At 68.9% G+C, this 199,614-nt stretch carries 180 protein-coding genes, 2 tRNA genes and 1 riboswitch (1 of these 183 only partly in view); of the genes, 80 read left to right on the top strand and 102 right to left on the bottom strand.

Going from position 1 to position 199,614, the window contains the following annotated elements:
* Positions 1-233: 233 nt before the first annotated feature.
* Positions 234-307, top strand: a tRNA-Gln gene (locus ABB55_RS27320).
* Positions 308-354: 47 nt separating this feature from the next.
* Here ABB55_RS27320 and ABB55_RS27315 read toward each other — a convergent pair.
* The 7 genes from ABB55_RS27315 to ABB55_RS27285 form a co-directional block, all read right to left on the bottom strand.
* Entirely contained in the window at positions 355-1,401 is a 1,047-nt protein-coding gene (locus ABB55_RS27315) for a tyrosine-type recombinase/integrase (protein ID WP_054361655.1), read from the bottom strand.
* Positions 1,388-1,576: a hypothetical protein gene (locus tag ABB55_RS27310; protein WP_054361654.1), complete on the bottom strand. Its 189-nt coding sequence runs from the start codon at positions 1,574-1,576 to the stop codon at positions 1,388-1,390. The genes ABB55_RS27315 and ABB55_RS27310 overlap by 14 nt, the downstream gene beginning before the upstream one ends.
* A gap of 2 nt (positions 1,577-1,578) precedes the next feature.
* Positions 1,579-1,758 (bottom strand): hypothetical protein, encoded by a 180-nt coding sequence (locus tag ABB55_RS27305; RefSeq protein ID WP_054361653.1) that lies wholly within the window; start codon positions 1,756-1,758, stop codon positions 1,579-1,581.
* Between the two features lie 2 nt (positions 1,759-1,760).
* On the bottom strand, positions 1,761-2,237 hold the full coding sequence (locus ABB55_RS27300) for a hypothetical protein (protein ID WP_054361652.1): 477 nt from the start codon (positions 2,235-2,237) through the stop codon (positions 1,761-1,763).
* A gap of 125 nt (positions 2,238-2,362) precedes the next feature.
* Positions 2,363-2,602, bottom strand: a complete 240-nt coding sequence (locus ABB55_RS27295) for a hypothetical protein (protein ID WP_054361651.1) — start codon at positions 2,600-2,602, stop codon at positions 2,363-2,365.
* A complete protein-coding gene (locus tag ABB55_RS27290) occupies positions 2,599-3,312 on the bottom strand; it encodes a hypothetical protein (RefSeq protein ID WP_054361650.1) in 714 nt (237 codons plus the stop codon). The genes ABB55_RS27295 and ABB55_RS27290 overlap by 4 nt, the downstream gene beginning before the upstream one ends.
* A complete protein-coding gene (locus ABB55_RS27285; RefSeq protein ID WP_054361649.1) occupies positions 3,309-3,845 on the bottom strand; it encodes a hypothetical protein in 537 nt (178 codons plus the stop codon). The genes ABB55_RS27290 and ABB55_RS27285 overlap by 4 nt, the downstream gene beginning before the upstream one ends.
* A gap of 69 nt (positions 3,846-3,914) precedes the next feature.
* On the opposite strand from ABB55_RS27285, the gene ABB55_RS29315 reads away from it, so the two are divergent.
* Both ABB55_RS29315 and ABB55_RS30060 read left to right on the top strand, forming a co-directional pair.
* On the top strand, positions 3,915-4,151 hold the full coding sequence (locus tag ABB55_RS29315; RefSeq protein ID WP_083463997.1) for a helix-turn-helix domain-containing protein: 237 nt from the start codon (positions 3,915-3,917) through the stop codon (positions 4,149-4,151).
* A gap of 65 nt (positions 4,152-4,216) precedes the next feature.
* The gene (locus tag ABB55_RS30060; protein ID WP_152982212.1) at positions 4,217-5,482 is read left to right on the top strand and encodes a hypothetical protein; all 1,266 of its coding nucleotides are present in this window, start codon (positions 4,217-4,219) and stop codon (positions 5,480-5,482) included.
* Between the two features lie 323 nt (positions 5,483-5,805).
* Here ABB55_RS30060 and ABB55_RS27280 read toward each other — a convergent pair whose 3' ends face one another.
* From ABB55_RS27280 to ABB55_RS27215, 17 genes are all read right to left on the bottom strand, one after another.
* Positions 5,806-6,030 (bottom strand): hypothetical protein, encoded by a 225-nt coding sequence (locus tag ABB55_RS27280; RefSeq protein ID WP_054361648.1) that lies wholly within the window; start codon positions 6,028-6,030, stop codon positions 5,806-5,808.
* Positions 6,027-8,228, bottom strand: a complete 2,202-nt coding sequence (locus ABB55_RS27275; protein ID WP_054361647.1) for a tape measure protein — start codon at positions 8,226-8,228, stop codon at positions 6,027-6,029. The genes ABB55_RS27280 and ABB55_RS27275 overlap by 4 nt, the downstream gene beginning before the upstream one ends.
* A 12-nt stretch (positions 8,229-8,240) precedes the next feature.
* Positions 8,241-9,836, bottom strand: a complete 1,596-nt coding sequence (locus ABB55_RS27270; RefSeq protein ID WP_200912075.1) for a terminase large subunit — start codon at positions 9,834-9,836, stop codon at positions 8,241-8,243.
* The gene (locus tag ABB55_RS27265; protein WP_054361645.1) at positions 9,811-10,203 is read right to left on the bottom strand and encodes a phage terminase small subunit P27 family; all 393 of its coding nucleotides are present in this window, start codon (positions 10,201-10,203) and stop codon (positions 9,811-9,813) included. The genes ABB55_RS27270 and ABB55_RS27265 overlap by 26 nt, the downstream gene beginning before the upstream one ends.
* Before the next feature lie 3 nt (positions 10,204-10,206).
* Positions 10,207-10,767: a head-tail connector protein gene (locus tag ABB55_RS27260; RefSeq protein ID WP_054361644.1), complete on the bottom strand. Its 561-nt coding sequence runs from the start codon at positions 10,765-10,767 to the stop codon at positions 10,207-10,209.
* A 7-nt stretch (positions 10,768-10,774) separates the two neighbouring features.
* On the bottom strand, positions 10,775-11,224 hold the full coding sequence (locus ABB55_RS31345; RefSeq protein WP_420848240.1) for an HNH endonuclease signature motif containing protein: 450 nt from the start codon (positions 11,222-11,224) through the stop codon (positions 10,775-10,777).
* Positions 11,224-11,529 carry a spike base protein, RCAP_Rcc01079 family gene (locus ABB55_RS30055; protein WP_152982211.1) on the bottom strand — a complete coding sequence of 102 codons (306 nt, stop codon included), beginning with the start codon at positions 11,527-11,529 and terminating at the stop codon, positions 11,224-11,226. The genes ABB55_RS31345 and ABB55_RS30055 overlap by 1 nt, the downstream gene beginning before the upstream one ends.
* A 152-nt stretch (positions 11,530-11,681) precedes the next feature.
* Positions 11,682-12,089, bottom strand: coding sequence for a hypothetical protein (locus tag ABB55_RS27255; RefSeq protein ID WP_054361643.1), 408 nt, complete (start codon positions 12,087-12,089; stop codon positions 11,682-11,684).
* A gap of 14 nt (positions 12,090-12,103) precedes the next feature.
* Entirely contained in the window at positions 12,104-13,285 is a 1,182-nt protein-coding gene (locus ABB55_RS27250; protein WP_083463995.1) for a phage major capsid protein, read from the bottom strand.
* 1 nt (position 13,286) lies between these two features.
* Complete coding sequence (locus tag ABB55_RS27245; RefSeq protein WP_054361642.1) at positions 13,287-13,793, bottom strand: HK97 family phage prohead protease; 507 nt, start codon at positions 13,791-13,793, stop codon at positions 13,287-13,289.
* The gene (locus tag ABB55_RS27240; protein ID WP_054361641.1) at positions 13,790-15,010 is read right to left on the bottom strand and encodes a phage portal protein; all 1,221 of its coding nucleotides are present in this window, start codon (positions 15,008-15,010) and stop codon (positions 13,790-13,792) included. Before ABB55_RS27240 ends, ABB55_RS27245 begins: the two co-directional genes overlap by 4 nt.
* A gap of 217 nt (positions 15,011-15,227) precedes the next feature.
* Positions 15,228-16,325, bottom strand: a complete 1,098-nt coding sequence (locus tag ABB55_RS27235) for an AAA family ATPase (protein WP_054361640.1) — start codon at positions 16,323-16,325, stop codon at positions 15,228-15,230.
* Positions 16,315-17,223: a DUF7146 domain-containing protein gene (locus ABB55_RS29305; RefSeq protein WP_083463994.1), complete on the bottom strand. Its 909-nt coding sequence runs from the start codon at positions 17,221-17,223 to the stop codon at positions 16,315-16,317. Before ABB55_RS29305 ends, ABB55_RS27235 begins: the two co-directional genes overlap by 11 nt.
* The gene (locus tag ABB55_RS27225; protein ID WP_152982210.1) at positions 17,220-17,549 is read right to left on the bottom strand and encodes a hypothetical protein; all 330 of its coding nucleotides are present in this window, start codon (positions 17,547-17,549) and stop codon (positions 17,220-17,222) included. The genes ABB55_RS29305 and ABB55_RS27225 overlap by 4 nt, the downstream gene beginning before the upstream one ends.
* Positions 17,550-17,751: 202 nt before the next feature.
* Complete coding sequence (locus ABB55_RS29300; RefSeq protein ID WP_083463993.1) at positions 17,752-17,925, bottom strand: DUF2256 domain-containing protein; 174 nt, start codon at positions 17,923-17,925, stop codon at positions 17,752-17,754.
* Positions 17,926-18,031: 106 nt separating this feature from the next.
* On the bottom strand, positions 18,032-19,570 hold the full coding sequence (locus ABB55_RS27220; protein WP_054361637.1) for a cryptochrome/photolyase family protein: 1,539 nt from the start codon (positions 19,568-19,570) through the stop codon (positions 18,032-18,034).
* 253 nt (positions 19,571-19,823) lie between these two features.
* Positions 19,824-20,684, bottom strand: coding sequence for an alpha/beta fold hydrolase (locus ABB55_RS27215; protein ID WP_054361636.1), 861 nt, complete (start codon positions 20,682-20,684; stop codon positions 19,824-19,826).
* Positions 20,685-21,007: 323 nt separating this feature from the next.
* On the opposite strand from ABB55_RS27215, the gene ABB55_RS27210 reads away from it, so the two are divergent.
* Positions 21,008-21,952 (top strand): LysR family transcriptional regulator, encoded by a 945-nt coding sequence (locus ABB55_RS27210; protein WP_054361635.1) that lies wholly within the window; start codon positions 21,008-21,010, stop codon positions 21,950-21,952.
* A gap of 203 nt (positions 21,953-22,155) precedes the next feature.
* Here the strand turns inward: ABB55_RS27210 and ABB55_RS27205 are convergent, their stop codons facing one another.
* Positions 22,156-22,767, bottom strand: a complete 612-nt coding sequence (locus ABB55_RS27205; protein WP_054361634.1) for a LysE/ArgO family amino acid transporter — start codon at positions 22,765-22,767, stop codon at positions 22,156-22,158.
* Positions 22,768-22,863: 96 nt separating this feature from the next.
* On the opposite strand from ABB55_RS27205, the gene ABB55_RS27200 reads away from it, so the two are divergent.
* Positions 22,864-23,769, top strand: a complete 906-nt coding sequence (locus tag ABB55_RS27200; RefSeq protein WP_054361633.1) for a LysR family transcriptional regulator ArgP — start codon at positions 22,864-22,866, stop codon at positions 23,767-23,769.
* Between the two features lie 81 nt (positions 23,770-23,850).
* On the opposite strand, the gene ABB55_RS27195 is transcribed toward ABB55_RS27200, so the two are convergent.
* From ABB55_RS27195 to ABB55_RS27175, 5 genes are all read right to left on the bottom strand, one after another.
* Positions 23,851-25,290 carry an NAD-dependent succinate-semialdehyde dehydrogenase gene (locus ABB55_RS27195; RefSeq protein WP_054361632.1) on the bottom strand — a complete coding sequence of 480 codons (1,440 nt, stop codon included), beginning with the start codon at positions 25,288-25,290 and terminating at the stop codon, positions 23,851-23,853.
* A 40-nt stretch (positions 25,291-25,330) separates the two neighbouring features.
* Positions 25,331-26,152, bottom strand: coding sequence for an IclR family transcriptional regulator (locus ABB55_RS27190; protein WP_244472135.1), 822 nt, complete (start codon positions 26,150-26,152; stop codon positions 25,331-25,333).
* 156 nt (positions 26,153-26,308) lie between these two features.
* Positions 26,309-27,400 (bottom strand): extracellular solute-binding protein, encoded by a 1,092-nt coding sequence (locus ABB55_RS27185; protein WP_083463992.1) that lies wholly within the window; start codon positions 27,398-27,400, stop codon positions 26,309-26,311.
* Positions 27,401-27,432: 32 nt separating this feature from the next.
* A complete protein-coding gene (locus ABB55_RS27180) occupies positions 27,433-29,226 on the bottom strand; it encodes an ABC transporter permease subunit (protein WP_054361631.1) in 1,794 nt (597 codons plus the stop codon).
* Positions 29,223-30,374, bottom strand: a complete 1,152-nt coding sequence (locus ABB55_RS27175; RefSeq protein WP_244472134.1) for an ABC transporter ATP-binding protein — start codon at positions 30,372-30,374, stop codon at positions 29,223-29,225. Before ABB55_RS27175 ends, ABB55_RS27180 begins: the two co-directional genes overlap by 4 nt.
* A gap of 309 nt (positions 30,375-30,683) precedes the next feature.
* Between ABB55_RS27175 and ABB55_RS27170 the strand changes: the two genes are divergently transcribed.
* The 13 genes from ABB55_RS27170 to ABB55_RS27110 all read left to right on the top strand — a co-directional run bounded on the left by ABB55_RS27170 (position 30,684) and on the right by ABB55_RS27110 (position 44,847).
* Complete coding sequence (locus tag ABB55_RS27170; RefSeq protein WP_083464240.1) at positions 30,684-31,487, top strand: CoA transferase subunit A; 804 nt, start codon at positions 30,684-30,686, stop codon at positions 31,485-31,487.
* Complete coding sequence (locus ABB55_RS27165; protein WP_054361630.1) at positions 31,484-32,251, top strand: CoA transferase; 768 nt, start codon at positions 31,484-31,486, stop codon at positions 32,249-32,251. Before ABB55_RS27170 ends, ABB55_RS27165 begins: the two co-directional genes overlap by 4 nt.
* Positions 32,252-32,265: 14 nt before the next feature.
* Positions 32,266-33,471 (top strand): CaiB/BaiF CoA transferase family protein, encoded by a 1,206-nt coding sequence (locus ABB55_RS27160; RefSeq protein WP_054361629.1) that lies wholly within the window; start codon positions 32,266-32,268, stop codon positions 33,469-33,471.
* An 11-nt stretch (positions 33,472-33,482) separates the two neighbouring features.
* Positions 33,483-34,529: a 2-hydroxyacid dehydrogenase gene (locus ABB55_RS27155; RefSeq protein WP_054361628.1), complete on the top strand. Its 1,047-nt coding sequence runs from the start codon at positions 33,483-33,485 to the stop codon at positions 34,527-34,529.
* 8 nt (positions 34,530-34,537) lie between these two features.
* Positions 34,538-35,215, top strand: a complete 678-nt coding sequence (locus ABB55_RS27150) for an L-fuculose-phosphate aldolase (protein ID WP_054362325.1) — start codon at positions 34,538-34,540, stop codon at positions 35,213-35,215.
* 25 nt (positions 35,216-35,240) lie between these two features.
* Complete coding sequence (locus ABB55_RS27145; RefSeq protein ID WP_054361627.1) at positions 35,241-36,758, top strand: FGGY family carbohydrate kinase; 1,518 nt, start codon at positions 35,241-35,243, stop codon at positions 36,756-36,758.
* Positions 36,755-38,314 (top strand): acetolactate synthase large subunit, encoded by a 1,560-nt coding sequence (locus tag ABB55_RS27140; protein WP_054361626.1) that lies wholly within the window; start codon positions 36,755-36,757, stop codon positions 38,312-38,314. Before ABB55_RS27145 ends, ABB55_RS27140 begins: the two co-directional genes overlap by 4 nt.
* An 11-nt stretch (positions 38,315-38,325) precedes the next feature.
* Positions 38,326-40,632 carry a molybdopterin-dependent oxidoreductase gene (locus ABB55_RS27135; protein ID WP_054361625.1) on the top strand — a complete coding sequence of 769 codons (2,307 nt, stop codon included), beginning with the start codon at positions 38,326-38,328 and terminating at the stop codon, positions 40,630-40,632.
* A 21-nt stretch (positions 40,633-40,653) separates the two neighbouring features.
* Positions 40,654-41,217 (top strand): peroxidase-related enzyme, encoded by a 564-nt coding sequence (locus tag ABB55_RS27130; protein ID WP_054361624.1) that lies wholly within the window; start codon positions 40,654-40,656, stop codon positions 41,215-41,217.
* Positions 41,218-41,219: 2 nt separating this feature from the next.
* Positions 41,220-41,621: a rhodanese-like domain-containing protein gene (locus ABB55_RS27125; protein ID WP_054361623.1), complete on the top strand. Its 402-nt coding sequence runs from the start codon at positions 41,220-41,222 to the stop codon at positions 41,619-41,621.
* A gap of 215 nt (positions 41,622-41,836) precedes the next feature.
* Positions 41,837-43,258 (top strand): FAD-binding oxidoreductase, encoded by a 1,422-nt coding sequence (locus ABB55_RS27120; protein WP_054361622.1) that lies wholly within the window; start codon positions 41,837-41,839, stop codon positions 43,256-43,258.
* Between the two features lie 390 nt (positions 43,259-43,648).
* A complete protein-coding gene (locus ABB55_RS27115) occupies positions 43,649-43,864 on the top strand; it encodes a hypothetical protein (protein WP_054361621.1) in 216 nt (71 codons plus the stop codon).
* Positions 43,861-44,847 (top strand): magnesium transporter CorA family protein, encoded by a 987-nt coding sequence (locus tag ABB55_RS27110; protein WP_054361620.1) that lies wholly within the window; start codon positions 43,861-43,863, stop codon positions 44,845-44,847. The genes ABB55_RS27115 and ABB55_RS27110 overlap by 4 nt, the downstream gene beginning before the upstream one ends.
* Before the next feature lie 80 nt (positions 44,848-44,927).
* Here ABB55_RS27110 and ABB55_RS27105 read toward each other — a convergent pair whose 3' ends face one another.
* The 5 genes from ABB55_RS27105 to ABB55_RS27085 all read right to left on the bottom strand — a co-directional run bounded on the left by ABB55_RS27105 (position 44,928) and on the right by ABB55_RS27085 (position 51,914).
* The gene (locus ABB55_RS27105; protein ID WP_054361619.1) at positions 44,928-45,665 is read right to left on the bottom strand and encodes a response regulator; all 738 of its coding nucleotides are present in this window, start codon (positions 45,663-45,665) and stop codon (positions 44,928-44,930) included.
* A complete protein-coding gene (locus tag ABB55_RS27100) occupies positions 45,662-47,419 on the bottom strand; it encodes an ATP-binding response regulator (RefSeq protein ID WP_054361618.1) in 1,758 nt (585 codons plus the stop codon). The genes ABB55_RS27105 and ABB55_RS27100 overlap by 4 nt, the downstream gene beginning before the upstream one ends.
* The gene (locus ABB55_RS31050) at positions 47,409-49,880 is read right to left on the bottom strand and encodes a sensor histidine kinase (RefSeq protein ID WP_054361617.1); all 2,472 of its coding nucleotides are present in this window, start codon (positions 49,878-49,880) and stop codon (positions 47,409-47,411) included. Before ABB55_RS31050 ends, ABB55_RS27100 begins: the two co-directional genes overlap by 11 nt.
* A gap of 8 nt (positions 49,881-49,888) precedes the next feature.
* Entirely contained in the window at positions 49,889-50,884 is a 996-nt protein-coding gene (locus ABB55_RS27090) for a TRAP transporter substrate-binding protein (RefSeq protein WP_054361616.1), read from the bottom strand.
* A 271-nt stretch (positions 50,885-51,155) separates the two neighbouring features.
* Positions 51,156-51,914 (bottom strand): invasion associated locus B family protein, encoded by a 759-nt coding sequence (locus ABB55_RS27085; protein WP_054361615.1) that lies wholly within the window; start codon positions 51,912-51,914, stop codon positions 51,156-51,158.
* Positions 51,915-52,233: 319 nt separating this feature from the next.
* Here ABB55_RS27085 and ABB55_RS27080 point away from each other — a divergent pair, with 319 nt between their 5' ends.
* Together ABB55_RS27080 and ABB55_RS27075 are read left to right on the top strand one after the other, a co-directional pair.
* The gene (locus ABB55_RS27080) at positions 52,234-54,126 is read left to right on the top strand and encodes an extracellular solute-binding protein (RefSeq protein WP_083463990.1); all 1,893 of its coding nucleotides are present in this window, start codon (positions 52,234-52,236) and stop codon (positions 54,124-54,126) included.
* Between the two features lie 23 nt (positions 54,127-54,149).
* The gene (locus ABB55_RS27075; RefSeq protein WP_054361614.1) at positions 54,150-55,808 is read left to right on the top strand and encodes an AMP-binding protein; all 1,659 of its coding nucleotides are present in this window, start codon (positions 54,150-54,152) and stop codon (positions 55,806-55,808) included.
* A gap of 89 nt (positions 55,809-55,897) precedes the next feature.
* Here the strand turns inward: ABB55_RS27075 and ABB55_RS27070 are convergent, their stop codons facing one another.
* Positions 55,898-56,206 carry a hypothetical protein gene (locus ABB55_RS27070; RefSeq protein ID WP_152982208.1) on the bottom strand — a complete coding sequence of 103 codons (309 nt, stop codon included), beginning with the start codon at positions 56,204-56,206 and terminating at the stop codon, positions 55,898-55,900.
* Between the two features lie 331 nt (positions 56,207-56,537).
* Between ABB55_RS27070 and ABB55_RS27065 the strand changes: the two genes are divergently transcribed.
* Complete coding sequence (locus tag ABB55_RS27065) at positions 56,538-57,860, top strand: diguanylate cyclase (protein WP_054361612.1); 1,323 nt, start codon at positions 56,538-56,540, stop codon at positions 57,858-57,860.
* Between the two features lie 104 nt (positions 57,861-57,964).
* Positions 57,965-58,630 carry a DsbA family oxidoreductase gene (locus tag ABB55_RS27060; protein WP_054361611.1) on the top strand — a complete coding sequence of 222 codons (666 nt, stop codon included), beginning with the start codon at positions 57,965-57,967 and terminating at the stop codon, positions 58,628-58,630.
* A 3,460-nt stretch (positions 58,631-62,090) separates the two neighbouring features.
* Here ABB55_RS27060 and ABB55_RS27055 read toward each other — a convergent pair.
* The 6 genes from ABB55_RS27055 to ABB55_RS27030 all read right to left on the bottom strand — a co-directional run bounded on the left by ABB55_RS27055 (position 62,091) and on the right by ABB55_RS27030 (position 67,725).
* Entirely contained in the window at positions 62,091-63,623 is a 1,533-nt protein-coding gene (locus tag ABB55_RS27055) for an acyl-CoA carboxylase subunit beta (RefSeq protein ID WP_054361610.1), read from the bottom strand.
* Positions 63,624-63,754: 131 nt separating this feature from the next.
* Complete coding sequence (locus ABB55_RS27050; RefSeq protein ID WP_054361609.1) at positions 63,755-64,453, bottom strand: sulfotransferase family 2 domain-containing protein; 699 nt, start codon at positions 64,451-64,453, stop codon at positions 63,755-63,757.
* Positions 64,454-64,478: 25 nt separating this feature from the next.
* Positions 64,479-65,183 (bottom strand): hypothetical protein, encoded by a 705-nt coding sequence (locus ABB55_RS30540; protein ID WP_054361608.1) that lies wholly within the window; start codon positions 65,181-65,183, stop codon positions 64,479-64,481.
* Positions 65,180-65,992, bottom strand: coding sequence for an ATP12 family chaperone protein (locus ABB55_RS27040; protein ID WP_083463988.1), 813 nt, complete (start codon positions 65,990-65,992; stop codon positions 65,180-65,182). The genes ABB55_RS30540 and ABB55_RS27040 overlap by 4 nt, the downstream gene beginning before the upstream one ends.
* Positions 65,985-66,662, bottom strand: a complete 678-nt coding sequence (locus tag ABB55_RS27035; protein WP_054361607.1) for an HAD-IA family hydrolase — start codon at positions 66,660-66,662, stop codon at positions 65,985-65,987. Before ABB55_RS27035 ends, ABB55_RS27040 begins: the two co-directional genes overlap by 8 nt.
* A 91-nt stretch (positions 66,663-66,753) precedes the next feature.
* The gene (locus ABB55_RS27030; RefSeq protein ID WP_160321328.1) at positions 66,754-67,725 is read right to left on the bottom strand and encodes an RluA family pseudouridine synthase; all 972 of its coding nucleotides are present in this window, start codon (positions 67,723-67,725) and stop codon (positions 66,754-66,756) included.
* A gap of 252 nt (positions 67,726-67,977) precedes the next feature.
* Between ABB55_RS27030 and ABB55_RS27025 the strand changes: the two genes are divergently transcribed.
* Positions 67,978-68,649, top strand: a complete 672-nt coding sequence (locus tag ABB55_RS27025) for a hypothetical protein (protein ID WP_054361605.1) — start codon at positions 67,978-67,980, stop codon at positions 68,647-68,649.
* Between the two features lie 171 nt (positions 68,650-68,820).
* Positions 68,821-69,120, top strand: coding sequence for a type II toxin-antitoxin system TacA family antitoxin (locus ABB55_RS27020; protein WP_054362322.1), 300 nt, complete (start codon positions 68,821-68,823; stop codon positions 69,118-69,120).
* Positions 69,121-69,176: 56 nt separating this feature from the next.
* Here ABB55_RS27020 and ABB55_RS27015 read toward each other — a convergent pair whose 3' ends face one another.
* Both ABB55_RS27015 and crcB read right to left on the bottom strand, forming a co-directional pair.
* Entirely contained in the window at positions 69,177-70,175 is a 999-nt protein-coding gene (locus ABB55_RS27015) for an RluA family pseudouridine synthase (protein WP_054361604.1), read from the bottom strand.
* 142 nt (positions 70,176-70,317) lie between these two features.
* Positions 70,318-70,719, bottom strand: coding sequence for a fluoride efflux transporter CrcB (gene crcB / locus ABB55_RS27010; protein WP_054361603.1), 402 nt, complete (start codon positions 70,717-70,719; stop codon positions 70,318-70,320).
* Positions 70,720-70,909: 190 nt separating this feature from the next.
* Here crcB and ABB55_RS27005 point away from each other — a divergent pair, with 190 nt between their 5' ends.
* Positions 70,910-71,989 carry an HD-GYP domain-containing protein gene (locus ABB55_RS27005; protein WP_054361602.1) on the top strand — a complete coding sequence of 360 codons (1,080 nt, stop codon included), beginning with the start codon at positions 70,910-70,912 and terminating at the stop codon, positions 71,987-71,989.
* A gap of 130 nt (positions 71,990-72,119) precedes the next feature.
* Here the strand turns inward: ABB55_RS27005 and ABB55_RS27000 are convergent, their stop codons facing one another.
* The 11 genes from ABB55_RS27000 to ABB55_RS26950 form a co-directional block, all read right to left on the bottom strand.
* A complete protein-coding gene (locus tag ABB55_RS27000) occupies positions 72,120-73,430 on the bottom strand; it encodes a replication-associated recombination protein A (RefSeq protein WP_054361601.1) in 1,311 nt (436 codons plus the stop codon).
* Positions 73,431-73,457: 27 nt separating this feature from the next.
* Positions 73,458-74,882 (bottom strand): Do family serine endopeptidase, encoded by a 1,425-nt coding sequence (locus ABB55_RS26995; protein WP_054361600.1) that lies wholly within the window; start codon positions 74,880-74,882, stop codon positions 73,458-73,460.
* 87 nt (positions 74,883-74,969) lie between these two features.
* Complete coding sequence (locus tag ABB55_RS26990) at positions 74,970-76,517, bottom strand: trimethylamine methyltransferase family protein (RefSeq protein ID WP_054361599.1); 1,548 nt, start codon at positions 76,515-76,517, stop codon at positions 74,970-74,972.
* A gap of 299 nt (positions 76,518-76,816) precedes the next feature.
* Positions 76,817-77,464: a DUF1109 domain-containing protein gene (locus ABB55_RS26985; RefSeq protein ID WP_083463986.1), complete on the bottom strand. Its 648-nt coding sequence runs from the start codon at positions 77,462-77,464 to the stop codon at positions 76,817-76,819.
* A gap of 165 nt (positions 77,465-77,629) precedes the next feature.
* Positions 77,630-78,190, bottom strand: a complete 561-nt coding sequence (locus tag ABB55_RS26980) for a sigma-70 family RNA polymerase sigma factor (RefSeq protein ID WP_054361597.1) — start codon at positions 78,188-78,190, stop codon at positions 77,630-77,632.
* A 153-nt stretch (positions 78,191-78,343) separates the two neighbouring features.
* A complete protein-coding gene (locus tag ABB55_RS26975; protein ID WP_054361596.1) occupies positions 78,344-79,363 on the bottom strand; it encodes a C1 family peptidase in 1,020 nt (339 codons plus the stop codon).
* Between the two features lie 96 nt (positions 79,364-79,459).
* Positions 79,460-82,108, bottom strand: coding sequence for a serine/threonine-protein kinase (locus ABB55_RS26970; RefSeq protein ID WP_054361595.1), 2,649 nt, complete (start codon positions 82,106-82,108; stop codon positions 79,460-79,462).
* Positions 82,109-82,112: 4 nt separating this feature from the next.
* The gene (locus ABB55_RS26965; RefSeq protein WP_054361594.1) at positions 82,113-83,828 is read right to left on the bottom strand and encodes a hypothetical protein; all 1,716 of its coding nucleotides are present in this window, start codon (positions 83,826-83,828) and stop codon (positions 82,113-82,115) included.
* 48 nt (positions 83,829-83,876) lie between these two features.
* On the bottom strand, positions 83,877-84,383 hold the full coding sequence (locus ABB55_RS26960; protein WP_152982205.1) for a hypothetical protein: 507 nt from the start codon (positions 84,381-84,383) through the stop codon (positions 83,877-83,879).
* Between the two features lie 1,229 nt (positions 84,384-85,612).
* Complete coding sequence (locus tag ABB55_RS26955) at positions 85,613-86,191, bottom strand: cold-shock protein (RefSeq protein ID WP_054361592.1); 579 nt, start codon at positions 86,189-86,191, stop codon at positions 85,613-85,615.
* 254 nt (positions 86,192-86,445) lie between these two features.
* The gene (locus ABB55_RS26950) at positions 86,446-87,228 is read right to left on the bottom strand and encodes an SIR2 family NAD-dependent protein deacylase (RefSeq protein ID WP_054361591.1); all 783 of its coding nucleotides are present in this window, start codon (positions 87,226-87,228) and stop codon (positions 86,446-86,448) included.
* A gap of 41 nt (positions 87,229-87,269) precedes the next feature.
* Between ABB55_RS26950 and ABB55_RS26945 the strand changes: the two genes are divergently transcribed.
* The 7 genes from ABB55_RS26945 to ABB55_RS26915 all read left to right on the top strand — a co-directional run bounded on the left by ABB55_RS26945 (position 87,270) and on the right by ABB55_RS26915 (position 94,230).
* Positions 87,270-87,710 carry a VOC family protein gene (locus ABB55_RS26945; protein ID WP_054361590.1) on the top strand — a complete coding sequence of 147 codons (441 nt, stop codon included), beginning with the start codon at positions 87,270-87,272 and terminating at the stop codon, positions 87,708-87,710.
* Between the two features lie 1,063 nt (positions 87,711-88,773).
* Complete coding sequence (locus ABB55_RS26940; protein ID WP_054361589.1) at positions 88,774-89,643, top strand: transporter substrate-binding domain-containing protein; 870 nt, start codon at positions 88,774-88,776, stop codon at positions 89,641-89,643.
* A gap of 69 nt (positions 89,644-89,712) precedes the next feature.
* The gene (locus ABB55_RS26935) at positions 89,713-90,384 is read left to right on the top strand and encodes an amino acid ABC transporter permease (RefSeq protein WP_054361588.1); all 672 of its coding nucleotides are present in this window, start codon (positions 89,713-89,715) and stop codon (positions 90,382-90,384) included.
* A gap of 3 nt (positions 90,385-90,387) precedes the next feature.
* Positions 90,388-91,044: an amino acid ABC transporter permease gene (locus ABB55_RS26930; RefSeq protein ID WP_054361587.1), complete on the top strand. Its 657-nt coding sequence runs from the start codon at positions 90,388-90,390 to the stop codon at positions 91,042-91,044.
* Between the two features lie 4 nt (positions 91,045-91,048).
* The gene (locus tag ABB55_RS26925) at positions 91,049-91,831 is read left to right on the top strand and encodes an amino acid ABC transporter ATP-binding protein (RefSeq protein WP_054361586.1); all 783 of its coding nucleotides are present in this window, start codon (positions 91,049-91,051) and stop codon (positions 91,829-91,831) included.
* Between the two features lie 14 nt (positions 91,832-91,845).
* Positions 91,846-93,234, top strand: a complete 1,389-nt coding sequence (locus ABB55_RS26920) for an MmgE/PrpD family protein (RefSeq protein ID WP_054361585.1) — start codon at positions 91,846-91,848, stop codon at positions 93,232-93,234.
* A 54-nt stretch (positions 93,235-93,288) separates the two neighbouring features.
* Complete coding sequence (locus tag ABB55_RS26915; protein WP_054361584.1) at positions 93,289-94,230, top strand: aminotransferase class IV; 942 nt, start codon at positions 93,289-93,291, stop codon at positions 94,228-94,230.
* 135 nt (positions 94,231-94,365) lie between these two features.
* Here the strand turns inward: ABB55_RS26915 and ABB55_RS26910 are convergent, their stop codons facing one another.
* Both ABB55_RS26910 and glmS read right to left on the bottom strand, forming a co-directional pair.
* A complete protein-coding gene (locus ABB55_RS26910) occupies positions 94,366-95,559 on the bottom strand; it encodes a hypothetical protein (RefSeq protein ID WP_152982204.1) in 1,194 nt (397 codons plus the stop codon).
* 400 nt (positions 95,560-95,959) lie between these two features.
* Entirely contained in the window at positions 95,960-97,789 is a 1,830-nt protein-coding gene (gene glmS / locus ABB55_RS26905) for a glutamine--fructose-6-phosphate transaminase (isomerizing) (protein ID WP_054361582.1), read from the bottom strand.
* Positions 97,790-98,183: 394 nt separating this feature from the next.
* Here glmS and ABB55_RS26900 point away from each other — a divergent pair, with 394 nt between their 5' ends.
* Positions 98,184-99,104, top strand: a complete 921-nt coding sequence (locus ABB55_RS26900) for a DMT family transporter (protein WP_054362321.1) — start codon at positions 98,184-98,186, stop codon at positions 99,102-99,104.
* A 6-nt stretch (positions 99,105-99,110) separates the two neighbouring features.
* Here ABB55_RS26900 and glmU read toward each other — a convergent pair whose 3' ends face one another.
* Positions 99,111-100,463, bottom strand: coding sequence for a bifunctional UDP-N-acetylglucosamine diphosphorylase/glucosamine-1-phosphate N-acetyltransferase GlmU (glmU, locus tag ABB55_RS26895; RefSeq protein WP_054361581.1), 1,353 nt, complete (start codon positions 100,461-100,463; stop codon positions 99,111-99,113).
* A 168-nt stretch (positions 100,464-100,631) separates the two neighbouring features.
* Entirely contained in the window at positions 100,632-101,597 is a 966-nt protein-coding gene (locus tag ABB55_RS26890) for an ornithine cyclodeaminase family protein (RefSeq protein WP_083464236.1), read from the bottom strand.
* A 300-nt stretch (positions 101,598-101,897) separates the two neighbouring features.
* Between ABB55_RS26890 and ABB55_RS26885 the strand changes: the two genes are divergently transcribed.
* Positions 101,898-103,571 carry an ABC transporter substrate-binding protein gene (locus ABB55_RS26885; protein WP_054361579.1) on the top strand — a complete coding sequence of 558 codons (1,674 nt, stop codon included), beginning with the start codon at positions 101,898-101,900 and terminating at the stop codon, positions 103,569-103,571.
* A 237-nt stretch (positions 103,572-103,808) separates the two neighbouring features.
* Here the strand turns inward: ABB55_RS26885 and ABB55_RS26880 are convergent, their stop codons facing one another.
* Together ABB55_RS26880 and ABB55_RS26875 are read right to left on the bottom strand one after the other, a co-directional pair.
* Positions 103,809-104,924: an alpha/beta hydrolase gene (locus ABB55_RS26880; protein ID WP_200912073.1), complete on the bottom strand. Its 1,116-nt coding sequence runs from the start codon at positions 104,922-104,924 to the stop codon at positions 103,809-103,811.
* Positions 104,925-105,179: 255 nt separating this feature from the next.
* A complete protein-coding gene (locus tag ABB55_RS26875; RefSeq protein ID WP_054361578.1) occupies positions 105,180-106,937 on the bottom strand; it encodes a caspase family protein in 1,758 nt (585 codons plus the stop codon).
* Between the two features lie 220 nt (positions 106,938-107,157).
* Between ABB55_RS26875 and ABB55_RS26870 the strand changes: the two genes are divergently transcribed.
* A complete protein-coding gene (locus ABB55_RS26870; RefSeq protein ID WP_054361577.1) occupies positions 107,158-108,024 on the top strand; it encodes an N-acetylmuramoyl-L-alanine amidase in 867 nt (288 codons plus the stop codon).
* A 6-nt stretch (positions 108,025-108,030) separates the two neighbouring features.
* Here the strand turns inward: ABB55_RS26870 and ABB55_RS26865 are convergent, their stop codons facing one another.
* Positions 108,031-108,765 carry a hypothetical protein gene (locus ABB55_RS26865; RefSeq protein WP_054361576.1) on the bottom strand — a complete coding sequence of 245 codons (735 nt, stop codon included), beginning with the start codon at positions 108,763-108,765 and terminating at the stop codon, positions 108,031-108,033.
* A gap of 250 nt (positions 108,766-109,015) precedes the next feature.
* Between ABB55_RS26865 and ABB55_RS26860 the strand changes: the two genes are divergently transcribed.
* Genes ABB55_RS26860 through ABB55_RS26850 form a run of 3 tightly spaced genes read left to right on the top strand, consistent with a single transcriptional unit; the run spans position 109,016 to position 113,071 of the window.
* Entirely contained in the window at positions 109,016-110,029 is a 1,014-nt protein-coding gene (locus ABB55_RS26860) for an ABC transporter permease (RefSeq protein ID WP_054361575.1), read from the top strand.
* Complete coding sequence (locus ABB55_RS26855) at positions 110,026-110,985, top strand: ABC transporter permease (RefSeq protein WP_244472133.1); 960 nt, start codon at positions 110,026-110,028, stop codon at positions 110,983-110,985. Before ABB55_RS26860 ends, ABB55_RS26855 begins: the two co-directional genes overlap by 4 nt.
* A 4-nt stretch (positions 110,986-110,989) precedes the next feature.
* Positions 110,990-113,071, top strand: coding sequence for a dipeptide ABC transporter ATP-binding protein (locus tag ABB55_RS26850; RefSeq protein ID WP_054361574.1), 2,082 nt, complete (start codon positions 110,990-110,992; stop codon positions 113,069-113,071).
* A 207-nt stretch (positions 113,072-113,278) separates the two neighbouring features.
* On the opposite strand, the gene ABB55_RS26845 is transcribed toward ABB55_RS26850, so the two are convergent.
* Positions 113,279-113,701, bottom strand: coding sequence for a YciI family protein (locus ABB55_RS26845; RefSeq protein WP_054361573.1), 423 nt, complete (start codon positions 113,699-113,701; stop codon positions 113,279-113,281).
* A 200-nt stretch (positions 113,702-113,901) separates the two neighbouring features.
* Here ABB55_RS26845 and ABB55_RS26840 point away from each other — a divergent pair, with 200 nt between their 5' ends.
* Complete coding sequence (locus tag ABB55_RS26840; RefSeq protein WP_054361572.1) at positions 113,902-114,345, top strand: hypothetical protein; 444 nt, start codon at positions 113,902-113,904, stop codon at positions 114,343-114,345.
* Between the two features lie 64 nt (positions 114,346-114,409).
* Here ABB55_RS26840 and ABB55_RS26835 read toward each other — a convergent pair whose 3' ends face one another.
* Entirely contained in the window at positions 114,410-115,018 is a 609-nt protein-coding gene (locus tag ABB55_RS26835) for an alpha/beta fold hydrolase (RefSeq protein WP_244472132.1), read from the bottom strand.
* A gap of 346 nt (positions 115,019-115,364) precedes the next feature.
* Between ABB55_RS26835 and ABB55_RS26830 the strand changes: the two genes are divergently transcribed.
* Together ABB55_RS26830 and ABB55_RS26825 are read left to right on the top strand one after the other, a co-directional pair.
* Entirely contained in the window at positions 115,365-117,002 is a 1,638-nt protein-coding gene (locus ABB55_RS26830) for a DEAD/DEAH box helicase (protein ID WP_083463984.1), read from the top strand.
* A 197-nt stretch (positions 117,003-117,199) separates the two neighbouring features.
* Positions 117,200-118,258 (top strand): GGDEF domain-containing protein, encoded by a 1,059-nt coding sequence (locus ABB55_RS26825; RefSeq protein WP_054361570.1) that lies wholly within the window; start codon positions 117,200-117,202, stop codon positions 118,256-118,258.
* 18 nt (positions 118,259-118,276) lie between these two features.
* Here ABB55_RS26825 and ABB55_RS26820 read toward each other — a convergent pair whose 3' ends face one another.
* The 8 genes from ABB55_RS26820 to ABB55_RS26785 all read right to left on the bottom strand — a co-directional run bounded on the left by ABB55_RS26820 (position 118,277) and on the right by ABB55_RS26785 (position 128,222).
* Positions 118,277-119,833: a caspase family protein gene (locus ABB55_RS26820; protein WP_054361569.1), complete on the bottom strand. Its 1,557-nt coding sequence runs from the start codon at positions 119,831-119,833 to the stop codon at positions 118,277-118,279.
* Between the two features lie 94 nt (positions 119,834-119,927).
* The gene (locus tag ABB55_RS26815) at positions 119,928-120,305 is read right to left on the bottom strand and encodes a TfoX/Sxy family protein (RefSeq protein WP_054361568.1); all 378 of its coding nucleotides are present in this window, start codon (positions 120,303-120,305) and stop codon (positions 119,928-119,930) included.
* Between the two features lie 48 nt (positions 120,306-120,353).
* A complete protein-coding gene (locus ABB55_RS26810; protein WP_054361567.1) occupies positions 120,354-121,028 on the bottom strand; it encodes a DUF2459 domain-containing protein in 675 nt (224 codons plus the stop codon).
* 81 nt (positions 121,029-121,109) lie between these two features.
* Positions 121,110-123,839: a valine--tRNA ligase gene (locus ABB55_RS26805; RefSeq protein ID WP_054361566.1), complete on the bottom strand. Its 2,730-nt coding sequence runs from the start codon at positions 123,837-123,839 to the stop codon at positions 121,110-121,112.
* Positions 123,840-124,576: 737 nt separating this feature from the next.
* Positions 124,577-125,233 carry a PopZ family protein gene (locus tag ABB55_RS31180; protein ID WP_276326416.1) on the bottom strand — a complete coding sequence of 219 codons (657 nt, stop codon included), beginning with the start codon at positions 125,231-125,233 and terminating at the stop codon, positions 124,577-124,579.
* A gap of 254 nt (positions 125,234-125,487) precedes the next feature.
* Positions 125,488-126,927 (bottom strand): TolC family outer membrane protein, encoded by a 1,440-nt coding sequence (locus tag ABB55_RS26795; RefSeq protein WP_394367207.1) that lies wholly within the window; start codon positions 126,925-126,927, stop codon positions 125,488-125,490.
* A gap of 286 nt (positions 126,928-127,213) precedes the next feature.
* Complete coding sequence (locus ABB55_RS26790; protein ID WP_054361563.1) at positions 127,214-127,885, bottom strand: protein-L-isoaspartate O-methyltransferase family protein; 672 nt, start codon at positions 127,883-127,885, stop codon at positions 127,214-127,216.
* 263 nt (positions 127,886-128,148) lie between these two features.
* Positions 128,149-128,222, bottom strand: a tRNA-Cys gene (locus ABB55_RS26785).
* Positions 128,223-128,379: 157 nt separating this feature from the next.
* Here ABB55_RS26785 and ABB55_RS26780 point away from each other — a divergent pair.
* Positions 128,380-130,059 carry a methyl-accepting chemotaxis protein gene (locus ABB55_RS26780; protein ID WP_054361562.1) on the top strand — a complete coding sequence of 560 codons (1,680 nt, stop codon included), beginning with the start codon at positions 128,380-128,382 and terminating at the stop codon, positions 130,057-130,059.
* 83 nt (positions 130,060-130,142) lie between these two features.
* On the opposite strand, the gene ABB55_RS30535 is transcribed toward ABB55_RS26780, so the two are convergent.
* Together ABB55_RS30535 and solA are read right to left on the bottom strand one after the other, a co-directional pair.
* Positions 130,143-130,382 carry a hypothetical protein gene (locus ABB55_RS30535; protein WP_054361561.1) on the bottom strand — a complete coding sequence of 80 codons (240 nt, stop codon included), beginning with the start codon at positions 130,380-130,382 and terminating at the stop codon, positions 130,143-130,145.
* Positions 130,383-130,993: 611 nt separating this feature from the next.
* A complete protein-coding gene (gene solA, locus ABB55_RS26765) occupies positions 130,994-132,148 on the bottom strand; it encodes an N-methyl-L-tryptophan oxidase (RefSeq protein WP_054361559.1) in 1,155 nt (384 codons plus the stop codon).
* Between the two features lie 295 nt (positions 132,149-132,443).
* On the opposite strand from solA, the gene ABB55_RS26760 reads away from it, so the two are divergent.
* Together ABB55_RS26760 and ABB55_RS26755 are read left to right on the top strand one after the other, a co-directional pair.
* Positions 132,444-133,475, top strand: coding sequence for a histone deacetylase family protein (locus ABB55_RS26760; RefSeq protein ID WP_054361558.1), 1,032 nt, complete (start codon positions 132,444-132,446; stop codon positions 133,473-133,475).
* Complete coding sequence (locus ABB55_RS26755) at positions 133,472-133,954, top strand: GNAT family N-acetyltransferase (RefSeq protein ID WP_054361557.1); 483 nt, start codon at positions 133,472-133,474, stop codon at positions 133,952-133,954. The genes ABB55_RS26760 and ABB55_RS26755 overlap by 4 nt, the downstream gene beginning before the upstream one ends.
* A gap of 59 nt (positions 133,955-134,013) precedes the next feature.
* Here the strand turns inward: ABB55_RS26755 and ABB55_RS26750 are convergent, their stop codons facing one another.
* From ABB55_RS26750 to ABB55_RS26730, 5 genes are all read right to left on the bottom strand, one after another.
* Positions 134,014-134,880 (bottom strand): CE1 family esterase, encoded by an 867-nt coding sequence (locus tag ABB55_RS26750; RefSeq protein ID WP_054361556.1) that lies wholly within the window; start codon positions 134,878-134,880, stop codon positions 134,014-134,016.
* 9 nt (positions 134,881-134,889) lie between these two features.
* Positions 134,890-136,272: a tetratricopeptide repeat protein gene (locus ABB55_RS26745; protein ID WP_083463982.1), complete on the bottom strand. Its 1,383-nt coding sequence runs from the start codon at positions 136,270-136,272 to the stop codon at positions 134,890-134,892.
* Between the two features lie 67 nt (positions 136,273-136,339).
* The gene (locus ABB55_RS26740) at positions 136,340-137,560 is read right to left on the bottom strand and encodes an OpgC family protein (RefSeq protein ID WP_054361555.1); all 1,221 of its coding nucleotides are present in this window, start codon (positions 137,558-137,560) and stop codon (positions 136,340-136,342) included.
* 1 nt (position 137,561) lies between these two features.
* Positions 137,562-139,190: a thiamine pyrophosphate-binding protein gene (locus ABB55_RS26735; protein WP_054361554.1), complete on the bottom strand. Its 1,629-nt coding sequence runs from the start codon at positions 139,188-139,190 to the stop codon at positions 137,562-137,564.
* 88 nt (positions 139,191-139,278) lie between these two features.
* Entirely contained in the window at positions 139,279-139,605 is a 327-nt protein-coding gene (locus ABB55_RS26730) for a YnfA family protein (protein ID WP_054362318.1), read from the bottom strand.
* A 117-nt stretch (positions 139,606-139,722) separates the two neighbouring features.
* On the opposite strand from ABB55_RS26730, the gene ABB55_RS26725 reads away from it, so the two are divergent.
* The 4 genes from ABB55_RS26725 to ABB55_RS26710 all read left to right on the top strand — a co-directional run bounded on the left by ABB55_RS26725 (position 139,723) and on the right by ABB55_RS26710 (position 142,182).
* Positions 139,723-140,214 carry a hypothetical protein gene (locus ABB55_RS26725; protein WP_083463980.1) on the top strand — a complete coding sequence of 164 codons (492 nt, stop codon included), beginning with the start codon at positions 139,723-139,725 and terminating at the stop codon, positions 140,212-140,214.
* Between the two features lie 5 nt (positions 140,215-140,219).
* Positions 140,220-140,783 carry a hypothetical protein gene (locus ABB55_RS26720; RefSeq protein ID WP_054361553.1) on the top strand — a complete coding sequence of 188 codons (564 nt, stop codon included), beginning with the start codon at positions 140,220-140,222 and terminating at the stop codon, positions 140,781-140,783.
* Positions 140,780-141,454 (top strand): SCO family protein, encoded by a 675-nt coding sequence (locus tag ABB55_RS26715; RefSeq protein WP_152982203.1) that lies wholly within the window; start codon positions 140,780-140,782, stop codon positions 141,452-141,454. The genes ABB55_RS26720 and ABB55_RS26715 overlap by 4 nt, the downstream gene beginning before the upstream one ends.
* 143 nt (positions 141,455-141,597) lie before the next feature.
* On the top strand, positions 141,598-142,182 hold the full coding sequence (locus ABB55_RS26710) for a hypothetical protein (protein WP_152982202.1): 585 nt from the start codon (positions 141,598-141,600) through the stop codon (positions 142,180-142,182).
* 40 nt (positions 142,183-142,222) lie between these two features.
* Here ABB55_RS26710 and ABB55_RS26705 read toward each other — a convergent pair whose 3' ends face one another.
* Both ABB55_RS26705 and ABB55_RS31175 read right to left on the bottom strand, forming a co-directional pair.
* Positions 142,223-142,633, bottom strand: coding sequence for a hypothetical protein (locus ABB55_RS26705; RefSeq protein ID WP_054361550.1), 411 nt, complete (start codon positions 142,631-142,633; stop codon positions 142,223-142,225).
* A 110-nt stretch (positions 142,634-142,743) separates the two neighbouring features.
* Positions 142,744-142,875 carry a hypothetical protein gene (locus tag ABB55_RS31175; protein ID WP_262711577.1) on the bottom strand — a complete coding sequence of 44 codons (132 nt, stop codon included), beginning with the start codon at positions 142,873-142,875 and terminating at the stop codon, positions 142,744-142,746.
* A 198-nt stretch (positions 142,876-143,073) separates the two neighbouring features.
* Between ABB55_RS31175 and ABB55_RS26700 the strand changes: the two genes are divergently transcribed.
* A complete protein-coding gene (locus ABB55_RS26700) occupies positions 143,074-144,666 on the top strand; it encodes a multicopper oxidase family protein (RefSeq protein ID WP_054361549.1) in 1,593 nt (530 codons plus the stop codon).
* Between the two features lie 83 nt (positions 144,667-144,749).
* Here the strand turns inward: ABB55_RS26700 and ABB55_RS26695 are convergent, their stop codons facing one another.
* The 6 genes from ABB55_RS26695 to ABB55_RS26670 all read right to left on the bottom strand — a co-directional run bounded on the left by ABB55_RS26695 (position 144,750) and on the right by ABB55_RS26670 (position 148,502).
* Positions 144,750-145,085 carry a c-type cytochrome gene (locus ABB55_RS26695; protein ID WP_054361548.1) on the bottom strand — a complete coding sequence of 112 codons (336 nt, stop codon included), beginning with the start codon at positions 145,083-145,085 and terminating at the stop codon, positions 144,750-144,752.
* A 102-nt stretch (positions 145,086-145,187) separates the two neighbouring features.
* On the bottom strand, positions 145,188-146,513 hold the full coding sequence (locus ABB55_RS26690; protein WP_420848239.1) for a vWA domain-containing protein: 1,326 nt from the start codon (positions 146,511-146,513) through the stop codon (positions 145,188-145,190).
* Positions 146,491-146,820: a type II toxin-antitoxin system RelE/ParE family toxin gene (locus ABB55_RS26685; RefSeq protein WP_054361547.1), complete on the bottom strand. Its 330-nt coding sequence runs from the start codon at positions 146,818-146,820 to the stop codon at positions 146,491-146,493. The genes ABB55_RS26690 and ABB55_RS26685 overlap by 23 nt, the downstream gene beginning before the upstream one ends.
* Positions 146,821-147,060 (bottom strand): hypothetical protein, encoded by a 240-nt coding sequence (locus ABB55_RS26680; RefSeq protein WP_054361546.1) that lies wholly within the window; start codon positions 147,058-147,060, stop codon positions 146,821-146,823. It lies immediately after the preceding gene.
* A gap of 206 nt (positions 147,061-147,266) precedes the next feature.
* The gene (locus tag ABB55_RS26675) at positions 147,267-147,518 is read right to left on the bottom strand and encodes a hypothetical protein (RefSeq protein ID WP_054361545.1); all 252 of its coding nucleotides are present in this window, start codon (positions 147,516-147,518) and stop codon (positions 147,267-147,269) included.
* Between the two features lie 57 nt (positions 147,519-147,575).
* Positions 147,576-148,502, bottom strand: coding sequence for an AAA family ATPase (locus ABB55_RS26670; protein WP_054361544.1), 927 nt, complete (start codon positions 148,500-148,502; stop codon positions 147,576-147,578).
* Positions 148,503-148,686: 184 nt separating this feature from the next.
* On the opposite strand from ABB55_RS26670, the gene pcaB reads away from it, so the two are divergent.
* Positions 148,687-150,141, top strand: a complete 1,455-nt coding sequence (gene pcaB, locus ABB55_RS26665; RefSeq protein ID WP_083463979.1) for a 3-carboxy-cis,cis-muconate cycloisomerase — start codon at positions 148,687-148,689, stop codon at positions 150,139-150,141.
* Positions 150,142-150,149: 8 nt separating this feature from the next.
* Here pcaB and ABB55_RS26660 read toward each other — a convergent pair whose 3' ends face one another.
* On the bottom strand, positions 150,150-150,671 hold the full coding sequence (locus ABB55_RS26660; protein ID WP_244472130.1) for a flavin reductase: 522 nt from the start codon (positions 150,669-150,671) through the stop codon (positions 150,150-150,152).
* A gap of 653 nt (positions 150,672-151,324) precedes the next feature.
* On the opposite strand from ABB55_RS26660, the gene ABB55_RS26655 reads away from it, so the two are divergent.
* The 15 genes from ABB55_RS26655 to ABB55_RS26585 all read left to right on the top strand — a co-directional run bounded on the left by ABB55_RS26655 (position 151,325) and on the right by ABB55_RS26585 (position 169,364).
* The gene (locus tag ABB55_RS26655) at positions 151,325-152,242 is read left to right on the top strand and encodes a branched-chain amino acid ABC transporter permease (RefSeq protein ID WP_054361542.1); all 918 of its coding nucleotides are present in this window, start codon (positions 151,325-151,327) and stop codon (positions 152,240-152,242) included.
* 4 nt (positions 152,243-152,246) lie between these two features.
* Entirely contained in the window at positions 152,247-153,827 is a 1,581-nt protein-coding gene (gene livM, locus ABB55_RS26650; RefSeq protein ID WP_054361541.1) for a high-affinity branched-chain amino acid ABC transporter permease LivM, read from the top strand.
* The gene (locus ABB55_RS26645; protein WP_054361540.1) at positions 153,824-154,735 is read left to right on the top strand and encodes an ABC transporter ATP-binding protein; all 912 of its coding nucleotides are present in this window, start codon (positions 153,824-153,826) and stop codon (positions 154,733-154,735) included. Before livM ends, ABB55_RS26645 begins: the two co-directional genes overlap by 4 nt.
* The gene (locus ABB55_RS26640) at positions 154,732-155,457 is read left to right on the top strand and encodes an ABC transporter ATP-binding protein (protein ID WP_054361539.1); all 726 of its coding nucleotides are present in this window, start codon (positions 154,732-154,734) and stop codon (positions 155,455-155,457) included. Before ABB55_RS26645 ends, ABB55_RS26640 begins: the two co-directional genes overlap by 4 nt.
* A gap of 60 nt (positions 155,458-155,517) precedes the next feature.
* On the top strand, positions 155,518-155,874 hold the full coding sequence (locus ABB55_RS26635) for a DUF6867 family protein (RefSeq protein WP_054361538.1): 357 nt from the start codon (positions 155,518-155,520) through the stop codon (positions 155,872-155,874).
* Positions 155,875-156,243: 369 nt separating this feature from the next.
* Complete coding sequence (locus ABB55_RS26630; protein ID WP_054361537.1) at positions 156,244-157,362, top strand: branched-chain amino acid ABC transporter substrate-binding protein; 1,119 nt, start codon at positions 156,244-156,246, stop codon at positions 157,360-157,362.
* Positions 157,363-157,538: 176 nt separating this feature from the next.
* Positions 157,539-157,760: riboswitch (cobalamin riboswitch) on the top strand.
* Between the two features lie 215 nt (positions 157,761-157,975).
* Positions 157,976-159,904 carry a TonB-dependent receptor plug domain-containing protein gene (locus ABB55_RS26625; protein WP_083463978.1) on the top strand — a complete coding sequence of 643 codons (1,929 nt, stop codon included), beginning with the start codon at positions 157,976-157,978 and terminating at the stop codon, positions 159,902-159,904.
* Positions 159,905-159,914: 10 nt separating this feature from the next.
* Positions 159,915-160,841: an ABC transporter substrate-binding protein gene (locus ABB55_RS26620; RefSeq protein WP_083463977.1), complete on the top strand. Its 927-nt coding sequence runs from the start codon at positions 159,915-159,917 to the stop codon at positions 160,839-160,841.
* Between the two features lie 2 nt (positions 160,842-160,843).
* Entirely contained in the window at positions 160,844-161,836 is a 993-nt protein-coding gene (locus tag ABB55_RS26615) for a FecCD family ABC transporter permease (protein WP_200912144.1), read from the top strand.
* A complete protein-coding gene (locus ABB55_RS26610; RefSeq protein WP_054361534.1) occupies positions 161,833-162,645 on the top strand; it encodes an ABC transporter ATP-binding protein in 813 nt (270 codons plus the stop codon). The genes ABB55_RS26615 and ABB55_RS26610 overlap by 4 nt, the downstream gene beginning before the upstream one ends.
* The gene (locus ABB55_RS26605) at positions 162,642-163,319 is read left to right on the top strand and encodes an adenosylcobinamide amidohydrolase (RefSeq protein ID WP_054361533.1); all 678 of its coding nucleotides are present in this window, start codon (positions 162,642-162,644) and stop codon (positions 163,317-163,319) included. The genes ABB55_RS26610 and ABB55_RS26605 overlap by 4 nt, the downstream gene beginning before the upstream one ends.
* The gene (locus ABB55_RS26600) at positions 163,316-164,614 is read left to right on the top strand and encodes a TonB family protein (protein ID WP_054361532.1); all 1,299 of its coding nucleotides are present in this window, start codon (positions 163,316-163,318) and stop codon (positions 164,612-164,614) included. Before ABB55_RS26605 ends, ABB55_RS26600 begins: the two co-directional genes overlap by 4 nt.
* 154 nt (positions 164,615-164,768) lie before the next feature.
* A complete protein-coding gene (locus ABB55_RS26595) occupies positions 164,769-166,001 on the top strand; it encodes an MFS transporter (protein WP_054361531.1) in 1,233 nt (410 codons plus the stop codon).
* 280 nt (positions 166,002-166,281) lie between these two features.
* On the top strand, positions 166,282-167,328 hold the full coding sequence (locus ABB55_RS26590; protein ID WP_054361530.1) for a P1 family peptidase: 1,047 nt from the start codon (positions 166,282-166,284) through the stop codon (positions 167,326-167,328).
* A 326-nt stretch (positions 167,329-167,654) separates the two neighbouring features.
* On the top strand, positions 167,655-169,364 hold the full coding sequence (locus ABB55_RS26585; RefSeq protein WP_054361529.1) for a methyl-accepting chemotaxis protein: 1,710 nt from the start codon (positions 167,655-167,657) through the stop codon (positions 169,362-169,364).
* 85 nt (positions 169,365-169,449) lie between these two features.
* On the opposite strand, the gene ABB55_RS26580 is transcribed toward ABB55_RS26585, so the two are convergent.
* Positions 169,450-172,935, bottom strand: coding sequence for an indolepyruvate ferredoxin oxidoreductase family protein (locus ABB55_RS26580; RefSeq protein ID WP_054361528.1), 3,486 nt, complete (start codon positions 172,933-172,935; stop codon positions 169,450-169,452).
* A gap of 290 nt (positions 172,936-173,225) precedes the next feature.
* Here ABB55_RS26580 and ABB55_RS26575 point away from each other — a divergent pair, with 290 nt between their 5' ends.
* A complete protein-coding gene (locus tag ABB55_RS26575) occupies positions 173,226-173,705 on the top strand; it encodes an Lrp/AsnC family transcriptional regulator (RefSeq protein WP_054361527.1) in 480 nt (159 codons plus the stop codon).
* 108 nt (positions 173,706-173,813) lie between these two features.
* Here ABB55_RS26575 and ABB55_RS26570 read toward each other — a convergent pair whose 3' ends face one another.
* Together ABB55_RS26570 and ABB55_RS26565 are read right to left on the bottom strand one after the other, a co-directional pair.
* Positions 173,814-174,662, bottom strand: a complete 849-nt coding sequence (locus ABB55_RS26570; protein ID WP_054361526.1) for a hypothetical protein — start codon at positions 174,660-174,662, stop codon at positions 173,814-173,816.
* 7 nt (positions 174,663-174,669) lie between these two features.
* Positions 174,670-175,914, bottom strand: a complete 1,245-nt coding sequence (locus ABB55_RS26565; protein WP_054361525.1) for an NAD(P)/FAD-dependent oxidoreductase — start codon at positions 175,912-175,914, stop codon at positions 174,670-174,672.
* A 224-nt stretch (positions 175,915-176,138) separates the two neighbouring features.
* Between ABB55_RS26565 and ABB55_RS26560 the strand changes: the two genes are divergently transcribed.
* From ABB55_RS26560 to ABB55_RS26545, 4 genes are all read left to right on the top strand, one after another.
* Complete coding sequence (locus tag ABB55_RS26560; RefSeq protein WP_054361524.1) at positions 176,139-177,107, top strand: DUF2259 domain-containing protein; 969 nt, start codon at positions 176,139-176,141, stop codon at positions 177,105-177,107.
* A 141-nt stretch (positions 177,108-177,248) separates the two neighbouring features.
* Positions 177,249-178,577, top strand: a complete 1,329-nt coding sequence (gene purB, locus ABB55_RS26555) for an adenylosuccinate lyase (protein ID WP_054361523.1) — start codon at positions 177,249-177,251, stop codon at positions 178,575-178,577.
* Positions 178,578-178,861: 284 nt separating this feature from the next.
* Entirely contained in the window at positions 178,862-179,209 is a 348-nt protein-coding gene (locus tag ABB55_RS26550) for a low affinity iron permease family protein (protein ID WP_054361522.1), read from the top strand.
* Positions 179,210-179,277: 68 nt separating this feature from the next.
* Positions 179,278-180,021, top strand: coding sequence for a metallophosphoesterase family protein (locus tag ABB55_RS26545; RefSeq protein WP_054361521.1), 744 nt, complete (start codon positions 179,278-179,280; stop codon positions 180,019-180,021).
* 92 nt (positions 180,022-180,113) lie between these two features.
* Here ABB55_RS26545 and ABB55_RS26540 read toward each other — a convergent pair whose 3' ends face one another.
* The gene (locus ABB55_RS26540; protein ID WP_054361520.1) at positions 180,114-180,887 is read right to left on the bottom strand and encodes an HpcH/HpaI aldolase family protein; all 774 of its coding nucleotides are present in this window, start codon (positions 180,885-180,887) and stop codon (positions 180,114-180,116) included.
* Positions 180,888-181,213: 326 nt separating this feature from the next.
* Positions 181,214-181,534 (bottom strand): DUF1476 domain-containing protein, encoded by a 321-nt coding sequence (locus ABB55_RS26535; RefSeq protein WP_054361519.1) that lies wholly within the window; start codon positions 181,532-181,534, stop codon positions 181,214-181,216.
* Positions 181,535-181,897: 363 nt separating this feature from the next.
* On the opposite strand from ABB55_RS26535, the gene purC reads away from it, so the two are divergent.
* The 3 genes from purC (at position 181,898) to purQ (ending at position 183,891) form a co-directional block, all read left to right on the top strand.
* Positions 181,898-182,695, top strand: coding sequence for a phosphoribosylaminoimidazolesuccinocarboxamide synthase (gene purC, locus ABB55_RS26530; RefSeq protein ID WP_054361518.1), 798 nt, complete (start codon positions 181,898-181,900; stop codon positions 182,693-182,695).
* 250 nt (positions 182,696-182,945) lie between these two features.
* Positions 182,946-183,185, top strand: a complete 240-nt coding sequence (purS, locus tag ABB55_RS26525; RefSeq protein ID WP_054361517.1) for a phosphoribosylformylglycinamidine synthase subunit PurS — start codon at positions 182,946-182,948, stop codon at positions 183,183-183,185.
* A gap of 13 nt (positions 183,186-183,198) precedes the next feature.
* Complete coding sequence (gene purQ / locus ABB55_RS26520) at positions 183,199-183,891, top strand: phosphoribosylformylglycinamidine synthase subunit PurQ (RefSeq protein ID WP_054361516.1); 693 nt, start codon at positions 183,199-183,201, stop codon at positions 183,889-183,891.
* A 51-nt stretch (positions 183,892-183,942) separates the two neighbouring features.
* On the opposite strand, the gene ABB55_RS26515 is transcribed toward purQ, so the two are convergent.
* The gene (locus ABB55_RS26515) at positions 183,943-184,536 is read right to left on the bottom strand and encodes a Uma2 family endonuclease (protein WP_054361515.1); all 594 of its coding nucleotides are present in this window, start codon (positions 184,534-184,536) and stop codon (positions 183,943-183,945) included.
* 146 nt (positions 184,537-184,682) lie between these two features.
* Between ABB55_RS26515 and purL the strand changes: the two genes are divergently transcribed.
* The 3 genes from purL (at position 184,683) to grxD (ending at position 187,578) form a co-directional block, all read left to right on the top strand.
* The gene (gene purL / locus ABB55_RS26510; protein WP_054362314.1) at positions 184,683-186,893 is read left to right on the top strand and encodes a phosphoribosylformylglycinamidine synthase subunit PurL; all 2,211 of its coding nucleotides are present in this window, start codon (positions 184,683-184,685) and stop codon (positions 186,891-186,893) included.
* A gap of 36 nt (positions 186,894-186,929) precedes the next feature.
* A complete protein-coding gene (locus ABB55_RS26505) occupies positions 186,930-187,166 on the top strand; it encodes a BolA family protein (RefSeq protein ID WP_054361514.1) in 237 nt (78 codons plus the stop codon).
* Between the two features lie 76 nt (positions 187,167-187,242).
* Positions 187,243-187,578: a Grx4 family monothiol glutaredoxin gene (gene grxD, locus ABB55_RS26500; protein WP_054361513.1), complete on the top strand. Its 336-nt coding sequence runs from the start codon at positions 187,243-187,245 to the stop codon at positions 187,576-187,578.
* 372 nt (positions 187,579-187,950) lie between these two features.
* On the opposite strand, the gene ABB55_RS26495 is transcribed toward grxD, so the two are convergent.
* Both ABB55_RS26495 and ABB55_RS26490 read right to left on the bottom strand, forming a co-directional pair.
* The gene (locus ABB55_RS26495) at positions 187,951-188,394 is read right to left on the bottom strand and encodes a Fur family transcriptional regulator (RefSeq protein ID WP_083463974.1); all 444 of its coding nucleotides are present in this window, start codon (positions 188,392-188,394) and stop codon (positions 187,951-187,953) included.
* Positions 188,395-188,623: 229 nt separating this feature from the next.
* Positions 188,624-189,388: a hypothetical protein gene (locus ABB55_RS26490; protein WP_152982201.1), complete on the bottom strand. Its 765-nt coding sequence runs from the start codon at positions 189,386-189,388 to the stop codon at positions 188,624-188,626.
* Here ABB55_RS26490 and ABB55_RS26485 point away from each other — a divergent pair.
* Positions 189,387-189,632 carry a hypothetical protein gene (locus tag ABB55_RS26485; RefSeq protein ID WP_054361510.1) on the top strand — a complete coding sequence of 82 codons (246 nt, stop codon included), beginning with the start codon at positions 189,387-189,389 and terminating at the stop codon, positions 189,630-189,632. The two genes, ABB55_RS26490 and ABB55_RS26485, sit on opposite strands and share 2 nt — an antisense overlap.
* 160 nt (positions 189,633-189,792) lie before the next feature.
* Here ABB55_RS26485 and ABB55_RS26480 read toward each other — a convergent pair whose 3' ends face one another.
* The 4 genes from ABB55_RS26480 to murI all read right to left on the bottom strand — a co-directional run bounded on the left by ABB55_RS26480 (position 189,793) and on the right by murI (position 193,966).
* The gene (locus ABB55_RS26480) at positions 189,793-191,469 is read right to left on the bottom strand and encodes a sulfatase-like hydrolase/transferase (RefSeq protein ID WP_152982200.1); all 1,677 of its coding nucleotides are present in this window, start codon (positions 191,467-191,469) and stop codon (positions 189,793-189,795) included.
* A 235-nt stretch (positions 191,470-191,704) separates the two neighbouring features.
* Positions 191,705-192,322: a 30S ribosomal protein S4 gene (gene rpsD, locus ABB55_RS26475; protein WP_054361508.1), complete on the bottom strand. Its 618-nt coding sequence runs from the start codon at positions 192,320-192,322 to the stop codon at positions 191,705-191,707.
* A gap of 245 nt (positions 192,323-192,567) precedes the next feature.
* The gene (locus ABB55_RS26470; RefSeq protein WP_054361507.1) at positions 192,568-193,020 is read right to left on the bottom strand and encodes a hypothetical protein; all 453 of its coding nucleotides are present in this window, start codon (positions 193,018-193,020) and stop codon (positions 192,568-192,570) included.
* Positions 193,021-193,108: 88 nt separating this feature from the next.
* Entirely contained in the window at positions 193,109-193,966 is an 858-nt protein-coding gene (gene murI / locus ABB55_RS26465) for a glutamate racemase (protein WP_083463973.1), read from the bottom strand.
* A 281-nt stretch (positions 193,967-194,247) separates the two neighbouring features.
* Between murI and ABB55_RS26460 the strand changes: the two genes are divergently transcribed.
* On the top strand, positions 194,248-196,059 hold the full coding sequence (locus tag ABB55_RS26460; RefSeq protein WP_054361505.1) for a cation:proton antiporter domain-containing protein: 1,812 nt from the start codon (positions 194,248-194,250) through the stop codon (positions 196,057-196,059).
* A 213-nt stretch (positions 196,060-196,272) separates the two neighbouring features.
* Here ABB55_RS26460 and ABB55_RS26455 read toward each other — a convergent pair whose 3' ends face one another.
* Positions 196,273-197,106, bottom strand: coding sequence for an RNA methyltransferase (locus tag ABB55_RS26455; protein WP_054361504.1), 834 nt, complete (start codon positions 197,104-197,106; stop codon positions 196,273-196,275).
* 56 nt (positions 197,107-197,162) lie between these two features.
* On the opposite strand from ABB55_RS26455, the gene ABB55_RS26450 reads away from it, so the two are divergent.
* Both ABB55_RS26450 and ABB55_RS26445 read left to right on the top strand, forming a co-directional pair.
* Positions 197,163-197,645, top strand: coding sequence for a hypothetical protein (locus tag ABB55_RS26450; RefSeq protein WP_054361503.1), 483 nt, complete (start codon positions 197,163-197,165; stop codon positions 197,643-197,645).
* Between the two features lie 149 nt (positions 197,646-197,794).
* On the top strand, positions 197,795-199,012 hold the full coding sequence (locus tag ABB55_RS26445) for an NADP-dependent isocitrate dehydrogenase (protein WP_054361502.1): 1,218 nt from the start codon (positions 197,795-197,797) through the stop codon (positions 199,010-199,012).
* Between the two features lie 89 nt (positions 199,013-199,101).
* Here ABB55_RS26445 and ABB55_RS26440 read toward each other — a convergent pair whose 3' ends face one another.
* On the bottom strand, positions 199,102-199,614 hold the 3' portion of the coding sequence (locus ABB55_RS26440) for a LysE family translocator (protein ID WP_054361501.1). It continues 99 nt past the right edge of the window; only the last 513 of its 612 coding nucleotides appear in the window; the start codon falls outside the window, past its right edge; its stop codon occupies positions 199,102-199,104.

Here is a 199,614-nt window from a genome sequence, read left to right as displayed (position 1 = left end):
ATCGCCACCGGTTTTGGCCCTCCGGCCCAGACATCAGGGGCAGCCATCTTCGGCCATCGGGGCCAGCCATCTGGGGACGACGCCGAGAAACGCGCATCCCCCGCATCGGGACGCTTGAAATGCCCGTGCCCCGGTGTTACCACACCCCCGCTTCGCCGTACCCGGCCCCGCGCCGGCCCGCAAGCGCCCGGTTCTCCAAGGAGAATCGTCCGCAAGGGAAAGGCAAAGCCCGTTGGGGGATAGTTCAACGGTAGAACAGCGGACTCTGACTCCGTTAATCTTGGTTCGAATCCAGGTCCCCCAGCCATTTGATCTAACAGCGAAATTTCCGGTTTCGGATTGTACTCGGCATGGTTAGTCGGGCGCCCGGTCGGGAGTTTTTGTTCTTCGTTCGAGCTTCCTAATCCCCGCCGTCGCCAAGGCCGGGTCTCGATGCAGGTAGTGGGCATCTAGGATCGAGCGCACGTCCCGAAGCGAGTGCCCGGTGATGGTCGCGATCTGCGCTTCGGTTGCCTCAGCCAGCGCCAGCCGAGTGACGGCCGTGCCTCGAAGGTCGTTGAATGTCAGGTCGGTGATGCCGGCCGCAGCCTGAGCCTTCCGAAAGGACGCGCGGAAACCGCCCTCGGTCCAAGGCCGACCATCGGAGTTGACGAGGACCTGGGTCGATAGGCGAGGCGTGGCATCGAGCATGACCTTGAGCGGCGCGCCGACAGGGATGTTCACCCGGGCGCCGGTTTTGCTCTGCTTTAGCTTGATCCGTTCGCCGTCATAGGCCGTCCAGGTCAACCGCAAGAGGTCGCCCTGTCGCTGGCCGGTCCAGAGCGCCAGCATAAGCGGAAGATGCAGATGCGACGGTGCCGACTTCAGAAACGCCGTCTCGTCGTCATCGGTCCAAATATTCTCGGCGCGGTTCCCCCGATAGAGGCGCCCTCCCCGTGCACAAGGGTTGGCGTCGATAAGCCTGCGATCGAGCGCCCATGACAGGACGCGAGCAAGCACTGTCCAAGCGTAATCCGCTTGGCGTAGCGAAGTTGCCGCCTGCTTGTCCCGCCATTGCATGAAAATTCCGCGCGTCCGCTTGTCGACCAGCGCCGACAGGGGGAAGTCGCCGAACTTCTTTTCTATGGCTTTGATTTGGCCGATGTAGTCCGAGCGGGTCCGAGGCGCGAGTTTGGCAAAATCTGCGCTGTCCTGGTATTGGCGCAAGAGCGAATGCATTACTCCGGCCTGCGGCTTCTTTCGCGAGGCATGAGCTTCGGCGTAGGAGGCAACGAACTCAGGACTGCCCGGCTGTCCCCGTAGCCGCGGGCCACCCTTCCATGCGTACCAATATTCAACGGTCTCGCCGGTCGCGAGCTTCTTCCGACGGCAGTTAATGCCTTGAAGATTAACTCTGACCATGTGCTTTCATCCATTCGTCGAGAGCGCTCTCGGGCTTTGCCGCATGTCCTGCCGCAAGCACCACGATCCGATCCGCCCGGATCTCGACGCCGCCGATGTCGACACCGGCAGCCTTCGCGGCTTTGATGGCTCGGGTCACGTCTGCCTGCCTGAAAGCGGCCGGTGTCTTCGCCATCCTCAGCGCCCTTTCCGGATGCGTTCCGCCTCATGCCGCTCAATCATGATCGGCGAGGTTCGTCCGCCCGTGCCGCCCTTGCGCACTGCGATTTGCCCCTTGCGGATCATCCGCCCGAGGGTCGCCGGCGAAACGCCGATAGCGTGGGAAACCGCCTTCGCGCCGCGGATGACTTCGGTCATTTTCAGCCTTCGCCCCCGATGATCGGGCGCTCTTTTTCGATCCGCTTCGCGATCAAATCGCGTAACAGGCTGACATTGAAGGTCATCATACGCGTAATGGTCTCTTTACGCTCTCCAGCCGAGTTCCACTCGGCGGGCGCGGGCAGTTCGTCGGTAGGATGGGCCGTTCCGTCGAGGGTCCAGCCGGTCGCCGTCTGCCAGGTGCGCACATACGAGATTGCTAGCGCTTGCGGGTTCGCCTTGGCGGCCTCAGCGACCGCGCATGCGATTTCACCCGCCGCCGCTGCCGTCATGCCATCGGCCATCAGGTCCCTGAAGATGCTGATGCCGAGAATGTCGTCAGGGGCAAACGTGCGCGCCCGACCGGCAGTGGTGGAAGGGGCGCACCTGTAGGCGCCTGCGGCGACAAACTCATTGAAGCGGTCGCGATGGATGCCGGCAACGCGGCAGGCGGCGACGGTCGTTAGGCTCGGTGTCATGAATACCTCCTGTATTTCACAAGAGGTAGCCTATCCTCTGGTGATTGGCAAGAGGATAGGCACCCAGTGCACAGAAAGCCGTTGATTGTTCCGCCGAACTGGCGCCGAGTGCGAGGCCGATGCGGCTAGAACTCGTCAACCAGTTCCCGGCCGTCGTGTTCCTCCTCGCGATCGTCGGTCGTGCCGCCAGCGCCGGGACCCTCGATCGTCCAGCCGAGGGATGGTTCCGCGTCGGCGCATGATTCCTGGTCGGGATCACCGTCGAGTTCGTCGAGCACGAGCAAAAGCGCCTCGATGGCATCCTCGATCAGCGTCCGCATGGTCGGCGTGACGACGAAGACGGCTTGGCCTGGCAGCGCGTTCATCGGCCAGCCTCCGAGCCGGCGAGGTCGCGCGCCACGGACCACGCAAGCGCCACGTCGGACGATGTCCCGTCACCAGGATTGGACGACATCGCGGAGTTCATGGCGGCACGGGCCTTCACGATGAGACCCGCCAGTGTCCGGGCCGGCTCCGAGATGATGGCGTCCTCGATCTCGCCGCGCTCGGCTAAAGCGACCTCTAGTGCTTCCTCGACAGCGAGCGTGCCACTGTCCACGAAAGCGCGGCTCCGCTTGGTTTCCCAAGCCTCAACGGCTGCAACGATTTCGTCCCGCCGCGCCTGCCAGCCCTCGGCCGCAACTTGGGCAGGAACCACGATAGAAGCCCCGTCCGCTGTCGCCCGGCTCCAGCCCGGGGTTTGCCCATCGAAGGCCCTCAGAGGTTCAAGGCTGCCCCAGCCGTAGCGCGTGACGCCATCCCATTCGCAGACCGGATAGCTCGGGAAGTGAAACGCCTCATCCTCCGGTCGCCGCACCAGGGCTTCCGGTGGCTCACCGACCAACTCGTGAAACTTCTGGTCAGCGACCTTCGCCGCCGCGTTCAGATCGCGGATGATGGCGGAAAGCCGGTCATGCTCCAGACCAAGGCCCGCAAGCTCGGCATCCTGTGACGTGGCCGAGAAGGCAGCCGAAGGCGAGGCCGCGACCGAAGCGGCGAGGCCGGCGAGAACATTCCGGCGAGTGTGCGTGTTCATGACCGAGCCTCCGAAGCCACCATGCAATCCAGCAAAGCGATGAATTCCTGCATGGCGTGAGCCCCGCCATCGGTCCCCTTGTTCTCGGCGATTTGGGGCAGCACCCCCAGCCACCAAGCCAGAGCGACAGCCTTTGCCCGCACCCCGGCGAAGCCGACTGCAGACGCGGCGGAGATTTCGGCGGCCAGCTTCGTGCAGCGGTCACCCGCGGCAGTCATGGAGCGCCATTCATCGGGCCTGCCGTAAACATCGAACACCCGCCAGTGCTTCACGACGCCGGACGCGTCGAGCGCCTCATAGTCCGCAATCGGGATCGATCGCAGATGCTCAACCTTGGCAGACCACAAGGCATAGTCCCGCGCGCCCTCGACAAGATCAGCCGCAAGCGCCGTCAGGTGGCAATCGGGAGAGACAGAAGCCGCAGCCCCGCTTGCGCTGATCGCCACGGCGGAGGCAGCCAGGCCGGCGAGAAGGTTGCGGCGGGTGGATTTGGGCAAGCCAGTATCGGCCGCCGAACGGGTGTTCGTCGTCATGGCATTTGCTCCTCTGAGAAGGCATGATACGATTTGGATCATAAATGATGATCCCAAATAGGTCAAGCTATGCTAGTATCGGTTGAACAGGTCCGAGCTGCCCGTGGACTCCTAGGATGGTCCCAGGCTAGACTTGCTTCCGCTTCAGGACTCTCGCAGCCCACAGTGAAGCGCTTTGAAACCAACTCAACGCCAGTTTCCGTTGAGGCACTACAAGCTATCAAAATTGCGTTGGAGAATGCAGGGGTGATTTTCATAGATAAAAATGGCGAAGGAGTGGGGGTTCGCCTTAGGAAAGAAATATAAAAATGCTTCTAGATTTGTGGAATCAGAAAGTTAGTAAAAATACGCGCTATCGGGAGGCAAAATAAATGACTTCAGAAATATGTGTTATGAATCGGAGAGCGCTTGTCTTAGCTGCAGATAGTGCAGCTACTGTCACTTACTGGTCTGGCAAACAACGCGAAGTCAGATACTTTAAGGGCGCCAATAAAATATTTCAGCTAGTGGCTGACCGCCCGATCGGTATAATGGTATTTGATTCAGGAGATTTGCACGATATCCCGTGGGAAATCGTCATCAAAGATTTTCGGAATAATTTTTCTGCAAATAGGCCATCTGACGTGTCGACATATGCGTCTGCGTTCTTCAAGTATATTAATGATCACGCATTATTATTTTCTAGTAGTCGCCGTCGAGAGATTACGCAGAGAATTTTTAAGAACTCGATCTCTTTAAATTTAGGAATAATAATTGAAGACGAAAATGTAATCGCAGGGCAGGACAAAGCACTGGAGATAAGCAAGGCCTTTCAGAAGATATGTTCTCAAATCAAAGGTCTTCCAATCGAGGAGCCTTTCAAAGAAGAAGACATTGAAGCTGCATTATCGTTTATAACACCGGATATCTCAGCATTTGCTGAAGATCTTTTAGTTAGCACATCAACAAAAAATATAATCGACAAAGACGAATTAATAGGTATGTCTATTCTTTCCATTTTTAAACACCCAAAGGGTCAACTAATCAATACTGGCATAGTTGTTGCTGGTTATGGAGACGATGATTATTTTCCATGCTATCATGAATATTCTTGTAGCGGATTCTTGGGCGACAAATTATACTGGAAGCCTGAAGGCGACGTATCAATGGATCGCATAGATACAGGTATTGTACGTGCGTTTGCAACAACTGCCATGGTTGACACATTTCAGCATGGCGTTGGTCCGGATGTATTCAATGCCGTAACCTCAAGTCTGGAGGATACTCTATGGCATTTTGCGGAAGAAATACTTAAATCATCCGGAGCGCAACCGCCTTCAAATTTACAGAATCTCGTCGAAAATGCAGCAAGTCGACATACACGTGAATGGATTGACAAGGTTTTTCAGCAGCATGTGCAGCCTTTGAATCGGGTTGTTGGCTTCTTGCCTGTTTCGGAAATGGCATCGTTAGCCGAAAGCCTAGTTGAACTTGAATCCCTTAAGGAAAAAGTTACGCAGCCAAGCGAATCTGTTGGGGGGCCCATTGACGTGGCCGCCATCACAAAATCTGAGGGCTTTGTATGGATTAAGCGCAAACACTATTTTTCGATAGAATTAAACCCGCGATATGCGGCGCGCTATAACAATCATCAGTAAAATGGAGAAAAAAATGAAGCGTGAGCCATCGTACAAGCAACGCGTTACAGATGCCATCGCGAAGAAACCTGGGATCAAGCAAGATTCGCAGGGGTTTTATTCGTTACCGGATGCCTGGAAGGAAAAACTAAAGAATGAGATGCTTATGCAATTAAGGTCTGTATCGAAAAAGGATTAGGATTCTGTGTAATTTTTAGCCATGAACCTTTGGCATTTTGTGCCAGCTTGAGACGAAACCTAGCAGGGCGACGCGGTAGCGCCGGGAGGTTTTGCTAAGTCATTGATTTCAAACGGCTAAATTTTAGCCGAATGATTTCAATGAGTTATGCCTCGCCCTGGACAGGAATGCCGATCCGGTCCGCCAGTCCGTGAAGGTGCCGCACCACTTCATCCCGGCGGAGCGGACCAACAGCACCGGCATATGCGCTAGTGCCGTGCGCGATCATGGCTTTTCCGATGACTTCCGGATCAAAGCCTAACTCTAGCATTTGATCCCGTGCCGCCTCGGCGAGCTTATAGACAACGTCCTCCACCTCATCCTCGGTCATGACATGCCCCGCTTCTGTGCCATCGGCGCGCGCATGATCGCACGGATTCGCGCTTCATGATCCCCCAAAACGCGATGGATTTGAGCGACAGTCGCCACGTCCCCACCTGGCGCGTTGATTGTCGTGTTGAAGACCGCGCCGCCGCCGCTCGCGCTTGATGGAATGATCCGGCCGGCCGATTGCGGCACGAACATTTCCGGCCCGTTCTCGCCGACCCGGTAGGGCTGCCCGGCATTGACCGCGCCACCGCCGGCTCGGCCAAACAGACCGCCAATCAGTCCGCCGCCAAGGCCCGTCCCGGGCGCGCCAAGAAGCGCAGCAATCAACTGGTTCCCGAGTGCGTTCAGGATGGCTGTCCGAAGGCTCGTGAAGGCGTTGCGCAGAGCGTCGACTGTTTTCACACCATTGGCCAGATCATTGAAAAACGCCCCAGTCACCGAGCCGAGTTCCGAGCGCATCGAATCAAGCATCTGCTGCGCTTTATTCACGGCCTCAAGCCGCGTCGCCGCAACGCCTGCCTGATCTGCCAACGCAGTGATCTGCGCTCGCCGCGCGTCGGTCAGTGGGATGCCGGCTTTGATCGCTTCGTTGGTAAGTTGCTGCGCGACCTTGACGCGCTCCTGTTCCCCCGCCGTCAGCCCGACAAGGGTGATTTCCTGTTGTAGGTCTCGAATGCGGTCCTTGGTGCCCTCAATCGAATTTGCGAACGCGATCTGCGCCTTAAGTCGCCCATAGGAAGAAGCAAGCTGGTCGATTTGCTGCCGATACTCGCCAGTGAGAGGAATGTTTTTCTCTTTGGCATCGGCCTCCAGTTCGGCAACAAGTCGCGCCCGTTCGCGCTCTGCCGTCGTTTTGCCAACTGTGTCTGCCTCGGCCTGAAGAAGCGTGATTGATTTCTGCTGCGCGTCGATGACCTTTTGCCAGCCGGCCACATCCGGCGGCAAAGGAAATTGCTTGAGCGATACCGGCTGAGTTCCACCGCTCCCAAGCCCAAACCTATCATTCATATAGGTCTGAGCATTTTTGTCCGTCATTGTGCTGCCGGCAAGGTCGTAAGCCGACTGGAGCCGAGCGGGCCCGTTGGTCGCCGGCCTCCCTTGCAGTGTCGTGATGCGGTCGAGCAGCGTTGATGCGCGGTCAGTCGCGGTCTGGAGGTCCTTCTCCAGTTGGGCGATCACAGGAACGGCGCCGGCATTGGACGAACTGCGAAGATTTTCAATCTGCGCTTTCAGTTTCTGAATAACTGTATAAGCGCCGTACAATTGCTCTGTCAGGCTGTTGATATCGGTTTGCTTACTAACGTCGCGAAGTCGATCGGCAAAGCCTGATATATTTTTCCCGGCATTTTCGAACAGCTTTGATAGATATTCGATGATACCAAGATTTTCATTGATGGTTCCGAACAAAAGCATTAGTGCGTTGTTGAGGTCCGATACGCTGGCCGCAAAGGTCTTGGACGACGCCCCAATCTTCTGTTGAAGCGATCCGGCTCCGGCAAGGATAGCGCGGAAGAAGGCCTCGGAGGAAACCTTGCCGTCCTTGACCAGTGCCGTCAGTTTGCCAATCTCGCCGCCGGCTTCTTTCAGACCGTCCGCCGCCGCCTGAAGCAATGGCCGAGCGCCATCAAGCAACGAATTGTATTCCTCGGCCTGGATTTTCCCGCCGCCAAGCGCCTGCGAAAGCTGGAGCAGTGCGCCGGTTGCCTCTTGCGCGCTGGTCCCGTTGACCTTCAGCGCCATGGCCGTCGCCGTGGCGAAGCGGATCAAGTCTTCCGATGATGCGTTGAGGGACTTCTGTGCCGCAGCAGTCCGGCTGTAGAGCGTCGCGAGGCTTTCAACCGGGGTGCTGGTCGCTTGAGCGATGGCGAATAGTTTGCCGAACGTGACGTTCGCTTCCTCGGCCGAGAGGCCGGCGACCTTCAAGCTGTTGTTGATGCGAATAAAGGTATCCGCACCGTCAACAAATGCTCTCAGGCTCAAAACGCCAGCGAGGGCGGAGAATGCTCCGGTCGCCATGCTGACAATGCCGGTATTCAAGCCGGAGAAGTTCTGTTCGATCTTCTTCACCGAAGAGGCGGCCTGCGCTTCCATCGCCTTCGCAGATTTCTGGAGCATTCCCGCCGCGCGCTGCATATCGCGCTCGAATTTCGTCGCATTTGCCTCCAGACGAAGCGTCATGACTTCAAGATCGGTTGCCATGGTTCAATCCTTTCAGGCGACGCAGAGTTCGGGCGAGAAGTCGGCGGACTCGTAGATCGACAGGCCATCGCGCCCAGCCGAGGCCCGCCCTACGGCCATCGCAGCGGCAACGGCGCCGTCGATCCGATCCTTGCTCTTGCCCTTGTGGAACATTCGGTTGCCGGCGCTATCGGTGTGGACCGCGACATTGTCGAAGCACCACCGCAGGACCGGATTGCCACCGTGGCGGAATTGACGGCCGATAATGGCCCGCTCCAGTTCCTTGATGGCCGGCGCCATCGTCACCCAGCCCTGCCGCATCTCGGCGACCGGGAAGCCGTCCTCTGCCAGCCTGATCATGGTCTGTTGCGCAAGGTGCGGGTCGAAGGCGATCTCCCGCACGTCCAGCCGCCCGCACAGGACGCGGAGATGCTGTTCGACGCGCGTATAGTCGACCACGTTGCCAGGCGTGGGGATGATCCAGCCTTCCTCGGCCCACCGCGGATAGGGAACGCCGTCCCGGTCGGCACGAGCGCGCAGATTGTCTTCGGGGCAGAAGAACCACGCCGCGACTGAGAAGCCGCCGTCCTCGTCCTGCCAGGCTGCCACGATGGCCGTAAGGTCAAGGTTCGATGACAGGTCGACCGCCAGCCAACACGGCAGCCGGCGCCGCTCCTCCAAGTCGACCGGCTCGGCGCCTTGGTCATAGACGCCCATGTCGACGAACGGGGTTGCCGAGTGATCGAGCCAGACATTCAGGTGCAGTTGCCGGAAGGCGTCGCGATCCGCTGGCCGGCTTCCGGCCTCGCGCGCCAACTGCCGCAGTCCCTCGATGTCGGGGAAGCCGTAAGGCAGGCCGGGATTGACCTGGAACCACAGGTCTTCGTCGCGCCAGTCGGCATCCCGATCGGCTTCGAACAGGACCGGCAGCGTCGCAGGGTCGTCGATCTCGCCGCGGGCGACCTTGCGCGCATAGTCAACGATGTCGTGAGCAATGTTCTCATGCCCACGGCCAGCCGTCGTGATGACCACGAGGAGGCTTCCCGCCGTCTTGACGAGGCCGGTTCGCAGCACGTCCCACAGGTCGCGTTTCAGCCAGGCGTGAAGCTCGTCCACGAGTGCGAAAGTCGGCGTTCCGCCGTGCTGCCGGGCCGCGTCGCAACTGATCGCCTTCAGCTTCGCGCCGGTCTTGGGGTGCTCGATCTCGTGGCGATAGTCGCGGAAGGCGAGCGCGGAGGCGATCCGGTCGTCAGCCCTACAGATGCCGATTGCCTCCTCAAAGGCGATGCGTGCCTGTTCTCGATCCGAGGCAGCGCAGACCACCTGACCGCCGTTGATCCGCTCCGGTCCGAACAGATGCAGGAGCGACAAGCCAGCGCCAAGGGAGGTCTTGCGGTTGCCGCGCGGGAGCAGGACGACGACGGTCCGCACGATGCGCCGGCCGTCCTCGTTCGCTGGCCCGTAGATGCGACGGACAAGCCGTTCCTGCCACGGCATGAGTTGGAAGGCGCGCCCCTTGGCTCGGCTCTTGGGGTGCCGCAGACGCTTCAGGAAATTGACCGCACGCTCGCCATACCCGAACGGGTCGGCGATCGGGGAGTCATCACAAATCCAGGTCGGCAAGGTCATCGTTGCCACCCCCCTTCATGGCGGCGGCCTTGTTGCGCGAGGCAGGCGTGAGGCCGAGTTCTGCAGCCAGCCGGCGACTTTCCGTCAGCGCCTGGAACAGGGTTTGGAAGGCCGGATGCCGGCGCCCGTCGACCATGTCACCCTCGGCCGAGATGATCGCCTGCGACCGCTTCACGAGCCCGGAGGCGACGCAGAACTGTTCGACCGTCCCCATGTCCGCATCGGTCAAGACACGCCGCTCGATGAGGCCCGGCATGATCCGACCCCATTCCTGCGCGGCCTCTTTCGACAGCCAGGACGGCGCCCGCGGTACGCTGGCAAGCCCTCCATCGATCGGCCGGAGTTCGGCTTTGCGGCCTCGCGTCATAGTTCAAAACTCCCGAACAATGTAGCTCGCCAGGCCGGCCAGAAAGCCATCCGCGGCCGACGTGGATTCGCGTTCTCGGAAGCGGTTCGCCACTTCACTGAGGATCGCTTCGCGGATCGGTTCGGGCACGTCAGCGGCGTCGCCGTAACCTGCCGTGAACTCGACAACAACAGCGCCAGGCAGTTCAGTCGTCACAGGCCAGGACGCATCGGCCGCCGGCAGGATGGTCACCCTGTCCTCGCCGCCGATCCCGTAGGCGCGGAAGCCCGTCAACGGCTGTTCGTCGCCGCTCGCGTCGAGATAGGTGATGGCGTCGACCGATTGGCACGGCGGCAACGGGACCACGATACCGCCAGCCGGGAAGGCATCCAGCACGAGGCGCCAGGACTGCGATACGAGCGCCCTGCCAAGTAGACCCCCGCGCCCGTCCAGCTTTGCCGTCGCTGCCTTGATCAGGCGTTCAAGCGCTGCATTCTCGCTGTCCCAGTCGATGCGCAGATGATCCTTTGCCTCGGCCAGCGTCACCGGATATTCTGAAGGCGGAACCCGAATGATCAGCGACATTGATAGATCAGCCTTCATTCATTCGAGTTGCTGATTTTTGCTCTCTATCGAGCGAAGGGCCGACGACGGTGCAATGTCGATCGGCCAAAGTCGGCGACCTGCCCCCCGGTCTGGCGAAGCCCTGATCCCGAGCCGTTCGGCGCGAGTGATGCGGCTTGCAATACGGGCGAAGGTTCGACCATGACAATCTCAGGTCGGGCCGCGCCCTTACGCTTTCGATGTGGTCAACCTCTGTTGCCTTAGCCTCGCATTCAGGCCAGGCGCAGCATGGGTTGCGGGCGAGGAAGGCGGCACGGACCTTGCGCCACTCGGCGTCATAGCCACGGGCCGCAGGGTCGGGCCGGGTCTCGTCATGAGCCCGACGGACAGCAGCGCGTCGCTTCCGCTCGCATGGGCAGGGGTTGCCCGAGGCGATGGACAGCCCACAACCGCAAATGCGAGGCGCGCGCTTGGGCATTACCAGACCGCCACGATGTAGGTGGCCGTCGTACCTGTCGACCAGACACGGTGCACCCGTTGGACCAAATACGAGCCCGCCGAAAGATTGTAGAAGGTTTCAGTCGAGCCACCGGACGTGGTCACCTTCACGTTGCCACTGCCCCCGATGTACAGCGATCGGGCATCGGTCGTGAGGTCGGTACTATCGGACGGAGTCACAGCGGCGGCGAAAGCCGGCGGACTTTCGAGGCCCGGCTGTCGATCTGCAAAAGCATCGGCCATGTTGGCACCTCTCAGATGATGATGGCCGAGCGGTTGGTTCATCCGCTCGGCCGATGAGCCCTTTGCCCCCGGATTGGGCTGGTGCTCGCGATTTCCCTGACCTTGAACGGTTCAAACCATGGGGGGCCGCAGGTCAGGTTTCCGCTATCGGGCCAACCGCTAAGAGCCCATCAAAAGACCACCCCCCGATTTCGTCAGGCAGCGGGAGCCGAGGTCGGGCGCCCGAGGATCGCCACAGCCGCAATCGGAGCCGAGCCCGAGTTGTTGGCCGGGGTGATCGTCAGCTTCGTGTATTGCTTGTTGCCGACGTAGCCGAGCTTCCTGGTCACGCCGTCATCGGCATAGGTGAAGCTCACTGCGGCCTCGGTTCCGACCAAGTCCGCATCGGCGACGGCCGTGAAGCCCGAGCCGCTGGAATCGCTCTCCTCCAGGAGAGCAGTGAAGGTCGCGTCAGCGTCCGCCAGCGTGCCCGTCGCGATGACGTAGGTCAGCGAACGATAGCCCGCCCGGTTGATGACAGTGCCGACCTGCGCCGTGTTGTCGGAGACGACGACAGGAGCGATGACCGGGGAGACGGTGAAGTTGTGGTACGAGTCGCGCATAGTCCTGCCCTCCCTTACGAAACGGCCATCTTGAGCTTGCGGATGGCCTCGGAGAGCACCACCGAACCACCGACGCGGCGGCGGAAGTGGAAGCGCACGAGGCCGGAGGTTGCGACCGAATAGGGATCGCGCATGACCGAGAGCGAGACCCGGTCATAGATGCGATACCCGGTCGAGAAGTCGCCGAAGACGATCGGATAAGCGTTGCTGGCGATGTCCGGCATGTCGACAGCTTCGATGACCGGGCGACCGAGCAGGGTTTCCGGCTGACCGGCCTGGTAGCTCGGCTGCCAAAGATAGTTGCCCTGACCGTCCTTCAGCTTGCGCACGGTCGCGAGCGTCGAGCCGTTCATCATCCAGGCGCCGCGGTTCCGGTAAAAGGCCGGCATCGCATACATGAGGGTGATCAGCGGATCGGCCGAGAGCGTCGTAGCGTGGCCGTTGGCCGTGTAGCTGACGCCCGTATCGGACATGAAGCCGAGGGGCCGCTTGACGCCGTCCCCGCTGACGAAGGCTGCCCCTTCGAGCCGGCCGGCTTCCTCGGCCGCGTCCATCGAGATTTCGGACTCGATGTTGACCGCGGCATCCTCCAGGAGGCGGGTCGATACATCGATGTAGAACGCCATCTCGTTGACCGGGATTTCGGCCTGACCATAGGTCGGTTCCGTGCCCGTGCGGGTCTCGGTCTCGCCAACCCATACGGCAGTCGGGCGCCCGGTTCGCTTCGGAATGACGACGGAGCCGGACGTGGTCGAGCCGACGCGCGCGGCCTGACGAACCGGCGAGAACTGCACAATGCCCTTGATCACCTCGTTGACGAACTGCGCGGGGGCGAGGTAGCCGCCGGCCGTGTCGTCGGCGACGCGAAGGGTCTTGATCTCGTCCGCCGACAGAGCCTCGCGCCCCTGACGCAGGAAGCCGCGGAAAGCCTTCTGTTCGACCTGCGCAGCCTCATCACCCTCGGCCTGCGTCTTGCCGCCGATGGCCGGTCGGGCAAGCTTGGTTTCGACCGCGTCGAGCCGGGTCGTGATCTTGCCCAGGTCCGAAGCCTTGGACTCGATCGCCAAAAGCCGGCCCTCGATCGAGCCCTTCAACTCGGCAAGCGCCTTCGTGACAATCGCCGCCGGATCGCCGCCCTCCGGATCGTCCTTCAGTTCGATCGCGCCCACGGCAGGCGCCTTCATATGCTTGGTCATCTCAGACCCTCCGAAAGGCCGTGGCGGCCCGGTTGATGGCCTCGGCGATGCGCAGTGCAGCCGTGGCGGACTTGGCAGACGTGACCTTCGCGCCGGGATGAGCCGGGACGGTCACGAGAGAGATTTCCACGAGATCGACGGCACGGATGACGCGCCCGCCACCCTTGCGAGCCTCGGCCCGTTTGGTTGTAAAGCCGATCGAGAGGCCCGAGACCGCGCCGGCCTTCACAAGGGCTCGCATCTCGCGCGCACGCTCCAGGTCGTCGACCAGAAGCCGGCCAATGACCTGAAGGCCTTTTGCGGTCTCGACGATCGAGGACCACGCGCCCACCGGCGCTTCCGGATCGTGGAAAGCGAGCATCGGCAAGGGCGGGGTGGCACCCTTGAAGGCGCCCGGCATGATTTCGTCACCCATGCGGTCGGGCGAGCCGAACGGCCAGGCGAGACCGGTGATGGTTCCGGCATCGTCGACCGAAAGCGAGGCCTTGAGTTCAAGCCTGACCGTCATGCCGGCACCCCCGTGCTATCGGCAGGCAGCCCGCCGCCACTGGTCGTGTTCGGGTTTTCGAACTGGTCACCGCCCTGGTATGGGGCGAGGCCCATCCAGGCCCGAACCTCGTTGGGATTGGCGACGCGAGCCGTGATCAGCTTGCCGTAGGCCTCGGCCTGGTCGCCGAGCGACGGCAAGGTAAGGTCGTCGGTGTCGAACTCGACGCAGTAGGTCTGCCGCTCTTCGGCCGTCAGGAGCGCGCGGGCGAGCGACGCTTCCCACGCCTTCAGCCAAGGCGACAAGGTGAAGTCGACGAACTCCCGACCCATGTCGGTAATGTTCGACCATGTCGCGCGGCCGAGTTCGTAGATGCGATGAGGCGGCACGCCGAAGGCGCGGGCGATCTCCTCCACCGCGAAGGTGCGAAGCTCCAGAAACTGCGCGTCGACCGAGTTCAGGGCGAGCGGGGTGAAGCTCGCGCCGCGGTCGAGGATGGCGGTGTTGCCGCTGTTCGATCCGCCGTGCGCCAGCGTCCAGGTATCGCGGATGCGCTTGACCGCTTCAGGAGCAAGAGCGTCCGTGAAGGACAGCATTCCCGATGGGCGACCGCCGCGGCCGAACAGGCGGGCCGCATGCTGTTCCATGGTCAACGCCAGGCCGACGGCCTCGCGGCAAAGCGTGAGCGGAGCCTTGCAGGTCGGCGGCAGCGTGAAGGGCGAGACAAGATGAATCACGTCCGCGGGGTCAAGCCGCCGGCTGATCGTGTCTTGCGTTAGGGTATAGGTCGGTTCGCCGAGGGTCGACCATTCCACCGCGACCGAGCCGGGCGGAAGTCGGATGATTTCCCGCGCGTGACCGTCCACCCGGGTCACGAGGCCGATGCCTCCGGTATCGCTCATCAGCGCGTCGAGCGTGATCTGTCGACGCCCTTCATGCGAGGTCAGCCAAGGGCACCAATCGCCAGCCATCATGCGGGCGGCGGGATGGTCTGGAACGGGCTTGCGCGACCCGTCCGCGCCCTTCTCGATCAGGCGCAGAGGCAGGACAGCAATCGGGTCCGAGATGGCGCGTACAGCCGCCGCAACCGCCGTGCAGCGCAGCGCCGTCCCAGGCGTGACCGAAATGCCTGCCGCAGTCGTCTGCGACACCCCCAGGATTTCCAGGAGGTCGGACGACGGCACAGCGAGCGACTTGCGCTCGAAGGCAGAGAAGAGGGACGAGAGTAGCTTGCGCATCAACCATTTTATACAGTCAACTGACGGGATAACGGTAGCCGCCTACTTCAATCAACTTCAATCACCGAGGAATCTCCAACCGGAGGCCTCTGCCTCCAGGCAGAAGGCAATATCTCTCCCTCCCTCTCTCCCTATGGGAGTTGGAGAGGGTTCGGCATGCTCTGCACTGAGATAACCCGGTAACCGCGATAACCCGGTAACCGGTAGGGGGCGGCGGTTAGAAGACACCCGCCCCGTCATTGTCCGACCATCCCGGCCCGGCCGATCGCTCGGTTATCGGGTTATCGCGGTTATCAGTGGTCGGATACAGGTCTTTGCGTCCCGGGTGGATGTACGATCCGCGTCGGCTCCCTTTCAGCACCTCGCCGCCTTTCGACATCTTGAAGAGAAGCTGCTTGACGTTGTTCCGGACGAGGCCGGCATTGTCGGCAACCTCGTTCGGGGTCATCGCGTCCTCTGCGTCTTTCAGCATGGACAGGATGACGGCCCGCTCATCCGACCGATGAACTTCGGCCGCGTCGCCCATCAGGTACCAGCGCCCGGCATCGAAGCGCATGGCGACGTCGATCTCGGGCACGTCTCGGCCGCGGACGTAGAGCGTCGCCCCGCTCGCCTTCCGATCAAGGACCAAGGTCGCGTCCGCACAGGCCGAAAGGCCGTTGGAGCCGGTCACGGCCTCTAGCGGATCGTCGGCGCCGCCTTTCCTCGTATGTGTGATCAGGACGACTGCAACGCCGTGCTTCGTCGCCCACTGCTGCAAGGGCGCGATGATCGTATAGTCGTTTTCGTAAGAGTTCCGAGCCGCATTGCCGGCCGGCTTGATCCGCTGCAGGACGTCAACCACGACCAGCTTCGGTTTCAGGACGCTGGTCCGCCAGTCCTCCAGGCAGTCCAGGAAGCCGTCATTGAGGGCCGGGCTTTCGGTAACCCATTCGAGACGATCAAGGTTTGGCCGAGTCCGTTCGTCAGGGAAAAGGGTCGCGATGCGCCGCTGAATGCGCCGCTCGCCGTTCTCAAGGTCGACATACAGAACGTCGCCCTGTTCGCTGGAAACCTCACCCATAGCGACGCCGCCGGTCGCAACCGCGATGGCGAAGTCAATGCACAGCCAAGACTTTCCGAGCTTCTGACGGCCTGCGAGGATCGACAAGCCCTCCGGCAAATAGCCGGGAATGGCCCATTTGATCTCGGGGAAGTCCGTCGCCATGATCAAGCCCGTCCGCCTCCGGGCGAATTTCTTGCGCGGCTTCATCTTCCCCGTCGAGCCCTCGTTGGGGCGGATCGGGATCACGTCGTATGTGCCTTCACGCAGCATGCGCCGCCTCCATGTCGTTGAGGTCGGCGCCGGCCGTGGTCGGCGCGATAAGATAAGATTCCCGCCCTGCTGCGGACCATCGTGCAGCCGTCCGCTGCGACGCGCGGATGCCCGCCTCGTCGTGGTCGACAGCGAACCACAAGGCCTCGATGCCAGGGATGACCGGGAAGGCTTCGACCTGGCCGGCATTGAGAAGCGCCCAGACGGGCGATCGGCCGAACTCGGGCACATACCGGAGGCTGAGCGTCGACTCGATGCCCTCGCCCACGCCGAGGCAAAGCGTCACCTCGGCATCCGGCGTCAGCTTGACGGCGCCACCACTGCACGGTCCGAGCGCAAGGCGACCGTTCGCCCCAAGGTGCGACAGCTTCTTTCCGTTCTTGTCGATGGCCGTCCGATGGATTGCCATCGGTCGATCGGTCAACACATCGCGGACCAGCGCCACCATGCATCCGACCCGATCCTGACCGAAGGGACACGACGGGTGCCAGCGCAGAGCCTCGCCGGCCGCCTCCTCCGGGATGTAGTGACCGCGCAAGCGCAGATGGAGTTCGGCCGGCGTCCGACGTGGTTCTCGGGCTTCATCCCATATGGATAAGGGAAGGTCAGATGCGCGCGGGTCGACCGTTCTAGCCGGAACTGGCATCGATGCAGGACGCGGTCGCGCTGACGAGTCGAGACGTCGCTCGATACCGGCTCGATCGCAGAGCCAGTCCTTGACGTTGCGCCATTCGTCACGCGGCGAGAAGGTGCTCACGTGCACGCCGCCTTGCGGGTTGATCCAGGCCGAAGCCTCCTCCGGACCCTTGTTGCTGTGCCCGGGCGGATGGAACAGGACGTATCGCCCCTTCACCCTCCCGCCGACCGCGCGAGCGATACTGTCGAGCGAGGGCGTCATGCGCGGCCCCCGATCAGCCGTGCGGCTACCTGGTCGAGCCGGGCCACGGCCGCGTCGACCGCAGTCGACGCGGCCTGCCAGGCGTCGCGCTCGCTGAAACCCGCCGCCATGAACTCGTCGACCACGCCGAGGCCGAGCGCAAAGAGCGCCTCGTCAGCACGATCGAGGTTGATATTTTCGCTGGCAGTGCTAGTTTTGTTCTCGGAGTTCCTAGAAGTGCTCCAGCCCTTTTGACCGCCGTTCCGGACTGCCATCCGGGCGGCGGTTTTCTTTTGCGGGACCGACGAAACGGTCGGGTATTCGATTGTAAGCCTTTGATATTTCAAGGGTGAATTTCCCCATGGTCGGGGAAATTCCGCTGCTATTTCAATTGACTAGCCTGGACTCTGACTCCGTTAATCTTGGTTCGAATCCAGGTCCCCCAGCCACTTCTTCGACAGATCGTTCGGCCGGCGTCGCGTCGGCGCTGCGCGTCATGCGAACCACCGCTCTTTCGTCTTGGATCGGTTCCAAGCGGCCCTGCTCAAATCACGCCTTCCCGTTCCCGCTCTGCACGCTCCGCCGCCCCCTCCTGCACGCGTCCGAGCAATAAAGCACCTCGTCCCAGACCTTGCTCCACTTCTTGCGCCAGGTGAACGGGCGCTGGCAGACGGCGCAGGGCTTGGTTGGGAGATTGGCTTTTTCGATGCGCTTCTTCTTCATGATTCGGCCTGGTCAGGAGACGGTCGAGATTGCGAGGCGGCGCCGCCTGAGGGGCGCGGTGCCGGACCACGGGTAGCGCCGGTCGCTCCCTGCCCCGCCCGCCCCGTCACAGCCGCCCCTCGCGCATGGCGGTGCGGTGGGCTTCGGCCTGGTGGCGCAGGGCGGCCTGCTTGTCGGGGCCCATGCGGTCCCAGGTGGCGTAGACATGGGGCATGCGGGCGTTGCGGCTGAAGCGGTCGCGGTGGCGGGCGAGGAAATCCCAGTAGAGGGCGTTGAACGGGCAGGCGCCCTCGCCGACCGACCGGGCCGGATCGTAGGCGCAGCCGCTGCAGAAATTGCTCATGCGGTTGATGTAGTTGCCGCTCGCCGCATAGGGCTTGGAGGCGAGCAGGCCGCCGTCGGCGTAGAGCGCCATGCCGAGCGTGTTCGGGGCCTCGACCCACTCATAGGCATCGGCATAGACGGCCAGATACCATTCGTGCACGGCCTTCGGGTCGATCCCGGCCAGGAGCGCGAAATTGCCGGTGACCATCAGGCGCTGGATATGGTGCGAATAGGCGTGGTCGCGGGTCTGCGCGAAGGCCTCCCGCATGCAGGCCATGCGGGTCTCGCCGCTCCAGTAGAACCAGGGCAGCGGTTCGCTCGCGCCGAGCGCGTTGCGCTCGACATAGCCGGGCATGAAGCGCCAGTAGAGGCCGCGGACATATTCGCGCCAGCCCAGGATCTGCCGGATGAAGCCCTCGGCGGCGTTGAGCGGCGCCAGCCCGTCGCGATTGGCGGTTTCGGCCTTGCGGCAGACCTCCAGCGGATCGAGGAGGCCGGCATTGAGGTAGGCGGCGAGCAGCGAGTGGCTGAGATAGGGCTCGCCCCGGACCATGGCGTCCTGGTGGTCGCCGAAGCCGGGCAGGATCGCGGCGATGAAATGGTCGAGTTCGCGCAAGGCCTGGCGGCGCGTCACCGCGAAATGGAACGGTTCGAGCCGGCCGTAGCCGTCGGGAAAGTGCCGGCGCACCAGATCGAGCACGGCGAGCGTGATGGCGTCCTTTCGGAAGCTCACCCGCGGCGGCGAGGCGAGCCCCGGCTTCGGCGGCTTGCGGTTGTCGGCGTCGAAATTCCAGCGCCCGCCCGCCGGCGTGCCGTCCGGCTCGATCAGGATACCGTGCCGGCGCCGCATCTCGCGGTAGAAATACTCCATCCGCAATTCGCGCCGCCCCTCGGCCCAGGCGTCGAATTCGGCATGCGTGCAGAGGAAGCGCGTGTCCGGCAGGATGTCGAGCGGGACGCCGCATTCGGCTTCGAGGGATTTGAGGCTCTCGCGCAGGCGCCATTCGCCCGGCTCCGTGACGACGATCCGGGACGGCTGCAGCGCCGCCACCGCGCGCCGGATTTCGCCCTCCAGGCTTTGCGTGTTCGCCGCGTCGTCGAGCGCGACATAGCGCACGACGTGACCCGCCGCCCGCAGGGCCTCGGCGAAATGGCGCATGGCGGAGAACAGGAAGGCGATCTTCTTGACGTGGTGGCGGACATAGGTCGCCTCCGCCATCACCTCGGCGATCAGGATCACGTCCCGGCCCTTGTCGGCCCCGGCGACGACCTCCAGCCGCCCGGTCAGCTGGTCGCCGAGGATGACGCGCAGCACCGTCATGCCCGGGCCGCTCCGAACGCCTGACCGGCCGGGAGCATTTCCGGCCGCCCGCGGCCTCGCTCTGTCGTCATCACACCGCGCCTTCCCGTCCCCGGCGGCGCCGGGTGGCCCCGCCGCCCCCTTTCACGCATCGCGCGGCCGATCGGATGCCTGCGGCGCGCCGGACCGCGGACGCAAGCCGTGACAGCAGCCCTGCGGCCGCGACGAGAGCCTGCGGGGAAGTCCCCGGCGCGACGGCCGGCCGGATGCCGTGCTAGCCGAGATGCTCCGCCAGGAACGCGCGCATGGCCGCGCCGATCTCCGCCGCATGGGTTTCCAGCGCGAAATGCCCGCTGTCGACGAAGCGCACCTCGGCCGTCGGCACGTCGCGCCTGAAGGCTTCGGCCCCGGCCGGCAGGAAGAACGGATCGTTCCGCCCCCATATGGCGAGCAGCGGCGGCCGGTGCGTGCGCAGATAGTCGTGGATCATGTCGTAGAACGCGACATTGTTCTTGTAGTCCAGCAGCAGATCGAGCTGAATCTCGTCGTTGCCGGGACGCGACAGGTAGAAGTCGTCCAGGGTGCGGCCGTCGGGCGAGACCTGCGTCGGGTCGTCGACGCCGTGGGTATACTGGAACAGCGTGGTTTGCGGCGCGAGGAAGCCGCGCAGGGCGTCGCGATTGGCCTGGGTCGGCGCGTTCCAATAGGCCTTAACCGGCGCGAAGGCCTCAGACACGCCCTCCCGATAGGCATTGCCGTTCTGCGTGACGATCGCGGCAATCCGCTCCGGGTGCTCGACGGCGATGCGGAAGCCGACCGGCGCACCATAGTCGAAGACGTAGAGGGCGAAGCGCGTGAGGCCGATCACCTCGGTGAAGCGATCGACCACCGTGGCGAGGGTGCGGAAGCTGTAGTCGAAGAGGCCGCGCGGCGGCTGTTCGGTCAGGCCGAAACCCGGCAGGTCGGGGGCGACGACATGGAAGCGATCGGCAAGTTCCGGGATCAGATCGCGGAACATGTGGCTCGCGCTCGGAAAGCCGTGCAACAGCAGGATGGCCGGCCGATTGCTGTCGCCGGCCTCCCGGTAGAAGACTTCAAGGCCATCGACATCGACCGTCTTATAGCGAACCGTCATGATTGTTCTCCTGGTTGGAAGGTTGGACCGGGCGATCGCGAACGCGCCCGCGCGTCGCCGACGTGGGGTTTGGGGGAGATCGCGAGCCGGACCTGGACCGGCGGATGACCCCGGCCGCGCCGCGATGCCGGCCGGCAAGGCTGCGAGAGGCCCGGTCCGGGATCGGGACGCCGGTCCGGTCGGTCGTCCGGCCTGGCGATGGCTCCGGGCAAGACCCTCTGCGCCGCGGCCGGCCCGACCGGTGCCGAGAGAGATGCCGCCTATCGCATTCCGGCGGTAGCCTGTAGAAATGAAACCCGTACTTCCATATTGCGAGAGGAACAATGGACCGGTTCGAGGCCATGCGGACCTTGGTGGCCGCCGTCGACGCCGGCAGCCTCTCGGCCGCGTCCCGTCAATTGAACATTCCGCTGCCGACCGTCAGCCGGCGCGTGTCCGATCTGGAAACGCTGCTCGGTTGCCCCCTGGTGGTGCGGACGCAGCGCAGGCTTCTGCTCACCGAGGCCGGCGCCGCCTATGTGGCCTCCGCCCGCCGCGTCCTCGACGAACTGGCGGAAGCGGAACGCGCCGTCTCCGGCGAGTACCGCGTGCCCCGCGGCGAATTGCTGATCACCGCGCCGATCCAGTTCGGCAAGACGCATGTCGCGCCGATCGTTCACGAATTTCTCGATGCCTATCCGGAGGTGACCGTCCGGCTGGCGCTGACCGACGGCATCGTCGATCTGGTCGAAGCGCATGTCGACGTCGCGCTGCGCCTCGGCCATCTGCCGGATAGCCGCCTGGTGGCCCGGCGCGTCGGCACGCTGCGCTGGCTGGCCTGTGCCAGCCCGGACTATCTCGCGCGCCGCGCTCCGCCCGCCACGCCCGTAGATCTGACCGGGCACGCCTGCATCGCCTATGAGGGGCTCGAGCTCTGGCGGGACTGGACCTTCGCCGGCCCGCGCGGCGAGCAGACCATCGTCGTCCGTCCGCGCTATTCCGTGAACACGGCCGATGCCGTCGTCGCGGGGGCCGCCGCGGGGCTGGGCATCGCCTATGTCATGTCCTACCAGGCGGCCGAGAGCCTTCGCGACGGCACGCTCGTCGAGATCCTGCGCGCGTGGGCGCCGGCCCCCTTCCCCGTCCAGATCGTGCATGCCCCGCGCGCGCAGCTGCCGGTCAAGCTGAGGGCGTTCCTGGATTTCGTCACGCCGCGGCTGCAGCGGCGGTTGCGCGGCGTCGCGGCGATCGTCGATGGCGTGCGCGCCCCGGACGACCGTCCGACGTAAACCCGAGACGGCCCCCAGGCTCGGTGCCGGGTGCCGCCCGACGGAACGGCGCGGGGCTACCCCGCCCCCGGCCTTGGCCTCGAACGGCGTTCGAGCCTTGTCTCTCGCCGATGCCGCGCCCGAACTTGGGATACGGCCCGGGCGCGCCTCCGCGCCCCCGAACTTGGGATACGGGCTCCGGCACGCCTCCGCGCCCCCGCCCCTCAGCCGCCGGCGACCAGCCGAACCGCGATCGTCAGCATCGTGAGCGCGATGATCCCCTCCAGGATGCGCCACGCCGCCGGGCGGGCGAAGAGCGGGCGCAGACGGGTGGCGCCATAGGCGAGCGCGAAGAAGAACAGGAACGACCCGGTCATCGCGCCGGCGGCGAAGAGGGCTTCCCGGCCGGGGAGCTGGGTCGAGAGGCCGCCGAGCAGGACCACCGTGTCGAGATAGACATGCGGGTTCAGCCAGGTGAAGGCCAGGCAGGCGAGCAGCACCGGTCCGAGCCCGGCCTTCGCGTCGGTGCCCTCGCCGGTCAGCGCACCGGTCGAGCGCAGCGCCGACCACGCGCTCCGAGCCGCATAGGCGACGAGGAATGCCGCCCCGCCCCAGCGCATCACCGGATCGATCCAGGGCAGCCGCGCGACCAGGCTGCCGAAGCCGGCGCCGCCGATGAGGATCAGGACGGCGTCGGACAGCGCGCAGGTCAGCGCGACCGCGAAGACATGCTCGTTGCGCAGCCCCTGGCGCAGCACGAAGGCATTCTGGGCGCCGATCGCCACGATCAGGCTCAGGCCCATCGCCAGGCCGGTGAGAAAGGCCGAGACATCCATATGCACCCCCGTCCGGATCGAACGCGACGGGTGCTAGCAGCACTCGGCGGATAAGGATAATTAAAGTCCGTAACGCCAGATAAGCGGAACTGAACCATGATCGACTATCCGGCCGCCCGCGCCGTCGCGATGGTGGCGCGCACCGGCAGCTTCGAGCGGGCCGCCAAGGCGCTGAACGTCACGCCCTCGGCGATCTCGCAGCGCGTCCGGCAGTTGGAGGAACGGCTCGGCGCGGTGCTGATCGAGCGCGGTACGCCGTGCGTCGCGACGGAGCGCGGGGCGTGGCTGTGCCGGCATGTCGAGCAGGTCGGCATGCTGGAGCAGGACCTGCTCGCGCATCTGCCCGGACTGGCCGACCCGGCCGCGCCGGCCCCGCGCGTGACGCTCAGCCTCGCCACCAATGCCGACAGCCTCGGCACCTGGTTCCTGCCGGCCGTGGCGGCCTTCACGCATGCGACCGATTTCCTGATCGATCTGGCGGTCGACGACGAGGACCACACCGCCGAATGGCTGCGGCGCGGGCGTGTCGTGGCGGCGGTGACGGCGATCGGCAAGCCGGTGCCGGGCTGCCGGGTCGTGCCGCTCGGCGCGCTGCGCTACCACGCCACCGCCAGCCCGGATTTCGTCCGCCGGTACTTCCCCGACGGCGTCACGGCCGACGCCCTGGCGGCGGCGCCGGCGATCACCTTCAACCACAAGGACGGGCTGCAGCAGGCTTGGATCCGCCAGACGCTCGGCGCGAGCGTGCCGCATCCGACGCATTGGCTGCCGTCGACCCAGAGCTTCGTCGACGCGAGCCTGATCGGCATGGGCTGGGGGCTCAACCCGGCGCGGCTGGTCGCCGACCATCTCGCCGCCGGCCGGCTGGTCGAGCTGATTCCCGGCGCGGTGCTCGACGTGCCGCTCCATTGGCAGATCGGCCGTCTCGCCGCCGACCGCCTGTCCCGGCTGACACGCAGCGTCGTCGAGACGGCGCGGCGCGATCTGATCCCTCATGCGTGAGGGGGCGGGCGCCGCACCGCTCCCGAGGCCGGCCCTTGCGGGGCCGGTCCCGGGCGACGGGCTGTGGCGCGCCTGCGGCCGTCAGTTGGCCAGATGGGTGACGAACTTGGTCACCAGATAGGGCTCGATGGCGTCCGAGCCGCCCTCGGTGCCGTAGCCGGAATCGCGCACGCCGCCGAAGGGCACCTCGGGCAGCGCGAGGCCGTTGTGGTTGATGGTGGTCATGCCGGCCTCGACGCGCAAGCCGATCGCATGGGCGGCGTCGGCGGAGCGGGTGAAGGCGTAGGAGGCGAGGCCGAAGGGCAGCCGGTTGGCCTCGGCGATCGCCTCGTCGAGCGAGCCGATCCGGTTGACGATTGCGACCGGGCCGAACGGCTCCTCGTTCATGATACGCGAGTCGGTCGGCGCGCCGGCGATCACGGTCGGCTCGAAGAAGTTGCCGGTATTGCCGATCCGGCGGCCGCCGGTGGCGATCTCGGCACCGCGGCCGGCGGCGTCCGAAATCAGCGCCTCCAGGGCGGGGATGCGCCGATTGTTGGCGAGCGGCCCCATCTGGGTCTGCGGGTCGAGCCCGTTGCCGACGCGCAGCGCCTTGGCGGCGGCGGTGAAGCCGGCCAGGAAGGCGTCATGCACGCCGTCCTGGACCAGGAACCGCGTCGGCGAGACGCAGACCTGGCCGGCATTGCGGAACTTCGACATGGCCATGACCTTGACGGCCTGGCCGACATCGGCGTCGTCGAGCACGATCACGGGCGCATGGCCGCCGAGTTCCATGGTGGCGCGCTTCATATGCGTGCCCGCCAGCGCGGCGAGCTGCTTGCCGACCGGGGTCGAGCCCGTGAAGGAGATCTTGCGGATCACCGGATGGGCGATCAGGTAGGACGAGATCTCGGCCGGGTCGCCATAGACCAGGTTGACCACGCCGGCCGGAATGCCGGCATCGACGAAGCAGCGGATCAGCTCGGCCGGTGCGGCCGGGGTCTCTTCCGGCGCCTTGACGATGATCGAGCAGCCGGCGGCGAGCGCGGCGGAGAGCTTGCGCACGACCTGATTGATCGGGAAGTTCCACGGCGTGAAGGCGGCGACCGGGCCGACCGGCAGCTTGACCGCCATCTGGGTCACGCCGGCGACGCGCGCCGGGATGATCTGGCCATAGGTCCGGCGCGCCTCCTCGGCGAACCAGTCGATGATGTCGGCGCCGGCCAGCGTCTCGCCCTTGGCCTCGGCGACGGGCTTGCCCTGTTCGCGGGTCAGCATGGCGGCGATCGTCTCGGCGCGCGCGCGCAGGAGGTCGGCGGCCTTGCGCATCAGGCGGTAGCGCTCGAAAGCCGAGGTCGCGCTCCAGGCCCGGAAGCCCTTGTCGGCGGCGGCGAGCGCGGCGTCGAGATCGACCCGGCCGGCATGCGCGACGGTGCCGATGACCTCGTCGGTCGCCGGATCGAGCACGTCGATCGTGCGGCCGTCGGCGGCGTCGCACCAGGCGCCGTCGATGAACAGGCGGGTATTGGGATAGTCAGCCATGTGATCCTCAGTGATCCGTTCCGGGGCGGCGTCGACGAGGTCAGCGACCGCCCGTATAGCCCAGCGCCAGCCCGATGGTCCGGGCGGCCTCCATCACGTCGACGGAGAATTGCTTCAACTGCTTGCGCTTGATCCGCGAATCCGGCCCCGACATGCCGATCGCGCCGACCATCTCGCCGGACCGGCCGAGGATCGCGCAGGCGACCGCGGCAATCCCCTCGCGCCACTCCCCGTGCGGCACCGCGGCGAAGCCCTGCTGGCGGGCCTGCTCGATGTCGGCGCGAAGCTCCTCGATGGTGGTCCGGGTCGTTTCCGTATAGCGCTTCAGATGCGGGCGGAAGCGCTCCAGATAGGTGTCTGGCATGTGCGCCAGCATCGCCTTGCCGGTCGCCACCGTATAGGCCGGCGCGCGCGCGCCGACGCTGGTATGGGCGCGGATATGGTGCGCGCCCTCGATCTTGTCGACATAGACCACGTCGATGTCGTCGAGCACGGAGAGATGGATCGTCTCCCCGGTCGCATCCGCGAGCTTGATCATGGCCGGGCGGGCGACCTTGATCAGATCCATCCGGCGGATGACGTTGCTGCCGAGTTCCCAGATGCGGGTGGTCAGCTCGTAGGTCGAGTGCGGCGGCACCTGGCGGACATAGCCCTGGCTCTGCAGCGTGGCGAGCAGGCGGTGCACGTTGCTCTTGGTGAACTGCAGTTCGGTGGCGAGGTCGGTGACGCCGCGCGGGGTCTCGCTGAGCGCCAGCGTTTCCAGCAGTTTCAAACCCTTGATGAAGGCCTTGTCCATCCGTCCGCCCGGCACGCCCGAAACCCGGCTGCCGGCGCGGCGGACCGCGACCGGGCGGTCGCGCACCCAGATTGCGCATCGGGTCCAGGAGGGAATTTCATTCCGTCCGGGCGCTCCCGCCCGGACAATCCTGCTCTAGCACGACCCTGCGGGGCGGACCAAGGGCAGAGCGAAATGCCGTCGCGTCCCCGGCCTGATGAGCCGGGGACGCAACGTCGCGGATCACTTGGCGAGGAGCGCGTTCAGCTTTTCCTGGCCGTATTCCTCGTTGGTCGACTTGCCGTCCGGCGAAATGGCGCCCCAGTAATCCGGGCTCCATTCGATCGCCTGGGCGACGTTCTCGGGGTTGTTGGCCCAGAGCCGGCTGACATCCTTCGGCGCGGCGGCGAACACCAGGGGCGACGGCACCGCGACCGGATAGCCGATGGTCAGGTCGGCCGCCCGCTTGGCGTCGAGGCGCCAGGACAGGAGCTTCAGTGCGTTTTCGTAGTGCGGCGCTCCCTTCGGGATCGAGAAGAAGTCGTAATAGACGAAGCCCTGGTTCCAGGTCATGTCGACCGGCGCATTGTCGACCACGACCAGGTTGTTGATGCGGCCGGCATAGGCCATGCACATGTCGGCCTCGCCGTCGAGCAGCAGCTGCGGGGCCTGCGCGGCGGTGTTCCACCACTTGGAGACATGCGGCTTGATCTCGGCGATCTTCTTGAGCGCCCGATCCATGTCGATCGGATAGAGCTTGTCCTTGGCGACGCCGTCGGCCATCAGCGCGGCCTCGAAGACGAAGCGCGGCCAGCCCGGCAGGCAGCGCTTGCCCGGGAACTTCTTCACGTCCCAGAAGTCGGCCCAGTTCTTCGGCTGCGCCTTGGCATATTTCTCGGTGTGATAGGCGAGCGTGACGCCGATCACCTGCAGGGCGACGCCCTTCTTGCGCTTCAGATTGTCCGGCATGGTCGCCAGGGTCTTCTGCGCGCTTTCCGAGAGCTTCGAATAGTCGATGTCGGCGAGGCAGCAATCGCCGAGCAGCTTGGTCTCCTGATCGAAGATGAAGGTCAGGTCCCATTCGGTCTTGCCGGCGCCGACCTGGGCCTTGATGCGCGGACCGCTGCGGGCCTCCTGCACGGTGACGACCTTGATGCCGGTCGCCTTCTCGAAGGGGTCATACATGATCTTGCGCAGCGCCTCGCCATAGGCGCCGCCTGGATCCTGCATGATGACCACATTGTCCTGCGCGGTGGCGACGGTCGCCGCGCCGGCGAGGAGCGCGGCGGCGGCGGCGCCGGTCAGAAGGCGCCGGAAGGCTGTCCGAAAGTCCATGAGCGATGTCCTCCGATTGATCTTGATTGTCGTCATGCTGCGCCGCCGGACCGCGACAATACGGGCCGGGCGAGCGCGATCCCCCCGATCACCAGCAGCACCTCGAGCGAGGAGACCACCGCGAGAACCGGATTGAGCTGGTAGTTCACGTCCGCCCACAGGCGGAGCGGCAGCGTCTTGAGCTGGGCGCTCGACAGGAACAGCGAGAGCACCAGTTCGTCGAACGAATGCAGGAAGGCGAAGAAGGCCGCGGCCGCGAGGCCGGGGGCGATCGCCGGCAGCGTCACGGTGCGGAACACGGTCGCCGGCGAGGCGCCGTGCACGGCGGCGGCCTGTTCCAGCCGGCGGTCGACGCCCTGCAATGCGGCCGCCACGATCACGACCACGATCGGGATGCCGCCGACCGCATGCGCGGCGGCGAGCCCCCAGGGCGTGCCGACCAGATCGGCGCGCAGGAACAGGCTGTAGAGCGACAGGCCGAGCACCACCGGCGGCACCACCACCGGACTGACCAGGATCAGCATCAGCAGCGTCTTGCCGCGGATCGTGCTGCGCACGATGCCCATGGCGGCGGCGGCACCGAGCGAGACGGCGATCGCGGCCGACAGCGCGGCGATCAGGGCCGAGTTGAAGAAGGCGGCCATCCATTCGGAATCGGAGAAGAACTTCTCGTACCAGCGCAGCGAGAAGGCCGGCGGCGGGAAGGTCAGGAAGCTCGACTTGCTGAACGAGATGATCATCACCACCACGATCGGCACGATAAGGGTGGCGATGACCGCGCCGCCCATGATCCGGACCGTCCAGGCGCCCGCCCCGGCCGGCAGGCGGCCGATCAGGCGCAGGATCGGCCAGCCGGCGAGATCGGCGAGGAGCGCACCGGCGCCCGGGGAGGCCCGGCGCGCGCCGCCGCCGCCGCGTGCGGGCGGCGTCTGCGCCTCGACCAGCTTGCTGCCGCCCCAGATGAACTCGAAGCCGAGGAAATGGCCGGCGACGCCGACCACGATCAACGTGATCACCAGAAGCACGACCGCCAGCGCCTGCAGGAAGCCCTCGCTGGTGGCGAAATCGGCCTGCTGGGTGATGTGCATGGCGAACATCTGGTCGCCCGGCCCGCCGAGCAGCGTCGGCGTGATGAAGAAGCCGAGCGCGGAGACGAAGACCAGCAGGAAGCCGGCGCCCATGCCCGGCAGGGTCAGCGGGATGGTCACCCGCCAGAACACCGCGATCGGCCCGGCGCCGCTGGCCAGCGCCGCCCGGACCAGGCTGCCGTCGAGGCGCGACAGGCTCGAATAGATGCTGAGCACCATCAGCGGCAGCAGCACCGCGGTCATGCCGAGCAGCACGCTGCCGCGGTTGAACAGGAGCTGCAGCGGTTCGTCGGTGATCCCGATGCCCTGCAGGAGCTTGTTGATCGGCCCGTTGCGGCCGAGCAGCACCATCCAGGCATAGGTCCGGATCAGGATGGCGATGAAGTAGGGCAGGATGATCGCGGTCGCGATCACGACCTTCGCGAGCCCGCGGCTGCGGTGGATCAGGAGCGCGGTCGGATAGCCGAAGACCAGGCACAGCGCCGCCACGGTGGCGGAGATCTGCATGGTGCGGACGAGCGAGTCCCAATAGAGCGGGACCGAGAAGACCCGCTCGAAATGCGTCCACCACGGAATGCCGGCAAGGCTGATCCGGACGAGATCGATCAGCGGCAAGAGATAGATGAAGCCGAGGAAGGCGATCGCCGGCACCAGCAGCAGGGCGGGACTGCGCAGGCGCTCGGCCAGCGGCACGCCGGGCCCGGCGGCCGCCGCCGCTCCGGGGGCGACGGCGCTCACGACAGCACCCAGCAGTCTTCGCTGCCCAACGAGACCCAGATGGTGTCGCCCGGATCGGGCAAGCGCCGGCCGGCCGTATCGGCGCAGCGGATCAGCATGGGCTCGCCGCTTTCGAGCTCGACCTCGATGCGCTGGATTTCCCCCAGGAAGAGCGCCGAGCGCACCGTCGCGCGCATCGCCCCGGAGACCTGCTCGGCACCGACCGCAATGCGCTCGGGCCGGACCAGCACGGCGACCCGGCCGAGATCGATCTGTTCGCGGCTCTCGGCCTCGAAGACCTGCCCGCTGCGGCTCTTCAGCGTCACCGTGGTGCCGCGCCGCTGCAGGATCTCGGCCTCGATCAGGTTCGACTCGCCGACGAAGGCGGCGACGAAGCGGTTGACCGGATGGCGGTAGATCTCGGTCGGCGTGCCGATCTGCACGATGCGCCCGGCATCCATGACGGCGATCCGGTCGCTCATCGCCAGCGCCTCGCCCTGGTCGTGGGTCACGAACAGGAAGGTGCTGCCGAGGGTGCGGTGCAGGTCGCGGATTTCGATCTGGATCGATTCGCGCAGGCGCCGGTCGAGCGCGCTGAGCGGCTCGTCCATCAGGATCACGCGCGGCCGCATGACGATGGCGCGGGCGATGGCGACGCGCTGCTGCTGGCCGCCGCTCATTTCCGCCGGCGTCTTCGCGGCATGTTCGGACAGCCGCATCATTTCCAAGGTCTCGGCCACCCGCCGCTCGCTGGTCGCGCGGTCGATGCCGGCCATGCGCAGCGGGAAGGCGACGTTCTGCGTGACGGTCATGTTGGGAAAGAGCGCGTAGCTCTGGAACACCATGCCGAAGCCGCGCCGGTGCGTCGGCACGCCGTCGATCGGCTTGCCGTCGACATGGATCGCGCCGCCGTCGGGCTTCTGGAAGCCGGCGATCAGGTTGAGCAGCGTGGTCTTGCCGCTGCCGCTCGGCCCGAGCAGCGTCACGAACTCGCCCGGCTGGATGTCGATGCCGACACCGTCGGCGGCGAGGAAGCTGCCGTAGCGCTTGACGACGCCCGACACCGTGATCCGGCTGCCGATCGCCTGGGCCCCGGCCGCGGGCGACCGGGTCGCCAGGGGCGCCGATGCCGACGGACCTCCCGCGAGCATCGCGGACGAAGTGGTCATATTTTCCTCCCGAGAACTGTTCCACAATGTAGAACAGCATTTTGTAATTATGTTCCGACCGGTCCCGTCGGTTGTCAAGGCGGCGCCCCCGACTTTTCGCATCGATCGAAATCATGTCGCATTATCATAATGATAGAGACCATTACCCAATCCCGCCCGGCAATCCGACCGGAAGCCGAATGTTGACACGAAACCGAAAACGGCTCTATCTTCAGTCTCGGAATAGCGTTCCATAATTCAGAACAACAGCATGCAAACATGCTCCGGATGACCGGTTGGGAGGAAAAGTTGGATCCGAACCTTCGCCGCATGGCCGAACGGGTCGTGCCCGGCATGCGTATCGCCCTGCCGGTCGACTATGCCGGCGTCTCCATGGCGATGACCCGCCCGCTGATCGAACGCGGTGCCGGCGACCTCGATCTCGTCTGCGTTCCGACCGGCGGCCTGCAGGTCGACATGCTGATCGGGGCCGGATTGGTGCGCTCGGTCGAGACCAGCGGGCTCTCGCTCGGCGAGGCCGGCGGCGCGCCGCGCTTCAACCAGGCGGTCAAGGACGGCGCCATCGTCATCCGCGATGCCACCTGCCCGGCGATCCATGCCGGCCTGATGGCGGCGCAGAAGGGCAACCCGTTCACGCCGATCCGCGGCCTGATCGGCTCCGACGTGCTCGCCAACCGGCCCGACTGGAAGGTGATCGACAATCCGTTCGCGGCCGGGTCCCCCGCCGACGGCCCCGACCCGATCGTGCTGATCCCGGCGATCCATGTCGACGTGGCGATCTTCCATGCGCCGATGGCCGACCGGGCCGGCAATGTCTGGATCGGGCGCCGGCGCGAACTGGCCGCGATGGCCTATGCGGCCCGCACCACGCTGGTCACGGTCGAGCGGATCGTCGAGGAGAGCCTGCTCGCCGACGAGATCACCGCCGCGGGCGTCCTGCCGGCGCTTTACGTCTCCGAGGTCGCAGTCGCCGAGCGCGGCGCCTGGCCCTACGGGCTGTGGGGCGAATACGGCGCCGACACCGCCGAATTGCAGCGCTACGCCAAGGCCGCCCGCTCGGCCGAAGGCTTCGCCGACTACATGCGCGCCGGCGCCCTGGAGGCCGCCCAATGATCGCTTCCGTCACCCCGCGCGAAATCCTGATCGCCACCATCGCGCGCCTGCTCGATGGCGTCCACCATGTCGCGGTCGGCGCCTCCTCGCCGATCCCGGCCGCCGGCGCGATGCTGCTGCGCGCCCTGAAGGCGCGAGCCGGCGCCGAGCCGGTGCGCATCTCGATCCTCGGCTCGGTCGAGCACAACTTCTTCACCAACGGCTCGACCGAGCTGTTCGACTGCGCCGGCCAGGGCCGCATCGACGCCTTCTTCCTCGGCGGCGGCCAGATCGACGGGCAGGCCAACATCAATCTGGTCGGCGCCGGCGACTATCCGCGCTCCAGCGTGCGCTGGCCGGGATCGTTCGGCTCGGCCTATCTCTATTTCGTCGTCCCGCGCGTGATCCTGTTCCGCGAGGAGCACACCCCGCGCGTCTTCGTCGAGAAGGTCGATTTCATCAGCGCGCCCGGCGTCAGCCGACCCGGCATCCACCGCACCGGCGGCCCCTATGCGCTCCTGACCGGCAAGGGCCTGTTCGCCTTCGATCGGGCCCGCCCCGGCTTCCGGCTGGAAAGCGTCCATCCCGGCCACAGCCTCGGCGAGATCGTCGAGGCGACCGGCTTCGCCTTCGCGCATGACGCCGCACCGCCGACGACCGCCCTGCCCGATCCTGCCATCCTCGCCCTCCTGCGCGGCCCCGTGCTCGACGATCTCCAGGAGACCTATCCCGATTTCGCCGCCCAGATGCGCCGCGAGATCGCTGCCGCCGCAGACGCGGCCTGACCGTCGGAGTGTCGATGCTGCCGAATTCCGGTTCCCTCGCCAAGATCAAGGTCATCGACGCCAGCCGCGTGCTCGGCGGCCCCTATGCCGGCCAGGTCCTGGCCGACCATGGCGCGGACGTGATCAAGATCGAGCCGCCCGCGGGCGACGAGACGCGCGGCTGGGGCCCGCCCTTCCTGGACGGCGCCGCCAGCTACTTCCTCGGCCTCAACCGCAACAAGCGCGGCATCGCGCTCGACATGGCGCAGCCGGCCGGGCTCGAACTGCTGACGCAGTTGCTCGCGGATGCCGACGTGTTCATCGAGAACTTCAAGACCGGCACCCTGGAGCGCTGGGGGCTCGGCCGCGACGAGATCGAGCGGCGCTTCCCGCGCCTCGTGCATTGCCGCGTCTCCGGCTTCGGCGCCGACGGTCCGCTCGGCGGCCTGCCCGGTTACGACGCCGCGATCCAGGCCTCCTGCGGCATCATGAGCGTCAACGGCGAGAAGGACGGCACGCCGCTGCGCGTCGGCCTGCCGGTGGTCGACATGGTCACCGGCCTCAACGCCGTGATCGGCATCCTGCTCGCCCTCAACGAGCGCGCCACCAGCGGCAAGGGCCAGTTCGTCGAGACGACGCTCTACGACTGCGGCGTCTCGCTCTTGCATCCGCATCTGCCGAACTACTATCTCTCCGGCAAGGTCGCCGGCCCGACCGGCAATGCCCATCCGAACATCTGCCCCTACGACACCTTCGCGACCGGCACCGACCCGATCTTCCTGGCCGTCGGCAACGACCGCCAGTTCGCCACGCTGTGCCGCCTGATCGGGCGCGACGACCTGCCCGCCGATCCGCGCTTCGTCACCAACCGGATGCGCAACACCAACCGCGACGCGCTCAAGATCCAGCTGGAGGCGGCCTTGGCCGCCCATGACTGCGCGACGCTCGCCGATCGGCTGATCAAGGCCGGCGTGCCCTGCGGCGCCGTGCGCTCGATCGACCAGGTGGTCGCCGACCCGCATACGCAGCACCGCGAGATGATCGTCGACATCGGCAGCTACCGCGGCACCGGCAGCCCGATCAAGCTGTCGCGCACCCCGGCCAGCTACCGGACGGCACCGCCCGGTTTCGCCCAGCATACCGCCGAGGTCCTCGCCGACCACGGCATCGATCCGGACCGCTACCGGGACGTCCTGCCCGGCCTCGACGCCGGCCTGACCGACACCGCGAAGACGGCGTGAGGAGGCCGGACATGAGCGAGACCATCCGCATCGGCATCATCGGCGACGGCTTCATGCAGCCGCGCTTCTTCGAGGAAGCTCTCGGCAAGCGCCTCGCCGGACGCAGCATCGCCTTCAAGGCGATGACCCTCGACTGGCCGCTCAAGGTGCAGTCGACCAAACAGGACCCGACCCTGCCGGTGGCCGAATTCGTCGGCCGGCCCGAGCACTATTTCGAGTTCCTGGCCGATCTCGACATCCTGGTCACCCATCTCGCCCCGATCACGGCGGCGAGCCTGGAACACGCGCCGCGGCTGAAGATCATCGGCGTGTCGCGCGGCGGGCCGGTCAATATCGAGATGCCGGCGGCGCGCGCCCGCGGCGTAACGGTCGTCAACACGCCCGGCCGCAATGCCTCCGCGGTCGCCGAGTTCACCGTCGCCTCGATCCTGGCGGAGACCCGCAACCTGATCCGCGGCCATCTCTCGGTGGCGAGCGGGGAATTCCGGCGCGACTTCTACCATTTCGACCATGCCGGTCCGGAGCTGTGCGAACTGACCGTCGGCATCGTCGGCTATGGCGATATCGGCACCCGCGTCGCCCGCCTGCTGCGCCCGTTCGGCTGCGCCATCCGGGTCTACGACCCCTTCAAGGTGCTGACCGAGGAGGATCATGCCGCCGGCATCGTCAAGCTCGAGCTCGACGAGCTGATCCGCACCGCCGACGTGCTGACGCTGCATCCGCGCGTCACGCCGGAAACCAAGAAGATGATCGGCCGCGCCCAGATCGCGTCGATGAAACCCGGCTCCTACATCGTCAACACGACGCGCGGCCAGGTGCTCGACTATGCGGCGCTCCACGACGCGCTGGTCTCCGGCCACCTGAAGGGCGCCGCGCTCGACACCTTCGATCCGGAGCCGCCGCCGCCGGATCTGCCGCTCCTGAAACTCCCCAACGTGACGCTGTCGCCGCATATCGCCGGCGCCTCGCGCTACTCCACCGTCAAGGCCGCCGACATGCTCGCCGAGGATATCGGCCGCATCCTGGACGGTCAGTCCCCCCTCTATCCGACCAAGTGAGCAAGACCATGAGCGACGAACGTCAGCTCCGCACCGAGATCGTCGAATCCTGCCTGAACATGAGCCGCCTCGGCATCAACAAGGGCACCGCCGGCAATGTCAGCGTGCGCTTCGGCAACGGCTTCCTGATCTCGCCGACCGGCATCCCCTACGACAAGATGACCCCCGATCACGTCGTCGCCATGAACTGGGACGCGACCTTCGAGGGCGACATCCTGCCGTCGAGCGAATGGCGCTTCCACCGCGACATCCTGAAGGCCCGGCCGGATCTGAATGCGGTCGTCCACACCCATTCGACCCACGCCACCGCGGTCTCGATCCTGGAGCGCGACATTCCGGCGATTCACTATGTGATCGCGGCGGCCGGCGGGGCGACCATCCGCTGCGCGCCCTATGAGATCTTCGGATCGCAGGCGCTGGCCGACCGCGTCATCACCGCGCTCGAAGGCCGCCGCGCCTGCCTGATGGCCCATCACGGCGTGATCACGGCCCATGCCTCGATCCCGCGCGCGCTGGCGCTCGCGGTCACCGTCGAGGAACTGGCCGAGCTCTATCTCCTCTGCCTGAAGACCGGCGCCGAGCCGCCGATCCTCAACGACGAGCAGATCGCCGAGGTGCTGGAGCGGTTCAAGACCTACGGCCAGCAGAGCCCGAAGGCGCTCGAAGGCCTGCGTCAGGCCTCCTGACGCCGTTGGGAAGGCGCCGTCCGCCATGGACCCGGTCCTGATCGCCCTCGATTCCGGCACCACCGCCGTCAAGGCCGCCGCCTTCGACCGCGACGGCCGCCTCGTCGCGTCCGCCGAGCGGCCGAATGCGGCCCTGCGCCGGGACGGCACCCATGTCGAACAGGACATGGCGGCGACCCGCGACGACGCCTTCGCGGCGCTCGCCGATTGCACCGCGGCGGCGCCGGGCCGGGCGGCGGCACTGATCGTCACCGGCCAGGGCGACGGGCTCTGGCCGATCGACGCCGGTTTCCAGCCGGTCGGCCGGGCGATGACCTGGCTCGACGGCCGCGCCCGGCCGCTGGTCGCGGAGTTGCGCGCCGCCGGCCGGCTCGACGCGATCGAACGCACCACCTACGCGCAGCCGACCGCCGCCGCGCAGAGCCTGCAACTGCTCTGGCTGCAGCGGAACGACCCCGAACGGCTGACCCGCATCGCCCACACGCTGCGCCTCAAGGAGTGGCTGTTCCTGTCGCTGACCGGCCGGCTCGCCGCCGAGCCGAGCGCCCTGCTGCCGACCTGGGGCGACTGGCGCACCGGCCAGCCGAGCCCGATCGTCGAAGACCCCCTCGGCCTCGACCGCGGCATCGCCCTGCTGCCGCCGCTCGAGCCGGTCGGCACCTGCCGGGCCGGGCTCGACGCGGCAGCCGCCAGCCGGATCGGCCTGCCGTCCGGCCTGCCGGTGCTGATCGGGCCCGGCGACGTGCAGTCGACCCTGATCGGGCTCGGCCTCGGCGTCCGGCCGGGCGTCGCGCGCGCCTCGATCTTCGGCACCAGCGCCATCCACGGCAGCCTCCGGCTCGATCCCGCCGGCATGGCGGCGAAGCCGCCGGGCGCCATGGTGCAGCCCTACGTGCTCGGCCCGGGCTATGTCTGCACCCATCCGAGCTTCAACGGCGCCACGGCGCTCGGCCATGCGGCGACGCTGTTCGCGGGGCTGCCGCAGGGTCCGGTCGCGCCGGTCTATTCCGGCGTGGTGCTGCACCCCTTCTTCGAGCCGGGCGGCGAGCGCGCCCCGGTCACCTCGCCCTTCGCCAGCGCGGCCGCCTTCGGGCTTTCCGGCGCGACCGACCCCGCCGCCATCGCCTGGGCGGCGCGCGAGGCGCTCGCCTTCGTCACCCGGCACGCCTACGCGATGATGGGCGGCGACGGCGAGGACCTGGTCGTCGGCGGCGGCCTCGCCGGCGATGCCGCCTTCATGCAGTTCCTGGCGACCGCGCTCCAGGCGCCCGTGCGGCCCGTCGCCGGCGGCCAGGCGGGCCTGCGCGGCCTTGCGACCATCGCGGCCGGCACGCTCGGCTGGGCCTCGGGCGCCGATCTCGCCGAGCGCTTCGCCTGCGCGGCGGAGGCGCGGATCGAACCCGAGCAGGGCCCGGTCGCCACCTATGCGGCTGGCAAATACGAGGTCTTCGCCCGCACCTTGGGGGCGATCTCGGACGCCTGGCCTGCTATCGCTCGTCTGAACGACCTCGCAGCTGCGACCGGGAAGGGCCATCGCACGTGACTACGCAAGCACCCAACGGCGCCGATCTCCTGTGCGAGACGCTGCTCGCCAACGACATCGACGTCTGCTTCGCCAATCCCGGCACCTCGGAGATGCATTTCGTCGCCGCGCTCGACCGGCAGCCGCGCATGCGCTGCGTGCTCGGCCTGTTCGAGGGCGTCGTCACCGGGGCGGCCGACGGCTATGCGCGCATGGCCGACAAGCCCGCCGCCACCCTGCTGCATCTCGGCCCCGGCCTCGCCAACGGCCTCGCCAATCTGCACAATGCCCGCCGCGCGCGGACCCCGATGGTCAATGTGGTCGGCGACCATGCCACCTACCATCTCGCCTTCGACGCGCCGCTGACCTCGGATATCGAATCGCTCGCCCGCCCGATGTCGCATTGGGTCGGCCGCGCCGAGACCGCCGACGGCGTCGGTGCCGCCACCGAAGCCGCGATCCGCGCCGCCCGCACGGCGCCCGGCGGCATCGCCACCCTGATCCTGCCGGCCGACGCCGCCTGGAACGCGACCGCCACCGCCGCCCGTCCGGCCGCGATCGCCCTGCCCCGGCCCGCCGCACCCGATCCGGCGCTGATCCGCGCGGCCGCCGAGGCGATCCGTGCCGCGCGGCGGCCGACCATCCTGGCGACCGGCCCGGCGCTGCGCGACGCGCCGCTGCGGCTTCTCGACGGGATCGGCGCCAAGACCGGCGCCTGCATCATGGCGCAGCAGTCGAACGGGCGCATGCAGCGCGGCGCCGGCCGCGTCGCGGTCGACCGCGTCGCCTATGTGGTCGACCAGGCCGTCGCCGGCTTCGCCGAGACCGATCTGGTCGTGCTCGTCGGCGCCAAGGCCCCGGTCGGCTTCTTCGCCTATCCGGGCAAGCCGAGCAGCATGCTGCCCGAGGGCTGCCGCGTGATCGAACTGGCCGCGCCGGACGGCGATCTCGGCGCCGCGGTCGAGGCGCTCGCAGCCGAACTCGGCACCGCCGCCCCGCGCCTCGCGGCGCGCCAGCGTCCCGATGCGGTCCACGGCGCCTTGACGCCCGACGCCATCGCGCTGGCGCTCGCCCGCCACATGCCGGCCGAGGCGATCGTCTGCGACGAATCGGTCTCCTCCGGCCGCGACTTCTTCCGCTCCACCGCCGGCGCGGAACCGCACGACTTCCTGCAATTGACCGGCGGGGCGATCGGCATCGGCATCCCGCTCGCCACCGGCGCGGCGATCGCCTGCCCGGGCCGCAAGGTCGTCACCCTGCAGGCCGACGGCAGCGGCATGTATACGGTGCAGGGTCTGTGGACCCAGGCGCGCGAGCGGCTCGACGTGATCACCATCGTCTTCGCCAACCGACGCTACGCCATCCTGCACGGCGAGCTGACCAAGGTCGGCGCCGGCAAGCCCGGCCGCAACGCCTCGCGCATGCTCGATCTCGACGACCCCGCGCTCGACTGGGTCAAGCTCGCCGCCGGCATGGGCGTCGAGGCCGCGCGCGCCGACAGCGCCGAGGCCTTCGACGACATCCTGGCCGCGGCCTGCCGTCGCCCAGGTCCCTTCCTCATCGAAGCCGTCATCTGAAGGACAGTCCCATGGCCACCATCCGGCGCGTGCCGCACTGCTCCCATTGGGGCGCCTATTCGATCCTGGTCGAGGACGGCGCGATCGTCGGCGTCGAGCCTTTCGAGCAGGATCCGGCGCCGTCTTCGATCATTCAGTCGGTCAAGGAATGGTCCGCGCCGGAACGGCGCATCCTGCAACCGATGGTGCGCGAAGGCTGGCTGCGCAGCCGAGAGGGCAGCGACCGGACCGGCCGCGGCAGCGATCGCTTCGTGGCGGTCTCCTGGGACGAGGCGGCGGCGCTGGTGGCCGGCGAAATCCGCCGCGTCGGCGAGAGCTTCGGGCCGGCCTCGATCTTCGGCGGCTCCTACGGCTGGACCAGTTGCGGCCGGTTCCATCACGCGCCGTCGCTCCTGAAGCGGATGCTCAACCTCGCCGGCGGCTATACCGGCCATGTCGACACCTACAGCATCGCCGCCGGCCCGGTGATCCTGCGCCACACGCTCGGCAGCGACGATGCCTGCGGCGGCAAGGCCAACACGCTCGACACCATCGCCGAACATACCGAGACGCTGGTGGTGTTCGGGGCGCTGTCGCCGCGCACGGCCCAGAACGAGGCCGGCGGGCTCGGCACCCACACCCTCGAAGGCCATCTCCGGCGCCTCGCCGAGCGCGGGGTGCGCGTCGTGCTGGTCTCGCCGCTGCGCGACGACATTCCCGACTGGGTCGGCGCCGAATGGTGGCCGATCCGCCCGAACACCGACGCGGCCCTGATGATCGGCCTCGCCGGCGAGATCGTGAAGGCCGGCCGGCACGACCGCGACTTCCTGGAACGCTGCTGTTCGGGCAGCGACCGGTTCCTCGCCTATCTGACCGGCACGCAAGACGGCACCGTCAAGGATGCCGCCTGGGCGGCCGAGATCACCGGGCTCGACCGGCAGTCCATCGCCGACCTCGCCGGCCAGATGCTGGCGACCCGCAGCATGATCACCGTCAGCTGGGCGCTGCAGCGCGCCCATCACGGCGAACAGCCCTTCTGGGCCGCGCTCGGGCTCGCGGCCATCATCGGCCAGATCGGCCTGCCCGGCGGCGGCGTCGGCTACGGCTCGCTCGGCGGCGTCGGGGCACCCTTCGCCATGGCGAAGTCGCCGGCCGTGCCGCAGCTGAAGCGGCCGATCGACAGCTTCATTCCGGTCGCCCGCATCACCGACATGCTGCTCCAGCCGGGCGCCGCCTTCACCTACCAGGGCGAGACGCGGCACTATCCGGATACGCGCATGGTCTACTGGGCCGGCGGCAATCCCTACCACCATCACCAGGACCTCAACCGCCTCGCCGAGGCCTGGACCCGGCCCGAGACGATCGTCGTCCAGGACCCGAACTGGACCGCGACCGCCCGGCGCGCCGACATCGTGCTGCCGGCGACCAGCTCGATCGAGCGCAACGACATCGCCGGCAACCGCCGCTCCGATTTCGTCTTCGCGATGAAGCAGGCGATCGCCCCGCTCGGCCGGTCGCGGTCGGATTTCGACATCTTCTCGATGATCGCGGGCGAACTCGGCGTCGGCGACGGCTTCACGGAGGGCCGCGGCGAGATGGACTGGCTGCGCGTCCTCTACGAGGACAGCCGGCAGGACGCGGCCGCACGCCTCGGCTTCGAGATGCCGGATTTCGACGCCTTCTGGGAGGCCGGCCATGCCCGCTTCCCGGTCAAGGACAACCATACCTATCTGGCCGCCTTCCGCGAGGATCCCGCCGCCCACGCCCTGCCGACCGAAAGCGGCCGGATCGTGCTCGGCAGCGACCTGCTCGACCGGCTCGGCTATGCGGATTGCCCGGCCCACCCGGCCTGGCTGGAGCCCTACGAGTGGCTCGGCAAGGCCGAGGCGCCGAACCAGTTCCATCTGGTCTCGCACCAGCCCGCCGGGCGTCTGCACAGCCAGTTGGAGACCGGCCCGGCAAGCCGTGCGCTGAAGCGCGGCGGACGCGAGCAGGCCCGGCTCAATCCGGCCGATGCCGACCGGCTCGCCATCGCCGACGGCTCGACCATCCGGCTCTGGAACGAGCGCGGCGCGTGCCTCGCCACCGCCACGCATGCCGAGACGGTCCGCCCCGGCGTCGTGGTGCTGCCGACCGGGGCCTGGCTGACGCCGCACGGCAATAGCGGGCTCGACATCGCCGGCAATCCCAACATCCTGACGCCCGACATCCCGACCTCCAGCTTCGGCCAGGGCTGCTCGGCGCATACCTGCCTGGTCTATGTCGAGCCCTATGCGGCGACCGCGCCCGATGCCTTCGAGGCCTATGCCGAGGGCCTCGCCGCCCAGGCTGCCGAATAAGATCAACGAAGAGGAAACCCCATGCCCGCCGTCAGCCGCTTCCCGGTCCCCGAGATCGCCGACCTGCCCGAGGACATCCGCAGCCGCATCCTGGCCGTGCAGGAGAAGTCCGGCTTCGTGCCGAACGTCTTCCTGACGCTCGCCCACCGGCCCGACGAGTTCCGCGCCTTCTTCGCCTATCACGACGCCCTGATGGACAAGCCCGGCCCGATCACCAAGGCCGAGCGCGAGATGATCGTGGTCGCCACCTCGAACGCCAACCAGTGCCAGTATTGCGTCGTCGCCCATGGCGCGATCCTGCGCATCCGCGCCAAGAATCCCCAGATCGCCGACCAGGTCGCGATCAACTACCGCAAGGCCGACATCACCCCGCGCCAGACCGCGATGCTCGACTTCGCCATGAAGGTCTCGCGCAAGGCCGAAGAGGTCGGCGATGCCGACTTCGCCGCCGTCAAGGCGCATGGCTTCACCGACGAAGACGTGTGGGACATCGCCGCCATCGCCTCCTTCTTCGCCATGTCGAACCGCCTTGCCAACGTGACGGCGATGCGCCCGAACGACGAATTCTACGCGATGGGACGCTGACCATGGCCAAGGGCTACAAGGACCTGCTCGCCGAGGCCGACGCCGTCGTGCGTTCGGTCGAGATCGCCGATGTCGCCGGCTACGGGCCGGACGACGCGGTCACGCTGGTCGACATCCGCGACGTGCGCGAACTGGAGCGCGACGGCACCATCGCGGGCGCCATGCACGCCCCGCGCGGCATGCTGGAATTCTGGATCGACCCGGAAAGCCCCTACCACAAGCCGGCCTTCGCCGCCGACCATACCTTCGTGTTCTTCTGCGCATCGGGCTGGCGCTCGCTGCTCGCCGCCAAGGTGGCGCAGGAGATGGGCCTGAAGGCGGCCAGCATGCGCGGCGGCTTCTCGGCCTGGAAGGGCGCCGGCCAGCCGGTCGCCACCCGCGAGCATCGTCCGCCGAAGGCCTGACCCGCCCGGGCCGGCGCGGCGGACGGCCCCTGCAGCCCCGCCCGCCCCCCGGATCCGGTCGTCGCATCCGTGCACGCCCCGATCGCCGACGCTCCCAGGGTGCCCGTACACGCGGCCTGGGGGCGCGGGTCCCCTCGCCCGCGCCCCCGCCGCTGGCGTGCCGGACATCGATCGCGGACCCTCCCCGTTCCCTGTCTGCCGGAGTCTCGGACGCCATGCCGGCCCCAGTCGCCGAATCCGTTCTCGATGCCTTCGCGGCGATCGTCGGGCCGAGCCACGCGCTGCGCGACGCCGACGCCACCGCGGTCTACGCGACCGACCCGCGCGGCCTCTATTCCGGCCGCACTCCCGTGGTGCTCCGGCCCGGCAGCACCGCCGAGGTCGCCCGCATCCTGAAGCTCGCAACCGAAACCGGCACGCCGATCGTGCCGCAGGGCGGCAATACCGGCCTCGTCGGCGGCCAGTTGCCCGACGGCTCCGGGGGTGAGATCGTGCTGTCGCTCGGCCGGCTCGACCGCATCCGCGAGATCGACCTGAAATCCGGCACCGTCACCGCCGAGGCCGGCGTCGTCCTGCAGCGCCTGCGCGAGGCGGCGGACCGGGAGGGCCGCATCTTTCCGCTCGCGCTCGGCTCGCAGGGCTCCTGCCAGATCGGCGGCAACCTCGCCGCCAATGCCGGCGGCGCCAATGTGCTCGCCTACGGCAATGCGCGCGATCTGTGCCTCGGACTGGAGGTCGTCCTGCCGACCGGCGAGGTGCTCGACGACCTGCGCAAGCTGCGCAAGGACAATACCGGCTACGATCTGAAGAACCTGTTCGTCGGCGCCGAAGGCACGCTCGGCGTGATCACCGCCGCGGTGCTGCGCCTGTTCCCGGCGCCCAAGGGTCGCGAGACGGCCTGGTTCGGGCTCGCCACGCCGGACGACGCCCTGGCGCTGTTCGAGATCGCAACCGCAGCCGCCGGCGGCGCGCTGACCGCGTTCGAACTGATCCAGCATCGCGCGGTCGATTTCGCCCTGCGCCACATCCCCGGCAACCGCCTGCCGCTCGAAGGCCCGCAGCCCTGGTACGTGCTGATGGAGATTTCGTCCGGCCGGTCTGCGGACGATGCGCGCGGGCTCGCCGAGGAGATCGCCACGGCCGGCTTCGAACGCGGACTGGTCGCCGACGGCACGCTTGCCGGCAGCCTCGCCCAGACGGACGCCTTCTGGCGCCTGCGCGAGAGCCTGGTGGCGGCGCAGAAGCCCGAGGGCGCCTCGATCAAGCACGACATCGCCGTGCCGGTCGCCGACCTGCCGCGCTTCCTCAGCGAGGCCGATCGGGCGGTCGAGGCGGTCTGCCCGGGCGCGCGCGTGGTCTGCTTCGGCCATATGGGCGACGGCAACCTGCACTATAACGCCGCGCAGCCGCCCGGCTGGGACGAGGACGCCTTCCTGGCCCTCTACCCGACCATGAACAGGGCCGTCCACGACGTGGTCCGCGCGCTATCCGGCTCGATTTCGGCCGAGCACGGCATCGGGCGCATGAAGCGGGCCGAGCTTCTGGAGACCGAGCCGCCGGTCGCCATCGCGATGATGCGCCGACTCAAGGCGACCTTCGATCCAGCCGGCATCATGAATCCCGGCAAGCTCATCTGACGCCCGGCGGGCGCGCCGCGGGTCGCGTCCCCGGCCGTCGCGTCCGGTAACCTCCGGCCGCCGTCGTGGTCCGCCGGCCCGCCCGAAAAACGGTGCAATCCCGGGCCCTTGCGGCCGGTCCGCGCCGGCGCCCGCGGACGGCTTCGGCAGCGCTGCCGAAACCCTTCGCCGGCACCCTCGAAAGGGCTTGACGTGCCGCACGTTATGGACCATGTAGCCTTCACCGTCACGTCGCGCCTTGCGCGTCCGGCGGCCCCACAGGAACTGACGAAACCTATGCCTTCCGACCCCGACAGTCTTAAGGACGCGTCGCGCAGGTACGGTACCAGGCGCCGGATCGTTTGATCGGGCTCCCGGACCGGCCGCCCGGCCGTCCGAAGGAGTTCCGAGATGACCAACACCGACCTCGCCGGCCTCGTGGGCCGTGACGTATCCCGCGCCGACATGAAAGATGTCGGGCGCGTTCTCTGCCTCTGCATTGCCGTCGTCTTCGGGCCGATCATCGCCCTCGACGTCGCCGCCTTCGCGGCCGGCTGGCGCGCTGCGCCGTCGGCCCATCACGCGGCCACCGTCGTGACGGATGCAGGGCAGAGAGACGGCGAATGATCCAAACCTACCGGCTGGCCTCCGGCCGGCTCCAGCGCATCGACGACGTCGGTCCCGCCGGGACCGGCGACATCGTCTGGCTCGACCTGTGCAATCCGACCCGCGAGGAGGAGCATGCCGTCGAGGCCATCCTGGGCCTCGTCCTGCCGACCCGTCAGGAAATGGCCGAGATCGAAGAATCGGCCCGCCTCTACGCGGAACGCGGCGCGCTGGTGATGACCGCGGTGGTCATCGACGGCGTCGCCGAGGGCCATCCCGGGCGCTCCGAAGTCACCTTCCTCCTGTCGCAGAACCACTTCGTGACGCTGCGCTATTCCAACCCGATGCCGTTCCGCACCATCGAGGCGCGCATCGGCAAGCAGGCCGACGAGGCCCTGACCGCGCCGGCGCTGTTCGTCACCCTGCTGGAGAGCTTCATCGAGCGCATCGCCGACGTGCTGGAAGCGGTCGCGACCGATCTCAACGCCATCTCGGACACGATCTTCTACGACGACGATGAGGTGCGCGAGAGCGGCAAGGCCAGACCGGCGCCGGACATGCAGCGCCTGATCCGCCTGCTCGGTCGCAAGAACCGGATGCTGTCGATCCTGCGCGAGAGCCTCCTGTCCTTCGGGCGGCTGGTGCCCTTCGTACGCGAAGGCGGTGCCGAGTGGATGAAGAACGGCGTCTCGGTGCGGCTGAAGGCGGTCGACCGGGACATCAAGTCGCTCGCCACTTATGAGGGCCAGCTCGAACAGCAGGTCGCCTATCTGCACGAATCGACCCTCGGCCTGATCAATGTCGAGCAGAACACGATCATCAAGGTGTTCTCGGTCGCCGCCGTCCTGTTCCTGCCGCCGACCCTGGTCGGCACCGTCTACGGCATGAATTTTGAGGTCATGCCGGAGCTGAAATGGGCCTTCGGCTACCCCTTCGCGCTGGTCACCATGGTCCTGTCGGCCTTCGTCCCCTACTGGTGGTTCAAGCGCCGCGGCTGGCTCTGAGGCCAGCCGCCACCCGCTCCCCGCGGCGGCGCCGTTCCGGCCGGGTCGCCGTGACGCCCGGCCGTGCCCCTTCCGTCCACTCAGCCCGAACTGTCCTTGTCGCCCTCCGGCACGAACATGTAGCCGGCGCCGCGGATGGTGCGGATGACCTTCGGGTTGGACGGGTCCGGCTCGATCTTCTTGCGGATGCGGGTGACGCGCACGTCGATCGCGCGGTCGAAGGCGTCCGGATCGCGGGCATTGGCGAGATCCAGCAGGCGCTCGCGCGACAGGACCCGGTTCGGGTTGTCGGCGAAGGCCTTGAGCAGGTTGAACTCGGAGGCGGTGATCAGTACCTCGCCCTCCTCGCCGCCGCGCAGGTGCCGGGTCTCCATGTTGAGCCAGCGCGTGCCGAAGCGCACCTCCTGCGCCTTGGCGGGCGGCGCCTCGGCGGCGGCCGCCTGGGCGGCGGCCCGGCGCAGCACGCTGCGGATGCGGGCGACCAGCTCGCGCAGTTCGGCCGGCTTGGCGATGTAGTCGTCGGCGCCGAGCTCCAGCCCCACGATCCGGTCGATCGGACTGGCCGTGGCGGTCAGCATGATGATCGGGACGCTGACCGCCTTCTCCTTCAGCGAGCGGATGATCGAGAGACCGTCCTCCTCCGGCATGTTCAGGTCGAGCACGATCAGATCCGGCCGGCGCTTGGCGAGACTTTCCCGTAAGGCTGTGCCGCCCGACAGGGCCGACACCTCGAAACCGTGCAACTTCAAATAGTCTGCCACGGTCTCCCGGGTCGCCTTGTCGTCGTCGACGACCGCGATGAGGGATGCCTGGGTCATTCCGAATCACTCCCGTCTTCGGCGCGGACAGGCAGCTTTATCGTGAAGGTGGTGCCCTGTCCCGGTCCTGCGCTGGCGGCTTCGAGCCGCCCGCCATGCAGGGCCACGATATGCTTGGCGATGGAAAGGCCGAGCCCGGTCGAGCTCTCGCCCGCGCTCGGCTTGGCCGACAGCCGCTGGAAGCGCCCGAACAGGCGCCCGATATCCTCCGGCGACAGGCCCGGTCCGCGGTCGACCACCGACAGCGCCGCCATCCGGTCGACCCGGCCGATCCGCGCCAGGATGGGGCCGCCGATCGGGCTGTATTTGATCGCGTTGGAGATGATGTTCTCGATCGCCTCGCGCAGGCGATCCGGATCGGCCTCGACCACCATCGGCTCGACGATCTCGATCGCCAGGCTCTGCTGCTTGCGCGACGCGCCCGGGCGGTGGTCCTCGATCACGTCGGCGACCAGCCCGCCGAGATCGACCGCCTCGGGGCGCAGCCGCACGTCGAGATGGTCGTTCATCGCATCCTTGAGCAATTGCTCGATCATGCGCGTCATCGCCTGCGCGGGTTCGACGATGCGGCCGATCTGCGCCCGGATCATCTCGACCGGCACCGGATCGCGGTCGATCAGCTCGCCGATGATCTCCGAGCGGCCCAGGATGACGCTGATCGGGTTCTTCAGATCGTGCGCGACCATGCCCAGGATGTCGGACTTGAAGGCGTTGGAGCGCTTCAGGATCTCGCGTTGGAGCGCGAGCCGCTCGTTGGCGGCGGTCAGTTCGCGGGTGCGCTCCTCGACGCGCTGTTCCAGCCGCGCATTCGCCTCGGCCAGCTGCTCGTAGAGGATGACATTGTCGAAGGCGATCGAGAGCTTGCCGCAGAAGACCTCGACCAGCGCCCGGTCGGTGTCGGACAGCGTCTTCTGCGCCTCCAGGAGCACCACCACCTCGCGCCCGCTCGCGGTGCGCAGATAGAGCACCGACTGCTGGTCCAGGAACTGGTGCCGGCGCAGCGCGAAGGCTTCGTGCACGAGTTGACTGACACCGTCGGCGAGCGGCGGCGCCACCGCCCCGGCCAGGCCCGCATAGACGCCGGAGCCGGCCAGCACCGTGAAGGTCTCCGGTGCGCCGCCGGCCTCGCGCAGCACCAGGATGCCCGCGCATTCGACCTTCAGGAGCGAGCCGATCTGGGTCAGCACGCCCTCGGCCAGCCGCTGCATGGACTTCAGGTCGAACAGCTTCGCGGCCGCGTCGATGATGATTTCCAGGCCGCGGCGGGTCTCCTCCATGCGCTGCAGCTGCTGATAGGAGCGCAGCGCCGCCGTCAGGGCGGTGAACAGCTTGTCGGCGGTGAGTTCCGTCTTCGCCTTGTAGTCGTTGATGTCGTAGTCGACGATCACGCGCCGCTCCGGCGCCTGGCCGGGCTGGCCGGTGCGCAGGATGATGCGCACCATGTCGTTGCGGGCGACGTTGCGGATATATTCGACCAGGTCGAGCCCGGCGCTGTCGGTCTCCATGACCACGTCGAGCAGGATCACGGCCAGATCGGGGTGCCGGTCGATCAGCCGCCGCCCCTCCTCGGCGGAATTGGCGGTCAGGATCTCGATCCCCTGCCCGTTCAGCGAATAGTCGTAGAGCGCGAAGCGGGTGCCGTCATGGACGGCCGGTTCGTCGTCGATGACGGCGATCTTCCAGATCTTCGACGGCGCGGCCGCCTGCGCCTCTTCGGCATCGTCGAGGAAGACGAGCAGATCGTCACCGGACATGGGCGTCGAGCCTCGGTCGCGGGGCCGCCACTAGGCCGGTATCGATCATCTGCAACTCCTCTTCGTCGCCGACCGGCGTGACGATCGGCAGCGTGATGCGGAACGTCGTGCCCCGACCGGGCGCCGAGTCGAGCACGATCCGACCGCCGAGCCGGTGGTGTACGATATTGTAAACGATGTGCAGTCCCAAGCCCGTCCCGCCCTTGCCGCGCTTGGTCGTGAAGAAGGGCTCGAAGGCGCGCCGCTGCGCCTCCTCGTCCATGCCGACGCCGTCGTCGGAGAAGATCAGCTCGACCTGATCGCCGCGCCGGCGGCCGTCGATCCGGATCTGGCCTTCCTGGCCGTCCGCGAAGGCATGCATCAGCGCGTTCATGAACAGGTTGGTGACGACCTGCCCGTAGGGACCCGGATAGCTGTCCATCACGATGCCCGGCTCGATCTCGCAGGTCATGCCGTGGCGGGTCTTCTTCAGGGTCGGCTTCAGGCTGGCCAGGATCTGCTCGGTCGAATCCTTCAGGTCGAAGCTGCGCCGGTCGGCATGGGTGCGGTCGACGGCGACCTGCTTGAACGACTGCACCAGTTCGCCGGCCCGGCTGAGATTGGCGACCAGCTGGCTCGCCGCCTCCTTGGCCCCGACCAGGAACTCGGTCAGCCGCGAGCGGCGGAGTTGCCCGCTCTCGAGCTCGGCCTCGAAGGCCTCACAGCGCCGCTCCAAGGTCGAGGCGACCGTCAGGCTGATTCCGACCGGGTTGTTGACCTCATGGGCGACGCCGGCGACCAGCCCGCCGATGGCGGCGAGCTTCTCGGCCTCGACCAGACTTTCCTGGGCATCGCGCAATTCCGCCAACGCGGCCTCGGCGGCTTCCTTGGCGGCGCGCAGATCGTCCTCGGCGCGCCGACGGTCGGTCACGTCGTAGTGCCAGAAGATATGCGCCGGCCGGCCGTCGAACTCGATCGGCCTGACCTCCATCAGGCACCACCAGGTCTGCCCGCCGGCCCGGCGCATGCGCACCTCCCAGCCGGAGACCAGCCCGTAGCGCTGGACCGCATCGGACAGGCGCACCGCGTCCGAGGCGGCGGCGAAATTCTCGTGGAAATAGCGGCGGATGCCGGAACGCTCCTCGCCGAGACCGAACAGGGTTTCGAACTTGTGGTTGGCGTAGAGGCGGTGGCCGCCATCCGCCGAGACGATCGAGATGCCGATCGGGCTGGTCTCCAGGATGCCGCGCCAGCGCCGCTCCTGCGCCTCGCGTTCCAGTTCGGCGCGCCGCCGGGCGATGACGTTGTCGCGAAACACCTCGACCGAGCGCGCCATGTCGCCGATCTCGTCGCGGGCCCCGACGCCGCGCACGATGCGCTCGTAGTCGCCTTCGACGATCGCCCGCATCGAGCCGCCGAGTTCCTTCAGCGGCTGGCGGATGGTGCGGGCGATGGCCCAGCTCATCAGCACGCTGATGCCGAGGAACAGGATGCCGACGATCAGGAAGCGCTGGTTGACCGACAAAAGCGCCGCATCGAACTGGCCCTGCGCGGCGGCCTCGCGGCCGCGGATGCGGGTCGACAGCCGATCGATCGCCGCCGCCATGGCACCCTGGTTGCCGTCGATCGCCGCGCCCAGGAAGCGGGTCTGCTGGTCGAAGCTGGCGGCGAGCTTCTCGAGCGCCAGCCGGAGGCTCGTCGCCCGCGGCACCAGCCGGGCGAGCGCCTGACGCTGCAACGTCGCCTCGGACAGATCGACCATCACCGGAATGGTCCGTTCGATGGTGGCCAGATGCTCGCGGGCGGCCTTCAGCGATTCCGGCGCGTGGCTCAGATAGTAGGCGTTCACCTCGACCAGGGTCTGCGAGAAGCTCTCGCGCGATTTTCCGAGCGCCGGCCAGATCAGCGACTTGTTGTTGTCGGTGGCGCTGTCGATGATCGCGTAGAGGCCGGCCATGTCGGTGGCGGCCTTCAGGAACTCGTCCTCATAGGCCGTGCGGATGCGGCCGTTGACCTCGCGCAGCGCATCGAAGCCGGCCAGGAAGCGCTTGGTGATCTCGGCGACCGAGGCCAGTTCCTGGGCGATATCGGGCTCGGCGACGCGCGTCGTGGTCAGGCGCGACAGGAGCTCGTCCTGCCGGCGGACGATCTCGGCCAGCACCTCCGGCGTCGGCCGGTTGAAATAGCGGTGGATCAGCGATTGCAGCCGCCCGGATTCGGTGTCGACCTCGACGAGGAGCCGGTCATAGGCGCGGATGCGCGACAGGTCCGTCCAGGACGAGGTGATGTCCGCCGAGCCGCGCCAGATCAAGAGCCCGAAGACCAGGATGCCGCAGGCGTTCAGGAGCACGATCAGAAAGATGCGCCAGCCGATCGGCATCGCGCGCATCGTCCGCGTCCAGGCGGATTCGCTCGGCGGCGGGCGCCGCGTGCGGATCGGAACCGTGATGGCGTCGTCGCCGAACGCCCCGGGGGGAGCCATGGCTGCGCCTACTCCACCATGCGGATGCGCTCGACCAGGTCGCGCAGTCGGCCGGGCGGAACGAACTGCTCGTAGAGCGGCGCGACCGCGTCGGCGAAGGCCTTCTTGTCGACCCCCTCCGTCAGAACGGCGCCGGCGCCGCGGGCCGCGGCCCGCGAGCGGCCCTCCCATTCGAACCATTGCTGGCGCATGTAGAGCGCCGATTCGCGCGCGGCTTGGCGGAAGATCTGCCGGTCGGCCGCATCGAGCGCCGCCCAGGCGCGCGCCGACATGACCAGCACTTCCGGGGTCATCGTGTGCTCGGTGGCGCTGTGGAAGCGCGCCAGCTTGACGTGGTCGGTGGAGACGTAGGACGGCCAGTTGTTTTCCGCGCCGTCGACGATCCCGGTCGACAGCCCGGTCGTGACCTGGCCGTAGGGCAGCGCGATCGCCTCGGCGCCGAGCAGGCGGATCATGACGATCATCTGGTCGGACTGCTGCACCCGGATGCGCAGGCCGGCCATGTCGGCCGGCACCCGGATCGGGCGGACGGTGTTGTAGAACGAGCGGGCGCCGGAATCGTAGAAGGCCAGCCCGACGAAGCCGTAGGCCTCGAAGGAGGCCAGAATCTCGTCGCCGATCGGTCCGTCGAGCACCTTGTGCAGATGTTCGACCGAGCGGAACAGATAGGGCAGCGCCAGCACGCCCGCCTCCGGCACGAAGGAGGCGAAGGGCGCGGTCGACGAGCGGTTGATGTCGATCGCGCCGACGCGGGTCTGTTCGATGGTCTCCTTCTCCTCGCCGAGCTGGCGGGAATGGAACACCTTGATCGAATGCCGCCCGCCGGTCCGCTCGCGCACCAACCGGTCCATGGTGAGCAGCGCCTGGACGGTCGGATAGTCGGCGGTCTGGGTATCGGCCGCCCGGAACTCGCGCGCCCGGGCAGCGCCGCCGAGGACTTGCGAAACGAGGACGACCGCCGACAAGAGGACGGCCAGGACGGCGCCCCTCGCACAGGCTCGCATCACGATGTCGTCCCTCCGTCGGATCGGACCCGGTTCCCCCGCCCCAACGATAGCACGAGCTGCAATTGAAATGCGACCGGGGCTTTGCGCTCGATCCGACCGCCGTAGCGCCGCGCGGAGAACAGTCCGGCGCGGCACGGATGCCCGGCGGGGCGACCCGCCCGCGCCCCCTCTCCAGACGCAAAAAAGGCGCGACCTTGCGGCCGCGCCTCCGGGATATGCATCTTGCCCACCGGGCATGCGCCCAACCGTCACGGCCTCCGCCGAAACGTCAGGGCTTCGGCTGGTTGGTCAGCTTGGCGCGGGCCTCGTCGGCGCGCTTCTCGAGTTCCTGCTGCAGCTGCTGCTGGTTGGCGCTGGCGCCGGTGCCGGGCGGCGGGGCGTTCGGGTCGAGGCCCGGACCCTCATAGGCGTCCTTGAAGCCGGCGAGCCCGAACGGATAGGGCTGCTGCTTCTCCTGCATGTTCAGCGTGCGCACGACGAGCACCTGACTCTTCTTCATCGTGGCGATGAAGGCGTCGGTCACGGCCATCTCGGCATAGCAGGCGTTCGGGAAGCAGATCGTGTACTTGCCCTCTTCCAGCTTGCCCTTGTCGATGCCGACGCGCAGGCCGGGCTGGATCAGGTTCAGCGGCGGCACCGCGATCAGGAGGATCTTCTTCGGATCGCCGGCGATCTCGCGCACGGCGACCGAACCGACCACCTGGCCCTCGTCGGTGCGCAGTTCCTGCGCGATCAGGCACACGTCGCGGTTCTGACCGTCCTTGGAGCACAGCTTGACCCAGGGATTGGGCTGTCCGGGCTGCAGCTGGGCCGGACCGGCGGCTTCGCCCTCGGCGGGCGCGGCCGGCTTGGCCTCGCCGGGCTTGGGCGCGGCCGGCTTAGCGGCGGCGGGAGCCGCCGGCTTCGGCGCCGGGGCGGCCGACTGGGCCAGGGCGACGGTCGGCAGCGCGGCCATCGCCGCGAAGAGAAGCGCAGCGCCGAACCCGGCCTGGAGGGGTGCCGCCCGCAGCGTGGACCTGTCAACCATGGAGTTCTCGTCCTCGAATTCGTGTCGCGGCTGCGGCCCGGAGCGTTCGGCCGGACCGACAGCCTGATGGTCGGCAAATGCGGCGGCAGCGTGATGCCTCCGCCCTGCCCGCCCGACATGCCAAGACCGCTCCGGCTTTCGCGGGCGAGCGACGACGCTCACCGCGCGCCGCCGGTCACGGCATGAACGGGCCAGTCTCCTTACCGAGGATCGGCGCGGATTTCCAGACGCTTCGGGTGGCGCCCGACCCCGCCGGGGCCGCCGGCAGCGTGCTACATTGCCGGAGATTCGTGGGAACGAGAGCGACGGACGCCAGCTGATGCAGAAATACAACGTGGTCCGGCAACCCGACGGCCGAGGCGCGACGGCCTGCCGGGTCCCGACACTGGGCGCGCTCGCGGTCGCCGGGGTCGTCGCCCTGCTGCCCGCCGGCGTCCTGTCCGGCCCCGCCCGGGCCGCCGGTCCGACCCACGCCATCGCGATGCACGGCGAGCCGCGCCTGCCGGCCGACTTCACGGCCTTCCCGTATGTCGACCCGGACGCACCGAAGGGCGGTCGAATCACCTGGGGCGCCTTCGGTTCCTTCGACAGCCTCAACCCGTTCATCCGCCAGGGCCAGCCGGCGCGCGGCCTGCGCGACGGCGGGCAGGAGAACTATGTCTACGAGAGCCTGATGACGCGCGGCCTCGACGAGGCCTTCACGCTCTATTGCCTGATCTGCGCGACCGTCGAGGTGCCCGACGACCGGCGCTGGGTCGAGTTCAAGCTGCGCCCGGAGGCCCGGTTCTCCGACGGCACGCCGGTCACCTCGGCCGACATCGCCCACTCCTTCGCGCTGCATCGCGACGAGGGCCGCGAGAATGTCGCCCGCGTCTATCGCGAGAAGGTCGCCCGGGTCGAGACGCCCGACCCCGCCACGGTGCGCTTCGTCTTCGCCGAGGACGACAAGGAAATGCCCCTGATCATGGGGCTGATGCCGATCCTGCCGATGCACGCCATGAGCCGCGAGGCCTTCGCCAAGACCTCGCTCGAGCCGCCGATCGGCTCCGGCCCCTACCGGGTCGCCGAGGTCGTGCCCGGCAGCCGGCTGGTGCTGAAGCGCAATCCGGACTACTGGGCGCGCGCCCTGCCGGTGAAGCGCGGCTTCGACAATTTCGACGAGATCCGGTTCGACTATTACCGCGAGCAGAATGCCCTGTTCGAAGCCTTCAAGGCCGGTCTGGTCGATGTCTATCCGGAGGGCGATCCGAGCCGCTGGCAGACCGGCTACGACTTCCCGGCGCTGACCGAGGGTCGCGTCGTCAAGGAGACCTTCGAGACGGGCCTGCCGCGCGGTCTCTACGGGATGGTCTTCAACACCCGCCGGCCGGTCTTCGAGGATGTCCGCGTCCGGCGGGCGCTCGCCATGCTGTTCGACTTCGAGTGGATCAACAAGAACCTGTTCTTCGGCCTCTACCGGCGCTCCGCCAGCTATTTCCAGGGCTCGGAACTGTCCGCCCTCGGCCGCCCGGCCGATGCCGCCGAGCGCGCCCTGCTCGCGCCTTTCGCGGCTGCGATCCCGGCCGAGATCATGGACGGCACCTGGGCGCCGCCGGAAACCGACGGCTCGGGCCGCGACCGGACCGCGATCCGGCAGGCGGTCGACCTCCTCGCCAAGGCCGGCTGGGTGATCGACAAAGGCGTCATGCGCCACGGCGTCGGCGGGCCGCCGATGAGCTTCGAGATCGTCCTCGTCGACAAGCAGCAGGAGCGCATCGCGCTCGCCTATCAGCGCTCCCTGAAGCTGATCGGCGTCGACCTGGTCGTCCGCCTAGTCGACAGCGCGCAGTTCCAGCGCCGGCGCACCAGCTTCGACCTGGACATGACCTTCTGGAACTGGTCGGCCTCGCTGTCGCCCGGCAACGAGCAGTTGAACCGCTGGAGCGTCGCCGCCGCCGACGCGCAAGGGTCGTTCAACCTGCCGGGCGCCAAGGTCGCCGGCCACGATGCCCTGATCGCCGCGCTTCTGGCCGCGCGCAGCCGGACCGAATTCATCACCGCGGTGCGCGCCTTCGATCGGCTGTTGATATCCGGCTTCTGGGTCGTTCCGCTCTATCACCAGCCGCAGGTCTGGCTGGCGCGCTGGACCCGAATCGAGCGACCCTCGGTCACGTCCGCCTCCGGTCCGGTCACCGGCGCCTGGTGGGCGAAGCCCGGGGGAACCACGCCGTGATCGTTGTGCCCGAACAGAGGAGCATGGCGCATCTCGCAACCGGCGTCTGGGGGCGCGTCACGCTCGACCAGGTGCTGCGCAAGAATGCCGCCAATGCGCCGGACCGGCTGGCGCTCGCGGATTTCGCGGACCGGTCGGACTGGACCCGCGGCGAGCCCGAGCGGCTGACCTATGCGGCGCTCGACCGGCGCGTCGAAGCGCTGGCCGCCTTCTTCTCGGGCCTCGGCCTGAAGCCCGACACGGTCGTCGCCTGCCAGCTGCCGGCGCTGGCCGATTCGGTCGCGGTGCTGTTCGGCCTGCTGCGCGCCGGCCTGATCGCCGCCCCCCTGCCGCTGGCGCTGCGCGAGGCGGAGATCACCGAGCGGCTCGACGCGCTCGGCGCCAAGGGCATCGTCACCGTGGCCGAGACGGTCGGCGAGCCGCATGGCGAGCGCATGCTCGCGGTCGCGGCCGACCTGTTCCAGATCCGCTTCGTGTTCGGGGCCGGCGGCCCGGTGCCGGACGGCCTGATCCCGCTCTATCGCCTCTACGAGGAGATGGACCGGCTGCCGCCGATGCGCGACATCGCCCGCAAGGGCAACGCCGCCGACCATTGTGCCACCGTCGCCTGGAGCCTGGACCTGCCGGCCGAGGCGGGCGCGACGCCGGCCGTGGTGCCGCGCTCGCACAATCATTGGATCGCGACCGGCCTGATGACGCTTCTGGAGGCGCAGATCGGGACCGGCGCGGTGATCGTTTCGTCGCTGGCGCCGAGCGGGCTGGCCGGTCTCGGCGCGGCGGTGCTGCCCTGGCTCCTGTCGGCCGGCACGCTGGTGCTCGGCCTGCCGGCCTCGGTCGACCGCCTGGCCGAGGAGGTCGCGGAGCATGCCGCGGACCATGTCGTGGTGCCCGCCCTCTTTGCCCGCCGCCTGTCGGAACGCCTCGACGCCCACAAGGCGAGCGCCAACCTGCTGGTCGTCTCCGGCGACCGGCTGGCCGAGGTCGAACTGCCGCGCGGCACGGCCGCCGTCGACGTGATCACCCTCGGCGAACGCGCCCTCATCGCCCGCCGGCGGCGCGATCCGGCCGCCGCCGCCCTGATCCCGCTCGGGGCCATCGGGGCCCCGTCGGAGACCGCCATCGCGCCGACCCTGGTCGAGACCCAGCTCCGCGTCACGCCCGCCCGGCCCGGCGCACCGTCGCCCGCGCGCGACGGCACCGGCGAACTGATGGTCCGCGGCGCCATGGTGCCGGAGGCGACCTGGCCCGAGGCCGACCGCACGGGGCTGCGCGACCGGCCGCGCGAGGGCGACGGCTGGGTGCGCACCGGCATCATCGCCCGCCCCGATCCGGAGCGGTCGCGCAACCTGATCCTGACCGGTCGCGGCAGTGAGATCGGCGGCACCGGCGGGCTGGAATTCGACCTGACCGTGCTCGATGCCCTGTTCCGCGATGTCGGCGACTTCGCCGATGCCGCCGCCGTGCCGCTGCGCGACGAGGACGGCTTCGAGCGTCTGGCGGCCGCGGTCGTGCCGAAGCCGGGCGCCGCCTTCGATCCGGAGGGCTTCATCGCCGCGCTGGCCGAGCACCGGATCGGCCCGCACCGGCTGCCACATGTGGTCTTGCCCGTTCCCGCCATCGCCCGCGCCCCGTCCGGGCGCGTCATGCGGGCCGGCATGGCGTCGCATCTGATGCGGCGTTAGCCGGATCGGCGCTCTCACAATCAGCGCCGGACCGCCTTCCCCCGCACGGCCGGGCTCGGCCCCGTGGAATTCTGCGAATCCTTGGCCCGTTACGGATCGTAGTCGACGGCGACGATCGCGCCGTCGGCGATGATGACCTCGATCCGTTGGCGGCTCGGCGGGTCCTGTTCAAGCCAGACGGCGATGCGGTCCCGGACGACGGTGATGCCGGCGATGCTCAAGCACCGGACGGCCTCTTCCGGGTCGCCGATCCGCCAATGCCCCCGCGTCGCGACATCTTCGATGACGGTTTTCGGGGCCTCGCAGAGCGCACGATAGTCGCGCCGCACGTTTGTGGCGATGTCCTCCGGCGCCGCGTCGTCGAGCGCGATCAGGAGGCCGCAGTCGAGCGCCGGCACCCGGCCGCTCCAGCGGCGCCGGACGACGACGCGTCCGTCTCGGGCGGGCGCGACGCGTTCGGTGGCGACGAGCGTCAGCGGCCCGAAATCAGGATCGGGTTCCGCAGCGTCCCGGTCTGTGGTCATCGGCACGCGTCCCCCATTCCCGGCCGCCCGATCGGCTACGTCGCCCCCGGCGCCCCCGGCGCCCCGCATCGCCGCGGCCCGCGCGACGCCGTGTCCGGCCGCCCCTTTGGTAAACCCGCGTTAACCCTGTCGCGTCAATTGTAACGGTCGGCAAACGAATGGGCAGGGCGCCGGACGGTGCAGTGCCGTCCGGAAGGAGGCGATCTTGCGGCGCGGGCGCGTACTGGTCATCGAAGAGCAATCCTGTGCGGAAACCTCCGGTCTCTGGAGCGAAATCCAGGACGAGGGTTTCGAGGTCAATCTGACGGCGATGGACCGGTCGGCCGCCATGGTCGCCGCGGCCGGCCCGCCCGACGTGGTCGTCCTGAACATGATCGCGGCGGAAATGTCCGGCGACCGGATGCGCTATCTCGACGCCGCCGCCCGGCTGATGATGGCCCGCGGCAGCCGGCGCCTGCCGGTGATCGCGCTCGGCGGCACGGGCTCGCCGTCGCCCAGTCTCGGCATCTCGGAGATCATCGCCCGTCCGATCTCCGCCGTCCGCCTGACCAACCGGATCGCGGCGATCCGCCGTCTGGCCACCATGCAGGCCGAAGCGCGCCGCCGCGCCGACACGGCGATCGCCTTCGGCGTCACGATGCCGGATTTCGTCGGCCCCTCGGCCGGCGCCGACCCGACCGTGCTGGTCGTCGGCGCCAGCGTCCGCTACCTGGCCGTCGAACGCTGCCTGTCGCCGAAGGCCTTCATCGTCGGCGCCTTCTCGACCGCCACCGCGCGCGACTATCTCGCCCGCCGCAGCTTCGACGCCGTCGTCCTGAACACGACCGTCGACACCGCCGTCGAGATGCTGCGCGAGTTCCGCGCCGATCCCGCTCTCTATACCCTGCCGGTGATCGTCCTCGCCGCCGCCCCGGATCGGGAGGCGACCGACCAGATCTTCGCCGCGGGCGCCACCGAACTGGTCGAGGACGCGACGCTGGAGAGCGATCTCGCCCGCGTCATCGCCGGGTCCGTCGCCGAACACCGGTTCCGCGAGGCTCTGCGCGCCGTCTATGTGCGCGGCCGCAACCTGGTCACCTCCGACGCGCTGACCGGGCTCTTCTCGCGCGGCTTCTTCATGGAACATGCCGGCCGGCTGGCCGAGATCGCCGCCGAGGAGGGCGAGCCGCATGCGGTCGCCACCCTCCGGATCGACGAACTGGCCGGGATCAACGCCGAGGACGGCTATGCCGCCGGCGACCACCTGCTGCGCCAGGTCGGCAGCCTGATCGGCCGTCTGACGCGGGGCGAGGATCTGGCCGCCCGCATCGGCGGCGGCCGGTTCGCCGTGCTGATGCCGGGCACCGACCAGGCCGATGCCGTGACGGCCCTCAACCGCGTCAGCGCGATCCTCCGGACCACCCGCTTCATCGTGCCGGGGACGGGGCGGACGCTGCAGATCGATCCGGTCGGCCGCGTCACGGCGCTCGGACAGAGCGAATCGCTCGAACCGGTGCTGAACGGACTATTCGATGGCGGCACCGTCTGAGCGACTCGCCCAGAGCCCTCACAACGCGATATGAGGGATTTCCCGAGCGGTCGCCCGAATCCCCGGCGTGCCGCCGCCCATCCCGTCCGGACCCGCGTTCCATCATGCCCGAAACCACGCCCCTGCAGATCGACGTCGTCGCCGATGTCGTGTGCCCCTGGTGCTTCGTCGGCCGCCGTCATCTCGCCGCCGCCATGGCGAGGCTGCCCGACATCGACTTCCGCCTGGTCCACCGCCCGTTCCAGCTCGATCCGCGCATCCCGCGCGAAGGGGTCGAGCGCCATGCGTATATCAACGCCAAGCTCGGCGGCGCCGACCGCGTCCGCGAGGCGCACCGGCACCTGGAGACGATCGGACAGGATCTCGGCATTCCGTTCGACTTCGCGGCGATCCGCGTCGCCCCGAACACGCTCGACGCCCACCGCCTGATTCGCTGGGCCGGCGAGGCCGAGGTTCAGGACGCCATGGTCGAGCGGCTGTTCCAGCTCTATTTCGTCGAGGGCGCCGATATCGGCGATCCGGACGTGCTGGCCGATGCCGCCGCCGCCGTCGGCATGGTCCGCGACGAGGTCCGCGGCTTCCTCGACACCGAAGCCGACCTGGACGCCGTCCGCACCGAGATCGCCCACGCCCAGCGCGTCGGCATCACCGGCGTGCCGTGCCTGGTCATCGAAGCCAAATATGCCGTCATGGGCGCCCAGCCCGCCGACATGCTGGTCAACGCCTTCCGCGACATCGCCGAAGAAAAACGCTTCGGCACCAAGAGCTGACGCAAGGCGCGGACGGGCGGGGTTTCGAGCACAAAGATCGGTGGCCGTCGGCACGGCGGATCGGGGATCGTGTGACGGCAGTCGAGCCCCCCGCGTCCCCCTACCCCAGAAACCGCAATCCCGGCCGTAGCCGAAGGCGGAGAGCCGGGACCTACTCTGCAAGCAACCTGCTGAAAAGTCCGAGTATAGTCCGAGACCTGCGGCCGCCGGGCCGAGAGTAGGCCCCGGATCGGCGGGCCTTACGGCCCTTGTCCGGGGATGCGCTGGGAGATGGCGGCAGGGGGGCGGCGTCGGACGGTGCACGGGTCCACTGTCCACCGCCCAGTGCCTACTACACCCGGCCCACTCCCGAATCCGCACTACCCACGCCCCCGCGTCCCCCCGACCCCAGAAACCGCAATCCCGGCCGTAGCCGAAGGCGGAGAGCCGGGACCTACTCTGCAAGCAACCTGCTGACACGTCCGAGTATAGTCCGAGACCAGCGGCCGCCGGGTCGAGAGTGGGCCCCGGATCGGCGGGCCTTGCGGCCCTTGTCCGGGGATGCGCTGGGAGATGGCGGCAGGGGGCGGCGTCGGACGGTGTACCACTGCCTACCGCCCAGTGCCTACTACCCCCGACCCGCTCCCGAATCCCCACTACCCCGCCCCGAATCCCCACTACCCGCCCCGCGTCCGCCTACCCCAGAAACCGCAATCCCGGCCGTAGCCGAAGGCGGAGAGCCGGGACCCACTCTGCAAGCAACCTGCTGACACGTCCGAGTATAGTCCGAGATCTGCGGCCGCCGGGTCGAGAGTAGGCCCCGGATCGGCGGCCCTTCGGGCCTTGTCCGGGGATGCGCTGAGAGATGGCGGCAGGGGGGGCGGCGTCGGACGGTGCACGGGTCCATTGTCCACCGCCCGGTGCCTACTACCCCCGGCCCACTCCCGAATCCGGACTACCCCGCGTCCCCCGACCCCAGAAACCGCAATCCCGGCCGTAGCCGAAGGCGGAGAGCCGGGACCCACTCTGCAAGTAACCCGCTGACACGTCCGAGTATAGTCCGAGATCTGCGACCGCCGGGTCGAGAGTAGGCCCCGGATCGGCGGCCCTTCGGGCCTTGTCCGGGGATGCGCTGGGAGATGGCGGCAGGGGGGCGGCGTCGGACGGTGCACGGGTCCATTGTCCACCGCCCGGTGCCTACTACCCCCGGCCCACTCCCGAATTCGCACTACCTCGCGCCCGCGTCCCCCCTACCCCAGAAACCGCAATCCCGGCCGTAGCCGAAGGCGGAGAGCCGGGACCTACTCTGCAAGCAACCTGCTGACAAGACCGAGTATAGTCCGAGACCTGCGGCCGCCGGGTCGAGAGTAGGCCCCGGATCGGCGGGCCTTCGGGCCTTGTCCGGGGATGCGCTGGGAGATGGCGGCAGGGGGGCGGCGTCGGACGGTGCACGGGTCCATTGTCTACCGCCCAGCGCCTACTACCCCCGGCCCACTCCCGAATCCGGACTACCTCGCGTCCCCCTGACCCCGCAAACCGCAATCCCGGCCGTAGCCGAAGGCGGAGAGCCGGGACCCACTCTGCAAGCAACTTGCTGACAGGTCAGAGTATAGTCCGAGACCTGCGGCCGCCGGGTCGAGAGTGGGCCCCGGATCGGCGGCCCTTCGGGCCTTGTCCGGGGATGCGCTGGGAGATGGCGGCAGGGGGGGGCGGCGTCGGACGGTGCACGGGTCCATTGTCTACCGCCCAGTGCCTACTACCCCCGGCCCACTCCCGAATCCGCACTACCCAGCCCCCGCGTCCCGCATCCCCTGCCCCAGAAACCGCAATCCCGGCCGTAGCCGAAGGCGGAGAGCCGGGACCCACTCTGCAAGCAACCTGCTGACACGTCCGAGTATAGTCCGAGATCTGCGGCCGCCGGGTCGAGAGTAGGCCCCGGATCGGCGGCCCTTCGGGCCTTGTCCGGGGATGCGCTGAGAGATGGCGGCAGGGGGGGCGGCGTCGGACGGTGCACGGGTCCATTGTCCACCGCCCGGTGCCTACTACCCCCGGCCCACTCCCGAATCCGGACTACCCCGCGTCCCCCGACCCCAGAAACCGCAATCCCGGCCGTAGCCGAAGGCGGAGAGCCGGGACCCACTCTGCAAGTAACCCGCTGACACGTCCGAGTATAGTCCGAGATCTGCGACCGCCGGGTCGAGAGTAGGCCCCGGATCGGCGGCCCTTCGGGCCTTGTCCGGGGATGCGCTGGGAGATGGCGGCAGGGGGGCGGCGTCGGACGGTGCACGGGTCCATTGTCCACCGCCCGGTGCCTACTACCCCCGGCCCACTCCCGAATTCGCACTACCTCGCGCCCGCGTCCCCCCTACCCCAGAAACCGCAATCCCGGCCGTAGCCGAAGGCGGAGAGCCGGGACCTACTCTGCAAGCAACCTGCTGACAAGACCGAGTATAGTCCGAGACCTGCGGCCGCCGGGTCGAGAGTAGGCCCCGGATCGGCGGGCCTTCGGGCCTTGTCCGGGGATGCGCTGGGAGATGGCGGCAGGGGGGCGGCGTCGGACGGTGCACGGGTCCATTGTCTACCGCCCAGCGCCTACTACCCCCGGCCCACTCCCGAATCCGGACTACCTCGCGTCCCCCTGACCCCGCAAACCGCAATCCCGGCCGTAGCCGAAGGCGGAGAGCCGGGACCCACTCTGCAAGCAACTTGCTGACAGGTCAGAGTATAGTCCGAGACCTGCGGCCGCCGGGTCGAGAGTGGGCCCCGGATCGGCGGCCCTTCGGGCCTTGTCCGGGGATGCGCTGGGAGATGGCGGCAGGGGGGGGCGGCGTCGGACGGTGCACGGGTCCATTGTCTACCGCCCAGTGCCTACTACCCCCGGCCCACTCCCGAATCCGCACTACCCAGCCCCCGCGTCCCGCATCCCCTGCCCCAGAAACCGCAATCCCGGCCGTAGCCGAAGGCGGAGAGCCGGGACCCACTCTGCAAGCAACCTGCTGACACGTCCGAGTATAGTCCGAGATCTGCGGCCGCCGGGTCGAGAGTGGGCCCCGGATCGGCGGGCCTTGCGGGCCTTGTCCGGGGATGCGCTGGGAGATGGCGGCAGGGGGCGGCGTCGGACGGTGCACGGTCCACCGCCGGAGTGCCTACTACCCCCGGCCCACTCCCGAATCCCTACTACCCCGCCCCCGAATCCCCACTACCCCGCGCCCCGCGTCCGCCTACCCAAGAAACCGCAATCCCGGCCGTAGCCGAAGGCGGAGAGCCGGGACCTACTCTGCAAGCAACCTGCTGACAAGACCGAGTATAGTCCGAGACCTGCGGCCGCCGGGTCGAGAGTAGGCCCCGGATCGGCGGGCCTTGCGGCCCTTGTCCGGGGATGCGTCGCGAGACGGGCATGGATTGGCGTCGGGCTCGCTTGCCGACGGATGGCAGCGGGACGGCGCATGAACATGGCAAGCGCCGATCCCCTCCTCACCGGTCAGAGCGGGATGTTGTCGTGCTTCTTCCAGGGATTCTCGAGCTGCTTGTTGCGCAGCAGGCGCAGGGCGCGGGCGATGCGCGAGCGGGTCGAGTGCGGCATGATCACGTCGTCGATATAGCCGCGTTCGGCCGCCACGAAGGGGTTGGCGAAGCGGTCCTGGTACTCTTTGGTGCGCTTGGCGATCTTCTCCGGGTCGCCGAGTTCGGAGCGGTAGAGGATCTCGACGGCGCCCTTGGCGCCCATCACGGCGATCTCGGCGGTCGGCCAGGCATAGTTCACGTCGCCGCGGATGTGCTTGGAGCTCATCACGTCATAGGCGCCGCCATAGGCCTTGCGGGTGATCACGGTGATCTTCGGCACGGTCGCCTCGGCATAGGCGAACAGCAGCTTGGCGCCGTGCTTGATCAGGCCGCCATATTCCTGCGCGGTGCCCGGCAGGAAGCCCGGCACGTCGACGAAGGTGACGATCGGGATGTTGAAGCAGTCGCAGAAGCGGACGAAGCGCGCCGCCTTCTTGGAGGCGTCGATGTCGAGCACGCCGGCCAGCACCATCGGCTGGTTGGCGACGATGCCGACCGTGCGGCCTTCCATGCGGGCGAAGCCGCACAGGATGTTCTTGGCGTGGTTGCCCTGGATCTCGAAGAAGTCGCCCTCGTCGACGACCTTCAGGATCAGTTCCTTCATGTCGTAGGGCTTGTTCGGATTGTCCGGCACCAGGGTGTCGAGCGAGCGCTCGACCCGGTCGGGCAAGTCGTGCGAGACGATCTCGGGCAGCGGCGCCTGGTTGTTGGCCGGCAGGAAGTCGACCAGCCGGCGCACCTGCAGGAGCGCCTCGACGTCGTTCTCGAAGGAGCCGTCGGCGACCGAGGATTTGGTCGTGTGGACGGAGGCCCCGCCCAGTTCCTCGGAGGTGACGATCTCGTTGGTGACCGTCTTCACCACGTCCGGGCCGGTGACGAACATGTAGCTCGTGTCGCGGACCATGAAGATGAAGTCGGTCATGGCCGGCGAATAGACGTCGCCGCCGGCGCAGGGACCCATGATCACCGAGATCTGCGGGATCACGCCCGACGACAGCACGTTGCGCAGGAACACCTCGCCGTAGCCGCCGAGCGCCGCGACGCCCTCCTGGATGCGCGCGCCGCCGGCATCGAACAGGCCGATGATCGGCGCCCGATTCTTGAGCGCCATCTCCTGCAGCTTGACCATCTTGGCCGCGTGGGTCTCGCTGAGCGAGCCGCCGAACACGGTGAAGTCCTTGGCGAACAGATAGACGATGCGGCCGTTGATGGTGCCGGAGCCGATGACCACGCCGTCGCCGGGGATCTTGCTCTCGCCCATGCCGAAATCGGTGCAGCGATGCTCGACATAGATGTCGATCTCCTCGAAGGAGCGTTCGTCGAGCAGGCACTCGATGCGTTCGCGCGCGGTGAGCTTGCCGCGGGCATGCTGCGCCTCGACGCGCTTCGCGCCTCCGCCGGCCCGGGCGGTGGAACGACGGCGCTCGAGTTCGGCCAGGATTTCCTTCATGGCGCATGTCCTTCGGATGGAATGTGCCGGCTGCTTACCATGGGGGGATCACCCGGCAAAGTGGGCCGAAGGGCGAAGACGCCGCTGGCGGCGAAGACGCCGCAGGGGCGGTGCGGACGCCGGCAGGCGGCTCAGAAGGCGTAGTCGAAGGCGGCGATCTCGCGCGCGTAGAGGCGGCCGACCAGATCGCGCGTGTCGGCATCGTACCAGTGCCGCCAGGCGCCCTTCTCGGGCCGGTGGCGGGCGCGGGCGCGGCCGAGCGACGGCGGATCGGCGATGCCGAGCCGGTCCATCACGGCCCGGAAGTCCGCCTCCAGGGTCTCGTGGCGCAGCACCCGGTCGGCGACGATCCGGCCGCCGATCGTGTAGATGTCGAAATTGTCGATCGGCCAGCGCACCGTATGGGTCCGCACGAATTCGGCGAAGGGTGGCCGGTCGTCGGCGCGCGGGTGCTGGAAGAAGTAGTTGGAGACCTCGCGATCCCAGGGATTGCGCTCGACCGCGAACTTGAAATAGCCGTCGAACACGGCCGGATCGACCATCCGCCGCAGCCGGTCGGCGCGGATGTGGTTGTAGAATTCCACGCCGGCGCGCCGGGTCGTCATGCCGCAGGCGACCTTCAGCCGGGCCGCGAGCGGCCAGCGTTCGCGCGGCAGGACGTGATTCTGCCAGTTGATGCGCCGGTCCGGATCGGCCCGGGTGCGGGCGCCGTCGAGGGGCGTGACCACGTCGTCCGGCCCGCACAGATCGGCCAGCGCGACCTCCAGGCTGGTCGAGCCGACCTTGCGGCATTTCAGATAGATGAAGCGGTGCCGGTGGCTGATGATCATGGGCGCTGGTCGGCCGTCCGTCGGGTCAGAACTCGTAGCCGAAGGCCGCAATCTCGCGCGCATAGCGCGTCGCGATCGCCCGGCGGGTGGCGTCGGTATGGTCCTCGCGATAGGGGCGGTTCGTGTCCGGACGATGGCCGGCCTTGGCATGGGGCAGTACGGGCGGCGGATCGATGCCGAGATCGGCCATCCAGGCGGCGAAGTCCTCGGCGAGGCGCTCGTAGCGCAGCACGCGCCCGGCGACGATGCGGCCGTCGATCGAATAGGCCTCGAAATTGCGGAAGGCGACGTTCAGCCTTTCGTCGAGCACGTAGGTCTCGAAGTCCGGCCGCGGACCCTTCCGGTTGCGGTGGACCCAATGATAGTTGGAAACCTCGCGGTCCCAGGGATTGCGCTCGACCGTGACGATCTCGAAGCGATCGAACAGCGCCGGGCCGATCGCGGCCCGGATGCGCCCCGCGGCCATGTGCGGCCAGAAGCGGGTCAGCCCCGGCACCTCGCGGTTGGTCCGGCCGACCAGGAGATGCAGTGGCCAGTCCCAGCGCCGCTCGGCCCGCGGCAGCAGATGGTTCTGCGGCCCCCGCCCGGCCCGCAGCCGCTCGTCGGGCCGCGAGACCGGCGTGATCACGTCGTCCGGCCCGCAGATCGCCGACAGCGCCAGCTCGACGCTGGTCCCGGCGGTCTTGCGCGTCTTGACGAAGACGAAGCGGTGCCGATTCGACAGGATCATGGCTGGCCGGCCGGGGCCTCCCGCAGGAAGGCCGAGGCGACATCGAACTCGCGCCGGCGTGCGACCAGGCGGGCGACGGCCTCCTCGTCCTCGCCCCAGAGCTCCAGGTTCCAGGCCTCGTCGACGGTCGCCGCCGCCCAGGCCGCGTCGTCGTCGAGCCGGCCGCCGGCCAGGGCCAGCGCGATGAACAGCGAACCGGTCAGCGTGGTCAGCGAATGCAGTCCGGCGAGCCGCCAGGGATCGAGCGGTTCGAGCGCCCGCCCGACCGCCGCGATCGCCTCCGGGTCCTGCGCGACATGCACGATCCCCTCGGCGACCAGGAACCGCGCGCCGTAGGTCTCCTCGATCCAGTCGAGCACCGGATCCCACAGCCGCGTCTGCCGATCGACCAGGCGCGCCGTGTCGGTCGCGCGGTAGCAGAGCAGATCGGAGCCGGCATATTTCAGGGCATCCGCCGCCACCGCCGCCGGCTGCACGGCGACGCCGTCGATGACCGCGTTGGCGAGCCGGGTATGCGGCATCGCGCGCGGATCGATGATGGTCTCCTGCGCCGCCCATTCGGCCGCCATCGCCTCGGCGAGATCGCGGCGCGGAACCTCCAGATGCCGGCGCGCTGGCGTGCGCACCGGCCGGCCGTCGAGCAGCACCCGCCAGGCGCCGCCCTCCGCCGGACCGACCGAGACCTCCCGGTAGAAGCGCTTCGGCAGATCTGCGCGGGCATGGTCGCGCGCGCGGGCGACCGGATCGACCACCGGCTCGGTGAATTCCGGCTTGGTTTCGGTCGGATCGTAGCTCAGGAAATCACGCATGGTCGGACCATCCGAACAGGTTGGAGAGGACCGGATAGGCCTCGTCGAAGCGCTCCAGCACCCGGTGGGCGCCGCGGGCCGCAAGGCTTGCCGGGTCCTGGTAGCCCCAGGAGACGCCGACCGCATGGATGCCGGCCGCCGCCGCCATGTCCATGTCGTAGGCGCTGTCGCCGAGGATGACGGCGCGTTCCGGCGCGACGCCGGTCTCCGCCAGCGCCGTCAGGATCATCGAGGGATGCGGCTTGGACGGGTGGTCGTCGGCCGTCTGGATGGTGGCGAAGCGGCCTTCGAGGCCGTGCAGGTCGATGATCGAGCGCACCCCGCGCCGCGACTTTCCCGTCGCGATGCCGAGCACCACGTCGGGCCGGGCACCGATCTGCCGAATCGCGTCGAGCGCGCCGGGATAGAGCGGTTCCTGCCGCACCGCCGCCTGGCGCAGGCCCTGGAAGGCGGCCTTGTAGGCCTCGGCGAGCGACCGCGCCGCCGCCGGCTCGATGCCGGGTACGAGCGCCTCCATAGCCTCGACCAGCGACAGCCCGACCACGCCGAGCACCGCGTCGCGCTCCGGCACCGGGCGGCGCTCGGCCTCGAAGGCCGCCGTCATGGCGGCGACGATCATGTGCTGGCTGTCGACCAGGGTGCCGTCGACATCGAAAAGGACGAGAAACACGGCGCGGGCCCGGACCTGAGAGGAGTTTCGAGCCCCCATATGGCGCGTCGCCGCGCCGGACGCCAGTCCCCTGCGGCCCGAAGGCCCGCCGTCATGCGGGGCGGCGGCTCGGGTCGAAGGCGGCCGGCGCCCGCTCCATCGCCCGGAAGAAGGCGTCGGGCACCGGGGCTTCGAGCGACAGGGCCGTCTGGGTACGCGGATGTCGGAAGGCGAGCCGGTGGGCGTGCAGCAGCAGCCGCTCGGCGGCCTGCGGGTCGCCATAGATCGGGTCGCCGAGGATCGGATGGCCGGTCAGCGCGCAATGGACGCGCAGCTGGTGGGTGCGGCCGGTCTCGGGAAAGAGCGCGAGCAGCGCGGCGGTGCCGTCGGCGGAGACCGCCAGCCGCCGGAAGCCGGTGCGCGCGGTCTGGGCGTCCGGATCGTCCGGGGTGGCGGCGGCCATGCGGCCGCCATGGGACGTTTCGACCTTGCGGATGGCGATGTCGATCAGCCCCTCCGCCGGCGGCAGGCCGGCGACCACGGCCCGATATTCCTTGTCGACCCGGCGGGTGGCGAAGGCCTTGCCCATGACGCCGGCGAGCGGGCGGCGCTTCACGGCGACGAGCAGGCCGGAGGTATCCTTGTCGAGCCGATGCACCAGCACCGGCCGGTCGCCGTCCGCGGAGACCATCCGCACCAGGAGCCTGTCGAGATCGACCCGGGTGCCCGAGCCGGAATGAACCGCGAGCCCGGCCGGCTTGTCGAAGACGATCAGGTCGTCGTCCTCGAACACCGTCATGGCGGCCAGGAAGGCGCGTTCCGCCGCGCTGAGCGGCACCGGTGCCGGCCCGCCGCCCGCCGCCGGTCCCGTCCTTGCGCCGGCCCGGGCCGGCGATGGCGGCTCCGGCGGCGTGTTCAGGACGACGAGATCGCCCGCCGCCAGCCGGTCGGTCGGCTTGGCGCGCCGCCCGGCCACGGTCAGGCCGCCATGCTTCAGGAGCGCGGCAAGGCGGCCGGGCGCGATGGCCGGATAGTGGATGCGCATGAAGCGGTCGAGCCGCATCCCCTTCTCGGAGATGTGCACCCGTCGCTCCGTCGCGCCCGCCTGCCCCGATTCGCTCACCCCGATCCCCCTCGCCTTCGGTCCCGATGCCTCGGCCGGCCCCGAATCCGCCGCCTCCGGGCCGGTGCCACCCGCCCGGGATGTCGGAGCGGTGCGACATTGCCACAACGTTCCGTCAAACGACCGCGCCCGCCCATCTCGTGCGGCGGCGATGGATGACATGTCACCTTTCCGCTGTATAGCTTAGGGCAGTCAGTGAGTGCGGATCGGATCATGCCCATCGAAAAGTGCCTGAAAGTCGCGGCGCTCGCCTCTGCCGCCCTGGTTGCGGCTGCGGCACCGTCCCGGTCCGACGACCTGATCAAGCCGCGGCTCGACGTGAACTCCGCCTTCTGCGCGGGCACGGGCGATTGCGCGGTCTCGGTCTTCGCCGGTCCGCGCCTCGACACCCACATGGTCAGCGTGTTCGGCATCTCCAATTTCGTGGCGCCGACGCGGTATCAGTACGGCAACAGCTGGATCACCGGCGGGACCTTCTCGCGGCGGCTGCTGTCGGTCGGTCCGGTCGATTTCGAAGGCGAAGTCGGCGCCGGCAAGCGCTGGGGCAGCCTCGGCGAGGGCGAAGGCTGGATCGCGCTCTATGGCCGCTGGACCTGGTTCCCCTGGAACGAGTATGTCCGCACCACCGTCGCCGTCTCGACCGGCCTGACGCTTGCGACCGGCAATCCGCAATACGAGATCCGGCGCGAGGGCGTCAAAGGCGCCTATCTGCTGCATTATCTGTCGCCGGAAATCACCTTCGCGCCGCCCAAGAGCCAGTGGGAAGGTTTCCTGCGCCTGCATCACCGCTCCGGCGGCGGCGACTTCATCGGCGACACCTCGATCTTCAAGGGCGCTTCCGGCGGCGCCCAGTATCTGGTCTCCGGCATCCGCTATCGGTTCTGAGGCGAAGGCGCCGTCGACCGCGGGCATCTTGTAGGGCGACGCGAAGGATTGGCCGTCGCGGCGCCAGGGAACTTCTCGCGCCGGACCGGATCTTAAGACGCGATCGGTTCTTCGCCGTCCCGCCGGAGTTGCGATTGCGTGCTGGGCGGCACGGGCGATGGAGTCGATTCGATGCCGGTACGCGGGTCCGACAAGCGGCTTTCCGAAACGAAAATTCGGCTGACGGTCCGGATCAAGCCGTCGGTGCGCGATCGCATCGACCGCGCCGCCAAAGCGCTCGGCATGTCGCGCTCCGAATTCATGGCCGATGCCGCCCTGCGCCGCGCCGCCGACGTCCTGGGCGATCGCGTTTCGATCATCGCGAGCCCTGAGGCCTATGCGCAATTCCTGGCGCGCCTGGATGCCCCGCCCGCGCCGAACGAACGCCTGCAACGCACCATGCGGACCAAGGCCCCCTGGGACGTCGCGTGACGCTGACGTTGTGTGACGCTGACGTTGTGTGACGTGTCTGCCGCCGCCCTGCCCGCCTACTCCTCCTCGTCCTCCGCCGGATCGTAGGAGGCGGTGTCGAAGCCGAGCAGGTTCCAGGATTGCTGCATGTGCGGCGGCAGCGGCGCGGTCACGTCGATGCGGCCGCCGCGCGGATGCGGCAGGGCGATCCGGCGGGCGAGCAGGTGCAGCTTGTTCTGCATGCCGCCGGGCAGTTCCCAATCCTGCCGGTCGAAATATTTCGGGTCGCCGACGATCGGGTGGCCGATATGGGCGCAATGGGCGCGCAACTGGTGCGTCCGGCCGGTGACCGGCTTCAGCGACAGCCAGGCGAGCTTCGGGCCGGCGGTATCGACGACCGCATAATGGGTCAGCGCATGGGCGGCACCGTCGTCGCCGTGGCGGGCGACCCGCATGCGCTCGGTATCGTCGCTGTCGCGCGCCAGCCAGGTCGAGATGCGCCCCTGCGCCGGCTTCGGCACGCCGGCGACCAGCGCCCAATAGACCTTGCGCGCCGAGCGCGACCGGAAGGTCTTGGCCAGCTCGGCCGCGATCGAACGCGTCTTGGCGACGACCAGGCAGCCGGCGGTGTCGCGGTCCAGGCGATGGACGAGGCGCGGCACCTGCCCCTTGGCGTCCTTCAGGCTCTCCAGCATGGCGTCGACATGGCGGGTCAGGCCCGAGCCGCCCTGCACGGCGAGGCCGGCCGGCTTGTTCAGGACCATGATGTCCTTGTCCTCGAACAGCGTGATCGAGCGCAGGAAGGCCGCGTCGTCGCCGTCGGCGCGCGGCATCGCCCGGACCGGCTCGGCCCTGGCCGCCTCCGCGATCATCGCGCCCGGCGGCACGCGCACCATCTGACCCGGCACCAGCCGGGTCGAGGTCTCCACGCGCTTGCCGTCGACGCGCACCTGACCGGTCCGGACGAGCTTCTGCAGCGCGCCGAACCCGAGGCCCGGGTAGCGGGCCTTGAACCAGCGGTCGAGGCGAAGGCCGGCTTCGTCCTCGCCTACGGTGACAGTCTCGACGGTGGCCATGAAAGTTCCTGTTTTCGGGCTCCTCCTGTCGCGCAATGCGGGCGGGGATGCAAGCGCGGAGCCGTGCCCGCAGCCGCAGAAGCCGTTCGGTGAGCCGAATTCCCGCCCGTTCGGCCTTTCCGCCCGGCTCCCGCGCCGCGCCTCAGGTCGAAAGCAGTGCCCGCGTGCCGATCAACCCCGCCGCCAGCGCCGCGAAGGACACGAGGATCGAGGAGGCGACATAGGCCAGTGCGGCCCCCTGCGCGCCGCGCTCCCAGAGGATCCAGGCATCGAGCGAAAAGGCCGAGAAGGTGGTGAAGCCGCCCAGAATGCCGGTCATCAGGAAGAGCCGCATCTCCGTGCCGCCGGCCTCCGGCGTCCAGCGCGCCAGGATCCAGGCGGCGAAGATGCCCATCACGGCCGAGCCGATCACGTTCACCGCGAAGGTGCCCCAGGGATAATGCGGCCCGAAGCGCGCCACCAGGGCGAGATTCACGCCGTAGCGGAGGCAGGAGCCGAGGCCGCCGCCGACGAAGACGAGAGCAATATGCAGGAATGGCGGCATGGCTGGCAGGCGGCCCTTGTTGGACGGGCCGATCGTCCCGAATCGGACCTGTCGCTTGAGTTCGCCTTTACCATGACACAGCCGGCGCCGGCCCCATCGCGGCCGATTACCCGATGCTTAGGACTCCTCCCCTATTTGTGACCGTCACAAGCCTGTCATAACGCATGGACCGTCGGCGTCGCGGATCAATATGCAAAATTACGATTATGTCCTTGTCTATGCCGATCCGAGCCACCACCGCTCCTATCGCGACGCCCTTCCCGACCTCGACCTCCGTCTGACGGCAGCAGCCGAGGAGTTCGAACGCCGTTCCGACGATCCCCGGTCGCTCGCCGTCATCGATGTCGATCTCTGCGACGCCGCGGTGGCCGCGGGCCTGAAGCGACTGCTGCGCGCGACCAACCGGGTCTCGCCGCTGATCGTCGTCGCCGATCGCCGCAATCGCGCCGCCCAGGTCCGGGCCAAGGCGATCGGAGCCAGCCATGTGGTCGCGACCAGCCTTGAGGCGGAAGCCCTGGTGCGCACGCTGTGCAGCGGCACGCCGCCGACGCCGCGCTACGCGCCCGAACGCAAGGCCTTTACCGTCCAGACCACCGCGCGCCAGGCGGCCGGCACCCTGGACACGCTGTTCTCGAACCTGCTGACCGGTCGGCGGATCGATCCCGACGCGGTGCGCGAGAGCGGCACCCGGATCGTCGAGGCGATCGGGTCGTCGGGCGTCGGCGCCTGGCTCGCCTCGGTGCGCCAGCATCACACCGGCACCTTCCAGCACTGCCTTCTGGTCACCGGCCTCGCCATCGCCTTCGGCCGCGCCCGCCGCCTGCGCGCCGCCGACATCCAGACGCTCGCCACCGGCGGCCTGCTGCACGATATCGGCAAGGCCAAGATCCCGCTCGCCATCCTGGACAAGCCCTGCGGTCTCGACCCGGACGAGTTCGCGGTGATGAAGTTCCACACCGTCTACGGCGACAGCTTCCTGCGCGACCATACGACCGTCTCGCCGGCCATCCGCAGCCTCGTCCGGCACCACCACGAATATCTCGACGGCAGCGGCTATCCGGACGGCCTCAAGGGCGATGCCATCCCGGAACTGACCCGCATGCTGACCATCGCCGACGTGATGGGCGCCCTGGTCGAAGACCGCGCCTATCGCAAGGGGCTGCCGGCCGCCGAAGCCTATGCCCGGATCGTCGCGATGGCCGAGGCCGGCAAGCTGGACGGAGCGCTGGTCCGCGCCTTCGCGGACGTGGTCAAGGCGATGAACGCCTGAAACCGACGGTCATCGAATGATCGTCGGCATTCGATGCGCGAATTTCTCATGCCTCTGACGCCTATGAGAAATTCGCGTCGATTCGACGGCCCGATGCGTCGGCGTCCCGGGCCGTTGGCATGAGAGGGGGTCAACCGCCGCGCCGTTCGCGCCGAAGTTTTTCCCACCAATCCAACCGCTTGCGGATGTCGCGCTCGAAGCCACGCTCGACCGGCTCATAGAAGCTGCGCCGGCCGAGCTTTTCGGGGAAATAGTCCTGGCCCGAGAAGGCGTCGGGCTGGTCGTGGTCGTACTGGTAGCCGGCGCCGTAGCCTTCCCGGCCCATCAGCTTGGTCGGCGCGTTCAGGATATGCTTCGGCGGCACCAGCGAGCCGCCCTCCTCGGCCGCGCGCCGGGCCGCCTTCCAGGCGGTATAGACCGCATTCGACTTCGGCGCGGTGGCGACATAGACGACCGCCTGGGCGATGGCCAGTTCGCCCTCCGGCGAGCCGAGAAAGTCGTAGGCGTCCTTGGCCGCATTGGCGACGACCAGCGCCTGCGGGTCGGCCAGCCCGATATCCTCGACGGCCATCCGGACCACGCGCCGCGCGATGAACAGCGGATCCTCGCCGGCATCGACCATGCGGGCGAGATAGTAGAGCGCGGCGTCGGGATCGGAGCCGCGCACCGACTTGTGCAGCGCGGAGATCAGGTTGTAGTGGCCGTCCTGGCCCTTGTCGTAGATCGGCGCGCGCCGCTGCACGACCGCCTGCAGGGTCGCGGCATCGAACACCTCGCCGGGTCCGGCGGCCCGCGCCACATCCTCGGCCAGCGTGATGGCGGCCCGGCCGTCGCCGTCGGCCATGCGGATCAGGACGCCGCGCGCTTCCGTGTCGAGCGGCAGCGGCCGGCCGAGCTCGGTCTCGGCGCGCTCCAGGAGCCGGCCGATCGCGGCTTCGTCATGGGCCTTGAAGACCAGCACATGGGCGCGGGAGAGCAGCGCCGCATTGAGCTCGAAGGACGGATTCTCGGTCGTCGCGCCGACCAGCACGATGGTGCCGTCCTCCATCACCGGCAGGAAGCCGTCCTGCTGGGCGCGGTTGAAGCGATGGATCTCGTCGACGAAGAGCAGCGTGCCCTGCCCGGCGAGCCGGCGCCCGCGCGCCGCCTCGAACACCTTCTTGAGGTCCGCGACGCCGGAAAAGATCGCCGAGATCTGCTCGAAATGCAGCTTGGTCTCGCCGGCCAGCAGCCGGGCGACGGTCGTCTTGCCGGTCCCCGGCGGCCCCCAGAAGATCAGGCTGCCGAGCGAGCCCGAGCGCAGCATGCGCGTGATCGTGCCGTCGGGGCCGACCAGATGGTCCTGCCCGACCACGTCGGCGAGCCGCACCGGCCGGAGCCGGTCGGCCAGCGGGCGCACCGCCGCCCTGTCGAGACCGGCCGAACTGAACAGATCCGCCATCACCGCCTCCGGCCGAGGGGCCGCCCCTCAGCTGCGCACCGCGAAGCGGACGACCTCGCCGCCGCGCTGGACGGCGACCCGCCAGGAGCCCGGGTCCGACTGGGTGACCTTCTCGAGCGTCTTCGTGGTGTCGATCTTGGTGCCGTTGACCTCAAGGATCACGTCGCCCTTCTGCACGAAGCGGCCGGCCAGCGCGCCGGTCTCGACCGACTTGACGACGACGCCTTCGAGCGCGTTGGGGACGCGCAATTCCTCCGCCACGGCCGGCGACAGGTTGGCCACCACCGCGCCCTGGAACGGCGAGATGGCGCGGATCATGCGCTCGTCGCGCGGCACCGTCTCCGGCGCGGCGACGAGGCCGACCTCGACGGTCATCGGCTTGCCCTGGCGGATGATCGACAGCTTCGCCGATCCGCCGATCGGCCGCGTCGAATAGCGGTAGCCGAAGCCGTCGAGATCGTCGATCTCGAAGCCGTCGATCGCCACCAGGAGATCGCCGACCTTCAGGCCCGCCCGCGCGGCCGGCCCGTTCGCCGACATCCCGGCGACCAGCGTGCCGACCGGACGCTTGATGCCGAGCGCCTCGGCCATATCGGGCGTGACGTTCTGCAAGGTCGCGCCGAACCACGGCCGGCGCAGGCCGCCGCCGGATTTCGCCTGTTCGGCGACGAACTTGACCATCGCGCCCGGGATCGCGAAGCCGATGCCGATCGAGCCGCCGGAGCGCGAGTAGATCGCGGTCGGCACGCCGACCAGGCGGCCTTCCATGTCGACCAGCGCGCCGCCCGAATTGCCCGGATTGATCGCCGCGTCGGTCTGGATGAAGAAGCGGTAGTCGGAGACGCCGACCTGGGTGCGGGCGAGCGCGGAGACGATGCCCTGCGTCACCGTCTGGCCGACGCCGAACGGATTGCCGATCGCCAGCACGAGGTCGCCGACCTCGATCTGGTCGCTGTCGCCGAACTCGGCGAAGGGATAGTCGCCCTTCTCCTTGATGCGCAGCACGGCGAGGTCGGTGCGGTCGTCCTTCAGCACCACGTCGGCCTCGAACTCGCGCTTGTCGGAAAGCGCGATCTTGACCTCGGTGGCGTCCTTGATGACGTGATGGTTGGTCACCACCAGGCCGGAGCGGTCGATGATCACGCCCGAGCCGAGCGAGGATTCGACCCGGTCCTTGGGCATGCCGAGCGGCCCGTCGCCGAAGAAGCGCCGGAACAGCGGGTCGTCGAACATCGGCGATCCGCCCTGCTGGCGCAGGGTGCGCTGGGCATAGACGTTGACGACGGCCGGCGCGACGCGTTTGACGATCGGCGCGAAGGACAGCTGCACCTGCGCCTTGCTGTCCGGGGCGACCCGGTTGCTGTCCGGGGCGACCCGGGTCTGCGCCTGGGCGGGTCCCGCCACGGCAACGGCAAGCATCAGGGCAGCAACGAACGAACCGGCACGAACCATGGAACACTCCTCCGATCGCCTGGATCTAGGCGATCGGACACCGCATGGGAAGGCTTGCCGTTCCGGTCGCGGACCGTCCCGGCCGGCTCAATGCGTCGCGTCGGGCATGGAGGCCTTGCGGCGGGCCATGAAGTCGTTCAGCGCCTCGTCGATGCCGGGGTCGATGTCGGGAGCGACATAGTCGGCGAGCATCTTCTTCCAGAGGCCGTTGGCGCGCTGGGCCGCGTCCTTCGAGCCTTCGGCCATCCACTGCTCGACCGAATTGTTGTCGGCGACCGAGGAGCGGTAGAAGGCGGTCTCGAAATTGGCCTGGGTGTGGCCGCAGCCGAGGAAATGGCCGCCGGGCGGCACTTCGCGGAAGGCCGCCATGCCCTGCCCGTTCTCCGACAGGTCGATGCCGCGCGCCAGCACATGCATCATGCCGAGCTGGTCGCAGTCCATGACGAACTTCTCGTAGGAGGAGGCGAGCCCGCCCTCCATCCAGCCGGCGGCATGGAGCACGAAATTGGCGCCGGCATGGACGGTCGGGATCAGCGTCTGGGCGCTCTCGTAGGCCGCCTGCGCGTCCGGCACCTTGGAGGCGCAGAGCGAGCCGCCGGTGCGGAACGGCATCCGGTAGCGGCGGGCGAGCTGGGCGGCGCCGTAGATGGCCAGCGCGGCCTCCGGAGTGCCGAAGGTCGGCGCCCCCGATTGCATCGACAGCGTCGAGACGAAGGTGCCGAAGATGGCCGGCGCGCCGGGCCGGACGAGCTGCAGGAAGCTGACACCGGCGAGCACCTCGGCCAGCACCTGGGTCAGCGTGCCGGCGACCGTCACCGGGCTCATGGCGCCCGAGAGGATGAAGGGCGTGATGATGCAGGCCTGGTTGTTGCGCGCATAGACCTCGGCCGCGCCCAGCATGGTCGCGTCCCAGACCATCGGCGAATTGGCGTTGATGAGCGAGGTCACCACCGTGTTCGACTGGATGAAGTCCTTGCCGAACAGGATTTCGGCCATCGAGACCGTGTCCTGCGCCCGGTCCGGATGCGTCACCGAACCCATGAAGGGTTTGTCGGAATAGCGCATATGGGCATAGACCATGTCCAGATGGCGCTTGTTGACCGGCAGGTCGACCGGCTCGCAGACCGTGCCGCCGGAATGGTGCATGTAGGGGCTCTGGTAGGCGAGCTTCACGAAGTTGCGGAAATCCTCGATCGTGCCGTAGCGGCGACCCTGGTCGAGATCGTGCACGAAGGGCGAGCCGTAAACCGGCGCGAAGACCGTGTCGCGGCCGCCGATATGGACGCTGCGCTGGGGATTGCGCGCATGCTGGACATAGTCGGACGGCACGGTGGCGACGAGCTGCCGGGCGAGCCCGCGCGGGAAATGCACCCGCTCGCCGCGCACGTCGCAGCCCGCGCCGCGCAGGCGCTCCAGCGCCGACGGGTAGTCGCGGAACTCGATGCCGATCTCCTCCATCAGGGTCTCGGCATTGTGCTCGATGATCGACAGCCCCTCCTCGGAGAGCACCTCGGTGATCGGCAGGTTGCGGGTGATGTAGGGGACCGACACGGCGGACCGCGCGGACCGGGCAGCGCGTCGCGCCTCGCGGCCACGACGCTGTTCGCGGCCACCGGCTTCCGGCATGTCATTCATCGTGAACCCTCCCAGGATCGGCCTCGACCCGCCCGCTTGTCCCTGAGCGCGCTCGGTCCGGATCGGACCCGGCACGCTTGCCTTGTTCAGTCGGGAGCCCCGTCGTGCGCCCGGTCGCCGATCGACCCGCCGCACGAAGGCTCCGCGGCGTCGTGCGCGACGGCGCGACCGCCCCGGCGCGTCCGGACAGTCCGGCCGCACCGTCGGGAGGTTAGGCCTCGGCCGGGGTCGGTGACTGTGCTGCGCCCGTCACCCGGTGGCGCATCCGCGACAGCCGTTGCGACGGCGGGTCGGCGCCGTCACCAGCGCACCAGACGGGGGGCGAGCAGCGCGCCGGCGAGGCCGACGATCAGGATCGCGCCGGCATACCAGGCCGCCACGAAGGCCATGGCATCCTCGGTGCAGTGGACCGCATAGGCGATCGACGCGAGGCTGCCGGCGAAGAGGCCCGCGGCGAAACCGGCCCCCGTGAGATCGGTCGGCGCCGAGGCGCGCAGGACCATGACCAGCGCCACGAAGGGCACGATCGCGTAGAGCGGCAGAAAGGCGAGGCAGAAGGTCCAGCTCGATCCGAAGACCAGCGCCGGCATGTCCTGCGGGCCGGCCATGCCGAGTTCGACCGAGGCGAGCGCCGCGATGCCGGCAAAGGGCAGCGCCAGGAGGCCGATCAGCGGCTTCAGCGTCCGTCCCGGCCGGGCGAGGCGCAGGAAGGCCAGCGCCGAAGCCGCCGTCGCCGCCAGGACGAACAGGATCTTCGCCAGGACCCGCGGATCGCCCCAGGCCGTCGCCCAGTCCCGGCGCATGCCGATGGTCTCGACCACCAGCATGATCGCGGCGGCGAGCCCAAGGATGGAGGCGATCAGCGTCGTGCGCAGGATGCGGTGGGTGTCGACCGGCCGGGCATCGGCCGCCAGTCGCGCGATCAGGTCCTCGGTCTGCAAAGCCAACGCCTCGTTCGGTCCTTATGGGGCAGATCCCATCCGCGGCCCCACCGGTCGGTACCGCTCGGACGGGCCCCCCCGGGCAGACCGGTCTGACCCGATCCCCCGGAGCGGCCGCCGCGCCGCCCGACAGGGAATACGGGCGTCACGACCGTCTGGTTACGTCGGCGTTCAGGCCCGCCCTCGATCGGTGCCGAAAATCAGGCTCAGCCGCTTCATGCCGCGATGGATCGCGACCTTCAGCGCCGTCTCCGACATGCCCGCGGTCCGCGCGGCTTCGGCAATCGACCGGCCTTCCAGCTTGACCGCCGCGAAGGGCCTGCGCAAGGCCGGCGGCAGCCGCTCCAGAACCCGCGCCACGTCCCAGACCGCGTCGGCGGCCTCTTCCGGCGCCGGCAGAAGGTCTTCCAAGTCGTCGATCGGCAGGCTCGTGCCGGCCCGCGTCCGGGCACGCAGATGGTCGATCACCTTGTGGCGGGAAATGGCGTGGATCCAGGCACCAACCGGATAGCCGGGATCGTAGGTGTGCCGGCGGGTATGAACCGCGATCAGCACGTCCTGGACGATGTCCTCGACATCGGCCGTGTTGGCGGCGCGCGCCCGCGACAGAAGCCGGCCGACATGGCCCCGCACCAGTCGCGCGACATCTTCGAGGAGCAGGCGGTACGCGGCTTCGTCGCCGGCCATGCTCCGCGTCATCAGATCTTTCAGGTGAATTTCCGAGACCGACATCCGGGTGGCTCTCCCAGGCCGACGTTACGGCATCAGAATGCCACGATGCCGGGAGGCTGGCCGCTGAACTCTTCTGACCGGAGATGAATTGCGCGTGAACGGCCGCGCGACCGATGGTCGGCACCGGGCGCGCCGGGGCCCCGGCCGCAACCGTCAGAGCTGGAAATTGTCCTTGATCCGGCGCACCGCGTCGCGCACGTCGCGGCTGATCTCGGCACGCAGGCGGTCGCGCATCTCGGCGATGCCGGGGCCGGTCGCGGCAGCCGCGCCATGGGCCGGCGGCGGCACCAGATGGAAGCTCGGATTGCGGTCGAGATGGCCGACGATCCAGCTGTCGGCGAGGAACCCCTGCTGCTCGGCGAGCCGGATCGGCATCTCGGCATAGCCGCCCTGCCCCCATTTCGCCCCCCAGCTGTTGCGGATCAGGAAGGTGCCGCGGTTGCGGTCGTAGCCGACGATCAGCATGCAATGGCCGCTCTCGGCGGTCGACGGATCGAGATTCTCGTCGCCGCGCGGGTCCGGGAAGCGGCCGGTGCGCGCGGCCTCCTCGTAGCAGCGCTGCGGCAGGTTGATGGCGAGCGACACCGGCAGGCCCTGGGCGAGCGCGCCGATCACGCCGTCGGCGCCGACCACCCGGGCGAAGTCGTGGCCCTGCGCGGTCCAGGCCGAATCATAGACCCGGCGCGGCGGCTCGCGGTTGAAATCCTCGATCCGGTACGGCCATTCCTGCTCGGGCGGCACGCCGAACGCGACCACGGAGGCGATCACCTCGGCGGTCGTGTTGCCGCTGTCCTCGCCGACGGCGTTGCGCAGCTTGCGGGCGTTGAAATAGACGAACAGCCGGCTGCGGTCGACCGGCGGCTTGCCCTGCTTGATCTGCAGGAATTCGAGCGCACCGACCACCGCGCAGGAGGCGCAGCTGCCGAGCGACTGCTGGTCCTCGACCGGCGAGCAATAGGGCCTGAGGTCGACGCTCGGCGGCGCGTTGCCGGCCACCGGCGTCGCCACCGGCGTGTCGCGCGGCGGCGCCTTGGCGGCGATCAGCCCGTCCGTGCGCCGGGCGCGCGACTGGCGGGCTCCGAGGCCGGCGACGCGCCACAAGGCGGCGGCGCAGCGCGGGCAGGCCTCCGACGTCGGATCGGGCAGGACCGTAAAGCATTCCGGACACAGCATCTGAACCTCCGCGCGCCGGTTCGGGCCGACGCCTTGAGAGGATCGGCGCCGGGACGCCGTCCCGGCACGATCGGACAACGGGATCGGGCGACGCCGTCAGCCGCCGGTGCGGCGGCCCTGGCCGACATCCCCGGCGATCTCCTTGGCGAGGCCGCGCAAGGTGTAGCGGTAGGCGAAGAAGCTGCCGATGCCGACGAAGATCGACAGGCCGCCGGCGATCTCCTCGGCGGCCGCCTGACCGACCATCATGGCGGCCAGGAGATAGGCGACGAAGCAGACGAGAAAGAAGTTGGCGACCAGGAAGGCGATGTTGGCGCCGGCCTTGAAACCGACGGACACGTCGATGCGTCCGCGGTCGCCGGTCATCGGGCTCAGCGTCGCCTCGCCGGTGAAGGTGACCGGGAGCATCGAGGTCCGCATCAGATCCGAGCGCCGGGCCGTGAAATGCACCCGGCGACCGGCATCGAGCTCGGAGACGATCGCGCCGCCCGCCCTCGCGACATGGTCGCGCAGCAGACGGCCCGGATCGGCGCCCGCGAAAGTCACCTGCCCGGACCAGCCGTTGCCGGCCGCCGTCTCGATCGCGACGACATGCGCCGTCCCGCCGCCGAGCGATCCGCCACCCTGCGGCCCACCCCCCTGCTGCCCACCCCCTTGCGGCCCACCGCCGTGCTGCCCACCGCCGTGCTGGAAGACGGGCTCGGGCTTCGGCTCGGGTTTCGACACTGGATCGAGCCGCGGCGGGACCGGGTCGATCGCCGGCTTGCGTTGCGGCTCCGGCGCCACAGACGGCGGGAAGGCGAGCGCGGCGGCGAATTCGGCCGCCGTCTGATAGCGGTTGTCCTCGCGCTGCTGCACCGCCTTGGCGACGACCTTGTCGAGATAGGGCGGCACGTCGCGGCGCTGCTCGCTCGGCTGGCCGAGCGCGCCATGGGCGGGCAGCCCGCGCAGCAGGAGTTCGTAGAGCAGGATGCCGACCGAATAGAGATCGGCCTCCGGCCCGATCACGTCGGCGCCGGCCTGCTGCTCGGGCGCCCAGTAGCGCGGCGTGCCGGTCGCCCCGCTCGCCCGCATGGTCGCCATCGACATCGGCCCGGCCGCCTTGGCGATGCCGAAATCCAGGATGCGCGTCTCGACCGCCCCGCTGCCGAAGACATCGCCCTGGACGAAGATATTCTCCGGCTTGATGTCGCGATGCACCAACCCCTGCCGGTGCGCCTCGCCGAGGCCTTCGAGCACGCCCGCCACGATGCGCATCACCGCCGGGACGGGAATGTCGCGCCGGGTCTGCTTGGCGACATTCAGGACCTCGCGCAGCGAACTGCCGTCGAGCAGCTCCATGGTCAGGTAGGGCTGATCGCCGGCGACGGCCACGTCGTAGATCGAGACCACGTTGCGGTGCCGGACGCGGCGGGCGCGGCGGCCCTCGTCGACCAGCCGCTTGAGCGCGTCTTCGGACTGCATCAGGTCGCGGCGGACCAGCTTCAGCGCCATCTCGTCCTGGGACTGCACGTCGCGGACGGCATAGACCTGCCCCATGCCGCCCTCGCCGAGCTTGCGCAGGATCTCGTAGCGCCCGGCGAATACCCCGCCCTCGGCGAGATCCGGCCGCTTGTCGCGCAGGTCGGTGGTGCGCACCAGCTCGATCCGGTCGACCCGGCCGCGGCCGGGCACGAAGCTGACCGCGATCTCGGCGGAGCGGACCTCGTCGGGCAGCAGCGCGATGCGGTTGGCCGGGCCGAGCGCGAAGCGTTCGTCGCGCGCCAGCCGCCTTCCGTCGACCGCGACGCCGCCCTGGATCAGGTTGATCAGCACCAGCCGGTCGTTCTCGATCTGCAGGCGGAAGCGCGGGCCGGCGAGCCGGGCCATCGCCGCCTGATCGGGCTGGCCGTCGGCGCCCTCGACGGGCAGCGGCAGGTCCGGCGCCGGCTGGCCCTCGATCGGATTGCCGGCCGTGATCCGCCCGAGCGCGGCGAGCCGTCCGGCCGCCAGCGGCGCCTTGACGCCGGTCAGCACCAGCTCGACATCGCGCGGCACCTCCAGATTGCCCTGGTCGGCGAGACCGCGCAGCCCGGCCTGGCGCTCGTGGCGCTCCGCGCGCTGCAGCTCGATGATCGCGGCTTCCGCGGCGCGGCCCTCCTCGGCCGGCCGTCCACCCAGGAACGGCGCGATGTTGATCAGCTGGCCCTGCCCGATCGAGGCGCCCGACAGGTCGACATGGAACTGGATCGCCTGCTCGTTCGACGGCGCGATCTCGACGAAGACCGTGCCCTCATAGGCGTAGGTCTCGGTGACCGGCCCGCACGGCACCTCGACCACCAGCCGGAGCCCGACCGCATATTTGCCGCTCGATTCGAACGGACCTGCCTGGACGACGATCTGGCGTCCCTTGCCCTCGCCGGTCTCGACCCGCTCGAACGGCACCGGCACCGGCTGGTAGGGGCCGTTGCCCTCGCGCTTCTCGAAGCTCACCAGCCGGAAGCTGCGCTGCGGCAGGGGCGAGCGGTTGGCGATCACGAAGGGCAGCGCCAGCGTGTCGCCGCGCCGCATCGAGCCGATCGGCTCGACGGCGACGAGCGGTGCCGGTGCGCAGACCGGACAGGCCCGGTCGGGTTCGATCAGTTGGTTGCAGCTGTCGACACCGGTGCAGCGCAGGAGCGGGTTGCCGCATTCCGCGCAGGCCATCGCGCTCGGCAGCGCCTGGAGCGTCTCGGAACAGCAGGTGCGATAGGGATGCCACGCCATGCGATCAGGCTCCCAGCGGCTGGCGGCAATGGACGCAGTTCGGACCGCGCGCGAGCGTCTGCTGGTGGCAGTGCGGGCACTCGATCAGGGTCGGCGGCGGCGCGAAGCCGGAAATCGCCTGGCCGACGCCCTGGGCGGTGCCGGCGGCGGTCATCGCGATGGTGTTCTGGGCCGCGCGGGCATCGTCGCGGGTGGCGGCGATCTGGTCGCGCAGCGCCTGGGTCAGCGCCTGGTCGCGCTGGGCGAGCGCGTTGGCCTCCGCGGTCAGCACCTGGGCGGCGCCCTGGTTGTCGAGCTTGCGCGCCTTCATCTGCTCGGCCGTCAGGCTGCTTTCCGCTTCGATCAAGCTGGCGGCATGGCGGGCCGCCGCCTCGGCCTCGCGGATGCGCCGCTCGGCCGACGAGTCGTCGCGGAAGCGCTCGTTGTCGATCTGCGACCGCGCATTGGCGGCATTCAGATCGTTGAGATCGCGCAGCCGCGCATGCTGCGCCTCGGCATCGCGGATCTCGGTCTGCCGCGCCGCCTCGCGCAGGTCGGCCTCCAGCCGGGCCTGCTCGCGCCGGCGCTGGTTCTGGATTGAGACCAGCGCGCTCTGATGCTCCTCGCCCTTCAGCGCCTCGAGCCGGTCCATCTCGGCCAGTTCGGCATTGACCCGGCGCTGCGCGATCATCGCGCGGCTGTTGGCGAGTTGGTTGGCCTGGTCGATCTCGGCCCGGATCTGCAGCCGCCGCGCCTCCTCGATGCCGACATCGATGCCGGCATAGCGGGCCTCGCCGTCGCGCAGGGTGCGCGCCTTCTGCTGGTCGATGGCGGCGAGTTCCTCCTCGAACCGCGCCTGGCGGCGGGCGACCACCTTGGCGATCTCGCCCATCAGGGCGTTCATCTCGGCCGAGCGGATGCCGGATTCGCGCGCCTCCTCGAACTGCAGCTCGTTGGAGAGCACCAGCCGGCGCAGCTCCGCCTCGTCGATCACACGGGCACGGTCGGCCGCGTTGGCGAGATTGATCTTCAGGACGGTCGTGTCGGCTTCGCGCTTCAGCTGGCTGGTCAGGAGCTCGTGCTCCTGCTTCAGCCGCTGATCCTCGGCCGCCTTGCGGCGCGCCTCGATCTCGGCCAGCTCGACCTCGTTCATGGTCCAGGTCGCCGAGACGGCCCTGACCGTCAACCCGATCTCGCCGGCGACGCGCTCGACCTCGGCCATGATCCGCGCCTGGATGCGGTCCTGCAGGCCGACATTGCCGCGGATGTCGACGGCACCGAGCCGGCCGATCTCGGCCTCGATCACCCGGTCCTTGAGATGCGCCATCAGCCGCGCGGTCACGTCGGTCTTCAGGACCGCCCGGTGCTCGGCCATGAAGCCGAGGATGTTGGCGGCCCGCTCCGGATCGACCTGGAACTCGAAGGTCAATTCGCCGCCGACCGGCACCCGGTCGGCCGTCAGGGCGGTGACCTGCTCGACCAGCCGGAACGGCTTCAGATCGGCGATCAGCAGGCGCAGCGAATGCTGCCCGCCGATGGCGTCCTTCAGCCCCTGCCAGAAGCCGCCGACAGAGACATGCGTGCCGGCCTCGACACCGACCACCCGGCCGTCGCGGATCAGAACCGCGGCGAGGTCGGGACCGACCGCCAGCCGGGTCTCGGCGAAGCCGCGGAATTCATTGAGGCCGACATATTCGGCAAGCAGCTGGTCACTGGAGAGGGTCAGCACGGAGGACGACATGGGGGCCTCGTTGGAAAGGCGGACCGGGACGGGTTCGGCAGGCGGGCGTCAGGCCCGTTCGCCGCGACGCGCGGCTGCGATCATGTTGGCGACGATCACGACGGCCGCGACCGCGACGCCGATCTTGTGCTGGGCAAGGGCGGCCAGGATACCGTCCAGCCCGCCAACCGCCTTGGCGGCCTCCTCGGCCTGCCGTCCGGCGCCGACCGCCTGGAAGACGATCGCGATCAGGGAGGTGCCGGCCGCGACCAGCGCCGACATCCGCGACCAGAAGCAGAGCCGCGCATAGGGCGACGGCGCCGGGGCCGGGACCGCATGCGGCGCCACCACCGTACCGGCGCGCGCCGCAGCCTCCGCGGCGGCCCGGCGATCCGCGCTGCCGCCACGGGTGAAGTCCGGCTGCTGGACGGTGCCGGCCGTTTCCGCCCGGGTCAGGTTGTAGGCGCGCCGATGCATGGCGGCGAGCACGGAGCCGACGAGCCAGAGCCCGCCGAAAACCAGCGTGGCGCCGAACAGAATGCCGGCGACCCGCTCCAAGTCGAAACCAGAAAGCACGCGATCCCTCCAGGCTCGGGGCGCGCCGGACGCAGGCCGGATCGATCCCCGCATGGCCGGATGCCCGGCCAGAACTGTGATGAGTGTCGCCATCCGGGTCGCCGCACCGTTTCGGCATTGTTGACGGCAAAGCCCAAAGGCACGCCGCGTTTGCGACCGTCTTGTTTCCGTTTGTGTACGCAGTTAAACGCGGCCCGGGGCGAAGCGTCAATCGCGCCGTCCCGCTCCGGCCCGCCAACGCAATTGCGGGGCCCCATCCGATCGTCGGATGCCCTCAAGCCTTCCCGCCAACCGGCGCCCTGGCGGGCACGGTGGCCCCGCCGGCAAGCGTGGGAAGCAGCGCCCCGACCGATCGGCCACGCCCGACGCCGCCACGACCCGGGCCAGCTCGGCATTGTCGGCGGCCCGACCGTCACCTTGGAGCGTTGACGCGCGATCCACCCCTCATCCGGCCTTCGGCCACCTTCTCCCCCCGATGGTGGGAGAAGGGACTACCCCGTTGAGGGATCGCAGCAATCAGCCCATCAGATGCCCCGGCCCCATCCCCTTCTCCCCCAGATGGTGGGAGAATCGTTTTACTCGCTGATGGATCGCAGCAATCAGCCCCCGGCCCCTTCCCCTTCGCCCCCTGCCAAGGGGGAGAAGGTGCCCGAAGGGCGGATGAGGGGGCCTGGATGCCGCGGCAGGGTGAAAGTCTCGCGGTCCGCCGTCGGCCTTGTCGGCGGCCGGACCGCCGCCTCGGGGCGTTGACGCGCGATCCACCCCCTCATCCGGCCTTCGGCCACCTTCTCCCCCCACTGGTGGGAGAAGGGATTAACCCGCTGAGGGATCGTCAAAATCAGCCCGTTGGATCCACCGGCCCGATCCCCTTCCCCCAGATGGTGGGAGAAGAGGTTAACCCGCTGAGAGATCGCAGCAATCAGCCCGTCGGATCCACCGGCCCCATCCCCTTCTCCCCTTGCGGGAGAAGGTGCCCGAAGGGCGGATGAGGGGTTCGATGTCCGTCACCGGCCCCCACCCGCGGTCATGGCACAGGCAGAGGCGGACCGGACATCCGCAGCCCAACCGCGCGATCGCCCCCCTCATCCGGCCTTCGGCCACCTTCTCCCCCCACTGGTGGGAGAAGGGGTTAACCCGCTGAGGGATCGTCAAAATCGGCCTGAAGATCCCCAGCCGAGCGCCCCCCCTTCAACGCGAGACGACGTGCGAAGGGCGGGACGCTGGGCGGCTCAGTGCGAGGCGGGGATGTGGCTCGGGCCGTCGGGGCGGATCTCGGCGGCCATGCGGCCCTTCGGGCCGTCGCCGAAGCGGACCAGCACGGTCTGGCCGGGGCGCAGTTCGGCGATGCCGAACCGGCGCAGGGTTTCCATATGGATGAAGATATCGGGCGTGCCGTCGCCGCAGGTCAGGAAGCCGAAGCCTTTGATGCGGTTGAACCACTTGACCACCGCGCGTTCCATGCCGCTGGTCGGCACGACCTGGACATGCGTGCGGCTGGGCGGCAGCTGAGACGGGTGTACGGCCGTGGATTCGTCCATATGCAGGATGCGCAGGGCCTGCAGGCCGCGCGGGCGGTCGAGCACTTCGACGACGACACGGGCGCCCTCATAGGCGGTCTGGAAACCGTCGCGGCGGAGGCAGGTCACATGCAGGAGAATGTCCGGCAGGCCGTTGTCGGGAAGAATGAACCCGTAGCCCTTGGCCACGTCGAACCACTTGATCGATCCGGCCACTTCGATCACATCGACGGCCTGGCTGTCGTCCAGCGCTTCAATAGGGCGGGCGTCCGGCGTAAACTTGGCCCCCATACCTAACCACCCCCGAGGCAAATACATGGCCGGAGCATACCGGCCCGCTTACGATTCGCGAAGCTGGAGCCCCGCACTGATTCTTAACGAAACAATATCACCCAGTCCGGGCCCGACTACCGGTTTCGGTGATGTTGTGCCCGATTTCGCCACAATTGATACCGCGGAGACACGCTTCCAAGGCTTCGCGCCATTGACGGGATTCCGGCAGCCGGCTCCGTAACGGCAGGGACGGCACTGCAGCATCGGACGTCTCAGGTCGCGCCGTCCCTGGCGGCTTGGTCGGCGGGCTCGAACAGCCGTCCGATCGGGCCGCGCAGCACGAAATCGGCGAGCCCGTCGAGCGCCGTCTCGTCGCGATTGACGATGATCAGACGCGCCCCCGCCCGCCGGGCCGCGACCGGAAGCCCGGCCGCCGGATGGACCTGCAGCGACGAGCCGGCCGCGACGAACAGATCGGCGGCGCGGCTGGCCGCCTCCGCCCGGGCCATCTCGGCTTCCGGCATGGACTGGCCGAAACTGACCACCGCGCATTTGACGAGACCGCCGCAGGCCGGGCAGCGCGGCGCGCGCCCGGTGGCGGCGATCGCCGCCACCGCCTCGGCGATCTCCATGCGTGTGTCGCAGTCGAGGCAGGCCGCATGGGTGCCGGTGCCGTGCAGGCGGATCAGGCGCTCCTCCGGAACCCCGGAGCGCTCGTGCAGGCCGTCGATATTCTGCGTGATCAGCGCGATCGCCTCGCCGCGCGCGACCAGTCCGGCCATGGCGCGGTGGCCGGCATTCGGCTGCGCGGCTTCGAATTCCGCCATCAGATGGAACCGCCGGCGCCAGTCTTCGAGCCGGGCCTCTTCGGAGGCGACGAAGTCCTGGAACAGGATCGGGCGCATCCGCGACCACAGCCCGCCCGGCGAGCGGAAGTCCGGGATGCCGGACTCCGTCGAGACGCCGGCCCCGGTGAACAGCACCAGCCGCTTCGCCGAGTCGATCGCCTCGGTGAGAATGCGCCTTCCCTCGGCGAGATCCGACACGATATTCATGGCTCCACGCCCTTGCGTCGCTTCACGGTCAGGAGACCCCCATGCGATATCTGCACACCATGGTCCGCGTCCGCAATCTCGAGGACTCGCTCGACTTCTGGGTCAACAAGATGGGCCTGATCGAGACCCGCCGGATCGACAACGAACCGGGCCGCTTCACGCTGGTCTTCCTCGCGGCCCCGGAAGACGAGGCCGCCGCCCGCGCCGACAAGGCGCCGCTGGTCGAACTGACCTACAACTGGGACCCGGAGGACTACGGCACGGCGCGCAATTTCGGCCATCTCGCCTACGAGGTCGACGACATCTACGCCACCTGCGCCCGGCTGATGGAGGCCGGCGTGACCATCAACCGCCCGCCCCGCGACGGCCGCATGGCCTTCGTCCGCTCGCCCGACCTGATCTCGATCGAACTTCTCCAGAAGGGCGCCGCCCAGGCGCCGGCCGAACCCTGGTCGAGCATGAAAAACACCGGCGTCTGGTAAGGCACCGGCCGGCGGACGGCGCTCACCCGATGGCCGTGGCCGTGTCGCTCGCCTGCGAAGGGAGACGGGAGCAAACCGTTGGGGGACCGGAGATAGTCTGTCTCCCGACGCCGGGTCCCCTGCCCCCCGACGCCGCGGCTCCTTCCCCTTCGCCCGTCCGGAGGGAGAAGGGAACAACCCGGTCGGGGACCGGAGATAGTCTGTCTCCCGACACCGGGCCCCCTGCCCCGACGCCGCGGCTCCTTCCCCTTCGCCCCCTTGGGGGAGAAGGGAACAACCCGTTGGGGGATCGCAGCTATTCTGCCTCCCGACGCTAGGTCCCCTGCCCCCCCAATCCCCCGGCGCCTTCCCCTTCGCCCCCTTGGGGGAGAAGGAGGCCGAAGGCCGGATGAGGAGGCTCGATACCGCGGCCTCGTGAAAGTCTCGCGGTCCGGGGCGGCGGGGCCGGCGGTCGGACCGGTACCTCGAGGCGTTGACGCGCGACCGTCCCCCTCATCCGCCCTTCGGGCACCTTCTCCCCCCCTTGGGGGGCGAAGGGGATAACACGTTGAAGAGTCGGGGAAATCCGCCCGCCCCGATCCCCCGGCGCCGTCCCCTTCGCCCCTCCGGTGGGAGAAGGGAACAACCGGTTGGGGGATTGGAGCTTTTTCCCTCCCGGCGCGGCACCCCTTCCCCCGGCTGCGGCCCTATGCCAGGGACGGCGCCGAAGCACCACACGGAGCACCACACCGGGACCGAAGGTCCCGTTCCCTCTGCGAAACTGCATGTGATCGATTCGCTGCCGCGATGCCCTGAAATGATGCGCGTTCGGCTGAAGCTTCGGCCTGGGAAAAGTTTTTTCTTTCGGATACCTCTTCGCCTGGATAGCGTGCACAAGTCGCCGGTCCGGCGTTCCGCTTGGGAACCGCATCGTGCCGCCGGATCGGTCCCGCCGGGATCGGTGGAGCGGGCGAAGCGCTTGCGGTATGTCGATCAGACGAACGTTCACGCCCCGGACCGCCTTCCGCCGAACGCGAAGCCGGCCCTGCCGAAAGCACGGCCCGAAGCCGTCAGGAGTATCCCCATGGAAGATGCCATCGACCGCCGCCATCTGTTCAGCGCCGTGGCGCTGGCCACCGCCGCGACCGCCCTGCCCCTGACCGCCACGCCCGCGGCCGCCCAGGCCCCGGCTTCGGGCGACCTCCTGCAGCAGATCAAGGCGCGCGGCGAGTTGCGCATCGGCACGCCGCCGGGCGAACCGTGGTTCTTCAAGGACCAGCGCTCGGGCGAATGGAAGGGCATCGGCTGGGGCGCGGGCCTCGCGCTCGCCCGCGAACTCGGCGTCAAGGCCGTCGCGGTCGAGACCACCTGGGGCACCGCCATTGCCGGCCTGCAGGCCAACCAGTTCGACGTGCTGTTCGCCATGGACGCGACGCCGCAGCGCGCCCTGGCGATCGATTTCCCGGTCCAGCCGATGTTCTACTACGCCCTCGGCGTGCTGGCGCGCGACGGCCAGGCCGCCAAGACCTGGGCCGATCTCGACAAGCCGGAGGTCAGGATCGGCGTCGTGCTCGGCACCTCGCCCGACCGCGAGCTGACCCGCCGCCTGCCCAATGCCAAGATCGAGCGCTTCCCGAACATCGACGAGACCGGGGCGGCCTTCGTCGCCGGCCGCGTCGACGCGGTCTCGCTGTTCCACCCCGCGCTGGTGCTGCTGCGCTCGCGCGTGAAGCGCGGCAGCGTGGTGCTGCCGGACCCCTTCCGCGTCGCCTCGACCAGCGCCGGCGTGCGCCGGGATGCCGACAAGTCGTGGCGCGACTGGGTCGGCGTCGCCCTCAACTCGCTCTACGAAACCGGTGAGATCCAGAGGATTTACGAGGAATTCCTCACCTTCCGCGGGATCGACCCGAAGGAAGCGCCGGCGATCGTCCGCGAGCTCTGGAACAAGGCCTGACCGACGGCCGGCGCGCGCCTCGCCCGGGGTCGCGCGCCGGCGGCCGCCCGAACCGACCGGACTCGATTCATGCCCTATGTCTGGGATTTCAGCGCCGTCACCCGCAACTGGACCGTGCTCCTGTCCGGGCTCGGCGGCACCATCGTCCTGTCGCTGGCCGGCATCGCGGTCGGCATCCTGATCGGCGCCGGCCTGGCCGCGATGCGCCTGTCCGGCCTGCGCGTGCTGAGATGGCCGGCGACGGCCTGGATCGAGTTCTTCCGCAACACTCCACCGCTCGTGCATTTCTTCTGGTTCTTCTACGGCTTGCCGATGGCTTTCGGGATCACCCTATCGTCCTTCGGGGCGGCGCTGGCCGCGCTCGGCATCCAGTCGAGCGCCTTCTTCGCCGAGGTCTTCCGGGGCGGCATCGTCTCGGTCGAGCGGGGCCAGTGGGAGGCCGGCCGGGCGCTCGGCATGAGCCGGGCGCGGCTCTTCCGGCGGATCATCCTGCCGCAGGCGGCCCGGCGGATGGCGGCGCCCTTCGTCGAGCGCTGCTTCGAACTCGTGAAGACGACCACGCTCGCCGCGGCGCTGGCCCATCACGAACTGCTCTATGCCGCCATGGTGGTGGTCACCGAGACCTACCGGCCGCTGGAGGTCTATACGGTGGTGGCGCTCCTGTTCCTGACCGTTCTGTTCGCCGCCAGCCAGGTGTCCGAATGGCTCGAGGCGCGCGGCCGCGCCATGCAGGGGCGATAGACGATGCCCGAATTGCAGTTCGGCGTCGTCTTCGCCGATTTCGATCTCCTCATCCGCGCCGCCGGGACCACCGCCCTCCTCTGGGCGGCCGCCTTCTCGGTCGGCTGGTCGGCGGGCTGGATCGTCGCCTTCGGGCGGCGGTCGCCCCGGCTCGTGCTGGCCATCCCGGCGCGGGGATTTGTCGAGTGCTTCCGCAACACGCCGGTGCTGGTCCAACTGATCTGGTTCTACTACGCCCTGCCGGTGCTGATCGGCATCCAGATGCCGGCCTTCGGCGCCGCCGTGCTGGCGCTCGGCCTCAACGGTACGGCCTATTGCGCCGAAATCCATCGCAATGGCTTGCAATCCGTTGCAATAGGCCAGTGGGAAGCGGGCCGGGCGCTCGGCATGGGACGCCTGCGCGTGTTCTTCCGCATCATCCTGCCCCAGGCCGTCTCGCGGATGATCCCGGCCTACACCAACCGGGCCGTCGAGATGGCCAAGAACACCTCCGTCGCCTCGGTCATCTCCGTGCACGAGCTGATGTACAATGCCCGCCTGTTCAGCAGCCAGAACTACGTGCCGCTCGAAACCTTCACCGTGGTCGCCGGCATCTATTTCGTCGTGATCTGGCCGATCTCCCTTGCCTCCTCCCTGATCGAGCGCCGCCGGAGCGCATGAGCCGATGACCAGCCCCGAACCCGTCGTGCTCTCCGCGACCGCCATCACCAAGCGTTTCGGCACCGTCGATGTCCTGAAGGGCGTCGATCTGACCGTGCGCAAGGGCGAGCGGATCGCCATCCTCGGCTCCAGCGGCTCGGGCAAGAGCACGCTGCTACGCTGCCTGAACCTCCTGGAGCGCCCGACCGGCGGCACCATCGCGCTCGATGGCCGCACCATCGGCCGACCCGACGGCAAGGGCTGCCAGCGCTACGACGAGCGCGAGCTCGACCGGGTGCGCACCCGGGTCGGCATGGTGTTCCAGCAGTTCAACCTGTTCCCGCATATGCGGGTGATCGAGAATGTCATGGAGGCGCCGCGCGGGGTGCTCGGCAAGTCCAAGGCCGAAGCGCAGGCCATCGCCGAGCGCCAGCTCGCCGCGGTCGGGCTCGCCGAGAAGGCGACCGCCTGGCCGGCACAGCTCTCCGGCGGCCAGCAACAGCGCGTCGCGATCGCCCGGGCGCTGGCCATGGACCCGGAGGTGCTGCTGCTCGACGAGCCGACCTCCTCGCTCGACCCGGAACTGGTCGGCGAGGTGCTGGCGGCGATCCGTGCGCTCTCCGACGAGGGCCGGACCATGCTGATCGTCACCCACGAACTCGGCTTCGCCTTCCATTTCGCCACCCGCGTCCTGTTCCTGCATGACGGCAAGGTGCTGGAGGAAGGTCCGCCCGAGCAGGTCCTGAAGGCGCCGCGCGAGGAGCGCACCCGCCGCTTCATCGAGCGCTTCACCGAACGCCGCTTCTGACGCCGGAGCCGAGCATGACGGCCGCCGCCGCGACATTGACCGACCGGATCGCCGCCTTCGCGGCCGAAACCCGCTTCGAGGACATTCCCGACGACCTGATCGAGCGGGTCCGGCTGCACCTGCTCGACGCGATCGGCTGCGCGCTCGCCGCCGCGCCGACCGATCTCGCCCGGCGCCTTCTGGCCGCGACCGCCGCCGAATCCCCCGCCGGCCCCTGCCCCATCCTGGGCACCGACCGGACGGCCGGCCCGGGTGCGGCCGCCTTTGCCAATGCCGGGCTGATCAACGTGCTCGATTTCGACGACGGCTTCGAAGTCGCCGGCAAGGGCCTCGGCCATCCGGGCGCCTCGATCGTCGCCGCGGCGCTCGCCGCCATGGCCGGGGGATCGGTCGACGGCCGGGATCTCCTGACCGCTCTCGCCGTCGCCTTCGAGGTCAACGGCCGCGTCATCCTGTCGATCCAGCCGAGCCCGGAGCGCCACCGGCAGGTCTATGGCGTCTGCCAGCACCAGGCGATCGGCGCCGCGGTCGCCTATGGCCGCCTCAACGGGCTCGGCACGGCCGATCTCGCCAACGCGATCGGTTTCGCCGCCAGCCTCGCGCCGCTGCCGTCGCTGCGCAAATACAATTGGGAGAAGCGGCCGCTGGTCTCGTTCAAGGACTATGTCGCCCCGGCCGCCGAGGCCGGGGTGCGCGCCGTCCAGCATGCCCGCGCCGGGCTGATCGGGCCGGTCGACGTGTTCGACGGCGAGACCGGCTTCTGGCGCATGATCGGCTCGGACCGCTTCGACGGCGCGGTGTTGGCGCAGGATCTCGGCAGCGTCTGGTGGGCGCGCAACCTCAGCCTGAAGACCTATCCGGCCTGCCGCTGGATCCATACCGCGTTGGAATCCTTCGAGATCGCCTTCCGCGAAAGCGGGCACGATGCGGCCGCGATCGAGCGGATCACCGTGCATACCTCAGGCGGGCTCGCGCGGGATTTCCTCGATGCGGCGCCCGCCACCATGGTCGACGCCCAGTTCAGCCTGCCCTTCTGTCTCGGTGCGATCGCCGCCGGGCACCCCAAGGCGCGCTGGTACGATCCGGCCGTGATGGCCGATCCGACCGTGGCGGCGGTCGCCGAAAAGGTGACGGCGGAGGTCGATCCGGAGATCGATCGCGTCATGTCCGGCCCGGAGCGCCGGCCGGCCGGCCGGGTCACGATCCGGGCCGGCGGCCGGACCCTGGAGGGGCCGTTCCTCGCCCTGCCGCGCGGCACGCCGGAACGGGCGGTCGACCGGGCGGAGGTGATATCCAAATTCACCGACAATGCGACGGCCGGCGGCTGGACCGCGGATTGCATCGAGCGGCTCGCCGGGTCCATCCTGTCGCTCGGCGCCCCGGGCGTCCGTTTCTCGGTCTGACCGAAACCCGCCGGCCGCATCGAATTCTCGCTTCGATTCAAGGGAGTGCGCGCAATGACCCTGCACACGTCGCCGACCCGGACGGCCACCGACCCCCGCTATGCCGGCGGCGCCGCCTATATGGACGGCACCTTCATGCCGCTCGGCGAGGCACGCATCCCGATCACCGATTGGGGCTATCGGCGCTCGGACGTTGTCTATGACGTGGTCAGCGTCTGGGACGGCGCCTTCTTCCGCCTCGACGACCATCTGACCCGCTTCCGCGCCTCGATGGAGGCGACCCGGCTGGTGCCGCGCGAGACCGACGACGAGATCCGGACGATGCTGCATCGGTTGATCGCGCTGTCCGGATTGACCGAATCCTACGTCGCCATGGACTGCCTGCGCGGGGCGCCGCTGCCCGGAACCGCCCGCCATCCGAAGAACACCCGCCCCTATCTGATCGCCTTCGCGATCCCCTATGTGCGGCTGGTATCTCCCGAGATCATCGAGCGCGGCACCCATGCCATCGTCGCCTCGGCGGTGCGCATCCCGGACGCGTCGCTGGATGCCCGGCACAAGAATTTCCACTGGGCCGACATGACCTCCGGCCTGTTCGAGGCCGACGAGCGCGGCGCCGACATGCCGATCCTGCTCGATGCCGCCGGCAACGTGACCGAGGGCCCGGGCTTCAACGTCTTCGTCATCCACGACGGCCGGGTGGCGACGCCGGACAGCAACGTGCTCGGCGGCATCACCCGCCTGACGGTAATCGAGCTGTGCGCCGAACTCGGCCTGCCCTGCGACGTCCGCCCGGTTTCGGCCGAGGAATTGCGCAATGCCGACGAGATCCTGTTCTCGTCGACCTCCGGCGGCCCCTTCGGCGTCACCCGCATCGACGGCCGCATCCTCTCCAACGACCGACCCGGCCCGCTCACCAACCGCCTGCGCGAGGCCTATTGGGCCAAGCGCAAGGCCGGCTGGCATGCCGAACCGGTCCGCTACGACTTGGTCTGAGCCAGAACCGACGGTGCCGGGTCCGGTCTGCCGGCGGGTGAGGGCCGAGCTCGCTCCAGGCCCTCGCCCGATCGCCGCGATGCGATCCGGCCCCGTCGGGGCACGGTTCCGGCAGGAGGCGCGCCCCGACGGGTCCTAGTCGAAAAGCGCGGAAACCGTGCTGTAGGCCGAATACCGGCCTTTCCGGCGCCCCGACTGTCGATAGTGCGTCACCGGGTCGACGCCGGCCGCCAGGACATCTCGATTGAGCAACAGATAATGTACGGGGTCGAAGGCCTCGCGGGTCGGCGTCAGGCTTTGCGTATAGCGTCTGATATCCTGGTCGGGCTTGGATAGTTTTGCAATTTCTTCCAGGGCCATGCGCAGGAGGTCCGCGTTGTCGGCGCCGGCGTCCTGGGGCCCGTCGAGGGCAAGGTGTTGTCCGGCCGCAGCATGGCCGACGGATGCGGTTCGGTCGTCCGGTACCAGACGCCGGATCAGCGCGCGGCACGTTTCGCTCGCAAGTCGATCGCTGTTGCTGGCGACCAGGCGGCGAAAGGCATCGAGAATTGGGGTGCGATCAAACTCTTGCTTGTCGCTGACCGCTTCGGGGCTCGCATAGATCCACCGATCGCTGATGCGTTTCGCCAATCCATTATCACGGAATACGGCATTGATCGTCCGCAGAAGGCGCAGTTCGGGCCCGGTCAGTGACCGGTTTACCGTCTGCTCCTCGAAATCAAATTCAAGACGCGAATTTTCCGCAAGAGCCTCCATAAGAACGCCCAGGAGACCATGACGCCTGTAATCCAGGATATGAACCGGGTTCGGCAGGTTGCCGATCATCGATATTTGCTTGATCGTTTTCTCGCCGTAGTCCTCGAAGAAGGTCTCGTCGAATTCATCCGACAGCGAACGCCGTTTGACCTTTTGGTGATAGCCGGACCAGCACAGAAGATCGAACGGTCGAACAAAGACCAGGATCTCGACAGTCCGTGCGTGCGACCGCAAGAGTTCGAGCAGATGGGCCATGCGCTGCGGTACAGCCTGACTGAAAAACTCGCTGGAGATCAACAGGTTGGGCTTGGATGCATCCGCAGCGTCCAAGAGTTGCCGCACATGACGCGAGACGGCCTCCGGCGAGAATTCCGGAGCGTTCTCCTCGAACAACTGACCGGCAATAAACACGCCGTTTCCGGACTGAATGCGTATGAATTCGTCACTCTCTTCGAGCACCGGATAGCTCGTGTGAATCAAAGCATTCTTTCGGGAAAGCCGATCCAGCGCGCTTTGCAGATAACTACTTCCGGCCTTCGGCAATCCCACATGAAGATAGATTTTATCGTACATCGCGCACGTCCTGATGTCGAAATTCGATAGGCACCCGGCCGACACGATGCTGGATGGTCCCGAAGAGGAGCGACAGCCCGACTGTGCGTGACAATGCCCTTAGCGTCCCGAGAGACGAAAGCTTCCCGAGAGACGAAAGTTCGCCCGACAGAACGACGCCGACGATCTGCCACATCCGGCACGCCGCATGTCCGGATGGAGCGTAGGGCCGCGCCCAACCTCATCCGAACACTACCGGTCACGCGACGGTGCGGGGTGGGCGACATCGCCCAAGCGATCCGGATCGCAAGGGATCCGGATCGCAGGGTATTCGGATCGGAGGTGTCGAAGCGCCGGGTCGCGAACGGGTTTCGTGGCTATTCACGATCCGCCGACAGGGCGGCCGCCTGGCCGGACGCGGCTATTCCACCGTGACGGACTTGGCCAGGTTGCGGGGCTGGTCGACGTCGGTGCCCATAATCACGGCGGTGTGGTAGGCGAGCAGCTGGACCGGAATGGCGTAGATCATCGGGGTCACGGTCGCCGGCATGGCGGGCAGGACGATGGTCTCGACCGCGTCGACGGTGGCGGCCTCGGCGCCGGCGGCGTCGGTGATCAGGATGATGCGGCCGCCGCGCGCGGCGACCTCCTGCATGTTGGAGACGGTCTTGTCGAAGACGCGGTCATGCGGCGCGATGACCACGACCGGCATCGTCTCGTCGATCAGCGCGATCGGCCCGTGCTTGAGCTCGCCGGCGGCATAGCCCTCGGCGTGGATGTAGCTGATTTCCTTGAGCTTCAGCGCGCCTTCCAGGGCCAGCGGATAGGACGTGCCGCGCCCCAGATAGAGCACGTCGCGAGCCTTGGCGATGGTCTTGGCGAGGCGTTCGATCTGCGGTTCCAGGCGCAGCGCCTGGGCGGCGAGGCGCGGGATCTCGGCCAGCGCGGAGACCAGCGCCTGTTCGTCGGCATCGGTCAGGACGCCGCGCGCCCGGCCGGCGGCCACCGCCAGGCAGGCGAGCGTCGACAATTGGCAGGTGAAGGCCTTGGTCGAGGCGACGCCGATCTCCGGGCCGGCCATCGTCGGCAGGACCACGTCGGCCTCGCGCGCGATGGTCGAGGTGGTGACGTTGACGACCGCCGCGATCGCCTGGCCCTGCGCCTTGCAGTAGCGCAGCGAGGCGAGCGTGTCGGCGGTCTCGCCGGACTGCGAGACGAAGATGGCCAGGCCGTTCTGCGGCAGCGGCGCCTCGCGGTAGCGGAATTCGGAGGCGACATCGATGTCGACGGAGATCCGGGCCAGCCGCTCGAACCAGTATTTGGCGACGAGGCCGGCATAATAGGCGGTGCCGCAGGCCGAGATCGAGATGCGGTCGAGCGTCTTCCAGTCGAACGGCAATTGCGCCGGCAGCGCGGTGCGGCCCGTGGTGAAATCCAGATACTGGCCGAGCGTGCGGCTCATCACCTCCGGCTGCTCGTGGATCTCCTTGGCCATGAAGTGGCGGTAGTTGCCGCGGTCGACCAGGAAGGCGGAGGCGGCCGAGATGACCATGCCGCGGCTGACCGGCATGTCGTGTTCGTCGAAGATGCGCGCGCCGGCGCGGTCGATCACGACCCAGTCGCCCTCTTCCAGATAGGTGACCTTGTCGGTGAAGGGGGCGAGCGCGATGGCATCGGAGCCGAGATACATCTCGCCGTCGCCATGGCCGACCGCCAGCGGCGAGCCGCGCCGGGCGCCGATCAAGAGGTCGGGATGGCCGGGAAACAGGAAGGCGAGCGAGAAGGCGCCGGTCAGCCGCTTCAGCGACTGCGCGACGGCCTGTTCCGGCGTGGCGCCCTCGTCGATCGCCTGGGAGACCAGATGGGCGACCACCTCGGTGTCGGTCTCGGAGGCGAAGACGCGGCCCTTGGCCTTCAGTTCGTCCTTCAGCTCGCGGAAATTCTCGATGATGCCGTTATGGACCACCGCGACCTTGTCGGTCGCGTGCGGATGGGCGTTCGATTCGGTCGGCGCGCCGTGGGTCGCCCAGCGGGTATGGCCGATGCCGATCAGGCCGGCGAGCGGGCTCTTCTGCAGCTTGTCGTCGAGGTTGCGCAGCTTGCCCTCGGCGCGGCGGCGGGCAAAGGCGCCGTCCGGCTCGATCGTGGCGACGCCGGCGGAATCATAGCCGCGATATTCGAGCCGCTTCAGCGCGTCGACCATGAGCGGCGCGACCGGTTTGCGGCCGACGATCCCGACGATTCCACACATGGCAGGGCTCCCGTTTCGTGGCGGTCAGGCCCCCTGATAGCGGACGGGCCGGCCGGCGCAACAATCACTTTCGATGTCGGATCGTGACAGCGCGGGCTCGGCCGCGCCCGATGCCGACAGCATCGATCCGGAACGATCGCCGCGGCCCGGCGGGATTCCGCCCGGGCCGGCCGATTCCGGTTTCGGTCGCGCACTATAGGGCAACCGGGACAAGAAGCGGTGACAAGACCGTCCGCGGACGCAGCCTTGCGGGCGGAAACCCGGGACCGTCCGGGCCGGAGGTCGGGCCCGCCGGCAGCCGTCATGCCGTTCCAGCATAGACGATATCCCGCAGATCGGTCTCGCGCCGGAGCGGCGCTCGCGTATGGTCGCGCACCCGAAGCCGAGGCGCGCCATGACCGACATCCCGATCGAGACCGCCCCGCCGCGCGTCCGCTACCTGGCCGGCGCCCTCTACGGCCTCGGCGCCATCGCGATCTGGTCGAGCTGGATGGCGATCACCCGGCTCGGCATCACCACGACGCTGACCACCCTCGACATCGTCATGCTGCGCTTCGTCACCGCCGGCATCATCCTGGCCCCGGTGCTGGTGAAACGCGGCCTCGCGGTCGACCGGCTCGGCTGGCCGCGGATCGCGATCTTCGTCGTTTGTGCCGGCGCGCCCTATGGCGTGCTGGCGGCGGGCGGGCTGCGCTTCGCCCCGGTCGCCCATGGCGGCATCCTCATTCCGGGCGTGATGCCGCTATTCGTCGCGCTGCTCTCCGCGCTCCTGTTCCGGGAACGCTTCTCGGCCGCGCGCAAGACCGGCTACGGCCTGATCCTGGTCGGCATCCTGGTGATCGCCGGTCTGACCGCGTTGACGCCCGGCGAGACCAAGACGATCGGCCATCTCCTGTTCCTGTCGGCCGCCTTCGTGTGGGCCTGCTACACGGTGGCGCTGCGCGGCATCTCCATCGACCCCCTGCATGCCGCCGCGATCATCTCGGTCGGCTCGGCGATCCTGTTCCTGCCCTTCTATCTCGCCATCCACGGCTTCGCGCCGCTCGGCGCCTCGACCGGCGAACTCGTCTTCCAGGCGATCTTTCAGGGCGTCGTGGCGACGATCCTGTCGCTGGTCCTGTTCGCCAAGGCGGTCTCGATCCTCGGCCCCTCGTCGGGCGCGGCCTTCGGCGCCCTGGTGCCGGCCGTCTCGACCCTGCTCGCCATCCCGATCCTCGGCGAGATCCCCGCCCCGCTCGACTGGTTCGGCATTCTGGCGGTGACGCTCGGCGTCTATCTGGCGAGCGGCGGCCCCCTGCCGCGGTTGCGGCGCTGATCCGGCTCAGCCCTTCGCCTTCTCGGCCTTCATGCGCTCGCGAAAGGCGCGCGCCCAGCCCTCGCGGATCTCCTGCCGGCCGCGGCCGACCGCCAGCGCGTCGGCCGGGACATCGTGGGTGACCACGCTGCCGGAGCCGACATAGGCGCCGTCGCCGATGCGCACCGGTGCGACCAGCGAGGAATTGGAGCCGACGAAGGCTCCGGCGCCGATCTCGGTCTTGTACTTGCCGTAGCCGTCGTAGTTGCAGGTGATGGTGCCGGCCCCGATATTGGTCTTCGCGCCGACGCGGGCGTCGCCGATATAGGACAGGTGATTGGCCTTGGCGCCGTCGCCGATGACCGCGTTCTTGACCTCGACGAAATTGCCGATATGCGCCTCGCGGCCGATCTCCGCGCCCGGCCGGAGCCGCGCATAGGGGCCGATGATCGCGCCCTCGGCGACGCGCGCGCCTTGGAGATGGGAGAAGGCGCGGATGCGCGCACCGGCTTCGACCACGACGCCCGGACCGAAGACCACGTTCGGCTCGACCACCACGTCGCGGCCGAGCGCGGTGTCGATGGCGAAGAACACCGTCTCGGGCGCGATCAGCGTCACCCCGGCGGCGAGCGCGGCGCGGCGGCGGCGCTCCTGGAACAGGCGCTCGCATTCGGCCAGCTGGGCGCGGTCGTTGACGCCGAGCACCTCGCGGCCGTCGCCCTCCACCGCCGCGACTGTCAGGCCGCGCCGGGCGGCGAGTTCCACCGCATCGGTCAGATAGAATTCGCCCTTGGCATTGGCGTTGCCGATCGCATCGAGCAGCGCCAGCATGGTCGCGCCGCGGAAGCCCATGATGCCGGAATTGCAGAAGGTCACGGCCCGCTCGGCCGGCGTGGCGTCCTTCTCCTCGCGGATGGCGACGAGGCGTTCGCCCTCGGTCAAGAGGCGGCCGTAGCCGGTCGGCCGCTCGGTGCGGAAGCCGAGCACGGCGACATCGGCGCCGGCCTCGAGCGTGCAGCGCACGCGGTCGAGCGTCTCGGGCGTGACCAGCGGCGTGTCGCCGAACAGAACCAGGACCTCGGCCGCCCCCTGTTCGATCGCGGTCCGCGCCATCAGCACCGCATGGGCGGTTCCGCGGCGCTCGACCTGCGTGAAGATCGAGGCCCCCGGCGCAAGCTTGCGGACGGCCTCGGCGACCGCCCCCATGCCGGGCCCGACCACCACGGCGAGTTGATCCGCCCCCGCCCCGCGCGCCGCCGCCACGACATGGCCGACCATGCTGCGGCCGCCGATCTCGTGCAAAACCTTTGGGATCTCGGAGCGCATGCGCGTTCCCTCTCCGGCGGCGAGCACGATCATCAGGCAGGAACGGGCGGACATGGGCGGGATCTCCGGGCGACGGAACGGGCGGCATGTCGAGCATGGGCCCGGAGCGCGGTCAAGAGCCGCGACGGACGGCTGGATCGCGACGGCCCGAACCCGCTCGCCGCGACACGCCAGCTTGCGGCGACACCGGCCCGGTCGCAGCGCGAGACAAGCCGATCGAGATCACGGCGCCGCTGAATTCGCGCGGGCCCGCTCGTAGAAGGCGATCGCGGTCATCAGGTCGAGATGGCCGCCGCCGGCATTCTTGTAGACGGTGATCTCGGCGGCGTCGCGCCGGCCCGGCACCGTGCCGCGGCAGAGCTCGAACAGGTCGCCGACGATGTCCTCAGGTCCGATCACCCCGGCGGCGATCGGGCCGGCCACGTCGCCGCAGTCGGCCAGCGTGAAGCGGCGCGTGTCGACCCAGAGCCGGCCGCGGCGCACGGTCTCGTCGTCGGCCTCGCGCATCGCGGCCGTGAAGCCGCCGACCAGGTCGACATGGGTCCCGGGCCGCAGGCGGGCGCCCTCGATGATCGGCACGGTCGACCCGGTCACCGCCGTGACGATGTCGGCCGCGGCGACGGCCGTGCCCGCCTCGGCGACGGTCTCGGCCGAGATACCGAGATCCGCGCTGAGATGCACCGCCAGCGCGTCACCGCGCTCTCGATTGCGGTTCCAGACCAGGACATGGTCGAGCGCCGGCCGCACCGCGCGCAGCGCCGCGACCTGCCAGGGCGCCTGCGCGCCGGCGCCGAGCACCGCCAGCACGCGCACATCCGGCCGCGCCAGATGGTCGGCGGCCAGCGCGGAATCGGCGGCGGTCTTCATGGTGGTCAGTGCCGCCCCGGTCAGCGTGGCGAGCGGCCGGCCATCGCGGCCGTCGAACAGGACGTAGACGGTGGTGTTGGTCGGCTTGCCGGCGTCGGGATTGGCCGGGAAGACGGAGACCATCTTGACGCCGGCATGGCCGCCGAAACGCCAGGCCGGCCAGACCAGCAGATGGTTCGGCGCCGCGCCGTCACGGCCCGGCTCGGTCAACAGGACCCGCTCGACCAGATCGACGCCGTCGACGTGACCGCGCCGCAGGGCCTCGATCAGACGCGGAAATCCCAGCGCCTTCGCCAGAATGTCGCAGTCAAGCGTCAGCATGTCGAACTCCGGCAAGCCTGTCCTCGGAAACGGCACCAGTCTGGCCCAGGCTCGCCGATCTCGGCAAGACGTTACTCGACACCGGACTGGTCGAGCAGCGTCGTATTTCCGTTTTTGTTTGTGTTTGCGCAGATGTTCACTGCGCAGATTTCGTTTTCATATCGGCTTTCACAGATACCGACGGAGCGGCCATAGAATTCCAGAAAGCAGACCCTCATTTCGATCTCGACAGACCCGTGAAATGTGCATAGGCTGCGCTGCCTCCGCAAAGGCTAATCAACGGGAGAGGGCGAATTCTCTATGAGCGACGACCGCAAAGTCCCCCATCTGGACTCCCTGACGAAGCAGCTTTCCGACAAGACGATGGATCGGCGCGAGTTCGTGCGCTACGCGACGCTGCTCGGCCTCGCCGCCCCTGTCGCCTATGCCATGGCTGGAACCATCACCGGCGAGCCCTTCGCGCCGACGGCCGAAGCCCAGGCGGCAGCCATGCCGAAGGGCGGCGTGCTGCGCATCGGCACCCGCATCAAGGAAATCAAGTCGCCGCACACCTATTCGTGGGGCGGCTATGACTCGAACATCTCCCGCCAGGTGGTCGAGTATCTGACCTTCACCGACCGGGACGGCGTCACCAAGCCGTATCTGTTCGAGAGCTGGACCGTCTCCGAGGATCTGAAGACCTGGACCTTCAAGCTCCGCAAGGGCGTGAAGTGGCACAACGGCCAGGAACTGGTCGCCGACCATGTCGTCTGGAACCTGAAGCGCGTGCTCGACCCGGCGGTCGGTTCATCCATGATCGGCCTGATGAAGGGCTACATGCTGAACGACAAGAAGGGCGCCGACGGCAAGGACACGACCGAGGTCTGGGCCGCCAACGCGATCGAGAAGGTCGACGACTACACCGTCCGCTTCAACTGCAAGGTGCCGCAGGTCGCGGTTCCGGAACATCTGTTCCACTACCCGATGGCGATCCTGCATCCCGACGACAAGGGCGTCTTCGGCGTCGGCGCGCAGGGCACCGGACCGTTCAAGCTGGTCGAATACGAAGTCGGCAAGAAGGCCGTCTTCAAGAAGCAGCCCGGCTATTGGGGCGGCGATGTCGCCCTCGACGGCATGGAACAGATCGACATGGGCGACGACGCCTCCGCGGCCATCGCGGCGCTCGCCTCCAAGCAGATCCACGGCCTGGTGTTCGCCGATCCGACCCAGTACGACGCCCTCAAGGCGATGCCGCACCTCGCCTTCTATGACGTGCCGACCGCCGAGACCGGCGTCATGCGCATGCGCAGCGACGCCAAGCCCTTCGACGACGCCCGCGTCCGCAAGGCGATGCGCCTGGCGATCGACAGCGAGACCGTGCTCAAGGTCGCGCTGCGCGGCCTCGGCACCGTCGGCGAGCACCATCACTGCTCGGTCTCGCATCCCGACTATGCCGCGATCGCGCCGATGAAGCGCGACGTGGCCGCCGCCAAGAAGCTGCTCGCCGAGGCCGGCCATCCGAACGGCATCAAGAGCGAGATCATCGTGCCGAACGACCATGCCTGGTTCCAGGCCATGGCCGAAGCCTGCCAGCAGATGTGGAAGGAAGCGGGCATCGACATCGCCATCAAGCCGATGCCGGGCGCGCAGTACTGGGACGTGTGGACCAAGGTGCCGATGGGCGTGACCATCTGGTATCACCGCCCGCTCGCCATCATGTGCCTCGGCCTCGCCTACCGGACCGGCGTTCCGTGGAACGAGTCGGGCTATTCGAACAAGAAGTTCGACGAGATCCTGACCCAGGCCGAAGGCGTCGTCGATCTGACCAAGCGCAAGGCGCTCGTCGCCGAGCTCGAGAAGATCATGCAGGAGGACGGCCCGCTGGTTCAGCCGGTCTTCCGCAACGCCTTCACGTTCATGGACAAGAAGGTCAAGGGCTTCTCGATGCACCCGACCAACTACCTGTTCGGCTGGCGCATCGGCCTGGAGGCCTGATCGCACTCGGGTCGGGGTGAAGACTCATACCAACGGCCCAGGATGCTGACGCATCGGGCCGTTGAAGTGACGCGAATTTCTCATAGGCGTCAGAGGCATGAGAAATCCGCGTATCGAATACCGACGATCATTCCATGTCCGTCGGTATCAGGCGCCCTGACCCCACAGCTCGTTGTCCCGGCCGGAACGCAGGTTCCGGCCGTTTTTTTTGTCGGTCGCCCAAAGCCGCCGCGATCGTTACGGCCGCTTGAAATCGGGCGCGCGCGCCGCGCCGGTGATGATCGGGTCGGCCGCCCCCTCCGTCGCCCCGACCAGATCGGCGCGCGGGTAGCCGGGCACGCGGGCGAGCACGGCGCGCAGCGGCTCGGTCGCCCAGGCGCGCGAGACGAAATCGCGATGCTCGGTGCCCGGCGCCTCGACGAAGCGGACCTCGCCCGGCGCGATCCGGCGCAGCGGCGGCCCGGACTGGATCGGCCCGGCCCCGGCGACCAGGGCGGCGAGGCGGCGCTGGGCGGACGCGGTCGACGGCGAGGCAGCGCTGACGAAGAAGGCGTTGCGGCGCCGGGCGATGAAGCGGGCGAAGCGCTCCTCCTCGCCGAACAGCGCGTCGAGCAGGATGACGCCGGCGAGGCGGTCGGCGACGCCGCCGACCTCGAGCCCGAAGGCGGCCGGCAGGTAGCCGCCGCTATAGGCGGCGATCACCACCGGCGAGGTCGCGAAGCGCTGGGCGCTGACCGGGTCGCCATGCAGGCGCGCGAGTTGGACGGCAGCCTCCTCCAGAAACAGCTTCAGGTGTCCCGGCTCCCAGAAGCGGCCGGCACTGGAATCGAGCGCATCGACGGCCAGTTGCGGCGCGACCAGCACGGCATTGAGGCCGGAGGCCGCGACCTGGCGGGCGACGCCCTGACGATCGCGCACGTCGCGATCGAGCCGCGCCTCGTTGCCGTGCAGATAGAGCACGATCAGCGCCGGCCGGGCCGGATCGAAGCCGCGCGGGATCGACAGCAGCACGCGCCGGTCCGCATAGGTCCGGTCCTCGAAATAGACCCCGCCGCGCGGCGCGGTGTGGCCGAGCCGGCCGTCGCGCTCGACATCCAGGAACGGCTTGCCGGTGCCCGGAATGGTGCCGCGATAGGGGAACGGCGCGGTCTCGAAGGGCACGATGCGGGTCAGGGTTTCGGCCACGGCGAGTTGTCCGGCTTCGCGTCCGTCGGCCCGCGCCAGGCGCAGTGCGATCGGATCGCGCGGCGCCTCCGCCGCATCGGCGGGTGTCGGCTGCCAGCCGGCGAGACCGGCGAACAGCAGGATGGCGGCAAGGCGATTGCAGGCAAGGCGATCGCAGGCAAGGCGCATGAATTCGGTCCCGGTGGAGACCGATCCCCGCCGATCCGATCACGCGACCGCCGCGGGCAGGCTCCCGACAGGAGTGTCGGACAGGAGGCTTGAGGATTCGTTAACCATGACCGCCGGGGTGTTTCCAGGACCGAGGCGGGCGCGGTCTTCCTTCGGCGACCCGCCGAGACGGGCCCGCGTCGCCGTCCGCACGGTTCATGCCGGATGTCCGGCGCGGGCCCCCAGCCTGTCGGGGCCGCGCGCACCGCGTCCGGTTCACTGATACTCGGTGCGGCAGCAGCGCACGAAGCGGGAACTGACCCAGCCGGTGCGCCCGCGCAGCACCTCGACCCGGTACCAGTCGCCACGGGATTCCAGGACCTTGAGCTTGGTATTCTCAACCAGTTTCTCAACCACATTGGCGAGCGTCGGATCGGCGTAGGGCGAACTGCGCAGGGCGAGCCAGCGGTCCTCGATCGTGGTGAAGCCGGAGACGTAGTGGTAATTGGCCGAACTGGTCGTCAGGCGTCCGGCCGATCCGCCCGTGCTGCCGGCCGACGCGGTCGAGGTGCCCTGATCGCAGCGCATGAAGCGTGCGGCGGCCCAGCCGATCTGGCCGGTGTCGCTCTCGATCCGGTTCCAGTCGCCGCTCGTCTCGATCAGCCGCACGCGGCTGTCCTCCTGCAGGCGCTCGACCAGATTGCCGAGCGTCGGATCCGCATAGGGCGTGCTGCGCAGGGCGAGCCAGCGGTCGACCACGGTGGTGAAGCCGCCGATGGTGCAGGTCCGCCGGTCCGGCGCAGGCGGCGGGGTGTAGGTCGTCGCCGGCGGGGTATAGACCGGCGGCGGGGTATAGACCGGCGGCACGGGGTCCGGCACCGGATCGGGCGGCGGCGCGACCGCGGCGACGGCGGTCGCCGGCAGGCTGCGCAGCCGATCGAGCGCGGCGCTGCGGGCGATGCAGGCCTCGCAGACCCGGGCGATGAAGATCAGCAGCCGCTCGCGGTCGAAGCCGGCCTCCTCCAGGCCGCGCCGCTCCGACAGGATGACGCCGAGCCGGCGCGACACCTCCGCCCGGATCTCGGGATTGCGGGCGGAGGCGACCAGCGCGTTCAGGGCATACTCGTCCCAGCCGGCCCGGCCGAGCGCCGCGGCGTCGGCATCGTAGGACGGCACCGGCGCGATCGACGGCGTGACCGCATTTGCCGCCGGACCGGTCGCGGCCCCCTCTCCAACCGCGCCGAGCATGATCGGCTCGCTGCCGATCGAACCGGTGCGGTAGGGCTCCTGCGGTTCGCGGTTCTGGCGGCGCGCCATGTCGCGCGTCGAGCGGATCACGTCGTCGCGGACCCGGCGCAGCGCGAATTCGACCTCGACGCCGGGCTCGGTCAGATGTTCGACCAGCGCCGCCGTAAACGGGCTGAGACCGCCCTCCCCGTCGAAGGCAACCCGGCCCGGGCCAGTCGCGTAGCCGATCAGCGTGTTGGAGACGACCGGTTCGGCGCGCGCCAGGCCGCGCGTGAAGGCCCCCTTGGTGGCGACCCGCTTCATGCCGGTCAGGAACGGATTGTCGCGGCAGGCGTCGAGCAGCACGAGGCGCAGCTTGGCGACGCTATCGAGCGAGGCGAGCACGTCGTCGAGCGGGATCGCCTGATACTTGACCTCGCGGTCGGTGGTCAGCCGGGCGTCGACCGGGACCAGATAGTTCATGCCCGAGACTTCGATGCCGTGGCCGGAATAGAACACGACCGCGATATCGGCGCCGCGCGCCTCGTCCTGGAAGGCGTCCAGGATGCGCGACATCGAGGCACGGTCGAGATCCTTGCCGGCAATGACGGCATCGAAGCCGGCCTTCTTGAAGAGCGCCTCCATGGCGTCGGCGTCGTTGACGGCGTTGACCAGCGGCGCGTTCGGATAGGCCGCATTGCCGATGACCAGCGCGACGCGCTTGCCGGCGGCACCGGCCGGTCCGCCATCCAGCCCGGCCATCGCCAAGATGGCCACCAGCATGATCCAGAGCGCACGCCCGACCATAGCCCCACCCGCGTTTCCGCTGCCCCCCGGCAGGTCCGATGAATATGATGACGCCATGGAATGGCGCCGTATGCAATCGTTGGGATGGGTGTCCGGGGGTCCTCAAGGCGTCAAAAATCTTGGAGCCGCCCGCCGCAGACCCTGGGCCTTGCGCACCGGGTCGCCGGAATGGTCAAGTCGCCGGGTTCCGCATTGCCGCTTCGTCGAGGATCGCGCGCCCGTGCCCCTCCGCCACCACCTTGCCGCCCGCCTCGGCGCGACCCTTCTGGCGGCTGCCGCAACCGCGCCGGCCGCGGCGCTCGAAGCCGCGGCGGGACCTTCCGGATGCCGGCCGGCCGATCTGGTCGTGGTGCTCGATGTCGGCCACACGCCCGAGCAATCCGGCTCGGCGAGCGCGACCGGCCGGCGCGAATACGACCTGAACCTGGCACTCGCCGAGGCGATCGCCCGCGAGGCGGTCGCAGCCGGCTTCACGGCGACGCAGGTCATGAAGACGACCGGGTCCGGGCGGCCGCAACTGGAGAGCCGCAGCCGGCGCGCGGCCGAGATCGGCGCCGGCCTGTTCCTGTCGATCCACCACGATGCCGTGCAGGACCGCTACCTGAAGACCTGGTTCGCCAACGGCGCCACGCGCCGCTATTCCGATCTCTTCGCCGGCCATTCCCTGTTCGTCTCCGAACTCGGCGCGCGGCCGGCCGAGAGTTTCGGCTTCGCCCTGCGGCTCGGCGACCGGCTGCAATCGATCGGCATGCGCCCGACGCGCCACCACAACGAGCCGATCCCGGGCGAGAACCGGCCGTTCCTGGACGAGGCGCGCGGTATCCACCGCTACGACGAACTGATCGTGCTGAAGACCGCCGCCATGCCGGCCGTGCTGTTCGAGGCCGGCGTCATCGTCAACCGCGCGGAGGAGCGGCGCATCGTGCGGCCGGAATTCCGCCGCTGCGTCGCCCGCGCGGTCGCCGCCGCCCTGGCCGACTGGTGCCCCGGCGACAAACCGCCGGAGCCCCTCGCCTGCCGGATGCCGACGCCGGACGGCGGCGCGCTGTCGGAAGAGCCCGAGACCGGCACCGGCGGGACGGAATAGCCGCGATCAGAAGCGGTGACGGTAGCCGACCGAAACCACGTTGGAGCCGCCCCAGACGCCGTTGAAGGTGCCGAAAACGCCCGAGCGGTGGTGGAAGCGGAATACGAACTCGTGTTCCTTGTGGTCGGGCAGCGCGAAGGTCAGTTCCGGCGCGAAATAATGCAGGATGTGCGAGCGGCGGCGGCTCGCCAGTTCCTCGCGCGGGAAACTGTCCAGATAGTTGAGGCCGGTCGAGGCGGCGAGCGTCGTATAGAGCCGGTCGTTCCAGAAGAAGCCGTCGTAGCGGACGAAGGTCGCCACCCAGGCCTCGTTGCCGGAATAGCGCGGCCCGAAGCGGTGGCCGACGCCGCCTTCCAGCTCGACCGAGAAATCGGTCCAGAAGCGGCCGATGCGGCGGTTCACGGCAGCGCCGGTCCAGACATAGTCCTCCGGGTGCAGCAGCCACGGCTTGATCAGCAGCTGGTGCATGTCGTGCTGGCCGCCCGACGAGCCGAAGAACACGGCGAGGCCCCAGAGCTTCTCCGTCGCGATCGGGGCGGGCGACAGGAGGCTCGCATCGGGGATCGTCGGCGCGACCGCAACGGGCGCGGGCGCGAGAAGGTCGGCGGCCGCAGCGTGCGACGCCGCGACCGAGGCGCCGGCAAGCCAGACGGCCGCGAGACCGGCGCGCGCCGCGCGTGATCGTGCGGTGGGACCGCCGGAGCCGGGCGTCTGGGACTGGTTTGAATCGGGTCGCCGCATAGCCTGCTCACGGTTACATATCGGTCACATTCGCAAAAGCCCAGGCGAGCGCCGCGGGGGCTTTCCTGATGCCGCGGTGCAAACCGGCAACGGTCGCCGGCGGGGCCGCCGTGCCGATCCGGCCGGCACCGTCGAAATCGTCCAATCGCGACGGAAATCGAAGCCAAGGTCGCCCGATGGGTCGCAATCGGGACAACACCGCGTCAGGAATGGCCCGTAATCTCATGCTCATGTCCCGTCGGATGCCGTCATGATCCAGGCTGTGGTGCGAAAGTTCGTTTCTCTGGTGCTGACGCTGCTCGCGGCGTCGTTCCTGGTTTTCGCCGTTACGGAATTCTCCCCCGGCAATGTCGCGCGCAAGACGCTCGGCCCGTACGCGCCGCAGGAGAGCGTCGACCTCCTTTATAGTAAGCTGGGTCTGAACGATCCCTTGCCGATCCGTTACGCGCGCTGGCTCGGCGTGCTGGTCGGCGCCAAGGCCGATCCGCTGCAGGATCCCGCGCTGGGGCTCGACTTCAAGGATCCGCGCGGCGACCGCTACTTCCTGAATTTCGGCTATTCGTCGCTCTACAAGGTCCCGGTCAACGACGTGATCTGGAAGCGGCTCGGCAACACGGCGCTGCTCGCCGGCCTCGCCTTCGGGCTGATCGTGCCGCTGGCGCTGGTGCTCGGCATCCTCGCCGGCATGCGCGAGGGCAGCGTGCTCGACCGGACGATCTCGGTCTTCGGCATCGTCACCACCTCGGTGCCGGAATTCGCCTCCGGCGTGTTCCTGGTCGCAATCTTCGTGGTCTGGCTCGGCTGGCTGCCGGGCACCAGCCCGCTCGATGCCGGGGCCGGCTGGCCGATCTGGTCGCAGCTGATCCTGCCGGTCGCCGTCCTGGTGCTCTACGACACCGGCTATGTGGTGCGCATGGTGCGCGGCTCGATGGCCGAGGTGATGAGCAAGGCCTATATCCGCACCGCCATCCTGAAGGGCCTGCCGTTCCGGGACGTGGTGGTCCGCCACGGCGTGCGCAACGCCATGATCGCGCCCTTCACGGTCATCCTGCTGCAGATCAACTTCCTGATCTCCGGCGTCGTGGTGACCGAGATGGTGTTCTCCTATCCGGGCTTCGGCCGCATGATCCTGGAGGCGTCGCTGTTCGGCGACATCCAGCTGGTCGAGGCGGCGACCCTCATCGCCCTGGTCGTGGCGGTGGCGACGCAGTTCGTCAGCGACATCGGCTACGCCCTCCTCAACCCGCAGATCCGGCTGTCATGACCGCGCCCCCCGTCCCGACGAACAACGTCCCGACGAACAACGTCCCGACGCCCGACGCCGCCAAGCCTGAGGCTGCGAAGTCAGGCGCACGGCCGAGCGCGGCCGAGATTCGGGCCGACGCGATCGAGCGGCCGCCCGGCCTGATCCGTCGCCTGCCGACCTCCGGCGTCGCCATGGTCGGCATCGGCATCATCCTGTTCTGGACGATCCTCGCCATCACGGCCCCCTGGCTGCCGATCGATCCGCCGAACAAGTCCGATCTCGCCTCCTTCGCCAATCCGGGGCCGTCGGCCGCCCATTGGCTCGGCGTCGACATCAAGGGCCGCGACATCCTCGCGCGCATCATCTGGGGCGCGCAGCGCGTGCTGACCGTCGCCCCCCTCGCCGCGCTCTGCGCCTATCTGGTCGGCTGCCCGCTCGGCCTCCTCGCCGGCTACTACGGCGGCAAGGTCGATGCGGTCGTGTCGCGCGCCGGCGACGTGATCCTGTCCTTCCCGATCATCATCCTCTACGTGATCCTGATCGCCACGATCGGCCCGTCGATCCTCAACATCATGCTCGCCGTGGTGCTCGCCTCCGGTCCCGGCGTGGCGCGCATCGTGCGCGGCCTGACGCTCGAGCAGCGCCATCTCGACTATGTCGCGGCGGCGGAGCTCCGGCGCGAGAGCGCGTTCTACATCATGTTCGTGGAGCTGCTGCCCAACTGCCGCGGCCCGCTGATCACCGATTTCTGCCTGCGCGTCGGCTACACGATCATCACCATCGGCATCCTCGGCTTCCTCGGCCTCGGCCTGCCGCCGCCGGATCCCGACTGGGGCACCATGGTCAAGGAAGGCACGACCATGATCTCGATCCGGCCGCACATGTCGCTGTTCCCGGCCATCGCCATCGTGACACTGGTGCTCGGCTTCAACCTCGTCGCCGACGGACTGCGCGAACTCTCGCTGAAGGACTGAGCCGATGGCCGCGCCCACCCCCTCCGCGTCCGCGCCGCTGCTGTCGATCGAACATCTGAAGGTCGAGTACCATTCCGCGGCCGGCACCGTGGTGGCGATCCCGGACCTGACGCTCTCCATCGCGCCGGGCGAGAGCTATGGCCTCGTCGGCGAATCCGGCTGCGGCAAGTCCACGCTGCTGATGGCGGTGATGCGCCATCTGGGCGCGACCGGACGCATCGCCGGCGGCCGCATCCTGTTCGGCGGGCGCGACATCGCCGCTGCGGCGGAAACCGATCTCGGCGACGTGCGCGGCCGCGGCATCTCGATGGTCTACCAGGATCCGAACGCGGCCCTGAACCCGACCATGAAGATCGGCCGGCAGCTGATGGAAGTGCCGATGCTGCATGCCGGGCTCGATGCCGGTGCGGCGCGCGAGGAGGCGCGGCGGGTGCTGCGCGAGGTGCACCTGCCCGATCCCGACAGCGTCATGCAGCGCTATCCGCACCAGCTGTCGGGCGGCCAGAAGCAGCGCGTGGTGATCGCCATGGCGCTGCTGGCCAAGCCGCAGCTGCTGCTGCTCGACGAGCCGACCACCGGCCTCGACGTGACGGTGGAGGCGGCCGTGCTCGACCTGGTCGGCGAGCTGCGCGACCGTTTCGGCACGGCGCTGCTCTACATCACCCACAATCTCGGCGTGGTCGCCAAGGTCTGCGAACGCGTCGGCGTGATGTATCTCGGCGACCTGGTCGAGGAGGCGCCCGTGCGCGAACTCTTCGCCCGGCCGCGCCATCCCTATACGCGCCGGCTGATGGCCTGCGTGCCGCATCTCGGCGGCGACAAATACACGACCTCGTTCCTGCCGATCCCCGGCCAGCCGCCGGGCCTGTCGCGCCGTCCGCCCGGCTGCGGCTTCGCCCCGCGCTGCGAGGGCTTCGTCGCCGGCCGCTGCGACAGGCCGGTACCGGAGGAACGGGCCGAGCCGAACCACCGCATCCGCTGCATCCGCCATCGCGAAGTCGACAGTTTCGAGGGCACCAGCCAGGGCGCGGTGCATCCCGGGCGGCCGGGCGACACCACCATCCTGGCGGCCGAGCATCTCGCCAAGGTCTACGATCTCGGCCGCCCGGCCTTCTCGGCGCGCGCGCGCAAGCTGATCGCCAACGACGATCTGAACTTCTCGGCCCGCAACGGCGAGATCATCGCCATCGTCGGCGAATCGGGCTCCGGCAAGTCGACCTTCGCTCGGGTGCTGGCCGGCCTGCAGCCGGCCTCGGCCGGCCGGCTGATGGTGCTCGGCGACGATCTCTCGGCCAAGAGCGCCCGCGCTCGCACCTCCGACCAGCTCGCGCAAATCCAGATGGTGTTCCAGAACCCGGACGCGACGCTCAATCCCTCGCACAGCGCCGGCTTCCCGATCGCGCGGGTTCTCAAGAAGTTCGGCATCGTCTCGGGCGCCAAGGCGATCGACGCGCGCATCGATGCGCTGTTCGACATGGTCCGCCTGCCGCGCGCCTTGAAGCGGCAGCGGCCGGGCCGGCTCTCCGGCGGCCAGAAGCAGCGCGTCGCGATCGCCCGCGCCTTCGCGGCCGAGCCTTCGATCCTGGTCGCCGACGAGCCGGTCTCGGCGCTCGACGTCTCGGTGCAGGCGGCGATCGTCAACCTGCTCCTGCAGATCCAGGCCGATCGCGGCACCACCATCGTGTTCATCAGCCACGACCTGGCGCTGGTCCGCCATCTCGCCGACAGCGTGATCGTGATGTATCTCGGCCGGGTGATGGAACAGGGGCCGGTCGGCCGGCTGTTCGACCCGCCCTATCACCCCTATACCGAGGCGCTGCTCTCCGCCGTGCCGGTCGCCGATCCGACGGTGACCCAGGCGCGCATCCGCCTGGAGGGCGAGATCCCGAGCCCGATCGACGTGCCGAAGGGGTGCCGTTTCTCCGGCCGCTGCCCGCGCAAGCTCGGCCCGGACTGCGACACGGTCCCGCCGCCGGCGCGCGAGGCCGGCGACGGTCATGTCATCTATTGCCATATCCCGGTCGAGGACCTCGCCCGTCTGGCGCCGATCGTGCGTCACGAAAAGGCCGGCGCCGCCGTCGCCTGACCCGACGCCGGTCCAGGGTCTGGGCCTCACGGGTCGGAGCCTCCTCCCTGGTGCGGCGACGCGCCGGGGGGCCCGGCGCTTGCCGAACGGCGCCTAGAGCCTGTCCCGGTCAGATCGAAACGATCTGACCGAAAAGGACCGGCTCAAGCCACTGAATCTGGAGCATTTCCTTGTCGATTGGATGAGTCCATCCAATCGGAAAATGCTCTAGGATCCGGCCAGCGTCGCGCGCAGCCGATCCTCCTGCGCGACCAGGTCCGGCGTCATCGCCTCGCCGAAATCGGCCATTTCGTAGAGCGGGCGGATTTCGATCTCGCTCGGCTCCGGCATCGGGTTGGGGCATCGCTTGACCCAGGCGACCGCCTCGTCCAGGTCCTTGACCTGCCAGATCCAGAAGCCGGCGATCAACTCCTTGGTCTCCGCGAAGGGGCCGTCGATGACGGTGCGCGACGCCCCGTCGAAGGCGATGCGCTTGCCGGCCGAGGACGGCTTCAGCCCGTCGCCGGCCTGCATGATGCCGGCCGCCACCAGTTCCTCATTGAAGCGGCCCATCGCCTCCAGAAGCTCCGTCGACGGCAGCGTGCCCGCCTCGCTGGACGCCGTCGCCTTCACGATCACCATCACGCGCATGTCTTCCGTCCTCCTCGTCGGCTCGGGTCCCCTCGACCCGTCGGAGAGATGACGCCGGAACCGCCGTCGGGCCGACAGCGGCGGGCGCCATTTTTCCAGTATGGCCGCAACCCGCTCCGCGGACGTGACCGGGCCGGCCCTGTCCGGCGGGGCGCTCTATGCTAGATGTCGATCAAACGAACCGATCGAAACGAGGTTCCATGCCGCTCCGCCGCCTTGCCCTCGCCGCCCTGGTCGCCATGCCGGCCGCCCATGCCCGGGCCGACGCCCTCGCCGACCGGATCGGGCAGATCCCGGCGGAGGTCGAGGAAACACGACTGGTCGGCGAATGGACCGAAGGCACGGAAACCGGCACCTACCGGATCGTCGTGGTCCGCACCGGCCTTCAGGAGGTGCGCACCCGGCTCTTCGTGCAGTGGATCGTGCCGTCGGAGGCGGCGCCGCGCCTCAAGGCGACCACAGAGATCGAGGAGGTGATCGAGCTCGGCGGCGACGTGAAGGAGACCACCATCGAACTGGCCGACAACACGCTGCAGATGACCGTCGACCTCGGCGGCAGCGCCAGGACCGCCGGCCAGTATCTGGTCACCGTCGAGGCGCCCGGGCGCTATTCCTTCAAGAAGGCGCCGCCGGCACCGCAGTGACGGACGACGAGGCCGCCCATCGCACAGGCCGCCCCTGGCACGGGCCGCCCGACCGTGCCCGGGCTTAGGCTAGGAGCCAGTCGCGCAGAGCCGCGGAGACCGCGTCCGGCCGCTCCAGCGTCGACAGATGTCCGGCCTCCTCGACCACGACGAGACGGCTGCCGGCGATGCCGTCGCGCATTTCGCGGGCGAGATCCGGTGGCGTGATGGCATCCTCGGCCCCGACCAGGACCAGCGTCGGGCACCTTATGGCGGCGAGCCCGGGCCGCGAATCGACACGGTTCAGGATCGCGGTCTGCTGGCGGACGAAGGCATCGGCGCCGGTCGCCGACGCCATGGCGCGCACCGTGCCGGTCAACGCATCGTCGCCGTGATGGCGCGCGGCCAGCAGCTTCGGGATCTGCAGGTCGGGAATGCGGGCGAAGCCGCCGCGCTCGGCGATCGCGATCTGTTGCCGGCGAAGCTCCTGGGCCTCGGGGCTGTCGGCGCGCGCCTGGGTATCGAGCAGCGCCAGACGGTCGACCCGCTCCGGGGCCTGGCGCAGGATCTCGAAGGCGAGGTAGCCGCCCATCGACAGGCCGGCGAGCGCGAAGCGCGCCGGAGCGTCCGCCAGGATGGCGGCGGCCAGATCCGCCATGGCGTCGTGGGCCGTGTGATCGGCAACCGCAACCATGCGTCCCGCCCCCAGCGTGCAAAGCTGCGGCCCCCACAAGGCCGCCGTACAATTGAGCCCGGGTATCATGAGAAGGGGAAGTGTCACGGCTTGCGATCCTCGGCACCAGTCCACGGGCCGGGGCGGCGCCATGGCAGATCAGAGAATAATCACGATTCCCGGACCAATAACGGCGCTTTTCAAATTCTGAGATTGACTTTTTCATCTCGGTCCGTATGTTGCGCGGGTCTTTCGCAGTGCACCATCAGCCTGCGCGCCGCCCGCATGCGAATTCGGACAGCAAGCCCTAGCGGAGGCCGATTGACGGTCCTCAGTCGGGCATGACGGCGACGCAGCCACGGGACCCATGACCGAACAGCCAACCGCTCCGCAGACCGACGCTCCGATCGAGGCGTCCGAGTCTCTCCAGGCCGAAACGCCCCGCTTCTCCGATCTCGGCCTGTCAGAGAAGGTTCTCGCAGCCGTCTCGGCCGCAGGCTATGTCGTTCCGACTCCGATCCAGGCCCAGGCGATCCCGATCGTGCTCGAATTGCGCGACATCGTCGGCGTGGCCCAGACCGGCACCGGCAAGACGGCCTCCTTCGTGCTGCCGATGTTGACCCGCCTCGAAAAGGGCCGGGCCCGGGCGCGCATGCCGCGCACGCTGATCCTCGAACCGACGCGCGAACTCGCCGCGCAGGTCGAGGAGAATTTCAACAAATACGGCATCAACCACAAGCTGACCGTCGCGCTGCTGATCGGCGGCGTCTCGCTCGACGAGCAGGTCAAGAAGCTCGATCGCGGCGTCGACGTGCTGATCGCGACGCCCGGCCGTCTGCTCGATCTGTTCGAGCGCGGCCGCATCCTGATGAACGGGGTCGAAATCCTGGTCATCGACGAAGCCGACCGCATGCTCGACATGGGCTTCATTCCGGACATCGAGCGCATCTGCAAGATGCTGCCGCCGAGCCGGCAGACCATGATGTTCTCGGCCACCATGCCGCCCGAGATCAAGCGGCTCGCCGATACCTTCCTGCGCGACCCGAAGCGCGTCGAGACCGCCAAGCCGGCGACCACGGCCAAGACCGTGTCGCAGTTCCTGGTCGCCTCCGGCCGCGAACAGCACGACAAGCGCGACGTTCTGCGCACCCTGGTGCGCGATTCGAAGGACCTCAAGAACGCGATCGTGTTCTGCAACCGCAAGCGCGACGTGCAGATCGTCTATCGCAGCCTGGAAAAGCACGGCTTCAATGTCGGCGCGCTGCACGGCGACATGGACCAGCGCGCCCGCATGGCGACGCTCGACGGCTTCCGGGCCGGCCGCATCACCCTTCTGGTCGCCTCCGATGTCGCCGCGCGCGGGCTCGACATCCCGGATGTCAGCCACGTCTACAATTACGATGTGCCGGTTCATGCCGAGGACTATGTCCACCGCATCGGCCGCACCGGTCGGGCCGGGCGATCCGGCGTGGCCATCACCATCGTCACCGATCTCGACGGCAAGCATCTCGCCGCGATCGAGAAGCTGACCAATCAGAAGCTCGAATGGATGGGCGAGCCGGCCGCCGCCGGCAGTGGCCGCACCTCGGAGCGTCACCGCGGTGGCGACGAGCGCCGTCGGTCCGGCCGTTCGTCGCCGGACAGCGACCGTCCGCGTCATACCGCCGCAGCTTCCGGCGAGGGCGGAAGCCGCCCGCCGCGCGGCGAGCGCCCCGGACGCTCCGAACGCCCCGAACGCCCCGAACGCCAGGAGAGTTCGCGTTCGCGGACCCGCCCGGTCGAGCCGCGCGAGAAGGCGGCCCCCGTCGAGGCGGAGGCCCGCAACCGTCCGGCACCGCGGCCCGAGCCCCGCCCCGCCCCGCGTCAGGAGCCGCGGCACGAACCGCGTCGCCAGGAGCGGCGCCATGAACCCGAAGATCAACACGCCTTCGGTCATGGCGATCAGGTCCCGGCATTCCTTCTGCGCCCGACCCGCCCTGCGAAGGCGGCCGGCTCGAGCAGGTAATTCTTGCCCGCGCCAAGTGCTCCCCCAGGGTTGCATGCTGTCGGATGACTATTTGCCCAGAGTGTGAGGATTGTTCGGGAAGCGAAACGCGGTTTTTTGCTTAACCCACGCTTAAGTCCTTGCATATAACTTCGTTTGCAATAGGCATGGGGTGCTGCTTTCGGGCCGCATCCCATTGTCCGGTTTGGGGACGGGCTATGGGCGAGAGTGATGATTTTCGTAGAACGATCGGCTACGGCGAGTCAGCGCTTGGACATCTGAAGAAGAACGCCATACCGGCCTATCCGCGCCATTATGAGCTTTGGTATACTTATGCGGCCGGCTTCAATCATTCCCTGAACAAGGCCATCAACGAGATCATTCGGCTCCGCGGTCGCATCTCGACTGCCGAGGTGGCCCAGGTCTACGATCAGTTTGTTTCGCCCAGTCGTCTCGGTGAACGCATCGAGGAGGTCGGCGGCCGTCTCTCGACCGAGATCGGCCAGGTGATGGGGGCGTTGGACAGTTCGATCGCGACGACATCCGGCTACCGCAACTCGCTCGACAACGCGACGCAGCTCCTGAACGGCGCGGAGGATGGCGCGGCCGTCAAGGTGGTGATCGACGGCCTGATCGCCGTGACGCGCAAGACCGAGCAGGCCAACAAGATCCTGGAATCGAAGCTCGAGGACAGCCGGCGCCAGATCGCCGAACTGCAGGAGAGCCTGGAGGCGATCCGCTACGAGAGCCTGACCGACGATCTGACCACCCTCGCCAATCGGAAGCATTTCGAGCATTCGATGGAACGGGCGCTCAACGATGCGAACCAGAGCAACGACCCGTTCACGTTGCTGATGACCGACATCGATCATTTCAAGAAGTTCAACGACACCTACGGCCATCAGACCGGCGACCAGGTGCTTCGCCTCGTCGCGCTCGCGGTCAAGCAGAACGTCAAGGGCCAGGACGTCGCCTGCCGGTACGGCGGCGAGGAATTCGCCGTGATCCTGCCGCGCACCAATCTGCGCCAGGCGGTGGTCGTGGCGGAACATATCCGCCAGGCGGTGATGTCCAAGGAACTGATCAAGCGCTCGACCGGCGAGAATCTCGGCCGGATCACCATCTCGATCGGCGTTTCCTCCTGGCGGCGCGGCGACACCGCCCAATCGATGATCGAGCGGGCCGACACCTCGCTCTATGCCGCCAAGCGCGGCGGCCGCAACCTGGTCCGCTGCGAAACCGACCAGGACGTGACCGGCAATTCCGAAGTGGCGTGAGGGGCGGCGGGGCGGGCGTCAGGGCTCGATGAGGATATTGCGGCAATTCCCGGTGACGCCCTCGCGTGTGGCCCATTCCACGCATTTGTAGTACTCGGCGGTGCGATCGCGCTTCGGCTTCGCGGCAGAGGTTGCGGTCGACGGCAAGGCCGCGTCGGGCTTGGTCTTCGAAGTCCCGGGAACGACGGCCGTCTTCGTGGCCTCGCAACGGCCCGATGCCGTCCGGCGTGTGCCCTTCGGACATACGGTTTCCAGCGCCACGCAGGTTTCGCCCTTGAGCTTCTCGCCGGGGCCGCAGACGGGTTTCGGCTTGCAGAGATTGTCATCGTAGCGGCGCATCTGTTCCAGGAGGCCGGCATCGATGTCGGCGACGGCAACCCGCATCTTGGCCGCGCGCCCGAAGCGAGCCAGCGCCTCGGTCGCCGCCGATGTCCATTCCCCCTCGACCGGCCCCGGCGCACAGGCAAGCCGCTGCAATTCGCGCCGCACCTCGCGTTTGATCTCTGTCAGTTCGGGTGACGCCCCGCCGGCCGCCGGCGCCGGGGTGGCGGCGGGTGCTGCCGGCGGCTTCGCCTCGGCGCCGCCGCCCGGGAGCGCGGCCACGGTCTGCTTCGCCTTGAGCGTCTCGATCCGCTCCTGGGCGAGCCGGACCAGATAGCCCTCCTTGTAGAGGTCGACGAAAGCCTGCCAGGCGCCGATGGTTCCGACCCGCTCGGCAAACTCGAAGTCGCTCCGCTCCGTCGACATGGCGGGCACGGGCGCCGCCACCGGGGCGGGCGCGGCCACGACCGGCGGCGGCGCGACGGGGGCCGGCGGCACGATATGGACCGGATCCCGGCCGAAGCTCTGGTAGAGGAACGGTTCCTGCCGGCCCGCGGTGGCGACGCGGACCTCGTCGCCGACCGCCCCGAACAGGAAGCGCACGTCGAGCCCGGGCGTTGCGATGTGGCGGATCAAGGCCGTCGTGAACGGGCTGTTGCGACCCGTGCCGTCTTCCGCCGTCGTCTTGTCCCGCGCCGCATAGGCGATCGCCTCGCGGCCGCTGGTCTCGACCCGGGCCAGACCGCGGGCGGTGGTGGCGCGCGTCAGCGTGCCGAGCCCGGCACGGAACGGATTGTCCCGGCAGGCATCGAGGATGACGAGTTTCAGACCGCGCGCCGGCTCCAGCGCCTGGCGCACGCGGTCGAGCGGGATGGTCTCGTCGGCGATGCGCGATTCGCGCTTCACCTTGGCGTCGACCGGCACCAGCCAGTTGGTGCCGCCATATTCGAAGCCGTGGCCGGCGAAGAACACGATCGCCGCCTCCGCGCCGGCCGCCTTGTCCTCGAAATCCTGCAGCGCCGTCAGCATCTGCTGCCGGGTCAGATCCTGCCGGATATCGACCTGAAAGCCGGCCGCCCCGAGCGTGGCTCCGAGATCGGCGGCGTCGTTCGGCGGATTGCGCAGGTCGCGGCCGTCCGCATAGGCGCCGTTGCCGATGACCAGGGCGATCCGGCCGGCGGCTGCCGCCCCGTCGGGAAAGAGCAGGACGGCAGCGGCAAGGGCGCATGCGGCGAGGAGGCGAGGAAGCGGCATCGGCACGATCCTGCAAAGCTATCGTCCCGTAAGGTAGCAGACTGTGCCCGCCTGCCAATTCCCCGCCCCGGCAATCCGCTTGACGCCAAGCCGCTCAGTCGGCGGCCGGCGAGCGCTTCTTGCCGCGCTTCGGCCTGGCCGGCTTGTCGGTCGCGCGGCGCGCCGCCGCCTCCATGGCGCGGCGGGCCCAGAGGCGGAACTCGTCGGGATCGTCGAAGACGCGTTCGGGCGCCCGGCGGTAGGAGGTCAGCACGGCGCCGCGGTCGGCGCGCTGGTAGGTGAAGGGGCCGAGATCCTCTTCATCGAACAACGGCGCGGTCTCGGCATCGGCCTTGAAATAGAGCGTGTCGCCGGCGACCAGCCCGAACATAGCCTCGCCGGTGAAGAGGCCCCAGCCGCCGAACATGCGCCGGAAGCGGACATCGCCGAGCGGTTCGCAGAGTTCCTTCAGGAAGTCGACCAGACCGGACATGGGGTGCCTCACAGGGCGCTGGCGCGCCTCACAGGGCGCTGGCGCGCCTCATTGGGCGCCGGCGCGCCAGCGCAGTTCCATCATCAGGGTCCTGGACAGCGTCGCCGGCAGCGGAGAGGCCGGCACGCCCGCCTCGGCGAGGCGCTCCGCGACCCAGTGATTGCAGACATTGAGGAGACTGTAGCGGCCGGTCGCCCGATAGAACAGGCTCGCGCCGTAGAGGCCCGGTCCGAGTGTCTCCGGACGTCCGCCGGGAGACAAGGCAAAGGCCGACGCCATGCCGCGCGCCAGCCGCTCGAAACCGCGCTCGCCGAGCGTCAGCCCGACCACGTCGCCGGCGGCGAAGACCCGGCGCGGATCGCCCGAGAAGGCGAAGACATGCAGCACGCTGCCGTCGTCGAGCCCGGCCAGCGCGCTCAGCGCCATGCCGATCCGGACATCGCCGAGCGTCGGGGCGAGCCGATAGAAGGCCTCGTCGCCCCAGCCGATCTCCAGCCAGTCGGCGCCGGCGAAGCGGGCGGCCAGATCGCCGAGCGCGGGCGATCCCGTCGCCGCCGCGACCGCGCCGATCCGGCTGAGCGGCACGATCAGGCCGACATGATAGCCGTGATCGACCAGCAGAACCGGCACGGCGGCATCGTCGCCGCGCGGCGGGTAGAGGTCGGACCGCACGGGCCGCGCCGTCAGGACCAGGGCGAGGCCGCCCACCCCGACCAGAAGCACGACGGCCCAGGCACTCCATCGGAGACATACCCGGACCCGCCGCATGGTGCCGCCCTCCCCGGCCCTTCGGCCGCGCCCGGCTCAGCCGAGCCGCTTCAGCGCCTCGTCGACCTTGGCGCGGCGCTGGACATATTCCTCGCGCTTCTCGCGATTCTCTTCCACGACCTCCTCCGGCGCCTTGGCGACGAAGGCGGGATTGCCGAGCTTGGCGTCGATGCGGCCGATCTCGTCGGCGAGCTTCTTCAGCTCCTTGGCGAGGCGCCCGCGCTCGGCATCGACATCGATGACGCCTTCGAGCGGCAGGCAGGCGACGGTCTCGCCGATCACGATCTGGGCGGAGGCCTTCGGCGCCGCCTCGACCACGGCGATCGACGAGATGCGCGCGAGCCGGGCGATGACCGCCTCGTGGGTGGCGATGCGGGCGCGGATGACGGCGTCCGGCGCCACGAAGACCAGCGGGATCTGGCTCGCCGGCGGCACGTTCATCTCGACGCGCACGGAGCGGACCTCGGTGATCAGGTCGACCAGCCAGTTGATCTCGTCGGCGGCGGCATCGTCGGTGGTGCCCGGCGTGGACCAGCGGGTGGTGACCAGCATGGCCGGCCGCTTCAGCCCAGCCTCGCGCGCCGTCGCCGCCCACAGCTCTTCGGTGATGAAGGGCATGAAGGGGTGCAGCAGCTTCAGGACCTCGTCGAGCACCCAGGCGGTGGTGGCGCGGGTCTCGGCCTTCGACTTCGAATCGCCATCCTGCTGCAGGACCGGCTTGGCGAATTCCAGATACCAGTCGCAGAAGGTGTTCCAGACGAAGCGATAGGCCGCCCCGGCGGCATCGTTGAACCGGTAGGCCTCGATCGCCTCGGCGACGGTTTTGACCGTGCGCGCGCATTCGACCGCGATCCAGCGGTTGACCGTATCCACGGCCGCCGCCGGCTCGAAGTCCGAGACGTAGACGCAGCCGTTCATCTCGGCGAAGCGGGCGGCGTTCCAGAGCTTGGTGGCGAAGTTCCGGTAGCCGGCGATGCGCTGGGTCGAGAGCTTGATGTCGCGGCCCTGCGCGGCCATCGCGGCGAGCGTGAAGCGCAGCGCGTCGGCGCCATACTCGTCGACGAGGTCGAGCGGGTCGATGACGTTGCCCTTGGACTTCGACATCTTGGCGCCCTTCTCGTCGCGGACGAGGGCGTGGATGTAGACGTCCTTGAAGGGCTCGGTGCCCATGAATTCCAGGCCCATCATCATCATCCGGGCGACCCAGAAGAAGATGATGTCGAAGCCGGTGACCAGCACCGAGGTCGGATAGTAGCGCTTGACCTCGGCGGTGTCGTCCGGCCAGCCGAGCGTGGAGAAGGGCCACAGCGCGGAGGAGAACCAGGTATCGAGCACGTCCTCGTCGCGGGTCAGCGCGGTCGGCGCGCCATAATGGGCGGCCGCGGCGGCCAGCGCCTCAGCCTCGCTCAGTTCCACGAAGACATGGCCGTCCGGCCCGTACCAGGCCGGGATCTGGTGGCCCCACCACAGCTGGCGCGAGATGCACCAGGGCTGGATGTTCTCCATCCACTGGAAATAGGTCTTCTCCCAGGCCTTCGGCACGAAAGTGGTGCGGCCCTCGCGCACGCTGGCGATGGCGGGCTTCGCCAGCGTGGCGGCGTCGACATACCACTGGTCGGTCAGGAAGGGCTCGATCGGCACGCCGCCGCGGTCGCCATGCGGCACCATATGGGTGTGCGGCTCGATCTTCTCGATCAGATTGCGCGCTTCCAGCATGGCGAGGATGCGCTTGCGCGCCTCGAAGCGGTCGCGCGCCTCGATCGAGACCAGGGTCTCCTGCAGCTCGGTGTCGACCACCAGGCCCTTCAGGAACTCGGCATTGTTGGCGATGTCGATCGCGCCTTCCACGGTCATCACGTTGATGACGCGCAGGTTGTTGCGGCGGCCGACCTCGAAGTCGTTGAAGTCGTGCGCCGGCGTGATCTTGACCGCGCCCGAGCCCTTCTCCGGATCGGAATACTCGTCCGCGACGATCGGGATGCGCCGGCCGACCAGCGGCAGGACCACGTTCTTGCCGATGAGATGCGTGTAGCGCTCGTCCTCGGGATGCACCGCGACGCCGGTATCGCCGAGCATCGTCTCCGGCCGGGTCGTGGCGACGACGATGAAGGTCGACGGATCCTCGGCGTCGAAGCGCTTGCCCTCGATCGGGTAGCGCAGGTGCCAGAGGTTGCCCTTGATCTCGACCTGCTGCACCTCGAGATCCGAGATGGCGGTCAGGAGCTTCGGGTCCCAGTTGACCAGCCGCTTGTCGCGGTAGATCAGGCCCTTCTTGTGCAGGTCGACGAAGACCTTGAGGACCGCGCGCGACAGGCCCTCGTCCATGGTGAAGCGCTCGCGCGACCAGTCGCAGGAGGCGCCGAGGCGCTTCAGCTGGTTGGTGATCGTGCCGCCCGACTCGGCCTTCCAAGCCCAGACTTTCTCGACGAAGGCCTCGCGCCCGATCGCCCGACGGTTCGGCTCCTGGCGCTCGGCCATCTGCCGCTCGACCACCATCTGGGTGGCGATGCCGGCATGGTCGGTGCCCGGCTGCCAGAGCACGTCGCGGCCGCGCATGCGCTCGAACCGCACCAGGATGTCCTGCAGCGTGTTGTTGAGCGCGTGGCCCATATGCAGCGAGCCGGTGACGTTGGGCGGCGGAATGACGATCGTATAGGGCGCCGCGCCCGGTTCGGCGCCGGCCCCGGCGCGGAAGGCCCCGGCCTCGTCCCAGGCCTCGGAGATCCGCGGCTCGACAGAGGCGGCGTCGAAAGTCTTCTCAAGCATAGGCTCGGTCTCGTAAGGCTCGGCGCGGCCAGCGGAAGACGCCGCGCGCAATCGGGGCAGGATCGGCAGGCGACCGATAAGCCCGAGCAGGCGTCGGGTGTCAACCCGCGGGCAATATCCGAGCTCGCGGGGCGGCCCGCTCCGCGCTGTCGCGATCCCGACCGGGATGGCAAGGCGACCACCCTCAATCGGCTCTTTCCCGTCGCCCTCACGAGTGGGGAGCACGGGAAGGAACCAAGGCGGCCGCGGGGCGGAGACGACTGCTGGAGGGGTGTGAGCGGACGGCCACATAACCCCAAGGTTTCAAAGCAGTATCCCCTTCTCCCCCGCTCGGGGGAGAAGGTGCCCGAAGGGCGGATGAGGGGGCGAGCCCGCAACAGGCTTCATAGATTCGGTTTCATTCCGCGCCGAACCGCGAGGTCTTCCCGGTCCGCACGATCCACCCCCTCAACCGGCCTTCGGCCACCTTCTCGCCCCAAGTTTGGGGAGAAGGGGAAGGAGCCGAGATGGCGGTGGAGGTGCGGCGAACTGACTTCAGCGGACAGCCACATTACCCTTAAGTGCCAACGGGTTACTCCCTTCTCCCCTCGCGGGAGAAGGTGCCCGAAGGGCGGATGAGGGGTGCGCCCGCAACAAAGTCGAAGCTTGCAGCGGCAGGGCGGATCGTGAGGGCTTCCGGGTAGGCGCAAGCAGCCCTTGAACCGGCTTCAGCGCCCTGCCCGGCCCCGCTCGGTCGATCAGCGCCCGCGGGTGACGCGCTCGATCTCGGCGCGGACCAGGCGCTCGACCATGGTCGGGAGATTCTGGTCGAGCCAGGACTTCAACATCGGCCGCAGCATGTCCTGGACGAGGTCTTCGAGCGTGCGCGCGTTCTTGTTCAAGACGGTCAGGGCCAGATTGTCGAAGGCCGACGAGACCACCTGATCCGTCGCATCCGACAGCAACCGCTCCTCGTCGAGCGGCATCGGGCGCGCGGCCGGGCGCGGCGGCGCCGGCTGCGCACGCATCCGTGGCGGCGGCGGTGGCGGGGGCGGCGGCATCCGGACCGGCTCGGGCTCCGGATCGCTGAATTGCAGGTCGTCGTCCTCGGGCGCCAGGTCCAGCACCTCGTCGGTCAGATCGAGCACGTCGTCCGGCTCGTCCAGCATATCCGGTTCCGGCGCGAAGTCCGGTTCCGGCTCGGGGTCCGGCGCGGCGGACGCAAACAGCTTGTCGAGCTCGTCCTCGGAGATCCGCTCCTCGGCCTCCGGCTCGACCGCGACGGGCGCGGGCGCCGGAGCGGCCGGCGGCGAGACGATCAGCTTCCCGGCCGGCTTCTCCTCGTCGGCGATGATCCGGCGAATCGACGCCAGGATCTCCTCCATGGAGGGTTCCTGCGCTTGAGCCTTGGCCATGAGCCCCCCTGGCATTCCCACGCTGTCGAATCGGCGACCGCACGCCGTGTCGGCCGCAGTCCTGGCCGACCGATTCGAACCTATTCATGGAACTATAGTGGCAGTAATGCCGGCCGGATACGCAGCCCTGCCGTCGGGACCGCGTTTATCCCCGACCGGCCCACCGGGATCGGACCGCCGGCGGGGGGCGGCGGCCATGACATCGTCGGTCGCGGGCCGATCGCAACGGCCCGGTCGTTCTTGCCGTGCGGTGGTCAGCGACCATCCGGGGTGCGCAGGCCGAACCACTTGTCGCGGACCTGCTCGAAATGTTCTTCCGGATTGACGCGGACGACCTTCAGTCGAAGATTCTCGGCACTGAGCTTGCCGACCGCAGAGGCGAGCGAGAAGGCCGCCACGACCCGGTTCCGGTCGGCCGTGACCTGGTTGACCTGCGCGTCGATCAACTCGTTCTGGGCGTTCAGCACATCGAGCGTCGTGCGCTGACCGACGCGCTGCTCCTGGATGACGCCATCGAGGGCGAGCTGGGCCGCATCGACCTGCGCCTTGGCGGCGATCACCGAGGCCGAGGCGGCTTCGAGCTGGCCCCAGGTCGCGATGACCGCCTGACGGACCTGATCGCGGGTCACGTCGAGCTGGATGCGGGCCGTGCCCAGATTCTCCTTGGCCTGGCGGATGCGCGCATACTCGGCGCCGCCCTGATAGAGCGGGACGGTCACGTTGACGCCGATCTGCGTCGAATTCTGCCAGTTGGTGCCCGGCGACGGATCGACGCTGCGCGAGGCCGAGGCCTGCAGATTGACCGACGGCATCAGTTCGGCTTCGAGCACCTTCACGTTGAAGGCCGCGACATCGATGTTCGACACGCCGGCCAGGATGCCCGGATGGCCGCCCTGGGCGAATTCAAGTCCGGCCTGGACGGATTTCGGCAGCAGCTTCTCAATCGGGATCGAGCCGGTCAGCCGCTTCGGCTCGATGCCGACCACCTGGCGGAAGGTCGCACGGCTGGCATTGACGGTCGCGCGGGCCGCGTTCAACTGCGAGATGGCCAGCTGCAGGCGGGCATCGGCCTGCGCCACATCGGTCTTGGTCCCCTCGCCGACATTGAAGCGATCGCGCGCGGCGCGGACCTGCTCGGTCAGGAACTTCACGTTGGTTTCGCGCAGGCTCACGATCGCGGTGTCGCGGATCACGTCCATGAACACCTGGGCGGCGTCGAACAGGACATCCTGCTCGGTCGAGCGGGTCAGCTCGCGCTGGGCGCGAACCGCGGCCTCGGACTGCTTGACCGAATTGGCGGTCTGAAAACCGTGCCAGATCGGCTGGACCAGGCTCAGGCTGACCGACTTCGGATAGTAGGTGTTGGTGCTGGTTCCGGTGACGGTGACCGGCACCAGGGCATAGCCGGTCGGCTGGGACCCCTGCAGGGTGTTCACCGTCGAGGTCCGGCTGGCTTCCAGCGTGCTGCGCGAGACCGACGCCGAAGCGCTGATCTGCGGCCGGTAGCCCGACATGGCGATCGCGACACCCTCATCGGTCGAGCGCGTCTTGGATCGCTGCGCGTTCAGCGACGGATTGTTCGAATAGGCGAGCGACAGCGAGTCCAGCATGGTCTGGGCAGCCGCGCGATCGGTCGATACAGCCAATGCGAGAAGGGCCGCACCCGACAGGATTAGTGCCTTGGTACGCAACACCACTCTCCTTCAATGCTTGAGAGGCGCACCGACTGCGTCGGTCGCCGGACTCGTTCCAGACCCCAATGTGGATCAAGGGACCCGGGCCGCGTAGGGGCAAAGCTCGATATTAACCGCTATTAACGACCGTTGCGGCAGACGGGCAACACTTCCGACGAATGGAATTCCACGCCTCCGCAGGGATACTGCGGAGACGTGGCGGGATTTCGCCGAGCGATCACTTGTTCGTTATCTTCCAGAGCCTTGCTGGCATCAGCCCGATTGCCAAGGTCAGGGCTGGGCAGAATCAGAAGACGAACTCGGCCGCCTTCTCGAAGCCCGGCAGCGGACGGGCCGCGGCGTTGAAGCGGGCCCGACCCGACAGGGTTCCGCCGCTCGACCGGTAGAGCTTCGCCCGGCCGGCAAGGCCGTAGCCCTCGATCGCGACGAGGCGCCCGCCCTCGGCAAGCTGGCCGGCAAAGACCTCCGGCAGGGTCTCGATCGCGCCATCGAACAGGATCACGTCGAACGGCGCCTCGGCCGGCGCACCGGCGGAGAGACGACCGACCACCACCTTCACAGTGTCGAGACCGAGACCGGCGAGCGTGCGACCGGCCTCGGCCGCAAGTTCCGCATCCTCCTCGAGCGCCACCACGGCGGACGCCAGGCCGGCGACCAGGGCCGCCGCGTAGCCGGTCGATGCGCCGACCACCAGCACCTTGTCGCCCGGACCGATCTCGGCGAGCTGAATCAGCTTGGCGAGCGGGGCCGGCTGCATGAGGAAGCGGCTGGGAGCGCCGGAATGCCCGGGCTTCACCTGCATGTGCTCGTCGATATAGGCCAGCGAGCGCAGCGCGCCCGGCACGAAGAGCTCGCGAGGAACGGTCATCATGGCGTCGATCACGCCGAGATCGGTCACGTCGTTGGTTCGGACCTGGTTGTCGACCATGGTCCTGCGCGCCGTCGCCCAATCGGTCATCGTCTCGGTCCCATCCCTGCAAGGCCCGCCGCCGGGCCGCGATCCGCCGGGTTCATAGCGCTTCCGCGGGAGCCGCGACAAGTAGGATTTGGGCGGACCCGGGTGTCGGAGCGGCGGCCTGCGGCCGGCACCGCGTCCGCAGGCGTCTCACCAGGACGGCCGGGTCGGTTCGCCGGTCCCCTGCGCGGCACGCGGGCGCACGGCCTCATCCGGGCAGACGATGGAGGCCCGGTCAACGAACGTCAGGATGTCTGGAAACGATATGGAGGCCTCGTCCGGAATCGAACCGGAATACACGGATTTGCAGTCCGCTGCGTAACCACTCCGCCACGAGGCCGTCGCAGCGGTTGATAATCGAGCGCGATCCGATGGGCAAGAGCTTTTCGGCACGCCATCCGCCGACGGCGCGGGAGCCGCGGCGGGCGCTGTAGTCGGATCGTTTACGAAAGGCGGCGAACATCTGCACGAAACGCAATACTAAAGAGGAAGCGCTCATGCGGTCGATCTCGATTCGAAACAGACTGATCGGGACGATTGCCGGATTCGCGCTGTGCATCGGCACGATCGGTCTGGTGAATTCGCTCAACGTCGTCAAAATCGAGGCCGGCGTTCTCGAAACGCAGTCCAACTGGCTGCCGGGCCTGCGTCAGGTCGGCGAACTGCAGCGGGCGACCACCGACACCCGAGCCGCCATCTTCCAGCACATCCTCGCCGCCGACGAGGACGGCATGGCGGACGCCGAGGCCCGCTACCGGGCGGCACTCGCCAAGGTCGCGGCCTTGCGGGCGGACTATGCCGGAAAGACGCTGTCCGCCGCCGAGACCGATGCGTTGAAGGCCTTCGAGACCGCCTGGGCCGCCTATTCCGGACAACTCGACGATATCGTCAAATACTCGAAGACCTACGCCAAGGACGCGGCCGGCCAGTTCTACAATCAAAAGGCGGCGCCGTTGATGGAGACGGCCCTCAGGATCGTCGACCGGCTCGCCGCCATGAAGGCGGAAGGGGCGGACGCGGCCGGCGCCCAGGTCGTCGCCACGGCGACCTCGGCACGCAATCTGATCATCAGCCTGGTCGGCCTCGGCATCCTGCTCGCGATCGCGATCGGCTTCGCCTTGGTCAGAAGCATCGGGCGCGGCATCGGATCGGTGATCGTCCCGATGCGCGCCCTTGCCGCAGGCCGGCTCGACGCGCCGGTGCCGCGCCTCGATCCGCGCACGGAAATCGGCGCGATCGCCGAGACCCTGGAAACCTTCCGGACGGCCCTGGTCGCCAAGGCGGCGGCCGAGGCCGAGGCGGCCCGCGAGGCCGAAGCCAAGATGCGGCGCGCGAACCGGCTCGACCAGTTGACGCGCAGCTTCGAAGACCGGGTCTCCGGCCTGATGCGCGACCTGCAGGGCTCCGCCGCCCATATGGAAGGATCGGCCCGCGGCATGGCGACGATGGCCGACGACACCGACCGACGCGCCCAGGACGTGAGCAACGCCGCCAGCCTCACCTCCGACAATGTCGGTGCGGTCGCCGAGGCGGCGCGGCAGCTCGGGCGTTCGATCGAGGAGATCGCCGGCCGCGTCGGCCTGTCCTCCGAGATCGCCGCGCGCGCCGTCGAGGATGCCCGCCGCACCGACGGCAGCGTCCAGGCGCTGGCGGTCAGTGCGGAACGGATCGGCGACGTCATCGCGCTGATCAATTCGATCGCCGGCCAGACCAACCTGCTCGCCCTCAACGCGACGATCGAGGCGGCACGGGCCGGCGAGGCCGGGCGCGGCTTCGCGGTGGTCGCCGCCGAGGTCAAGGCGCTGGCCAGCCAAACCACCCGTGCGACCGAGGATATCGGCCGCCAGATCGCCGAAATCCAGCAGGCGACCGACGGCGCCGTCACGGCGATCCGGGCGATTGGCAACACGATCGGCGAATTGGACCGCATTGCCGTGGAGGTCGCCGGCGCCGTCGAGGAGCAGAGCGTCGCCGCGCAGGCGATCGGCCGCAATGTCGGCCAGGCATCGGACGGCACCGCGACCGTCTCCGGCGGCATCGATCATGTGCGCAAGGCGGTCGGCGAGACCGGGCGCGCCGCCGGGACGGTCCTGGACTCCGCCCGCGACCTGGTCGGCCGCTCCGGCGAGATCGGCCGCGAGATCGGGGCCTTCCTGCGCGAGGTCAAGTCGGCCTGAACCGCAAGACCCGCCCGGCTCGAACGACAGCGGCCGGCCCGGATCACCGGGCCGGCCGCAAGCGATTCAGGGGGGGACCGGAATTACTGGTTGGTCGCCGGAGGCGTGGTCGCCGGCGGGGTGGTGGCGGCCGGCGGCGTCACGGCCGGGCCGGAACCGGTGGCGCCGGGCGGGGTCGTGGTCGTCGGCGTGACGGCGGTCGAGGCCGGCGGCGGCGGGGTCGTCGTGGTGACCGTGGTGTTCGGTCCGCGACCGATCATCAGGAAGGCGGCGATCGCGAGGACCACCGCGACGCCGGCGATGACGAGAGTGCGCTGCTGCATGTCTGCCTCCAGTTGCGAGCCGCAGGCAGCGGGTCGATCTCGCAGGATCGTTCCGGTGCGGCCGTCTGTCAGGCCATCAACCGGCGACGGTTCAGTTGGTTCCACACGCCGCCCCGCCGCGCCGGTCGGCACGGGCTCCGCCATAGGGGAGGAACGGCAATTCCGTGCCGCCGGTCGACCGGCGGGCACGCAAACCAGGGCTCGCGGACCTGGATCCGCATCTTCGTCCGGCGGCGGATATCGTGGCCGTGCCGGCGCCGGCGCGCGCTCAGCCGCGGCCGAATCGGCGGGCGATATCGTCGCGGCTCTGCTCGTGCCCGCGGCAGCCGGCCGGCGGTTCGATCACGATGACGCGATCGAACCACATGCCTGCCGGCGAGACCCAACCGAAGCGGATGCAATCGGTCCGCACCCGGCAGCTGGCGCAGGGGCCGGCGGCAGGCGCTTCGCTCGGCCGTTTCGCCGAACGATGGGCATCGGCGGAGACCGGATGGGAAAGGTGGCATTCGGAGTGCGGCATGGGTGAAGAGTGCCCGAAGCGCCGCCGGCGGGACATTCGCAGTCGCGCCATCCGGCACTGCCCTCCCTCGGGATCGTACCGATCGCGCCGATCAGGACGCGCCGCGCGAGGACCGCGCTTCGAGGGCCGCCCAGGAGAAGGGCGCGATCGGCAGCGGCGTCGCGCCGGTCAGCGTCAGATCGGCCAGAATTTCGCCGATCACGCTGGCGAACTTGAAGCCGTGGCCCGAACAGGGCGAGGCGACCAGGATGCGCCGGTCGGACGGCGCACGATCGATCAGGAAGAAGTCCTCCGGCAGGCGGCTATAGGTGCAGGTGGCGGTCTGCACCGGCTCGCCGTCGAGGAGCGGCAGGCGCGCGGTGAGGAAGCGTCGCAGGACGGCGACATCCTCCGGCCCGGCCGGGCGGCGGGCATTGTCCGGACCGACCGGCTCGTCGAGATGGCCGTGGCGCGCGACCTTGACGGCGGAATTCTCGAAGGCCGGGAAGCCGTAGTGGGCGCCCTCGGCGCCGTCGTCGACGATGAAGACCGGGAAGCGGCCCGGCCCGAACGCCGCCATGTCGCGCGGCCAGAACCAGCCGAGCACCTGCCGGGTCGGGCGCAGATGCGGGGCGATCTCGGGCACCAGATCGGCGAGCCACGGCCCGGCCGCGACGATCACCTGCCCGGCCTCATGGCGGCCCGTGTCGGTGACGACCGTGACGGCGCCGGGGCCGGGCGCGATCGCCAGGACGCGCTCGCCGAAATGCAGCCGCGCGCCGGCCTCCGCCGCCAGGCCGATCGACGCGGCGACGGCGGCCTCCGGTCGCAGGTAGCCGCCGTCCGGCTGCCACAGTGCGACGTAATCCTCCGGCAGTTCGAAGACGAGATAGCGCCGGCGGATCGCGGCCCGGTCGAGCAGTTCGTGCATCAGGTCGTAGCTGCGGCACGACGCCAGCGAGCCGGCGACGACGGCGCCGTCGGGGCGGCCGATCTCCAGGGTGCCGGTGACGGAGAGCAGGCTTTCCCCGGAGCGGCGCTCCAGATCGCGCCAGTTCTCGTAGGCGCGCCGGAGCAGCGGCACATAGGCCGGGTCCTCGAAATAGGCCAGCCGGATGGCGCGCGACCGGCCATGCGAGGAGCCGTGGCCATGGGCGATGCCGAAACGCTCGATGCCGAGCACGCGCGCGCCGCGGCGGGCGAGATGGTCGGCCGCGGCAGCCCCCATCGCGCCGAGCCCGATCACGATCACGTCGAATGCAGCCATCCCGGCACTCCCGCTGTCGCCCGCAGCGCCGCGTCGCGCCGTCCGGATCGCGGCCGGCGCCTGAATCACGACGATCGGGGCCAAGGCTGCGCCCGGCGCGGGCGGACGGCAAGAGGCCGAGGGTATGCCGGGACGCGTCCGAAACCCCTTGTTTGCGCGGGTCTTCCGGTCATCTCCGCGATGCCTCGCGGACCGGAAATGCACTAAGGTCACGCCCCATCGGATCGCAACGGCCGTCCCGGGACCACCGGCCGCGCCGGCAGCAGCCCTCCCTCACCAACCGGAGTCCGGGTCGATGATCACGCTTTTCGATGCCGCCAGCCGCCGCCACGAACCGCCCGGCTTCGTCGTCGCCGGACGCCTGCAGCCGAGCCCTGAGCGGCCGGAGCGGATCGACATGCTGCTCGACGGGCTCGGCCGGCTCGGCGTCGCGCCAGTCGCCCCGCCGCCGATCGAACTCTCTGCCGCCGGGATCGTCCATACCGAGCGCTATCTCGCCTTCCTGGCGACGGTCGTCGAGCGCTGGGCGCGGGTCGGCGGCGGCAGCGCCTGGCCGGTGCCCAACATCCATGCCCTCGGCCGCGCGACGCTGCCCGAGCCGAGCTATCCGGACAGCGTGATCGGCCAGGTCGGCTACCATATCGGCGACGGGTCCGCGCCGATCCTGCCGGGAACGCTGGACGCGATGCTGGGGGCCGCCGCCAGCGCCCTCGAGGCGGCGCGCCTCGTCGTCGGCGGCGAACGGCTGGTCTATGCGCTCGCCCGGCCGCCCGGCCATCACGCCGCCGCCGATGTCGCGGCCGGCTTCTGCTATCTGAACAATTCCGCGCTCGCGGCCGAGACGCTGGTCCGCGCCGGTCACCGCGTCGCGATCCTCGATGTCGATGTCCATCACGGCAACGGCACGCAGGCGATCTTCTACGACCGCGCCGACGTGCTGACCGTCTCGATCCATGCCGATCCGGCCCGCTTCTATCCCTTCTTCTGGGGCTATGCGCACGAGACCGGGCGCGGCACCGGCGAGGGCTTCAACCTCAATCTGCCGCTCGCCCGCGGCACCGGCGATGCCGACTATCTCGCCGCCCTGGCGACGGCCCTCGACCGCGTCCGCCGCCATGAGCCGACCGCGCTGGTCGTGGCGGCCGGGCTCGACGCCTCGGCGGAAGACCCGTTCCAGGGCTTCGCGGTGACGACGGCCGGCTTCGAGGCGATCGGCCGGGCGATCGGCGCGCTCGGCCTGCCGGCCTGCGTCATCCAGGAGGGCGGCTACCCGTCCCCGTCGCTCGGTACCAATCTCGCAGCCCTGCTCGGAGGCCTCGGCGCATGACCACGCACCCCATCATCCGCCCGGCCCGCCCCGAGGATTGCGACGCGATCGCCGATTCGGTGCGCCGTCTCGCCGCCGACACCGCCTCGCCGACCGTGCCGCGGATCAGCGGCGCGACGCTGAAGGCGGAGGCCTTCGGGCCGCATCCGCATGTCCATCTCTGGGTGGCGGATGCCGGCGACCGGCTCGCCGGCATCCTGATCGGCGTGCGCACGCTGTCGACCTGGCGCGATGCGGCCGGGCTCTATGTCTGCGATCTGTGGGTCGACGGCAGCTATCGCGGCGCGCGCCTCGGCGAGAAGCTCCTGGCCGAGGCGGCCCGCGCCGCCCCCGCCCTCGGGCTCGGCTTCATGAAGCTCGAAGTCGCCGCGCAGAATGTCGACGCCATGCGCTTCTATCGCCGCCTCGGCTTCCGCGCGCTGGAGAGCGACACCCTCTGGGTGTTGGAGCGGGCGGCCTTCGAACGGCTGGGATCGTAGCGCGGGCCGGGTCCGCGGTTGGCATGGCCGGCGCGCCGAGGAACGCGGTTCGGGCCGGGTCAGCGCGCCAGCATCCAGCCGAGCGCCATGTCGACCCAGCCCGGCTCGACCCAATGCCCGCCGCCATGACGACAGGAGACGATGGTGCCGCCGCCCGCACAGTCGTCGGAGCGGCAGGCGAGGCCTGCCGGCAATGTGGCGGCCGGCAGCGGTGCCGCCGCCCGGCAGGATTTCTCCGCGCGCAGGAAATCGAGCATCATGTCGGAATTGCCTTGGCGCAGGCCGTTGCGCAATTCCCGGCCGGCCAGCGGAAAGACCGTGTCGGTCGTGCCATGGATGTGCAGCAGGTCGGTCCGCCCGGCCGCGCAATGCTCCGGATAGGGCGGCCAGAGCGTGCCTGAGAAGGCGACATGGGCCGTGAAGACCGGCTGGCGCCGGCAGGCCAGGGTCCAGACCATGGTGGCGCCGATCGAGAAGCCGAAGGCGGCGACATGGCCGTCGTCGACCGGCCAGCGCCGGCGGACATCGTCGAGGACCCGCCCCACGAAGGCCGGCTCGTCGCGTCCCTCCGGACGGGCGCGGAAGTTCCAGCTGCCCTCGGCCCCTTCCGGGACGACCAGCAGGACCCCGCGGCGCGCGAAGGGCGTGACCAACGGCCGGTCGCCGATCACCTCGCCGGGATCCTGCCGGTAGCCGTGGAACCAGACCGCGACGGGAAGCGGGTCGCGGCCGTTCCAGGCCGGCGGGACGACGGCGCGATACCGCCCGCCATCGACGCGACAGCCCTCGTCCGGACAGGCCGCATCCGCTGCATTCGCGGCGGCGGACGGCCCAGCGGCAGACGGCCCCGCACCGGCCGGGCTCCCGCCGACGAGGGCCATCACGGTGGCCAGAAGCACCGCGCGGGCGAGACGAAGCGGGACCATGCGGCCCTTTCAGTGATGGGCGGGCACCCGGTGCCCGGCGAGCGCCGCGGCGGCGATCACCGCGACCGGTCCGCGGCGGCAGGCCTCCAGGATACGGCGCGCGACGCGGTTCTGCGAGCCCCGGGCAGTCATGCGCCGCTCGGCCGCGGTGGCGGCCTCGTCGAGGCGACCGGCCGCGACCAGACACTCGATGCGGATCTGCTCGAAGATGTCGCGCTGCGCATTGCTGCCGCCGACCAGCACCATGTCGTCATGGGCGGCATTGAGCAGTCGCGCGGCCTCGGCCGGATCGCCGTCCTGCCAGGCGATCAGCCCGCGGGCCGCCGGCACGCCGATCAGGCGCGCCACCGCGCCGTCATATTCGCCGGCATCGCCCCCACCGACCGCGCGCGCCAGCCTGCCCGCCGCATCGCGCCGGCCGGAGCGTAGCAGGGCGAGCAGGTAGTGCAGGTCGGCGAAGACCAGCTGCCGGTCCTCGACCCGGCGGGCCGCGATCGCACCGACCTCCTCCCAGCGGTCGCCGACATCGACGCCGTCGAGTTCCAGGCGGGCGAGCAGCGAGGCGGCATTGGCGATGTCGCGGTAGTCGTCCGTGCGCTCGGCGCGGATGCCGGTATCGTAGAGCGCCAGCACCTTGTCGACCGCACCGGCCTCCAGATGCATCAGCGCCAGATGCCAGACCATATGGGTGCCGAAATTGTTGCAGTGAGCCCAGGCGGCGGTGGAGCGCGACAGGAACTCGATCCCCTCCCCGACCCGTCCGGTCATTTCCATGACATGGGCGACCGCATGCCGGCCCCAGGCGTCGCGGGGGGCGAGAGCGACCGCCTGCCGGCCGTGCCGCTCGGCTTCGGCGAAGCGGCCGTGCTCCTCGAGCGCGAAGGCGCGGCAGCCCATGACATAGCCGGCGAGCGGCGTCTCGGCCGTGAAGGCGCCGGCGCGCGCCTCGATGGCGGCCAGCATGCCGTCGCGATCGCCCATCATGAAGCGGATGCCGTGTGCGAGCTTGAGGGCCAGAGCGTCATGCGGATGGGCGATCAGGACGCCTTCCAGCCGGCTCGCGGCCACGCCCGGGCGGCCGTCCAGCCAGGCCGCCAGGGCGTCCGCATAGGCCGCCTCGCGAGCGGTGACCGGACGCTCCGCCATCGAGGCCCGGGCGGCGGCCAGGGCCGCGGCGGCGGCCGGTCGCAGTTCGCCGCGGGCCAGCGTCATCAGCATGATGCCGCGTGCGGCCTGACCGAGCGCGAAATCCGGCGCCCGGTCGAGCGTCTCCGCCAGGCTCGCCGGCGTCGCCGCGGCATGGGAGAGGACATTCTCGATGGTCCGGTCCCAGGCGGCGAGCGCGACCGGATCGGCGAGGGTGATGGGGTTTCCAAGGCGGTCGGCGGTCATGGCAGGCTCCGAAGTCAGGGGGAAGGCTCCTGTCTGACTACGCGGCGACCCCGGGTCCGGTTACCGCCTAGACTGCACGAACCCGTGAGGTCGGCGCATTGTTCCGGGTCGGGGCCGGTTCGGCCGGGGCGGCCGGGAGTTGCGTCGATCCGGCCGGCATCGCGGCCGGACCGCGGGCCGGAGCGGCCCAGGGCGCGGACTTGACCCAGGCGACCAGCCGCGCCACCGCCACGATGCCGGCGAAGGCGGCGAGGTTGACGAGGGCCGTCGCCAGCGCGCCGTGACCGATCATGTCGAGCAGCACCCAGGCGATGCGGGCAAAGACCAGGCTTGCCAGGAAGGTCGCCAGCGACTGCTGGCCGACCGCGACCAGCACCGCACCGATCCCGGTCGCCAGCCGGTCCCGATAGGGCTCGATCGCCGACAGCACGACATAGAGCAGCACGATGAAGTGCACCCAGCGCAACAAGGCGAGATTCTGCTTCTCGTCGGCGCCGAGCAGCCGCTCGCGCAGATCGTGGAGCGCCGCGACGTTGTCGGTGAAGCCCCAGAAGCTGAGCGGCACGCAGGCGATCAGGAACAGGATCCCGGCAGTCATCAGCCGGCGGTCGCCGAGCGGCGGCGTGCGCACCCAGCCGCTCATCAGGGCGAAGCCGGAGAAGAACACGAGCTGCCAGGCGAAGGGATTGAAGAACCACCCGGTCTCCGCCTCCGGATCGCCCGGCAGGTTGATGCCCTGGAGCTTGACCGCCAGATAGAGCCCGGCGGAGAGCCCGAAGGGCGCCAGCGGATGCAGCCGGCGCAGGCCCATCATGACCGGGATCAGCGCCAGCACGACGATATACATGGGTAGGATGTCGAGATAGTCCGGCTGCCAGGTCAGCGTGATCACGCCGAGCATCGCCCGCGCCGGCGCCTCGATAAAATAGCCGAACTGATCCTCGAACCAGTCCTGGCCCGGCCAGAGCCGATCGGCACCGGCGGCGAGCGCGGCGAGCACGAACAGGAGCCCGATATGGGCCCAGTAGACCTGCCACATGCGGTGCAGGATGCGCGCCGTGCCGAGCCACCAGCCGCGCCGGACGAAGATCGAGCCGAAGGCGATCGCGCTCGCCGCGCCCGAGCAGAACACGAACAGTTCGCTGCCCGAGGAAAAGCCGAAGCGGGCCGGAATCCAGTCGTTCCAGCCATTCTCCGGCACATGGGCGACGAAGATGATGAACATGGTCAGGCCGCGGAACAGATCGAGCCGCGGGTCGCGCACGCGCTTGGCCGGGGGAGCGCTCATCTCAGAAGGCTCCGTCATAGGCGCGTCGGTCGATCCGGGCGACGATCACGGTGAAGCCCGGCCGCGCGAAGGCGGCGCGCGCCTCCCGGTCCAGCGTCTCGCGATCGGCGACCTCGACGCCGTGGCCGCCGAGCGCGCGCGCCGCCATGGCGAGATCGCTGCGGCCGAAATCGACGCCCGCATTGGCGAGGCCCGACCGCCGCTGCTTCATCTCGATCAGCGACAGGCTGTCGTCTGCCAGAACGACCACGACAACCGGCAGCGCGAGATCGCGCAGCGTCGCCAATTCGCCGAGGCCCATCTCCAGGCCGGCATCGCCGACGAAGGCGAGCGTCGCCCGGCCGCTCGCGAAGGCGAGCCCGGCGGCGAGCGGAACCGCGCAGCCCATGGTGCAGAATCCGGTCGACTGGATCAGGCTGCGCGGCGCCGGGCAGGACCAGGCCTGGCTGAGCAGGATGCGGTGGGCGCCGGAATCGGCGGTCGCGACCACATCGGCCGGGGCGACCGCGCGCAGCGTCTCGAACACCACGCCCGGTCCCCAGTCGCCCTTCGGCCGGAAGGCCGCGTGCAATTCGCCACGCACAGCCGCAGGCTCGCCGCCCGGCCAGGCGGCAACCGGCAGAGCCGGCGTCAGGCGTTCGAGAATGCCGGCGACATCGCCCTCGATCACCACGTCCGCCCGGTGCATGCCGTGCGGCAGGGCCTCGGCGACGATGTCGATCACCGGCACGGCGCCGAACGGATCGCGCCAGCCGGCGCGCATCTCGATCGGGTCGTAGCCGGCCAGCACGATCAGGTCGGCGGCATCGAGCAGCGGACGCACGATGCGGTCGGCGATCGGCGACAGGCCGACCGCGCCGACGACGCGCGGATCGCCCTCCGGCACCAGGCCCTTGGCCTTGTAGGTGGTCAGCAGCGGTGCGCTGGTGGCGGTCAGGAACCGGTCGAGCGCGGCGGCACCGGCCGGCGAGATCATGTCGAGCCCGGCCAGCACCAGCGGGCGGCGGGCGGCGGCGACGAGCGTGCGCGCCCGCTCCAGATCGGCCGGGATGCCGGGCGCCGGGACCGGGTTGACGACGACAGGCCGTTCCGCCGCGACCGCCTCGGCGACCGCGACCGGCAGGTCGATATAGACCGGCCCGGGCCGGCCGCGCAGGGCCTTCGCGATCGCCTTGTCGGCGACCAGATCCTCGGTGCCGGACGCGGCGCGGAAGGTCGCCTTGGTCACGCTCGCGAACAGCGCGCGATGGTCCATGACCTGATGGGTGTAGGTCTCCGCCTCACCCTCGGCGATCGAGCCGGCGATGGCGATCAGCGGCACCCGGTCCTGCAGGGCGTTGGCGATCACATTCACGGCATTGGCGATGCCGGGGCCCAGCGTCGCGACCAGCAGTCCGGGCGCGCCGGTCGCATGCCACTGCGCCTCGGCCATGAAGCCGGCCGCATTCTCGTGGCGGGCGAGCACGAAGCGGATGCCGGCGCGCTCCAGGGCATCGACGAGCGCCAGCACCTCGCCGCCCGGAATGCCGAAGGCGGTGCGGATGCCGGCCGCGGCAAGCCGGCGGGCCAGAAGATCGGCGCCGGTGACGGTCCGGGCCGTCGCAGAGAGATCGCGGGATGGTTGGTTCATCGGGTTTCCGGTGAGGACGTGGTTCCGACAGCACAATACGCCGGCCGACCCGATGCGGTTACCCCATGCCGGATTTATGAGCGCCGGATCAGGCCGGACGCGGTCCCCACAGGATGAGCGCCGCGCCGACGAGGCACAACGCGGCACCGGCGAGATCGATCCGGTCCGGCGCCCGGCCTTCGACGGCGAAACCCCACAGCAAGGCCGCGGCGATGTAGACGCCGCCATAGGCCGCATAGGCCCGGCCGGCGAATTCGGCCTCCGAGCGGGCGAGCAGCAGCGCGAAGACCGCCAGCGCGACCGCACCCGGCAGCAGCCAGAGCGGCGACCATCCCGAACGCAGCCACGCCCAGACCGCGAAGCAGCCGCCGATCTCCGCCAGGGCCGCGGCCGCATAGATCAGAACCGTCTGCATCGCGTCCCCGGTCGCCTCGCCATCGGCCGAGACTATCAGCCTGCGCGCGCCGGTCACCTGTAACCGGCGGCGCTTCCGCTGCGTAGTGATGACCGAGTGCAGCGGGGAGCCGTGACGATGGCGAAGGACGGACGACGGAAGATCGGCTGGGGCGCGCGCCCGGCGAAGGCCTTTGCGGGTCTCGCCCTGGTGGCGGGGCTGGCGGCCGCCGGGTTGGCAGGCGCCGGTACGGGACCGGCCGAAGCGGCCGCGGGCCGGCGCGTGCAGGTGACCGGCGAGGTGGTCGATACCTGGTGCGCGGTGACCGGCATCATGTTCGCCTACGGCACCGCACATCACCAATGCGCGGTCTGGTGCGCGATCGGCGGCATCCCGGTCTCGATCAAGGATGCGGCCGGGAATTTCTATCTCGTGCTGCGCATCGAGGAGGACGAGACCAACGTCGCCACGCCACGGCTGGTCACCATCCAGAGCCACGAGGTCACGGTCGACGGCGAACTGGTCGAGCGCGACGGGGTCAAATACCTGCTCGTGACCAAGGTCGCCGACGACAAGGGCGTGATCAATCTGACCCACGAAGAATACGGCGTGCAGCCGTTCGGGAACTGAGCGCCATGATCCAGACTGAGACCAGAACCCGCTATGCCATCGCAGCCCTCGCCGGCCTCGCGATCCTCGCCGCGCCGCACGGCGCCCGGGCCGCCGAGGCCTGGGGCATCGAGCACGAGAGGGAGGTCAAGCTCACCGGCAAGGTGGTCGATCTCCTGTGCGCGCTGCGCATCGGCTCCGACCCCAAAGCGGCGGACGCCAAGGATTGCCCGCCCGATTGCGGCGGCGGCCGGCGCCAGCTCGGCCTCCTGACCGGCGCCGGCAAGCTGCACCCGGCCGTGAAGGCGAATGCCGACTTCGCCGGCGCGACCGTCGATCTCGCCCCCTATTGCGGCCGGACCGTCGAAGTCGACGGCCTGCTGATCGCCAACCCGGCCGCCACGCTTCTGATGGTCCAGGCGCTGCGGACCGACCCGAAGGCCGCTTTCGTCAAGGCCGACCGGTTCCTGGCGGACTGGGCCCGCCAGAACGGCAAGGCCGAGGAGTGGTTCCGTGCGGACCCGAAGGTGAAGGCGGCCATCGCGGCCGACGGCGTCTTCGGCATTCGCGGCCTGGAGCCGAAGCCGTGACCCGGCTCGCACCCAGCCGGCGCGCCCTGCTCGGCGGAGGGCTCGCGCTTCTCGCCGGGTCGGTCGCCGGACCTATGGGCGGATCGATCGCCCGGGCGCACGGCCCCGACCTCCATGCGGCGGGCACCGGTCCGTCACCGGGCACCGCGCCGGCACCGGGTGCCGATCCGCTGGCCGGGCGCTTCGGCGGCCCGTTCACGCTGACCGCCCATGACGGCCGCCGACTGTCGGACACGGATTTCCGCGGCAGGTTCATGCTGGTCTATTTCGGCTATACCACCTGCGAGGACCTCTGCCCGCTCGATCTGGCGGTGATCGAGGCGGCGCTGAAGGAACTCGGTCCGGCCGCCAACATCGTCCAGCCGCTGTTCGTCACCGTCGATCCGGCCCGCGACACCGTGCCGGTGATGGCCGCCTATGTGGCGAATTTCCATCCGCGCCTGATCGGACTGACCGGCAGCGAACCCGAGATCGCCGCCGTCGCCCGGGCCTACAAGGTGCACCGGCGCAAGGTCCGCCCGGCAGCTGGCGGGCCGAAGGCCTATATCGTCGATCACGGCTCGCTGACCTACCTGATGGGGCCGGACGGCCAGTTCCGCACCCTGGTGCCGCACAAGACCGAGGCCGCCGCGATGGCGGCGGTGTTGCGGCGCTATCTCCCGGCTTCCTGACCGGGCGAACGGTTGGCCGCAGCATCGACGGGCGGGAATCGGGCGGCGTCGACCGCTTCTCGTCCCGACCGCTGCATCCGAAGCCGCCGCCGGGGCGTATCCTTCAGAGACGAGAGTCCAGCAGACGAGAGGGAGGAGCGCCCGTGACGATGAGATCAGACCGCCCGGGTCATCATCGGGCCGCCGGCATCCGAACGACCGGCGCCGCCCCCCTGGCCGCGTGCCTGTTGGCGCTGGCGGCCGTGATCGCCGCAAGCCGTCCGGCGCAGGCCGAGACCTGCTTCCGGCAATGCGTTTCCGCCCAGGTCACGTCCTCGGACATGACCGACGATCAGATCCGCTATCGCATGCGGGGCTGCCGGGACACCTGCGAGGCGGCGCAGCGCGAGACGCTCGCCGCCAACGGGACTGCGTCCCGCATCGCGCAATGCCGGCCCGAACCGGTCAGCCGAGAGGAATTCCGCGCGATCCGCGGCGCCAGCCCGTCCTATGTGGTCCAGTCCAACGCCTTCACCTGGGATGTGAGGAATCCCCTGCCCGGCAAGGTCATCCGGGAGGTCGAGATCGTCGCGCAGACGATGGATCTGCGCGATACCGTCATGATCGCCACCGGTCTGGTGATGCCCGGCGACAGCCAAACCGTGCTGGCGACCGGCTTCTTCGACGGCTACCCGAACGCGCGTTACGCGACCCGGGTCAGTGCCATCTACGCCTGCCCGATCGAGTAGGATCGGGCGGTCGCCGGCGCGCCGGTCCCTGCCCCGGCGATCACAGCCCCGACTGGCGGCCCGGACCCTTGGTGTGCATCGACACCGCGACGGTCTCGGCGGTGGCGCCGCAGGTGATGGTCGCGAAAGCCTCCTCGCTTTCGACCTCGGTCTTGTCCTGCGGGGCGAGCATCGTGCGGATACGCGCGGCCGACGACATGCGGTCCTGGCTGTCGGGATCGACGTTTTCGGCCAGCATCACGGTCAGCGCGCAGGCGCCGCGCTCGGCCGCGAAGTAGCCGACGGCATGCTTGGAGCCGAGCTTCACCGAAAAGGCCTGGTTGGCGCGATAGAGTTCCGCCCCGGACGGCCCCTTGGCGACCGACTGCGGCAGCATCTGGCGGGCCTCGGACAGGCCGACGGCGGCAAACAGAACGGCGGCGATGCCGAGGGCGGCGATGGACTTGTTCATCGAAGATTCTCCCGTGAGTTGAGTGGCGCCACCATGATGGCCCTGCGTTTCGGCTTCATTTCGCGCTGCGGCAATCGTGTTTCGCGACGAGAAACGGAACGGGCCGGGGATCATGGCGCGGCGTCGGCCAGCGTCGCGGCCGGCCGCAGCGCCGTCCTGCCGTCGGTGCGGGCCTGTCCGATCGAGACGACGGCGGCGACCGTCATGGTGGCGAAAAGCAGGGTCGCGAAGATGGGCTTCATGGCGGTCCGATCCCGAAGTCGTTTCTGACATTCGGGTAGCCGGCGCAGGCTGGATGCCGCCTGACCGCAGCGTTCAAGCGGGGTTCACCGGACCCGTCATGTCCGCAGCAAAGGATTGACCGCAACGACCTTGCGGTCATATCCACGCAGAGTGCTTCCGTGCGGCGCCATCGGGCGTCCGGATCACAAGGGAACGCGATGGACCTGACTCGCCGCTTCTTTCTGCTCGGTACCACCGCCTTGGGGCTTCTGGCCGCCGAAGAGGCGCTGGCGGCCTCGCGGCGGCGCAGCCAGGGGCGCCGGTCTTCGCCGTCACGCTCCCGGCGCGGCCGCGGCGGCAAGGCCGAGAAGTCCGCGACGGCACCCGAACCGCCGAAGAAGCCGGCCGGCCAGACGCTGCGCATCCCCGAACTGGTCACGCTGAAGGACGGCGAAACCTACACGCTGACCGTCAAACGCGGCGAAGCCACCTTCATGCCCGAGAAGCCTGTGCCGGTGACCGGCTACAATGGCGGCTATCTCGGGCCGGCCTTCAAATTCGTGCGCGGCACGGCGCCGGTCCTGCGTCTCGTCAACGAGCTCGATCGGGCCACCAACGTGCACTGGCACGGGCTGATCGCGCCAGGCGCGGCGGGCGGCGGCCCCCTGCCGGTGCTCGAGCCGGGGGCGAGCGCCGATATCCGCATGACCGTCGACCAGAACGCGGCGACGCTCTGGTACCACGCCCAGATGCCCGGCTGGCAGGCGATCGACCTGACCGCCGGGCTCGCCGGCCTCGCCCTGGTCGAGGATCCGGCCACCGCGAGCCTCGGCCTGCCGTCGGACTGGGGCGTCGACGACATTCCGCTGCTGATCCAGGACCGCGAATTCGACGACGCCGGCAACCCGGTCTATGCCCGCACCGCCGATGTGGTCGAGCACGGCTTCCGGGGGCGGCGCATCCTGGTCAACGGCACGCTCGACGCCGTCGCGGCGGTGCCGCAGCGGCTGGTGCGCCTGCGCATCGTCAACGGCTCGTCGGCCCGGGTCTATCGGATCTACTTCGCCGACGAGCGCGCGTTCAAGCTGATTGCCACCGATGGCGGCTTCCTGCCGACCCCGGTCGATGCCGATACGGTCGGCATCGCACCCGGCGAGCGCATCGAGATCCTGGTCGATTTCGCCGATGGCGGCACGGCGCTGATGTCGACGCCGGACGACCACGAACTGCGCGCCGGCACCCGCACCGTGAAGGTGGCGGACGTGCTCACCGCCCCGTTCCGCATCTGCGCCTTCCACACCGAGCGCGACGGCAAGCCGAGCGCCAAGTTCCCGGCGAAGCTCGCCCCCGCACCCGTGGCCGACCCGGCGAGCGCCGTGCGGCGCCGGCGCTTCGTGCTGCAGCTCGGCGGCGCGGTCGCGCTCTCCGCCTCCTCGGCCCATAGCGCCACCGCCGGCTCGGAGGCCGCGCCGGAGGAGATGCCGGTGATGGCGATCAACGGCAAGACCTACGATCCGACCCGGATCGACGAGGAGGTCGCGCTCGGCACGACCGAGATCTGGGACATCGTCGCGCCGGAAATGTCCTATCCGTTCCATCTCCAGGGCGCGCAATTCCGCGTCCTGTCCGAGGACGGCGGCATCCCGAAGATCTGGAACCGGGGCGTCAAGGATACCGTTCTGGTGGAGAATTCCACCTCGCTCTTGGTGACCTTCACCAAGCCGGCCGGACGCGACGCGCCCTATCTCTACCATTGCCAGATCCTCGAACATGCCGATGCCGGCATGATCGGGACCTTCACGGTGACGTAAGCCCGCGGAGGACGCGGCCGGGGGCCGGCCCGGTCACGGCATGCGCGGCGGAGCCGTCGCCGGGGCCGCAGCCGGGACAAACCTCACTTGGCGACCTGGATGGTCTTCAGCCAGGCCAGAAAGGCGCCGACATCCTGTGGCGACATGCGCACCTGCGGCATGGCCGGATGGCCGACCAGGATGCCTTCGGCGAGCGCCTCCTCCAGATCCTCGACCGGGTACTTCTGCCCGAGCGTCCGGAAGGCCGGCGCGGCCGGAACCGGGCTCGCCCCCTGCTTGGTGATCGCATGGCACGGCGCGCAGGCCGCCTCCGCGATCTCGCGTCCCCGCGCCTCCCGCTCCTGGGCCGGCGCGACGGTGGACAAGACCGTGCCGGCCAGGAATGCGATGGCGGCCGTGCCCAAGACGAAGCGGTTCATCGTGCCCTCACAGTTGCAACCGACTCGCGACGGCCCTGCCGACGCCGAGCGGCATCGGCTGATAAGCTTCGCATGTGTCCGAAGGACGGCCAATGCGCCGGATCAAAGGCCGCGGCCGCGATCGCTGCCGTAGAAGTCCTGCGCGGCGGCTCGGCTTGGCTCTGGACTGCGGCCGGCAGCGAGCCAGCGACGCGGATCGGACGGCGCCAGGCCTCGGCTCTCGCCGGCGATCGAGCGGCAGAGTTCGCCGATCGAGTCGAGATTGTGCACGGCGCGGAACTCGTCGACATGCGGCAGCATCTGGCGGATGCCGCGCGCGCGGGCCTCGAAGCCGTCGAAGCGCAGCAGCGGATTGAGCCAAACCAGACGCCGGGCCGATTTCGACAGCCGTTCGGTCTCACGGCCGAGATCCTCGTCGGTGTCGCGCTCCAGCCCGTCGGTGATCAGGAGCACGATCGGACCGCCGGACATGACCCGGCGCGACCAGAGCCGGTTGAAGTCGCCGAGCGCGGTGGCGATCCGGGTGCCGCCGGACCAGTCGGCGACCGAGGCGGAGGCGGCCGCCAGCGCCTCGTCGGGGTCCTTCATGCGCAATTGCCGGGTGACGTTGGTGAGCCGGGTCCCGAACAGGAAGATCGAGATGCGCCGGCGCTTTTCGGCCAGCGCATGCAGGAAGTGCAGGAAGATGCGGCTGTACTGGCTCATCGAGCCGGAGATGTCGAGCAGCGCCACGATCGGCGGGTGAACCTCCTTCGGCCGCCGGTAGCGCAGCGCGATCATGCCGCCGCCGGTCCGGAGCGAGGCGCGGAGCGTCCGGCGCGGGTCGATCAGGCGCCCGCGCGGCGCGCCGACCAGCCGGCGGGTGGCGACCGTGTCGAGCGGCAGGACCAGCCGCTTCAGCGCCTCGCGCGCCGCGTCGATCTCCCGGGCGCTCATCTGCGCGAAGTCCTTGCGCTGCAGGATCTCGCGGTCGGAGACCGTGAAGCGGGCGTCGACCTCGATCTGCGGCTGCTCGACGACCTTGTCGGGCTCGCGCTCCGACTGCATGGCGGCAGCGACCCGGCTCGCCGCCGCCTTGGGTAGTGCGGGCGGCTGCGACGGCAGCGCGACGGGCGACAGCATGGCGAGCATCTTCTCGACCAGCCCGCGGTTGCGCCAGAAGATGCGGAAGGCCTCGTCGAAGATCACCCGCTGCTCGCGCCGGGTCACGAAGACCGCATGCAGGGTCCAGTAGAAATCCTCGCGCGTGCCGATCCCGGCCGCCTCGACCGCCCGGATCGCGTCGACCACCGACGCCGGCCCGACCGGCATCCCGGCCGCCCTGAGCGTGCGCGCGAAATAGACGATGTTCTCGGCCAGCCGGCCACCGGGACGGGCTTCGGGGGGGATCGCAGGGGCAGACGGGTCAAGCGTCATCGGGGTCGTCATCGGCGGCTCGGATCGCGTTCGGATCGGCGTTCAGATAGGCGCTGAGGATGCGCACGATCACGAGCCGATCGGGTTCATAACAGTGAATGATCAAGTAACGACCGAACGGCAGGCTTCGATAGCCCGGCCCGAGATCGGGCCGCGGTCGTCCAACCTCGGTTGCACGCACAGCCATGCGATGGCAGCGGGCCAGGGCCGCAGCGATGAAGGTCTCCGCCAACGCCTTGCTGCGGCTGCGCCGGGCGATGAAGCGCATGATCCGGCGCAGGTCGCTGCGGGCATGATGGGTGAAGACGACCGCTCGCACCTATTCGACATCCAGATCCTCAAGCCAGGTCTTGCTTTCCGCCAGCAGGTCCGCGGCCGACACGAACCCGCCGGCCGCTTCGGCCTCGCGGACCAAGGTGCGCAAGTCCGTTTCGCCGATGGTCGTGCGGTGCAGAGTCAAGAAGGCCGCGTCGAAAACGGCCTGCACGTCCGGAAACCGGCCCGCATCGACCAGTTCCTCGGCGATCAACTCCCATTTCGGGTCGATCTGAATCGACATGCCCAGTCTCCCTCGGCCGGCCGCAGGCTAGCACGCCGGCCGCCCCGCCGCGACCGCCGTCACCCGCCCGCCGGGACGGGCTTCGGGTGCGATTGGGATCACGTCAATTTCATGCCGGGCGAGAGCCAGCGATCCCGATCGGTCGGCGAGAAAATCGATGATCTGCAGCACGTCCGTTCGCGCCAGGGCCGAATAGACCAGCCGCCTCACAGGCAGCCGCCTTGGGCCTCACGCTTGGCGAAGTGGCTTTCGATGTCCCGATCGAGATCCTCCGGCGTCACCCATTGGTCGTCCGCGATCGCCCGATCGACCATGGCCTTCAGCGAAGCTCTCTCGGCCGCATAGTCGGCCAGCAGCGCGAAGGCCGCATCTGCCGCCTGCTCGGCATTGTCAAAGATGCCCTCGCCAACGAGGCGATCGGACAGCGCGGTCCATTCGGGCTTCCAGTTCACCGACATCGCGCGACCTCCATAGGGTGAGATCATACCACTCGGCATTGCCCACCGCGACCGCCGTCACCCGCCCCGGCTCGCCTCCTGGCGGACCTCGTCGATGATCCGGCGCGCCTCGGAGCCCTGGATGCGGGCGATGTCGTCCTGGTATTTGAGAAGCACGCCGAGCGTGTCGGAGACGATGGTCGGATCGAGTGCCAACTGGTCGAGTTCGGTCAGCGCGGTCGCCCAGTCGATGGTCTCGGCGACGCCGGGCGCCTTGAAGAGCTCCATCCGGCGCAGTTTCTGCACGAAGGCGACCACCTCGGCGCTGAGCCGGGCCGGGGCGCCCGGAACCCGGGTGCGGACGATCTCCATCTCGCGCTCGGCGTCGGGATAGTCGACCCAGTGGTAGAGGCAGCGCCGCTTCAGGGCGTCGTGGATCTCGCGGGTGCGGTTGGTGGTGATCACCACGATCGGCGGCACCGGCGCCTTGACGGTGCCGAGTTCGGGGATGGTCACCTGGGCGTCGGCGAGCACCTCGAGCAGGAAGGCCTCGAAGGCCTCGTCGGCGCGGTCGAGTTCGTCGATCAGGAAGACCGGCGCGCCGGCCACGTCCGGCTCCAGCGCCTGCAGGATCGGACGCTTGATCAGGTAGCGCTCGGCGAAGACATTGGCCTGGAGTTCGGCCCGGTCGACGGCGCCGGACGCCTCGGCCATCCGGATCTCGACCATCTGGGCCGGATAGTTCCATTCGTAGACGGCGGTCGAGATGTCCAGCCCCTCGTAGCATTGCAGCCGAATCAGCCGGCGGCCGAGCGTCGCGGCCAGCACCTTGGCGATCTCGGTCTTGCCGACGCCGGCCTCGCCTTCGAGGAACAGCGGCCGCTGCATCTTGAGCGACAGATAGAGGACGGTCGCCAGGGCGCGATCTGCGACATAGCCGGCACCGCGAATCATGGCGAGCGTGGCGTCGATCGATGCGGGCAAGGCGACGGGGACGGCTGACATGGCGCGGTTCCTCGCAGTTGGACCGATCGGCCGGCATGGTGCCACCCGGAACCGCCGGTTCTTGCCTCCTTCAGTAGCCCGCCGTCCCGGCTCCGGCAAATGTTCCGGCCTTCTCCCTTTTGACGAGACGGGCCTTAAACCGAAGCTCCGCCTCGTCTATCGTCCGACCGCTTGGGGGGCGATCATGACCAGACTGCCAGAGGGACCGGCGAGCCGGGGGCCGGATAACCGGGGCGCGGAGAGCGGGGGCGCGGAGAGCGGGGGGCCGGAAGCTGCCCGGCCGCAGGCCCTGCTTGATCCGCTGTTCGGGGCGGTCGCCATGGCGGCCGTGTTCGACGACCGGGCGCGGCTCGCCGCCATGCTGGCCTTCGAGGTCGCGCTGGCGCGCGCCGAGGCCGCCATCGGCCTCGTCCCGGAGATGGCGGCGGAGACCATCGCCGGCCATGCCGACCCGGACCGCTACGATCTCGGCCGTCTCGCCGCCGAAACCATGCTGGCCGGCAACCCGGCCATCCCGCTGGTCAAGCACCTGCAGGCCGCCGTCGGTCCGGAGGCGCGCGATCATGTCCATCTCGGCGCGACCAGCCAGGATGTCATCGACAGCGGCACGATGCTGCAGATGCGCGCAGGCCTCGACCTGATCATCCGCGACACCACCGCCCTCGCCGAGACGCTCGCCGCCCTCGCCGACCGTCACCGCGGCACCCTTCAGATCGGCCGGACCTTGCTGCAGCACGCCGTGCCGGTGACCTTCGGGCTCAAGGTGGCGGGTTGGCTGACCATGGCGGCACGCGCCCGGGCGGCGCTGGTCCGGGTGCGCGGCGAGGCGCTCGCGCTGCAGTTCGGCGGCGCCGCCGGCACCCTGTCGGCGCTCGGGTCCGAGGGCCTGGAGGTCGCCGTCGCGCTCGCCGCCGAACTCGATCTGCCGCTGCCCGCCCTGCCCTGGCACACCGACCGCACCCGGATCGCCGAGATCGCCGGCGCGCTCGGCATGGTCGCCGGCATGGTCGGCAAGATCGCCGGCGACCTCGTTCAGGAGATGTCCTCCGATGTCGCCGAGGCCTTCGAGGCGACCGGTCCGGGCAAGGGCGGTTCCTCGGCCATGCCGCACAAGCGCAACCCGGTGCATCTGGTCGCCGCCCGCGCCGCCGCGGCCGAGGCGATCGGCTGCGTGCCGGTGCTGATCGGCGGGATGGTGCAGGAATTCGAGCGCGCCGCCGGCAACTGGCATGCGGAATGGCGCACCCTGCCGCGCCTGTTCGTCGCCGCCCATGGCGCGGTGGTCAATCTCGCCCGCGCGTTGGACGGACTGGAGATCGACCCGGCGCGGATGCGCGCCAATCTGGAGGCGACGCGCGGCCTGGTCATGGCCGAGGCGGCAACCGCCCGCCTGGCGGCCGCCGTCGGCAAGGTCGAGGCACGCCGGCTGATCGAGCGGGCCGTGGCGCGCGCGGTCGCCGAGGATCTGCATCTGGAGGATGCGCTGGCCGAGGACCCGGCCGTCGTCCGGCATCTCGGACCGGAGGCGCTGGCGGAGACGTTCGATCCGGCCGGCTATCTCGGCGCGACGGAGGCCTTCGTCGATCGCGCGCTCGACGCCTGGGACGCGTCGAGGGATGGACTGCCGGGGCCGGCCTAGGGGGTCGATCAGGCGAGGCTGGCGAAGGCGCGATCGAGATAGGCGAGTGCCGGACCGTCCGCCCCGGTCCGGACCGCCGCGACCGCGCCGAAGATGACCGAATGGGTGCCGACCTCGCTGACCCCGCTGACATGGCAGTCGATCGCCACGCGGGCGCCGTCCAGGGCCGGGGCGCCGGTGACGAGAGGCGACCACACGCCGGCCGTGAACCGCTCCCGGCCGTGCAGCCCCGTGCGGCCGGAGAAGATCTCGGCCAGGGCGCGCGCTTCGGCCGGCAGGACGGACACGCAGAAGACGCCGTTCGCCTTGATCAGCGCATTGGCGGTCGAGCCGTGGTTCAGACAGATCAGCAGGGTCGGCGGCGCGTCCGTGACCGAGGCGACCGCCGTCATGGTCGCCCCGCCGAGGCCGGCCGGACCGTCGGTCGCCACCACATGGACGGCGGTGGCGATCCGGCTCATGGCATCGAGAAAGGTCTTGCCGTCGACGTGCTCGCCGTCGGCGGCAATTCGAACCATCGGAAAAGTCATTGCAGGCTCCGGCGCCCGACGCGGACGCTGCCCCACATGTAGACCGCCGGCGGGTTTTTGCGAACCGTTGCGGCGCGGAAAACGGAACGACGCCGGATCCGCCCCGTTGAAAGCGCGCAAAGATTGTGCGCCGCACGCGCGCCATCCTGCCCATTTGCCGGCACTTCAATTGGGGGGATGTCGCATCCGGAACAGGGAGCGTCGCGGCAGCCCGGTGCCTTGCCGCCCGGTCGAGGCCAAGAAGCTCATACGAAGGCAACGCCGCTCATCAAACGCGCTTGTCCGACGACGCCGATCGGCCATGCTCCGGGACGGCATGACGTCGCATCGCGGCGTCATGGAGGCGACGGGGCCTTCGGGATGAAACCTGCGCATTGGGGGCACCGGGCGGCGAGTCTCATCCCAATGGGGGTCGGATCAGGAACGAACCGACTTTTGTAGGGGGCAAATCACGAAGGGAATTGTTTCCCCGCGGGGGGCTTGGTAAGCATGGCGAAATTGAGGCATCTGATCTGCGTGTAAAGAATAGCGACGGCGCCGGGGGAAGGTGCCGCGCTGCGTGTCCGGTGTCGGGAACACCGGGACCGCGCAATCGGTGACCGCGTGCCGGCGCCTATGGCCGGGACGACAAGTCGGGGAGCGGCTGTCGCTACATGGAAGTATTCCTTCAGCAGTTGATCAACGGGATCACGCTGGGCTCGATCTACGGGCTCATTGCCATCGGCTACACGATGGTCTTCGGCATCATCGGCATGGTGAACTTCGCCCACGGCGACGTGTTCATGGTGTCGGCCTTCATCGCCATGATTACGTTCCTGCTGATCGGGGCCCTGGTCGGGTCCGTTCCGGTGGTGATCGCGATCGTGCTGATGCTGGTCGTGGCGATGGTGCTGACCTCGCTCTGGAACTGGACCATCGAGCGGGTCGCCTACCGGCCGTTGCGCGGGTCGTTCCGCCTCGCTCCGCTGATCTCGGCGATCGGCGTATCGATCTTCCTGTCGAACTTCGTCCAGGTGACGCAGGGACCGCGCAATAAGCCGGTGCCCGGCATGCTGAACGACGTGATCATCCTGGTCGAGAGCCCGACCTACAACGTCGCGATCTCCTACAAGCAGATCATGATCATGGTGGTCACCGCGATCCTGCTCGCCGCCTTCTGGTATCTCGTCCAGAAGACGTCGCTCGGGCGCGCCCAGCGGGCCTGCGAGCAGGACCGCAAGATGGCTTCGCTGCTCGGCATCGACGTCGACCGCACCATCTCGATCACCTTCGTGATGGGCGCCGCGCTCGCGGCGGTCGCCGGCGTGATGTACATGGTCTACTATGGCGTCGTGTCCTTCTCGGACGGCTTCAACCCGGGCGTGAAGGCCTTTACGGCGGCCGTGCTCGGCGGCATCGGCTCGCTGCCCGGCGCGGTGGTCGGCGGATTGCTGATCGGCTTGATCGAGGTCTTCTGGTCGGCCTATTTCACGATCGACTACAAGGACGTGGCCGCCTTCTCGATCCTCGCCATCACGCTCATCTTCATGCCGCAGGGGCTCCTCGGCAAACCCGAAGTCGAGAAGGTCTGAGCCCATGGCCAACGAGACCCAAACCGGCGGTCGCTCCGTCGACATCGGCCATGCGGCGAAGGATGCGCTGCTGGCCGGCCTGATCGCACTCGGCCTCTTCGGCGTCTTCATCGGTCTTCAGACCGTCCAGGACATCTCCAACCGGCTGGTTCTGAAGGTCCGGCCAGAAGCCCTGGCGGTGATCGTCGGCATCATCGTCGTCGGTCGATTCCTGCTGAACGTCTTCGTCTGGGGACGCGAACCCTCGCACAAGGCTGCGGTGGCGAGCCCGTCGGGCGGCCTCCTGGGCATGTTCAAGCGGCTCTGCTTCCTGGTCGGCGTCGTCGTCACCCTGGTGGCGGTGGTCGATATCGGCTTCCGCCTCGCCGGCGGCGCCCTGCCGAACATGCCGATCTCCCCGCCCGGCACCATGGGCCTCGGCAGCATCATCCTGATCGAAGCCGTCGCGGCCCTGTTCGGCGTGGTGCTGATCGCCTTCGGCCAGAACATGACCGAACGCGCCGCCGCCCTGCTCGGCCCGGCCGGCATCGGCTTCCTGGCCGCCTTCCCGATCATCGCGATCCTCGGTGCCGGCTGGGGCGGTTCGCTGAAGTGGATCGACAATTTCGGCATCCAGATCCTGATCTACGTGATGCTCGGCTGGGGCCTGAACATCGTCGTCGGCCTCGCCGGCCTGCTCGACCTCGGCTATGTCGCCTTCTACGCCGTCGGCGCCTATTCCTACGCGCTGCTCGCCAAGGAATTCGGGCTGAGCTTCTGGATCCTGCTGCCGCTCGCCGGCATCCTGTCGGCCTTCTGGGGCATTATCCTCGGCTTCCCGGTGCTGCGGCTGCGCGGCGACTATCTGGCGATCGTGACTCTCGCCTTCGGCGAGATCATCCGCATGGTGCTGGTCAACTGGGTCGATTTCTCGGGCGGCTATGCGGGCATCTCCGGCATCCCGCGTCCGACCCTGTTCGGCATTCCGTTCAATGCCACCGACGAGGGCTTCGCGGCCCGCTTCGGGCTCGAATTCTCGCCGATCTACCGAACGATCTTCCTCTACTACCTGATCCTCTGCCTCGCCCTGCTGACCGCCTTCGTGACGGTGCGCATGCGGCGGATGCCGGTCGGACGGGCCTGGGAAGCGCTGCGCGAGGACGAGATCGCCTGCCGTTCGCTCGGCATCAACACCACCAACACCAAGCTCACCGCCTTCGCGCTCGGGGCCATGTTCGGCGGCTTCGCCGGCTCGTTCTTCTCCGCGCGCCAGGGCTTCATCTCGCCGGAGAGCTTCACCTTCATCGAATCCGCGCAGATCCTGGCCATCGTCGTGCTCGGCGGCATGGGTAGCCTCTATGGCGTCGTCATCGCCGCCGTGGTGCTGGTCGGCGGCTTCGAGATCATGCGTGAACTCGACTTTCTGAAGCAGATCTTCGGCAACGACTTCGACCCGGCCCTCTATCGCGGCCTCATCTTCGGCGCCTCCATGGTCGTGATCATGCTGTGGAAGCCGCGCGGTCTGATCTCCACCCGGACCCCGACGGCCTTCCTGAAAGAACGCAAGACGGTTTCCGGCGACCTCGTGAAGGAGGGCCACGGATGAACCGCTGGGAAGAGAAGCCCCTGCTCAAGCTCGAGCACCTGACCATGCGCTTCGGCGGCCTGGTCGCGGTCAACGACCTCAGCTTTTCGGCCGGCGAAGGCGACATCACCGCCCTGATCGGCCCGAACGGTGCCGGCAAGACGACGGTGTTCAACTGCATCACCGGCTTCTACAAGCCGACCGAGGGCCGCATCGCGCTGCGCCATGGCGAGGCCAAGGTGTGGGACGAACTCGACGCCGCCACCGCCCGGCCCGACCGGCGCATGGTGCGCGCCGGGGCCGGCCTCTACCTGCTCGAACGCATGCCGGATTTCGAGGTCTCCGCCCACGCCAAGGTGGCGCGGACCTTCCAGAACATCCGCCTGTTCTCGGGCATGACGGTGCTGGAGAACCTGCTGGTCGCCCAGCACAATGCGCTGATGACGGCGTCCGGCTTCACGGTGCTCGGGCTGCTAGGCCTGCCGGCCTATCGCAAGGCCGAGAAGGCCTCGATCGAAAAGGCCAAATACTGGCTCGACCGGATCGACCTGATGGACCGGGCCGACGATCCGGCTGGCGACCTGCCCTATGGGGCGCAGCGCCGTCTGGAAATCGCGCGCGCCATGTGCACCGAGCCGGTGCTGCTCTGCCTCGACGAGCCGGCCGCCGGCCTCAATCCGCGCGAGAGCGCGGACCTGAACGCCCTGCTGCTCGGCATCCGCGAGAAGGACGGCACCTCGATCCTCCTGATCGAGCACGACATGTCGGTGGTCATGGAAATTTCCGACCATGTCGTGGTGCTCGACTACGGCACCAAGATTTCCGACGGCAAGCCGGACTTCGTCCGCAACGATCCGAAGGTCATCGCGGCGTATCTGGGCGTCTCGGATGAAGAAGTCGAAGCCGTCGAGGCGGAGGTTCTGTCGTGACTGAACCGCTCCTGTCCATCCGCGGCGTGAAGACCTACTACGGCAAGATCATCGCGCTGAAGGGCGTCGATCTCGACGTCAACGAAGGCGAGATCGTGACCCTGATCGGCGCCAACGGTGCCGGCAAGTCGACCCTGATGATGACCATCTTCGGCAGCCCGCGGGCGCGCGAAGGCAAGATCGTCTATCAGGGCTCCGACATCTCGCGCATGCCGACCCATGAGATCGCCCGCATGCGCATCGCACAGTCCCCGGAGGGACGGCGCATCTTCCCGCGCATGTCGGTCATGGAAAACCTCCAGATGGGCGCGGCGATCAACGACTTCGCCCACATGGACGAGGATCTGAAGCGGGTCTTCGACCTGTTCCCGCGCCTCAAGGAGCGCATCAACCAGCGTGGCGGTACGCTCTCGGGCGGCGAACAGCAGATGCTGGCCATCGCGCGGGCTCTGATGTCGCGCCCGAAGCTGCTGCTGCTCGACGAGCCGTCGCTCGGCCTGGCGCCGCTGGTCGTCAAGCTGATCTTCGACGCGATCCGCGATCTGAACCGCACCGAGGGACTGAGCGTGTTCCTGGTCGAACAGAACGCCTTCCACGCGTTGAAGCTCGCCCACCGCGGCTACGTCATGGTCAACGGCGTCATCACGATGAGCGGCTCGGGCAAGGAACTGCTGGAGCGGCCGGAAGTGCGCGCCGCCTATCTGGAAGGCGGCCGCCATTGACCGGCGGCTGCATCGTAGGATCAGGGGATCGCGTGTCGATCCGCAAACGGTAAGGGTCCCATGGAAAAGCTCCAGGGCGTTCTCTACGAAGAGGAAAGCATCCGGCTGTTCATCGCCGTGACGGTGGTCATGGGCGGCTGGGCCGCGTGGATGACCGGCAAGGCCTGCGCCTCGACCTGGCGGCCCTATTGGACCGTCTTCCTCTACATGCTGGTGCTCGGCGCGGTCGTCCGCTTCCTGCATTTCGCGCTGTTCGGCGGCACGCTTCTTTCGGCGCAGTACTACCTGGTCGACATGGCGGTCGTTCAGGTGTTCGCCGCGATCGGATACCGCCAGATGCGAACGCGCCAGATGGTGACGAAATACAACTGGCTCTACGCACCGCTGGGTCCGCTCAGCTGGCGCAGCCGCGTCTGAGGGGTGATCTTCACCGTCGCACGAGATTCGTCCGGCAAAGCCGTTTTTCGGGTGACAACTCGTTGATTTCGGGCAAGGATCGCGCCCCAGCGGGTGGCACCGTCGGCTGGGGCGACGGGCTCGGAGGGAGGCAGCCGCCTCCGCCGAGTTCCGGAACGAAACCCCGATGAAATCCGCAGGCAGGGAATCACGTTCCGGCCCTACCGCCTGAACGTGCCCGGCTTGCGCCGATCGGTTCGGAACCCGGGGGAACCGGGAACGGAGACAGCGGTCGACGCGCTCCGGTCTCGAACCGCCGAATGGGAGGAGGCTCACAGCCGATCGGGGATCGGCGAGGGCCTGGAGCAAACTGTGGAGAGGAGCATTTCCATGAAGAAGATCTGGTTGGCCAGCACCGTCCTGGCGGCCTCGATGGCCTTCGCCGGCATGGCCCATGCCGACATCAAGCTCGGCGTCGCCGGCCCGATCACGGGCCCGAACGCCGCCTTCGGCGCGCAGCTGAAGAACGGCACCGAGCAGGCCGTCGAAGACATCAACGCCGCGGGCGGCATCCTCGGCCAGAAGATCGTTCTGTCGGTCGGCGACGACGTCTCCGATCCGAAGCAGGGCGTTTCGGTCGCCAACAAGTTCGTCGGCGACGGCGTCAAGCTGGTGGTCGGCCACTTCAACTCCGGCGTCACCATGCCGGCGTCCGAGGTCTATGCGGAGAACGGCATCCTGACCGTGACCCCGTCGGCCACCAACCCGAAGATCACCGAGCGTGGCCTCTGGAACGTGTTCCGCACCTGCGGCCGCGACGACCAGCAGGGCCGGCTGTGGGCGGACTACGCCAAGCAGCACTTCAAGGGCAAGAAGATCGCCGTCGTTCATGACAAGACCACCTATGGCCAGGGTCTCGCCGACGCTGCCAAGGGCTTCATGAACAAGGACGGCATCAAGGAAGTCCTGTACGAAGGCGTGAACACCGGCGAGAAGGACTATTCGGCGCTGGTCTCCAAGATCAAGGCGTCGGGTGCCGACATCCTGATGTGGGGCGGCCTGCACACCGAAGGCGGTCTGATCGTGCGCCAGATGCGCGACCAGGGCCTGAAGACCGTGATGATGTCCGGCGACGGCATCACCGACGACGAGTTCGCCTCGATCGGCGGCGACGGCGTGATCGGCACCCTGATGTCGTTCGGCCCGGATCCGCGCAACAACCCGGCCGCCAAGGACGTGGTTGCCAAGTTCAAGGCCAAGAACTTCGATCCGCAGGCCTATACGCTCTATTCCTATGCGGCCGTGCAGATCATGAAGCAGGCGGCCGAGAAGGCCAACTCGCTCGACCCGAAGAAGATCGCCGACGCGATGCATTCGGGCATGACCTTCAAGACGGTGCTCGGCGACATCTCCTACGACAAGAAGGGTGATCGCACCACCGTCGACTACGTCATGTACACCTGGAACAAGGGTGCCGACGGCAAGGTCACCTATACCCAGAACAAGTGATCCGAGCGGACCGAAAGGTTCGATCGCATCCGGAAAGCCGCCCAGCAATGGGCGGCTTTTTCTTTGGCCTCTTGCCGCAAGACGGGGCGACGGGTGCCGGCGGCAGGGCACCGGTGCAACGCAGCGCTGCGCGGACGGCCCGATCGGCCGCTTGACTCTCCCGGTCGTCCTGATCACTCTCGATTTCGTGAAGAGGTTCCGTCGAAAGACGGATGAAAAGGGAATGTCGGTGAGCCGAGGCCGTCTCCGGACGGGCGCGGCGAAGCCGCAGCTGCCCCCGCAACTGTAAGCGGCGAGCCATCTCCCTCAAGCCACTGACGGCCATGGCGCCGTCGGGAAGGCGGGAGACAAGGCCTTGACCCGTGAGCCAGGAGACCTGCCCCTTCCGTCACTCCTGATCCCGATGCGTGGGGCGTCGGATCGCGGCCGTTCCGAGCGGGTGACATGTGTCGTGTCGCCGGAGCCGGGAAAGGCCGCCGGCGGATGATCGGTCGCGATCGCCCGCCGCTTCCTCCTCCCTGCCCTGCGCGATGCCGGTGTTGGAAACGACGGGCCCAGGCGCGCGTCGTTCGGCTGCGGCCCTGCACTGCGGTGCGGCCGCAAGGGGGCATGAATGCAAGGACTTTCGAACAGGCACCGCCGCGCACTGCTGGCGGCCGCAGCGATCTGCATGGACCATGGCGGGCCGGCATCCGCCCAGGAGGGCGCCCGGACCGGAGGAGCCCTCGATCTCGGGACCGTCGTGATCTCGGCCAACCGCACGCCGACCGATGCCGCCAAGGTCGGTTCGGCGGTTACGGTGATCGACCGGGCGACGCTGGAGCGCGCCCGGGAGACCTACCTGAAGGACTATCTCGACCGCGTGCCGGGCCTGAACTTCGCCCAGATCGGCGGCCCGGGCGGTCTGACCACCGTGATGATGCGCGGCGCCAACGCGGCCTACATCATGGTCCGCATCGACGGCATCGAGGTCTCCGATCCGACCAAGACGCAGACCGCCGCGGCGCTCGAACACATGCTGGTCGGCGATGTCGAGCGCATCGAGATCCTGCGCGGCTCGCAATCCGCGCTCTATGGCGGCACCGCCGTCGCCGGCGTGATCGACATCACCACGCGCCGGGCCGACGGCCCGGGTGTCAGCCACCGCGCGGCCGTCGAGGTCGGCTCCTTCGGGACGGTGTCCGGGCGCTACGGCCTTTCGGCGGCGACCGAGACCAGCGAGGTGAACCTCTCGATCGAGCGCAACAAGACCGACGGCATCTCGTCGGCCGATTCCCGCGCCGGCAATCGCGAGAAGGACGGCTACGACAACACCACCTTTTCGGCCAATGCCGCCACGCGCCTGAACGAGGCGTTCCGGGTGTTCGGCGCGCTGCGCTACAGCCGCCACGACAGCGCCTTCGACGATTTCGTCTGGGGCGTCGGCCCGACCGACGAGATCAAGGGCACGCCGCGCAACCGGACCATCGGCGAGGATGCGGGCGTTCGCGTCGGTGCCGATCTCGATCTTCTGGACGGGCGCTGGAAGAACACCCTGTCGGTCCAGCACTACGACACGCAGAGCACCACCTGGGGCGGCTATCCGGGCCACTATGACGGCGACCGGACCAAGCTCGAATATCTCGGCAGTTTCCGGCTGAACGACATGCTGGCCTTCTCGTTCGGCGCCGACTACGCCCGCGAGACGGCGCGCTCTTCCGAAGGCCTGTCCGGTTCGATCGACAATGCCGGCGCCTTCGCGCAGGCCTCGCTGGAGCCGATCGCCGGCCTGACCCTGACCGGGGCGCTGCGCAACGACCACCATTCCACCTTTGGCGACCATCCGACCGCCCGGGCGACGGCGGCCTATCGCCTGTTCGACGGCACCAAGCTGCGCGCCAGCTGGGGCACCGGATTCCGGCCGCCCTCGGCCTACGAACTGTTCGCGCCGATCTATGGCAACAGAACCCTCAAGCCCGAGGAGAGCCGCAGCCTCGATGCCGGCATCGACCAGAGCTTCTGGGACGGCCGGCTGACCCTTTCGGCGACTGTCTTCAAGCTCGATACCCGGGACCTGATCCAGTTCGCCTACGATACCGGCGCCGGTTCCTACCGCTACCTGCAGGTGCCGGGCTTGAGCCAGCGGCGCGGCATCGAACTCGCCGGCAAGGTCCAGGCGCTCGACTGGCTCGCCCTCGACGGCAGCTACACCTTCACGCAGGCCGAACAGGCGGACGGGTCGCCGCTCCTGCGCGTCCCGCGCCACAAGGCGACCGTCGGCGCCACGGTGACGGCGATCGAAAAGACGACGGTTTCGGTGCGCGGAACCTGGGTCGACGACATGCGCGACACGGACTATTCGGTCATCCTGCCCGATTTCAGTTCGCCGGTGCGCAAGCTGCCCGCCTATTTCCTGCTCGACGCGACCGTGACCTACCGGCTGACCGACACTTTCGATCTGACGCTGCGCGGCCGCAATCTGCTCGACCAGCGCTATCAGACCGTGTGGGGCTACGGCACGCCCGGCGCCTCGGTCTATGCCGGCCTGTCGGCGCGGTTCTGAGGCGGGGCGAATGATGCGGCGGGGCGCGGCAGCGGCGGCGATCTTCGGCATGGTGCTGTCCATGACGGCCGCGGCGCGCCTCGAAGCCGCCGAACCGCCCCGGCGCGTGGTCTCGGTCAATCTGTGCACGGATCAGTTGGCCCTGCTGCTGGCGGCGCCGGGCCAACTGGTTTCCGTCTCGAGGCTCGCCCACGACCCGACCATGGCGGCGCTCGCCGGAGCCGCGCAGGGGATCCCGGCGAACAGCGGGAAGGCGGAGGAGATCTATCTGCTCCGCCCGGATCTCGTGCTCGCCGGCACCTACACGACCCGCCAGAGCCTCGACATGCTGCGGCGGCTCGGCATCCGCGTCGAAGCCTTTCCGCCCGAACAGTCCCTCGACGACATCCGCCGGCACATCCGGCGCATGGGTGCGCTGCTCGGCCGCGAGGCCGCGGCGGAGGCATTGCTGGCGCGCTTCGAGGCCGATCTCGCCGTCCTGGCACGCCCGCGGACGGCCGCGTCGCCGCTCGCCGCCGTCTATTTCGGGGCCGCCGGCACCGCCGGGCGCGACAGCCTGGTCGATGCGGTCCTGGCGGCCGCCGGCTGGCGCAACCTGGCCGCCGAAATCGGTGTCGTCGGCGTCGGCCTGCTGCCGTTGGAGCGCCTCGTCGTCGCCCGCCCCGATGCGGTGATCGGAGAGGCCCCCGATCCCGGCGGCCCGGCGCTCGCCCATGCGAGCTATCGGCACCCGGCCCTTCTGGCCGCGATCCGCTCGGCCACCGGCGTCACCGTGCTGCCCGATCGCCTGACCATTTGCGGCGGCCCCTTCACCCTGGAGGCGGTCCGGCAGTTGCGCGCGCTCGGCGACCGCGTGGCGACCGCCCGCCCGCCCGCCGGCGACGGCAGGACCGCCCCCGGACCCGGCGCCGCGCCGGACATCGAGGCCCGGCCATGACCCTGTCGGCGCCGGACCGCTGGCTTCTCCCGCTCCTCGGCGGACTGGCGCTCGTCCTGGCGGCGGTCTCGCTGACGATCGGCGCGGCGGGGCTCGCACCCTCCCGGGCTCTGGCGGCCCTCATCGTCGACGACGGCGCGGTCTCGATCGTGATGCGCGAGATCCGGCTGCCGCGGGCGATCCTGTCGGTCTCCCTCGGCGCCGCGCTCGGCCTGTCGGGCGCCGCCCTGCAGGGCTACCTGCGCAATCCGCTGGCCGATGCCGGCCTGATGGGGATCGGTCCGGGCGCCGCGCTCGGCGCGGTGGCGGCGATCTATGGCGGCGTCTCGGCCCTGTTTCCGCTGGCCCTGCCGCTGATGGCGCTCGCCGGCGGCTTCGTCGCCATGGCGCTGGTGCTGGCCATGGCCGGGCGCGGCGACGGTCCGGCCGGGCTGATCCTCGCCGGGGTCGCCGTTTCCAGTCTGGCCGGCGCCCTGACCGCACTCGCGCTCAGCCTGTCAGAGAACCCCTTCGCCGCCCTCGAAATCGTCTACTGGATGCTCGGATCGCTCAACGATCGCTCGATGCAGCATGTCTGGCTCGCCCTGCCCTTCATGGCCGGCGGCGGCCTGCTGCTGGTCCTCGCCGGGCGCGGGCTCGATGCCCTGTCGCTCGGCGCGGAGACGGCGCGCAGTCTCGGCGTGAACATGACGGCGCTCAGGCTTCTGATCCTCGCCGGCACGGCCGCCACGGTCGGCGCCGCCACGGCGATCGCCGGGGCGATCGGCTTCGTCGGACTGGTCGTGCCGCATCTTCTCCGCCCGTGGGTCGGCGCCCGGCCGAGCCGGCTGCTGCTCGCCAGCGCGCTCGGCGGCGCCGCGCTGCTGACCGCCGCCGACATCGCCGCCGGTCTCGTCGCCCCCGACCGCGACCTCAAGCTCGGCGTCGTCACCGCGCTGATCGGAACGCCCTTCTTCCTCCGCCTGATCGCGGCCGGCCGGAGCGGATCGCGATGACCGCGCTGGAGACCCGCGCCCTGTGCGTCGCGCTCGACGGCCGTCCGGTGCTCGACCGGATCGATCTCGCGCTGCAGGCGGGCGAATTCGTCGGCCTGATCGGCCCGAACGGCGCCGGCAAGTCGACCCTGTTGCGCGCGCTCGCCGGCCTCCTGCCGACGCGCGGCGGCACGATCGTCCTGGACGGCAGGCCCCTCGCCCGCCTGCCCGCCGGCGCGCGCGCCCGGCGCATCGCCTATGTGGCGCAGGCGCGCGAGGTCGCCTGGTCGCTCGACGTCGAAGCCGTGGTCGGCCTCGGCCGGCTGCCGCACCGCGCGGCCTTCGCGCCGGAAACGCGCGGCGACCGCGCCGCGATCGACGCGGCGCTGGCGACCATGGCGCTCGATGGCTTGCGGGGGCACCGGGTCGACCGGCTGTCCGGCGGCGAACTGGCGCGCGTCCTGATCGCCCGGGCCCTGGCCCAGGACGCCGAGTTGCTCCTTGCCGACGAACCCGCGGCGGGGCTCGATCCGGCCCATCAGATCGCCCTGATGACCGTCTTTCGCCGCCTCGCCGGCGCCGGCCGCACGGTGTTGGCCTCGCTGCACGATCTGAACCTCGCCGCGCGCTGGTGCGACCGGGTGATCGTGCTCGCCGGTGGCCGGATCGTCGCGACGGGAGCGCCGGAAGCGGTCCTGGACGCGCGCCTGCTGGCGTCGGTCTACGGCATTGAGGCCCATGTCGACCGCGATCCGGGCGGCCTCCTGCTCGTCCCGACCGGCCTTTCCGCACGGTCGGCCGCCGCCGCGCGCTCGGAGGATCGGCCATGAGCGTTGCGGATATCGCGATCGACTGCCGGCAGCCCTGGCTGATCGCGCGCTTTTCCGGTCCCCGCCGGATGCTGAGCTGGTCGCCGAACCGGCCGGGCTTCTCCCTCGCCGACACGGTCGCCTGGCTCGAAGTGACCAATGCCGATGTGGTCGACCTGACCGATCCGGCCGCCTATCTGCGCGCCCGGCTCGCCGCGGCGGGCTTGGAGCGGGCGGTGGGGCTGATGACGGCCCGCGACGTCCGACGCCATCATCTCACCCGCAGCACGGTCGACGGGATCGGCGCGGTGGCGCTCGTCACGGCCGGCCTGACCAATGGCGAGCGGATCGGCGAGCGCTGCCACGATCCGGCCCTGCCGGCGGTCGCCGGGACGATCAACGCGCTGGTCCATGTCTCGGTACCGCTCACGCGCGCCGCCTTCCTCGAGGCGATGAGCCTCGCCGTGCAGGCGCGCACCGTCGCGGTGGCCGAGGCGGGCATCCGGCGCGGGGGCGCGGTCGTCACCGGCACCGGCACGGACTGCCTGGTCGTCGCCGCGCCGTCGGGGCCGGATCCGGCCATCCATGCCGGCCTGCATACCGCGATCGGCGAGGCCGTCGGGGCCGCGGTCCTGTCCGCCACGCGCGCGGCCGTGGCCGGATGGGTCGCCGATCAGACGGGGACCGCGCCATGACATCCGCAGCGATCCTGCCCGGCCGCGTGCCGTCCCGGCCCATGATCGGCGCGCTGCTGCTCTCGCTCGCCCTTCACGCGGGCGCCGGCGCCATCGTCTCCGGCTTCTGGTCCCGGACGCCGTCGTCCGGTGATCCGGTCGCCCTGGACGTGATCGACGCCGAACTCCTGGAAGCGGGGGCCGTCGGAACGGGCGCCGTCGAACCGGGGGCCGTCGTCGGGGCGCCCGAACCGGCGGGCCGACCGTCCGCACCCGCCGCGACCGGGGACGAACGGGCGGAGGCGGCCGATCCGCCGCCGGTCGCTCCGACCCTGGATGTCGCCCCCGAGGCGGTCGCAGCGATCGCGCTACCGCCGCTGACGGTGCCCGCCGAGACGGCAGCCGTCGACCAGTCCGCGCCGCCGCCCCGCGTCGATGAGGTCATGCCCTCCGAACCGGATCCGAGGCTAGACACGGGCGCCGCGACAGACATGCCGCCGCCCGAGCGAGAGGCTCCGTCACCGGAGACCCGGCCGGCGGAACCCATTCCGATCGCTCCGGCCTTGGCCGCCCCGTCACTGGCCATTCCGGCATTGGCCGCCCCGTCACCGGCCGCCCCGTCATTCACCGCTTCGACGGACGCCATGGTCGTGCCGCCCGGTCCCGAGGCGCCGCCCGCGCCGGCACGCGCGGCCGCCGCGGATGCCCCGCCCGAGGCGACAGATCCGGCGGTTCTGACGCCGCCCCTTGCAGCCGCGACACGGCCGCCGCCCGAGCCGAAGCCGGCCGTCGCGTCCAAGCCCGCCCCCGAACCGGCGCGGGAACCGAAGCCCGCCGCCCCTCCCCGCGCGCGGCCCGAACCGACCCGCCCCCGAAGCGTCGCCGCCACGCCACCCCCCGATCGCTCCTCGACCCGCCCGAAGGCCGACGGCGGTCCGACCGGCGCGCTGGCACCGCGTCCGACCGCACCGGCCAGGGCCGCCACGGCGGCCGGCGGCGGCGAAACCGCCAGACCGGCGGCCCGGGCGGCCGGATCGGGAGAGGCTTCGGATGCGATCGCCCGCTACATGGCGGCGGTCCGGGCGCGCATCGTCAGCCGCCAGCGGCCGGGCGACGGCACCCCGGGCACGGTCGTGGTCAGCTTCGAGGTCCGGCGGGACGGTGGGCTGGAGCAGGTCGCCGCGATCAGCGGCGGCACCGGCGACCTCCAGTCGGCGGCGATCCGCATCGTCCGCGCCGCCGCGCCCGCACCGCCGTTCCCCGAGGCGATCGGCGCGGCACGCCTGCGCATGACCGTCGCGCTGCGTTTCGAATAGCCCGCCAGCCGCCGGAACCGCGTCCGCAGACCGGCCGGCGCATATCAGCAAGATGAAATTGTTTGCCCTGAAGGGGGCGCTAGCGACTGGCGCATTTTACCGTTTGATGGAATGACAGAAGCCCATTCCACAGACGCCGTCGATCGAGGATTTCATGTCGTACGCGGGAACCGGCCCGTCACTCGCCGAGGAGGCCGCCGACGCCCTGGCGCAGGAACGCGGCAACGTGATCCGGCTGACGGTCGCCCAGGCCCTCGCGGGCGCCAATGCGGTCGTGGTCTACGCCACCGGCGCGATCATCGGCAACATGCTGGCACCCAGCCCGGCCCTGGCCACCCTGCCGATCTCGGTCTTCGTGATCGGCATGGCCGCCTGCACCCTGCCGGCCGGCCGGATCGCGCAACGCCACGGCCGCCGGACGGCCTTCCTGGCGGGAACCGGCTGCGGCGTCCTGGTCGGCCTGCTCTCCGCGCTGGCGGTCATCCTCGGCTCGTTCTGGCTCTTTTGCTGCGCGACCTTCTTCGGCGGCGCCTATGCGGCGGTCGTGCTGTCGTTCCGGTTCGCCGCCACCGACGGGGTTGCGCCGGAGCGGCGGCCGCGCGCGCTGTCCTTCGTCATGGCCGGCGGGGTCTTCGCGGGCGTGCTCGGCCCGCAGCTCGTCACCTATACGATGAACCTCTGGCCGCCCTTTCTGTTCGCCGCCACCTATCTCGCCCAGGCCGCCGTGGCGGCCCTCTCGGCCCTGGTCCTGATGGGCGTCCGCCTGCCGCCACCGACGGCCGGCGAGGTCGCCGGCGGCCGACCGCTCGGCGTGATCGCGCGGCAGCCGCGCTTCGTGACCGCCGTCGTCTGCGGCGTCGTCTCCTATCTCCTGATGAACTTCATCATGACCGCGGCGCCGCTCGCCATGCGTCTGTGCGGGCTCACGCAGGAGGATGCCAATCTCGGCCTGCAGTGGCATGTCATCGCCATGTATGCACCGAGCTTCTTCACCGGTCCGCTGATCAGCCGCTTCGGCGCGCCGCGCGTGGTCGCCGCCGGCCTCGCCCTGACCGCCGTGGCGGCCGCGGTCGGGCTCGCCGGGATCGATGTCGCCCATTTCTGGTTGAGCCTGATCCTGCTCGGTCTGGGTTGGAATTTCGGCTTCATCGGCGCGTCCGCCCTGGTGCTCGAATGCCACCGCCCGGAGGAGAAGACGCGGGTCCAGTCGCTCAACGACTTCGTCGTGTTCGGAACGATGGCGATCGGCTCGCTGTCGTCCGGCGGGCTGCTGACCCTCTACGGCTGGGACATGGTCCTATGGGTCTCCTTCCTGCCGCTGGCCGTCGCCGTCGGGGCGCTTCTGACGACCGCCATGCAGAAGCCGGCCGCGCCGGTGCTGCGATAGGACTTTGCTGCGATAGGATTGGGCCGTGACGGGGCTGGGCCGCGACGGGGCTGCCGGACCGGCCGGGCAGCGGACGGCGTGCCGTTTTGCGCACGCGCGCCCGGGGGTGGGCAAGCGCCCAAAGGCTGCTATCGTGGCCGGATGATAAGATTCGAGCCGATCCGATGAGCGCCTCGAGGCGATGCGGGTCCCCGGCCCGCCGGCCGATGCGTGTCGCCGGTCCGGTCGTGCGCTCCCCTGGCGGCCTGCCGGCTCCGGCCGGCACAGATCGATGAGCCCGATGTCCCAACCCGGTCCCACCAACACCATCGTCGACGTTGCCGGCCTCTCCGTCGGCAATGCCGGCGATATCCGCCTCAAGTCCGGCGTCACCGTCGTCATTCCGGAGGAGCCGGCGATCGCGTCGGTGCACGTGATGGGCGGCGCACCGGGCACGCGCGATACCGACCTGCTGGCCCCCGATCAGACCGTCGACCGGGTCGACGCGATCGTCCTGTCGGGCGGCTCGGCGTTCGGGCTCGATGCCGCTTCGGGCGTGCAGGCCTTCCTGCGCGAGCAGGGGCGCGGCTTCGCGATCGGTCCGGTCTCCGTGCCGATCGTCTCGGCCGCGATCCTGTTCGACCTGCTCAACGGCGGCAACAAGGACTGGGGCCGCTATCCGCCCTATCGCGATCTCGGCTACCGCGCCGCCGCCGCGGCGACCGTCGATCCGCCGACGGTCGGGTCGACCGGCGCCGGCCTCGGCGCCACCACCGCGACCCTCAAGGGCGGCCTCGGTTCGGCCAGCCTGCGCCTGCCGTCCGGCATTACGGTCGGGGCGCTGGTCGCCGTCAACGCCGTCGGCAGCGTCACCATCGGCGATACCGGGCATTTCTGGGCGGCCGCCCACGAGATCGACGGCGAGTTCGGCGGCTTCGGATATCCGAGCCCGTTCCCGCCCGACGCCACCATGGCGCGCCTGAAAGGGGCGATCCGCGACGACGCCGGCCTGACCGCCGCCGATCCGAGCCTCGGCGGCAACACCACCATCGCGCTGATCGCGACCGATGCCATCCTGACCAAGGCGGAGGCGAAGCGCCTGGCGATCATGGCCCATGACGGCATGGCGCGGGCGATCTATCCGGCCCACACCCCCTTCGACGGCGATCTGGTCTTCGCCCTGTCGACGGGGCGCATCCGGCGGGCGGAGCCGATCGCCGACTTCGTCGACCTCGGCATCGCCGCCGCCGACGTTCTGGCGCGCGCCATCGCCCGCGGCGTCTACGAGGCGCGGCACACCGCCGGCGATCTGGTCCCGGCCTGGCGGGTCAAGTTTTCGGCCAGCTGACACCCGCCGCCCCGGAGTGCAAGGAATAACCGGCCGCGTTCAGCGCGAGCGCGGTCAGAAATCTGCGGTTTCCATAACGTTTTTGAGTCACCAAGACGATTTCGCACGTGGTTTATTGAGTCTTTATTCAGAGTTGAACCGCACGATCTGAAATATCGGTTGTCTATGGCGTTGCGGAGACCTGCAGATCAGCACCTTCGCACCGTCGATCGCATGCCGCGAGGGATAGCCGTACGCGTCTGTCTGGGGTCCGAGCGGTGCCGTGGCCATAGACAGGCGCGATGCCGGATTTCAGATCTCGATCCCACTGCGGGAGTTCTCGTAACATGCAATTGCGCCAGATCATCCTCGGTTTGAACGCAGCCTCCTTTCTGGTCGCCGCCACCCTGTCCGGCATCATCTTCTTCCTGGCCGGAGAATATCGGGAGGCGGCGCGGCGGACGGAGGACGGCATCACGGCCCTGCGGCAGCAGACCGATGCCGACATGGCGCATGATTCGATCCTGGCGGCGGTCTATCGGTCCTACTATGCGGCCAGCACCAAGGATGCGGCGATGCTCGCCGAGGTCCGGGCCGACCTGAAGTCCTACGAGGAGATCTTCGCCTCCCGTCTGGCGAAACTGGAAACGGTGGAACTCGGCGCCAAGGCGCGCGCGGCGGCCGCCAAGGTCAAGCCGGCGCTGCAGGCCTATGTGGTGACGGCCGGCGCCCTGATCGAGAATGCCAGTCGCGGCGACCTCGCCAGCCTGACCGCCCGACTGCCCGAATTCGATCGCGCCTTCAAGGTGCTCGAAGAGGAGATGGAGCAGGTCAGCAACCTGGTCGAAGCCGCCAACGAGGAGGTGCATGCCGATACCGAACAGGCGGTCGCGATCGGCGATGCCAGCAAGTGGATCGGCCTCGCCTTCGCGATCCTGATCGCCGGCATCATGGTCCTGGTGGCGGACCGGCGCATCAGCCGCCCGATCTCCTCCATGACCGCCCAGATGCGCCGCCTTGCGGAAGGCGATACCTCGACCGACATCAGCCATGCCGACCGCCCTGACGAAATCGGCGCCATGGCGCGGGCCGTGCAGTTCTTCCGCAACACGATGCTCGATCGGGAACGCCTGGAAACGACCGCACGCCAGGAGGAGACCAAGCACGACGCCCAGAGCCGCGAATTGGAGCGGATCATTCTCGACTTCCGCCGGGACGTGAGCGCGGCGATCGAACAATTGTCCAACGGCACCCGTTCGATGGACGGCTCGGCCGCCTCGCTGCGCAGCGTCGCCGGGTTGACCGCCAGTCAGGCCGATACCGCGGCCCGCGCCTCCGGCCGGGCGTCCGCCAATATCGAGACGATCACGGCCGCGACCGAGGAGATGGGAACCTCGATCGCCGACATCGCCGATCGCGCCAACCGGGCCTCCGGGATGGTCGCGAAGGTCGCCGCCGTGGCCAGCCGGACCAATGCCGACATGGCCGCCCTCGCCGCGACCGCCGAGGAAATCGGCACCGTGGTCGAGATGATCCGGACCATCGCGGACCAGACCAACCTGCTCGCCCTCAACGCCACCATCGAAGCCGCGCGCGCCGGCGCGGCCGGCCGGGGCTTCGCGGTGGTCGCCTCCGAGGTCAAGTCGCTCGCCGAACAGACGGCGAAGGCGACGGGCGACATCGCCCGCCGCGTCGAGGCCATCCAGACGGCCGCCCATGCGACCGAGGGCTCGGTCCAGGAGATCGCCGGGACCATCGACGGCGTGACCGACCTGACGGCCTCGATCGCCGCCTCGGTCGGCGAGCAGGATCGCGCGACGCGCGAGATCGCCGCCAACATCACCGAGACCTCGCGCGGTTCGGCCGAAGTCGCCAACAGCGTCGGCGGGCTGCGCGGAGCGGCGAGCGAGACCGAGGCCGCCGCGGCAGAGGTGAAGCGCGTCTCGGACGATCTGGCGGCCGTCGCCGGGCGCCTCGGCAGCACGGTGGACGGCTTCCTCAAGGTGATCACCGAGGAGGTGCGCCAGCGCCGCGACCGGCAGCGCAGCGCAGCCTGAGGTCATCCCCGCGACGCGATCCCGCGCAACCGGGTCTTGGGCGCCCGGCCGGTTCCTCCGGCCGGGCTTTTTGCCGTCCCCGGGCCTATTCGGCCGCCACCAGGACCGGGCGCATGGCGGGACCGGCGGCGAAGCGCTCGACCAGCCCTTCACGCCGCTTGGCCGCCCGCGCCATGTTGGCCTCCTTGACCGGACCGTAGCCTTTCACAGTCTCGGGCACGCGGGCGATCTCGACCGCGAGCCCGTGGTTGGCCGGCGTCAGATCGCGGGCCAGCCGCTGCAGGTCGGCCGCGTAGTCCTCGCGCAGGGCGCGCTCCGCACGGCGCTCGCCGGTGCGGGCGAAGACGTCGAACATGCCGCCGCGAAGGCCCTTCAGACCGGCCAGCAGGCGGAAGGCGCCGAAGATCCAGGGACCGAAGGCGATCTTGCGCGGGCGCCCGGTCGCCGGGTCGTGCCGGGCGATCAGCGGCGGGGCGAGCATGACGCGGATCTTGTCGACGCCCTCGAACTGCTCGGCGAGCTTCGCCTTGAAGGCCGGGTCGGCATAGAGCCGGGCGACCTCGTACTCGTCCTTGATCGCCATGACCTTGTAGAGATTTTCCGTCGCCGCCCAGGCGAGCCGCTCGACGCCCGGCCCCATCGCGCGGGCCTCGGCGGCACGCACGGTGGCGACGAGGTCGCGGTAGCGCGCCGCATAGGCGGCATCCTGGTAGCGGGTCAGCTCGTCGGCCAGAAACGCGATGCGCTCGTCGAGGCTGCGTTCCGGCAGGACCGCATCCGGCTCGACCAGGGCCAGGACCGCGGCCGGATCGACCGCGATCAGCCGGCCGGCATGGAGCGCCTGCAGGTTCTGCCCGACGGAGGCGCCGTTGAGCCGAATGGCGTTCTCGACCGCCGCCAGCGAGACCGGCAGCAGCCCCTTCTGCAGGGCGGCGCCGACCAGCATCATGTTGGCATAGATGGCGTCCCCGAACAGCTTCTCGGCAAGGCCCGCGGCATTGAACTCCGCATAGTCGCGCGAGGCCTCCGCGAGCGTGCGCGACAGCCGCGCCGCCTCGAAGGACTGCACCTGGCGCAGCACGAATTCCGCCGTCGGGGCGACGCGGGCGTTGGCCACCGTGGCGGTGCGCGCCTGCGACATGACCGTCAGCGTCTCGGCGCCGGCGGCGACCAGCATGTCGGAGGCGATCAGCACGTCGAGCGCGGCGGTCGGCACGCGCGGCCCCTCGATCGCCGTGCCGCCGGGGGCGAAGCGGACGAAGGAGGTGACCGGGCCGCCCTTCTGGGCAAGGCCGGTCATGTCGAGCGTCAGCGTGTTCAAGCCGTCGAGATGGGCCGCCACCGCCAGCACGGCGCCGACCGTGGTCACCCCCATGCCGCCGATGCCGGTGACGAGCAGGTTCAGCGTCCGCTCCAGGCCGGCCCGAACCGGGACCGGCAGGGCCGCGGCGAGGGTCGCCGGATCCGGTCCGGTCTTCGGCGCGCGCCGGACCGCGCCGCCTTCCACCCAGACGAAGGACGGGCAGAAGCCGGCGACGCAGGAATAGTCCTTGTTGCAGCTCGACTGGTTGATCTTGCGCTTGCGACCGAAATCGGTCGCGACCGGCTCGACGGAAACGCAGTTGGACTGGACCGAACAGTCGCCGCAGTCCTCGCAGACGCGATCGTTGACGAAGAGGCGCCGGGCCGGGTCGGCGAAGCTGCCCTTCTTGCGCCGGCGCTGCTTCTCGGCCGCGCAGGTCTGGTCGTAGATCAGGACCGAGACGCCCCGGTAGCCCTGCAACTCGCGCTCGACCGTCAGCAACTCGTCGCGGTGATGCACCGGCACGCCGCGAAGGTCCGACCGGGCGGACAACTGTTCGGGATGGTCGCTGACCACGACGATGCGCTCGACACCCTCGGCCGCCACCAAGGCGACGATCTTCGGCACGCTGAGCGGCCCGTCATGCGGCTGGCCGCCGGTCATGGCGACGGCGTCGTTGAACAGGATCTTGTAGGTGATCGGCACCTTGGCGGCGACCGCCTGGCGGATGGCCAGGCTGCCGGAATGGTAGAAGGTGCCGTCGCCGAGATTGGCGAACATATGGCCGTCCTTGGCGAAATGATGCGCGCCGACCCACGGCACGCCCTCCCCGCCCATGGCGACCAGGCCCTCGGTGGTCCGCTCGGCGACCTCGGTCATGGCGTGGCAGCCGATGCCCGGCATGGCGCGGGCGCCGTCCGGCACCTTGGTCGAGCTCGAATGCGGACAGCCGGAACAGAAATAGGGCGAGCGCTTGGCGTCGGTGGCGTGGCCCTGCGCCCACATCGACTGCTGCACCATGCGGTCGGCGACCGCGCGCATCTCGGCATCCTCGGCCGCACCGGGCAGCACCGACATCAGGGCCGGTACCATCTCGGCGGCGGAGAGATCGCGGATCGAGGACAGGAAGGGCTCGCCCTTCGGGGTCGTCTTGCCCCAGATCTGCGGGCGGCGATGGTCCGGCCAGTTGTAGAGCAGGTCCTTGATCTGGGCTTCCATCAGCGGCCGCTTGTGCTCGACGACCACCAGCGTTTCCAGCGACTTGGCGAAGTTGGCGATGCCGATCGGCTCGATCGGCCAGCTCATCGCGACCTTGTAGATGGCGAGCCCCATCCGGGTGGCGCGGGCATCGTCGATGCCGAGCAGGTCGAGCGCCTGGCGCAGGTCGCGATAGGCCTTGCCGGTCGCGACCAGGCCGATGCGCGGCCGCGGCGAGCCGAAGCGGATGCCGTCGAGCCCGTTCGCCCGCACATAGGCCTTGGCGGCCGGCAGCCGGATCTCGCGCACGGAGGCTTCGTTTTCGAGCCGCGTCTTGAGCAGGATCGGCTTGTTGAAATCGCCGCCCTCGCGCGGGTCCATCAGGTCGCGCGGCCGGAGGAACTTCAGGCGGGCGGGATCGACGTCGACGATGCCGGAGGAATCCATCGTGTCGGCGAGCGCGATCAGCGAGACCCAGAGGCCGGAATAGCGCGACAGCTCCAGCCCGTGCAGGCCGAAATCGAGCACGTCCTGCAGGTCGGCCGGATTGAGGACCGGGATCTCCAGGTCGGCGAAATGGAATTCGGACTGGCAGGCGACGGTCGAGGATTTGGCGAGGTGGTCGTCGCCGGCGATCGCCAGGCAGCCGCCGTGGCGGTCGGTGCCGGAGGCGTTGGCGTGGCGGAACACGTCGCCGCAGCGGTCGACGCCGGGCGCCTTGCCGTACCAGATGCCGAAGACGCCGTCATGCTTGGACCCCTGGCCGGCCAGCCCGACCTTCTGGGTGCCCCAGACGGCGGTGGCGGCGAGTTCCTCGTTGACGCCGGGGGTGAAGACCACGTTGTGGGCGCCGAGCAGCCGGCGCGCGCCGGTCAGCTGCTGGTCGTAGCCGCCGAGCGGCGAGCCGCGATAGCCCGAGATGAAGCCGGCCGTATCGAGCCCGGCGCGCCGGTCGAGCCGGATGCGGTCGAGCGGCAGGCGCACCAGAGCCTGGATGCCGGTCATGTAGGCCCGGCCGCTTTCCAGAGCATACTTGTCGTCGAGCGTGATCGCCCTGACCGCTTCCGTCATCGAACCCCTCCCAAAGCCCGATGGGTCGACCGGACCGCATCGTGCCCGCAACGCCTTTTGCCGGTGCCGCCGGAGCGACCGCTCCGAACCTCGGCTTCCGTCCATCCGACGCGGACGGCACCCTTTGCGTTCCCGTCCGGGCCGCGCCCGCCGGTCGTGCCGCCGGTTTGGGCGGGTGGTGCCGAAAAGTCCCGCATGCAGAGGGAAATATGCTCCGCCTTTGCGGCGATTTCCGTGCTATTTCCCCGGTTGGACCGATCTGATCGAATGAAATCTTCCAGGAATCGCCGATGACCGATCAAATTTCACTCGATGCCGGAGACATTCGAATCCTCCGCGTTCTGCAGGAGGACGCCTCGCTCTCGGTGGCCGATGTGGCGAACCGGGCCGGGATGAGCCAGACGCCCTGCTGGCGCCGGATCAAGCGGTTGAAGGAGGCCGGCGTGATCCGGCGCACCGCCGCGCTGGTCGACCGCGAGATGGTCGGCCTCGGCTTCGCCTCCTACACCTTCGTCAAGCTCGCCCTGCCGTCGACCGAGAACATGCAGGAGTTCGACCGGATGGTGAACCGATGGCCGGAAGTGGTTCTGTGCGAACGGATCACGGGCGCAGTCGACTACATGATCAAGGTCGTCGCCGATGACATCAAGGCCTATGACGACTTCCTGCGCATGAAGCTGCTCAACTCCCAGCTCGTCTCCGACGTGCAGTCGCGCATCGTGGTCGCGACCGTCAAGGACACGCCGAGCCTGCCGCTGCGCGAACCCTGACGGGTCGATCGGGGCTGACGGCGCCCATCGTCTCGCGCGGCTGACCCCATGCCGCGACAGGTCACTCAATGGGGCGCCCGATGGGGCGAACAGGCTCAGCCCGACCGGTCAGGATGCCGAGATGGCGGTACGGGCGGCGAGCAGGCTCGGGAAGATCACCACGCCGTCGGAACGGATCCATTCGACGGTGCCGTCCTCGCCGACGCGGACCGGCCGGCCGCCGATCACGCCGAAGACGCGCCCGGGGCTCATGCGGCTTTCGAAGCGGGCGCGATCGCCGCTATGGGTGGCCGCGGTCAGGATATCGACCAGCCGGCCGCGCCGATCGCCGGATCCGTCCGCCGCCGGCACCAGACCGCCCGACGGATCGATGGCATAGACATGGCCGAACAGTTCGAGGAACAGCCCGGCGTTCCGCTCGCGGCCGAGATCGGACCGCTGCGGCGAGGCGAACAGGGCGGCGAGATCGTCGAACTCGGTCGCGACGCCATCGATGTCGAGCCGGAGCGAACCGTCGTCGCGGAAGACGACGCCGCGCTGGCCGATCACCCCGAAGGAAGCATGCGCCGGCTCGACCAGTTCCAGTTCGAGCGCGCCGGCCGGAAAATCGGGATCGATGACGAATTCGGGATAGCCGGCGAAGTCGCGCCAGCCGGCCTGGAACGGCACCGAAATGCCGCGCTCCGAGACCACCACCCGAATGCCGGCCACGTCGCCCGGCAGCGCATCGCCGGCCGTCTCCGTGGTCTTCGCCTTGCGCTTCGGGCCGGCCGGCTCGGCCTTCCCCGGCCCGCCATCGGCGGCGAGGCCGAGAGACAGGAACAGCAGCAGGACCGCGCCGATCAGCAGGAACACGCCGAGCTCGCTCTGGCGCGCGACCGGTCCATAGAGCAGCCAGCCCGCCAGCCCCGAAGCGGCGATGATCGCAATGATCGACCAGGCGAAACCGCGCGACATGCCGCGCTCAACCTCCGAAGAAGCGTTCGGCCCGGAAGGGGCGCAGATCGACGAGCGGCGTCTGGCCGGTCATCGCCTCGGCGATCAGCCTGCCCGAGATCGGCCCCTGCGTGAAGCCCAGATGGCCATGGCCGAAATCGAGCCACATCCCGGGCACGCCCGGCGCCCGCCCGATCACCGGCAGCGAGTCCGGCAAGGCAGGCCGACGGCCGAGCCAGGGCGTCTCGTCGCGCTCCTCGGCGAGCGGGAACAGAGCCCGCGCGATCGGCTTCAGCTGCTCGAGCTGGCGCGGTGTCGGCGGGGCGTCGCGGTCGGCGAATTCGACCGCCGTGGTCAGGCGGATGCCCTTCTCCATCGGGGTCAGGCAGAAGCCGTGCTCGACATCGACGATCGGGTGGTTCAGCACCGCATTGCCGGTCGCGCCGAAATGCATGTGGTAGCCGCGCTTGGCGATGAGCGGGAATTTCAGCCCGAGCGGGGCCAGGATGTCGCCGGTCCAGGGGCCGAGCGCGACGACGACCTCACGGGCCGTGACCGTCTCGCCGCCGGCCACGACCGACCAGCCGTCCGCTGTCCGCGTCAGCGAGCGCGCGTCGCCATGCACGAAGCGGCCGCCGAGCGCCTGGAAGCGGGCCGCGTAGGCCTTGGTCACGCCGGCCGGCCAGGACACGCTGTCGGTCTCCGGCCAGATCGCCGCCTTGTGCATGATGCGCGCCAGATGCGGTTCGATCTCGGCGAGGCCGTCGGCATCCATGACCCGGTAGGCGACGCCGTAGCGGTCGCACAATTCGAACAGCTTGGCCGCACCGGCAAAGCTCGCCGGGCTGCGATAGAGCCGGATCCAGCCGGTCTGCCGGAAGTAGCGCTCCGCGCCGGCGGCGGCGGCGAGCGCACGGTGCTCGGGGACGGCGTGGCGGCACAGGAGCTCGTTGTCGGCCGCATAGGCCTCGACCCCGGCCGTGTTGGAGCGCGACCACAGCTGCATCAGCCAGCCGGCGACCTTCGGCAGGTGCGACAGGTGATAGTTCGCCTCCGGCGCCTGGTTGAGCGCATAGCGCAGCAGCGCGCGCGGATCCTTCGGGATGGTGACCGGTATATAGCCTTCGCGCTCGACGATGCCGGTATTGCCGTAGCTGGTCTCCTCGCCCGGTTCGCGACGGTCGACCAGCACCACCGATCGGCCCTTCATGGCCAGGTGCAAGGCGGCGGAGACGCCGACCATGCCGGCACCGAGGACAATCACATCGCTCATGAGGAACCCTTGGAGACGTTCACCGGTGTCGCCAATAGCGCAAGCCGCGCTCCGGCGATACCGCCGGCGCACTCCCTTCGGCCCTGCACCGGCACGGCGCCACGATCCTGATTCCGAAGGGACGCACCGTCCTAGCATGGTTGCCGGCTTGCCGCGCCCTCTTGGCGCCGACATCCTGCTATGAAAGAAGCCGGTCTAAGACCGACTCGAAGGGAAGGAAATCCGTGCCGTCCCGGTGCCAAAACCTCTGTCGCGCCATCGCGCTCCTCGCCGTCCTGGCGACGCCTTACGCCGGCTCGGCGCAGGCGGCGGACGCGGCCCGGCGCGACATCCTCGGCTTCTCGCCGGACGGCACCTATTTCGCCTTCGAGGAATATGGCGTCCAGGACGCGTCGAACTTCCCCTATTCTAACCTCTACGTGATCGACAACCGCATCGACGAATGGGTGCCGGGCTCGCCCTTCCGCACCCATCTGCAGCAGAACTGGGCCAAGCTCGACCAGGCGCGCAGCCAGACCCGCAACCAGGCCTCCTCGACGCTGGTCACGCTCGGCATCGGCCGGCAGGGCAAGACGATCCTCAGCGACCCGGCCGACAAGGTCGAGGCGGCCGCACGCTTCCTCGCCTTCACGGTGCCGGACGACGCCCGCTCGCCCGGCCTCGGCACCGTCCGGCTGCGGCTGACCGAACACCAGCTGACCCGGCAGGGCTGCAATTTCGGCAACGAGCTGCGCGGCTTCGTGCTTCAGCTCGAGGACGCCCAGGGCCAGCCGATCCGCATCCTGCACGAGGACAAGGACCTGCCGCCGAGCCGCGGCTGCCCGAAGGGCTACGGCCTGTCCGACGTGATCGTCTATCCGCGCGACGGCCGCGGCCCGGTCCTGATCGTGATCGTCAGCGTCTACCGCTTCGGCTTCGGCGGCGGCGAGCGCCGCTACATCGGCATCGCCGCGAGCTTCGACAAGAACCCGCAGGCCGGCAAGGCGATCGCCGCGCCGGACGGAGGGACGCCGGCGGCCGGGTCGGGACCCGCGCCGGTACCGGGGGTCGCCGCAGCACCGGCCGGCTCCAAGCCGCCCGTCAAGCCCAAGCCGCCCCAGAAGCCCAAACCGAAGAAGCCGAAGCCGGCGGCCCCGACGGCGGCACCGGCCCCGGCGGCTACCGATCCGGCGCCGGCCGCGGACGGTCAGTGAGCCAGCATTTTTAAGAGAACCGATTACCGCAATCCCCCATCCGATCGCCAAACCGATCGGCCGCCGCAACCCATTCCGGTTGAGCCACGCGCCCCCCTCTGCTAAGCCCTCGGCCGATTTCCCGACATTCCGAGGCTTCCCATGATCCCCCGCTATTCCCGTCCCGAGATGGTCGCCGTCTGGGAGCCGCAGGCGCGCTTCCGCATCTGGTTCGAGATCGAGGCGCACGCGACCGACGCGCTGGCCGAGCTCGGCGTGGTGCCGAAGGAGGCCGCCAGGCGGGTCTGGGAGCTGGGCGGGCCGGCACAGTTCGACGTGGCGCGGATCGACGAGATCGAGCGCGTCACCAAGCATGACGTGATCGCCTTCCTGACGCATCTGGCCGAGATCGTCGGGCCGGAGGCGCGCTTCGTGCACCAGGGCATGACCTCCTCGGACGTGCTCGACACCTGCTTCGCCGTGCAGCTGGTGCGCGCCGCCGACATCCTGATCGCCGACGTCGACCAGCTCCTCAAGGCGATCGAACGGCGCGCCTTCGAGCACAAGCTGACCCCGACCATCGGCCGCTCGCACGGCATCCATGCCGAGCCGGTCACCTTCGGGCTGAAGCTCGCCGAGGCCTATGCCGAATTCACCCGCGCCCGGCAGCGGCTGGTCTTCGCCCGCCACGAGGTCGCCACCTGCGCGATCTCCGGCGCGGTCGGCACCTTCGCCAACATCGACCCGCGCGTGGAGGAGCATGTCGCGGAGAAGATGGGCCTCGCCGTCGAGCCGGTCTCGACCCAGGTCATCCCGCGCGACCGGCACGCCATGTTCTTCGCCGTGCTCGGCGTGGTCGCCTCCTCGGTCGAGCGATTGGCGATCGAGGTCCGCCACCTTCAGCGCACCGAGGTCCTGGAGGCGGAGGAGTATTTCTCGCCCGGCCAGAAGGGCTCCTCGGCCATGCCGCACAAGCGCAACCCGGTCCTGACCGAGAACCTGACCGGGCTCGCCCGCATGGTGCGCGCCTACGCGATGCCGGCGATGGAGAATGTCGCCCTCTGGCACGAGCGCGACATCTCGCATTCCTCGGTCGAACGCATGATCGGCCCGGATGCGACCGTGACGCTCGATTTCGCGCTCGCCCGGCTGACCGGGGTGATCGACAAGCTGGTCGTCTATCCCGAGCGCATGGCCATGAACATGGACCGGCTCGGTGGCCTGGTGCATTCGCAGCGCATCCTGCTCGCCCTGACCCAGGCCGGCGTCAGCCGCGAGGAGTCCTATCGCCTCGTCCAGCGCAACGCCATGAAGGTCTGGGACAGCTACCAGCGCGACGGCAGCGCCAGCGTCGACTTCCTGGAGGAACTGCTCGCCGACCCGGATGTCCGCGCCGCCCTGTCGGAGGCGGAGATCCGCGAGAAGTTCGATCTCGGCTATCACCTGAAGCATGTCGACACGATCTTCCGGCGCGTCTTCGGACGAGCCTAGATCGCACCGGCGTCGCGAGCCGGCGCCGGCCTCTTCGCCCGCGACGTGACAGCGCCCTGACCCGGCGCTCACGCCGTGATGATCGCGGCAAGCCGTTCGCGCGGCTTGCCTTTTCGTCTGCGAGGGCGCACATGCCCACCAGCGGCGCGCGACGCCGCAGCAACCCGGAAACCCGTCATGTCCAGCGACAGTCGACAGACCGTGCCGCCCCGGCGCCGCATCGAAGGCTGACCCGCTCGGCCTCCCTCGCGTCGCCGCCGGCGGCCGGTCGCAGGGAGAGAGCCATGACCAAGTTCCTCACCAACCGCTTCGAACTGCTGGCCGAGTGGATCTCGATCCATCTCGGTCATCCCTATGCCTTCACGGCCGCGCTCGCGCTGGTCGTGATTTGGGCAGTGACCGGCCCGGTCTTCGATTTTTCGGATACCTGGCAGCTGGTCATCAATACCGGCACGACCATCTGCACCTTCCTGATGGTCTTCCTGCTCCAGAACACCGGCAACCGGACCATCGAGGAGATGCAGGAGCGGCTGCGCAGCATGGAGCGGCTGAACCGCGACATGCTGGCCGAACTGCGCGCGGCCCGGGCCGCCCATGACGCCCCGGCGCTGCCCAGCCGGGACGCGGCCTGATATGCAGGGCTGTCGTCGGCCCCTGTTGCCGGCGGCAGCCCTGCCCCCTCGCCGATCCGGAGCCCCGCTTGCGCCTCGCCCTCATCGCCGACATCCATGGCAATGCCCTCGCCCTCGAGGCGGTGATCGCCGATCTGGCCGACACGGCGCCCGATCTGGTCGTCAATCTCGGCGACTGCCTGTCCGGCCCGCTGCTGCCGGCCGAGACGGCGGACCAGCTGATCGATCTCGGCTGGGTGACGGTCCGCGGCAATCACGACCGGCATCTGCTCGAACAGGCCGCCGACGCGATGGGTCCGTCCGACCGCTTCGCCCATGACCGGATCGACGACGGGCATCGCGACTGGCTCGGCACCCTTCCGGCCAGCCTGCGCGTCGAGGGCGAGATCCTGCTCTGCCACGGCACGCCGACATCGGACGACAGCTATCTGGTCGAGACCGTGACGGCCCTCGGCCCGATCGGCGCGGGCGGCGACGAGATCGACCGGCGGCTCGGCGGCATCATGGCGACGCTGATCGCCTGCGGCCACAGCCACCGCCCCGGCATCTACCGGCTGCCGACCGGGCGCACCGTGGTCAACCCGGGCAGCGTCGGCCTGCCGGCCTATCGCGACGAGACGCCGGTTCCGCACGTCATGGCGGTCGGCAGCCCGCATGCGCGCTACGCCATCATCGAGCGCGGCCGCGAGGGCGAGTGGTGCGCCACCTTCCGGGTCCTCGAATATGACTGGGACCAGGCCGCCGCCCTCGCCCGTCGCGCCGGGCGCCCGGACTGGGCCGAGGCTCTGGCGACCGGCTGGATCGCCGGCTGACCGCGACGGGCGGCGCGGGACCGATGCGGGTCACGCCCGGCGCGGGGCCGGATCGCGCGCGGCCATCCGGCACCCGTCTCGGCAGTCCGGCGTCAGCGGTCCAGCGTCGGTTCGAGCATGCGGCGGACGCCCTCGCGCAGGTAGAGCGCATCGAGACCGACCGCGATGATCCGGTAGCCGAGATCCGCCATCGCGCGGGCGCGCACGCCGGAGACCGTGAAGATCGCCGGCACCTTGCCCTTGGCCTGGGTCACCTTGAGGATGTGGCGGATCGGCTCGTCCAGGAAGGCGGCATCGCCGTCGACCACCTGGCCGTTGGAGAGGGTCAGCGACAGGTCGGACGGGCCGACGAAGATGCCGTCGATGCCGTCGACATCGAGAATCGCCTCCAGATTGTCGAGCGCCTCGCGCGTCTCGATCATGGCGAGCGACAGGGTCTCGCCGTTGGCGCGCTGCAGATAGGCCGCCGCGCTGGCGTCCCCGGTCAGCATCATGGCCCGGGTCGGCCCCCAGCTGCGCTTGCCGATGGGGGGATATTTCATGGCGTCCGCGAAGGCGCGGGCATCCGCCACCGTGTTGACCATCGGGGCGATCACCGCCTGCGCCCCCATGTCGAGCGCCCGGCTGGCCATGGCGAAGTCGCCGACCGGCACGCGCACGATGACCGGCACGCCCGCGGCGGAGACCGAGCCGATCGCGCGCATCACCGAAACCGGATCGTGCAGCCCGTGCTGCATGTCGAGATTGATGGCGCCGAACCCGGCCCGGGCGATCGTCTCGGCGACCAGTGGATCCGGATTGCCGACCCAGCCGAGATAGACGGTTTCGCCTGCGCGAACGGTTTCGATGAGGGACTTCGACGCCATGCTGCTTCCTCCGACGCCGGTCGACCGGCGTTCACCATCTTGCGAACCAGGAACCGTTCGCGCCGGTCGACCCGGGCTCGGCTCCCGATGCTTGTTCTGTCCGACCCGCCGGTGCGCGGCACCCGGGCCGCCGGACCCATGCGGACCTGCAGGCCGAAGCCGGAGTCCCGGGTCGACCGATGGTAGGGCGCCCCGCCCCGTCGCGGCAAGCGCGCCAGGAGCCTGCCTCGAAGACGGGCGCGCTGAAGGCGGGCACTGAGACGGACGGCATGAAAAAACCCGCCGGCGGGACCGACGGGTTTCATCTCTGTCTGCGGACCGAAAGGTCAGCCGGCGCGAATCTGCTCGACGGCGACGGCCATCAGCTCGTCCATCCGGCGCCGGATCTGGTGATCCGACTGCTCGACCTTGGCGGCATCGAGATCGGCGCGGATCTTGCGGAACACGTCCTCCTCGCCGGGTTCGTCGAAATCGGCGCGGACGACCTCGCGGGCATATTCCTCGGCCTTCTCTCCGGAGAGGCCGAGATGTTCGGCGGCCCACAGTCCGATCAGCTTGTTGCGGCGGGCAGTGGCCTTGAACCGAAGTTCCTCGTCGTGCGCGAACTTCTTCTCGAAGCCCTCTTCACGGCGGTCAAAGGTCGTCATGTCCGTCTCTCCTGGAAACATCGCGGCCCACACCCCAGATAAGGGGCAACGGTTGCGGCTTGGATAGCCTCCCTGACAGATAAGATCAACGTGGCGCGGAATAAGCGGGGGGCAGGAAAAAGTCTGATCGCTGCGCCGTCTCCGGATACCGGGCGTCCTGCCCCGGCTTCGGAGGTGAACATTGTGGTTCCGAAGCCGATCGGGTAGTGTGCGCCCATGTGCGCGCGGGACCGGTTGGAGATTCCATCCGCCCGCGCGTCGTACTTCGCAGAGGTGCAACCACGCGAGGCTCGATCGACACTGTGGAAGTCGGGCCACCGCGCGCAAGACCAGCGCCTGCACCGAACGGAGATCTCATTCGGTATGGATTTTCTCGAGAGACCACGGTACGTCCCCATGAGTCGTCGTCGTCGCATCTATGAAGGCAAGGCCAAGATCCTCTATGAAGGGCCCGAGCCGGGCACGCTCATCCAGCACTTCAAGGACGACGCGACCGCGTTCAACAACAAGAAGCACGCGGTCATCGACGGCAAGGGTGTCCTCAACAACCGGATTTCGGAGTTCATCTTCACGCAGCTGAACTCGCTGGGTGTTCCGACGCATTTCATCAAGCGTCTGAACATGCGCGAGCAGCTGATCCGCGAAGTCGAGATCGTGCCGCTCGAAGTGGTCGTGCGCAATGTCGCCGCCGGTTCGCTGTCGACGCGGCTCGGCATTCCGGAAGGAACCGCCCTGCCCCGCTCGATCATCGAGTTCTATTACAAGAACGACGAGCTCGGCGACCCGATGGTTTCCGAGGAGCACATCACGGCCTTCGGCTGGGCGAGCCCGCAGGACATCGACGACATCATGGCGCTGGCGATTCGCGTCAACGACTTCCTGTCCGGCCTGTTCCTCGGCGTCGGCATCCGCCTGGTCGACTTCAAGATCGAGTTCGGCCGGCTCTGGGAAGGCGACATGATGCGCATCGTGCTCGCCGACGAGATCTCGCCGGATTCCTGCCGGCTCTGGGACCAGAGCTCCGGCGAGAAGCTCGACAAGGACCGCTTCCGCCGCGATCTCGGCGGCATGCTCGAAGCCTATCAGGAGGTCGCGCGCCGTCTCGGCATCCTGAACGACAACGAGCGCAACCAGACCACCGGGCCGACGCTGGTTCAGTGACTGCGGTGACGGTACGAAAAGGGGCGGCGCACCGAGCGCCGCCTTTTCTGTTTGCGGGCGGGCTCATTTGGGACGGGCACGGCACTCGCCGTCCTTCCAGGACGGTGCCGGCTCGGAACTCACGCCGCGGCGCAGTGCGGCGCTTGCCTCGCCGGATGCCGCCATGCTACGGCCCGCAACGGTTCTGTACGGCGCGATCGTCTTGGCGATCCACGCCACGCCGGCCCGCCCCAGTCGAAGGATCCGCCCCATGAAAGCCCGCATCACCGTCATGCTCAAGAACGGCGTTCTCGACCCGCAGGGCAAGGCGATCCAGGGTGCGCTGTCGAGCCTGGGCTTTTCCGGCGTCGAGGATGTGCGCCAGGGCAAGGTGATCGAAATCGAGCTCGCCACGGCCGACGCGGATGCCGCCCGGCGCGATCTCGACGCCATGTGCCAGAAACTCATCGCCAATACGGTGATCGAGACCTATCGCATCGAACTCGCGTGACGGAGGCATCGCCATGAAGTCCGCCGTCGTCGTCTTCCCCGGCATCAATCGCGAGCGCGACATGGCCAAGGCCCTGGAACTCGCCTCCGGGGTCGCACCACACATGATCTGGCACGCCGAGACCGAACTGCCGGATGTCGATGTCGTCGCCGTGCCGGGCGGATTCTCCTACGGCGACTATCTGCGCTGCGGCGCCATCGCGGCGCGCGCGCCGATCATGGACGCGATCCACCGTCATGCGGCGCGCGGCGGCTACGTCATCGGCGTCTGCAACGGCTTTCAGATCCTGACCGAGGCCGGCCTGCTGCCGGGCGCGCTCCTGCGTAACGCCTCGCTGAAATTCGCCTGCAAGGTCGTGCGCCTGCGCGTCGACAATGCCGACACCGCCTTCTCCAACGCCTATGCGGCCGGCGCGGTGATCCGAAACCCGATCGCCCATGGCGAGGGCAACTATTTCGCCGATGCGGAGACGATCGCCCGGCTCGAAGGCGATGGCCGGGTCGTGTTCCGCTATTGCGACGCGGCCGGCGAGACCACGATGGCGGCCGATCCGAACGGCTCGCTCAACCACATAGCCGGCATCCTCAACGAGCGCGGCAACGTCCTCGGCATGATGCCGCATCCGGAGGATTTCGTGGAGCCGCTGCACGGCTGCACCGAGGGCCGCGGCATCTTCGACAGCCTGGTCCGCGCCGTCGCCGCCTGAGCGCGATCCGCCACGGCATCCGCCGGGCGGGTGCCCAATCCGTCGGGTCCCTCAGTAGGGTCCGACGATCTCTTTCACATTCTCATAGATATCGGCGAGCGTCAGCGAGACGCCCAGCGACGGGATATCGACCTGATCCTCGGGCGCATGGAAGCGCGTCCGCACCCAATCGGCCGCGCCGCGCGCCAGCACCGTCACGTCCATGCGGTCCTGCGCGACGAGCAGGTAGTGCTGCACGGTCGGAATGCGGAAATAGGCCTCCGCCTTGTCGTAGCGATCCTTCTCGCCGGTGCTGCGCGACAGGACCTCGACCAGGAGGACAGGATCGGTCATCTCCTTCTGGTCGAGAACGCGCGGCCCGCAACGCACGGCAATATCGGGATAGGTCGATGTGTCATTCCGGTCCGACACAAGGCGTACGTTCTCGGTGTATACTCGGCACGGCGACCCTATCGCCTGCAACTTGGACCTCAGGGAAAACGAGAAGTTTCCGACAATCTCGTTATGCGCCAGCGAGCCGCCGGTCATCATCTTGTGGATGATTCCGTCGATCAGCTCCCACTTCTCATTCGGCGGTGCGTTGAGCTCCATCTCCTGGAATTCGTGGAGCGACCACCGGTCCGGGCGGCGTTGCGGCGTGTTCATGCGGCACCTCTCGGGCAATGATAACACGGAAACGGCCGCCCTCCGAAGCCCGCATGCGCCCGGAACCGCGCCGAAAGGTTTACCTCGATGCCGCGACCCATTATGTGAACGGCTCAGGGCCGCCGCGGCCGCAGAGATCGTTTCTCATGATTCCGAACGACATCAAGATCACCCCCGAACTGGTGCGCGATCACGGGCTGAAGCCGGACGAGTATCAGCGCATCCTGGATCTGATCGGACGCGAGCCGACGCTGACCGAGCTCGGCATCTTCTCGGCCATGTGGAACGAGCACTGCTCGTACAAGTCCTCCAAGAAATGGCTGAAGACCCTGCCGACGACCGGGCCGCGCGTGCTGGTCGGGCCGGGCGAGAATGCCGGCGTGGTCGATATCGGCGACGGCGACGTGGTCGTCTTCAAGATGGAGAGCCACAACCACCCCTCCTATATCGAGCCTTACCAGGGCGCGGCGACCGGTGTCGGCGGCATCCTGCGCGACGTGTTCACGATGGGCGCCCGTCCGATCGCCGCCATGAACGCGCTGCGCTTCGGCGCGCCGGACCATCCGCGCACGCGCCATATCGTCAACGGCGTCGTCGCCGGCGTCGGCGGCTACGGCAACTCCTTCGGCGTGCCGACGGTCGGCGGCGAGGTCAATTTCCATCCCCGCTACAACGGCAACTGCCTCGTCAACGCCTTTGCGGCCGGGCTCGCCAAGGCCGACGGCATCTTCCTGTCCAAGGCCGAAGGCATCGGCATGCCGGTCGTCTATCTCGGCTCCAAGACCGGCCGCGACGGCATCCACGGCGCCAGCATGGCCTCGGCCGAGTTCGACGACAATTCCGAGGAGAAGCGCCCGACCGTGCAGGTCGGCGACCCCTTCTCCGAGAAGCTGCTGCTCGAAGCCTGCCTGGAGCTGATGCAGACCGGTGCGGTCATCGCCATCCAGGACATGGGCGCCGCCGGCCTGACCTGCTCGGCCGTCGAGATGGGCGCCAAGGGCGACCTCGGCCTGGAACTCGACCTCGACAAGGTGCCCTGTCGCGAGCCGGGCATGACCGCCTACGAGATGATGCTGTCGGAGAGCCAGGAGCGCATGCTCATGGTGCTGCATCCGGAGAAGGAGGCCGAGGCCGAGGCGGTGTTCCGCAAGTGGGGCCTCGACTTCGCGGTCGTCGGCCGCACCACCGACACGCTGCGCTTCGTCGTCCGCCACCAGGGCGAGGTCATGGCCGATCTGCCGATCAAGGACCTCGGCGACCAGGCCCCGGAATATGACCGCCCCTGGATCGCGCCGGCCAAACCGGCCGTGATCGCGGTCGCGGAGACCGAGGCGCCGACCGACTGGAACGAGGCGCTGCTGAGCCTGATCGGCTCGCCGGATCTCTCGTCGCGGCGCTGGGTGGTCGAGCAGTACGACCATTTCATCCAGGGCAACACGATCCAGCATCCGGGCGGCGATGCCGGCGTGGTGCGCGTCGAGGGCTCGAACAAGGGCCTCGCCTTCACCTGCGACGTGACCCCGCGCTATGTCGAGGCCGATCCCTTCGAGGGCGGCAAGCAGGCGATCGCGGAGGCCTGGCGCAACCTGACCGCGGTCGGCGCGACCCCGCTGGCGGTCACCGACAATCTGAATTTCGGCAATCCCGAGAAGCCGGAAATCATGGGCCAGTTCGTCGGCGCCATCCAGGGGCTCGGCGAGGCCTGCCGGGCGCTCGACTTCCCGATCGTCTCGGGCAATGTCAGCCTCTACAACGAGACCAACGGCCAGGCGATCCTGCCGACCCCGGCGATCGGCGGCGTCGGCCTCCTGGCCGATGTCTCGCGCAGCGTCGGCATCGGCTTCCGACAGGACGGCGACGCCATAATCCTGGTCGGCGACACGGCCGGCTGGCTCGGCCAGTCGATCTATCTGCGCGAGCTCTTCGGCCGCGAGGACGGTGCGCCGCCGCCGGTCGATCTCGCGGTGGAGAAGCGCAACGGCGATTTCGTCCGCAAGCTGATCGAGGACGGCCGCGTCGGTGCCGTGCACGACCTGTCGGACGGCGGACTGGCCGTCGGTCTGGCCGAGATGGCCATGGCGTCGGGCCGCGGCTGCCGCATCGCCGCGCCGGAGCGCAGCGCCGTGCCGCTGCACGCCTTCCTGTTCGGCGAGGATCAGGCCCGCTACGTGATGACCGCGAGCGCCGGCGAGGCGGCCCATATCCTGGTCCAGGCGGCCATGGGCGGCGTCCCGGCGACCATGATCGGCACGGTCGGCGGCAACGAGTTGACGATTGCGGATCGGATTGCCATTTCCGTTGATCTGCTGGTGAAACGGCACGAAGATTGGTTCCCGCGCTTCATGGCCGCGGCCTGACGGGCCGGCGGCTCGTCATCGAAGGAGGATACCGGAATGGCGATGGACGCCCGCGAGATCGAAACCATGATCCGTGCCGCGCTGCCGGACGCGATCGTGACGATCCGCGATCTCGCCGGCGACGGCGACCACTATGCCGCCGAGGTCGTCTCGGCGAGTTTCGCGGGCAAGTCGCGGGTCCAGCAGCACCAGATGGTCTACCAGGCCCTCAAGGGCAAGATGGGCGGCCAGCTGCATGCCCTGGCGCTGCAGACCAGCGCCCCGGAAGCCTGAACCGGACGGGAGCCCGTCCATAAGCGATTCGACCTCACGACAGCCGCCCGACCTTGACCCGGGCGAGGAGACGAAGATGACCGATACCCATGCGATGATCGACACCGAGGTTCAGTCCAACGACGTGGTGCTCTTCATGAAGGGCACCCCGCAGATGCCGATGTGCGGCTTCTCCGGTCAGGTCGTGCAGATCCTCGACTATCTCGGCGTGCCCTATAAGGGCATCAACGTGCTCGCCTCCAACGAGCTGCGCCAGGGCATCAAGGACTATTCCAACTGGCCGACCATCCCGCAGCTCTACGTCAAGGGCGAGTTCATCGGCGGCGCCGACATCGTCCGCGAGATGTTCCAGGCCGGCGAGCTCCAGTCGCACCTGAAGAGCCGCGGCCTGCAGGTGCGCGAAACCGCCTGATCTCTGCGAGCGATCGCCTGCGCCGGTTGCCCGATTGCGCCCACCGGCTCGATCGCCGGCCGGCGCAACCGAGGTTCCGGCCAGCCTGCCTTACGCGCCCCGGGGCGCGAGCCGCGGCCTCACCGCGCCGCTTCCGCATCGCCCCCCTCATCCGCCCTTCGGGCACCTTCTCCCCCCTTCAGGGGGCGAAGGGGAAGCCCATCGCTAACCCACATCCGTCGCCGACCACCGATCCCGCGGCTCCTTCCCCTTCTCCCTTCAGGAGGAGGTGGGGAGCCGAAGGCCGGATGAGCGGGTCTGGATGCCGGAACCTCCAGGAAATCTGAAGGCCAGGACTACTTGCGGGAGGCCCGTCGTGACTTCACGGGCCGGTCAACCGTGGTGGTGGTCGTGCCCGCAGGCCGATGCGGCCGGGGTTTCCGCACCGTCTTCGGCGGCGGCACAGGCCCGGCAGAGGCCGCGGACTTCGACCATGCGCGATTCCGTCTTGAAGCCGGCCTCGGCAGCGCGGGCACCGAGGGCCTCGACGGTGGCGGCGCTATCCCATTCCTCGACTTTCCGGCATTGACGGCAGATGGCGATGATGGCCGGCGCGGCGCCGTGGTGCCCGTGGCAGGCGAAATAGGCATTCATCTGTTCGAGCCGATGGACGCGTCCGTCCCGCTCCAGTCGCTCCAGCGCGCGATAGACGACCGGCGGCGACTGCACGCCCTGCGGCCGGAGGGCATCCAGCACCTGATAGGCGGTGAGCGGCGTCGGCGAGCCGCGCAGGATCGTCATCACCGCCTCGTCGGTCCCGGATCGCGGTCGTGCCATGTCGTCCCCTGATACCCTGCAGTCCGCAGCGCCGGCCGGCTGCCGGCACCGCCTGGTGCGCGCGGACCATAACGCATGTCCGCCCGCGGCGGTACCGCCCGGACGCAGGGGACCTGCCCGGCGAACCTGCGGACACGGTCGGCCGGGTCCCATCGCCCGCCGCCGCCCGCCATACCGGGGTCCGGCACGCAGACGGTCCCGGTGACGGCGCGCCCGTCGATCGATGGCGTCACCCTTCGTAGGGTTCCTCGGTCACCTTGCAGACGGGCGGCTTGCCGGTCAGCCTGTCGAGCCGGGCCGTCGACCGATCGAAACGGAAGAATCCGAGCACCTGCTTGGGCGGCCCGCCGACCGCGCCGCCCTCGTGAAAGACGAAGGTCAGCGGCGGCTTGTCCTTGGTGTTGCCGGCGCAGTCCTGCGTGAAGGCGCTTTCCGAACCGACCTTGGCCCTGAGGACCGCCGCCACGCGCCATTCGCCGCGCACCTTGTCGACCGTCTTGTCGAGCCTCCAGACGAGCAGCGTCGCCAGTCCGTCGCTGACGGGTCCGCCGGTCAGAATCTCGAGGCGATGGACCGCATAGTTGCCGCGCGCGAGATCGCGCGGAGTCTGGATCGCCGAATAGCCGAGATCCTGCAGAAACTGCGGCAGCTCCGCCTCCGCATCGGCATCGAGCGCCATCACGGCCGTCTTGCCGACGATGTCGGCCGCCGGTTCGGCGCGGCTTGTTGCCGGCATGGCCGAAGCCAGACCGGCGAGGAGTGCGAAACGGAGCCACACGGGAATGCCTTTCTCAAAAGCCGGCAAAGCGCTGCCGCCCGCAGCAATAAGGCGCGCGATCGTGGCGGATTCCAGGAACGAAAACGTGAGCTGTGCCGGACGAAAAATGGCCGCGCCGGAGTCACGAACGCGCCACACGCTCCCTATATCACCCTTCGTGGCGACGGGATGATCCCCCGCCGGCTTCACCAGCACCGACGACAAGGAGAGCACCATGCTCCACGCGATGAGCGACCATGGCCCCTGCGGCGGCTTCAGGGGCTTCGAAGATGTCCGCTGGGCCGTTTCCACGGCGGAACCGAAACTCGACGAAATGCTTGCCGATCCGATGGTTCGGCTGGTGATGCGCCGCGATCATCTCGATCCGGCCGAGGTGCGTCGCTTCATGGTCGAGACCGCCGAGGGGCTGAAGTCCGGCCGGCCCGGCCCGACCTTGCCGCCGTCGCCGCATTTCGGCTGACCAGCCCCGGGGGCCCCGCCCCCCCTTGACCCGGCCACCTGACCCGGCCCGCTGACCCCGGGCCGCTGGCCCTGGGCCCCCTGCCACAATCGCACGGCGATTGCGACGGTCTGCGAACTCCGGTTCGCGGGCCGTTTTCGTTTGCCCCGACGGGATATCGCTATCGCGGAACGTCGGTCGCCAGATTGAAATGCTGTGTCTTCAGCACCCGGCCGTCCGGGGCGTACTGCTCGACGCTCAGCGTGGTCGCATCGATCTTGCGGCCTTGGAAATGGCCGGCCACGCCGAACGGCATGGTGTGGTTGAAGAAGAAGCGCGACGGATCGTAGTTGGGATCGCGCACCTCGTAGCCGAGCGCCCGCGTGGCGAGCGCACCGATCTCGTAGGCGGTCGGCCAGTCGAGGGCGGCGAAGCGGCGGGCGATGTCCGAGTCGGGCCGGTTGGTGAACAGCATGGCGGGCACGACGACATTGTAGACATCGTCGATGAAATGGCCGAACTGCCCGCGCTCGCCGGTGAACTCGCTGTGGTCGGCCGTCACGAGGACGTGGACGGCACCGGGACGACGCGCGAAGAAGGCGAGCAGCCGGTCGAGATTGGTCTCATAGCAGGCCAAACCGATATCGTAATCGAGACGACGCCGGTCGGTGCCGCTGGCGCCGGGAGGGACCGGCGGCTGGTCCGCTTCGGCGCAGTTCGCGCGGTAGGGTGCGTGATTGACCCGCTGATGCACGAAGGCGAACCGCGGCCCATCCGGATCGGCGGCGAAGAAGTCCTCCAGACGGTCGAGCAGGAACTCGTCGCGGCGCAGCGCGATGCGGGCTGCAGACCGCGAGGCGTCGTCGATCCGATCGACATCCGGGGTCACGCCGGCGATCTCGCCGAAACGCATGTGCTGGGCCGAGACATAGTAGGTCCGGAAGCCGGCCGCCTTGGCCAGCCGGAACAGGGTCAGCGGCCGCCCGGCCGCAGCCCGCGGCGCGTAGCTGACGCGCAGGAAGGTCGGCACGCTGGCGAGCGTTCCGGTCCCGGCGGACAGGCCGAGCTTGGCGGTCAGCCGGAACGGCCCGGTCTGGTCGGCCCGGCGTCGAATCAGCGGCGAGTCCGGCCCGGTGCCGCTGCCGCCGTAGAGGCTCATCCGGAGCGGCGTGATGCTCTCGCCCATGATCACCGCGACGGTCACCGGCTCGCCGCGGTCCGGCCGGGGGCCGCCGAGCGGCACCACCTGGGCGTCCCCGTCGAGAAGGCCCGCGATCGGCGCGATGCGCGAGACGAGCATGTGCAGCGCGATGCCGGCCGCATTGGGCACGGCGACTGCCGAGGCGGTCGAGCGGCCGAGGGCGGCCGCGAAGGCGTTGTCGAGCAGAAAGGGCCGCGCCACCAGGCCGCCGAGCAGGACCAGCGCAGCCACGCCGCCGACCGCGAAGCGCGGCAAGCCGTGGCGGCCGAGCGCCCGATCGGCGGCGGCAAGGATGGCCGCATAGGCGAGCATGAAGCCCAAGGGCGGCGCGAGCACCCGCCATTCCCCGAAGGCCGTGCGGATCAGGTCGCGGGTGTCGTTGCCGGAGATCAGGATCTGCTCGGGCTGCGGCACTTCGCCGAAATAGGCCAGCGTCGCGAGCCAGCCGCCCTGGATCAGCACCAGAAGGATTCCGAGCAGCCACCGGACGGGGCGCGGTCGGGTCAGCAGGATCGCGACGGCCAGCGCCAGCGCAACCGGAACGCTGGCGAGATCGGCCAGCGCATTGCCGTTGAGACCTGTCAGGGCTGAGGCGAGATCCGGAAGAAGGACGAGACCCGCCGCGGCGGGCAGGCCGAGAACAAGAGACAAACGCACCGAGGACCGTCCGCTTCGTCGGCGGCCGCCGCGATCGGTCGCGGTCGGGGGGCAATCCTGAAGCCTGCCCGCCACGACCGCCGGATGCAGGCCGCACGATCATATCGGCCCGATGTACGATGCTTCGCCGGCAATTCAAGTCCCCGAACCGGGCGGTACGACCGGCTTCCAGGCATGAAAAAAGCAGCCGCGCCGGGGCGCGACTGCTCGAAAACGACCGTCGAAACGGAATGGATCAGCGCGAGTAGAACTCGACGACCAGATTCGGTTCCATATGGACCGGATAGGGCACGTCGGTCAGCGCCGGGATGCGCGCGAACTTCGCGGTCATCTTGTGGTGATCGACTTCCAGGTAGTCCGGCGTATCGCGCTCAGACGACTGGGTCGCCTCCAGCACGATGGCGAGCTGCTTGGAGGCTTCCTTGACCTCGACCACGTCGCCGATCTTGACGCGATAGCTCGCCACGTTGACGCGGCGGCCGTTCACGAGAATGTGGCCGTGGTTGACGAACTGGCGCGCCGCGAAGGGGGTCGGCACGAACTTGGCGCGGTAGACGACCGCGTCGAGACGGCGCTCGAGCAGACCGATCAGGTTCTCCGAGGAGTCGCCCTTGAGGCGCATGGCCTCGGTGTAGGTGCGCTTGAACTGCTTCTCGGAGATGTTGGCGTAGTAGCCCTTCAGCTTCTGCTTCGCCTTGAGCTGGGCGCCGAAGTCGGACACCTTGCCCTTGCGCCGCTGGCCGTGCTGGCCGGGGCCGTATTCGCGCTTGTTGACCGGGGACTTGCCGCGGCCCCACAGGTTTTCACCCATGCGGCGGTCGATCTTGTACTTCGCACTGTGACGCTTGGACATCGCGTTCTCACGTTGGTTGAACCGCAGCCAGCAAGCCACGGATATTATTGAGGTGAGCGCGGCCTCCTCTGCCCCCTTGCGGAGGCCGACAGGACCAGGTTCCCAGCGTCGGGACCGGTCCACGGCTGCACGGAAAAACAACGCGGGCCGTTGGGGCCCGCGTTGTCTGGCCGGGTGGATAGAGGCGCAGGGCCGAGAAGTCAAGCCGGCAGAGGGATTTTGCGCCGCCTGGCAGCCCGGCGGGACTATGCCCGATCGGCCCGGATGGTCGCGCGCTCGGTGTCGAGGGTGAAGCGGCCCGCCTCCGTTCCGGCCCGGACCGCATCGATCAACGCGCGTGCCGCCTCGGCAAAATCCCGGTCGCCGGTATCGAACAGCCAGACCCGCTCTCCGCCGCATTGCATCAGGACGCGATGGCGGCTCACGGCCCGACCGATCCGGTCGGCGAGCCCGCCCGTCTTCAGCCAGAAGCCGACGGCAAACAGCGGCGCCAGATACCAGGTCAGCCGCACCCCCTCCTTGCCGGACAGCGTCACCAGGCCGAGGACGGCGATGACGCCCCATCGGACGGTCTCGAACGCGATCCGGGCCGCCGGCTCCTGCCAGCCGGATTCGATCCAGACGCGATCGATCTGGTCGCCGGCATGGTCCCGCAGGCCGATGGTCACGCCGTGGGCCGAGATTCTGATCTCCGACATGCTCCCCGCGACGCCGTGGCTCCGCCGTTCCGGCCCTCAGTTTGCCGTCATGCGGGCGGATTTGCCAAGACCCGGTGCGGGTCCGCCGTCACGCTGCGACGGGGACCAGTCCGTAGCGCTCGACCAGGGCGACCAATCCCGGCGGCTGCGTGCGCCCGGACGTGAACAGCGCCCGCCCGCGCAGCGCGCGCGGCGCCTCCTCCGGGGCGGCGGGACCGGTCAATTGAACGACGCGGCGGGCAATGGCCGGGGCCGGATCGATCCAGGACACCTCCCAGGGCGCCACCGCGCGCATGCGCTCGACCAGAAACGGATAGTGCGTGCAGGCCAGCACCACGGTATCGGTGCGGGCGCCGCGCTGGCGCCGGAAGCAGGGCTTGATCTCGGCGCGGATGAGGTCGGCCGAGATCGCCTCGCCGCGCATCTCCGCCTCGGCGAGCGCGGCCAGATGGTGCGAGCCGACCAGCGTGACGGCGACATGGCTGGCGAAGGTGTCGATCAGGGCGCGGGTATAGTCGCGCTTCACGGTGCCGGGCGTCGCCAGCACGCTGACGAGCCCCGACCGCGTCGCCGCCGCCGCCGGCTTGATCGCCGGGACCGTGCCGACGAAGGGAACCGCGAAGCGCGCGCGCAGCGGGCCGAGCACCAGGGTCGAGGCGGTGTTGCAGGCGATGACGACCAGGTCCGGCGCCATCTCGCCGATCACCCGGTCCATCAGCGCGACGATCCGATCGACCAGCGCGCCCTCCTCCCAGCCGCCATAGGGAAAGCCCGCATCGTCGGCGACATAGAGATAGTCGGCATCCGGCCGGGCCGCCACGACCTCGCCGAGCACGGACAGGCCGCCGATCCCGGAATCGAACACCAGGATGCGCGGTCGGGCGAGGCAGACGGACGGCATGGGTGCAGGTGAGCCCGAGGACGCGAAACTCTCGACGCGGGCCATCACGATCCTCCGGTCCAGGGCGGTCCGGGCGGACCGCCCGGAGGGAAGCGGGCACGGGCGCGACGCAGTACCTTCTATCGCCCGGCCCGGAGCAATCAAGCCATGACAGGGTTAAGGCGAGGTTTCCGAAATATTGACGAAGCGTGAACCTCTGCCCATTGGCGCCGCAAAGGTAATGGCCTGCCGTCTAAAATCTCAATCCTGCCAAACTCCTGTGCCATGCAGCGCCGGTCCGCCGGGCTTCCCGCCCCAAACCCGATTCCGCACGCCGGGAGGCTCCGCTGCCGCACGATACCCCCCTCATCACCACGATCGTCGCTGGCCTCGGGCTCGCCTTCGTTTTCGGCTTCCTCGCGCAACGCCTCCGCCTGCCGACCATTGCCGGCTACCTGGTCGCCGGGGTCGTGATCGGCCCGTTCACACCCGGCTATGTGGCCGACCAGAGGCTCGCCGGCGAACTGGCCGAACTGGGCGTCATCCTGCTGATGTTCGGGGTCGGGCTGCATTTCTCGCTGAAGGACCTGCTCGCGGTGCGCGCCATCGCGGTGCCGGGGGCGATCGGCCAGATCGCGGCGGCGACGCTGCTCGGCATGGGGCTCGCCTGGCTGCTCGGCTGGTCGGTCGGCGCCGGCTTCGTCTTCGGCCTCGCCCTCTCGGTCGCCAGCACGGTGGTGCTGCTGCGCGCCCTGCAGGAACGGCGCATCGTGGAGACCGAGCGCGGCCGCATCGCCGTCGGCTGGCTGATCGTCGAAGACATCGCGATGGTCCTGACCCTGGTCCTGCTGCCGCCGCTCGCCGGGATGCTCGGCGGCACCGTCCCGGCGGAGAGCACCGGCGGGCTGGCCGCCTCCTTCGGCTTCACCTCGATCTGGGCGACGCTCGGCCTCACCGCGGTCAAGATCGCCGCCTTCGTCACGCTGATGCTGGTCTTCGGCCGCAAGCTGATCCCCTGGCTGCTGCATGCGGTCGCCCATTCGGGATCGCGCGAACTGTTCCGCCTGTCGGTGCTCGCCCTGGCGCTCGGCGTGGCCTACGGCTCGTCGGCCCTGTTCGGGGTGTCCTTCGCGCTCGGCGCCTTCTTCGCCGGCATGGTGATGGCCGAATCGCCGCTCTCGACCCAGGCCGCCCGCGAGACGCTGCCGCTGCGCGACGCCTTCGCGGTGCTGTTCTTCGTCTCGGTCGGCATGCTGTTCGACCCCGCCGCCCTGCTGCAGGCTCCGATCGGGGTAATCGCGACCTTCCTGGTCATCGTTCTGGGCAAGTCGGTCGTCGCCTATCTGATCGTGATCGGGTTCCGCTATCCGCGCGCCACAGCCCTGACCATCGCGGTCAGCCTGGCCCAGATCGGCGAATTCTCGTTCATCCTGATCGTGCTCGGCCGCCAGCTCGGCATCGTGCCGGAAGGTGCCCAGGATCTGGTGGTCGCCGGCGCGCTCGTTTCGATCCTGGTCAATCCTCTCCTGTTCCTGGCTCTCGACCGCTGGCAGCATCGCGGCGAGGCGAAGGCCGAGGCCGCGGAAGCCGCCGAGAAGGCCGATTCCGAGGCCGCCGCCACCAAGCCGGACGACGAGGCCGCCGCCGCCCCCACCGCCCTCGCCGGCCATGCCGTCCTGGTCGGGCACGGCCGCGTCGGACGCCGGGTGGCGGAAGCGCTGAAGGCCGGCGGCCAGGCCTTCCTGGTCATCGAGGCGGAGGCCGATGCGGCCGCCCCGCTCGCCGCCGCCGGCATCGAGACCCATGTCGGCACGGCCGGCGAACCGGGCATGCTGGAGCGGATCAACCTCGCCGGCGCCCGCTGGGTGATCTCCGCCATTCCGGACGCCTTCGAGGCCGGCGCGCTGATCGAACGGGCCCGCAGCGCCAATCCGAATGTCCGCATCGTCGCCCGCGCGGCCGGTCCCGAAGCCGTCGACTATCTGAAGGGCCTCGGCGCCGACGTGATCCTGGTCGGCGAGGAAGAGATCGCCGCCGGCATGATCCGGGCGACCATCGGCGGCGCTGCGCCGACCCCGCCGCGCGCGGCCGCCGCCGGCTCGTCAGCCTCCGCAACGGCCTCCGGCGGCATGGCCGATCCGGGCGGGCTCGAACACTGACGGACCCGCGCGCCTTGCGGGGATCGCGGGTGCCCTGGCAGGCTGCTGAAAATCACTCCGAACCCGCCATTCTGTCATCCCCGGGCTTGTCCCGGGGATCCAGTGCGATGGCCAAGCCCTTGGAAAATCTGGAATTCCGGGCACAAGCCCGGGGATGACAGAGTTGAAACGACCCGCGTCTGATCGCGTTCCGACGCTTCTTTCCGCAACCTGCTAGCGGTCGTCGTCGCCCTCCCCGCCGGTCGCCTCGACATTGCGGTGCGCATGGCGGGCGGCGGTCGGGCGGGTCGGGCGGCGCTCCAGGGCGGACAGGACGCCGCGCAGCGAGCGGACCTCCTGTTCGGTCAGCCGCGCCTTCTGGAAGATCGAGCGCAGGTTGCGGACCATGCTGCCGCGCTTCTCGGGCGGACGGAAGAACTCGACCGTGTCGAGCGCCGTCTCCAGATGCCCGAAAAAGCCGAGCACGTCCTCCTTGCTGGCCAGCGGCGAGCGCTCCTTCTCGGGGAACGGCGTCCAGGCCGTGTCGCCGATCACCACCTTGCGCCACTCATAGGCGACGGTCAGCACCGCCTGGCCGAGGTTCAGGGACGGGAAGGCCGGATCGATCGGGATGGTCAGGATGGCATCGGCCAGCCCGACCTCGTCCGAGGTGAGCCCGTTGCGTTCCCGCCCGAAGACCAGCCCGACCGTTTCGCCGCGATCGATCGCGGCGCGCAGCAGCGGCGCGGCGGTCGCCGGCGAGACGACCGGCTTGGCGATGTCATGCGCCCGCGCCGTGGTGGCGAAGACGGTGTTGAGCCCCTGCAGCGCCGCCTCCAGCGTCGGGAAGGTCTCGACCGGATCGAGAATCGCATCCGAGCCGGACGCCATGGCGATCGCCTTGTCGTTCGGGAACGGCTCGCGCGGATCGACCAGGCGCAGCCGGCGCAGCCCGAAATTGGCCATGGCCCGCATCGCCGCACCGACATTCTCGGCCATCTGGGTGCCGACCAGGATGACGACGGGGGCTGCGGTTCCGGGCGGCGGGGCGGTCTCGGGTGACGTCATTCCGTGGTTTCTCTGTCTGGCTGGCGCGTGTCCGCATCCTCATATAGGCAGCCGCCATGTTGCGCCATCGAAGCCGGATCCGCACGATCGCTCTGCCGTTCCGTTCCTGCCTCCTGATCGGTCTCCTGACCGGGCTGGCGGCGGCGATCGGCGGTCCGGCGCGGGCGGCCTGCGGGCCGGACCAGCCCGGCTACCGGGACGCATCGGGGGCCTGCGTCGGCTGGACCCACCTCGAAGGCCGCTGCGGCGTGCCGCCGGAGACCCGCTGCCCCCCGGACGAGCCCGATCCGGCCGCCGCCCGGATCGTCGCCACGCCGCGCGGGGACCCGTCGCTGCCCGCCTGCAGGGGCTGCGGCTGCAAGGGCGGCCCGGGCTATCGCGGCCCGGACGGCCGTTGCGTTGGCTGGAAGGACCTGTCCCGAAGCTGCGGCACGCCCCTGCCCGGCCGCTGCATTGCGGAAGGGCGGGCCGCGGGAGCCGATGCGGTCGCCGACCAGCAGGACATGATCCGCGCGCGCAGCCGCCGAAAGTCGCCCTGAACGGCCGGCCCATCCCCGAACGGATACCTTGGCGGCGGCATGTCGTCGCGCTATAGACGCTCGACTTTTCGCAGGCGCACAATCGTCATGCCGAGCCGGCATGCGAACCCGCCGCGGGGGCATTTCCGTTCCAACCGAGGGAACCCAAGATGGCGAAGATCAAGGTAGCCAATCCGGTCGTCGATCTCGACGGCGATGAGATGACCCGCATCATCTGGCAGCTCATCAAAGACAAGCTGATCTTCCCCTATCTCGACCTCCAGATCGAGTATTACGACCTCTCGGTCGAGAATCGCGACGCCACCAACGATCAGGTCACCGTCGACGCCGCCCACGCCATCAAGAAGCACGGCGTCGGCATCAAGTGCGCGACCATCACGCCCGACGAAGCGCGCGTGGCGGAATTCAACCTCAAGAAGATGTGGAAGTCGCCAAACGGCACGATCCGCAACATCCTCGGCGGCGTGATCTTCCGCGAGCCGATCATCTGCAAGAACGTGCCGCGCCTGGTGCCGGGCTGGACCCAGCCGATCATCGTCGGCCGCCACGCCTTCGGCGACCAGTATCGTGCGACCGATTTCGTCGTGCCCGGCAAGGGCAAGCTGACCATCAAGTTCGTCGGCGAGGACGGCAAGACGATCGAGCACGACGTGTTCGACTTCCCCGCCGGCGGCGTCGCCATGGCGATGTACAACCTTGACGAATCGATCAAGGAATTCGCCCGCGCCTCGCTGAACTACGGCCTGATGCGCAACTATCCGGTCTATCTCTCGACCAAGAACACCATCCTGAAGGCCTATGACGGCCGCTTCAAGGACATCTTCCAGGAGATCTACGAGGCCGAGTTCAAGGCCGAGTTCGAGAAGCGCAAGCTCGTCTACGAGCATCGCCTGATCGACGACATGGTCGCCTCGGCGCTGAAGTGGTCCGGCGGCTATATCTGGGCCTGCAAGAACTACGACGGCGACGTGCAGTCCGACACCGTCGCGCAGGGCTTCGGCTCGCTCGGCCTGATGACCTCCGTGCTGGTCACCCCCGACGGCAGGACCGTCGAGGCCGAGGCCGCCCACGGCACCGTCACGCGTCACTATCGCGAGCACCAGAAGGGCAAGGAGACCTCGACCAACTCGATCGCCTCCATCTTCGCCTGGACCCGCGGCCTCGCCCATCGCGCCAAGCTCGACGACAATGCCGATCTCGCCAGGTTCGCCGCGACCCTCGAGAAGGTCTGCGTCGACACCGTCGAGGCCGGCGCCATGACCAAGGACCTCGCCCTCCTGGTCGGCGCCGACCAGAAGTGGCTCTCCACCACCGGCTTCCTGGAGAAGATCGCCAGCAATCTCGAAGCCGAGATGGCCAAGTGGTGAGACGGTCCGGCTCGAACCGGTCGGTTTGAATGGAGCGGCGGGCCTCGGGCCCGCCGTTTTCTTTTCCGGATCGTCCCATCAGGGACGCCTCAGCGCTCGACGGCGGCAAGGCGCAGGCCGAGCCCGACGAAGGCGAGCGCGAACAGGCGGCGCATCCAGACGACCATCCGCGGCCGCCCGACAAGCGCGCGGCGCACCGAGCCGGCGGCGATGCCATAGAGGGCGAAGACCGCGAAGGTGACGGCCATGAACAGGCCGGACAGTTCCAGCATCGGCCACAGCACGCCGTGGCTCTCCGCCGGGAGGAACTGCGGCAGGAAGGCCATGAAGAACAGCGGCAGTTTCGGGTTGAGCAGGTTGACGGCGACCGCCTCGGCCACGATCCGGCCGGCCTGCGGGCGACAGGCCGCCGGATCGACATCGAGGACGCTGGCATCGCGCAGCGTGCGCCAGGCCATCGCCAGAAGATAGGCGATGCCGGCCAGGCGCAGGATGTCGAAGGCGATCGTGCTGGCATGGAACAGCGCGGCCAGCCCGGTCAGTGCGGCGGCAAGATGTGGGACGATGCCCAGCGTGCAGCCGGCCGCCGCCACCACACCCGC

This window comes from Prosthecodimorpha hirschii (genome assembly GCF_001305515.1).
Classification (GTDB): domain Bacteria; phylum Pseudomonadota; class Alphaproteobacteria; order Rhizobiales; family Ancalomicrobiaceae; genus Prosthecodimorpha; species Prosthecodimorpha hirschii.
This window is presented reverse-complemented; position numbering and strand designations above follow the sequence as displayed.

Coding starts and splice junctions, on each gene's coding strand:
- ABB55_RS27315 (WP_054361655.1), bottom strand. CDS start 1,401: ATGGTCAGAGTTAATCTTCAAGGCATTAACTGCCGTCGGAAGAAGCTC.
- ABB55_RS27310 (WP_054361654.1), bottom strand. CDS start 1,576: ATGGCGAAGACACCGGCCGCTTTCAGGCAGGCAGACGTGACCCGAGCC.
- ABB55_RS27305 (WP_054361653.1), bottom strand. CDS start 1,758: ATGACCGAAGTCATCCGCGGCGCGAAGGCGGTTTCCCACGCTATCGGC.
- ABB55_RS27300 (WP_054361652.1), bottom strand. CDS start 2,237: ATGACACCGAGCCTAACGACCGTCGCCGCCTGCCGCGTTGCCGGCATC.
- ABB55_RS27295 (WP_054361651.1), bottom strand. CDS start 2,602: ATGAACGCGCTGCCAGGCCAAGCCGTCTTCGTCGTCACGCCGACCATG.
- ABB55_RS27290 (WP_054361650.1), bottom strand. CDS start 3,312: ATGAACACGCACACTCGCCGGAATGTTCTCGCCGGCCTCGCCGCTTCG.
- ABB55_RS27285 (WP_054361649.1), bottom strand. CDS start 3,845: ATGACGACGAACACCCGTTCGGCGGCCGATACTGGCTTGCCCAAATCC.
- ABB55_RS29315 (WP_083463997.1), top strand. CDS start 3,915: ATGCTAGTATCGGTTGAACAGGTCCGAGCTGCCCGTGGACTCCTAGGA.
- ABB55_RS30060 (WP_152982212.1), top strand. CDS start 4,217: ATGACTTCAGAAATATGTGTTATGAATCGGAGAGCGCTTGTCTTAGCT.
- ABB55_RS27280 (WP_054361648.1), bottom strand. CDS start 6,030: ATGACCGAGGATGAGGTGGAGGACGTTGTCTATAAGCTCGCCGAGGCG.
- ABB55_RS27275 (WP_054361647.1), bottom strand. CDS start 8,228: ATGGCAACCGATCTTGAAGTCATGACGCTTCGTCTGGAGGCAAATGCG.
- ABB55_RS27270 (WP_200912075.1), bottom strand. CDS start 9,836: ATGACCTTGCCGACCTGGATTTGTGATGACTCCCCGATCGCCGACCCG.
- ABB55_RS27265 (WP_054361645.1), bottom strand. CDS start 10,203: ATGACGCGAGGCCGCAAAGCCGAACTCCGGCCGATCGATGGAGGGCTT.
- ABB55_RS27260 (WP_054361644.1), bottom strand. CDS start 10,767: ATGTCGCTGATCATTCGGGTTCCGCCTTCAGAATATCCGGTGACGCTG.
- ABB55_RS31345 (WP_420848240.1), bottom strand. CDS start 11,224: ATGCCCAAGCGCGCGCCTCGCATTTGCGGTTGTGGGCTGTCCATCGCC.
- ABB55_RS30055 (WP_152982211.1), bottom strand. CDS start 11,529: ATGAACCAACCGCTCGGCCATCATCATCTGAGAGGTGCCAACATGGCC.
- ABB55_RS27255 (WP_054361643.1), bottom strand. CDS start 12,089: ATGCGCGACTCGTACCACAACTTCACCGTCTCCCCGGTCATCGCTCCT.
- ABB55_RS27250 (WP_083463995.1), bottom strand. CDS start 13,285: ATGACCAAGCATATGAAGGCGCCTGCCGTGGGCGCGATCGAACTGAAG.
- ABB55_RS27245 (WP_054361642.1), bottom strand. CDS start 13,793: ATGACGGTCAGGCTTGAACTCAAGGCCTCGCTTTCGGTCGACGATGCC.
- ABB55_RS27240 (WP_054361641.1), bottom strand. CDS start 15,010: ATGCGCAAGCTACTCTCGTCCCTCTTCTCTGCCTTCGAGCGCAAGTCG.
- ABB55_RS27235 (WP_054361640.1), bottom strand. CDS start 16,325: ATGCTGCGTGAAGGCACATACGACGTGATCCCGATCCGCCCCAACGAG.
- ABB55_RS29305 (WP_083463994.1), bottom strand. CDS start 17,223: ATGACGCCCTCGCTCGACAGTATCGCTCGCGCGGTCGGCGGGAGGGTG.
- ABB55_RS29300 (WP_083463993.1), bottom strand. CDS start 17,925: ATGAAGAAGAAGCGCATCGAAAAAGCCAATCTCCCAACCAAGCCCTGC.
- ABB55_RS27220 (WP_054361637.1), bottom strand. CDS start 19,570: ATGACGGTGCTGCGCGTCATCCTCGGCGACCAGCTGACCGGGCGGCTG.
- ABB55_RS27215 (WP_054361636.1), bottom strand. CDS start 20,684: ATGACGGTTCGCTATAAGACGGTCGATGTCGATGGCCTTGAAGTCTTC.
- ABB55_RS27210 (WP_054361635.1), top strand. CDS start 21,008: ATGGACCGGTTCGAGGCCATGCGGACCTTGGTGGCCGCCGTCGACGCC.
- ABB55_RS27205 (WP_054361634.1), bottom strand. CDS start 22,767: ATGGATGTCTCGGCCTTTCTCACCGGCCTGGCGATGGGCCTGAGCCTG.
- ABB55_RS27200 (WP_054361633.1), top strand. CDS start 22,864: ATGATCGACTATCCGGCCGCCCGCGCCGTCGCGATGGTGGCGCGCACC.
- ABB55_RS27195 (WP_054361632.1), bottom strand. CDS start 25,290: ATGGCTGACTATCCCAATACCCGCCTGTTCATCGACGGCGCCTGGTGC.
- ABB55_RS27185 (WP_083463992.1), bottom strand. CDS start 27,400: ATGGACTTTCGGACAGCCTTCCGGCGCCTTCTGACCGGCGCCGCCGCC.
- ABB55_RS27175 (WP_244472134.1), bottom strand. CDS start 30,374: ATGACCACTTCGTCCGCGATGCTCGCGGGAGGTCCGTCGGCATCGGCG.
- ABB55_RS27170 (WP_083464240.1), top strand. CDS start 30,684: ATGGCCGAACGGGTCGTGCCCGGCATGCGTATCGCCCTGCCGGTCGAC.
- ABB55_RS27165 (WP_054361630.1), top strand. CDS start 31,484: ATGATCGCTTCCGTCACCCCGCGCGAAATCCTGATCGCCACCATCGCG.
- ABB55_RS27160 (WP_054361629.1), top strand. CDS start 32,266: ATGCTGCCGAATTCCGGTTCCCTCGCCAAGATCAAGGTCATCGACGCC.
- ABB55_RS27155 (WP_054361628.1), top strand. CDS start 33,483: ATGAGCGAGACCATCCGCATCGGCATCATCGGCGACGGCTTCATGCAG.
- ABB55_RS27150 (WP_054362325.1), top strand. CDS start 34,538: ATGAGCGACGAACGTCAGCTCCGCACCGAGATCGTCGAATCCTGCCTG.
- ABB55_RS27145 (WP_054361627.1), top strand. CDS start 35,241: ATGGACCCGGTCCTGATCGCCCTCGATTCCGGCACCACCGCCGTCAAG.
- ABB55_RS27135 (WP_054361625.1), top strand. CDS start 38,326: ATGGCCACCATCCGGCGCGTGCCGCACTGCTCCCATTGGGGCGCCTAT.
- ABB55_RS27130 (WP_054361624.1), top strand. CDS start 40,654: ATGCCCGCCGTCAGCCGCTTCCCGGTCCCCGAGATCGCCGACCTGCCC.
- ABB55_RS27125 (WP_054361623.1), top strand. CDS start 41,220: ATGGCCAAGGGCTACAAGGACCTGCTCGCCGAGGCCGACGCCGTCGTG.
- ABB55_RS27120 (WP_054361622.1), top strand. CDS start 41,837: ATGCCGGCCCCAGTCGCCGAATCCGTTCTCGATGCCTTCGCGGCGATC.
- ABB55_RS27115 (WP_054361621.1), top strand. CDS start 43,649: ATGACCAACACCGACCTCGCCGGCCTCGTGGGCCGTGACGTATCCCGC.
- ABB55_RS27110 (WP_054361620.1), top strand. CDS start 43,861: ATGATCCAAACCTACCGGCTGGCCTCCGGCCGGCTCCAGCGCATCGAC.
- ABB55_RS27105 (WP_054361619.1), bottom strand. CDS start 45,665: ATGACCCAGGCATCCCTCATCGCGGTCGTCGACGACGACAAGGCGACC.
- ABB55_RS27100 (WP_054361618.1), bottom strand. CDS start 47,419: ATGTCCGGTGACGATCTGCTCGTCTTCCTCGACGATGCCGAAGAGGCG.
- ABB55_RS31050 (WP_054361617.1), bottom strand. CDS start 49,880: ATGGCTCCCCCCGGGGCGTTCGGCGACGACGCCATCACGGTTCCGATC.
- ABB55_RS27090 (WP_054361616.1), bottom strand. CDS start 50,884: ATGCGAGCCTGTGCGAGGGGCGCCGTCCTGGCCGTCCTCTTGTCGGCG.
- ABB55_RS27085 (WP_054361615.1), bottom strand. CDS start 51,914: ATGGTTGACAGGTCCACGCTGCGGGCGGCACCCCTCCAGGCCGGGTTC.
- ABB55_RS27080 (WP_083463990.1), top strand. CDS start 52,234: ATGCAGAAATACAACGTGGTCCGGCAACCCGACGGCCGAGGCGCGACG.
- ABB55_RS27075 (WP_054361614.1), top strand. CDS start 54,150: ATGGCGCATCTCGCAACCGGCGTCTGGGGGCGCGTCACGCTCGACCAG.
- ABB55_RS27060 (WP_054361611.1), top strand. CDS start 57,965: ATGCCCGAAACCACGCCCCTGCAGATCGACGTCGTCGCCGATGTCGTG.
- ABB55_RS27055 (WP_054361610.1), bottom strand. CDS start 63,623: ATGAAGGAAATCCTGGCCGAACTCGAGCGCCGTCGTTCCACCGCCCGG.
- ABB55_RS27050 (WP_054361609.1), bottom strand. CDS start 64,453: ATGATCATCAGCCACCGGCACCGCTTCATCTATCTGAAATGCCGCAAG.
- ABB55_RS30540 (WP_054361608.1), bottom strand. CDS start 65,183: ATGATCCTGTCGAATCGGCACCGCTTCGTCTTCGTCAAGACGCGCAAG.
- ABB55_RS27040 (WP_083463988.1), bottom strand. CDS start 65,992: ATGCGTGATTTCCTGAGCTACGATCCGACCGAAACCAAGCCGGAATTC.
- ABB55_RS27025 (WP_054361605.1), top strand. CDS start 67,978: ATGCCCATCGAAAAGTGCCTGAAAGTCGCGGCGCTCGCCTCTGCCGCC.
- ABB55_RS27020 (WP_054362322.1), top strand. CDS start 68,821: ATGCCGGTACGCGGGTCCGACAAGCGGCTTTCCGAAACGAAAATTCGG.
- ABB55_RS27015 (WP_054361604.1), bottom strand. CDS start 70,175: ATGGCCACCGTCGAGACTGTCACCGTAGGCGAGGACGAAGCCGGCCTT.
- crcB (WP_054361603.1), bottom strand. CDS start 70,719: ATGCCGCCATTCCTGCATATTGCTCTCGTCTTCGTCGGCGGCGGCCTC.
- ABB55_RS27005 (WP_054361602.1), top strand. CDS start 70,910: ATGCAAAATTACGATTATGTCCTTGTCTATGCCGATCCGAGCCACCAC.
- ABB55_RS27000 (WP_054361601.1), bottom strand. CDS start 73,430: ATGGCGGATCTGTTCAGTTCGGCCGGTCTCGACAGGGCGGCGGTGCGC.
- ABB55_RS26995 (WP_054361600.1), bottom strand. CDS start 74,882: ATGGTTCGTGCCGGTTCGTTCGTTGCTGCCCTGATGCTTGCCGTTGCC.
- ABB55_RS26990 (WP_054361599.1), bottom strand. CDS start 76,517: ATGAATGACATGCCGGAAGCCGGTGGCCGCGAACAGCGTCGTGGCCGC.
- ABB55_RS26980 (WP_054361597.1), bottom strand. CDS start 78,190: ATGTCGGTCTCGGAAATTCACCTGAAAGATCTGATGACGCGGAGCATG.
- ABB55_RS26975 (WP_054361596.1), bottom strand. CDS start 79,363: ATGCTGTGTCCGGAATGCTTTACGGTCCTGCCCGATCCGACGTCGGAG.
- ABB55_RS26970 (WP_054361595.1), bottom strand. CDS start 82,108: ATGGCGTGGCATCCCTATCGCACCTGCTGTTCCGAGACGCTCCAGGCG.
- ABB55_RS26965 (WP_054361594.1), bottom strand. CDS start 83,828: ATGTCGTCCTCCGTGCTGACCCTCTCCAGTGACCAGCTGCTTGCCGAA.
- ABB55_RS26955 (WP_054361592.1), bottom strand. CDS start 86,191: ATGGGGGCCAAGTTTACGCCGGACGCCCGCCCTATTGAAGCGCTGGAC.
- ABB55_RS26950 (WP_054361591.1), bottom strand. CDS start 87,228: ATGAATATCGTGTCGGATCTCGCCGAGGGAAGGCGCATTCTCACCGAG.
- ABB55_RS26945 (WP_054361590.1), top strand. CDS start 87,270: ATGCGATATCTGCACACCATGGTCCGCGTCCGCAATCTCGAGGACTCG.
- ABB55_RS26940 (WP_054361589.1), top strand. CDS start 88,774: ATGGAAGATGCCATCGACCGCCGCCATCTGTTCAGCGCCGTGGCGCTG.
- ABB55_RS26935 (WP_054361588.1), top strand. CDS start 89,713: ATGCCCTATGTCTGGGATTTCAGCGCCGTCACCCGCAACTGGACCGTG.
- ABB55_RS26930 (WP_054361587.1), top strand. CDS start 90,388: ATGCCCGAATTGCAGTTCGGCGTCGTCTTCGCCGATTTCGATCTCCTC.
- ABB55_RS26925 (WP_054361586.1), top strand. CDS start 91,049: ATGACCAGCCCCGAACCCGTCGTGCTCTCCGCGACCGCCATCACCAAG.
- ABB55_RS26920 (WP_054361585.1), top strand. CDS start 91,846: ATGACGGCCGCCGCCGCGACATTGACCGACCGGATCGCCGCCTTCGCG.
- ABB55_RS26915 (WP_054361584.1), top strand. CDS start 93,289: ATGACCCTGCACACGTCGCCGACCCGGACGGCCACCGACCCCCGCTAT.
- ABB55_RS26910 (WP_152982204.1), bottom strand. CDS start 95,559: ATGTACGATAAAATCTATCTTCATGTGGGATTGCCGAAGGCCGGAAGT.
- glmS (WP_054361582.1), bottom strand. CDS start 97,789: ATGTGTGGAATCGTCGGGATCGTCGGCCGCAAACCGGTCGCGCCGCTC.
- ABB55_RS26900 (WP_054362321.1), top strand. CDS start 98,184: ATGACCGACATCCCGATCGAGACCGCCCCGCCGCGCGTCCGCTACCTG.
- glmU (WP_054361581.1), bottom strand. CDS start 100,463: ATGTCCGCCCGTTCCTGCCTGATGATCGTGCTCGCCGCCGGAGAGGGA.
- ABB55_RS26890 (WP_083464236.1), bottom strand. CDS start 101,597: ATGCTGACGCTTGACTGCGACATTCTGGCGAAGGCGCTGGGATTTCCG.
- ABB55_RS26885 (WP_054361579.1), top strand. CDS start 101,898: ATGAGCGACGACCGCAAAGTCCCCCATCTGGACTCCCTGACGAAGCAG.
- ABB55_RS26880 (WP_200912073.1), bottom strand. CDS start 104,924: ATGCGCCTTGCCTGCGATCGCCTTGCCTGCAATCGCCTTGCCGCCATC.
- ABB55_RS26875 (WP_054361578.1), bottom strand. CDS start 106,937: ATGGTCGGGCGTGCGCTCTGGATCATGCTGGTGGCCATCTTGGCGATG.
- ABB55_RS26865 (WP_054361576.1), bottom strand. CDS start 108,765: ATGCGGCGACCCGATTCAAACCAGTCCCAGACGCCCGGCTCCGGCGGT.
- ABB55_RS26860 (WP_054361575.1), top strand. CDS start 109,016: ATGATCCAGGCTGTGGTGCGAAAGTTCGTTTCTCTGGTGCTGACGCTG.
- ABB55_RS26855 (WP_244472133.1), top strand. CDS start 110,026: ATGACCGCGCCCCCCGTCCCGACGAACAACGTCCCGACGAACAACGTC.
- ABB55_RS26850 (WP_054361574.1), top strand. CDS start 110,990: ATGGCCGCGCCCACCCCCTCCGCGTCCGCGCCGCTGCTGTCGATCGAA.
- ABB55_RS26845 (WP_054361573.1), bottom strand. CDS start 113,701: ATGCGCGTGATGGTGATCGTGAAGGCGACGGCGTCCAGCGAGGCGGGC.
- ABB55_RS26840 (WP_054361572.1), top strand. CDS start 113,902: ATGCCGCTCCGCCGCCTTGCCCTCGCCGCCCTGGTCGCCATGCCGGCC.
- ABB55_RS26835 (WP_244472132.1), bottom strand. CDS start 115,018: ATGGTTGCGGTTGCCGATCACACGGCCCACGACGCCATGGCGGATCTG.
- ABB55_RS26830 (WP_083463984.1), top strand. CDS start 115,365: ATGACCGAACAGCCAACCGCTCCGCAGACCGACGCTCCGATCGAGGCG.
- ABB55_RS26825 (WP_054361570.1), top strand. CDS start 117,200: ATGGGCGAGAGTGATGATTTTCGTAGAACGATCGGCTACGGCGAGTCA.
- ABB55_RS26820 (WP_054361569.1), bottom strand. CDS start 119,833: ATGCCGCTTCCTCGCCTCCTCGCCGCATGCGCCCTTGCCGCTGCCGTC.
- ABB55_RS26815 (WP_054361568.1), bottom strand. CDS start 120,305: ATGTCCGGTCTGGTCGACTTCCTGAAGGAACTCTGCGAACCGCTCGGC.
- ABB55_RS26805 (WP_054361566.1), bottom strand. CDS start 123,839: ATGCTTGAGAAGACTTTCGACGCCGCCTCTGTCGAGCCGCGGATCTCC.
- ABB55_RS31180 (WP_276326416.1), bottom strand. CDS start 125,233: ATGGCCAAGGCTCAAGCGCAGGAACCCTCCATGGAGGAGATCCTGGCG.
- ABB55_RS26790 (WP_054361563.1), bottom strand. CDS start 127,885: ATGACCGATTGGGCGACGGCGCGCAGGACCATGGTCGACAACCAGGTC.
- ABB55_RS26780 (WP_054361562.1), top strand. CDS start 128,380: ATGCGGTCGATCTCGATTCGAAACAGACTGATCGGGACGATTGCCGGA.
- ABB55_RS30535 (WP_054361561.1), bottom strand. CDS start 130,382: ATGCAGCAGCGCACTCTCGTCATCGCCGGCGTCGCGGTGGTCCTCGCG.
- solA (WP_054361559.1), bottom strand. CDS start 132,148: ATGGCTGCATTCGACGTGATCGTGATCGGGCTCGGCGCGATGGGGGCT.
- ABB55_RS26760 (WP_054361558.1), top strand. CDS start 132,444: ATGATCACGCTTTTCGATGCCGCCAGCCGCCGCCACGAACCGCCCGGC.
- ABB55_RS26755 (WP_054361557.1), top strand. CDS start 133,472: ATGACCACGCACCCCATCATCCGCCCGGCCCGCCCCGAGGATTGCGAC.
- ABB55_RS26750 (WP_054361556.1), bottom strand. CDS start 134,880: ATGGTCCCGCTTCGTCTCGCCCGCGCGGTGCTTCTGGCCACCGTGATG.
- ABB55_RS26745 (WP_083463982.1), bottom strand. CDS start 136,272: ATGACCGCCGACCGCCTTGGAAACCCCATCACCCTCGCCGATCCGGTC.
- ABB55_RS26740 (WP_054361555.1), bottom strand. CDS start 137,560: ATGAGCGCTCCCCCGGCCAAGCGCGTGCGCGACCCGCGGCTCGATCTG.
- ABB55_RS26735 (WP_054361554.1), bottom strand. CDS start 139,190: ATGAACCAACCATCCCGCGATCTCTCTGCGACGGCCCGGACCGTCACC.
- ABB55_RS26730 (WP_054362318.1), bottom strand. CDS start 139,605: ATGCAGACGGTTCTGATCTATGCGGCCGCGGCCCTGGCGGAGATCGGC.
- ABB55_RS26725 (WP_083463980.1), top strand. CDS start 139,723: ATGGCGAAGGACGGACGACGGAAGATCGGCTGGGGCGCGCGCCCGGCG.
- ABB55_RS26720 (WP_054361553.1), top strand. CDS start 140,220: ATGATCCAGACTGAGACCAGAACCCGCTATGCCATCGCAGCCCTCGCC.
- ABB55_RS26705 (WP_054361550.1), bottom strand. CDS start 142,633: ATGAACAAGTCCATCGCCGCCCTCGGCATCGCCGCCGTTCTGTTTGCC.
- ABB55_RS31175 (WP_262711577.1), bottom strand. CDS start 142,875: ATGAAGCCCATCTTCGCGACCCTGCTTTTCGCCACCATGACGGTCGCC.
- ABB55_RS26700 (WP_054361549.1), top strand. CDS start 143,074: ATGGACCTGACTCGCCGCTTCTTTCTGCTCGGTACCACCGCCTTGGGG.
- ABB55_RS26695 (WP_054361548.1), bottom strand. CDS start 145,085: ATGAACCGCTTCGTCTTGGGCACGGCCGCCATCGCATTCCTGGCCGGC.
- ABB55_RS26690 (WP_420848239.1), bottom strand. CDS start 146,513: ATGACGACCCCGATGACGCTTGACCCGTCTGCCCCTGCGATCCCCCCC.
- ABB55_RS26680 (WP_054361546.1), bottom strand. CDS start 147,060: ATGTCGATTCAGATCGACCCGAAATGGGAGTTGATCGCCGAGGAACTG.
- ABB55_RS26675 (WP_054361545.1), bottom strand. CDS start 147,518: ATGTCGGTGAACTGGAAGCCCGAATGGACCGCGCTGTCCGATCGCCTC.
- ABB55_RS26670 (WP_054361544.1), bottom strand. CDS start 148,502: ATGTCAGCCGTCCCCGTCGCCTTGCCCGCATCGATCGACGCCACGCTC.
- pcaB (WP_083463979.1), top strand. CDS start 148,687: ATGACCAGACTGCCAGAGGGACCGGCGAGCCGGGGGCCGGATAACCGG.
- ABB55_RS26660 (WP_244472130.1), bottom strand. CDS start 150,671: ATGACTTTTCCGATGGTTCGAATTGCCGCCGACGGCGAGCACGTCGAC.
- ABB55_RS26655 (WP_054361542.1), top strand. CDS start 151,325: ATGGAAGTATTCCTTCAGCAGTTGATCAACGGGATCACGCTGGGCTCG.
- livM (WP_054361541.1), top strand. CDS start 152,247: ATGGCCAACGAGACCCAAACCGGCGGTCGCTCCGTCGACATCGGCCAT.
- ABB55_RS26645 (WP_054361540.1), top strand. CDS start 153,824: ATGAACCGCTGGGAAGAGAAGCCCCTGCTCAAGCTCGAGCACCTGACC.
- ABB55_RS26635 (WP_054361538.1), top strand. CDS start 155,518: ATGGAAAAGCTCCAGGGCGTTCTCTACGAAGAGGAAAGCATCCGGCTG.
- ABB55_RS26630 (WP_054361537.1), top strand. CDS start 156,244: ATGAAGAAGATCTGGTTGGCCAGCACCGTCCTGGCGGCCTCGATGGCC.
- ABB55_RS26625 (WP_083463978.1), top strand. CDS start 157,976: ATGCAAGGACTTTCGAACAGGCACCGCCGCGCACTGCTGGCGGCCGCA.
- ABB55_RS26620 (WP_083463977.1), top strand. CDS start 159,915: ATGATGCGGCGGGGCGCGGCAGCGGCGGCGATCTTCGGCATGGTGCTG.
- ABB55_RS26610 (WP_054361534.1), top strand. CDS start 161,833: ATGACCGCGCTGGAGACCCGCGCCCTGTGCGTCGCGCTCGACGGCCGT.
- ABB55_RS26605 (WP_054361533.1), top strand. CDS start 162,642: ATGAGCGTTGCGGATATCGCGATCGACTGCCGGCAGCCCTGGCTGATC.
- ABB55_RS26600 (WP_054361532.1), top strand. CDS start 163,316: ATGACATCCGCAGCGATCCTGCCCGGCCGCGTGCCGTCCCGGCCCATG.
- ABB55_RS26595 (WP_054361531.1), top strand. CDS start 164,769: ATGTCGTACGCGGGAACCGGCCCGTCACTCGCCGAGGAGGCCGCCGAC.
- ABB55_RS26590 (WP_054361530.1), top strand. CDS start 166,282: ATGTCCCAACCCGGTCCCACCAACACCATCGTCGACGTTGCCGGCCTC.
- ABB55_RS26585 (WP_054361529.1), top strand. CDS start 167,655: ATGCAATTGCGCCAGATCATCCTCGGTTTGAACGCAGCCTCCTTTCTG.
- ABB55_RS26580 (WP_054361528.1), bottom strand. CDS start 172,935: ATGACGGAAGCGGTCAGGGCGATCACGCTCGACGACAAGTATGCTCTG.
- ABB55_RS26575 (WP_054361527.1), top strand. CDS start 173,226: ATGACCGATCAAATTTCACTCGATGCCGGAGACATTCGAATCCTCCGC.
- ABB55_RS26570 (WP_054361526.1), bottom strand. CDS start 174,662: ATGTCGCGCGGTTTCGCCTGGTCGATCATTGCGATCATCGCCGCTTCG.
- ABB55_RS26565 (WP_054361525.1), bottom strand. CDS start 175,914: ATGAGCGATGTGATTGTCCTCGGTGCCGGCATGGTCGGCGTCTCCGCC.
- purB (WP_054361523.1), top strand. CDS start 177,249: ATGATCCCCCGCTATTCCCGTCCCGAGATGGTCGCCGTCTGGGAGCCG.
- ABB55_RS26550 (WP_054361522.1), top strand. CDS start 178,862: ATGACCAAGTTCCTCACCAACCGCTTCGAACTGCTGGCCGAGTGGATC.
- ABB55_RS26540 (WP_054361520.1), bottom strand. CDS start 180,887: ATGGCGTCGAAGTCCCTCATCGAAACCGTTCGCGCAGGCGAAACCGTC.
- ABB55_RS26535 (WP_054361519.1), bottom strand. CDS start 181,534: ATGACGACCTTTGACCGCCGTGAAGAGGGCTTCGAGAAGAAGTTCGCG.
- purC (WP_054361518.1), top strand. CDS start 181,898: ATGGATTTTCTCGAGAGACCACGGTACGTCCCCATGAGTCGTCGTCGT.
- purS (WP_054361517.1), top strand. CDS start 182,946: ATGAAAGCCCGCATCACCGTCATGCTCAAGAACGGCGTTCTCGACCCG.
- purQ (WP_054361516.1), top strand. CDS start 183,199: ATGAAGTCCGCCGTCGTCGTCTTCCCCGGCATCAATCGCGAGCGCGAC.
- ABB55_RS26515 (WP_054361515.1), bottom strand. CDS start 184,536: ATGAACACGCCGCAACGCCGCCCGGACCGGTGGTCGCTCCACGAATTC.
- purL (WP_054362314.1), top strand. CDS start 184,683: ATGATTCCGAACGACATCAAGATCACCCCCGAACTGGTGCGCGATCAC.
- ABB55_RS26505 (WP_054361514.1), top strand. CDS start 186,930: ATGGCGATGGACGCCCGCGAGATCGAAACCATGATCCGTGCCGCGCTG.
- grxD (WP_054361513.1), top strand. CDS start 187,243: ATGACCGATACCCATGCGATGATCGACACCGAGGTTCAGTCCAACGAC.
- ABB55_RS26495 (WP_083463974.1), bottom strand. CDS start 188,394: ATGGCACGACCGCGATCCGGGACCGACGAGGCGGTGATGACGATCCTG.
- ABB55_RS26485 (WP_054361510.1), top strand. CDS start 189,387: ATGCTCCACGCGATGAGCGACCATGGCCCCTGCGGCGGCTTCAGGGGC.
- ABB55_RS26490 (WP_152982201.1), bottom strand. CDS start 189,388: ATGGTGCTCTCCTTGTCGTCGGTGCTGGTGAAGCCGGCGGGGGATCAT.
- rpsD (WP_054361508.1), bottom strand. CDS start 192,322: ATGTCCAAGCGTCACAGTGCGAAGTACAAGATCGACCGCCGCATGGGT.
- ABB55_RS26470 (WP_054361507.1), bottom strand. CDS start 193,020: ATGTCGGAGATCAGAATCTCGGCCCACGGCGTGACCATCGGCCTGCGG.
- murI (WP_083463973.1), bottom strand. CDS start 193,966: ATGGCCCGCGTCGAGAGTTTCGCGTCCTCGGGCTCACCTGCACCCATG.
- ABB55_RS26455 (WP_054361504.1), bottom strand. CDS start 197,106: ATGACGTCACCCGAGACCGCCCCGCCGCCCGGAACCGCAGCCCCCGTC.
- ABB55_RS26450 (WP_054361503.1), top strand. CDS start 197,163: ATGTTGCGCCATCGAAGCCGGATCCGCACGATCGCTCTGCCGTTCCGT.
- ABB55_RS26445 (WP_054361502.1), top strand. CDS start 197,795: ATGGCGAAGATCAAGGTAGCCAATCCGGTCGTCGATCTCGACGGCGAT.